The organism is Nocardioides sp. LHG3406-4 (assembly GCF_049897745.1).
In the GTDB taxonomy this organism is placed as follows: Bacteria; Actinomycetota; Actinomycetes; order Propionibacteriales; family Nocardioidaceae; genus Nocardioides.
In genome coordinates this window covers 610,788-835,470 of sequence record NZ_JAFCWV010000002.1, presented here as the reverse complement: position 1 = coordinate 835,470, position 224,683 = coordinate 610,788, and the positions used below count along the sequence as shown (strand labels likewise).

The 224,683-nt window shown below is 70.7% G+C and carries 221 protein-coding genes and 1 tRNA gene (2 of these 222 only partly in view); 65 read left to right on the top strand and 157 right to left on the bottom strand.

All coding sequences use genetic code 11. The features are described from left to right. Positions 1-578, bottom strand: the 5' portion of a protein-coding gene (locus tag ACP7BP_RS10100; RefSeq protein WP_426244466.1) for a maleylpyruvate isomerase N-terminal domain-containing protein. Its footprint begins 31 nt before the window's first position; 578 of the gene's 609 nt are visible here — the first part of the coding sequence; the start codon lies at positions 576-578; the stop codon falls past the left edge of the window. Positions 579-682: 104 nt separating this feature from the next. Between ACP7BP_RS10100 and ACP7BP_RS10095 the strand changes: the two genes are divergently transcribed. After that, positions 683-1,024: a hypothetical protein gene (locus tag ACP7BP_RS10095; protein ID WP_426244465.1), complete on the top strand. Its 342-nt coding sequence runs from the start codon at positions 683-685 to the stop codon at positions 1,022-1,024. A gap of 214 nt (positions 1,025-1,238) precedes the next feature. Here the strand turns inward: ACP7BP_RS10095 and ACP7BP_RS10090 are convergent, their stop codons facing one another. Both ACP7BP_RS10090 and ACP7BP_RS10085 read right to left on the bottom strand, forming a co-directional pair. Continuing rightward, positions 1,239-1,580: a DUF1801 domain-containing protein gene (locus ACP7BP_RS10090; RefSeq protein WP_426244464.1), complete on the bottom strand. Its 342-nt coding sequence runs from the start codon at positions 1,578-1,580 to the stop codon at positions 1,239-1,241. A 96-nt stretch (positions 1,581-1,676) separates the two neighbouring features. Beyond that, positions 1,677-2,471, bottom strand: a complete 795-nt coding sequence (locus ACP7BP_RS10085; RefSeq protein ID WP_426244463.1) for an alpha/beta fold hydrolase — start codon at positions 2,469-2,471, stop codon at positions 1,677-1,679. Positions 2,472-2,545: 74 nt separating this feature from the next. Here ACP7BP_RS10085 and ACP7BP_RS10080 point away from each other — a divergent pair, with 74 nt between their 5' ends. Continuing rightward, positions 2,546-3,088, top strand: coding sequence for a DUF2231 domain-containing protein (locus ACP7BP_RS10080; RefSeq protein ID WP_426244462.1), 543 nt, complete (start codon positions 2,546-2,548; stop codon positions 3,086-3,088). 46 nt (positions 3,089-3,134) lie between these two features. Here ACP7BP_RS10080 and ACP7BP_RS10075 read toward each other — a convergent pair whose 3' ends face one another. Next, positions 3,135-3,698, bottom strand: a complete 564-nt coding sequence (locus tag ACP7BP_RS10075) for a dihydrofolate reductase family protein (protein ID WP_426244461.1) — start codon at positions 3,696-3,698, stop codon at positions 3,135-3,137. A gap of 488 nt (positions 3,699-4,186) precedes the next feature. Here ACP7BP_RS10075 and ACP7BP_RS10070 point away from each other — a divergent pair, with 488 nt between their 5' ends. Then, positions 4,187-4,705, top strand: coding sequence for an AAA family ATPase (locus ACP7BP_RS10070; RefSeq protein WP_426244460.1), 519 nt, complete (start codon positions 4,187-4,189; stop codon positions 4,703-4,705). 45 nt (positions 4,706-4,750) lie between these two features. Here ACP7BP_RS10070 and ACP7BP_RS10065 read toward each other — a convergent pair whose 3' ends face one another. The 11 genes from ACP7BP_RS10065 to ACP7BP_RS10015 all read right to left on the bottom strand — a co-directional run bounded on the left by ACP7BP_RS10065 (position 4,751) and on the right by ACP7BP_RS10015 (position 15,993). Further along, positions 4,751-5,659, bottom strand: coding sequence for a dioxygenase (locus ACP7BP_RS10065; protein ID WP_426244459.1), 909 nt, complete (start codon positions 5,657-5,659; stop codon positions 4,751-4,753). Continuing rightward, complete coding sequence (locus ACP7BP_RS10060) at positions 5,656-6,714, bottom strand: maleylacetate reductase (RefSeq protein WP_426244458.1); 1,059 nt, start codon at positions 6,712-6,714, stop codon at positions 5,656-5,658. The genes ACP7BP_RS10065 and ACP7BP_RS10060 overlap by 4 nt, the downstream gene beginning before the upstream one ends. Beyond that, positions 6,714-8,516 (bottom strand): FAD-dependent oxidoreductase, encoded by a 1,803-nt coding sequence (locus ACP7BP_RS10055; RefSeq protein ID WP_426244457.1) that lies wholly within the window; start codon positions 8,514-8,516, stop codon positions 6,714-6,716. Before ACP7BP_RS10055 ends, ACP7BP_RS10060 begins: the two co-directional genes overlap by 1 nt. 158 nt (positions 8,517-8,674) lie before the next feature. After that, positions 8,675-9,649, bottom strand: coding sequence for a helix-turn-helix domain-containing protein (locus ACP7BP_RS10050; RefSeq protein WP_426244456.1), 975 nt, complete (start codon positions 9,647-9,649; stop codon positions 8,675-8,677). A 246-nt stretch (positions 9,650-9,895) separates the two neighbouring features. Next, positions 9,896-10,255 (bottom strand): YciI family protein, encoded by a 360-nt coding sequence (locus ACP7BP_RS10045; RefSeq protein WP_426244455.1) that lies wholly within the window; start codon positions 10,253-10,255, stop codon positions 9,896-9,898. A 141-nt stretch (positions 10,256-10,396) separates the two neighbouring features. Further along, positions 10,397-10,795, bottom strand: coding sequence for a VOC family protein (locus tag ACP7BP_RS10040; protein ID WP_426244454.1), 399 nt, complete (start codon positions 10,793-10,795; stop codon positions 10,397-10,399). Between the two features lie 146 nt (positions 10,796-10,941). Then, complete coding sequence (locus tag ACP7BP_RS10035; RefSeq protein ID WP_426244453.1) at positions 10,942-12,021, bottom strand: adenylate/guanylate cyclase domain-containing protein; 1,080 nt, start codon at positions 12,019-12,021, stop codon at positions 10,942-10,944. Between the two features lie 14 nt (positions 12,022-12,035). Beyond that, entirely contained in the window at positions 12,036-12,416 is a 381-nt protein-coding gene (locus ACP7BP_RS10030) for a response regulator (RefSeq protein WP_426244452.1), read from the bottom strand. Further along, complete coding sequence (locus tag ACP7BP_RS10025; RefSeq protein WP_426244451.1) at positions 12,416-14,653, bottom strand: GAF domain-containing protein; 2,238 nt, start codon at positions 14,651-14,653, stop codon at positions 12,416-12,418. The genes ACP7BP_RS10030 and ACP7BP_RS10025 overlap by 1 nt, the downstream gene beginning before the upstream one ends. Positions 14,654-14,669: 16 nt before the next feature. After that, positions 14,670-15,098: a Crp/Fnr family transcriptional regulator gene (locus ACP7BP_RS10020; protein ID WP_426244450.1), complete on the bottom strand. Its 429-nt coding sequence runs from the start codon at positions 15,096-15,098 to the stop codon at positions 14,670-14,672. Positions 15,099-15,327: 229 nt separating this feature from the next. Continuing rightward, positions 15,328-15,993, bottom strand: coding sequence for a Type 1 glutamine amidotransferase-like domain-containing protein (locus ACP7BP_RS10015; RefSeq protein ID WP_426244449.1), 666 nt, complete (start codon positions 15,991-15,993; stop codon positions 15,328-15,330). Positions 15,994-16,156: 163 nt separating this feature from the next. On the opposite strand from ACP7BP_RS10015, the gene ACP7BP_RS10010 reads away from it, so the two are divergent. After that, positions 16,157-16,855 (top strand): VOC family protein, encoded by a 699-nt coding sequence (locus ACP7BP_RS10010; RefSeq protein WP_426244448.1) that lies wholly within the window; start codon positions 16,157-16,159, stop codon positions 16,853-16,855. A 19-nt stretch (positions 16,856-16,874) separates the two neighbouring features. Here the strand turns inward: ACP7BP_RS10010 and ACP7BP_RS10005 are convergent, their stop codons facing one another. Next, a complete protein-coding gene (locus ACP7BP_RS10005) occupies positions 16,875-17,225 on the bottom strand; it encodes a YciI family protein (RefSeq protein WP_426244447.1) in 351 nt (116 codons plus the stop codon). Positions 17,226-17,309: 84 nt separating this feature from the next. Continuing rightward, a complete protein-coding gene (locus ACP7BP_RS10000; protein ID WP_426244446.1) occupies positions 17,310-18,551 on the bottom strand; it encodes an amidohydrolase in 1,242 nt (413 codons plus the stop codon). 203 nt (positions 18,552-18,754) lie between these two features. Between ACP7BP_RS10000 and ACP7BP_RS09995 the strand changes: the two genes are divergently transcribed. Then, a complete protein-coding gene (locus tag ACP7BP_RS09995; protein WP_426244445.1) occupies positions 18,755-20,467 on the top strand; it encodes an alpha/beta hydrolase in 1,713 nt (570 codons plus the stop codon). Between the two features lie 78 nt (positions 20,468-20,545). Here the strand turns inward: ACP7BP_RS09995 and ACP7BP_RS09990 are convergent, their stop codons facing one another. From ACP7BP_RS09990 to ACP7BP_RS09975, 4 genes are read right to left on the bottom strand one after another with little or no spacing between them, the layout of a single operon-like run. After that, entirely contained in the window at positions 20,546-21,313 is a 768-nt protein-coding gene (locus ACP7BP_RS09990) for a sulfite exporter TauE/SafE family protein (protein WP_426244444.1), read from the bottom strand. Further along, complete coding sequence (locus tag ACP7BP_RS09985) at positions 21,310-22,464, bottom strand: SPFH domain-containing protein (protein WP_426244443.1); 1,155 nt, start codon at positions 22,462-22,464, stop codon at positions 21,310-21,312. The genes ACP7BP_RS09990 and ACP7BP_RS09985 overlap by 4 nt, the downstream gene beginning before the upstream one ends. A gap of 30 nt (positions 22,465-22,494) precedes the next feature. Next, positions 22,495-22,956 carry an NfeD family protein gene (locus ACP7BP_RS09980; RefSeq protein ID WP_426244442.1) on the bottom strand — a complete coding sequence of 154 codons (462 nt, stop codon included), beginning with the start codon at positions 22,954-22,956 and terminating at the stop codon, positions 22,495-22,497. A 36-nt stretch (positions 22,957-22,992) separates the two neighbouring features. After that, on the bottom strand, positions 22,993-23,805 hold the full coding sequence (locus tag ACP7BP_RS09975; RefSeq protein WP_426244441.1) for an ABC transporter ATP-binding protein: 813 nt from the start codon (positions 23,803-23,805) through the stop codon (positions 22,993-22,995). A gap of 52 nt (positions 23,806-23,857) precedes the next feature. Between ACP7BP_RS09975 and ACP7BP_RS09970 the strand changes: the two genes are divergently transcribed. After that, a complete protein-coding gene (locus ACP7BP_RS09970; protein WP_426244440.1) occupies positions 23,858-24,589 on the top strand; it encodes a hypothetical protein in 732 nt (243 codons plus the stop codon). 8 nt (positions 24,590-24,597) lie between these two features. On the opposite strand, the gene ACP7BP_RS09965 is transcribed toward ACP7BP_RS09970, so the two are convergent. Continuing rightward, positions 24,598-24,951 (bottom strand): VOC family protein, encoded by a 354-nt coding sequence (locus ACP7BP_RS09965; RefSeq protein WP_426244439.1) that lies wholly within the window; start codon positions 24,949-24,951, stop codon positions 24,598-24,600. A gap of 64 nt (positions 24,952-25,015) precedes the next feature. Here ACP7BP_RS09965 and serB point away from each other — a divergent pair, with 64 nt between their 5' ends. Continuing rightward, complete coding sequence (gene serB, locus ACP7BP_RS09960) at positions 25,016-26,251, top strand: phosphoserine phosphatase SerB (RefSeq protein WP_426244438.1); 1,236 nt, start codon at positions 25,016-25,018, stop codon at positions 26,249-26,251. A gap of 4 nt (positions 26,252-26,255) precedes the next feature. Here the strand turns inward: serB and ACP7BP_RS09955 are convergent, their stop codons facing one another. Both ACP7BP_RS09955 and ACP7BP_RS09950 read right to left on the bottom strand, forming a co-directional pair. Further along, positions 26,256-27,032: a putative protein N(5)-glutamine methyltransferase gene (locus ACP7BP_RS09955; RefSeq protein WP_426244437.1), complete on the bottom strand. Its 777-nt coding sequence runs from the start codon at positions 27,030-27,032 to the stop codon at positions 26,256-26,258. Beyond that, complete coding sequence (locus tag ACP7BP_RS09950; protein WP_426244436.1) at positions 27,025-27,552, bottom strand: SixA phosphatase family protein; 528 nt, start codon at positions 27,550-27,552, stop codon at positions 27,025-27,027. Before ACP7BP_RS09950 ends, ACP7BP_RS09955 begins: the two co-directional genes overlap by 8 nt. A gap of 33 nt (positions 27,553-27,585) precedes the next feature. Here ACP7BP_RS09950 and ACP7BP_RS09945 point away from each other — a divergent pair, with 33 nt between their 5' ends. The 3 genes from ACP7BP_RS09945 to ACP7BP_RS09935 are packed head-to-tail and all read left to right on the top strand — an operon-like array spanning position 27,586 to position 32,424. Next, positions 27,586-28,581: a cyanophycinase gene (locus tag ACP7BP_RS09945; RefSeq protein ID WP_426244435.1), complete on the top strand. Its 996-nt coding sequence runs from the start codon at positions 27,586-27,588 to the stop codon at positions 28,579-28,581. Then, positions 28,578-31,352 carry a cyanophycin synthetase gene (gene cphA / locus ACP7BP_RS09940; protein WP_426244434.1) on the top strand — a complete coding sequence of 925 codons (2,775 nt, stop codon included), beginning with the start codon at positions 28,578-28,580 and terminating at the stop codon, positions 31,350-31,352. The genes ACP7BP_RS09945 and cphA overlap by 4 nt, the downstream gene beginning before the upstream one ends. Then, on the top strand, positions 31,345-32,424 hold the full coding sequence (locus ACP7BP_RS09935; protein ID WP_426244433.1) for a class I SAM-dependent methyltransferase: 1,080 nt from the start codon (positions 31,345-31,347) through the stop codon (positions 32,422-32,424). Before cphA ends, ACP7BP_RS09935 begins: the two co-directional genes overlap by 8 nt. A gap of 111 nt (positions 32,425-32,535) precedes the next feature. On the opposite strand, the gene ACP7BP_RS09930 is transcribed toward ACP7BP_RS09935, so the two are convergent. The 5 genes from ACP7BP_RS09930 to ACP7BP_RS09910 all read right to left on the bottom strand — a co-directional run bounded on the left by ACP7BP_RS09930 (position 32,536) and on the right by ACP7BP_RS09910 (position 37,539). Further along, complete coding sequence (locus ACP7BP_RS09930; RefSeq protein ID WP_426244432.1) at positions 32,536-34,230, bottom strand: Mur ligase family protein; 1,695 nt, start codon at positions 34,228-34,230, stop codon at positions 32,536-32,538. A 366-nt stretch (positions 34,231-34,596) separates the two neighbouring features. After that, a complete protein-coding gene (locus ACP7BP_RS09925) occupies positions 34,597-35,550 on the bottom strand; it encodes a hypothetical protein (RefSeq protein ID WP_426244431.1) in 954 nt (317 codons plus the stop codon). Between the two features lie 233 nt (positions 35,551-35,783). Then, positions 35,784-36,554: an enoyl-ACP reductase FabI gene (gene fabI, locus ACP7BP_RS09920; protein WP_426244430.1), complete on the bottom strand. Its 771-nt coding sequence runs from the start codon at positions 36,552-36,554 to the stop codon at positions 35,784-35,786. A 1-nt stretch (position 36,555) separates the two neighbouring features. Further along, positions 36,556-37,266 carry a beta-ketoacyl-ACP reductase gene (locus ACP7BP_RS09915; protein WP_426244429.1) on the bottom strand — a complete coding sequence of 237 codons (711 nt, stop codon included), beginning with the start codon at positions 37,264-37,266 and terminating at the stop codon, positions 36,556-36,558. Positions 37,267-37,326: 60 nt separating this feature from the next. Next, positions 37,327-37,539, bottom strand: a complete 213-nt coding sequence (locus tag ACP7BP_RS09910) for a dodecin (protein ID WP_426244428.1) — start codon at positions 37,537-37,539, stop codon at positions 37,327-37,329. Positions 37,540-37,595: 56 nt separating this feature from the next. Between ACP7BP_RS09910 and ACP7BP_RS09905 the strand changes: the two genes are divergently transcribed. Together ACP7BP_RS09905 and ACP7BP_RS09900 are read left to right on the top strand one after the other, a co-directional pair. Further along, positions 37,596-37,967 carry a DUF3099 domain-containing protein gene (locus ACP7BP_RS09905; protein ID WP_426244427.1) on the top strand — a complete coding sequence of 124 codons (372 nt, stop codon included), beginning with the start codon at positions 37,596-37,598 and terminating at the stop codon, positions 37,965-37,967. Positions 37,968-38,107: 140 nt separating this feature from the next. After that, positions 38,108-38,311, top strand: a complete 204-nt coding sequence (locus ACP7BP_RS09900; RefSeq protein ID WP_426244426.1) for an acetone carboxylase — start codon at positions 38,108-38,110, stop codon at positions 38,309-38,311. An 81-nt stretch (positions 38,312-38,392) separates the two neighbouring features. On the opposite strand, the gene moaA is transcribed toward ACP7BP_RS09900, so the two are convergent. Then, positions 38,393-39,385, bottom strand: a complete 993-nt coding sequence (gene moaA / locus ACP7BP_RS09895) for a GTP 3',8-cyclase MoaA (RefSeq protein ID WP_426244425.1) — start codon at positions 39,383-39,385, stop codon at positions 38,393-38,395. Between the two features lie 63 nt (positions 39,386-39,448). Here moaA and ACP7BP_RS09890 point away from each other — a divergent pair, with 63 nt between their 5' ends. Further along, positions 39,449-40,261 (top strand): SURF1 family protein, encoded by an 813-nt coding sequence (locus tag ACP7BP_RS09890; RefSeq protein WP_426244424.1) that lies wholly within the window; start codon positions 39,449-39,451, stop codon positions 40,259-40,261. 27 nt (positions 40,262-40,288) lie between these two features. Here ACP7BP_RS09890 and ACP7BP_RS09885 read toward each other — a convergent pair whose 3' ends face one another. After that, positions 40,289-40,864 (bottom strand): hypothetical protein, encoded by a 576-nt coding sequence (locus tag ACP7BP_RS09885; protein WP_426244423.1) that lies wholly within the window; start codon positions 40,862-40,864, stop codon positions 40,289-40,291. Positions 40,865-40,988: 124 nt separating this feature from the next. Beyond that, positions 40,989-41,642, bottom strand: coding sequence for a response regulator (locus ACP7BP_RS09880; RefSeq protein WP_426244422.1), 654 nt, complete (start codon positions 41,640-41,642; stop codon positions 40,989-40,991). 159 nt (positions 41,643-41,801) lie between these two features. Here ACP7BP_RS09880 and ACP7BP_RS09875 point away from each other — a divergent pair, with 159 nt between their 5' ends. Genes ACP7BP_RS09875 through ACP7BP_RS09865 form a run of 3 tightly spaced genes read left to right on the top strand, consistent with a single transcriptional unit; the run spans position 41,802 to position 45,546 of the window. Beyond that, positions 41,802-42,752 carry a universal stress protein gene (locus ACP7BP_RS09875; protein ID WP_426244421.1) on the top strand — a complete coding sequence of 317 codons (951 nt, stop codon included), beginning with the start codon at positions 41,802-41,804 and terminating at the stop codon, positions 42,750-42,752. Then, positions 42,749-43,759: a hypothetical protein gene (locus ACP7BP_RS09870; RefSeq protein WP_426244420.1), complete on the top strand. Its 1,011-nt coding sequence runs from the start codon at positions 42,749-42,751 to the stop codon at positions 43,757-43,759. Before ACP7BP_RS09875 ends, ACP7BP_RS09870 begins: the two co-directional genes overlap by 4 nt. 32 nt (positions 43,760-43,791) lie before the next feature. Then, entirely contained in the window at positions 43,792-45,546 is a 1,755-nt protein-coding gene (locus ACP7BP_RS09865) for a GAF domain-containing protein (RefSeq protein WP_426244419.1), read from the top strand. Here ACP7BP_RS09865 and ACP7BP_RS09860 read toward each other — a convergent pair. Beyond that, the gene (locus ACP7BP_RS09860) at positions 45,543-47,390 is read right to left on the bottom strand and encodes an ABC transporter ATP-binding protein (protein WP_426244418.1); all 1,848 of its coding nucleotides are present in this window, start codon (positions 47,388-47,390) and stop codon (positions 45,543-45,545) included. The two genes, ACP7BP_RS09865 and ACP7BP_RS09860, sit on opposite strands and share 4 nt — an antisense overlap. Before the next feature lie 94 nt (positions 47,391-47,484). Beyond that, positions 47,485-49,083: an ABC-F family ATP-binding cassette domain-containing protein gene (locus tag ACP7BP_RS09855; protein WP_426244417.1), complete on the bottom strand. Its 1,599-nt coding sequence runs from the start codon at positions 49,081-49,083 to the stop codon at positions 47,485-47,487. Positions 49,084-49,094: 11 nt separating this feature from the next. On the opposite strand from ACP7BP_RS09855, the gene ypfJ reads away from it, so the two are divergent. Continuing rightward, positions 49,095-50,096 carry a KPN_02809 family neutral zinc metallopeptidase gene (gene ypfJ, locus ACP7BP_RS09850; RefSeq protein WP_426244416.1) on the top strand — a complete coding sequence of 334 codons (1,002 nt, stop codon included), beginning with the start codon at positions 49,095-49,097 and terminating at the stop codon, positions 50,094-50,096. 28 nt (positions 50,097-50,124) lie between these two features. Here ypfJ and ACP7BP_RS09845 read toward each other — a convergent pair whose 3' ends face one another. The 3 genes from ACP7BP_RS09845 to ACP7BP_RS09835 are packed head-to-tail and all read right to left on the bottom strand — an operon-like array spanning position 50,125 to position 53,550. Continuing rightward, positions 50,125-51,027, bottom strand: a complete 903-nt coding sequence (locus ACP7BP_RS09845) for a phosphotransferase (RefSeq protein WP_426244415.1) — start codon at positions 51,025-51,027, stop codon at positions 50,125-50,127. Positions 51,028-51,037: 10 nt separating this feature from the next. Beyond that, a complete protein-coding gene (locus ACP7BP_RS09840) occupies positions 51,038-52,609 on the bottom strand; it encodes an ABC transporter permease (protein ID WP_426244414.1) in 1,572 nt (523 codons plus the stop codon). After that, positions 52,606-53,550: an ATP-binding cassette domain-containing protein gene (locus tag ACP7BP_RS09835; protein ID WP_426244413.1), complete on the bottom strand. Its 945-nt coding sequence runs from the start codon at positions 53,548-53,550 to the stop codon at positions 52,606-52,608. The genes ACP7BP_RS09840 and ACP7BP_RS09835 overlap by 4 nt, the downstream gene beginning before the upstream one ends. A 55-nt stretch (positions 53,551-53,605) precedes the next feature. Here ACP7BP_RS09835 and ACP7BP_RS09830 point away from each other — a divergent pair, with 55 nt between their 5' ends. Next, on the top strand, positions 53,606-54,088 hold the full coding sequence (locus ACP7BP_RS09830; protein ID WP_426244412.1) for a GbsR/MarR family transcriptional regulator: 483 nt from the start codon (positions 53,606-53,608) through the stop codon (positions 54,086-54,088). On the opposite strand, the gene ACP7BP_RS09825 is transcribed toward ACP7BP_RS09830, so the two are convergent. Further along, on the bottom strand, positions 54,075-54,680 hold the full coding sequence (locus ACP7BP_RS09825) for an acVLRF1 family peptidyl-tRNA hydrolase (RefSeq protein WP_426244411.1): 606 nt from the start codon (positions 54,678-54,680) through the stop codon (positions 54,075-54,077). The genes ACP7BP_RS09830 and ACP7BP_RS09825 overlap by 14 nt on opposite strands. 55 nt (positions 54,681-54,735) lie before the next feature. On the opposite strand from ACP7BP_RS09825, the gene ACP7BP_RS09820 reads away from it, so the two are divergent. After that, a complete protein-coding gene (locus ACP7BP_RS09820; RefSeq protein WP_426244410.1) occupies positions 54,736-55,668 on the top strand; it encodes a hypothetical protein in 933 nt (310 codons plus the stop codon). Positions 55,669-55,672: 4 nt separating this feature from the next. On the opposite strand, the gene ACP7BP_RS09815 is transcribed toward ACP7BP_RS09820, so the two are convergent. From ACP7BP_RS09815 to ACP7BP_RS09760, 12 genes are all read right to left on the bottom strand, one after another. After that, a complete protein-coding gene (locus ACP7BP_RS09815) occupies positions 55,673-56,788 on the bottom strand; it encodes a carboxylate-amine ligase (RefSeq protein ID WP_426244409.1) in 1,116 nt (371 codons plus the stop codon). A gap of 31 nt (positions 56,789-56,819) precedes the next feature. Beyond that, positions 56,820-57,308, bottom strand: coding sequence for an ASCH domain-containing protein (locus ACP7BP_RS09810; RefSeq protein WP_426244408.1), 489 nt, complete (start codon positions 57,306-57,308; stop codon positions 56,820-56,822). A gap of 26 nt (positions 57,309-57,334) precedes the next feature. Next, positions 57,335-57,709, bottom strand: coding sequence for a metal-sulfur cluster assembly factor (locus ACP7BP_RS09805; protein WP_426244407.1), 375 nt, complete (start codon positions 57,707-57,709; stop codon positions 57,335-57,337). Beyond that, complete coding sequence (gene sufU / locus ACP7BP_RS09800; protein WP_426244406.1) at positions 57,702-58,154, bottom strand: Fe-S cluster assembly sulfur transfer protein SufU; 453 nt, start codon at positions 58,152-58,154, stop codon at positions 57,702-57,704. Before sufU ends, ACP7BP_RS09805 begins: the two co-directional genes overlap by 8 nt. Next, complete coding sequence (locus ACP7BP_RS09795) at positions 58,154-59,422, bottom strand: cysteine desulfurase (protein ID WP_426244405.1); 1,269 nt, start codon at positions 59,420-59,422, stop codon at positions 58,154-58,156. Before ACP7BP_RS09795 ends, sufU begins: the two co-directional genes overlap by 1 nt. Before the next feature lie 112 nt (positions 59,423-59,534). Beyond that, positions 59,535-60,293, bottom strand: a complete 759-nt coding sequence (sufC, locus tag ACP7BP_RS09790) for a Fe-S cluster assembly ATPase SufC (RefSeq protein WP_426244404.1) — start codon at positions 60,291-60,293, stop codon at positions 59,535-59,537. Continuing rightward, positions 60,290-60,655, bottom strand: a complete 366-nt coding sequence (locus tag ACP7BP_RS09785; protein WP_426244403.1) for a non-heme iron oxygenase ferredoxin subunit — start codon at positions 60,653-60,655, stop codon at positions 60,290-60,292. Before ACP7BP_RS09785 ends, sufC begins: the two co-directional genes overlap by 4 nt. Continuing rightward, positions 60,655-61,851 (bottom strand): Fe-S cluster assembly protein SufD, encoded by a 1,197-nt coding sequence (gene sufD / locus ACP7BP_RS09780; RefSeq protein WP_426244402.1) that lies wholly within the window; start codon positions 61,849-61,851, stop codon positions 60,655-60,657. Before sufD ends, ACP7BP_RS09785 begins: the two co-directional genes overlap by 1 nt. Further along, positions 61,848-63,266, bottom strand: a complete 1,419-nt coding sequence (sufB, locus tag ACP7BP_RS09775) for a Fe-S cluster assembly protein SufB (RefSeq protein WP_426244401.1) — start codon at positions 63,264-63,266, stop codon at positions 61,848-61,850. The genes sufD and sufB overlap by 4 nt, the downstream gene beginning before the upstream one ends. Beyond that, a complete protein-coding gene (locus tag ACP7BP_RS09770; RefSeq protein WP_426244400.1) occupies positions 63,263-63,946 on the bottom strand; it encodes a helix-turn-helix transcriptional regulator in 684 nt (227 codons plus the stop codon). The genes sufB and ACP7BP_RS09770 overlap by 4 nt, the downstream gene beginning before the upstream one ends. Positions 63,947-64,002: 56 nt before the next feature. Next, positions 64,003-64,833, bottom strand: coding sequence for an ABC transporter permease (locus ACP7BP_RS09765; protein WP_426244399.1), 831 nt, complete (start codon positions 64,831-64,833; stop codon positions 64,003-64,005). Next, positions 64,830-65,804, bottom strand: coding sequence for an ATP-binding cassette domain-containing protein (locus ACP7BP_RS09760; protein ID WP_426244398.1), 975 nt, complete (start codon positions 65,802-65,804; stop codon positions 64,830-64,832). Before ACP7BP_RS09760 ends, ACP7BP_RS09765 begins: the two co-directional genes overlap by 4 nt. A 117-nt stretch (positions 65,805-65,921) precedes the next feature. Here ACP7BP_RS09760 and ACP7BP_RS09755 point away from each other — a divergent pair, with 117 nt between their 5' ends. Genes ACP7BP_RS09755 through ACP7BP_RS09745 form a run of 3 tightly spaced genes read left to right on the top strand, consistent with a single transcriptional unit; the run spans position 65,922 to position 68,541 of the window. Further along, positions 65,922-66,866, top strand: coding sequence for an ABC transporter ATP-binding protein (locus ACP7BP_RS09755; RefSeq protein WP_426244397.1), 945 nt, complete (start codon positions 65,922-65,924; stop codon positions 66,864-66,866). Further along, complete coding sequence (locus ACP7BP_RS09750; RefSeq protein ID WP_426244396.1) at positions 66,863-67,642, top strand: ABC transporter permease; 780 nt, start codon at positions 66,863-66,865, stop codon at positions 67,640-67,642. The genes ACP7BP_RS09755 and ACP7BP_RS09750 overlap by 4 nt, the downstream gene beginning before the upstream one ends. A gap of 2 nt (positions 67,643-67,644) precedes the next feature. After that, the gene (locus ACP7BP_RS09745) at positions 67,645-68,541 is read left to right on the top strand and encodes a COX15/CtaA family protein (protein WP_426244395.1); all 897 of its coding nucleotides are present in this window, start codon (positions 67,645-67,647) and stop codon (positions 68,539-68,541) included. On the opposite strand, the gene ACP7BP_RS09740 is transcribed toward ACP7BP_RS09745, so the two are convergent. The 3 genes from ACP7BP_RS09740 to ACP7BP_RS09730 form a co-directional block, all read right to left on the bottom strand. After that, a complete protein-coding gene (locus tag ACP7BP_RS09740) occupies positions 68,432-69,622 on the bottom strand; it encodes a hypothetical protein (RefSeq protein ID WP_426244394.1) in 1,191 nt (396 codons plus the stop codon). The two genes, ACP7BP_RS09745 and ACP7BP_RS09740, sit on opposite strands and share 110 nt — an antisense overlap. Before the next feature lie 148 nt (positions 69,623-69,770). Further along, positions 69,771-70,586 (bottom strand): glycosyltransferase family 2 protein, encoded by an 816-nt coding sequence (locus ACP7BP_RS09735; RefSeq protein ID WP_426244785.1) that lies wholly within the window; start codon positions 70,584-70,586, stop codon positions 69,771-69,773. Between the two features lie 298 nt (positions 70,587-70,884). Then, positions 70,885-71,862 carry a heme o synthase gene (locus ACP7BP_RS09730; RefSeq protein WP_426244393.1) on the bottom strand — a complete coding sequence of 326 codons (978 nt, stop codon included), beginning with the start codon at positions 71,860-71,862 and terminating at the stop codon, positions 70,885-70,887. A 183-nt stretch (positions 71,863-72,045) separates the two neighbouring features. Between ACP7BP_RS09730 and tkt the strand changes: the two genes are divergently transcribed. From tkt to pgl, 6 genes are read left to right on the top strand one after another with little or no spacing between them, the layout of a single operon-like run. Next, positions 72,046-74,073, top strand: a complete 2,028-nt coding sequence (gene tkt / locus ACP7BP_RS09725) for a transketolase (protein WP_426244784.1) — start codon at positions 72,046-72,048, stop codon at positions 74,071-74,073. Positions 74,074-74,125: 52 nt separating this feature from the next. Then, positions 74,126-75,232 (top strand): transaldolase, encoded by a 1,107-nt coding sequence (gene tal / locus ACP7BP_RS09720; RefSeq protein WP_426244392.1) that lies wholly within the window; start codon positions 74,126-74,128, stop codon positions 75,230-75,232. Next, positions 75,229-76,875, top strand: coding sequence for a glucose-6-phosphate isomerase (locus ACP7BP_RS09715; protein WP_426244391.1), 1,647 nt, complete (start codon positions 75,229-75,231; stop codon positions 76,873-76,875). Before tal ends, ACP7BP_RS09715 begins: the two co-directional genes overlap by 4 nt. Beyond that, positions 76,875-78,410 carry a glucose-6-phosphate dehydrogenase gene (gene zwf / locus ACP7BP_RS09710; RefSeq protein WP_426244390.1) on the top strand — a complete coding sequence of 512 codons (1,536 nt, stop codon included), beginning with the start codon at positions 76,875-76,877 and terminating at the stop codon, positions 78,408-78,410. The genes ACP7BP_RS09715 and zwf overlap by 1 nt, the downstream gene beginning before the upstream one ends. Next, positions 78,407-79,321, top strand: coding sequence for a glucose-6-phosphate dehydrogenase assembly protein OpcA (locus ACP7BP_RS09705; RefSeq protein ID WP_426244389.1), 915 nt, complete (start codon positions 78,407-78,409; stop codon positions 79,319-79,321). The genes zwf and ACP7BP_RS09705 overlap by 4 nt, the downstream gene beginning before the upstream one ends. After that, a complete protein-coding gene (pgl, locus tag ACP7BP_RS09700) occupies positions 79,318-80,043 on the top strand; it encodes a 6-phosphogluconolactonase (protein ID WP_426244388.1) in 726 nt (241 codons plus the stop codon). The genes ACP7BP_RS09705 and pgl overlap by 4 nt, the downstream gene beginning before the upstream one ends. A gap of 119 nt (positions 80,044-80,162) precedes the next feature. On the opposite strand, the gene ACP7BP_RS09695 is transcribed toward pgl, so the two are convergent. The 9 genes from ACP7BP_RS09695 to uvrC form a co-directional block, all read right to left on the bottom strand. Next, positions 80,163-80,522 carry an RNA polymerase-binding protein RbpA gene (locus ACP7BP_RS09695; RefSeq protein WP_426244387.1) on the bottom strand — a complete coding sequence of 120 codons (360 nt, stop codon included), beginning with the start codon at positions 80,520-80,522 and terminating at the stop codon, positions 80,163-80,165. A 27-nt stretch (positions 80,523-80,549) separates the two neighbouring features. Beyond that, a complete protein-coding gene (gene secG / locus ACP7BP_RS09690) occupies positions 80,550-80,786 on the bottom strand; it encodes a preprotein translocase subunit SecG (RefSeq protein WP_426244386.1) in 237 nt (78 codons plus the stop codon). 29 nt (positions 80,787-80,815) lie between these two features. Further along, positions 80,816-81,613, bottom strand: coding sequence for a triose-phosphate isomerase (gene tpiA / locus ACP7BP_RS09685; protein ID WP_426244385.1), 798 nt, complete (start codon positions 81,611-81,613; stop codon positions 80,816-80,818). Positions 81,614-81,628: 15 nt separating this feature from the next. After that, the gene (locus ACP7BP_RS09680; protein ID WP_426244384.1) at positions 81,629-82,870 is read right to left on the bottom strand and encodes a phosphoglycerate kinase; all 1,242 of its coding nucleotides are present in this window, start codon (positions 82,868-82,870) and stop codon (positions 81,629-81,631) included. Next, on the bottom strand, positions 82,870-83,877 hold the full coding sequence (gap, locus tag ACP7BP_RS09675) for a type I glyceraldehyde-3-phosphate dehydrogenase (protein ID WP_426244383.1): 1,008 nt from the start codon (positions 83,875-83,877) through the stop codon (positions 82,870-82,872). The genes ACP7BP_RS09680 and gap overlap by 1 nt, the downstream gene beginning before the upstream one ends. Before the next feature lie 129 nt (positions 83,878-84,006). Then, positions 84,007-84,993 (bottom strand): DNA-binding protein WhiA, encoded by a 987-nt coding sequence (gene whiA, locus ACP7BP_RS09670; protein ID WP_426244382.1) that lies wholly within the window; start codon positions 84,991-84,993, stop codon positions 84,007-84,009. A gap of 22 nt (positions 84,994-85,015) precedes the next feature. Further along, a complete protein-coding gene (locus tag ACP7BP_RS09665) occupies positions 85,016-85,972 on the bottom strand; it encodes a gluconeogenesis factor YvcK family protein (protein ID WP_426244381.1) in 957 nt (318 codons plus the stop codon). 1 nt (position 85,973) lies between these two features. Next, entirely contained in the window at positions 85,974-86,852 is an 879-nt protein-coding gene (gene rapZ / locus ACP7BP_RS09660; protein WP_426244380.1) for an RNase adapter RapZ, read from the bottom strand. Next, positions 86,852-88,846 carry an excinuclease ABC subunit UvrC gene (uvrC, locus tag ACP7BP_RS09655; RefSeq protein ID WP_426244379.1) on the bottom strand — a complete coding sequence of 665 codons (1,995 nt, stop codon included), beginning with the start codon at positions 88,844-88,846 and terminating at the stop codon, positions 86,852-86,854. Before uvrC ends, rapZ begins: the two co-directional genes overlap by 1 nt. A 56-nt stretch (positions 88,847-88,902) precedes the next feature. Here uvrC and ACP7BP_RS09650 point away from each other — a divergent pair, with 56 nt between their 5' ends. Next, on the top strand, positions 88,903-89,418 hold the full coding sequence (locus tag ACP7BP_RS09650) for a hypothetical protein (protein ID WP_426244378.1): 516 nt from the start codon (positions 88,903-88,905) through the stop codon (positions 89,416-89,418). A 17-nt stretch (positions 89,419-89,435) separates the two neighbouring features. On the opposite strand, the gene ACP7BP_RS09645 is transcribed toward ACP7BP_RS09650, so the two are convergent. The 6 genes from ACP7BP_RS09645 to ACP7BP_RS09620 form a co-directional block, all read right to left on the bottom strand. Then, on the bottom strand, positions 89,436-89,900 hold the full coding sequence (locus tag ACP7BP_RS09645; protein WP_426244377.1) for a Rieske (2Fe-2S) protein: 465 nt from the start codon (positions 89,898-89,900) through the stop codon (positions 89,436-89,438). Positions 89,901-90,006: 106 nt separating this feature from the next. Beyond that, entirely contained in the window at positions 90,007-93,066 is a 3,060-nt protein-coding gene (gene uvrA / locus ACP7BP_RS09640; RefSeq protein ID WP_426244376.1) for an excinuclease ABC subunit UvrA, read from the bottom strand. A 123-nt stretch (positions 93,067-93,189) separates the two neighbouring features. Further along, the gene (locus ACP7BP_RS09635; RefSeq protein ID WP_426244375.1) at positions 93,190-93,561 is read right to left on the bottom strand and encodes a hypothetical protein; all 372 of its coding nucleotides are present in this window, start codon (positions 93,559-93,561) and stop codon (positions 93,190-93,192) included. A 33-nt stretch (positions 93,562-93,594) separates the two neighbouring features. After that, positions 93,595-94,206 (bottom strand): GNAT family N-acetyltransferase, encoded by a 612-nt coding sequence (locus ACP7BP_RS09630; protein WP_426244374.1) that lies wholly within the window; start codon positions 94,204-94,206, stop codon positions 93,595-93,597. Further along, entirely contained in the window at positions 94,203-94,502 is a 300-nt protein-coding gene (locus ACP7BP_RS09625; RefSeq protein ID WP_426244373.1) for an MTH1187 family thiamine-binding protein, read from the bottom strand. The genes ACP7BP_RS09630 and ACP7BP_RS09625 overlap by 4 nt, the downstream gene beginning before the upstream one ends. A 90-nt stretch (positions 94,503-94,592) precedes the next feature. Continuing rightward, complete coding sequence (locus tag ACP7BP_RS09620; protein WP_426244372.1) at positions 94,593-95,327, bottom strand: TSUP family transporter; 735 nt, start codon at positions 95,325-95,327, stop codon at positions 94,593-94,595. A 139-nt stretch (positions 95,328-95,466) separates the two neighbouring features. On the opposite strand from ACP7BP_RS09620, the gene ACP7BP_RS09615 reads away from it, so the two are divergent. Both ACP7BP_RS09615 and ACP7BP_RS09610 read left to right on the top strand, forming a co-directional pair. After that, complete coding sequence (locus ACP7BP_RS09615) at positions 95,467-96,366, top strand: ABC transporter ATP-binding protein (RefSeq protein WP_426244371.1); 900 nt, start codon at positions 95,467-95,469, stop codon at positions 96,364-96,366. Beyond that, entirely contained in the window at positions 96,363-97,181 is an 819-nt protein-coding gene (locus ACP7BP_RS09610) for an ABC transporter permease (protein ID WP_426244370.1), read from the top strand. Before ACP7BP_RS09615 ends, ACP7BP_RS09610 begins: the two co-directional genes overlap by 4 nt. A 426-nt stretch (positions 97,182-97,607) precedes the next feature. On the opposite strand, the gene ACP7BP_RS09605 is transcribed toward ACP7BP_RS09610, so the two are convergent. Further along, positions 97,608-100,409 (bottom strand): aconitate hydratase, encoded by a 2,802-nt coding sequence (locus ACP7BP_RS09605; protein WP_426244369.1) that lies wholly within the window; start codon positions 100,407-100,409, stop codon positions 97,608-97,610. 253 nt (positions 100,410-100,662) lie between these two features. Here ACP7BP_RS09605 and ACP7BP_RS09600 point away from each other — a divergent pair, with 253 nt between their 5' ends. After that, entirely contained in the window at positions 100,663-101,226 is a 564-nt protein-coding gene (locus ACP7BP_RS09600; protein WP_426244368.1) for a dihydrofolate reductase family protein, read from the top strand. Between the two features lie 201 nt (positions 101,227-101,427). On the opposite strand, the gene ACP7BP_RS09595 is transcribed toward ACP7BP_RS09600, so the two are convergent. From ACP7BP_RS09595 to ACP7BP_RS09575, 5 genes are read right to left on the bottom strand one after another with little or no spacing between them, the layout of a single operon-like run. Continuing rightward, a complete protein-coding gene (locus ACP7BP_RS09595; RefSeq protein WP_426244367.1) occupies positions 101,428-103,770 on the bottom strand; it encodes a penicillin acylase family protein in 2,343 nt (780 codons plus the stop codon). Positions 103,771-103,813: 43 nt separating this feature from the next. Then, positions 103,814-104,827, bottom strand: coding sequence for an ABC transporter permease (locus tag ACP7BP_RS09590; RefSeq protein ID WP_426244366.1), 1,014 nt, complete (start codon positions 104,825-104,827; stop codon positions 103,814-103,816). After that, positions 104,817-106,322: a sugar ABC transporter ATP-binding protein gene (locus ACP7BP_RS09585; protein ID WP_426244365.1), complete on the bottom strand. Its 1,506-nt coding sequence runs from the start codon at positions 106,320-106,322 to the stop codon at positions 104,817-104,819. Before ACP7BP_RS09585 ends, ACP7BP_RS09590 begins: the two co-directional genes overlap by 11 nt. Before the next feature lie 29 nt (positions 106,323-106,351). Beyond that, a complete protein-coding gene (locus ACP7BP_RS09580; protein WP_426244364.1) occupies positions 106,352-107,404 on the bottom strand; it encodes a sugar ABC transporter substrate-binding protein in 1,053 nt (350 codons plus the stop codon). Positions 107,405-107,454: 50 nt separating this feature from the next. Next, positions 107,455-108,297: a polysaccharide deacetylase family protein gene (locus ACP7BP_RS09575; protein ID WP_426244363.1), complete on the bottom strand. Its 843-nt coding sequence runs from the start codon at positions 108,295-108,297 to the stop codon at positions 107,455-107,457. Between the two features lie 196 nt (positions 108,298-108,493). On the opposite strand from ACP7BP_RS09575, the gene ACP7BP_RS09570 reads away from it, so the two are divergent. Further along, a complete protein-coding gene (locus tag ACP7BP_RS09570; protein ID WP_426244362.1) occupies positions 108,494-110,248 on the top strand; it encodes an ABC transporter substrate-binding protein in 1,755 nt (584 codons plus the stop codon). A gap of 587 nt (positions 110,249-110,835) precedes the next feature. Here ACP7BP_RS09570 and ACP7BP_RS09565 read toward each other — a convergent pair. The 3 genes from ACP7BP_RS09565 to ACP7BP_RS09555 all read right to left on the bottom strand — a co-directional run bounded on the left by ACP7BP_RS09565 (position 110,836) and on the right by ACP7BP_RS09555 (position 115,405). Next, entirely contained in the window at positions 110,836-111,792 is a 957-nt protein-coding gene (locus tag ACP7BP_RS09565; RefSeq protein ID WP_426244361.1) for a DUF389 domain-containing protein, read from the bottom strand. 404 nt (positions 111,793-112,196) lie between these two features. Then, positions 112,197-113,357 carry a class I SAM-dependent RNA methyltransferase gene (locus ACP7BP_RS09560; protein ID WP_426244360.1) on the bottom strand — a complete coding sequence of 387 codons (1,161 nt, stop codon included), beginning with the start codon at positions 113,355-113,357 and terminating at the stop codon, positions 112,197-112,199. Continuing rightward, positions 113,354-115,405, bottom strand: a complete 2,052-nt coding sequence (locus ACP7BP_RS09555; RefSeq protein WP_426244359.1) for an APC family permease — start codon at positions 115,403-115,405, stop codon at positions 113,354-113,356. The genes ACP7BP_RS09560 and ACP7BP_RS09555 overlap by 4 nt, the downstream gene beginning before the upstream one ends. Positions 115,406-115,476: 71 nt before the next feature. Between ACP7BP_RS09555 and ACP7BP_RS09550 the strand changes: the two genes are divergently transcribed. Together ACP7BP_RS09550 and ACP7BP_RS09545 are read left to right on the top strand one after the other, a co-directional pair. Beyond that, positions 115,477-116,139, top strand: coding sequence for an NAD-binding protein (locus tag ACP7BP_RS09550; protein WP_426244358.1), 663 nt, complete (start codon positions 115,477-115,479; stop codon positions 116,137-116,139). Further along, on the top strand, positions 116,139-116,804 hold the full coding sequence (locus ACP7BP_RS09545; protein ID WP_426244357.1) for a potassium channel family protein: 666 nt from the start codon (positions 116,139-116,141) through the stop codon (positions 116,802-116,804). The genes ACP7BP_RS09550 and ACP7BP_RS09545 overlap by 1 nt, the downstream gene beginning before the upstream one ends. Before the next feature lie 95 nt (positions 116,805-116,899). Here ACP7BP_RS09545 and ACP7BP_RS09540 read toward each other — a convergent pair whose 3' ends face one another. Genes ACP7BP_RS09540 through dut form a run of 4 tightly spaced genes read right to left on the bottom strand, consistent with a single transcriptional unit; the run spans position 116,900 to position 119,113 of the window. Further along, entirely contained in the window at positions 116,900-117,643 is a 744-nt protein-coding gene (locus ACP7BP_RS09540) for a DUF3159 domain-containing protein (protein ID WP_426244356.1), read from the bottom strand. Beyond that, on the bottom strand, positions 117,640-118,002 hold the full coding sequence (locus ACP7BP_RS09535; protein WP_426244355.1) for an OB-fold nucleic acid binding domain-containing protein: 363 nt from the start codon (positions 118,000-118,002) through the stop codon (positions 117,640-117,642). The genes ACP7BP_RS09540 and ACP7BP_RS09535 overlap by 4 nt, the downstream gene beginning before the upstream one ends. Before the next feature lies 1 nt (position 118,003). Then, positions 118,004-118,627: a DUF3710 domain-containing protein gene (locus ACP7BP_RS09530; protein WP_426244354.1), complete on the bottom strand. Its 624-nt coding sequence runs from the start codon at positions 118,625-118,627 to the stop codon at positions 118,004-118,006. 33 nt (positions 118,628-118,660) lie between these two features. Next, positions 118,661-119,113, bottom strand: a complete 453-nt coding sequence (gene dut, locus ACP7BP_RS09525; protein ID WP_426244353.1) for a dUTP diphosphatase — start codon at positions 119,111-119,113, stop codon at positions 118,661-118,663. A gap of 23 nt (positions 119,114-119,136) precedes the next feature. On the opposite strand from dut, the gene ACP7BP_RS09520 reads away from it, so the two are divergent. Both ACP7BP_RS09520 and ACP7BP_RS09515 read left to right on the top strand, forming a co-directional pair. After that, on the top strand, positions 119,137-119,601 hold the full coding sequence (locus ACP7BP_RS09520; RefSeq protein WP_426244352.1) for a DUF3093 domain-containing protein: 465 nt from the start codon (positions 119,137-119,139) through the stop codon (positions 119,599-119,601). Between the two features lie 33 nt (positions 119,602-119,634). Beyond that, complete coding sequence (locus ACP7BP_RS09515) at positions 119,635-119,955, top strand: DUF4235 domain-containing protein (protein WP_426244351.1); 321 nt, start codon at positions 119,635-119,637, stop codon at positions 119,953-119,955. Positions 119,956-120,038: 83 nt separating this feature from the next. On the opposite strand, the gene ACP7BP_RS09510 is transcribed toward ACP7BP_RS09515, so the two are convergent. The 3 genes from ACP7BP_RS09510 to ACP7BP_RS09500 form a co-directional block, all read right to left on the bottom strand. Next, positions 120,039-120,329 carry a DUF4193 domain-containing protein gene (locus ACP7BP_RS09510; RefSeq protein ID WP_426244350.1) on the bottom strand — a complete coding sequence of 97 codons (291 nt, stop codon included), beginning with the start codon at positions 120,327-120,329 and terminating at the stop codon, positions 120,039-120,041. 138 nt (positions 120,330-120,467) lie between these two features. Beyond that, the gene (locus tag ACP7BP_RS09505; protein WP_426244349.1) at positions 120,468-121,310 is read right to left on the bottom strand and encodes an inositol monophosphatase family protein; all 843 of its coding nucleotides are present in this window, start codon (positions 121,308-121,310) and stop codon (positions 120,468-120,470) included. Continuing rightward, a complete protein-coding gene (locus ACP7BP_RS09500) occupies positions 121,307-122,395 on the bottom strand; it encodes a ferrochelatase (protein WP_426244348.1) in 1,089 nt (362 codons plus the stop codon). Before ACP7BP_RS09500 ends, ACP7BP_RS09505 begins: the two co-directional genes overlap by 4 nt. A gap of 66 nt (positions 122,396-122,461) precedes the next feature. Here ACP7BP_RS09500 and ACP7BP_RS09495 point away from each other — a divergent pair, with 66 nt between their 5' ends. Further along, positions 122,462-123,649, top strand: coding sequence for an MFS transporter (locus ACP7BP_RS09495; protein ID WP_426244347.1), 1,188 nt, complete (start codon positions 122,462-122,464; stop codon positions 123,647-123,649). Between the two features lie 21 nt (positions 123,650-123,670). On the opposite strand, the gene ACP7BP_RS09490 is transcribed toward ACP7BP_RS09495, so the two are convergent. Beyond that, positions 123,671-124,312, bottom strand: a complete 642-nt coding sequence (locus ACP7BP_RS09490) for a trimeric intracellular cation channel family protein (protein WP_426244346.1) — start codon at positions 124,310-124,312, stop codon at positions 123,671-123,673. 145 nt (positions 124,313-124,457) lie between these two features. Here ACP7BP_RS09490 and sepH point away from each other — a divergent pair, with 145 nt between their 5' ends. Continuing rightward, the gene (sepH, locus tag ACP7BP_RS09485) at positions 124,458-125,447 is read left to right on the top strand and encodes a septation protein SepH (RefSeq protein WP_426244345.1); all 990 of its coding nucleotides are present in this window, start codon (positions 124,458-124,460) and stop codon (positions 125,445-125,447) included. Here the strand turns inward: sepH and ACP7BP_RS09480 are convergent. Beyond that, a complete protein-coding gene (locus ACP7BP_RS09480) occupies positions 125,419-126,273 on the bottom strand; it encodes a DUF72 domain-containing protein (RefSeq protein WP_426244344.1) in 855 nt (284 codons plus the stop codon). The two genes, sepH and ACP7BP_RS09480, sit on opposite strands and share 29 nt — an antisense overlap. Positions 126,274-126,276: 3 nt before the next feature. After that, entirely contained in the window at positions 126,277-127,092 is an 816-nt protein-coding gene (locus ACP7BP_RS09475) for a sulfurtransferase (RefSeq protein ID WP_426244343.1), read from the bottom strand. A 43-nt stretch (positions 127,093-127,135) separates the two neighbouring features. Between ACP7BP_RS09475 and ACP7BP_RS09470 the strand changes: the two genes are divergently transcribed. Continuing rightward, positions 127,136-127,789: a thymidine kinase gene (locus tag ACP7BP_RS09470; protein WP_426244342.1), complete on the top strand. Its 654-nt coding sequence runs from the start codon at positions 127,136-127,138 to the stop codon at positions 127,787-127,789. A gap of 91 nt (positions 127,790-127,880) precedes the next feature. Here ACP7BP_RS09470 and ACP7BP_RS09465 read toward each other — a convergent pair whose 3' ends face one another. From ACP7BP_RS09465 to ACP7BP_RS09450, 4 genes are all read right to left on the bottom strand, one after another. After that, entirely contained in the window at positions 127,881-128,999 is a 1,119-nt protein-coding gene (locus ACP7BP_RS09465; protein WP_426244341.1) for an alkaline phosphatase family protein, read from the bottom strand. Beyond that, positions 128,996-129,595, bottom strand: a complete 600-nt coding sequence (locus tag ACP7BP_RS09460; protein ID WP_426244340.1) for a DUF5998 family protein — start codon at positions 129,593-129,595, stop codon at positions 128,996-128,998. The genes ACP7BP_RS09465 and ACP7BP_RS09460 overlap by 4 nt, the downstream gene beginning before the upstream one ends. Positions 129,596-129,693: 98 nt before the next feature. After that, complete coding sequence (locus ACP7BP_RS09455; RefSeq protein WP_426244339.1) at positions 129,694-130,317, bottom strand: sulfotransferase family 2 domain-containing protein; 624 nt, start codon at positions 130,315-130,317, stop codon at positions 129,694-129,696. Between the two features lie 27 nt (positions 130,318-130,344). After that, on the bottom strand, positions 130,345-133,035 hold the full coding sequence (locus ACP7BP_RS09450) for a GNAT family N-acetyltransferase (protein WP_426244338.1): 2,691 nt from the start codon (positions 133,033-133,035) through the stop codon (positions 130,345-130,347). A gap of 200 nt (positions 133,036-133,235) precedes the next feature. Here ACP7BP_RS09450 and ACP7BP_RS09445 point away from each other — a divergent pair, with 200 nt between their 5' ends. The 4 genes from ACP7BP_RS09445 to ACP7BP_RS09430 are packed head-to-tail and all read left to right on the top strand — an operon-like array spanning position 133,236 to position 138,740. Then, positions 133,236-135,713: a DNA gyrase/topoisomerase IV subunit A gene (locus ACP7BP_RS09445; RefSeq protein ID WP_426244337.1), complete on the top strand. Its 2,478-nt coding sequence runs from the start codon at positions 133,236-133,238 to the stop codon at positions 135,711-135,713. Positions 135,714-135,717: 4 nt separating this feature from the next. Beyond that, the gene (locus tag ACP7BP_RS09440) at positions 135,718-136,434 is read left to right on the top strand and encodes an LppX_LprAFG lipoprotein (protein WP_426244336.1); all 717 of its coding nucleotides are present in this window, start codon (positions 135,718-135,720) and stop codon (positions 136,432-136,434) included. Next, positions 136,431-138,224, top strand: coding sequence for an MFS transporter (locus tag ACP7BP_RS09435; protein WP_426244335.1), 1,794 nt, complete (start codon positions 136,431-136,433; stop codon positions 138,222-138,224). The genes ACP7BP_RS09440 and ACP7BP_RS09435 overlap by 4 nt, the downstream gene beginning before the upstream one ends. Before the next feature lie 21 nt (positions 138,225-138,245). Next, a complete protein-coding gene (locus ACP7BP_RS09430) occupies positions 138,246-138,740 on the top strand; it encodes a beta-class carbonic anhydrase (protein WP_426244334.1) in 495 nt (164 codons plus the stop codon). Positions 138,741-138,743: 3 nt separating this feature from the next. Here the strand turns inward: ACP7BP_RS09430 and ACP7BP_RS09425 are convergent, their stop codons facing one another. Next, positions 138,744-140,816 carry a DNA gyrase/topoisomerase IV subunit B gene (locus ACP7BP_RS09425; RefSeq protein WP_426244333.1) on the bottom strand — a complete coding sequence of 691 codons (2,073 nt, stop codon included), beginning with the start codon at positions 140,814-140,816 and terminating at the stop codon, positions 138,744-138,746. Positions 140,817-141,117: 301 nt separating this feature from the next. Here ACP7BP_RS09425 and ACP7BP_RS09420 point away from each other — a divergent pair, with 301 nt between their 5' ends. From ACP7BP_RS09420 to ACP7BP_RS09410, 3 genes are all read left to right on the top strand, one after another. Next, a complete protein-coding gene (locus tag ACP7BP_RS09420) occupies positions 141,118-141,372 on the top strand; it encodes a DUF7455 domain-containing protein (protein WP_426244332.1) in 255 nt (84 codons plus the stop codon). Between the two features lie 78 nt (positions 141,373-141,450). Next, entirely contained in the window at positions 141,451-141,933 is a 483-nt protein-coding gene (locus ACP7BP_RS09415) for a DUF456 domain-containing protein (RefSeq protein WP_426244331.1), read from the top strand. A 9-nt stretch (positions 141,934-141,942) separates the two neighbouring features. Next, complete coding sequence (locus tag ACP7BP_RS09410; RefSeq protein WP_426244330.1) at positions 141,943-142,770, top strand: EamA family transporter; 828 nt, start codon at positions 141,943-141,945, stop codon at positions 142,768-142,770. 10 nt (positions 142,771-142,780) lie between these two features. On the opposite strand, the gene ACP7BP_RS09405 is transcribed toward ACP7BP_RS09410, so the two are convergent. The 7 genes from ACP7BP_RS09405 to ACP7BP_RS09375 form a co-directional block, all read right to left on the bottom strand. Further along, on the bottom strand, positions 142,781-143,317 hold the full coding sequence (locus ACP7BP_RS09405) for a hypothetical protein (protein ID WP_426244329.1): 537 nt from the start codon (positions 143,315-143,317) through the stop codon (positions 142,781-142,783). Positions 143,318-143,440: 123 nt separating this feature from the next. Further along, complete coding sequence (locus ACP7BP_RS09400; protein ID WP_426244328.1) at positions 143,441-144,067, bottom strand: TetR/AcrR family transcriptional regulator; 627 nt, start codon at positions 144,065-144,067, stop codon at positions 143,441-143,443. Then, positions 144,064-145,149, bottom strand: coding sequence for a hypothetical protein (locus ACP7BP_RS09395; protein WP_426244327.1), 1,086 nt, complete (start codon positions 145,147-145,149; stop codon positions 144,064-144,066). The genes ACP7BP_RS09400 and ACP7BP_RS09395 overlap by 4 nt, the downstream gene beginning before the upstream one ends. After that, positions 145,146-145,310, bottom strand: coding sequence for a hypothetical protein (locus ACP7BP_RS09390; RefSeq protein ID WP_426244326.1), 165 nt, complete (start codon positions 145,308-145,310; stop codon positions 145,146-145,148). The genes ACP7BP_RS09395 and ACP7BP_RS09390 overlap by 4 nt, the downstream gene beginning before the upstream one ends. 115 nt (positions 145,311-145,425) lie before the next feature. Continuing rightward, positions 145,426-146,421 (bottom strand): M28 family metallopeptidase, encoded by a 996-nt coding sequence (locus ACP7BP_RS09385; protein WP_426244325.1) that lies wholly within the window; start codon positions 146,419-146,421, stop codon positions 145,426-145,428. Positions 146,422-146,434: 13 nt separating this feature from the next. Then, positions 146,435-147,928, bottom strand: coding sequence for an RNA polymerase sigma factor (locus ACP7BP_RS09380; RefSeq protein WP_426244324.1), 1,494 nt, complete (start codon positions 147,926-147,928; stop codon positions 146,435-146,437). Positions 147,929-148,037: 109 nt separating this feature from the next. After that, the gene (locus ACP7BP_RS09375) at positions 148,038-148,601 is read right to left on the bottom strand and encodes an HhH-GPD-type base excision DNA repair protein (RefSeq protein WP_426244783.1); all 564 of its coding nucleotides are present in this window, start codon (positions 148,599-148,601) and stop codon (positions 148,038-148,040) included. Between the two features lie 116 nt (positions 148,602-148,717). On the opposite strand from ACP7BP_RS09375, the gene ACP7BP_RS09370 reads away from it, so the two are divergent. Further along, positions 148,718-149,392 carry a phosphatase PAP2 family protein gene (locus ACP7BP_RS09370; protein ID WP_426244323.1) on the top strand — a complete coding sequence of 225 codons (675 nt, stop codon included), beginning with the start codon at positions 148,718-148,720 and terminating at the stop codon, positions 149,390-149,392. Positions 149,393-149,448: 56 nt separating this feature from the next. Here ACP7BP_RS09370 and ACP7BP_RS09365 read toward each other — a convergent pair whose 3' ends face one another. The 13 genes from ACP7BP_RS09365 to ACP7BP_RS09305 all read right to left on the bottom strand — a co-directional run bounded on the left by ACP7BP_RS09365 (position 149,449) and on the right by ACP7BP_RS09305 (position 157,331). Next, positions 149,449-150,273 carry a mechanosensitive ion channel family protein gene (locus tag ACP7BP_RS09365; RefSeq protein ID WP_426244322.1) on the bottom strand — a complete coding sequence of 275 codons (825 nt, stop codon included), beginning with the start codon at positions 150,271-150,273 and terminating at the stop codon, positions 149,449-149,451. 379 nt (positions 150,274-150,652) lie between these two features. After that, entirely contained in the window at positions 150,653-150,886 is a 234-nt protein-coding gene (locus tag ACP7BP_RS09360; RefSeq protein ID WP_426244321.1) for a hypothetical protein, read from the bottom strand. 43 nt (positions 150,887-150,929) lie between these two features. Next, positions 150,930-151,268: a hypothetical protein gene (locus ACP7BP_RS09355; RefSeq protein WP_426244319.1), complete on the bottom strand. Its 339-nt coding sequence runs from the start codon at positions 151,266-151,268 to the stop codon at positions 150,930-150,932. Between the two features lie 92 nt (positions 151,269-151,360). Continuing rightward, positions 151,361-151,654 carry a gas vesicle protein K gene (locus ACP7BP_RS09350; protein ID WP_426244317.1) on the bottom strand — a complete coding sequence of 98 codons (294 nt, stop codon included), beginning with the start codon at positions 151,652-151,654 and terminating at the stop codon, positions 151,361-151,363. After that, complete coding sequence (locus ACP7BP_RS09345) at positions 151,651-151,863, bottom strand: gas vesicle protein (RefSeq protein ID WP_426244316.1); 213 nt, start codon at positions 151,861-151,863, stop codon at positions 151,651-151,653. The genes ACP7BP_RS09350 and ACP7BP_RS09345 overlap by 4 nt, the downstream gene beginning before the upstream one ends. After that, a complete protein-coding gene (locus tag ACP7BP_RS09340; RefSeq protein ID WP_426244315.1) occupies positions 151,863-152,633 on the bottom strand; it encodes a GvpL/GvpF family gas vesicle protein in 771 nt (256 codons plus the stop codon). The genes ACP7BP_RS09345 and ACP7BP_RS09340 overlap by 1 nt, the downstream gene beginning before the upstream one ends. Further along, positions 152,626-153,021, bottom strand: coding sequence for a gas vesicle protein (locus ACP7BP_RS09335; protein ID WP_426244314.1), 396 nt, complete (start codon positions 153,019-153,021; stop codon positions 152,626-152,628). Before ACP7BP_RS09335 ends, ACP7BP_RS09340 begins: the two co-directional genes overlap by 8 nt. Before the next feature lie 2 nt (positions 153,022-153,023). Beyond that, entirely contained in the window at positions 153,024-153,455 is a 432-nt protein-coding gene (locus ACP7BP_RS09330) for a gas vesicle protein (protein WP_426244312.1), read from the bottom strand. A gap of 2 nt (positions 153,456-153,457) precedes the next feature. Next, positions 153,458-153,700, bottom strand: a complete 243-nt coding sequence (locus ACP7BP_RS09325) for a gas vesicle protein GvpG (RefSeq protein ID WP_426244311.1) — start codon at positions 153,698-153,700, stop codon at positions 153,458-153,460. Further along, complete coding sequence (locus ACP7BP_RS09320) at positions 153,700-154,455, bottom strand: GvpL/GvpF family gas vesicle protein (protein ID WP_426244309.1); 756 nt, start codon at positions 154,453-154,455, stop codon at positions 153,700-153,702. Before ACP7BP_RS09320 ends, ACP7BP_RS09325 begins: the two co-directional genes overlap by 1 nt. An 11-nt stretch (positions 154,456-154,466) precedes the next feature. After that, the gene (gene gvpJ, locus ACP7BP_RS09315; RefSeq protein WP_426244308.1) at positions 154,467-154,883 is read right to left on the bottom strand and encodes a gas vesicle protein GvpJ; all 417 of its coding nucleotides are present in this window, start codon (positions 154,881-154,883) and stop codon (positions 154,467-154,469) included. A gap of 60 nt (positions 154,884-154,943) precedes the next feature. Further along, positions 154,944-156,272: an SRPBCC family protein gene (locus ACP7BP_RS09310; RefSeq protein ID WP_426244307.1), complete on the bottom strand. Its 1,329-nt coding sequence runs from the start codon at positions 156,270-156,272 to the stop codon at positions 154,944-154,946. A gap of 30 nt (positions 156,273-156,302) precedes the next feature. Continuing rightward, complete coding sequence (locus ACP7BP_RS09305; protein ID WP_426244306.1) at positions 156,303-157,331, bottom strand: hypothetical protein; 1,029 nt, start codon at positions 157,329-157,331, stop codon at positions 156,303-156,305. 657 nt (positions 157,332-157,988) lie between these two features. On the opposite strand from ACP7BP_RS09305, the gene ACP7BP_RS09300 reads away from it, so the two are divergent. Continuing rightward, complete coding sequence (locus tag ACP7BP_RS09300) at positions 157,989-158,594, top strand: hypothetical protein (RefSeq protein WP_426244305.1); 606 nt, start codon at positions 157,989-157,991, stop codon at positions 158,592-158,594. A gap of 74 nt (positions 158,595-158,668) precedes the next feature. Here the strand turns inward: ACP7BP_RS09300 and ACP7BP_RS09295 are convergent, their stop codons facing one another. Both ACP7BP_RS09295 and ACP7BP_RS09290 read right to left on the bottom strand, forming a co-directional pair. Further along, the gene (locus ACP7BP_RS09295; protein WP_426244304.1) at positions 158,669-159,508 is read right to left on the bottom strand and encodes a VOC family protein; all 840 of its coding nucleotides are present in this window, start codon (positions 159,506-159,508) and stop codon (positions 158,669-158,671) included. Positions 159,509-159,524: 16 nt separating this feature from the next. Beyond that, the gene (locus ACP7BP_RS09290; RefSeq protein ID WP_426244303.1) at positions 159,525-159,926 is read right to left on the bottom strand and encodes a universal stress protein; all 402 of its coding nucleotides are present in this window, start codon (positions 159,924-159,926) and stop codon (positions 159,525-159,527) included. A 136-nt stretch (positions 159,927-160,062) separates the two neighbouring features. On the opposite strand from ACP7BP_RS09290, the gene ACP7BP_RS09285 reads away from it, so the two are divergent. Further along, a complete protein-coding gene (locus ACP7BP_RS09285; protein ID WP_426244302.1) occupies positions 160,063-160,485 on the top strand; it encodes a hypothetical protein in 423 nt (140 codons plus the stop codon). Between the two features lie 7 nt (positions 160,486-160,492). Here ACP7BP_RS09285 and ACP7BP_RS09280 read toward each other — a convergent pair whose 3' ends face one another. Then, positions 160,493-161,959 carry a glutamate--cysteine ligase gene (locus ACP7BP_RS09280; protein ID WP_426244301.1) on the bottom strand — a complete coding sequence of 489 codons (1,467 nt, stop codon included), beginning with the start codon at positions 161,957-161,959 and terminating at the stop codon, positions 160,493-160,495. Between the two features lie 39 nt (positions 161,960-161,998). After that, entirely contained in the window at positions 161,999-163,117 is a 1,119-nt protein-coding gene (locus tag ACP7BP_RS09275) for a DUF4192 domain-containing protein (protein WP_426244300.1), read from the bottom strand. 12 nt (positions 163,118-163,129) lie between these two features. Between ACP7BP_RS09275 and ACP7BP_RS09270 the strand changes: the two genes are divergently transcribed. Further along, positions 163,130-164,440 carry a DNA polymerase IV gene (locus ACP7BP_RS09270; RefSeq protein WP_426244299.1) on the top strand — a complete coding sequence of 437 codons (1,311 nt, stop codon included), beginning with the start codon at positions 163,130-163,132 and terminating at the stop codon, positions 164,438-164,440. Here the strand turns inward: ACP7BP_RS09270 and ACP7BP_RS09265 are convergent, their stop codons facing one another. The 10 genes from ACP7BP_RS09265 to ACP7BP_RS09220 form a co-directional block, all read right to left on the bottom strand. After that, complete coding sequence (locus tag ACP7BP_RS09265) at positions 164,441-165,286, bottom strand: biotin-dependent carboxyltransferase family protein (protein WP_426244298.1); 846 nt, start codon at positions 165,284-165,286, stop codon at positions 164,441-164,443. After that, the gene (locus tag ACP7BP_RS09260; RefSeq protein ID WP_426244297.1) at positions 165,283-165,894 is read right to left on the bottom strand and encodes a 5-oxoprolinase subunit B family protein; all 612 of its coding nucleotides are present in this window, start codon (positions 165,892-165,894) and stop codon (positions 165,283-165,285) included. The genes ACP7BP_RS09265 and ACP7BP_RS09260 overlap by 4 nt, the downstream gene beginning before the upstream one ends. Before the next feature lie 458 nt (positions 165,895-166,352). Further along, positions 166,353-167,036, bottom strand: a complete 684-nt coding sequence (locus ACP7BP_RS09255) for a 5-oxoprolinase subunit PxpA (RefSeq protein WP_426244296.1) — start codon at positions 167,034-167,036, stop codon at positions 166,353-166,355. 16 nt (positions 167,037-167,052) lie between these two features. Beyond that, complete coding sequence (locus tag ACP7BP_RS09250; protein ID WP_426244294.1) at positions 167,053-168,051, bottom strand: sugar phosphate isomerase/epimerase family protein; 999 nt, start codon at positions 168,049-168,051, stop codon at positions 167,053-167,055. Then, positions 168,048-169,187 (bottom strand): Gfo/Idh/MocA family protein, encoded by a 1,140-nt coding sequence (locus ACP7BP_RS09245; protein ID WP_426244292.1) that lies wholly within the window; start codon positions 169,185-169,187, stop codon positions 168,048-168,050. The genes ACP7BP_RS09250 and ACP7BP_RS09245 overlap by 4 nt, the downstream gene beginning before the upstream one ends. Next, positions 169,184-170,089, bottom strand: coding sequence for a sugar phosphate isomerase/epimerase family protein (locus ACP7BP_RS09240; protein ID WP_426244291.1), 906 nt, complete (start codon positions 170,087-170,089; stop codon positions 169,184-169,186). Before ACP7BP_RS09240 ends, ACP7BP_RS09245 begins: the two co-directional genes overlap by 4 nt. Before the next feature lie 33 nt (positions 170,090-170,122). Next, entirely contained in the window at positions 170,123-171,364 is a 1,242-nt protein-coding gene (locus ACP7BP_RS09235; RefSeq protein ID WP_426244290.1) for a substrate-binding domain-containing protein, read from the bottom strand. An 18-nt stretch (positions 171,365-171,382) separates the two neighbouring features. After that, positions 171,383-172,489 carry an ABC transporter permease gene (locus tag ACP7BP_RS09230; RefSeq protein WP_426244289.1) on the bottom strand — a complete coding sequence of 369 codons (1,107 nt, stop codon included), beginning with the start codon at positions 172,487-172,489 and terminating at the stop codon, positions 171,383-171,385. After that, positions 172,486-173,478 carry an ABC transporter permease gene (locus ACP7BP_RS09225; protein ID WP_426244287.1) on the bottom strand — a complete coding sequence of 331 codons (993 nt, stop codon included), beginning with the start codon at positions 173,476-173,478 and terminating at the stop codon, positions 172,486-172,488. The genes ACP7BP_RS09230 and ACP7BP_RS09225 overlap by 4 nt, the downstream gene beginning before the upstream one ends. A 77-nt stretch (positions 173,479-173,555) precedes the next feature. Continuing rightward, on the bottom strand, positions 173,556-175,046 hold the full coding sequence (locus ACP7BP_RS09220) for a sugar ABC transporter ATP-binding protein (protein WP_426244286.1): 1,491 nt from the start codon (positions 175,044-175,046) through the stop codon (positions 173,556-173,558). 138 nt (positions 175,047-175,184) lie between these two features. Here ACP7BP_RS09220 and ACP7BP_RS09215 point away from each other — a divergent pair, with 138 nt between their 5' ends. The 5 genes from ACP7BP_RS09215 (at position 175,185) to ACP7BP_RS09195 (ending at position 181,603) form a co-directional block, all read left to right on the top strand. Next, positions 175,185-176,351: an ROK family protein gene (locus ACP7BP_RS09215; protein ID WP_426244284.1), complete on the top strand. Its 1,167-nt coding sequence runs from the start codon at positions 175,185-175,187 to the stop codon at positions 176,349-176,351. A 10-nt stretch (positions 176,352-176,361) separates the two neighbouring features. Continuing rightward, positions 176,362-178,488 (top strand): S9 family peptidase, encoded by a 2,127-nt coding sequence (locus ACP7BP_RS09210; RefSeq protein ID WP_426244282.1) that lies wholly within the window; start codon positions 176,362-176,364, stop codon positions 178,486-178,488. Between the two features lie 264 nt (positions 178,489-178,752). After that, positions 178,753-179,709 carry a sigma-70 family RNA polymerase sigma factor gene (locus tag ACP7BP_RS09205; RefSeq protein WP_426244281.1) on the top strand — a complete coding sequence of 319 codons (957 nt, stop codon included), beginning with the start codon at positions 178,753-178,755 and terminating at the stop codon, positions 179,707-179,709. Positions 179,710-179,891: 182 nt separating this feature from the next. Then, complete coding sequence (locus ACP7BP_RS09200) at positions 179,892-180,311, top strand: YciI family protein (protein WP_426244279.1); 420 nt, start codon at positions 179,892-179,894, stop codon at positions 180,309-180,311. Beyond that, the gene (locus tag ACP7BP_RS09195) at positions 180,308-181,603 is read left to right on the top strand and encodes an RNA polymerase sigma factor (RefSeq protein ID WP_426244277.1); all 1,296 of its coding nucleotides are present in this window, start codon (positions 180,308-180,310) and stop codon (positions 181,601-181,603) included. Before ACP7BP_RS09200 ends, ACP7BP_RS09195 begins: the two co-directional genes overlap by 4 nt. A 20-nt stretch (positions 181,604-181,623) precedes the next feature. Here ACP7BP_RS09195 and ACP7BP_RS09190 read toward each other — a convergent pair whose 3' ends face one another. From ACP7BP_RS09190 to ACP7BP_RS09180, 3 genes are read right to left on the bottom strand one after another with little or no spacing between them, the layout of a single operon-like run. Further along, complete coding sequence (locus tag ACP7BP_RS09190; RefSeq protein ID WP_426244276.1) at positions 181,624-182,943, bottom strand: glycoside hydrolase family 3 N-terminal domain-containing protein; 1,320 nt, start codon at positions 182,941-182,943, stop codon at positions 181,624-181,626. After that, the gene (gene coaE, locus ACP7BP_RS09185; RefSeq protein WP_426244275.1) at positions 182,934-183,542 is read right to left on the bottom strand and encodes a dephospho-CoA kinase; all 609 of its coding nucleotides are present in this window, start codon (positions 183,540-183,542) and stop codon (positions 182,934-182,936) included. The genes ACP7BP_RS09190 and coaE overlap by 10 nt, the downstream gene beginning before the upstream one ends. After that, entirely contained in the window at positions 183,543-183,959 is a 417-nt protein-coding gene (locus tag ACP7BP_RS09180; protein ID WP_426244273.1) for a MarR family winged helix-turn-helix transcriptional regulator, read from the bottom strand. It abuts the gene before it with no gap. A gap of 84 nt (positions 183,960-184,043) precedes the next feature. Between ACP7BP_RS09180 and ACP7BP_RS09175 the strand changes: the two genes are divergently transcribed. Further along, a complete protein-coding gene (locus ACP7BP_RS09175; RefSeq protein WP_426244272.1) occupies positions 184,044-185,885 on the top strand; it encodes an ABC transporter ATP-binding protein in 1,842 nt (613 codons plus the stop codon). Here ACP7BP_RS09175 and ACP7BP_RS09170 read toward each other — a convergent pair. Next, positions 185,872-186,759: a sulfotransferase domain-containing protein gene (locus tag ACP7BP_RS09170; protein WP_426244271.1), complete on the bottom strand. Its 888-nt coding sequence runs from the start codon at positions 186,757-186,759 to the stop codon at positions 185,872-185,874. The two genes, ACP7BP_RS09175 and ACP7BP_RS09170, sit on opposite strands and share 14 nt — an antisense overlap. Positions 186,760-186,840: 81 nt before the next feature. Here ACP7BP_RS09170 and ACP7BP_RS09165 point away from each other — a divergent pair, with 81 nt between their 5' ends. Then, positions 186,841-187,947: a hypothetical protein gene (locus ACP7BP_RS09165; protein ID WP_426244270.1), complete on the top strand. Its 1,107-nt coding sequence runs from the start codon at positions 186,841-186,843 to the stop codon at positions 187,945-187,947. 58 nt (positions 187,948-188,005) lie between these two features. Here the strand turns inward: ACP7BP_RS09165 and rpsA are convergent, their stop codons facing one another. The 3 genes from rpsA to ACP7BP_RS09150 all read right to left on the bottom strand — a co-directional run bounded on the left by rpsA (position 188,006) and on the right by ACP7BP_RS09150 (position 191,427). Continuing rightward, positions 188,006-189,499 (bottom strand): 30S ribosomal protein S1, encoded by a 1,494-nt coding sequence (gene rpsA / locus ACP7BP_RS09160; protein WP_426244269.1) that lies wholly within the window; start codon positions 189,497-189,499, stop codon positions 188,006-188,008. A gap of 177 nt (positions 189,500-189,676) precedes the next feature. Continuing rightward, a complete protein-coding gene (locus ACP7BP_RS09155) occupies positions 189,677-190,522 on the bottom strand; it encodes an oxygenase MpaB family protein (protein ID WP_426244268.1) in 846 nt (281 codons plus the stop codon). Positions 190,523-190,539: 17 nt separating this feature from the next. After that, positions 190,540-191,427, bottom strand: a complete 888-nt coding sequence (locus tag ACP7BP_RS09150) for a phosphotransferase family protein (protein ID WP_426244266.1) — start codon at positions 191,425-191,427, stop codon at positions 190,540-190,542. A gap of 95 nt (positions 191,428-191,522) precedes the next feature. On the opposite strand from ACP7BP_RS09150, the gene ACP7BP_RS09145 reads away from it, so the two are divergent. Continuing rightward, a complete protein-coding gene (locus ACP7BP_RS09145) occupies positions 191,523-192,338 on the top strand; it encodes a class I SAM-dependent methyltransferase (RefSeq protein ID WP_426244265.1) in 816 nt (271 codons plus the stop codon). A 61-nt stretch (positions 192,339-192,399) separates the two neighbouring features. Here ACP7BP_RS09145 and ACP7BP_RS09140 read toward each other — a convergent pair whose 3' ends face one another. Next, entirely contained in the window at positions 192,400-194,742 is a 2,343-nt protein-coding gene (locus ACP7BP_RS09140; RefSeq protein ID WP_426244264.1) for a hypothetical protein, read from the bottom strand. Next, positions 194,739-195,308 carry a hypothetical protein gene (locus ACP7BP_RS09135; protein ID WP_426244263.1) on the bottom strand — a complete coding sequence of 190 codons (570 nt, stop codon included), beginning with the start codon at positions 195,306-195,308 and terminating at the stop codon, positions 194,739-194,741. The genes ACP7BP_RS09140 and ACP7BP_RS09135 overlap by 4 nt, the downstream gene beginning before the upstream one ends. 200 nt (positions 195,309-195,508) lie before the next feature. On the opposite strand from ACP7BP_RS09135, the gene ACP7BP_RS09130 reads away from it, so the two are divergent. Beyond that, positions 195,509-196,747: a lipopolysaccharide biosynthesis protein gene (locus ACP7BP_RS09130; RefSeq protein WP_426244262.1), complete on the top strand. Its 1,239-nt coding sequence runs from the start codon at positions 195,509-195,511 to the stop codon at positions 196,745-196,747. Here ACP7BP_RS09130 and polA read toward each other — a convergent pair whose 3' ends face one another. Beyond that, positions 196,748-199,456 (bottom strand): DNA polymerase I, encoded by a 2,709-nt coding sequence (gene polA, locus ACP7BP_RS09125; protein ID WP_426244261.1) that lies wholly within the window; start codon positions 199,454-199,456, stop codon positions 196,748-196,750. Between the two features lie 83 nt (positions 199,457-199,539). On the opposite strand from polA, the gene ACP7BP_RS09120 reads away from it, so the two are divergent. Beyond that, a complete protein-coding gene (locus tag ACP7BP_RS09120; RefSeq protein ID WP_426244260.1) occupies positions 199,540-199,998 on the top strand; it encodes a hotdog fold thioesterase in 459 nt (152 codons plus the stop codon). Between the two features lie 3 nt (positions 199,999-200,001). Here the strand turns inward: ACP7BP_RS09120 and ACP7BP_RS09115 are convergent, their stop codons facing one another. After that, complete coding sequence (locus ACP7BP_RS09115; protein ID WP_426244782.1) at positions 200,002-200,583, bottom strand: GNAT family N-acetyltransferase; 582 nt, start codon at positions 200,581-200,583, stop codon at positions 200,002-200,004. A 131-nt stretch (positions 200,584-200,714) separates the two neighbouring features. On the opposite strand from ACP7BP_RS09115, the gene ACP7BP_RS09110 reads away from it, so the two are divergent. Together ACP7BP_RS09110 and ACP7BP_RS09105 are read left to right on the top strand one after the other, a co-directional pair. After that, a complete protein-coding gene (locus ACP7BP_RS09110) occupies positions 200,715-201,461 on the top strand; it encodes a DUF554 domain-containing protein (RefSeq protein WP_426244259.1) in 747 nt (248 codons plus the stop codon). Further along, positions 201,458-201,904 (top strand): GNAT family N-acetyltransferase, encoded by a 447-nt coding sequence (locus ACP7BP_RS09105; protein ID WP_426244258.1) that lies wholly within the window; start codon positions 201,458-201,460, stop codon positions 201,902-201,904. The genes ACP7BP_RS09110 and ACP7BP_RS09105 overlap by 4 nt, the downstream gene beginning before the upstream one ends. A 15-nt stretch (positions 201,905-201,919) precedes the next feature. On the opposite strand, the gene ACP7BP_RS09100 is transcribed toward ACP7BP_RS09105, so the two are convergent. The 6 genes from ACP7BP_RS09100 to ACP7BP_RS09075 form a co-directional block, all read right to left on the bottom strand. Further along, on the bottom strand, positions 201,920-202,639 hold the full coding sequence (locus tag ACP7BP_RS09100; RefSeq protein WP_426244256.1) for an ABC transporter ATP-binding protein: 720 nt from the start codon (positions 202,637-202,639) through the stop codon (positions 201,920-201,922). Then, positions 202,629-203,426 (bottom strand): ABC transporter ATP-binding protein, encoded by a 798-nt coding sequence (locus tag ACP7BP_RS09095; protein WP_426244255.1) that lies wholly within the window; start codon positions 203,424-203,426, stop codon positions 202,629-202,631. The genes ACP7BP_RS09100 and ACP7BP_RS09095 overlap by 11 nt, the downstream gene beginning before the upstream one ends. Beyond that, entirely contained in the window at positions 203,419-204,579 is a 1,161-nt protein-coding gene (locus ACP7BP_RS09090) for a branched-chain amino acid ABC transporter permease (RefSeq protein ID WP_426244254.1), read from the bottom strand. The genes ACP7BP_RS09095 and ACP7BP_RS09090 overlap by 8 nt, the downstream gene beginning before the upstream one ends. After that, a complete protein-coding gene (locus ACP7BP_RS09085) occupies positions 204,576-205,571 on the bottom strand; it encodes a branched-chain amino acid ABC transporter permease (RefSeq protein WP_426244253.1) in 996 nt (331 codons plus the stop codon). Before ACP7BP_RS09085 ends, ACP7BP_RS09090 begins: the two co-directional genes overlap by 4 nt. A 91-nt stretch (positions 205,572-205,662) precedes the next feature. After that, a complete protein-coding gene (locus tag ACP7BP_RS09080; RefSeq protein ID WP_426244252.1) occupies positions 205,663-206,823 on the bottom strand; it encodes a branched-chain amino acid ABC transporter substrate-binding protein in 1,161 nt (386 codons plus the stop codon). Positions 206,824-206,994: 171 nt separating this feature from the next. Then, positions 206,995-207,558 carry an ANTAR domain-containing response regulator gene (locus ACP7BP_RS09075; RefSeq protein WP_426244251.1) on the bottom strand — a complete coding sequence of 188 codons (564 nt, stop codon included), beginning with the start codon at positions 207,556-207,558 and terminating at the stop codon, positions 206,995-206,997. Between the two features lie 120 nt (positions 207,559-207,678). On the opposite strand from ACP7BP_RS09075, the gene ACP7BP_RS09070 reads away from it, so the two are divergent. After that, positions 207,679-207,751, top strand: a tRNA-Leu gene (locus ACP7BP_RS09070). Between the two features lie 717 nt (positions 207,752-208,468). On the opposite strand, the gene pyk is transcribed toward ACP7BP_RS09070, so the two are convergent. From pyk to ACP7BP_RS09000, 14 genes are all read right to left on the bottom strand, one after another. Further along, complete coding sequence (gene pyk, locus ACP7BP_RS09065; RefSeq protein WP_426244250.1) at positions 208,469-209,914, bottom strand: pyruvate kinase; 1,446 nt, start codon at positions 209,912-209,914, stop codon at positions 208,469-208,471. A gap of 63 nt (positions 209,915-209,977) precedes the next feature. Next, positions 209,978-211,453 carry a glutamate synthase subunit beta gene (locus ACP7BP_RS09060; protein WP_426244249.1) on the bottom strand — a complete coding sequence of 492 codons (1,476 nt, stop codon included), beginning with the start codon at positions 211,451-211,453 and terminating at the stop codon, positions 209,978-209,980. Next, positions 211,446-216,032 carry a glutamate synthase large subunit gene (gene gltB, locus ACP7BP_RS09055; RefSeq protein WP_426244248.1) on the bottom strand — a complete coding sequence of 1,529 codons (4,587 nt, stop codon included), beginning with the start codon at positions 216,030-216,032 and terminating at the stop codon, positions 211,446-211,448. Before gltB ends, ACP7BP_RS09060 begins: the two co-directional genes overlap by 8 nt. Before the next feature lie 253 nt (positions 216,033-216,285). After that, complete coding sequence (gene lgt, locus ACP7BP_RS09050) at positions 216,286-217,299, bottom strand: prolipoprotein diacylglyceryl transferase (RefSeq protein WP_426244247.1); 1,014 nt, start codon at positions 217,297-217,299, stop codon at positions 216,286-216,288. A 2-nt stretch (positions 217,300-217,301) separates the two neighbouring features. Then, positions 217,302-217,919: an SCO family protein gene (locus ACP7BP_RS09045; protein ID WP_426244246.1), complete on the bottom strand. Its 618-nt coding sequence runs from the start codon at positions 217,917-217,919 to the stop codon at positions 217,302-217,304. Continuing rightward, on the bottom strand, positions 217,912-218,709 hold the full coding sequence (gene trpA / locus ACP7BP_RS09040; protein WP_426244245.1) for a tryptophan synthase subunit alpha: 798 nt from the start codon (positions 218,707-218,709) through the stop codon (positions 217,912-217,914). The genes ACP7BP_RS09045 and trpA overlap by 8 nt, the downstream gene beginning before the upstream one ends. Continuing rightward, positions 218,706-219,947: a tryptophan synthase subunit beta gene (gene trpB, locus ACP7BP_RS09035; RefSeq protein WP_426244244.1), complete on the bottom strand. Its 1,242-nt coding sequence runs from the start codon at positions 219,945-219,947 to the stop codon at positions 218,706-218,708. Before trpB ends, trpA begins: the two co-directional genes overlap by 4 nt. Next, positions 219,944-220,726 (bottom strand): indole-3-glycerol phosphate synthase TrpC, encoded by a 783-nt coding sequence (gene trpC / locus ACP7BP_RS09030; RefSeq protein WP_426244243.1) that lies wholly within the window; start codon positions 220,724-220,726, stop codon positions 219,944-219,946. The genes trpB and trpC overlap by 4 nt, the downstream gene beginning before the upstream one ends. A gap of 89 nt (positions 220,727-220,815) precedes the next feature. Next, on the bottom strand, positions 220,816-221,268 hold the full coding sequence (locus ACP7BP_RS09025; RefSeq protein WP_426244242.1) for a DUF2752 domain-containing protein: 453 nt from the start codon (positions 221,266-221,268) through the stop codon (positions 220,816-220,818). Beyond that, complete coding sequence (locus ACP7BP_RS09020; RefSeq protein ID WP_426244241.1) at positions 221,240-221,476, bottom strand: HGxxPAAW family protein; 237 nt, start codon at positions 221,474-221,476, stop codon at positions 221,240-221,242. Before ACP7BP_RS09020 ends, ACP7BP_RS09025 begins: the two co-directional genes overlap by 29 nt. 51 nt (positions 221,477-221,527) lie before the next feature. Beyond that, positions 221,528-222,115, bottom strand: a complete 588-nt coding sequence (locus ACP7BP_RS09015; RefSeq protein WP_426244240.1) for a Trp biosynthesis-associated membrane protein — start codon at positions 222,113-222,115, stop codon at positions 221,528-221,530. Next, positions 222,108-222,467, bottom strand: a complete 360-nt coding sequence (hisI, locus tag ACP7BP_RS09010) for a phosphoribosyl-AMP cyclohydrolase (protein ID WP_426244239.1) — start codon at positions 222,465-222,467, stop codon at positions 222,108-222,110. The genes ACP7BP_RS09015 and hisI overlap by 8 nt, the downstream gene beginning before the upstream one ends. A gap of 188 nt (positions 222,468-222,655) precedes the next feature. Continuing rightward, the gene (locus tag ACP7BP_RS09005; protein WP_426244238.1) at positions 222,656-223,381 is read right to left on the bottom strand and encodes a class F sortase; all 726 of its coding nucleotides are present in this window, start codon (positions 223,379-223,381) and stop codon (positions 222,656-222,658) included. Beyond that, positions 223,381-224,223 (bottom strand): DUF4397 domain-containing protein, encoded by an 843-nt coding sequence (locus ACP7BP_RS09000; RefSeq protein ID WP_426244237.1) that lies wholly within the window; start codon positions 224,221-224,223, stop codon positions 223,381-223,383. Before ACP7BP_RS09000 ends, ACP7BP_RS09005 begins: the two co-directional genes overlap by 1 nt. Positions 224,224-224,368: 145 nt before the next feature. On the opposite strand from ACP7BP_RS09000, the gene ACP7BP_RS08995 reads away from it, so the two are divergent. Then, on the top strand, positions 224,369-224,683 hold the beginning of the coding sequence (locus ACP7BP_RS08995) for a hypothetical protein (protein ID WP_426244236.1). The gene runs 411 nt beyond the window's last position; 315 of the gene's 726 nt are visible here — the first part of the coding sequence; it begins with the start codon at positions 224,369-224,371; the stop codon falls past the right edge of the window.

The window sequence follows — 224,683 nt, the reverse complement described above, 5'->3', positions numbered from 1 at the left end:
CGCCGCCCCGTCATCGCCAGGAGCAGGTCGGGTCCCAGACCGCGCTGCGCCGCGCTGAGCGCCGCGACCGCGGCGGACTCCTCGACGGGTGCTGAGGGCAGGTCGAGGCGGACTCCGGTGGCCGCCGCGATGTCGAGCCCGTGCACGCACAGCTCGAAGGTGCGGGTCGGCAGAAAGGCGGCGACCCGCATGCCGCCCGCGAGCGTGTGCACGACCAGGTCGGGGTCGGTCTCCTCGGCCACCCGCACCGCCTGGTCCACCAGGGCGTGGAACCGGGACGGGGGGTGGTCACCCAGGTCGCGCCCCGCCTGTCGGCCACGCTCGGTGACCGCGCCCGAGTCGAAGCTGCCGCCCGAGATGGCCGTGAAGTACGCCGCCGCCGAGGGGACGACCTCCTCGTCGACCGGACGGGCGAAGTAGTCGATGACGGTGATCAGCGAGCGACTGGTGTGACCGACGAGGTCGCGCACGGTCCACTCCCCCAGCCCCGGACCCTCCCAGGCGTCGTACGGGATCCGGGCGACGGTGTCGCGCACCGCGTGGGCGGCGGCCGCGAAGCTGGACACGATCATGCTCATGGGCGACAAGTGTCGCAGGTCTCCCGCACACTCGTCCGGACCGCGAGGCGGCACGCCCCGCGCCGGGCGTAGGCTCCCGGTGCCGAGGACGACAGGGGTGCGACATGACAGCGAGCCGATCCGCTCGTGAGAAGAAGGCCGCGTCAGAGGCCGGCCCCCTGGCGAGGGTGAAGATCGAGGTCGACGCGGACGAGCGGTTCGTCTACAAGATCAGCTGCTCCGAGTGTGTCTCCAGGGGCCGCCTGAGCTGGTCGGCCTATCGCCCCGGCGCCGACAACGGCTTCATGGCGGCGATGGACCGATGGGTCTTCCACCTGCACGAGAAGCACCCAGGCACCGACGCACCGTGCCTGGCCTTCCTCTCCGCCGCCCAGCAGCGCCTGCACGAGCGGCGCGAGACGCAGGACACCGACCCGACCGCCTCCGCGGCCGACGGTGGCGGCTGAAGCCCGCTCAGGATCGGGCAGGTTCCGCACGCGCCTCGTCCGGAAGCGGGGTTACCGTCCCGCCATGGGCATGCTGACGTATGCCCAGACCGCGGGGCCGGTTGAGTGGCGTCGGTGCTGGCTTTGATTTGCAGGGACCGTCTTCGAAAAGCACACGCGTTCGCTCACACGCCACGAACGTGGGAAGCGATGGCCGTGTGACAGCGACGCGATGTCATGCTCGGTTGAGCGCGACAGCCTCCCGGACCAGCTCAACGAAAGCGCCGCCGTCGAGCTCGCCGCCGGCGGAGATGTCGATGGCACGGCGGGTGCCTGCGTCGAGGCTCGCGTTGAACACCCCGTCAGGGTCAGCGAGCGACGCACCCTTGGCGAAGGTGACCTTCACCTTGTCCTTGTAGGTCTCGACCGTGCAGATCAGACCCTCGCAGGAGAAGGTCGGCACGCCGTTCGGATTCGACGGCTTGCGCCACTTGGCCTCTTCGACGACGTCGGGTTCGGCCTCGATGATCAGTGCTCGCAACCGTTCGACGGTGTCGGTTCGCCAGTCAGCCGCCATGGGGCGAACCCTACCCAGGAGGCACCTTCGACGTCGCAACACCCGGGAGGCGACGCAGGGTCAAGACGCGCTCGGCGCAACAGTTCCTACCCAGCCTCAACCCGGCGGGTGGCGACGACAGAATTTCCGCACGGCGTCGTTCACCCGCTCGGGACGCTCGAGACTGCTCATGTGACCCGCGCGCTCGATCACGACGAGCGTCGAGTCCGGGATCGCCTCATCGAACTGTCGCGCGACGACGAGCGGAGAGCGCGCATCGTCATGACCCCAGATCAGCAGAGTCGGTACGGCGATGCGAGGCAGCAGGTCGCTCAGATCGGTCTCGGCCATGATCGCCAGCTCCTGCGCGAGGGTGTCTGGGCGGACGTCGTCGGCGATGGCGGCAAGCAGAGAGACGACGTCGGCCGGCGGATCGTCGGCGAACAGTCCGGGCACTGTCGGGTCGAAGTCCTCATCGGGCGCGGCGAGCATCTCGCGTACGGTCGCAACCCGGGCTTCGACCTCGCCTGCGGGGAGCGATCCCTTCCAGCCGGCGTAGGTGTCGATCAGGATCAGAGTCGCGACAAGCTCGGGATGACGGCGGTAGAGCTCGAGCAGCACCGTGCCGCCCCAGGACAGGCCCGCGACGTGCGCGGGCCCGAGGTCGAGCGCTTCGAGCAGTGCCGCGAGCCCATCCGCGAAGTCCGCCAGGCCGAAACCCGCCGGGAGGTCGGAAGACCGGCCCGCCCCCGGCTCGTCCCAGGCGACGACAGTGAACTCGTCGGCCAGACCGGCAAGCTGCGGTTCCCAGATGCGGCTGTCCTCGGCCGCGCCATGGACGAAGACCACGAGGGGGCCGTCACCGACCCGCTCGTAGGCGATCTCGAGGTCGCCCAGCCCGACCAGCTCCACCCAGGCAACGTACTAGGTTCGCGCCCGTCTCACAGCAGACGACTCCCACGCGACGATCGGCGTATCGTGAGCGTGTGGCAGTGGTTTCCCTGGCCCAGCGCGTGGTCCGGGCTGTCGGCGAGAGCCCGGTCTCGGAGCGGGTGGCCGGTGCCCAGGAGCTGCTCTACGGCCCGGTGGTCGATTGGGCGAGGCGCAGCCCGCTCCACACCGACGTACTCGGCCACTCGGTGCATCCGATGCTCACCGACGTCACCCTGGGGTGCTGGCTCGGCGCGTCGGTCCTCGACCTGGTCGGCGGATCGGGGTCACGTCACAGCGCGGAGCTCCTGGTGGGGATCGGGCTGATCGCGTCCGGACCCACCGCCTTGGCGGGCACCGGCGACTGGGCAGGGTTGTCGGGAGCCGAACGTCGGATCGGGGCGATTCACGCGTTGGGCACCGACGTTGCCACCTTCCTCCTCCTCGGCTCCCTGGTCGCCCGGACGCGTGGCCAATACGCGACCGGCACGAAGCTGGCCCTCGCGGCGAACCTGGTCATGGCAGCTGCCGGCTTCCTCGGCGGACACCTGGCCCTCAACCGCGGGACTGCCCGCCGTACTCCTGCCGCCGAGGGCTAGGCCCCGCGGCCGATTGCCGGCACTGGCGCGCCAGGATGCGGAGTGGTCAGGCCGGTGGACCATCGAGCACCCGGGGCACGTACTCCATCATCTGGAGCCGGCCGTCGAACGTGCGGTGGTCGACGGTCTCGAGGGCGACGTCCGGCCACCCGGTGTAGAAGTGCTCGCGTCCGGTCGCCCCGTTGACGACCGGGAAGACGACCACGCGGAGCCGGTCCACCAGGCCGGCGGCCAGCAGTGACCGGCACAGGCTGAGGCTGCCGATGGTGCGCAGCGACGTGTCGCCGTCCTGCTTCATCGCGCGGACCACCTCTACCGCGTCACCGGAGACGCGCCGGGTGTTCGCCCAGGTGAGGGGCTCCTCCAAGGTGGAGGAGAACACGATCTTGTCCATGGCAGTGAGTCCGGACATCTCCTCCTCGCCGGAGTCCACGAACCCGCTGAAGAGTCGGTAGGTGGTGGCACCCATCAGCGAGGTGTAGGTGCCGGCGGCGTCCTGCTCCAGCCAGGCGAAGTACTCGGGACCACCCATCCCCCACAGGCCCGGCCAGCCCTCGGCCGAGCAGGACCCGTCCAGCGACGTGATGATGTCAACCATGAGCTCCGGCATGGTTCTCCTCCTCCGTAGTGGTCCTCCGACCCTGCTCCGGTAGGGGCGCCGGGCACAACCGCTACGCGAGGGATCTCCCCGCTCGTTCGTGCGGCTGAGAGGAGGGACGAGTCGCGGGTCGTCGGCAAAGGACCGACCCGCGTACGACCACTCTGGCTGGACTCCCGAACCCGAGGGTGCTGCCATCAGCGAGCGCATCACCGTGACGACCAGTCTGAGTGACTTTCTGCGAGGAGCTCTTCCACCGGATGCCGGGCCAGTACTGGGACGACCCGCTGCCGCGCGCTCGTGAGACGTCGCACGCGACGTACCGCCACGCCACTGAGCCATCCCCACAGCGGCATGACTACCAGGTGAGCCTTCGTGGTTGATCAACCGTTCGACCATGGAAGGTCTTGGTCGAACGCTTGATCAACCCGAGTGGATGAGGTCTGGCAAACGCAGCGCGCGCCATTGCCCCATCGGCGGATCGGACTGATACTGCGCCGGTGGGCGTGCGCAACTTCCTGGTTGAGGGCATCTCCGGCACGGGGAAGACCTCGGTGTGCCGAGAGCTGACCCGGCGTGGCCACCACGCTGTCAACGGTGACAGGGACCTCGCCTACCAGGGGGATCCGGAGACGGGCGAAGCGATCGACAGCGCCGTCCACGAGCACCACATCTGGGACGTGAGTCGAGTGCGGGCCCTCGTAGCCGACCAGCATGCACCCGCCACCTTCTTCTGCGGCGGCTCTCGGAACTTCTCCGCGTTCATCGACCTGTTCGACGAGGTCTTCGTCCTCGACGTCGACCTCGACACCTTGCACCGGCGGCTCGACCAGCGACCGCGAGACGAATGGGGCTCGAAGCCGTCCGAGCGCGACCTCATCGTCCGACTGCACCGAACCAAGGAGGACATCCCCAGGACCGGCGTCGTGATCGATGCGACGCGGCCGCTCGCAGAGGTCGTCGACGAGATCCTTCGCCGCACGGGGCTGATCGACGGCGCCAGCGACGGAGCCGTGTAGAACCCCCTCGTGCACGGTCACCCCGTGTCGCTGACCCAGGCGGGCTCAGACGTCTGCCGGTGCCAGCACGATGTCGAACCGCGTGCGCGACCACGTCCGGTCACCCAGGTCGCGACCGTCCGGCGTCGGCGTACCTGCCGGCTGCTCCTCGAAGTCCTTCACCAGGGACTCCTTCACCCCGAAGACGCTGTCGCTGTCGAGGAGCTCGTCGCCGCGCACGAAGATGTGCGTGACCAGCGTCCGGAAGCCGGGGGCCGAGACCATGAAGTGGACGTGCGCGGCGCGCAGGGGCGAGCGGCCGGTGGCCTCGAGCATCCGCCCCACCGGGCCGTCGTGCGGGATCGGGTACGGCACGGGGGTGCTGCCCCAGAAGCGGTAGCTGCCGTCGTCGGCGCTGAAGAGGTGCGCGCGGCCCGCGGTGCGGTCGTCGTCGTACTGGACGTCGTAGAACCCGTCCTCGTCGGCCTCCCACACCTCGATGCGCGCGCCGGGCACCGGGCGTCCCTCGGTGTCGCGAACGGTGCCCTCGATCCAGCACGGCTGCCCGCTGACATCGGCGGCGAGGTCGCCGCCCTGGCCGATCTCGGGCGAGTTGTCGACGAAGAAGGGGCCGAAGACCGTGGCCTCGGTCGCGTCGGCGTACGCCTCGTTGTTGATGGCGATGGTCTGCATCGACACGCCGAGCGTGTCGGAGAGCAGGATGAACTCCTGTCGCCGGTCGTCGGTGATGTGGCCGATCGCGGTGAGGAAGTCGATGCCCTGCTTCCACTCCTCCTCGGTGAGGCGCACCTCCCGCATGAAGGCGTGGAGGTGGCGCACCGCCGCGTGCATGATCTCCTTCAGCCGCCGGTTCGGGGTGCCGTCGAACGACGCGAGCACCCGCGCCACGAGCTCCTCCTCGCGGACGCGCTGCTCGGCTGACACCGGGGCCTGGGTGTTCTGCTCGACGGTCATCGCGGCGTTGCTCCTTCCCAGGCGCTGCGCAGCAGCTGCTGGAGGTTGTCGGGGGTGACGAGGGCGGGATTGCTCTCGGGTACGACGGGCAGCACGGCGACCACCGCGTCCGGGATCTGGTCCTCCCGGAAGCCGTAGTCGCGCAGCGCCCGGGGCGCGTCGAGGCGCGTCCTCAGCGCTTCCAGGCCCTCGAGGGCGGTGGTGGTGCCGAAGGCTTCGGCGATGCGACGCTCGGCCTCGGGGGCGGCCGGCCCGTTGAGCGCCAGCACGTGGGGCAGCACCACCGCGTGCGTCGGCGCGTGCGGCAGGTTGTACCGGCCGCCGAGCACGTGACAGATCTTGTGGTGGAGGCCGGACCCGGCCGAGGCGAACGCCACGGCGGCGAGGTAGGCGCCGTACAGCGCCTGCTCCCGGCCCGGCAGCCCGCCCGGGTCGTCGACCACGAGGGGCAGGCCGGCGGCGAGCGCCCGGATGCCCTCCGCCGCGAGTGCGGCGTCGATGGGGTCCGTGCGCGGCGCCCACATCGCGTCGACGCAGTGGGCCAGGGCGTTCAGCCCGGATGCCACGCTGAGGTCCACGGGCAGGGAGAGCATGAGCTCGGCGTCGTACACGACCGAGCGTGGCAGCACCCGCGGGTCGGTGCCGGTGGTCTTCACCTCCCCCTCCGTCAGGCCCCACACCGACGTCGCCTCGGAGCCGGCGTACGTCGTCGGGACGGCCACGACGGGGAGGCCGGTGGTCAGTGCGACCGCCTTGGCGAGGCCCGTCGTCGAGCCGCCGCCGACGCTCACCAGCGCGTCGACGTCGTGGGCGCGCGCGGCCTCCCGGGCACGCTCCGCGACGGCGACCGGGACGTGCATCACGACCTCGTCGTGCTTCAGCGCGACGGGCAGGTCGGCGGTCACGCGCGCGGCCACCGCAGCCTCGGACGGCCCCGCCAGCACCATCACGCGGGAGGCGCCGAGCAGGCCGATCTCCTCGGCGAGCTTCTCCCGCGCCGCGCCGGACGCGAAGACCACCCGCTGCGCGTGGGTCTCGTGGACGAAGCGCCGCATCAGGCCGGCTCGTCCCGGAAGAGGAGCGCAGCGAGGGCGTCCCGCAGCGCGGCGGCCGGGTCCTCGGGAAGCGTCATGGCTCGCCAGCCGATGTGCTTGTCGGGGCGCACCAGCAGGGCGCCGCTCTCCTCGACCTCGCGCATTTTCGCCCAGTCGAAGTAGAGGTCCGTCACCGGCCGGCCCGACCCGATCACCACCGTCTCGAGAGGTACGCCGAGCTCGTGAGCCACCTTGTCGGCAGCGTCAGCCCACGCCTCCCCCGCGATGCCGGTGATCAGCGTGAACCTGGTGTAGGGCGCGAGGTCCATCATCGCGAGCTTCGTCGAGTTGTCGCCTACCCACGCATGCGGGAGATGGGAGCCGGGCACGGTCGAGGCCTGGTAGTACAGCTCGGGGTCACGTGCAGGCGCGGGGCGGACCGAGCCGTCGGAGACGATGGCGGAGGACTCGTAGAACTGGCCGAGCTCGACCCCGTGGGCGTTGAACTCGTAGTGCTTCAGCTCCATCGCCTCGACCAGCGCGGCCCGCTTGGCGGCTCCGGCAGGCGTGTTCGCCTTGCGCTCCTCGATCTGCGCGACCATCTCCTCCTCGGTCTCGGCGTCGGTCAGGCCGAGGGCCACGAAGAGGTCGGCGAACTCCCGGCTGGACTTGTTGGCGCGCTTGACGATCTGCTCCGCGATCGGGGCGCGCTCCGCGGAGTAGGTCTCGAGGAGCGATGGTGCGGCCTGTCCGCGGAGGACGGCGGCCAGCTTCCACGCGAGGTTGTAGGCGTCCTGCACGGACGTGTTCGACCCGAGGCCGTTGCTCGGCGGGTGCCGGTGGATGGCGTCGCCCGCGCAGAACACTCGGCCGGACTGCAAGTGGGTCGCGTACATCTCGTTGTTGCCCCACAGCGAGGTGCCGGTGATCTCGACCTCCAGGTCCGGGAGGCCCAGCAGGTTCCGCACGATCCGCGTCGCCTCCGCCTCGTCGACGACCGGCGGATCCTCGTTGATGTCGTAGCCCCACACGACCAGCCACTCGTCCCAGGGCCGGATCATGCGCACCAGTCCGGCACCGATCCCGCCCACGTTGGAGCCGGGCTGGATCACCCAGTACAGGACCGAGGCCCGGTGCTCGCAGTACGCCCTGATGTCGGCCTTGAAGGTGATGTTCATCGACCCGGCGATGTCCATCTGCCCCTCGAACGGCAGTCCGATGTCGGCCGCCACCTTCGACCGGGCGCCGTCCGCGCCAACGACGTACTTCGCCCGGATCGTGTACTCCTGGCCGGTGAGCCGGTCGAGCACGCGTACATCGACACCATCGGCATCCTGCACGTGTGAGAGGTACTCCGTGGAGAAGCGTGCCTGGGTGCCGCGCATCGTCGCGTTGCGGACCAGGATCGGCTCGAGGTAGGTCTGCGGGATGTCGACGGTCAGGCAGGGCGAGGCGAGCTGGTAGTCGGCCTCCCGCGCCGGGCTGGTGCCCCAGGTGTGGATGCGACTGATCTCCTCCCCGGCGAGGGACGTGCAGAAGACGGTGTCGCCGACCAGGTCGTGCGGGGTGGCGTCGGCGAGCACCTGCGGCTCGATGTCCAGGTCGCGGAAGATCTCCATGGCCCGCTGGTTGGTGATGTGGGCGCGCGGGGTGTGCGCGGTCCAGCGGTACTTCGTGATCATGATGTTCGGTACGCCGAGGGTGGACAGCGCCAGTGCCGCCGCCGACCCGGCCGGGCCGGAGCCGACCACGAGGACGTCCGTCTCGACCACCGCCGTCGTGGGAAGCTCGGTCTCCTGCTGTCCATCGTCGAATGCGGGCATGGCTCGACCTCTCTCGACGCCGGTCGCACGCCGGCTGCTCAGAGATCCAGTGTCGACTCGGACCGGGCGCCCGTCGAGGTGTGAGCGCCATCTCGGCGAAGACTCGAAGCGATGGCGCATTCACGCAAGCGCGCGGCCGAGCCCCGCTCCGTTGCGGCTCAGGCCCGGGCCGCTCTCGCCGCGACAGCATCGCGGCGTACGTCGCTCGGCCGCTCGCCGAAGCGGGTGGTGAACGCGTTGGAGAAGTGGGCGGCGGAGGTGAAGCCGCACCGCCGTGCGACGTCGGCGACGGTCAGGGCCGCGGTCTCCGGCCGCTGCAGCAGGGCCCGGGCGGCATCGAGCCGGCGCCCGAGGACGTACCGCGGCACACTCGTGCCGTCGTCCGCGAAGACGCGGGACAGGTGGCGAGGGCTGATGCCGATCGCCGCCGCGATCCGGGTGGCCGAGAGGTCGGGCTCGTGGAGGTGGGCCTCGACGAAGACCCGGGCCGCCGCCCGGTGCGCCGCGGGGAGGTCGTCGCGGCGGCCGCCCAACGCGGCGCTCGCGACCGCGCCCACGAGCTGCAGGAGGGCGGGCTCGTTGGCGGTCCCCTTCACGTCCGTGCGGGTCGCGCGCCCGACGCTCCGGGCGAGGGCGTGGGCGTGGGCGCCGGTGCCCGTCGCGAAGTCCACCACGACCGGCTCCGGGATCTGCTCGATCCCGGTCACCTGGGCGAAGACGTCGCGCGGGATCCTCAGCACCAGCTCCTCGAGGCCGTGGGAGAACCCCCGCATGAACGGCCGGTCGGCGTCGCACAGGAGCAGCTGCCCCGGCTTGACGGTGCGGATGCCGTCGTCGTGGTAGAAGAACGCCTCGCCGGCGAGGCTGAAGTAGAGCGCGATCGCCTCGGCCGGCCGGCGCCGGATCAGCGCCCGGTCGCGTTCGACGACGTGCGAGGTGCCGCGCACCCGCGCCAGGTGCAGGTGCTCCAGCTGGAGGTTGATCTCCATGGCGTCGAGCGTGGTGCCGTCGAGCGTCTTGCAGCGCAGCCCGATCAGGGCCTCGGCGTTGTGGTTCTCCCAGAGGGCGACACGTTGCCCCTCGGGAACCTCGGCGATCGAGAACGCGACCGGCGGCGAGCCCGTGTGCGTCATGTCACGAGTCTAGGCGCCCGCCCCGCAGTTCAGGTGCCCGATGAGGGTGCGGTCCGGGCAGGTGTCGGGCGGAGTCCGTCGAGCACCACATCGAGAGGTGGCGCCCCGTCTCCGGGTCTGCCATCCCTCGGGCGCAGGTGCTGGGAGCACCCGCGCCGAGCGCGTGACCGATGTCGTCACGGTCCGGATGCGTCGACGCGGGTAGTCCCCTTCAACGGCGGGCTGGACCCACCGAGCCCGAAGGACTCACTCGGTCCGAGGCTGCGGCTTGAAGCGGCGTACCTCGTGGGGCCATCCGCAGGCCTCCGCGATCTTGCCGGCCCACATCTTGGCGGCCTCGTCGTCGGCCACAGACACCACGGCGAAGCCGCCCAGGAACTCCTTGGTCTCGACGTAGGGACCGTCAGTGATCAGCACGGTGCCGCTCGTGGGGTCGGCGCTGTAGACCGGGCCGTCCTCCTCCTCCAGTCCTCCGGAGAAGACGTAGACCCCGGCAGCCTTCATCTCGTTCACCACCGCCATGGCGAGCGGTCCGCGCGGGCGGAACCACTCCTCAGGGTGGTCGCCCACCCACTGCTGGTTGAAGTACAGGAGGTACTCGCTCATCACCGCTCCTTCTGCTCCGGCGGACCTGGTTGTCCGCTTCCACCCACCCCACGAACGGCGACAGGCGAATACGACACTTGTTGCCGGAGATGAAACCCGATCTGGCCGTGCGCCGACGGCCCGACCCGCGCGCGCTACCGGTCAGATGTCGGCTTCGAGGGCGAAGGTGTTCCCGTCCGGGTCCTGGAACCACGCGATCCGGCCGCCGCCGGCTCTGGCCGTGATGCCCTTGGTGTCGTGCTCGAACTCGTCGTAGCGGACGCGCTCGACGCCGGCGGCGGCGAGCTCGTCGACCACCTGATCGATGTCGTCGACGTACCAGGTGGCCAATGTCGCCGGGGACTTCCCAGCGGTGTGCGACTGGTACACGTTCAGCGCCGGGCCGCCGCCTGAGCCGTAGACGCGGCTGCCGTCGGGGATCGCGGCGCTGGGGCCGGAGTGCAGCGGCGGCAGCCCGAGCTTGCCTTCGTAGAAGTCGATCGCCCGCCCGATCTCGGAGACAGCGATCGAGGCTCTCAGGTGGAAGTCACTCAAAGGCACGATCCACCCTCCCGACCACGACGACGCCTCCGACGCTACCAAGCGAGTGACGACTGTGGGCAGGCGTACGACAGGACTCGTTGCGTGGCTGTCGCCGTGGCCGCGTCCTCCCAGCCGCCTGCGGAGCACTGGCCCTGGCTCTGCGCCTACCGGCGGATGCAGTGCACGTCGACCGGACGGCTGAACCCCTTGAGCTGTCGTCGACCCAATGGTTCGGTCACGAGGTCGCCACCGTGGGTGGTGCGCACTCTCTCCGTCAGCAGAACCTCCCAGGGTCGCGCCTCCGCGCACAGCCGGGCCGCTTGGTTGGTGACGCTGCCGATCGCCCCGTAGTCGTAGCGTCCCTCATAGCCGATGCGTCCCAGCGTCGCGTAGCCCTGCGCGATACCCGTGCCGAGCGCCAAGTCGAACCCGAGACGCCGCCAGCCCGCCGCCAGATCGTGCGTCCGGTCGTTCACCTCCAGCGCCATGCGCACGGCCCGCCCAGCCGGGTCCTCGCACGGGAACGGGTCGTTGAAGAACACCATGACGCCGTCGCCCGTGAAGCGCTCGAGGGTTCCCTCGTGCTCGTCGATGACGGTGCCGAGGAGTCGATGAAATTCGCCGAGCACCTGCATCACCTCTTCGGGCTCGCTCGTCTCCGCGAACGGCGTGAAGTTCCGCAGGTCGCAGAACACGACGACCACCTCCCGTCGGTGGCTGTCGAGCAAGCTCTCATCCCCGATCACGACCTGTGCGAGCTGGGGTGAGAGGAACCGGCGCAGCCTTCCGATGCGCTCGAGCTCGTCCACCTGATGGGCCACTCGGGCCTCCAGCTCGCGGTTCCACTCCTCCAGCTCGGCCGATTGAGCGGCGACGGTGTCCTGGTACCGCTTGATGCGAGCGAGTGACGACACCCGTGCCAGCAGCTCGCTGCGCTCGAGCGGCTTCCTGACGAAATCGTCCGCGCCCGACTCGAGCGCCTTCACGCGTTGCTGACCGTCCTGGGCGGTGATCATGACCACGGGGAGATATGCGGTGTGCGCGTCGGCTCGGATCCGACGACACACCTCATACCCGTCCAGGCCCGGCATGACGACGTCCAGCAGCACCAGGTCGACAGACTCCCGGTCGAGCAGATCCAGGCACTCCTGCCCCGATGAGGCACACAGAAGGTGGTATCCACGGGGGCCGAGCAGCGCCTCCAGAAGCTTGAGGTTGACCGGTTCATCGTCGACCAGCAGCACTGTGACCGGCTGGTTCACGACGCGCTCTTCTTCAAGTAGGACGAGACCTGCGCCGGTAGGGCACGCACGCTGACCGGCTTCTCGAGGAACCCGTCGAATCCGGCCGCGGATGCTGCGTCGCGGTCGGCCGGCATCGCCGATGCCGTCACCGCGACGATGGGGACGAGCTCGGTGGCACCGGCGGCTCGGATGCGCCGAAAGGCCTCGGTGCCGTCCATTCCCGGCAGCTGAAGATCCATGAGGACGAGGTCGGGAGCCACCTCACCGGCCAGCCTCACGCCCTCCTCCCCCGTCCCGGCCCCGACGACCTCGAAACCGGCATGCTCGAGCACGTCTCGCATCAGCTTCATGTTGAGGGCGTTGTCCTCCACGACCAGGATCTTGTGCGTGCCCATCAGTCCGGCACCGTCGGCTCAGAATCCGCCGTGGGAAGGGCACCGGCCGTACGGAGAGCGCTGATCAGGTCGCCTCGACTGACCGGCTTGACGATGTAGGCCACCGCGCCGAGCTCGGCCCCGCGGCGGCGGTCGTCGACCACGGAGGCCACGATCACAGGGATGTCCCTGGTGGCCGGGTCGGCCCCCAGCCGAGCCAGCACCTCCCAGCCGTCGAGCCCCGGAAGGCGGATGTCGAGCACGACGGCCGCGGGCAGGATCTGGTGCGCGAGATCAAGGGCGGCATGACCGTCGCCCGCCCGAACCAGGCGGGCCTGAGTGCCTGCGAGGTGAGCGGCCATCAGATCGAGAGACGCTCGGTCGTCGTCGACCAAGAGAATGGCGCCCGCCCGCACGACTCGCTGCTCGCTCGTGGTGGCAGGACGTAGAGGCGCCAGGGGGATGGCCAGCTCGAACGTGCTGCCGCGCCCCACTTCCGACTGAAGGGTGAGGCGACCACCGAACAGCTCCACGATGCGTCGGCACAAGGTCAACCCGAGGCCCGTGCCCTCCTCCTTCGGGGAGCCGCGGCGTCCCTGCTGGAAGGACTCGAAGATCCGCTCCCGGTCTTCGGGCGCGATGCCGATCCCGGTGTCGGACACGGTGACTCGCAGCTCGTCGCCCTGCATCCGGGCTTGCACCGTGACCGATCCCTCCGCGGGGGTGAACTTGACCGCGTTGCCGATCAGGTTGAGGACCACCTGCTTGAACCGCAGCTCGTCGGCCTCGATCAGTCCGACGTCGTCGGCGATGTCGAGCACCAGGGCGATCCGATGACGTGCGGCCCGTTCCTTCACGACCGACATGGCGTAGTCCAAGACGGTGGGCACAGAGACGACCGTCGGCTCCAACCGCATCTCGCCCGCCTCGATCTTGGACAGGTCGAGGATCTCGTTGAGGAGCTCGAGGAGGTGGCGGCCCGAGCTCAAGATGTCTCCGAGGTATTCCGACTGGCGCTCATTGAGATCGCCGAACATGCCGTCCAGAAGCACCTCCGAGAAGCCGATCACCGCGTTCAGCGGAGTCCGAAGCTCGTGGGACATGCTCGCCAGGAACTCGGACTTGTGATGACCTGCCACCTCCAGCTCACGCCGCTTCAGGTCCAGCTCGCGGAAGAGCCGGGCATTCACGATGGCCAGCGCCGATTGGGTGGCCAATGACTCGAGCAGCGCGCTGAGGCTCTCGTCGAACGTGCCTGCCCGCTTCCTCCGTACGACGAGCGCCCCGATCAACTGGTCCTGGCGCATCATCGGCACGGCGAGCACCGATCGCCAACCGTCCCTGAAGAGCACCTCGAGGTGGGCGTCGAGGGAGATCGCGTGGAGGTCCGGCACCGCCAGCGGGCGACGCTCCACAGCGGCACGGCCGACCATCGAGGAGTCACGGCGGATGGTGACCTCTCGCAGTCGCCGGACCAGGTCCGGGCTGCTGCCGTGGACCGCGCGCACGTAGAAGGCGTCCTGCGCCGCGTCGTACTCCATGATCGAGCCGCCGTCGGTGCCGGTCATGCGGACAGCGCTGCCCACGATGCGCTTCAGCACCTCGTCCAGGTCGAGGCTGGAGTTGACGGCGTCGTTGGTCTCGAGGAGTCCCTCGAGCTGATCGACCTTGGCGGCGAGCTCGCGGCCGCGCTGGTTGAGCGCGCGGGCGAGCTCCACCTGCCGGAGCACGATCGTGGCCTGTGTCGCGAACGCCTCCAGAAGCCCGATGGCGCGGTCGTCGAACGGGTCCACGTCGGTGCGCCACAACGAGAGCGCACCCGCCACATCCTGGTCGAAGAGGAGTGGGGCAGAGAGGAGGGTCCGGAACCCCGCGAGCCTCTGAAGATCCCTGCGGCCATAGTCCGGATCGTCCAGCACGTCGCTGATCTGCTGGGTACGGCGGTCGATCGCCACCCTGCCGAGCAATGACTCGCGGTCGATCGCGATGGGGTGGTCCCGGAGATATCGGTGGAAGTCCGGGGCGATGTCGCCCGCGCTTCGCGAGAGACGGAACTCGCCACCCTCGATGAGATACAGCTGAGCTGCCTGTGCCTCGCACAACCGGGCCGAACGCTCCACGATCACGTCCAAGACCTGGGCGGGGTTGTCACCGCTCCGCCCCAGAGCCACGAGGATCTCGTGGCTCGCGACCAACTGCTCGCGCGCGTCGCGCAGGTCGCGTCGATCTGCGCCGAGGCCGGGACCTGGCGGTGCCATCGCCACCTCCAGACGGTCAGTCCCCAGAGAGACTCGTCTCGCGCTCACGCAGCCGTGCGCAGAGCGAGCGGAGCAGGACGCGCGCGAAGCCGGGGTCCTCGTCGAGCAGCTCCTCGAACGAGGCGTGCGGGACCGCGAGGGCTGTCAGCGGTTCGTTGGTCGTCACCGTTGCGGACCGCGGTCGGCCGTCGATCATGCTGATCTCGCCGAAGTGGTCGCCCGGACCCAGGGTCCGGATCTCGTGACCCGCCTTCGAGACAGTGGCGGTGCCTTCCAGGATGAGGTGGAAGGCCAGCCCCCCAAGACCCTCCGCCGTGACCACCTTGCCTGCGGGGTGGTGCACCTCGCGCGACTTCTTGACCAGTGCTTTGAGCTGTCGCCCAGAGAGCCCCGCAAAGAGCTCCACGCCGGCGAGCCGCCCCTCATGTCCTCCCGCAGCCGCCATCGTTGCCTCCTTGTGCCTTCCGTCCACGGTAGGCCCTGCACACCGGCCGCGCACCCCTGGTGAGCCGGAATTTTCACTGCCCGTCGGGCCCGGCCCAGGGGACCGCCCGGCCCCCGGCCAGGCTCCGCTGCGGGTTCGGCGGCGCCTGGGGCAACCGGGGCGCGGTGAAGGACCTCACGGGGCCCCTTGGGCCCCTCGGCGTACAGGAGCGCCACGGCCAACCGACCGGCTAGGCGGAGAAGTGCCTCCACGTTCCCTCGGAGACGACGTCGACCGTGCCGTCGACCACCCTGATGGCGGTCTCGTCGTCCATGGCGTACGCCGGACCACCGAGGTCGGCCGCCCACCTCTCGGCCTCGTCCATGGTGTTCTCCGGCATGAGCTCATGATCCAGGTGCGGGAAGATCGAGAAGTCGACGACGCCGAGAGTGTCGTCGCCACCGGCCGGCGGCTGCCAGTGGACGAAGTCCTCCCCGATGCGCGGGGTCATCACCATGCTTCCGGCGCTCATGCCCACCCAGACCAGGTCGGACAGCGAGGGCAGCAGGTCCGCCAGGCCCGACTCCCGCATCCAGTGGCACAGGTAGAGGGTGTCGCCGCCGTCCACGAGCAGGACGTCGGTATCCCGCACCCAGGAGACCCACCGCTCCCGATCGATGCTGGGCAGCGCGGTGAGCTCCAGCACGCCCACCGACTTCCAGCCCAGGTCGCACATGGCCGACCTCTGGCCGGCGATGAACTGCCGGGCCGATGCCGGGGTGCACGCCGGGTGCCCGTACTGCGCCGTGGGAATGCAGAGGGCGTCGGAGTCGGCGATCGGCTTGCCGAGGAGGTCGACCAACGCCTCGTGGATGCTCGGGTTCAGGACACCCCCGGACGTCAGAAGTAGCTTCACGATCCCTCCCGGTTCGACTGCGATGGATGCCGTGGCGTACGCCGCCCCGCACATGCTGCTGGACGAGCAAACTACCTGCCACAGGCCGCACGGTCGCGGATCAGGAGCGCCGAACAGGGAAATTGCGGTGCCGCGACCACGAGACCGCGGCTAGCGTGCGGGGATGTCCTCAACCCTCGTGGCAGTGACCTTCGACGCCCACGACCCCGCGGGCCTGGCCTCGTTCTGGGGCAGCCTGTTGGACCGGCAGGTCGTCCACGAAGCCGGCGGTGCCCGCCTGCCCGCTGATGACACCCAGGTGGGACTCCGCTTCGTTGCCGCCTCCAGCGAGAGGTCCGGTCCCAATCGGCTGCACCTCCACCTGACCAGCACCAGCCTGGAGGACCAGGAGAAGACCGTCGCCATGGCTCTGAGCCTCGGTGGTCGACATCTCGATGTGGGTCAGCTTCCCGAGGAGGAGCACGTCGTCCTGGGCGACCCTGAGGGGAACGAGTTCTGCGTCATCGAGCCGGGCAACAACTTCCTCGCGGACTGCGGCCACCTCGGCGAGGTCACCTGCGAGGGCAGCCGGGAGGTCGGGTTGTTCTGGAGCGAGGCGCTCGGCTGGCCAGTGGTCTGGGACCGCGACGGGGAGACGGCGGTCCAGTCGCCCGTGGGAGGCACCAAGATCTCGTGGGGTGGCCCGCCCGTCGTGCCGAAGCAGACCAGGAACCGGCAGCGTTTCGACCTCGCAGCAGGCGACCCCGAAGGAGAGGTGGCGCGGCTGGTTGCGCTCGGGGCGACGCGACTCGGTGACCGTGGCGGCAGCGTCGAGCTCGCCGACCCTGACGGCAACGAGTTCTGCGTGGCACCACGCCGGTAGTCGGTCAGGTCGAGCTAATTCACTCGGCCAGGCGGCGGAGCTCGATGAGCTCGCCACGCGCGGCGAAGCGCTCGCACGCGGCACGGAGATCGGCCCCGTCGTGGCTCTCGATGAGGTAGACGCCCACGATCTGCTGGGCGGACTCGGTGAACGGGCCGTCGGTGACCAGCGCCCCGCCCTTCCCGTCCGGACGCATGGACGTCGCCTGTGCCGACGGTTCCAGCGGACTGACCACGATCACCGTGTGACCACGTGCTCCCAGATCCTCGTGAAACTGGATGCGCGAGCTCATGCCCTTCTCGTGCTCGGACTCGGGCAGCAGCGCCCACTCAGCCTCGGGTGCGGGCAGCAGCACAAGGTAACAACTCATGGTGAGGTTCCTCCTGGGTCTTCGTGTTGCCACGGGTGCGACTCCACCACGATGACGGACCGGCGGGCAGCATTCCGACAGGCGTCAGCTCTGGCCAAGCCACCTCCGGGCAGCGGCCACGAGGGCTGCGGTCCCCATGTCGAGAGTCGGCACGACCTGCGGGGCGTACATCGGGGAGTGGTTCGATGGCAGGTCGACCATCTTGGCTGCGATCTCCTCCACCGTGGTTGCTCCGCCGAAATCGGCTGGGTCGGCACCGCCCAGGATCCAGAAGACGCACGGTGCCCCCGCGGCCGTTGCGAGCACTCCGACGTCCTCGCTCCCAGTGACCAGGCCCGGATCCACGACCATCCGCGCAACCGACTCCAACGCAGGTTGGGTGAACCTGGCGGCGTCCGGGTCGTTCACGACCGCGGGAAACGAGGCCCCCATGGTGATCTCGGGGTCACGCGGCGCGCCGGCGGCTACGGCTTCGCCGCGCACGATGCGCTCGACTGCGGCAAGGACCCGGGTACGGACGTCCGCACCCGTGGTGCGAATGCTGAGCTGGAGCTCGGCCCGGTCCGGGATGATGTTCGCCGCGGTTCCCGCATGCAGGCTGCCGACAGTCACGACCGCCGTATCGCTGCCGGCGAGCTCACGCGACACGATGGTCTGGAGGCGCGTCACCGTTGCCGCTGCCATCACGACGGGGTCCACCGAGGCCTCCGGTCGTGATCCATGGCCGCCGCGGCCGTGCAGGACGATCGAGAGCGTGTCCGCAGCAGCGAAGGCGGCGCCGTGACGCAAGCCGATGATCCCTGCCGGGAGAGGCGCAACGTGCTGCCCGAGGACGACGGCTGGTCGGCCGAACCGCTCGACCAGGCCGTCGTCGACCATGGCCTGAGCTCCAGCGCCCAGCTCCTCTGCCGGCTGGAACACGGCGATGAGAGTCCCCGACCAGCTCGGCGAGTCTGCCGACAAGGCCGCACAAGCACCCAGCAGGCAGGTGACGTGCACGTCGTGTCCGCACGCATGCATAACGGGAACGTCCATGCCGCTGTCGGTGACCGCGCGAGCCACACTCGCGTACGCCAGGCCGGTCCTCTCCTCGACCGGCAGGGCATCCATGTCCGCCCGTAGCAGGACCAGCGGGCCATCCCCATTGCGAAGCAGGCCGACGACACCGGTCACCCCAACGCCCGTGGTCACCTCGAATCCTGAGGCAGAGAGCTGCGCGGCGACCAGTGCCGCAGTGCGGGTCTCGTGGAAGCCGAGCTCGGGGTTTGCATGCAGGTCCGTGTACACCGCGGCGAGATCGACAGCATGGTCCGTCAGGAGACCCATCCTCCGAGCCAACCTCGATCGCGCGTGATCAGTCAATGAGGGGTCACTGTTGACAGCGTGCCGGACCGGTTGCCACAGTCGCGCAATACCCTGCTGGACGACCACTCATGCCGGCTATGCCTCGGACCTGAGTCCAGGCTGAGCCACCGCGAGCGCCGCTGATCCAGCCTGACGTACCTGGCTGCGGGTTGAGGAGCTTCGCGATGGCCGAGCCGCTCACGACCGATCGCGGCACGCAGCCGCACGAGCCGGGCCGGGCACGCCGCATCGCTTCCCGGATCGGCGGGACGGCCCGAGGTTGCCTCGAGTGCTCGCTGCCTGGCGCGTGGGTCGCGCTAGTGCTCGTAGCCCTTTCTCTCACGCCGTCGTTGCTGCCGAGGCCTCCCACCTACCAGGGAGCGGTGAGTGGGCTCAGCGCGGTTGTCGGCTACGGGATCGGGGTCTTCGGCGCGTGGCTGTGGCGGGAGTTCGCCGACCGCGGTCCGCGGGCACCGTCGCGCCGTTCCTGGCGGATCTTCTGGGTGGCCGGCGGCCTGACGCTCGTCGTGGCCGCCGCGGTGAGCCTGCGCTGGCAGGGGCAGCTGCGAGACCTGGTCGATGTGGCTCCGCCCGGGGCTGCGAGCTATCTGCTGATCCCGGTCGTTGCCGGGCTGATCTTCGTGGCGGCCCTTGCCATCGGCAGGGTCATCCGCCGCACCTACCGCTGGCTCGGTGGCCAGTTGGAGCGCAGGGTCGGTGCCCGCGCCGCACGAGCCTCTGCATTCGTGCTGTTGACCTGTACCGCCGCACTGGTTCTCAGCGGACTGGTCCTGGACGGTCTGGTCTCGATGGCTGATCGGAGCTTCGCACTGCTCGACACCAAGACCACCGGCGGTGCGGTGCAACCGACGAGCACGCTGCGATCCGGTGGCCCCGGGTCGCTCGTGTCCTGGGAGTCCCTCGGCCGCCAGGGCCGCCGGTTCACGGGTACCGGCCCGACGGCGGACGACATCACGGGCTTCACCGGGACCCCTGCGAAGGAGCCCATCCGGGCGTACGCCGGCTACGCCTCAGCCGAGAACACCGAGGAGCGGGCGGCTCTCGCCGTCGACGAGCTCGAGAGAGCAGGCGGCTTCGACCGGTCCTACGTGTTGGTCGTGACCACCACCGGCACCGGAATCGTGGAGCCGAGCTCGGCCAGCTCCTTCGAGTACCTCACCGGGGGTGACTCGGCCATCGTTGCGACGCAGTACTCCCACCTGCCGTCGTGGCTGTCCTACCTGGTAGACCGAGAAGAGGCCCGCGAGGCGGGTCGGGACCTGTTCGACGAGGTCTACGGCAGATGGTCACAGCTGCCGGCGGACGACCGTCCGGAGCTGATGGTGTACGGGGAGAGCCTGGGATCGTTCGGTGGCGAGAACGCCTTCAGTGGCGAGCGCGATCTGGCGAACCGGACGAGCGGCGCCCTGTACGTGGGCCCGCCTAGCTTCAATCCGTTGTACGGCGACTTCGTCGAGGATCGCGACCCCGGCAGCCCGCAGGTGGAGCCGACGTACAACCAGGGCCGGACCATCAGGTTCAGCGGTCGCCCACGTGAGGGGATCCCACCGGAGGCGAGCCCTTGGACCGGGACACGCGTCCTATACATGCAGCACGCCTCCGACCCGATCACCTGGTGGAGCCCTTCCCTGGTCCTGCAGGAGCCCGACTGGCTCGAAGAGCCCCCCGGTCGCGACGTACTCGACGACATGACCTGGATTCCCTTCGTGACCTTCTGGCAGGTATCCGCCGATCTGGCGCTGTCATTCTCGACGCCGCCGGGCCATGGCCACGTCTACACCGGTGAACACGTGGACGGCTGGGCGGCCGTGCTCCAACCGGCGGACTGGTCGGATGAGAAGGCCACGCGACTGCGCCAGATCATCCTCGCCGAGTAGGAGGCTTGCGGGCTTCATCTTGGGGCTCGAGCCTGCGATTCCGGGTAGGCCGGGCTCACGCTCGCCGACCAGGTGCCCTCACGAGGACCTGAGGAACACCACCAGCGCCACGACGCCCACCACCACGATGATCGCGCGCAACCAGGCATCGGGCAGACGGCGGCCGACGGAGGCACCGATCTGGGCGCCGACGATGGACCCCACGGCGATGAGGAGCACCACGTGCCAGTCGACGTCGGCCACGATGGCGAAGAGCACTCCCGCGATCCCGTTGACGACGGCGGAGAGCACGATCTTGACGCCGTTCAGCCGCTGCAGGGTCTCGTTGATGCCGATGCCCATGATCGCCATCAGCAGGATGCCCTGGGCGGCGCCGAAGTAGCCGCCGTACACACCGGCGAGCAGGACAAGGGGCCACACCCACCAGGCGCCGTGCTCGGGCAGGCCGCCCGCGGACTCGTGCCGGCGCGCGACCCATCCGGAGAGCCGCGGTCCGAAGACGACCAGCACCAGGCCGAGCACGATCAGCACCGGCACGATCGTGGCGAAGGCACCCTCGGGGAGTGCCAGCAGGAGTACGGCGCCGATCAGGCCGCCGATCAGCGAGGCGCTGACCAGCCGCAGCGTGCGCGATCGCTGCCCGGACAGCTCGCGCCGATAGCCCACGGCACCGGAGATCGAACCCGGCACGAGGCCGATCGAGTTGGACACGTTGGCGGTCACCGGAGGCACGCCGAACGCCAGCAGGGCCGGGAACGTGATCAACGTTCCCGACCCCACCACAGTGTTGATGGTGCCGGCCCCGACGCCTGCGATCAGGATCACGACGGACTCGAGCGGACTCACTGAGCCGGCGGCACCTCACCCGGAGGTACGTCGCCCGGCGGCACCTCGCCGGGTACGACGGCGGGATCGATGTCGAGATCGGCAGCCGGTGCGGACCTGCCGGGGTTGGCGGCCCGCTCGGCCTCGGCGATGGCTGCCTCGACCGCGGCGTTCGTGCTGCTCAGCTCGCTGTCGGGCGAGCTCAGCTGCGGCTCCGCCGGGCCCATGTCGACACGCTTCAGCGGCCCGTCCACCTTGGCGGGGATGCCGGCGACCTCGTGGATCGACGAGCCCAGCCCCTCGAGCGCCTTGGTGATCTCGGACGGGATGACCCACACCTTGTTGGCGCTGCCCTCGGCGATCTTGGGCATCATCTGGAGGTACTGGTAGGCGAGCAGCGACTGGTCCGGCTGGCCGTCGTGGATCGCCTGGAAGACGGTCTGGATGGCCTGGCCCTCACCCTGCGCCCGCAGGATCTGCGCCTCACGGTCTGCCTGCGCGCGCAGGATCTGCGACTCGCGGTCACCCTCGGCGTTGAGGATCTGGGACTGCTTGGAGCCCTCGGCGGTCAGGATCGCGGCCTGCCGCTGCCCCTCGGCGGTCAGGATGACGGCGCGCTTCTCGCGGTCGGCGCGCATCTGCTTCTCCATCGAGTCCTTGATGGAGGGCGGCGGGTCGATGCCCTTGAGCTCGACACGGTTGACCCGGATGCCCCACTTGCCCGTGGCCTCGTCGAGCACCCCGCGCAGTCCGGAGTTGATGGAGTCGCGGCTGGTCAGCGTCTCCTCGAGGTCCATGCCACCGACGATGTTGCGCAGGGTGGTCATGGTGAGCTGCTCGATGGCCTGGATGTAGTTGGCGATCTCGTACGTCGCCGCCACCGGGTCGGTGACCTGGAAGTAGATGACCGTGTCGATCGAGACCACCAGGTTGTCCTCGGTGATCACCGGCTGCGGCGGGAACGACACGACCTGCTCGCGCAGGTCGATCAGGTAGCGGAGCCGGTCGATGAACGGCATCAGGATGTTGAGGCCGGCGGGCAGCGTGCCCTTGTACTTGCCGAACCGTTCGACGATGCCGGCGCGGGCCTGCGGGACGATCCGCACGGTCTTCGCGAGCACCACGATGACGAACAGCACCAGCAGCGCCAGCAAGATCAGGGCGATCTCCATGGAGGTCTCCTTCGTGGAGTGAGGGGTGGATCAGGACTCGAGCCGGGCGACGGGGTGCACGACGGCCGTGGCGCCGCGGATCTCCAGCACCTCGACGGTCTCCCCCGCCGGGATGCTGGTGGTGTCGTCGTACGGTTCGGCGGTCCAGAACTCCCCCGCAAGCTTGATCCGGCCGGCGGCGAGGCCCGAGATGTCCTCGGTGACGATGCCCTGCCTGCCGACCAGCTTGCCGTGTCCGAGCGACAGCTCGGGCCCCCCGTGAAGACGCTTGACCATCGTCGGCCGCACCAGCGCCAGCGCGGCCAGCGAAGCGGCAGCGGCGGCGAGGATCTGGACGGCGACGTGGAGATCGAGAACGGCCGCGACCATGCCCACGAGGGCACCGGTCGCGAGCATGATGAGGATCAGGTCGAGACTGAACATCTCGGCCACGCCCAGCAGGATCGCAAGACCGAGCCAGGTCTCCCAGGCGTGCTCGCGCAACCATTCCATGACCCGACCCTATCCCGTCGGCGGCTGCCCGGGGGCTCAGAAAGCCCGGCGGCCGTTGCGCCGTCGGGCGGCATAGCGACCGTCGGCCTCGGTCAGCACCAGTGGCATGCCGAAGGTCGCCGACAGCGCCTCCTCGGTGACCACCTCGGGCAGCGGCCCCTGCGCCACGACCCGCCCGCTGCGCATCAGCAGGGCGTGGGTGAAGCCGGGCGGGATCTCCTCGACGTGGTGCGAGACCAAGATGGTGGCCGGCGAGTCGGGGTCGAGCGCGAGCACCGACAGGGTGCTGACGAGGTCCTCGCGACCGCCGAGGTCGAGGCCGGCAGCCGGCTCGTCGAGCAGCAGCAGCTCGGGGTCGGTCATCAGTGCCCGGGCGATCTGCACCCGTTTGCGCTCGCCCTCGCTCAGCGTGCCGAACGTGCGCCCGGCCAGGTGCGCCACCCCCACCTCGACGAGCAGGTCGCGGGCCCGGTCGTGGTCGAGGTCGTCGTAGCGCTCCCGCCAGCGGCCCACCACGCCGTACGACGCGGAGACGACGACGTCGCGCACGAGCTCGCTGCGCGGCACCCGCTCGGCCAGGGCGGCGCTGGTCAGCCCGATGCGGGGACGCAGCTCGAACACGTCGACGGTGCCGAGCACCTCGCCGAGGATGCCGGCGACGCCGCTGGTCGGGTGGATCTGGGCTGCCGCGACCTGGAGGAGCGTGGTCTTGCCGGCGCCGTTGGGGCCGAGGATGACCCAGCGCTCGTCCTCCTCGACCGCCCAGTCGATGCCGTCGAGCAGGATCGCCGGCTGGTCGATCGGCCCCCGCCTGACGCTGACGTCGGCGAACTCGAGCACGGCTGACATGGCGCTCACCCTAGCGAGTCGCACCCACGGCCCGGGGGTAGCCTCGACCGCCGTGACGAGCCTCCCCGATGCCGCCCGCCTGGCCTGGTGGGGAACAGCCTGGCTGCGCGGCTACGTCGTCACCGACCTGCTCCTGGACGCGGTGACGGGCGCGGACGCCGTGCACGAGGTGCGCGGCGCCGAGGGCCACGAGGCGCCGATGACGCTCGTCGACGCCCTGCTCGACGTGCGCAACGGCGGCGGCGACTCACTCGGGCTGGCCCTCCCCATCGAGGGCGACCTGCTCGGCCTGGGCGGGCCGGCCGCGCTCAACCTCGATGCCGTCGAGGTAGGCGAGGCGGCCGTGTCGGGCGCGGCCGGCATCGCGCTCGTGCCTCGCCGAGTGGGCCGCGCGGTGCTCTGGCGGATGCATCCGGCCGCCCCGCGCCAGCTGCCCGACGTCGGCGAGGCCGACCGCGGGCTGCGCGCCGCGCTGCTCGAGAGCGCCAACGCCCTCGCCGCTCTCGAGGTCGCCCGGTGGCGACCAGAGGTCGCCGACGAGCTGATGGACCTGCGCCGCGTCACCGCGCTCGACGCACCGGACGGGACTCCCACCCGCTGCATCGATCTCGCCGGCCGAGGCCTCCGGTGCGAGGCCATCGTCGACCTCGCCCTCGCCGACGACGGCGGCGCGGTGACGACCGCGGAGATGACGGCGCGCCGTGACGCGCTGCGTCCCCTCGAGCGCGCCGCCCGCCGGGCCGTCGTGGCTGCCTGCTCCCCCGAGGGCTGGCCGGACGCGTGAGCGCTCGCTCAGTGCGCGTAGACGCCCAGCCCGTTGCCGTCGGGGTCGGTGAAGTGGAACCGTCGCCCTCCGGGGTAGTCGTACGGCCCCTCCGTGACCTGCCCCCCGGCCGCCTCCACGGCCGCGACCGAGGCGTCGAGGTCCTCGGAGAAGAGCAGGACGAGCGGCCCGCCGGGACTCGGCTCCCGCTCCGCGTTGAGGCCGCCCACCTCTCCCTCCCCCGATGGCGCGCGGATGCCTGCGTAGTCGGGGCCGTAGTCGTTGAAGGCCCATCCGAAGGCCTGCTCGTAGAACGCGCGCGCGGCCGCGAGATCGCGCACATTGAGCTCGACGTAGCTGATGGTGTGGTGTGTTTCTGTCATGTCGGTCCACGCTACGACCGACCACCGACATCCCCGGCTGCGTCACAGTAGCCTCGGACCAGCCATGGACGTCCTCCCCGAGCACCCCGACGACCCGCCGTCGACCCTCCTGATCACGCTGACCGGCAAGGACCGGCCCGGCGTGACCGCCGCCATCTTCACGAGGCTCGCCTCGGCCGGCGTCGAGGTGCTCGACATCGAGCAGATCGTGCTGCGCCGCCGCCTCGTGCTGGGCGTGCTGGTCACGGCACCGCGCGACTGGAAGAAGCTGCGCACGGTCGTCGAGGACGTCGCGGCCGGCCTGGGCATGAACGTCGACGTCGAGCGCGGCGTCGGTGACAACAAGCTCCGCCGCGACGGCCGTTCGCACGTCACCGTCATCGGCTCCCCGCTGAAGGCCTCGGCGATGTCGGCCATCGCCGGCCGGATCGCCGACTGCGGCGCGAACATCGACCGGATCGAACGGATGGCGCGCTACCCGGTGACCGCCATCGACCTGCACGTCTCGGGCACCGACCCCGAGAAGCTGCGCGCCCTGCTGACGATCGAGGCCGCCACGCAGGGCGTCGACATCGCCGTACAGCCCGCCAACCTGATGCGCCGGGGCATGCGGCTCATCGTGATGGACGTGGACTCCACGCTCGTCCAGGGCGAGGTGATCGAGATGCTGGCCGCCCACGCGGGCCACGAGGCCGAGGTCGCCCGGGTCACGGAGGCGGCGATGCGCGGCGAGCTCGACTTCGAGGCGTCGCTCCGCCAGCGGGTCGAGCTGCTCGCCGGCGTCGACGCGTCGGCCATCGACGAGGTGTACGACGCCATCGAGCTCGCCCCCGGAGCGCGGACCATGGTGCGCACCCTGCGGAGGCTGGGCTACCGCTTCGCGATCGTCTCCGGTGGCTTCAGCCAGATCACCGACCGGCTGGCGGCCGACCTCGGCATCCACTACTCCCGTGCCAACGAGCTCGAGATCGTCGACGGCAAGCTCACCGGCCGCATCCTCGGCGAGGTCGTCGACCGAGCCGGCAAGGCCGAGGCCCTGAGGGAGTTCGCCGCCAAGGTCGGCGTCCCAGAGGCCGCTGTGATCGCGATCGGCGACGGGGCCAACGACCTCGACATGCTCAGCGCCGCGGGGCTGGGCATCGCCTACAACGCCAAGCCGCTGGTGCGCGACGCCGCCGACACGTCGGTCAACGTGCCCTACCTCGACGCGATCGTCTACCTGCTCGGCATCTCCCGCGAGGAGATCGAGGCGGCCGACGCCGAGGCCGGCTTCACCACGCCGGCGCCGCCGGTCGGCTGAGCGGTCACTGGCGCCGGCCGACCACGCAGGTCCCGTCGACCTCGTCGTCCAGCACCACCTCCGGCACGAAACCGCGCCACAGCACCCGCGAGGCCGTGGTGTCGGCCTGACGCCGGCTCGTCTCGATGATCACGACGCCGGTCGGCGCCAGCAGCGGACGCGCAGCCGCGGCGACGCGATCCTGCAGGTTCGTGCCGTCAGGACCGCCGTCGAGCGCCGCGGTGGGCTCGTGAAGCCGGGCTTCCGAGGGCATCAGCGCGATCTCGTCGGTCGGCACGTACGGCGCGTTGGCGACGAGCACGTCGACGCGGCCGACGTACTCCTGCGGCACCGAGGCCGCCATGTCGCCCACCTCGGCCCGCCCGCCGAGCGGGTCCAGGTTGAGGCGGGCGTAGTCAACGGCCACCGGGTCGTAATCGCTGGCGAAGACGGTCGCGTCGGCGCGGGCCGTCGCCATCGCGGTCGCCACGGGCGCGGCACCGCAGCACAGCTCCACGAGCAGGCCGTGGCGCGGCAGGTGCTCGAGCGCCTGGTGGAGGAGGAGCTCGCTGCGCCGCCGAGGCACGAAGACCCCCGGGCCGACCTGGATGCGCACGCCCGCGAACTCCGCCCAGCCCAGGATGTGCTCCAGCGGCTCGCCGGCGACCCGGTCGAGCACCGCCGCGGCGAGGTCGGCACCGGCGAACTGCGCGAGCAGCAGCTCCGCCTCGTCCTCGGCGAACACCGAGCCCGACTCCCGCAGCCGCGCCGCGACCTCGACGACGCCGAGCCGGTCAGCCACGGCCCACGTGGAACGCGGCGACCCGGGCCGAGCCGTCGGCCAGGTCGGCCCATGCACCGTCGTACTCGAAGACAGTGAGTGCGCAGGTCGGGTATCCGCCGGTCATCTCGAGGATCGCCGACTCGTCACCCGAGCCGTCGGAGAGCAGCTGCGCGAGGACGCCGACGGTCGGGTTGTGGCCGATCACCAGCACCGACCGGGCCGAGGCGGGCACGAGGCGGAGCAGGTCGAGGGCGGCGTCCGGTCCGGCGGCGTACAGAGCGGTCTCGAAGTCGGGCTCCACCGACCAGTCAGCCGCCTCCGCGACGGCGTCCCAGGTCTGCCTGGTGCGCTCGGAGCTCGACACCAGGACGTGGTCGGGCACGAAGCCGCGCGCGGCCAGCCAGGCGCCCGCCTCGGTGGCGTCGGCGCGTCCGCGCTCGGTGAGCTCGCGCCCCTTGTCGGACGCGCCGACCTGCTCGGCCTTGGCATGACGCATGACGACCATGAGGCGCGAGGAGGGGGCGGAGTCCGTGTGCACCGGCCTAGTGTGACTGCCGATAACCTCCCTGTCATGCCTGCACACTCCCCTGGTCCGCTGCTGATCATCGGCGGCGCCGAGGACAAGCTCCACAAGCGCAGCATCCTGAAGGAGTTCGTGACCTCCAGCGGGGGCTCGGAGGCCCGGATCGCGGTGATCCCCACGGCGTCCTCGCTCGGTGACGAGGTCGTCGAGGTGTACGACGCCCTGTTCCGCAGGCTCGGCGCGGCCGACGTGGTGCCGGTGCGCCCCGAGAGCCGCGACGACGCCCACGACCCCGAGCTGCTGGCCCGACTGGCGTCGGCGACCGGCATCTTCATGACCGGCGGCAATCAGCTCAAGCTCTCCGCGATCGTCGCCGGCACGCCGCTGGCGGAGGCGATCGTCGACGCCCACGAGCGGGGCGTCGTGGTGGCGGGCACGTCGGCGGGGGCGAGCATCCAGTCGTCGCACATGGTCGCCTTCGGCGTGGGCGGGGCCACCCCCAAGCAGCGGATGACGCAGGTGGCCGCCGGCCTCGGGCTGGTCCGGTCGAGCGTGATCGACCAGCACTTCGACCAGCGCAACCGCTACGGTCGGCTGCTCATGATCGTGAGCCAGTCCCCGCAGCTCCTCGGCATCGGGGTCGACGAGGACACCGCCGCCGTCGTGACGCACGAGGACGGTCGCGAGGTGCTGCGGGTGGCCGGCCGCGGCGCCGTGACGATCTTCGACGGGACCCACATGGTGACCAACGCCTACGAGGCCAAGAGGTCGTCGCCGCTGCTGGCCAGCGGCGTCGTGCTCCACGTGCTGCCGACCGGGCAGAAGTTCGACCTGACCCACCGCCGACTCGTGCCCCGTGCGGCCGAGATCGCGCCCGAGGACGCCGCCGAGATCGCCGAGGCGCAGCAGGACATGCGCCAGCTCGCCCGAGACATCGCCGCCGCCGACCGGTCGCCCCAGGCGCTGCGCGCACGGATGGCCCGCAAGCGACCGGCGCGACCAGCCCGCGACTCCCCCACCTCCCCCGACGGAGACCACTCATGAGCGAGCGCCCCACCCCCGACCTGACGATCCTCGAGACCCGCGTCTACCGCGGCGCGAACATCTGGTCCTACGACAAGGCCATCCACCTGGTGGTCGACCTGGGCTCGCTCGAGCAGTTCCCCACCAACACCCTGCCGGGCTTCACCGACGAGCTCGTCGCGATGCTCCCCGGGCTGCGGGAGCACTCGTGCTCCCGGGGGCGGCGCGGCGGCTTCCTCGAGCGGCTCACCGAGGGCACCTGGCTGGGTCACGTCTCCGAGCACGTGGCGCTGGCGCTCCAGCAGGTGGTCGGCCACGACATCCGCCGCGGCAAGACCCGGCAGGTCAAGGGCAGGCCCGGTGTCTACAACGTCATCTACGGGTACGTCGACGAGCAGGTCGGCCTGCTGGCCGGCCGGCTCGCCGTACGCCTGGTCAACCACCTCGTGCAGGGCGACCCCGACCTGGACTGGGAGTCGGAGCTCGAGAGCTTCATCCTGCGCGCCGAGCGGGCGGCCTTCGGCCCGTCGACGCAGGCGATCCTGGACGAGGCGGTGTCGCGCGACATCCCGTGGCTCCGCCTCAACCAGCACTCGCTGGTGCAGCTCGGCCAGGGCGTCCACGCCAAGCGGATCCGCGCCACGATGACCTCCAACACCTCCTCGATCGCGGTGGACATCGCCTCCGACAAGGACCTGACGACCAAGCTGCTCGGCGCGGCCGGCCTGCCGGTGCCCAAGCAGGACTCCGTGCGTACGGCGGAGGACGCCGTCACGGTCGCCGACCGGATCGGCTACCCGGTCGTGGTCAAGCCGCTCGACGGCAACCACGGCCGCGGCGTGTGCCTGAACCTGCAGGGCGCCGACGAGGTGCGCGAGGCGTTCCCGATCGCCGCCGACCAGTCGCGGCGCGGCTGGGTGGTCGTGGAGTCGTTCGTGACGGGCAAGGACTACCGCTGCCTGATCATCAACGGCCGCATGGAGGCCATCGCCGAGCGGGTGCCGGCCCACGTCGTCGGTGACGGCACCTCCACCGTCGAGCAGCTGGTCGAGCTGACCAACGCCGACCCGCGACGCGGGGTCGGCCACGAGAAGGTGCTCACCCGGATCAAGGTCGACGACGCCGCCATCGAGGTGCTGGCCGGCCAGGGTCATCGGCTCGACTCCGTGCCCGACCGGGGCGAGATGGTCAAGCTCGCGCTGACCGGCAACATGTCGACCGGCGGCATCTCGATCGACCGCACCTTCGAGGCGCACCCCGAGAACGTCGAGATCGCGGAGGAGGCCGCGCGGATGATCGGCCTCGACATCGCCGGCATCGACTTCATCTGTCCCGACATCACCGAGCCGGTGCGCGAGACCGGCGGCGCGATCTGCGAGGTCAACGCGGCCCCGGGCTTCCGGATGCACACGCACCCCACCATCGGCGAGCCGCAGTTCATCTCCAAGCCGGTCGTCGACATGCTCTTCCCGCCCGGCACGCAGAGCCGGATCCCGATCGTCGCGGTCACCGGCACCAACGGCAAGACCACGACGAGCCGGATGATCAGCCACATCTTCAAGGGCATGGGCCGCAAGGTCGGGATGACCTCGACCGACGGGGTCGTCATCGACGAGCGTCTGATCATCAAGGCCGACGCGTCAGGCCCGCGCAGCGCGCGGATGGTGCTCCAGAACCCCCGCGTCGACTTCGCGGTCTTCGAGGTCGCCAGGGGCGGGATCCTGCGCGAGGGTCTCGGCTACGAGCGCAACGACGTGGCCGTCGTACTCAACGTGCAGCCCGACCACCTCGGCCTGCGCGGCATCGACACCGTCGAGCAGCTCGCCGACGTGAAGGCGGTGCTGGTCGAGGCCGTGCCGCGCGACGGGCACGCCGTACTCAACGCCGACGACCCGCTGGTGCGCGAGATGCGCCGGCGCTGCTCGGGGCAGGTGGTGTGGTTCTCGATGGAGGAGCCCGGGTCCGAGGTGCGCGAGATGATCGACGCGCACTGCCGCCGGGGCGGCAAGGCGCTGGTGCTCAACCCGTCCGACCGCGGCGAGATGATCGTGGTCAAGCACGGACGCCGCGAGATGCAGCTGGCGTGGACCCACCTGCTGCCCGCGACGTTCGGCGGTCGGGCCCGGATGAACGTCCAGAACGCGCTCGGAGCGGCCGCGGCGTCGTTCGCGGCCGGCGCGCCGCTCCACGACATCCGGCAGGGCCTGCGCACCTTCTCCACCAGCTACTACCTCTCCCCAGGCCGGCTCAACGAGGTCGAGGTCGACGGCGTCAACGTGATCGTCGACTACTGCCACAACGCCCCCGGCATGAAGATGCTCGGAGACTTCGTCGACCGGGTGGGCGAGTCGCTGGAGTCGTCGCACGACCTGGCCCGGCCCTCGCGCATCGGCATCATCGCCACCGCCGGCGACCGGCGCGACGAGGACATGCGCCAGCTCGGCCACATCGCCGCGCAACACTTCGACGTGGTCATCATCCGCGAGGACGAGGCCCTGCGCGGCCGCGAGCGCGGCGACATCGCCAGCCTGGTGACCGAGGGCGTCAAGGACGCGATGGCCGGCGGCGCGCGGTGCAAGCAGGTCGAGACGGTGCTCGAGGAGATCATGGCCGTACGCCGAGCGATGAGCCGCGCCAACAAGGGCGACCTCGTCGTGGTGTGCGTCGACAAGCACGGGGCGGTGATGGCGGAGCTGGAGAACTGGTCCAAGACCGCCCAGGCCGGCTCGGGAGCCTCCGAGGACACACCCACCGCCGACCCTGACTACGTGCCGGCGGCCACCGATGAGTGACGTCGTCGACGGGCACGGCGCCGCACACCGCCGACTGCGGGCCGAGGCCTGCTGGGAGCTGCACGACTTCTCCCAGGGCCGTGGCTTCGAGATCGGGCCGCTGGACTCACCGCTCGTCCGCCGCGACGAGGCCGACGTGCGCTACGTCGACGTCTACTCCACCTCCCACCTGAGGGAGCGCTACGCCGGCAACCCCGACGTCATCTTCGACGAGATCCAGGACGTCGACTTCTCCCTCATCGAGGACGACGGCACCGCCCACACGCTCGCCGAAGCACTCGCGCCTGGCGGACCCTACGACTGGGCGGTCGCCTCCCACGTGGTCGAGCACGTGCCCGACCTCGTCGGCTGGCTGGACCAGCTGGCGCGCGTCGTCGTCGACGGCGGCGCCCTGGTGCTCGCCGTACCCGACAAGCGCTACTGCTTCGACGTGCACCGCCCACTCACGACCGTCGGCCAGGTGCTCGCCGCGCACGAGTCCGGCCAGACGCGGCCCGACGTACGCGCCGTCTACGACTCCAACAGCGCCGCGGCCGACGTCGACACCGGCCGGCTGTGGGGCGGCGAGCGGCCGCCCGGCTACGCCGCCCGCAGCCACGACGCGGCGTACGTCGAGAGCATGCTCGAGATGACGCGGCGCGGCGACTACGTCGACAGCCACGTGTGGGTCTTCACCCCCGACTCCCTCGTCGAGCAGCTGCACGAGCTCCGCCTGCTCGGCCTCGTCGAGTGGTACGTCGACGAGCTGCAGCCCACGCCCCCCCAACGAGCTGGAGTTCAGGGCGCGCCTGCGTCGGATCGCGCGCGGCACCGACCCCCGGGCCGACCAGCCCGGCGAGGTGGCGCTGCCGCACGACCTACCCGGCTGGCTGCACGACGCGCACGCCGCCCGCGCTGCCCTGGCCGAGGCAGAGCGGGGGCGGGCGCGCGCGAGCGCCGGCTGTCGAAGGCGCGCGTCGAACTGCGGCGTACCCGTCGAGAGCTGAAGCGCCTGCGGGCCTCCCGCCAGTGGCGCCTCGGCGGCGTCGTGCTCCGGCCGGCGCGGGTGCTGGGGCGGCTCAGGGGGCGGTGAGGGGGGCCGCCTCTGGAGTCACCGGATATCCGGTGACTCCCGGGGTTCGTGGCCTTTGCGAAGCGCACAAACCCCACGACTCGCCCGCAAACCCCGAGTACGGCGCGCCGTTCACGCGGTCGCCAGCCTGACCTTCGCCGCCAGCGTCTCAGGGGTGTCGGCCGTGCCGCCGTGGGTGGCCAGCCAGTCGTAGCACTCCTGCCGCTCCGCGTGGCACATCAGGCCGACAACGTCTCCTGGCTCGGCCTGCGCGACCATCGCGGCGAGGCACTCGAGCTCGGTCGGATAGGACTCGATCTCCGTGACTCCGACCCGGGCGGCGCCGGCGCGGAGCAGGGCGTCGAGCTCGGCCACGCTGCGACCGCGGAGGTATTGCTGCTTGTGGCCGATGGCCACGACATCGCTGTCGCGCGCTCCGATCTCGCCCAGCATCTCGATCAGGTCGTCGGTACGGTCGCCGACCGCGCCCAGGCCGAGGACCAGGCGACGGCCGGGCGCGCGGACGCCGTTCATGATCTCGATCATCGCCTCCAGGCCGGCCTCGTTGTGCGCGAGGTCCATGACGACCGAGACGGCCCCGGACGGGACGGGCACCGTGAAGAAGTTCATCCGGCCCGGGTTGTGCTTGGGGTCGGGCCGGAACGTCCGCAGCCCCTCGATCACCACGTCGCGCGGGATGCCCATCGCAAGCGACGCCGACGCGGCGGCGAGGGAGTTCTCGACGTTGAAGCGCGATAGTCCGGCGAGCGTCATCGGCACGTCGACCAGCTGGATCAGGGGGTCGGGGTCCGCTCCGGGCTGCAGCACGCACAGCCAGCCGTCGATGACCGTCGTGGCACGCCCGCCCTCGCCGAGCACCTCGCGGAGGCCCGGTGAGTCGGGGTCGCGGGAGAACACCCACGGCCTGGCCACGATGACCGAGCGCATCGCGTAGACCCGCGGGTCGTCGGCGTTCAGCACGGCCCAACCCTGCCTGCGTGTGATCCGGGGCACGACCGCCTTCACCTCGGCGAGCTGGTCGAGGGTGTCGATGCCCTGCTGGCCCAAGTGGTCGGCGGTGACGTTGGTGACCACGGAGACGTCGTTGCGGGTCAGCCCGATGCCCTTGAGCAGGATGCCGCCGCGGGCGGTCTCGGTCACCGCCAGCTGCACGTTGTGCGCCAGCACGCGTCCCGCGCCGCTCGGGCCGGAGTAGTCACCGGCCTCGACCAGCTCGCCGTCGACGTAGATGCCGTCGGTACTGGACCAGCCCACGCGCAGGCCGTTGCCACGTGCGATGTGGGCGATCATCCGGCTCGTCGTCGTCTTGCCGTTGGTGCCGGTCACCGCGACCACGGGCACCTTCGGGGTGATCGTCTGCGGGACGGGACCCCGAGGCGACTCGGCGACCCGCGCCGCGGCCGCGCTGACCAGACCGTCGACGTCGGTGCTCGGCAGGTGGTCGATCACGTCGGCCACGGCCTTCCCCATCGCCTCGGCCCGCTCGCGGTTGCGCCACGGGAAGGCCACCACGACCTGGTTGGCGTCACTCGAGGACCGCACGCGTAGGGCGAGCCGCGCCGTACCCGACTCCGCGGCGACGGCCCGCACCAGCCTCTCCACGGCGCGCAGCGCGAACCGCTGCCGGAACCCGGTTCCGGGCTCGCCCGGCCGCGCGTTCCTCAGGCCGATCCGCCTGGCGAAGCGGACCGCCCGGTCCGTCGGGGCGGTGGCGATCGACCCGATGTCGAGCGTCAGCTTGATGGCGGCCCGGGGGAAGTAGAGGTTCGGACCCTCTAGCACACGCAGCTCGACGAGGGAGGTCACGACGGAACCGTACTTCGTCCACTCTCCCTCGCCCCAGCGGTGCCTCAGCCACATTCCATGGCCGGCCGAACGTGGGTGAGCCACCGCTCGGATCACCCGGCCCGGCGGGGCGGTGCGTCGGCCACATTCCACGGCCGGCCAAAGGTGGCTCAGCCACCGCTCGGACCACCCGGCCTGTCGGGGCGGTGCGTCAGCCACATTCCACGGCCGGCCAAAGGTGGCTCAGCCACCGCTCGGACCACCCGGCCTGTCGGGGCGGTGCGCCAGCCACATTCCACGGCCGGCCAAAGGTGGCTCAGCCACCGCTCAGATCACCGGCCCCGTGGGGCGGTGCCTCAGCCACAATCCGAAGACTGTCGAACGTGGCTAGCTCACCGATCGGAACCGGCGAGAGGAGACGGGCACCCGACCGAAAAGCGACCTCCAGCGCCGTCCCACCTCGGGTGGCGGCCCGTCGTACCCGCCGCTCAGCAGCTCGCGGTAGACCTCCGCGACCACCGTGCGGGGGCGACCCAGCTTCTCCCTGGTCACCTGGACGTAGCGGACCTGGTGCCGGCGCATCACGGCGTACCGGTCGATGTCGGAGGAGTACTGCGCCCGGTCCTCCTGATGGTGGCCGCCCTCGTACTCCACCGCGACGCCCCACCTCGCGAACCACAGGTCGGCGAGGATGGCCAGCTCCCCCGTCAGGTCGACGGGGACGTTGAGCTCGGGATCGGGCAGGTCGGCGAAGGTCAGGACCGCCCGGACCTCCGACTCCCTGAGCGACCGGGATCTGCCGTTGAGATGCGGCAGGATCCAGAGCGTCTCCATCGCTCCCCGGCGCCACAGCTGACCCGTCGCGAGGGCCGCGATCGAGTCGAGGGTCGTGTGCCCGTGGTGCAGCAGCCAGTCGCCCACCTTGATCGCATCGAGCACCCGAGCCTCGGCGCAGTAGGCGAGGTAGGCGGCCGCAGGGACCACTCCCACGTCGTCGGTGGGCGGCATCAGGACGGTGCGGTGCAGCATCACGCCCTCCATCGCCAGGTGCAGGTCCCCCGTCACGACGAACCGCACCGGGCTGTGCGGGCCGTAGTCGAGGCCCAGCTGCTGGAGCCGCGTGATGCCGGTGGTGCGAGCCTCCGTCGGCAGGGCCAGCGCGGCGGCGGTCACGTGCTCCTCGTCACTGAGCCGGTGGTCGCGATGCCGATAGACCCGCGGGTGCACCCGCACGAAGCGCGTGCCCTCGAGGACGCGCGCCGGGATGCCCGCGGCGAGTGCCGTCGTACGCGAGAAGGGTCCGTGGAGGAGCTCGTCGGGGATCCGGTGCACAACCGCCATGCCACCGCAGCGCCACGGCGCGCGCGAGCAGCCTCCGGAGCGACTGTGGAGTACGGCGCGTCGGGCGTCGCTGTGGACGGGATCCGGGCCGGATCCTGCCGGTCACCCAGCTGGGCGGTGCGTCAGCCACAGTCCGGAAGCTGCGGAATGTGGCTAGCTCACCGCTCCAGCGAGAGCGACGGGAAAGACCGGGAAAGAACCGGAAAGCCGGGAACAGACGGCGAGCGGGCCCCTCAGAGCCCCATCGCGTGGAAGCCACCGTCGACGTGCACGATCTCGCCGGTGGTCGCCGGGAAGAAGTCGGAGAGCAGAGCACACACAGCCTTGGCGGTGGGCGCGTGGTCGGCCTCGTCCCAGCCCAGGGGGGCGCGGTCCTTCCACGCCGACTCAAGGTCCTCGAAGCCCGGGATCGCCTTGGCGGCCAGCGTCTTGAGCGGGCCTGCGGACACCAGGTTGCAGCGGATGCCGTCGGGGCCCAGGTCACGGGCGAGGTAGCGGGAGGTCGACTCCAGCGCCGCCTTCGCCACCCCCATCCAGTCGTACGCCGGCCACGCGATGCTCCCGTCGAACGTCAGCCCGACGATCGAGCCGCCCTCGCCCATCAGCGGGCGGGCGGCCACGGCCAGCGACTTCAAGGAGTACGACGACACGTGCAGCGCCTGGGCGACGTCCTCCCAAGGCCCCTGCATGAACTTGCCCCCGAGCAGCGTCTCGGGGTTGCCGTACGCGATCGAGTGGACGACCCCGTCGAGCCCGTCGACGTGCTCGCGTACAGCGTCGGCCAGGCCCTCGAGGTGGGCCGGGTCGGTGACGTCGAGCTCGATCACCGGGGGCTCCGACGGGAGCCGCTTGGCGATCCGGCGGGTGATGCCGAGGGCCCGGCCGAAGTTGGAGATGAGCACGGTGGCGCCCTGCTCCTGGGCCACCTTGGCGGTGGCGAACCCGATGGAGGAGTCCATCGTCACGCCCGCCACCAGGATGCGCTTGCCGTCGAGGATCCCCATGTCAGTGCCCCATTCCGAGTCCACCGTCGACCGGGATGACTGCCCCGGTGACGTACGCCGCGCCGTCGGAGGCCAGCCACGCGACCGCGGACGCGACTTCGTCCGGGGTGGCGTAGCGCCCCAGCGGCACCTGGTCCTTGATCTTGCTCTTCTGGTCGTCGGTGAGCACCGCCGTCATGTCGGTCTCGACGAAGCCGGGGGCCACGACGTTCGCCGTGATCGAGCGACTGCCCAGCTCGCGTGCGAGCGAGCGGGCCATGCCGACGAGCCCGGACTTGGAGGCGGCGTAGTTGACCTGGCCGGCCGAGCCGAGCAGCCCGACCACCGACGAGATGAAGATGATGCGGCCGCGACGCAGCCGGAGCATGCCCTTGGCCGCTCGCTTGGCCAGCCTGAAGGAGCCGGTGAGGTTGGTGGCGATGACGCTGTCCCAGTCGTCGTCGGACATCCGCAGCACCAGCGTGTCGGCGGTGATGCCCGCGTTGGCGATCAGCACCTCGACCGGCCCATGTGCCTCCTCGATCTCCGCGAAAGCGGCATCTACGGCGCCCTGGTCGGTGATGTCGCACCGCACGTCGAGGGCGCCATCGGGCGCTCCCCCGCTGCGGGTCGTCACCGCGACCTTGTCGCCGTTGGCGATGAACGCCTCTGCGATGGCGCGACCGATGCCCCGGTTGCCACCGGTGACCAGGACCGAACGGGGTTCACTCACGGGCCACGACGCTAGCCATTACCGAGGGGTAGGCCCAAACGGTCAGTGGCAGGGAGCAGGTCACTCGTCCTCCAGCCTGAAGCCGACCTTCATGCCGACCTGGTAGTGCTCGACGGCGCCGTCCTTGGCCTGGCCACGGATCTGCGTGACCTCGAACCAGTCGATGTGGCGCAGCGTCTGCCCGGCGCGCGAGATGCCGTTCTCGATCGCCTCGTCGATGCCGTCGGGCGAGGTGCCGACGATCTCGGTGACGCGGTAGGTGCGGTTGGACATGGTCTCTCCTGATGGGTCTGGGGGGATCTGCATCGTAGCGACGTACAGTGGCAGGCATGGCTCGCCGGCACGCCCACGACGACGCGGCCGCGGTCAGGATCACGACAGCCGCCGCCAGTCGCGAGGCCGACATCTCCGCCCGGCAGCGCCGCTACGTCATCTCCATGACGATCCGCACCCTCTGCTTCGTCGGCGCGATCCTCGTCGGGCCGGGCTGGCTGCGCTGGGTGCTGGTGGCCGGAGCCTTGCTGCTGCCCTACGTCGCCGTCGTCATGGCGAACGTCGCCGAGCCCCGCTCCGACGGCTTCGAGCTGCGCCAGGACCTGTCCCGGAATGCGCTCCCAGCCGGCCCGGATGAGCCATTCAGGACACCTCCGTCCGATCCCCGTGCATACCCCGACCCGCCCGGCCGACAGGGCCCCCTGTGAGTTGGAATTCGGTCTCGTTCATGCAAGGATCGGCGCGATGAGTTCAGCATCCCCCGTCTGAATTCGTCGTGGTGCCGGACGGCTTCCCCCGTGGCTGTCCGGCACCTCTCATTTCGCCGCAGCCGCTCGCGCGAGGAGCCATGGACCAGCCCGACGAGGTCGACCTCTGCTCGGCCAAGGGCTGCACCGCCCCGGCTGTCTGGGCGCTCCAGTGGAACAACCCCCGCATCCACACGGCGGATCGCCGCAAGACGTGGCTGGCGTGCGACGAGCACCGGGAGAGCCTCTCGGCCTTCCTCTCCGCCCGCCAGTTCCTGCGTGACGTCGTGCCCCACTCCCACTGAGGAGTACGCCGGGCGCCCAGCCGCGGAGATCAGCCGCGGAGATCAGCCGCGGAGATCAGCCGCGGAGATCAGCCGCGGAGGTCAGCCGCCGATCGCCGACATCGGCCGCGTGGGCTGGAGGAAGCTCGGGTCGTCGATGCCGTGACCCGCGAGCTTTCCGCGCATCGCGATCACCCAGCGCTCCGCGATCTCCTCGTCGTCGGCGCCCGAGCGCAGCGCCGTACGCAGGTCGGACTCGCTGCGGGCGAACAGGCAGTTGCGCACCTGCCCGTCGGCCGTGAGGCGCACCCGGTCGCAGTCACCGCAGAACGGCCGGGTCACCGAGGCGATGATGCCGACCGTGGCCGGGCCGCCGTCGACGCTGAACAGCTCGGCCGGGGCGCTGCCGCGCGGCTCCACGGCGGGGCTCAGGTCGAACTCCGGCTCCAGCCGCGCGAGGATCTCCTCGGCGGTGACCATCTCCGTGCGTGACCAGTCGTGCTGGGCGTCGAGGGGCATCTGCTCGATGAAGCGGAGGTGGTATCCCTCCGCGATGCACCAGCGCAGCAGCTCGGCTGCCTGGTCGTCGTTGACGCCGCGCAGCAGCACCGCGTTGATCTTGACCGGGCCCAGGCCGGCGTCGCGCGCAGCGGCCAGGCCGGAGATGACGTCGTGCAGCCGGTCGCGCCGGGTGATCTGGGCGAAGGTCTCGGGGCGGATGGTGTCGAGGCTGACGTTGACGCGGTCGAGGCCGGCGTCGGCCAGCGTCCGGGCGGTGCGGGTCAGGCCCAGGGCGTTGGTGGTGAGCGAGGTCTCGACGCCGCCCAGCTCGTGAGTGCGCCGCACGATGTCGGGCAGGCCGCGGCGCAGCAGCGGCTCGCCACCGGTGAAGCGCACCTCGCGGACACCCAGCTGCCGGACGCCGATCGTGACCAGCCGCACCACCTCGTCGTCGGTGAGCGTCTGCTCGGTCGGCAGCCAGTCGAGTCCCTCGGCCGGCATGCAGTAGGAGCAGCGAAGGTTGCAGCGGTCGGTCAGGGACACGCGCAGGTCCGTGGCCACCCGGCCGAATCGGTCTTCCAGTGCGTGAGTCACCCACCCATCCTAGGCGCTGCGCCCAGCCTGGCCGTCGGGTGGACCACGGCGCAGATTAACCTCGTGCGAGTGCGACGCATCGGGTTCCTGCTCAGCCGTAGGTGGCTGGTGTTCCTCGTCGTCGTCATCGCGCTCGCCTGGCTGGCATGGCGCCTCGGTGAGTGGCAGTTCGACCGGCTGGCCGACCGCAAGGAGCGCAACGCCATCATCGAGCGCAACGAGGCCCTGCCACCGGCGCCCGTGACCGAGGTGCTCGCCGTGGGCGACGAGGTGGGCGCGGACGAGCAGTGGCGGGTCGTGGAGGCCACCGGCACGTACGACGTCGACGACACGGTCGTGGTGCGCTACCGCTCCCGCGACGGCGCGTCGGGCGTCGACCTGGTCGTCCCCCTCGTGCTCGACGACGGCACGTCGCTGCTCGTCGACCGCGGCTGGGTGGCCGCCGACGCCGACAGCACGCCCGACGAGCTGCCGCAGCCACCGGCCGGCGAGGTCACCATCACCGCGTGGGTCCGACAGGACGGAACGGGAGGCAGCACGACCGTCACCGACCACTCGACCCGGGCCATCTCCAGTGAGCGCATCGGCGAGGCCCTCGACCGGCCCGTGCTCGGCGGCTTCGCCGACCTCAGGTCCGAGTCACCGGAGCCCGAGACCCCCCTGCGGCAGGCGGAGCTGCCTGAGCTCGACAACGGACCGCACTTCTTCTACGGGCTGCAGTGGTGGTTCTTCGGCCTGCTCGCCGTGTTCGGCTTCTTCTACCTGGTGTACGACGAGTGGCGAGGCGTCCGGCGACCGTCCCGTCGACACGGGAGTCACGCGGACGACCCGCCTGAGCCCGCGGCCGACCTGGAGCACGACGCCCACCAGGGATGACGCTGCCGACACCCCGGCGGGAGACGGCTACGTCAGCCAGGCGTTGCGCTGCACCACGGGCAGTCGCTCCCAGGCCTGTCCGAGCCCCGCCGTACGACCGGCGCGCAGCGCGGCCAGCAGGACCAGGACGAGGGCGTAGACGAGGTGGTCGTCCATGAACGGGTTGTTGGCGGGCGGCAGCACGGCTGTCCACATCATGATGAGGAGGGCTGCCCCCGAGGCCGCGGCGACGCGCATGGCGATGCCGAGCATCAGGGCGGACCCGATGGCCAACAGGCTGGCCATGAAGAGCCAGTCGGCCCAGGCCGCGCCGGCGATGTCGTTGTAGATGCCCTTGAACGGTCCCGCCGCGGCGAAGGACAAGAAGCCCTCCGTGGGGCTGCCGCCGTTGAGCCACGAGTCGGCCCTGGCCGTCGCGTAGCCGAAGCCGAAGACCTTGTCGAGGAAGGCCCACAGGAACACCCAGCCGAGGCTCAGCCGGAGCGCGGCGGACGCGTAGCGCACCACCTGGGCGGCCTTCGTCTCGGTGGCGGGAGGCTCGACGGGGGCGAAGGTCGCGTTGGGGAGGCGGGCGTCCTGGTCGCGGGACTGGGTGGTGCGCATGGTGTCCTCCTGGACAGTCGGGCGCTGCTGACGAGCCCACGCTCCCGCGATGGCGGAGCTGCGGTCAGAGGAGGACGTCGGGCCTCTACGGGACCAAGGTCAGTGCGGCTCGGGAGCTGCCCGGTCAGGGCTGCGGGTGCTGCGCCGCGAAGACCGCGGCCTGCGTACGACGCTCGAGGCCGAGCTTGACGAACAGTGCCGACACGTAGTTCTTGACCGTCTTCTCCGCCAGGAACATCTCCTCGGCGATCTGCCGGTTGGTCAGGCCCTTGCCGATCAGGTCGAGGATGCGCTTCTCCTGGGTCGTGAGCGACGCCAGGGCGGCGTCCTCCTCCGGGCCCGACCGGAGCCGGTCCAGGACCTTCTCCGTCACGGCGGGGTCCAGCATCGACTGGCCGGCCGCGACCCGCCGCACCGTCTCGACGAGGTCGTTGCCGCGGATCTGCTTGAGCACGTAGCCGGCGGCACCGGCCATGATCGCCGCGAAGAGCGCGTCGTCGTCGTCGTACGACGTGAGGATCAGCGCGGCGATCGACGGATCCTGAGACCGGACCTCTCGGCACACGTCGACGCCGGAGCCGTCCGGCAGGCGCCCGTCGAGGACCGCGACGTCCGGCCGCAGCGCCGGGATGCGGCGTACGGCCTCCCGGGCCAGCCCGGACTCGCCCACGACCTCGATGTCACCCTGGCTCTCGAGGAGCTCGCGCAGACCACGCCGGACGATCTCGTGGTCGTCCAGGAGGAAGACCCGGATCTTGGGCGTGGGCTCGGCGGTCATGCACCCACGCTACGCGCCGTCCGGCCCGGCGCAGCCGATCGAGGAGCGCGGAGCCCGCGCCGACAGGACCAACGTCCCAAGCATCTCTGACGGAGTCCCCTGCCCCGAGGGGCGCCCGGCGACCAGCGTGGGGGCATCCGTTCCGAGGAGGACCGCCGCATGATCGACATCCAGAACCGTGGGCACCACGGCGCCGTGGCAGTCGCCCCGGTCAGCGGCTCGTCCCGGCGCCGCCCCCGCGGGGCCGTGGTGGTCGGCGTGGACGGCTCCGCACGCAACCGGGCCGCGGTCGCATGGGCGGTGCACGAGGCCGCGTCGACGGCCCGGTCGCTGACCTTGGTCTCCGTCCTGGGTGACTACGAGGTGCCGATCCCCCACCACTCCGTCGGCACCGACGAGGACCGGGACTGGAAGATGCTCCGCCGGCTGGCCTCGGACATCGCCCGGGACCGGCCGGAGCTGACGGTGTGCCACGAGATGGACGCCGACGGCACGGTCACGGCCCTCCTCGCCCGGTCGGTGGACCAGGGCCTGCTCGTCGTCGGCAAGCGCGGTCTCGGCACCTTCGCCCGCGCCCTGATCGGATCCACCTCGATCGCCGTCGCGGGCCGGTCCCGCGTGCCCGTGGTGGTCGTCCCCGACAGCTGGGCAGGGATCCGGCACGGGCACCAGCCGGTCGTGGTCGGCCTCGACCCCAACGACGAGCACTCGGAGGCTCTGGCCTACGCGTTCACCGCGGCCCGTCGCCGCGGTGTCACGCTGGTGGTCGCGCACGGCTGGGAGACCCAGCCGATGCTGGTCCGCAGCACCTCCGCCACCTGTGTCGATGCCGCGTACTGGAAGGAGCACGGCCTGCGTCGGGTCAGCGACGCCGTCGCCGCCCTGCGCGCGGAGTTCGACGACGTCCGTGTCGAGCTGGTCCACCGACGAGGGCATCCCGCGACGGTGCTCCTCGAGCTCGCCGAGGACGCCCAGCTCCTGGTCGTCGGCCGGCACGACGACGGCCGGCTGGGCGGGTTCGCGTTCGGGTCCGTCACGCGAAGCGTCCTGCACCACGCCGAGGTGCCGGTAGCCGTCGTACCCTCCGCGAGCCTCCGCCGACCTCGGTGAAGGACGCGGGCGACGTGGTGGGGCAGGGCGCCGGCGGCGTCCGGCCGCCCGGCACGGGCTCCCGGGCCGCGCGGGCGTACGACGCGAGCATGGGACTGCCCGTGCCCAGCGCGGCCGATTCAGGGGAGCTCCCGACAGAGGTTCGGGGACGGGACGCGCTGCGCACGGCGGCGGTGCGAGCCACGCTCGCACCCTCCGTCCTGCGCACGGAGCCGTGGCGCCTGGTGCTGACCGGCACGTCGCTGGAGGTGCGCGCCGACTGGCACCGCCGGCTGCGGGCCCTCGACCCGGCCGGCCGACAGCTCGTGATCAGCTGCGGACGGGCGGTCCTCAACGCCCGGGCCGCGCTGGCCGATGCCGACCGCGCGGTCCTGGTCGAACGCCCCCCGGCACCGGCGGACCCGAACCTCCTCGCGCTCCTCTCCCTGCTCGGCGAGGGTGGCGGGGATCCCTCGCTCGCCCGGCTGGCCGCCGCCATCACGGATGCCCGGACCTCGGCACCCCCGGTCGTGGCCGAGGAGGTGATGGTGCCTCCCTCGGTCGCCTTCCTGCGTGCTGCTGCCAGGACGCACGACGTCACCCTCGATGTGGTGTCCGAACCCGGGCAGCTTCTTCTGGCAGCGCGGCTCAGCCGCCTGGCCCTGTTGCAGCAGGAGTCGGATCCCGCGTGTCACGCCGAGCTGCGCGCCTGGAACAGCACACCGCTCGAGGACGGTGCGGATCCCGTCTACAGGCAGGTGATGGTCATCTTGGGGACGAGCCGGGACACCCGCGTGGACTGGCTGCGCACGGGCGAGGCCCTCCAGCAGCTCGCTCTCGAGGCGAGGGGCTCCTTCTCGGTCCACCTCCTTCCCCACCTGATCGAGAGCCCCCTGGCCCGGGAGGAGCTGCGCACCGGGATGGGGCTCGGCGTACACCCCCAGGTGGTCCTCCAGCTGGCACCTCCGGTGTCCGGGCCTGCGACGCGTCGCCGCCGGCTGGTGGACGTGCTCTCGGTCGAAGACTGATCACGGCCCGAAAACGGGTCTACCGTGCAGACATGCCCCCGGCGAGCCCCGAACGCGACGCGACCGTCGGGAGCGCGCCCTCCCCCGCCGGGGTCGAGGGCCCGCGCCTCGAGCTGGACGTCCTGCTCAGGCAGCTCGTCGACCGCGCCGAGGACGTCATCGCCACCCAGGGACGACTGAGGGGCCTGCTGCACGCCAACGAGCTCATCCTGGGCGACCTCGCGCTGCCCGTCGTCCTGCGCCGGATCGTCGAGGCGGCCGCAGAGCTGGTGCACGCCAGGTACGCCGCTCTGGGGGTCATCGGGCCCGACAAGGGCCTCGAGCAGTTCATCCAGGTCGGCGTCGACGAGGAGACCGCGGGCCGGATCGGCCACCTCCCCGAGGGCAAGGGCCTGCTGGGCGCTCTGGTCGACGACCCCCGCGCCATCCGGCTGCGGAACATGGCGGACGATCCCAGGTCGGTCGGCTTCCCCGAGCACCATCCGCCGATGGCCGGCTTCATCGGGGTCCCCATCCGCATCAGGGACGAGGTCTTCGGCAACCTGTACCTGTCCGAGCGCGAGGTCGGCGAGTTCACCGTCGAGGACGAGGAGCTGGTCTCGGCCCTGGCCGTGACCGCGGCGTCGGCCATCCAGAACGCCCGGCTGTACGCCGAGGCTCGTCGCCGCCAGGACTGGCTCCAGGCGGCCACCGAGGTCACCCGTCAGCTGCTCACCCTCGACGGGGCCGAGCCGCTGGGCCTGATCGCGCACCGGCTCACGGACCTGTCGGACGCCGACGTGGTCACCGTGGCCCTCCCCACGCACGACGGGACGCAGCTGATGATCGAGGTGGCCACCGGAGAGCATGCCGAGGAGCTGACCGCGATCACCTACGCGGCCGCCGGCACCATCTCGGGTCTCGCCATCGACAGCGGTGAGCCCATCCTCATCGGCGACGTGGCCGACGCGCCGGAGATCAGGGTCCACCTGTCCGACGTGGTGAGTGTCGGCCCGGTGATGGCCATCCCGCTGATCGGGTCCCGCGGCGTGCTGGGTGCGATCGTGATCGGTCGCCTCCAGGGTCGACGCCGCTTCAGCGAGGTCGAGCTGGACATGGCCCGCACGTTCGCCAACCACGCCACGATCGCGCTGGAGCTGGCCGACCTCAGGGTCGACCAGCAGCGCGTCGTGCTGCTGGAGGATCGCGACCGGATCGCCCGTGACATGCACGACCACGTGATCCAGCGACTGTTCGCCGCCGGCCTCACCATGCAGAGCGTGGCCTCGGAGCTCGGGGACACCGAGGGCGCGCGGCGCCTGACGGGAGCGATCGACGACGTCGACGACACGATCAGCCAGATCCGCACCACCATCTTCGCGCTGCGGGGCGCCAGGGAGCACCCGGTGTTCGGCACGGTGCGCCAGCGCCTGATGGAGGTCATCGTCGAGCACACCGCGGCGTTCGGCTTCACCCCGCACCTGAGGTTCGCCGGCCCGATCGACCAGGTCGTGCCCGAGGCGTTGGTGGACGACCTGAGCGCGGTGCTGCGGGAGTCGCTGACCAACATCACCCGGCACGCTCAGGCGACCCGGGTCGAGGTCGTGGTGTCTGCCACCGGCGACGAGGTGCAGGTCGACGTCATCGACGACGGCGTCGGGATCGGCTCATCCACGCGGCGCAGCGGCCTGACCAACCTCCGCAGCCGGGCCGAGAAGCACGGCGGGCGGCTCACCGCTCCCGAGCACGACGGGACGCACCTGCGCTGGGCGGTGCCGATCCCGGACGATGCCGGCCGCGCCGACTAGGGCGCGACCTCCTCGAGCCCGCTCCGCGAGAACTGCGTGCGGTACAGGTCGGCGTACAGCCCACCCGCCGCGAGCAGCTCGTCGTGCGTGCCGCGCTGCACGACGCGGCCGTCGTCGAGCACCAGGATCAGGTCCGCGTTGCGCACGGTCGAGAGCCGGTGCGCGATGACGAGCGACGTCCGGTGCTCGAGCGCCGCGTCCAGCGCGCGCTGCACGGCGGCCTCCGACTCGCTGTCGAGGTGTGCCGTCGCCTCGTCGAGTACGACGATCGCCGGTGCCTTGAGCAGCAGCCGGGCGATCGCGAGACGCTGGCGCTCCCCGCCGGAGAGCCGGTAGCCGCGGTCGCCGACCACGGTGTCGAGCCCGTCGGGCAGGGCCCGCACCAGCGCGGCGATCTGAGCCGCCTCGAGTGCCGCCCACACCTGCTGGTCGTCGGCCCCGGGCCGGGCGTAGAGGAGGTTGGTGCGGATGGTGTCGTGGAACATGTGGGCGTCCTGGGTCACGTAGCCCACCACGTCCTCGAGCGACTCCAAGGTGACGTCGCGGACGTCCTGGCCGCCCACCCGGACGGTGCCGGAGGTGGGGTCGTAGAGCCGGGCCACGAGATGGGTGACGGTCGTCTTGCCCGCACCCGAGGGCCCGACGAGAGCGACCATCTGGCCGGGCTCGGCGGTGAACGACACCCCGTGGAGCACCTCCCCCGAGTCCTTCGACGGCGTGCGCGCCACCGACTCGAGCGACGCGAGCGAGATGTCCTCCGCTCGCGGGTAGCCGAACGAGACCTCGTCGAACTCGAGACGAGACGCCCCGGCGGGGAGAGGGACCGCGTCCGGCCGTTCCTCGATGAGCGACGGCAGGTCGAGCACCTCGAACACCCGGTCGAAGCTCACCAGCGCGGTCAACACGTCGATGCGGACGTTGGAGAGGCTCTGCAGCGGACCGAGTAGCCGGAGGAGCAGCGTGCCCAGCGCCAGGATGGTGCCGATCGTCAGCGTCCCGTCGATGACGAGGTGCCCGCCGACGCCGTAGACCAGCGCCGTGGCCAGGGCCGGCACCAGGAGCATCGCGGCCACGAAGACCCGCGTGATCAGCGAGATGCGGATGCCGAGGTCACGCACGTTGGCGGCCTTGCCGGCGAAGAGCCGGTCCTCCACGTCGCGCCGGCCGAAGAGCTTGAGGAGCATCGCGCCGCCGACGTTGAACCGCTCGGTCATCGCGTTGCCCATGTCGGCGTTGCCGTCCATCTGCTCGCGGGTCAGGCCGGCCAGCCGGCCGCTCACCCATCGCGAGGTCAGCAGCAGGATGGGGAAGAGCAGCAGGCACAGGAGCGTGACCTGCCAGCTCAGCGCCAGCATCGCCACGCCCACGACCACCACGGAGATCAGGCTGGAGACGGTCGTGGAGAGCGTGGAGGTGAACGCGCGCTGGGCGCCGATCACGTCGTTGTTGAGGCGGGAGACGAGAGCGCCGGTCTGGGTGCGGGTGAAGAAGGCGAGCGACTGGCGCTGCACGTGACCGAAGACCTGGGTGCGAAGGTCGAAGATCAGGCCCTCGCCGATGCGCGACGAGAGCCAGCCCCCGACGACCGACAGCACGGCCCCGACCAGGGCGACCACGGCCATCCCGACCGCCAGCCAGGTGACCAGCGCGCCGTCCTTGCCGGCGATGCCGTCGTCCACGAGGCGTTGCACCAGCAGCGGCGTCACCACGACCAGGCACGCGTCGACCACGGTGATCGCCAGGAACCCGGTGATCAGGGCCCGGTGCGGGCGGGCGAACCCCAGCACGCGGCGTACGGTCTTCCGGTCGACACGCCCCTGGTCGACGTTGCGGTCCGTGCGCATGTGACGCCATGCGGGACCCATCCCCGAACTCAATGACATGTGTGTCGTCCTTCCACCCTTGGGGCGAACGCGGCGGGCGGGTGGGTTTGTTCCCTCAGGCCAGGCTCACCAGGTCGGCGTAGTCGTCGTTCCAGAGGTCCTCGTCGCCGTCGGGCAGCAGCAGCACCCGGTCCGGCTCGAGCGCGCGTACGGCGCCCTCGTCGTGGGTGACCAGGATGATCGCACCCTCGTAGGTGCGGATCGCGGCCAGCACCTCCTCGCGGGAGGCGGGGTCGAGGTTGTTGGTGGGCTCGTCGAGCAGCAGCACGTTGGCGCTGGAGACGACCAGGCTCGCCAGCGCGAGGCGCGTCTTCTCGCCGCCCGACAGCACCCCCGCGGACTTGTGGGCGTCGTCGCCGGAGAAGAGGAACGAGCCGAGCACGCTGCGCGTCTCGCTGTCGGTGAGCTGGGGCGCTGCGGTCTGCATGTTCTCGAGCACGGTGCGGTCGGTGTCGAGGGTCTCGTGCTCCTGGGCGTAGTAGCCGAGCTTGAGCCCGTGGCCGGCCACGACCCGGCCGGTGTCGGGCTTGTCGACGCCCGCGAGGATCCGCAGCATGGTGGTCTTGCCCGCGCCGTTGAGCCCGAGGATCACCACCCGGCTGCCCTTGTCGATGGCCAGGTCGACGTCGGTGAAGACCTCCAGCGAGCCGTAGGACTTCGACAGTTCCTCGGCGGTGAGCGGGGTCTTGCCGCACGGCGCAGGCGCGGGGAACTTGATCCGCGCCACCTTGTCGGCCGCCCGCTCGCCCTCGAGGCCGGCCATCATCTTCTCCGCGCGCTTGAGCATCGACTGCGCGGCGGTGGCCTTGCTGGCCTTGGCCCGCATCTTGTTGGCCTGGTCGGTCAGCGTCTTGGCCTTCGACTCGGCGTTGGCGCGCTCGCGCTTGCGGCGCCGCTCGTCGGTCTCGCGCTGGGTGAGGTAGGCCTTCCAGCCCATGTTGTAGACGTCGATGACGCCGCGGTTGGCGTCGAGGTGCAGCACCTTGTTGACGGTGGTCTCGAGCAGGTCGTTGTCGTGGCTGATCACGATCAGACCGCCGCGGTGGGCCCGGAGGAACTCGCGCAGCCAGACTATCGAGTCGGCGTCGAGGTGGTTGGTGGGCTCGTCGAGCAGCAGGGTCTCGGCGCCGGAGAACAGGATGCGGGCCAGCTCGACGCGACGCCGCTGGCCGCCCGACAGGGTCTTCAGGGGCTGCGCCAGCACCCGCTCCTCGATGCCCAGGCTCTGCGCGATCTGGGCGGCCTCGGACTCCGCGGCGTAGCCGCCACCCGCGTGCAGCTCGGAGTCGGCGCGGGAGTAGCGACGCATGGCCCGCTCGCTCACCGTGGGGTCGTCGCTGGCCATGTCGGCCTCGGCCTCACGCATCCGGCGTACGACGTCGTCCAGGCCGCGGGCCGACAGGATGCGGTCGCGGGCCAGCACCTCGGGGTCGCCGATGCGCGGGTCCTGGGGCAGGTAGCCGACCTCGCCGGTGGCGTGGACGGAGCCCGAGGCCGGCTGGGCCTCGCCGGCGAGGATCTTGGTGAGGGTCGTCTTGCCGGCTCCGTTGCGGCCTACCAGGCCGACCTTGTCTCCGGGAGCGACGCGGAAGCTCACGCCCTCCATCAGGAGACGTGCACCTGCGCGCACCTCGAGTTGTTGGGCGGTGATCATCAGGATGGTTAGTGTACGGAGCGGCAGCGGCCGACGACGACTCGGCGGCGGACATCAGGAAGGACGCACCCATGCGCTTCAACCCCAAGGCCCGCCTCGACACCAGCCGCGTCAGGGACAGCGGCCGTGGCGGCGGCCTGGGTGGTGGCTCGGCGGGCATCCCGATCCCGGGCGGCACGATGGCCGGTGGCGGCATCGGCACACTCATCGTGATCGTGCTGATCTTCGTGCTCAGCCAGTGCATGGGCGGGGGCGTGGGTCTTCCCACGGGCGGCGGCCAGGCGCAGGGCGGCACCGACACCAGCCGCATGGACGACTCGGAGCGCTACGCGAACTGCAAGACCGGCGCCGACGCCGAGGGCGACGTCGACTGCGCCCGCATCGGCGTGGAGAACTCGCTGTACTCCTACTGGAGCCAGGAGACGCCCGAGCTGGGCGCGGAGTTCACGCCGGCCCAGATGCGGACGTTCAGCGGGGCGGTCAGCACCGGGTGCGGCCAGGCGAGCAGCCAGGTCGGGCCGTTCTACTGCCCGGCCGACCAGACGATCTACCTCGACACCACGTTCTTCGACGACGTGCTGGAGAGCCAGCTCGGCGGACAGGGCGGGGAGTTCGTGGAGCCCTACGTCATCGGCCACGAGTACGGCCACCACATCCAGAACCTGCTCGGCATCATGGGGCAGGTCCGGACCCAGAAGGGCCCCGAGTCCGACGCCGTGCGCCTCGAGCTGCAGGCCGACTGCTTCGCCGGGGTCTGGACCCGGGCAGCGACCGGCACGGCCGACGAGAGCGGCGTGAAGATCTTCGCGGAGGTCAACGAGCAGGACATCACCGAGGCGCTTGACTCCGCGAAGGCCGTCGGCGACGACCGCATCCAACAGCGCTCCGGCGGCGGCGTGAACCCCGAGGGCTGGACCCACGGCTCGTCCGAGCAGCGGATGCGCTGGTTCAACGCCGGCTACGAGTCCGGCGACCCCAGCGCGTGCGACACCTTCAACGCGACTGAGCTGTGACGAAGGTCTGACCGACCTCTAACGGGCCTCAGCCCAGCAGCGCCTCGACGTGCGGGACGAGGCGCTGGAGCGACCGGAGGTACGGCGCCACGCTGGGGTGCCTGAGCTTGCCCGCCAGCGCGCCCTCACCGGGCGCCACGCGGGCCAGCGCCCACTCCGCGCGGGTCAGGGCGGTGTAGACGGCGGTGACGCGAGCGCCCAGCAGCACGTCCTCGGGGTCGGCGACCGACTCCGGCAGGCCGATGAGGTAGGCGTCCAGCAGCGGCTCGAGGTCCTCCCGGGCGGTCAGCGAGAGGTAGCCGAGGTCGCCGCCGACGTGCCCGAAGCCCAGGGTCGCCCAGTCGATGGCCACGACATGGTCGCCGTCGCGGCCGGGCAGGTTGTCGGAGGCGGGGTCGCCGTGCTGCGGCACCTGGGGCAGCGCGTCGACGCGCTGCAGGTGCGACTCGCGCTTGCGCCACAGGTGGTCGGCGGCATCGGCGACCGGGGTGCGCGCCAGGGTCGGCCACCCGCCACGTCGCTCGACCCGCAGCAGGCGGTGACGCAGCTGGTCCCTGCTCATGAAGCGGGTGCGTGGCACGTCGGAGCCCGCGAAGCGGCCCATCCCGATGGCCCGGAAGGGCCCGCTCGTCGCGGCGTCCTCCACCCACTCGCGGGTCAGGGTCACCCCGTGCTCGTCCTCCTCGACGGCCGCCACCGCGCAGCGCAGGCCGACGGTGTGCTGCACGATCCCGGTGTCGTGGACGTCGGCCTCCCGCCGCCAGTAGGCGAAGTGCGTCGGGTCCAGCATCTCGGCGGGATCGTGGGCGTCCGGCCGGCGCAGCCGCTTGATGACGACCGGCCGGTCCCCCAGCGCGGCACGCCACACACCCACCGTGGCCGCGCCCGTGCCCGGCGTCAGTGCCCGCCAGTCCGGCTGCGGCTCCCACATGACCGGGACGCTAGCGCAGGTCACGCCTCCGGAAGCCCCATTGACCTCCGAACGAGAGCAGCGTGGCGACCAACAGGAGCCCCAGGAGCGGCGTCCACCGGAAGTCCTCGACCGGCGTCAGCGCCAGGTGCTGGAACGGCGAGACGTCCTGCACCCACGTGGGCAGGTCGAGCAGCGGTCCGAAGAAGAGCACCGCCACGGCGAACCCGAGGGCCAGCCAGCCGAGCGTCGCGGCGCGCGGCAGCACGCCGTACAGGAGCCGGGTGAACGCCGCGAGCACCAGCACCGGCGCGACCATCGGCAGCGTCGCGAGCGTGAAGCGGCCCACGGCTCCGGCGTCGTCGGCGCTGAGGGCGTAGCCGGTGCCGAGGCCCAGCCCGGCCGCGAGCACGACCGCCACCGTGCCGAGCACGGTCATGGTGACGTGGGCTGCCAGCCAGGCGCGGCGGGTGAGCGCCGTGGCCAGGAGTCCCTCGACCCTCCCGTCGTCCTCCTCGGTGCGTGGCCGGAGCGCCGACGAGACGGCGAAGCCCGCACAGATGAGGCCGAGCATGACGATCGACGTGGCGTAGAAGCCGTCGACCAGGTCGCCTCCCCCGCGCACGAACACGTCGGTCGTGGCCCCGCTGTCACCCAGCATGTCGCCGACGTCGGTGCCGAGCGAGCCGTAGGCCAGGCCGGCGACCGCCATCCCGAGCGTCCAGCCGACGACCGAGCCGCGGTGCTGGTGCCAGGCCAGGCCGAGCGGGGTCGTGAGCGCGCCGGACCCACGGGCCGGACCAGGCCGCACGCCCAGCACGCCGGAGCCGTAGTCGCGCCGCGCGAAGACGGCGTACGACGCGGCACCGGTGAGCAGCGCCAGCGTCACGAGCAGCGCGATCGGCCACCAGCGCAGGCCAGAGAAGGCGTGCATGCCTTGGTACCACCCGATCGGCGAGATCCAGGTGAGCAGCGGGGAGCCGACGTCGCCGATGGCGCGCAGCAGGTAGGCCGCACCGACCACCGCACCGGTCAGGCCGTACATCGCGCGGACTCCCGAGGTCAGCTGGGCCGCCACCATCGCGATGCCGGTGAACGCCCAGCCGGTCGCCGTCAGTCCCAGGCCCAGCGCCCAGGAGTCGGCCCCGGCGAGCGGCACGGCGACGAGGCTGAGCGCGACGCAGGCGCCCACGAGCAGGCTGGCGAGTGCGCTGACCACCGCGGCGGCGGCCAGGGGCGCCGTACGCCCCACAGCGGCCGCGCGCAGCAGCTCGTCACGGCCGCTCTCCTCCTCGGCGCGGGTGTGCCGGCCGACGAGGAACATGCACATCAAGGCGATGCAGATGGCGCCGAACGCGCTGGCCTGCCAGGTGACCTGCCCGCCGACGGTGTTGAGGGCTCGGGCGGGGCCCGCCATCGCGACCAGCGCGGGGTTGTCGTCCATGCTCGCCGCGGCCCGGTCGAACTCGGCCTGCGTGGCGTAGAGGCCCTTCACGCTGGCGGCCTGCGAGTAGTAGAGCACCGTGATGCCGAGCGTCCACCACACCAGCAGCCAGCGGTCCCGCCGCAGGTAGGCGCGGACCAGCTGACCGAGCCCGGTCACGACGCCGCCCGCTCACCGTCGCTGTCGTCGCCCACGGCGGCGATGTCGTCGCCGTAGTGGCGCAGGAACAGCTCCTCGAGCGTCGGCGGTGACGCGGTGAGGCTGCGGATCCCGGCCTGCTGGAGCGCGTCGAGGGCCCCGTCGAGCGCTGCGGTGTCCACCTCGAACGACGCCCGCCGGCCCTCCACGACGACGTCATGAACCCCGGGCAGGCTCGCCAGCCCCTCCGGGGGCCGGGCCGTCTCGGCCATGATCGAGGTCCGGGTGAGGTGGCGCAGCTCGCCGAGCGTGCCTGTCTCGACGCAGCGGCCGGCGCGGATGATGCTCACCCGGTCGCAGAGGCGCTCGACCTCGGCCAGGATGTGGCTGGACAGCAGCACGGTGTGGCCGGCGTCGCGGAAGTCGTCGACGCACGACTGGAAGACCGACTCCATGATCGGGTCGAGGCCGCTCGTCGGCTCGTCGAGCACGAGCAGGTCGACGTCGCTGGCCAGCGCCGCGATCAGGGCCACCTTCTGCCGGTTGCCCTTGGAGTAGCTGCGCCCCTTCTTCGTAGGGTCGAGCTCGAAGCGCTCCACCAGGTCGGCCCGGCGGGCCTCGTCGAGGCCGCCGCGCAGCCTCCCGAGCAGGTCGATGACCTCGCCGCCGGTGAGGGTGGGCCACAGGTTGACGTCGCCGGGCACGTAGGCCAGCCGCCGGTGCAGCTCGGCGGCGTCGCGCCACGGGTCGCCGCCCAGGAGGCGTACGTCGCCGGCGTCCTTGCGCAGCAGGCCGAGCAGGACGCGGATGGTCGTGGACTTGCCCGCCCCGTTGGGGCCGAGGAAGCCGTGGACCTCGCCGGGCGCGACCGAGAGGACGAGGCCGTCGAGGGCGCGGAAGGATCCGTAGCTCTTGATCAGGCCCGTCACCTCGATGACGGGCTCGGTGTCATGGCTGCTCACGTCTACCACCATACACATCTTTCAGGATTTACTAAATCTTGTGTAGGGTGACCACATGCCACGAGATCCCGCGGAGCAGTTCATCGAGCGGATGGGGGGGGCCCTCACGAACGCCGGCCTCCCGCGCCTGCCCTCGCGCGTCTTCGCCGCGCTCTGCGTCGACGAGGACGGCCGGATGACCGCCGCGGAGCTCGGCGAGACGCTCGAGGTGAGCCCAGCAGCCGTCTCGGGCGCGGTGAAGTTCCTCGCGCAGATCCACTTCGTCCATCGCGAGCGCGAGCGGGGCTCGCGCCGTGACGTGTACGTCGTCGACGACGACGCCCTGCACAGCGCACTCCTGTCGAAGGACACGCTGTACGCCCCGATGTTCGTGGCGCTCGACGACGCCGTCGACGGCCTCGAAGCCGGCTCCGATGCGCGACACAGGCTGATGCTGATGCGCGAGTTCCTCGCCTTCGTCGACACCGAGATGACCTCGATGGCCACCCGCTGGGAGAAGCGCCGCGGGCAGATCGAGCGTGAGCTCAGGCGTTCGTGACCTCGAGGACGATCGAGGCGGCGTCGACGATCGCCTGGTCGAGCACGGCTCGCTTCGGGTCCGGGACGGGCAGCCACGGCCCCACGACGGCGAGCCGGCCCAGCCGGCGGTCGGAGAGCACCTCCTCGACCGCGGCATGGTCTCCCCCGGTGACCGCGAGCGGGACCCCGGTCAGGATGCTGGCGGCGTGCTCGGCGGCCGCCTCGTAGGCCTGACGAGCCTGGTTGTCGCGCCGCCGGGCGAACCGCTGCTGGCTCTGTCCACCGGCCTTGGTGCGCCCCTGCACGTGCCGCTGGCCGATCTTGTGCTCGACCATCGCGTCACCCGCCATCCGGGCCACGGCGAACCCTCCCTTGCGCACCAGCAGCACGCCCCACAGGGCCGGAGCCTCGGCCGCGGCCAGGAAGGCGGCAACCTCGGCCTCACCGTCGTACGCCGTGGCGAAGGGCAGGCGGGCGGTGAAGGTCGAGCCGTCGACCGCGACACCGGCCAGCCCGCCGTCCGCGACCGTGAGCGCGGTGTCGCCGTGGCGCGTCCCGAAGTTCTCGACCCAGCGCGCGAGCCGGGATGGAGCGAGCAGGAGGGTGGCCACGCAGCGAGGCTAGCGAGCCACGGAACCACCTCGGCCCGGCGCCCGTCGGAGCACCATGCGTCGTCTCCTGATCGTGCCCCTCCTTCTCGCGCTGGCCGGGTGCGGCACGGCTACCGTGGCCGGCCCGGGACCGGGTGACGACTCCTCAGCCGTGGCCTCCCCCGAGATGGGCGTGCGCCTCCCCCCGCTGCAGCGAGCGTCGTCGTACTCGATCGACGCGCCACCCGAGTTCCACGTGGTCACCGCCGGCGGCGAGCAGCTCGACCTGAAGCCGTGGACGGCGTGCGCCGGCACCGGCTGCTACGACGGTGCACCCGACGACGACGCCCTGCCCGACGTGGGCGGTGCGGCGGCCGTGACCTTCGGCTTCGACCTGCCTGGATGGGACTTCGAGAGCGTGACGTTCCGCGAGCTCGACGTCGCGTGTCCGCGCCGGATCACGGTGGCGGCCGAGAAGCTCGGTCCTCGCACGTTCCGGATCGACCCGGCGGGGCCGGCGGGGCTGTGGGCCGTGGACATCTTCGGCCGCGGCCGCGAGGGCGGCGACGCCGTCACGACGATCCAGTGGCGTACGCCGTCCGACGGTCGGCTCCCGGTACGTGCGCGGGGCAGCGCCGCGGTGCTCGCCGACCACGACGGTGAGCTCGACAGCTACGGCGTCGAGGTCTACCTGCGCGACCTGGACCGGGTCTACTCCCCCGCCTCCGTCGCCATCACGGTCACCGGCTCCACGGGTCGCTCGGTCGACCTGCAGGCCCGCCGCGGCAAGAGCTGTCTGAGCGCGGGCGACCTGATGTTCCGGGCCGGCGACGACGTCGGCCGAAGCGCGATCGACGTCGGCCCGGGTCCGTTCACGTACACGGTGCGCGTCGAGCTCGGCGCGACGACGTACGTCGGCACCGGGACCTGGCCGGACGGCGAGACCGGGGACATGGCGCCCCACGTGCCCCTCACCTGGGACCCGCCGCTACCGGTCTACGCGGGCTGAGACGTCAGCGGTGCGTGAGCTCGACCAGGTCACGCACCACGGCGGAGAGCTCGCCCGTCTCGGCCATCACCGCGCGCTGCCGGTCGGCCGCCGTACCGTCCCGGAGGAGCCTGGCCACCACACCCTCCACGCGCTCGGTGTCGCCCATCGCGTCGAGGGCCGGGCGCACGTGGCCGAGGAGCGCGCCCACCACCTCGGCTGCCGGGCGGGGCCTGCCCGTGAAGACGTCGACCAGGTCGCCGAGGAGGCCGGCGCGGCCGGCCCGCCAGGTGGCCAGACCGATCATCGTCGTCGAGACGGCCGGGGCCGGCGTGCCGGCACGCCAGTCGGCTGCGGCCGTGCTCACGAGACCTCTGACGAGCGCGGCGACCATCACGGTCACCTCACGGTCCGGGCAGACGTCGGCGACGCGCACCTCGACCGTGGGGTAGCTGCGGGAGAGCCGGGCGTCGAAGTAGACCATGCCCTCGTCGAGCACGGTGCCGGTCGCGACCATCGCGTGAACCGCGCCCCGGTAGGTCTCCGCGGACCCGAACACCTCGGTCGGGCCGGCCGACGGCCAGCGCCGCCACACCTGCGACCGGAAGCTGGCGTAGCCCGTGTCGAGCCCCTGCCAGTAGGGCGAGTTGGCCGACAGCGCGACGAGCACCGGGAGCCAGCCCCGGATCCGGTCCAGCACCGCCACGCCCTCCTCGTCGGACTCGACGGAGACGTGCACGTGGCAGCCGCAGACGAGCTGCTCCGCCTGGGTCAGCCCGAACTCCTCCGCCATCCGTCGATAGCGCGGCGACGACGTGGTCTCGGGTACGACGGGCACCGGCGAGGTCGCGAGCGCGACCGCCCGACAGCCGGCGACGCCTGCCGCCTCGTCGGCCCGCCGGCGCCACGTCGCCAGCTCGTCGGACAGCTCCGAGAGGGTGCGGCACGGCCGGGTGCCGGTCTCCAGCTGCTGGAGCATCAGCTCGCCCACGACGGCGCCGGTGACCTCGTCGTCGGTGTGGCCGTCCTGGGCGCCCTCGTCGGGCGTCTCGATGCCGCTCAGTGCCGCGACAGCGACGGCGCGCGGCTTCCCGCTCTCGTCGACGACCAGCAGCTCCTCTTCCACCCCGACCGTCCGCACCAGCACGTCCTCACCGGCTGCGGCGGCCGGGTCACCCGGCCTGATAGACGACCCTGAAGCGCTCGAGGACGACCGGCATGTCCGGACTGAAGCCCCGCTCGGGAGCGGCGACCTCGGTGAAGTAGCGCTCGTGGACGTCGCGCCACTGGGCCAGGGTGCGATCGCCCTCGCCCTCGAGGAACGCGTGCTCCTCGGTCACCTCGTCGAACGGCACCACCGAGACGTCGGTGGCCTCGACCAGGGCCCGGGGGTGGCCGGCCCCATCGAGCAGGATGCTGAGCGTGCCGCGCTCCGGCATCTGCTCGTCCTCGTCGAACTCCCACAGCGCACTCGCCGTCGCGGTCTTGGTGCCGTCCAGGACCAGCGCCAGCAGCTCGTCGGCGTGCTCCGGGGTGGCGCCGAAGGACCAGGCCGGGGGCGGCACGACCTCGAGGGTCGTCGGCCCGAAGTACGACGGCGCGCTGTTGAGCTTGGCGTGGAAACGGGCCAGCTCCCAGAACGCCTCGACGGGGGTCTTCACGGGCCCGAGCCTAGCCATCGATCGGCTCAGACGTTGAAGCCCAGGGCGCGCAGCTGCTCGCGACCGTCGGGCGTGATCTTGTCGGGACCCCACGGCGGCATCCAGACCCAGTTGATGGCCACGTCGTTGACGAGGCCCTCCAGGGCCTGGTTGGTCTGGTCCATGATCACGTCGGTCAGCGGACAGGCGGCCGAGGTCAGGGTCATGTCGAGGACCACGTTGCTGCCCTCGTCCAGGTGCACGTCGTAGACGAGGCCGAGGTCGACGACGTTGATGCCGAGCTCGGGGTCGACGACGTCCTTCATCGCCTCGGTCACGTCGTCGATCGAGACCGTCGAGACCGCTCCGCTCGCCTCCGGCACGTCGGGCAGGTCGCTGTGGTCGATGCTTGCTTCAGACATGTGAGTCCTCCTGGGCTTGGGCGGTGGCGTCTTTCCAGGCCATCCATGAGAGTAGGGCGCACTTCACGCGCGCCGGGAACTTCGCGACTCCGGCGAAGGCGATGCCGTCCTCGAGCACGTCCTCGTCGGGCTCCACCTGGCCCTTGCCCTGCATCAGGGTCAGGAAGCTCTGGTGGATCTCCATCGCCTCGTCCACCGGCTTGCCGATGACCAGGTCGGCCATCACCGAGGCCGACGCCTGGGAGATGGAGCAGCCGACCGCGTCGTACGACACGTCGGCGACGGTGCCGTCGGTGACGTGCACCCGCAGGGTCACCTCGTCACCGCAGGTCGGGTTGACGTGGTGCACCTCGGCCTCGAACGGGTCGCGCAGGCCCGCATGGTGCGGATGCTTGTAGTGGTCCAGGATGATCTCCTGGTAGAGCGAGTCGAGCTCGGCAGACATCAGCTCACCTTGAAGTAGTCGCGGGTGTAGTGCAGGCCCTCGACGAGCGCGTCGATCTCGGCGGGAGTCGTGTAGAGGTACGACGACATCCGCACCGAGCTCTGCACGCCGTAGCGGGCGTGGGCCGGCTTGGCACAGTGGTGACCGGCACGAACGGCGATGCCGCGGGTGTCGAGCACCGTCGCCACGTCGTGGGGATGCACGCCCTCGAGCTCGAACGCGATGGCGCCGCCACGCTGGGCGGGGTCGAGCGGACCGAGGACCGTCAGCCCCGGCACGGTGGCCAGACCGTCGAGGGCGTACCCGGTGACGGCCTGCTCGTGCCGGTGGATGGCCTCCATGCCGACGTGGTCGAGGTAGTCGACCGCCGCGCCCAGGCCCACCGCCTCGACGATGGGCGGCGTACCGGCCTCGAACTTGTGCGGAATCCCGGCGTACGTCGAGCCCGCCATCCGCACGGTCTCGATCATCTCGCCGCCACCCAGGAACGGCGGCAGCGCCTCGAGCGCCTCGCGCCGTCCCCACAGGACGCCGATGCCGGTCGGGCCGACCACCTTGTGGCCGGTGAAGGCCAGGAAGTCGGGGCGCGACTCGGCGTCGAACGACTGCAGGTCGACGGGCAGCTGCGGGGCCGCCTGCGACGCGTCGACCACGACCAGCGCGCCCACCTCGTGGGCCCGCCGGGTGATCTCGGCGACCGGGTTGATCGTGCCGAGCATGTTCGACACCCAGGTCAGGGAGACCACCTTGGTGCGCTCGGTGAGGAGGTCGTCGATGTTGGAGAGATCGAGGTGGCCGTCGTCGGTCAGCCCAAACCAGCGCAGCGTCGCGCCGGTGCGCTCGGTGACCAGCTGCCACGGCACGATGTTGGAGTGGTGCTCCATCTCGGTGATGACGACCTCGTCGCCCTCGCCGAGCTGGTACGGACCCTTCCAGGCCAGCGTGTTCGCCACCAGGTTGAGCGCCTCCGAGGCGTTCTTGGTGAAGATCACCTCGTCGCGCGACGGCGCCTTGATGAAGTCGGCGACCCGGTCGCGCGCCGACTCGAAGGCGGCGGTCGCCTCGGCACCCAGCACGTGCATCGCCCGCGCGATGTTGGCGTTGTGGTGCTCGAGGTGGTCGACCATGGTGTCGATCACGACCTGCGGCTTCTGGGAGGTGTTCGCGCTGTCCAGGTAGACCAGCGGAACCCCTCCGGGGAGGCTGCGATCGAGGATCGGGAAGTCCTTGCGGATCACGTCCAGCTCAGGGAGCAGTCCCTCGATCATCTTCCGATCCTTTCTCGGCGTTGTGAGAAGTGGTGCTGGGTAAGGCGGAGGAGCGAAGGCGGCCTTTGAGCGGAGCGGGCCGTCGAGTGACGACAACGCAGCCCAGTGCCGCTTATCGCAGCGCCGATGTGTACTTGTCGTAGCCCTCGGCCTCAAGCTGGTCGGCCAGCTCGGGGCCGCCCTGCTCGGCGATCTTGCCGTCGACGAAGACGTGCACGAAGTCGGGCTTGATGTAGCGCAGCACGCGTGTGTAGTGGGTGATCAGCAGGACACCCTTGTCGCCCTTGCCGGCGAAGCGGTTGACGCCCTCGGAGACCACCTTGAGCGCGTCAATGTCCAGGCCGGAGTCGGTCTCGTCGAGGACGGCGACCTTCGGGTCGAGCAGCTCGAGCTGGGCGATCTCGTGGCGCTTCTTCTCACCGCCGGAGAAGCCCTCGTTGACGGAGCGGGAGGCGAAGCTGGGGTCGAGGTCGAGCTTCTCGAGCGTGCCGTTCACGTCCTTGACCCAGGTCCGCAGCTTGGGAGCCTCGCCGTCGATGGCGGTCTTGGCGGTGCGCAGGAAGTTCGACACCGAGACGCCCGGGACCTCGACGGGGTACTGCATGGCGAGGAACAGGCCGGCGCGCGCCCGCTCGTCGACGGACATGCTCAGCACGTCCTCGCCGTCGAGGGTGACGGTGCCGCCGGTGACGGTGTACTTGGGGTGGCCGGCGATCGAGTAGGCCAGCGTGGACTTGCCCGAGCCGTTGGGGCCCATGATCGCGTGCGTCTCGCCGTCCTTGATGGTCAGCGTGACGCCCTTCAGGATCTCCTTGGGGCCGTCCTCGGTATCGACCGAGACGTGCAGGTCGGTGATCTCCAGGGTGCTCATGCGGGTGTCACTCCATTCAGGGTGGACTGGATGTCGACGAAGACGTCGCTGGTGCCGTCTGGATTGGCGCGCACGTCGACGGGGAAGGTGGCCACCGGCTCGGTGGCGGGCAGGCCGGTGGGCTTGCCGGTGCGGAGGTCGAAGCGCGAGCCGTGCAGCCAGCACTCGACGGTGCAGTCCCCGCCGATCTCCGAGGAGACCTCGCCCTCCGAGAGGGCGACTGCAGCATGGCTGCACATGTCCTCGATCGCGAAGACCTCCTCGCCGTGCCGGGCGACGGCGACGTCCTGACCGGCGACCGTCACGCCCAGGGCCTCGTCCTCGCGCAGGTCGGCGAGCGCGCAGGCTCGTTCGAAGGCCATCAGATGAGCGTCTTTCCGGTGACGTTCTTCGAGAGCTCGGCCTCGACGGTGGTCACCAGCCGCTCCTCGATCTCGGGCACGCCGATCTTGCGGATCAGGTCGTTGAAGAAGCCGTGCACGACGAGTCGGCGCGCCTCCTTCTCGTCGATGCCGCGAGAGCGCAGGTAGAACAGCTGGTTGTCGTCGAAGCGACCGGTCGCCGACGCGTGGCCGGCACCCTCGATCTCGCCCGTCTCGATCTCCAGGTTGGGCACCGAGTCGGCCTGGCAGCCGTCGGTGAGCACCAGGTTGCGGTTCTCCTCGAAGGTCTCGATCCCCTCGGCCACCTTGCGGATCAGCACGTTGCCGACCCACACCGTGTGCGCCTTCGCGCCCTGGAGCGCGCCCTTGTAGGACACGTTGCTCTTGGTGCGCGGCGCGTTGTGGTCGGCGAAGAGGCGGTGCTCGATGTGCTGCCCGGCGTCGGCGAAGTAGAGGCCGAGCAGCTCCGCGGAGCCGCCGGGGCCGCCGTACGTCACGTTGGCGTCCATGCGCACCACGTCGCCGCCGAAGGAGATCGCGGCGTGCTTGTAGGACGCGTCGCGACCCACGACCGCCTGCGTGTGGGTGAGGTGGACGGCGTCGTCGGCCCAGTCCTGGATCGACACGACGGTCACCTGCGCGCCGTCGCCGACCTGCACCTCCACGACCTGCGCCAGCGCGGCGCTGCCGGTGTGGTTGAGCACGACGGTGGCCCGCGAGTGCCGGCCGAAGCGCAGCGCGACGTGCCCGGCCTCGGTGTTGGTGGCGTCGCTGCCGACGAGCTGCACCACCACGGGCTCGGAGATGTCGGCCTCGGCGGGTACGTCGACCAGCAGCGTCGCCGGCACCTCGGCCAGCACCCGGGCGCTGAAGCGGCTGTTGGGCACGAGGCCGCTGATGCCGCGCAGGGCTCGCGCCTCGTCGCCGTCGACCGCCGCCACCCGGACGCCCGCGGGGGTGTTCCAGGTGCTCGCGACGGTGGTGGGGTTGAACGCGGCGTCGGCATGCAGGTCGTGCAGCCGCTTCAGCGGAGTGAAGCGCCAGATCTCCTCGCGTCCGTTCGGCACCTGGTGGTCGGAGACGTCGAAGGACCCCTCCGGGTGCAGGTGCGACTCCACGGCCGACGGCTGGGCCATCTCCAGGGAGTCGCGGACGCTCTCAACAGTGGCCGTCATCCGACAGCACCCTCCATCTGCAGTTCGATCAGTCGGTTGAGCTCCAGGGCGTACTCCATCGGCAGCTCCTTGGCGATCGGCTCGACGAAGCCGCGCACGATCATCGCCATCGCCTCGTCCTGCTCCATGCCCCGTGACATGAGGTAGAAGAGCTGGTCGTCGGAGACCTTCGAGACGCTCGCCTCGTGGCCCATGGACACGTCGTCCTCGCGGATGTCGACGTAGGGGTAGGTGTCGCTGCGGCTGATCTGGTCGACCAGCAGCGCGTCGCACAGCACGTTGGACTTCGAGCCGTGCGCGCCCTCGTTGATCTGGATCAGCCCGCGGTACGACGTCCGGCCACCGCCGCGCGCGACGGACTTGGACAGGATGGAGCTGGACGTGTTGGGCGCCGCGTGCACCATCTTGGCGCCGGCGTCCTGGTGCTGGCCCTCGCCCGCGAACGCGATCGAGAGCGTCTCGCCCTTGGCGTGCTCGCCCATCAGGTAGATGGCGGGGTACTTCATCGTCACCTTCGAGCCGATGTTGCCGTCGACCCACTCCATGGTGGCGCCGGCCTCACAGGTGGCCCGCTTGGTGACGAGGTTGTAGACGTTGTTCGACCAGTTCTGGATGGTCGTGTAGCGGCACCGGCCACCCTTCTTCACGATGATCTCCACGACCGCGGAGTGCAGCGAGTCGGAGGAGTAGATCGGGGCCGTGCAGCCCTCGACGTAGTGCACGTAGGCGTCCTCGTCGACGATGATCAGCGTCCGCTCGAACTGGCCCATGTTCTCGGTGTTGATACGGAAGTAGGCCTGCAGCGGGATGTCGACGTGCACGCCCTTCGGCACGTAGATGAACGAGCCACCCGACCATACCGAGGTGTTCAGCGCGGCGAACTTGTTGTCGCCGACCGGGATGACGGTGCCGAAGTACTCCTGGAAGAGCTCGGGCTGCTCACGCAGCGCGGTGTCGGTGTCGAGGAAGAGGACGCCCTGCTCCTCGAGGTCCTCACGGATCGAGTGGTAGACGACCTCGGACTCGTACTGGGCCGCGACGCCGGCGACGAGGCGCTGCTTCTCGGCCTCGGGGATGCCGAGCTTGTCGTAGGTGTTCTTGATGTCCTCGGGCAGGTCCTCCCACGAGGTGGCCTGCTTCTCGCTGGACCGGACGAAGTACTTGATGTTGTCGAAGTCGATCGTCGACAGGTCCGAGCCCCACGTCGGCATCGGCTTGCGGTGGAAGAGCTTGAGGCCCTTCAGGCGCAGGTCGAGCATCCACTGCGGCTCGTTCTTCTTGCTGGAGATGTCACGGACGACGTCCTCGTTGAGACCGCGCTTCGCCGTGGCGCCGGCGTCGTCGCTGTCGGCCCAGCCGAACTGGTAGCGGCCGATGCCCTTCAGTTCGGGGTTGAGCTCTTCGATGGAGGTCATCGCTTCTCCTTGTCGGTGGAAACACTCGGGATGCAGGTCGTGCACACGCCGTCGCCGTGGGCGATCGTGGCGAGCCGCTGCACGTGGGTGCCGAGCACGCGGCCGATGGCCTCGGTCTCGGCCTCGCACAGCTGGGGGAACTCGTGGGCGACGTGGGACACCGGGCAGTGCTGCTGGCACAGCTGCTCCCCCGCTGCCTGGCCCACGACGGGGAACTGACGGATGGTGGCGGCGTAGCCGCCGGTGGTGAGGACCTGCGCCAGCGCCTGGGCCGGCGACAGGTCGGGCTGCTCGGCGAGCAGCAGCTCGCAGTCGCGCTCGATGAAGGCCACCCGGCGACGGGCGAACTCCATCACGCCTTCGTCGCCCGAGGTCTCGGCGACGTAGCGCAGCGCCGCGACCGCCAGGTCGTCGTACTGCTGGTCGAACTCGTCGCGGCCCGCGTCGGTCAGGGCGAACACCTTGGCCGGACGGCCGCGGCCGCGGGCGCCGTAGACCCGCTGCTCGGCGGCGGTGACCGCGCCCTGCTCGACGAGGTGGTCGAGGTGGCGTCGAACGGCGGCCGGAGTCAGGTCCAGGCGCTCGGCGAGCGCCGCCGCCGTGGAGGGTCCGTTGTCCAGGATCGAGCGCGCGACGCGCTGGCGCGTCGGCTCGTCCTGGTGTCCCTCCACGAATTCCACAACATCAGTGTGCCGTTAATGATTCCGGTGGTTCAAGCAAGGTGACCCTTACTCGGTCAGGTCATGGTGCGGCGCTGGAAGGCGCGCAGGGCCAGCGGCGCCAGCACGGCGGTCAGCCCGATGGTCCAGATCAGGGTCGTCAGCACCGGGTGCTGCAGCGGCAGGGCCGCGCTGTCGGGAGCCGGACCGGTGTTCCCCCACAGCTCACGCACGGCCTGGACCAGGGAGGAGATGGGGTTCCACTCGGCGATCGTGCGCAGCACCGCGGGCATGTTCTCCGTGGGGGCGAACGTGTTGGCGAGGAACGTGATCGGGAACATGGTCGCGAACATCAGCCCGTTGACCGCCTCGACCGACCGCATCGCCGAGCCGACGAGGATGCCCAGCCAGATCATCGCGAAGCCCCACAGCAGCAGCAGGACGTAGGCGAGGACGGCGTCGAGGACGCTGCCGCGGATGCGCCAGCCGACGACCAGGCCCGTCAGCGACATGATCACGATGCCGATGCTGGAGTGCATAAGGCTCGAGATGCTGCGGCCGACCAGCACGGCGGCGGGGTTGATGGGCAGCGAGCGCATCCGGTCGACGATGCCCTTGTCGATGTCGGCGGTGAGCCCGACCGCCACGATGAACGACGCGAAGGCGATCGTCTGGCCCATGATCCCGCCCATCAGCCACTCCCGGTAGCCCTCGGGCGAGCCCTCGACGGCGATCGAGCCGCCGAAGACGAAGGCGAACAGGAGCACGAACATCACCGGCTGGATGGTGACGTCGAGCAGCATCTCGGGCATCCGCTTGATGTGGATGAGGTTGCGGCGCGTGATGGTCAGCGACTGCCTCAGGAGGCCGGTGTCGCGGATCTCGGGGCGCTCGATCTGGGCGGTCACGAGGCGACCTCCTCGGTCTGGTCGGTCGGCTCCTCGGCGCGGTGGCCGGTGAGGCGCAGGAAGACGTCGTCGAGACTCGGCCGCTTGAGACCGAGGTCGTCGAGGTCGATGTCGCTGTCGTCGAAGATGCCCGCGATGCGCGTCATCGCGCGCAGGCCGTCGGCCGGGGCGGTGAGCTGGCGGGCGCCCTGGTCGATGTGCACCTCGTCGACCACCTGACGCAGCAGCGCTTCCGCGCGGGGCAGGTCGGCTGCCTCCGAGACGGTCACCACCACGGCCGACTGGCCGGACCGGTTCTTCAGCTCGAACGCCGTGCCCTGCTCGATGACCTGGCCGCGGTCGATCACCACGATCTGGTCGGCGAGCTGGTCTGCCTCCTCGAGGTACTGCGTGGTGAGCAGCAAGGTGGTGCCCTCCCGCACCAGCCCGCGCAGGACGTCCCACAGCTCGACCCGGCTGCGGGGGTCGAGCCCCGTGGTCGGCTCGTCGAGGAACAGCACCGGCGGGATCGCCACCAGGCTCACCGCGAGGTCGAGCCGGCGCCGCATGCCGCCGGAGTACGTCTTCACGATCCGGTCGCCGGCATCGGCGAGCGAGAAGCGCTCGAGCAGGTCGTCGCTCGCCCGCTTGATGTAGGTCGGAGACAGGCCGTAGAGGCCGCCGATGAGGCGGATGTTCTCACGCCCGGTGAGCAGCTCGTCGACGGTCGCGGCCTGGCCCGTGAGACCCATGCTGCGGCGCACGGCGCGGGGATCCTCCAGGACGTCGTGACCGGCGACGCGGGCCGTGCCGCTGGTCGGGCGGGAGAGCGTGGTCATCATCCGGACGGTCGTCGTCTTGCCGGCGCCGTTGGGCCCCAGGAGGCCCAGCACGGTGCCTTCGGGCACGGAGAAGCTGACCCCGTCGACAGCCACCTTGTCGTCGAAGTGCTTCACGAGGTTGTCGGCCTCGATGGCCGGTGTGGACGTCATGCCCGGAGCGTAGGCGTGGCCACCGACATTCCGGAACGGCTATTCGCCGTCCATCCGCGCTGTCGCGGCGCTCGACCCGAGCGCGGTCGCGCGACGTCGCGACCCTAGACTCGACGCGTGCCCGGCCCCCCGTCCGACCTCGCCGTCAGTGTCGACGGACTGGTGATGCGGTACGCCGACAAGGTGGCCGTCGACGGCCTGAGCCTGGGCGTCGAGCGGGGCACCATCACGGCGGTGCTCGGCCCCAACGGGGCGGGCAAGACCACGACGCTGGAGACCTGCGAGGGCTACCGCACGCCGCAGCAGGGCAGCGTGCGGGTCCTCGGGCTGGACCCGCAGCGCGACCGCCGAGAGCTGCTTCCCCGACTCGGCGTGATGCTGCAGGGCGCCGGCGCCTGGTCGGGCGCCCGGGCGATGGAGATGCTCGAGCACATCGCCCGGCTGCACGCCCATCCGCTCGACGTCGACGTGCTGGCCGAGCGCCTCGGGCTCGGCGACTGCGGCCGGACGCCGTACCGGAGGCTCTCGGGCGGGCAGCAGCAGCGGCTCGGGCTGGCGATGGCGGTCGTGGGGCGACCCGAGCTCGTCTTCGTCGACGAACCGACCGCCGGCATGGACCCGCACGCGCGGCGCGCCACCTGGGAGCTGCTCACCGACCTCCGGGAGGCCGGGGCGACCGTGGTGCTGACCACCCACCTGATGGACGAGGCCGAGCGCCTCGCCGACCGGATCCACATCATCGACCACGGCCGGCTGCTCGTGTCGGGCACGCCGTTGGAGCTGACCCGGGGCGGCGGCAGCGCCACCATCAGACTGGTGGTGACCAGGCCCTTCCCAGAGGGTGCGCCCGAGTCGCTCGGCACCGCGCTCGGACCGCTCGCCGTCGTCACCCAGCTCGACGAGGTGAGCCTGGTGGTCACCGGGCCGGCCGACTCGACCACCCTCGGCATCGTGTCGCGCTGGTGCGAGGAGCACGACGTGCTGCCCGAGTCGCTGACGCTCGGCCAGCGCAACCTCGAGGACGTCTTCGTCGAGCTCACCGGGCGGGGGCTGCGCCCGTGAGTCTCGATCTCTCCCCCGCACCAGGCGCCGCCCCCCTGGGCCGGCAGGTGCTCTCGCAGGCCCGCATGGAGTCGCGGCTGATGCTGCGCAACGGCGAGCAGCTCCTGCTGGCCGTCGTCATCCCGCTCCTGGTGCTGGTGGGTGGGGTGCTGGCGGTCGACCGGGTGGGACTCGACCTCGACCAGCGGCCCATCGACGTGCTGACCCCGGGCGTGCTCGCGCTGGCGATCATGTCCACCGCGTTCACCTCGCTGGCGATCGCCACCGGCTTCGAGCGCAGGTACGGCGTCATCAAGCGCCTCGGCGCCTCCCCGCTCCCCCGGCACGGCCTGCTCCTGGGCAAGATCGCTGCCCTGCTGGTGGTCGAGGCGCTCCAGGTGGTGCTGATCGTGCTGGTCGCCTGGTTCCTCGGCTGGCAGCCCTCGTCGGCAGGCCTCGTCGAGGTCGTCGCACCCGCCGCGCTGGCGATGCTCCTCGGCACGGCCGCCTTCGCCTCCCTCGGGCTCTTCGTCGCCGGCGTGCTGCGGGCCGAGGCCACCCTGGCGGCCGCCAACCTCGTCTACCTGCTGCTGATGGCCGGCGGCGCGGTGGTCATCCCCGCGACGTCGTACGGCGCGTTCGGCGAGGTCGCCGAGTGGCTGCCCAGCGGCACCCTGGGCGAAGCCCTCCGCGGGGCGCTGATCGACGGCTCCTTCGACGGCCGGGCGATGATCGTGCTGCTCGCCTGGGCCGCCGTCGGGACCGTCCTGACCGCCACGACCTTCTCCTGGGAGTGAGAGTGTCCATCCTGACCACAGCCACGACCCGACGACTGACGGAGCCGCTGGGCAGGTTCCTGTGGCCGCTGGCCGTCACCAACCTGGTGGTCAACGTCGTCATCGTCATGACCGGCGGCGCGGTGCGGCTGACCGACTCCGGCCTCGGGTGCCCGACCTGGCCGCGGTGCACCGAGGAGTCCTACGTCGCGCACGGCGCGCTCGGCGTCCACGGGGCCATCGAGTTCGGCAACCGGATGCTGACCTGGGTGCTGGTCGCCGTGGCCGGCCTCTGCCTGCTGGCGGCGCTCGGCGCCGGCCATCGCCTGGCGGTGCGCTACTCGCTCGTGGTGGCGCTCGGCGTACCCGCCCAAGGGGTCATCGGCGGCATCACGGTGCTCACCGAGCTGAACCCGTGGGTCGTCTCGCTCCACCTGCTCGTGTCGATGGCGCTCATCGGCGTGTGCGTGGTGCTGGTCGACGCGCTACGCGGCCCCGCCCGCACCGCGGCCGCCGCGCGCACCACCCGGCTCGGCTGGCTCGTGTTCGGCGTGGCGTGGGTCGTGCTCTACCTCGGGACCGTAGTCACCGGCAGCGGTCCGCACAGCGGCGACGCGGACTCGCGGCGCACGGGCCTCGATCCGCAGGTGATGTCGCACGTGCACGCGGTCGCCGTCTACGTCCTGGTCGCCCTCACCGTCGGGCTGCTCGTCCTGGCCCGCCGCCTCGGCGACCACCGGGTGGCGCGCGCTGCGGGACTGCTGCTGGGGGTCGAGCTGGCCCAGGGAGTCGTCGGCTTCGTGCAGTACGTCAACGACCTGCCCGAGGCAGTCGTGGCGCTCCACATGCTCGGTGCCGCCGTTCTCTCTGCGAGCGTGACGTGGGTCGCTGCGGCCTGTCGGCCGCATCCCGGTCGCTGAAGAACGAGCCACCCTGCGACGTCGCCTCGACCGGGGCCGGCGGCGGACTCGACGACAGCGCGAACACGTACGGCGCACAGACGGACTCCCCCCAGGACCGGACCAGCCGGTGCGGCGGAGTGGCGCCGTCCGCGTCAGCGACGTCGCTGAGGTAGAGGTGCTTGTGGGCGTCCCCGTGCTCACCCAGGAGGGCATGGACGCGCCGCAGGTCGAGGACGTTGCTGCCGTCGATGCGGAAGGGCTGGCGGCCGTAGGGCCAGACGGGGGTGCCTGCCGGCGTCCGCGGCGTGGAGTCGAAGGTGTGCAGGCCCAGCATGTCGAAGGGCCGGCTCACCACGGACTCGTCGAACGCCTGGTAGAGCCCGCTCAGGAAGACCAGGTCGTTGCGGCGGAGGCTGCCTGAGATGACCACGACGTCCGGGTCGATGCGCTTCACCACGGGATAGGAGGCGTAGAGCAGGGCGGCGTACGCCCGTGGGTCGGGGCCGGTCGGCCACGAGGCCGGCGAGTTCGGCTCGTCCCAGATCTCGACGTAGTCGACCCGGCCGCGCACGTGGGTCATCAGGTCCGACACGAAGGCCGCCCAGGCAGCCAGCTCCGCATCGGTCACGGGGGGGCGGGACGAGCCGGGCGTCGCGCTGCCGTCCTGCTCCGCCCAGGCCGGCATGCCGAGCAGCCTCAGCCGCACCCGCTGTCCCGCGGCGCGGGCGAGCTCGATGGTGCGGTCGAGCGCGGTCCACTTGTACGGCCGGGAGGGCGTCGGTCGAAGGGCGGGCCACGAGGCGGTCGCTGACACGATCGAGGAACCGGCTCGCACCCCCGCGTCCAGCTGGCGCTGGACGTCGGTCCAGTCGCCGTCGACGCCCTGGTCGTACGCCGGCCCCGGGCGGGCGCCGGTCGGCACGCAGCCGCCGCGGTCGTTCGACGCGACCGTCCCCATCCGCTCGATCCGGTCGCTCGCCAGCACCGACGCGAGGGCGACCGCGAGCGTCCCCACCCCGGCCACGAGCAGCAGCCACGGACGACGAGCGCGCAGCGTCCCCCGCTGCTTGGATGAGTCGGCGCCCTGGCGGCTGGTCACCACGAGCCCCGGACGCCGTCGGTGACCGAGGCGGCGTTGCGGGTCCGGCGATGCGGCGCGACGGCGCACCGCGCGGCGCTCGCCGCCGTGCTACTGGACCTAGCGAGGGTGTCCGAGGCCGACCCGTGGAGCGGTCGACCCGGGGCGGTCACGAAGCGACCGTGCCCCGGGTCGCCTGCTCCGGCCGGGGTCGTGCGTCGTCGTGGCCGGACGGGTGCAGCACCAGGTGGTTCTCCGCGCGTACTCGTTGCCACTCGGTGACCAGCGTCCGGAGCACGCGCAGCCCGTCGGGGACGGCGTGGAGGTTGCTGAGCCCCCGGGGCAGGGGCCGCTCGACGCTCGGCACCTCCGCGATGGCGGCGCCGGCGACCGCGAAGCGGTAGTTGATGACGGTCTCGATCTCGAAGCCGTCGCTCCAGACCCTGGCGTCGTGGCGTGACGCCGGTCGGTTGCGGTCCGGCAGGCCCAGTACCGGCATCAGGTCGGCCCAGAACGCGCTGAAGCCGTAGCAGAGGTCGCTGAGCTCCTTGCCGTGCACGCGGTTGACGAGCCGGTTGAGGACGGCGTTGCCCAGTCGGCGGATGCGGGTGACGCCGTGGCTGCCACTCCCCGCGCGGAAGCGCGTGCCCTTGGCGAGGTCCGCTCCGTCGACCAGGGCGTGGACCAGGCGCGGGATCTCGTCGGGGTCGGCGCCACCGTCGGCGTCGAGGATCACCACGACGTCGCCCGTCACCTCGGCGAACCCGGCGGCCAGGGCGCCGCCCCGGCCCTCGCGCCCCTGCCTGATCACCCGGATGTCGGGCCTCAGGCGTCGTGCTGTGGACACGGTGGCGTCGACGGAGCCGCCGTCGACCAGGATCACTTCGTGCACTGCTGGCAAGGCCGGCAGCACCAGCTCTAGGTGGCGCGCCTCATTGAGCGCGGGCACCACGACGCTGACTCGCGGAACGGCTGGGCGCGCCACTGTGGCGACCCCCCCGGCCTCGATCCGCTCGCTCGTCACGGACATCTGAACCCCCCCGGATTCTTTTCGATCTTGTGAACTTGTGGTTCCTGCAGGTGTTGACCTTCTGGGTCGATCGCCTGTGTTGCTTGTGTTCGGTGTCGCGTCCGATCCCCGAGCGAGGAGCGCAACCACCCGTCAACGACGGCACACGTCCGGGGTTACGGCGGCAGCCCAAAAAGGTGTGCCCACACGTGTGCCCAGAAAATGTGTGCGCACACAAGTGTGCCGAGATGGTCGGCCGCCCGGCGACCCGGGGTCAGCGGGTGAGCAGCGGGTCGAGCGCGACGGCGACGAAGAGCAGCGACAGATAGAGGTTGGAGCTGTGGAACAGCCGCATCGGCGCGATCACCGACAGGCTCTCCGACGACTTGGCCCTCCCCCACATGCGGTGCGCCTCGACCAGGAACACGGCGCCGAGCACGGCCGCCGCGACGGGGTAGAACGGGCCGGTGCCGGCCACCGGCCACAGCACCAGCGAGGTCGCGACCATCACCCAGCTGTAGATCACGATCTGGCGCCCGACCTCACGGGCCGGTGCCACGACGGGGAGCATCGGGACCGACACGTTGGCGTAGTCCTCGCGGTAGCGCAGGGCGAGCGCCCACGTGTGCGGCGGGGTCCAGAAGAAGACCACCAGGAACAGCACGACGGGAGTCCAGGCCAGCTCGCCGGTGACGGCAGTCCAGCCGATCAGCGCCGGGAAGCAGCCCGCCAGCCCGCCCCAGACGATGTTCTGGGTGGTGCGCCGCTTGAGCAGCATCGTGTAGACGAGCACGTAGAAGGCGTTCGCCAGCACCGACAGGGTGGCCGAGAGCGGGTTGACCCACACCGCCAGGATCACCGTGCTCAGCACCCCCAGCGTCAGCGCGAAGACGAGCGCCGCCCGGGGCGAGACCACGTGCCGCGGCAGCGCCCTTCGTCGGGTGCGCCGCATCTGCTCGTCGATGTCTCGGTCGTAGACGCAGTTCAGGGCGGAGGCGGAGCCGGCACTCAGGGTGCCGCCGACGACGGTGGCCACGACCAGTCCGAGCGCAGGCACGCCGCGGGCCGCGAAGAACATCACCGGGACGGTCGTCAGCAGCAGCAGCTCGATGACCCGTGGCTTGGTGAGGCCGACGTACGCCGCGAGGACGTCCTTGAACGTGACCGAGGGGCCTCCGGAGCTGCCCTCGACCCCTCCACCCTCGTCGCCCGAGGGCGTGGCCGAGGAGGCCGACTGGCCGAGGTAGGTCACGTGGGTCCTCACAGACAACGGGGAGCGGTGGGCGCGAGTCGAGTCTAAACCCGGGCGTGAGTAGGCTCGTCCTCGACGTGCTTCCTCCCCCTCCGTGAAGGAATTCCCGTGACCCGCAACTCGTCACAGCTGGACTGGACAGAACTCGACCAGAAGGCCGTCGACACGGTCCGCGTGCTGGCGATGGACGCCGTTCAGAAGGTCGGAAACGGCCATCCCGGCACGGCCATGAGCCTGGCCCCGGTCGCCTACCTGCTGTTCCAGAAGGTGATGCGACACAACCCCGCCGACCCGCACTGGCCCGGTCGTGACCGGTTCGTGCTCTCGTGCGGCCACTCCTCGCTCACCCTCTACCTGCAGCTGTTCCTGGGCGGCTGGGGGCTCGAGCTCGACGACATCAAGGCGCTGCGCACCTGGGGCAGCAAGACGCCCGGCCACCCGGAGTACGGCCACACGGCCGGCGTCGAGACCACCACCGGCCCGCTCGGCCAGGGCATCGGCAACGCGGTCGGCATGGCGATGGCCGCCCGCCGCGAGCGCGGCATGCTCGACCCCAACGCGGCCGAGGGCACGTCGCCGTTCGACCACCACATCTACGCCCTGTGCAGCGACGGCGACATCGAGGAGGGCGTGAGCTCCGAGGCCTCCGCCCTCGCCGCCGTCCAGCGGCTCGGCAACCTGACCCTCATCTACGACGCCAACCGGATCTCGATCGAGGACAACACCGACATCGCGCTCGCCGAGGACGTTGCCGCGCGCTACGAGGCCTACGGCTGGCACGTGCAGACGGTCGACTGGACCAACGACGACACCCGCTACGCCGAGGACGTCCCGGCGCTGCACGACGCGATCCTCAAGGCCGAGGAGGTCACCGACCGGCCCAGCTTCATCGTGCTCCGCACGATCATCGCCTGGCCGGCCCCGAACGCGCAGAACACCGGCAAGTCCCACGGGTCCGCTCTCGGGGCCGACGAGGTCGCGGCGACCAAGAAGGTGCTCGGCTTCGACCCGGAGCAGACCTTCGAGGTGCCGGCGGGCGTGCTGGAGCACACCCGCGAGGCCGTCACCCGCGGCAAGGCGGCCCAGGCCGAGTGGGTGGAGTCCTACAAGCACTGGACCACCAAGCCCTCGGCCGACGTCGCCCTCTTCGACCGGATGCAGACCCGCACCCTGCCCGACGGCTGGGCCGACTCCCTGCCGGCCTTCGAGCCGGACGCGAAGGGCATCGCGACCCGGGTGGCGTCCGGCAAGACGATCAACGCGATCGCGCCCGCCGTGCCCGAGCTGTGGGGCGGCTCGGCCGACCTGGCCGGATCCAACAACACCACGATCGACAACGTGCCGTCGTTCATGCCCAAGGACCGCTCGACCAAGATGTTCCAGGGCGACCCCTACGCCGGGCGGGTGCTGCACTTCGGCATCCGCGAGCACGCCATGGGCGCGATCATGAACGGCATCGCGGCGCACGGCGGCACCCGCGTCTTCGGCGGCACCTTCCTCACCTTCTCCGACTACATGCGGCCCTCGGTGCGGCTGGCCGCGATCATGGGCCTGCCGGTCACCTACGTCTGGACCCACGACTCCATCGGGCTGGGTGAGGACGGCCCGACCCACCAGCCCATCGAGCACCTGGCCGCGCTGCGCGCGATCCCCGGCCTCGACGTCGTCCGTCCGGGAGACGCCAACGAGACGGCCGCCTGCTGGCAGGCGGTGCTCGAGCGCACCGACCGGCCGGCCGGACTGTGCCTGAGCCGGCAGAACATGCCGGTCTTCCCGCGCGGAGAGGACGGCTACTCCGACACGAGCAACGTGCACCGCGGTGCGTACGTGCTGCTCGACACCGACGGCGTACCCGACGTCGTACTCATCGGCACCGGCTCGGAGCTCCAGCTCGCCGTCGAGGCGCGGGAGCTGCTCGCGGCCGACGGGGTGCAGGCGCGGGTCGTGTCGATGCCGTGCCGCGAGTGGTACGACGACCAAGAGACGTCCTACCGCGAGACCGTCATCCCGCCCGGAGTGAAGGCCCGCGTCAGCGTGGAGGCCGGGATCGCGCAGGGCTGGCGCGAGGTCGTCGGCGACCACGGCCGGATCGTCTCGATCGAGCACTACGGAGCCTCGGCCGAGTACCAGCGCATCTACACGGAGTTCGGCGTCACGGCAGAGGCCGTCGCCAACGCCGCCCGCGACTCCATCTCGGCGGTGTCCGGCTGACCCAGCACCACCCGTCGCACCCATTGTTCGTCAACACGATCCGGGAGGATTCATGAGTGACAAGCTGAAGGCTCTGGCAGAGGCGGGTGTGTCGATCTGGCTCGACGACCTGTCGCGTGAGCGCGTCGAGACCGGCAACCTCGCCGAGCTCGTCAAGGACAAGTCGGTGGTCGGCGTGACCACCAACCCGACCATCTTCGCCGCGGCGATCTCCAACGGCGAGCGGTACGACGAGCAGGTCGCCAAGCTCGTCGCGGCCGGTGCGGCCGTGGACAAGGTGGCGTTCGAGCTGACCACCGAGGACGTCCGCAACGCCTGCGACATCTTCGCCCCGGTGGCGCAGAGCACGGCCCACGACGGCCGGGTCTCCATCGAGGTCGAGCCCGACCTGGCCAACGACACCGAGGCGACGATCGCCTCGGCGAAGGCGCTGTGGGCCGCGGTCGACCGCCCCAACGTGCTCATCAAGATCCCGGCCACCCTCGAGGGCCTCCCGGCGATCACCGCGGTGACCGCCGAGGGCATCAGCGTGAACGTCACCCTGATCTTCGGCGAGGAGCGCTATCGCGAGGTCATGGACGCCTACCTGACGGGTCTCGAGCAGGCGAAGGAGGCCGGTCGCGACCTCTCCGACATCCGCTCGGTCGCCTCGTTCTTCGTGTCGCGCGTCGACTCCGAGGTCGACAAGCGACTCGACGACATCGGCACCGACGTCGCGCTCGCGCTGAAGGGGAAGGCCGCGGTCGCCAACGCCCTCCTCGCGTACGGCGCCTACGAGGAGGTCATTGCCTCCGAGCGCTGGCGGGCCCTCGCTGACGCCGGCGCTCACCCGCAGCGACCGCTGTGGGCCTCGACGGGAGTCAAGAACCCCGACTACAAGGACACGATGTACGTCACGCAGCTCGTCGTCCCGGAGACGGTCAACACCATGCCGGAGAAGACGCTCGATGCGTTCGCCGACCACGGCGAGGTCTTGGGCGACCTCGTCACCGGCAAGGCGTCGGAGGGCCGGGCCGTCCTCGACCGCCTGGGCGAGGTGGGCATCGACTTCCTCGACGTGCTGCAGGTCCTCGAGCACGAGGGCGTCGACAAGTTCAAGAAGTCGTGGTTCGAGCTGGTCGAGACCGTGGAGGCGCAGATGGCGAAGTCCGCCCGGTGACCGCCTTCAACACCGTCGGCGAGGACGGCGTCTTCGAGCTGCGCTTCCGCTACCGCGACGAGCTGGCCTTCGTCGACACGGTCGCATCCCTCGTCGACGACAAGTTCGCCTCCCGGATGGCCGCGCGCGACGCGACTCTCTGGGGGGACGCGGCAGCCGACGAGGCGGGCAAGCGGCTCGCCTGGGTCGACCTGTACTCCACCTCGAGTCCGCTCGTCGGGGAGATCCTCGAGCTGCGCGCCAACCTGATCGGCCAGGGGCTGACCCGCGTCGTGCTGTGCGGCATGGGCGGGTCCTCACTGGCCCCCGAGGTGATCTGCGCGGCCGACGGCGTCGACCTCGTCGTGCTCGACTCCTCCGACCCCGACTTCGTGCGCACCGCGCTCGAGGACCACCTCGACCGGACGGTCGTGGTCGTCTCGTCCAAGTCCGGAGGCACGGTCGAGACCGACAGCCAGCGGCGGGCGTTCGAAAAGGCGTTCGCGGACGCCGGCCTCGACCCGGCGTCCCGCATCGTCGTGGTGACCGACCCCGGCTCACCGCTCGACGCGTCCGCCACCGAGGCGGGCTACCGCGTCTTCCGCGCCGACCCCGACGTGGGCGGCCGCTACTCCGCGCTCACGGCCTTCGGGCTGGTGCCCAGCGGGCTGGCCGGCGCCGACGTCGCACGCCTGCTCGACGAGGCCGCAGCCATCGCGCCCGCGCTGACCGCCGACTCCTCCGACAATCCCGGACTGCGCCTGGGCGCGCTCCTCGGTGCGGCCAACGCGGCAGGGGCCGACAAGCTCGTCCTGGCCGACGGCGGGTCTGCGTACGCCGGGTTGGGCGACTGGGCCGAGCAGCTGGTCGCCGAGTCCACGGGCAAGGACGGCAAGGGCATCCTGCCCGTGGTCGTCGAGTCCACGGAGGCCCCGAACTTCTCCCCCAGCACCGACGACGAGGTGCTGGTGACCTACGGCCCTGACGAGCCGTCGGTCGTGCCCACGTCGGGCTGGGGCGCCACCGTCGACGCCACCCTCGGCGGGCAGCTGCTCCTCTGGGAGGTGGCGACTGCGGTCGCCGGCCGGGTCATCGGCATCAACCCCTTCGACCAGCCCGACGTCGAGAGCGCGAAGGCAGCCGCCCGCGACATGCTCGACGGGGGTGGCGGTCAGCCGCGCCCGATGTTCGTGGACGGCTCCACGACCGTCTATGCCTCCGAGGACTGGCTGCCGGAGGGCACGGCCACGGTGGCCGACGCGGTGCGCGCCCTGCTCGACCGCCTCGACGGCGACCACGGCTACCTCGCCGTGCAGGCCTATCTCGACCGGCACCGCGACGCCCAGCTCGCTGAGGTGCGGCCCGCCCTCGCACGCCGTACGGGCCGACCGGTCACCTTCGGCTGGGGCCCGCGCTTCCTGCACTCGACCGGGCAGTACCACAAGGGCGGACCGGCCACGGGCGTCTACCTCCAGGTCACCGGTCAGCCCCAGGCCGACCTGGCCGTGCCCGACCGGCCGTTCACGTTCCACGAGTTCCTCACCGCCCAGGCGGTGGGCGACGGCCAGGTGCTGGCCGACAAGGGCCGACCGGTGCTTCGGCTGCACGTCGCCGACGCGGGCGACCTGGCCGCGCTCGCCGCGGTGCTCGGGCAGGGGGCCTGATGACGTCCACCACGCCGTACGAGAACCCGCTTCGCGACCCCGAGGACCGGCGGCTCCCGCACATCGCCGGCCCGTGCGGGCTGGTGCTCTTCGGGGTCACCGGCGACCTGTCGCGCAAGAAGGTCATGCCGGCGATCTACGACCTCGCCAACCGTGGGCTGCTGCCACCCGGCTTCAGCCTGATCGGCTATGCGCGGCGTGACTGGGCCGACCAGGACTTCGCCCAGATCGTGCACGACTCGGTGAAGCAGTACGCCCGCACCGAGTTCCGCGAGGAGGTCTGGAACCAGCTGGCCGAGGGACTGCGCTTCGTGCAGGGCGACTTCGACGACGACGTCGCCTTCGACGGCCTCCGCCGCACCATCGAGGAGCTCGACCAGGCGCGCGGCACCGGCGGCAACTACGCCTTCTACCTCGCCATCCCGCCGTCGTTCTTCGGTACCGTCGTCGGCCAGCTCCAGGAGCACGGACTGGCCCAGCCGCCCGACGGCTCGTGGCGGCGGGTGGTGGTCGAGAAGCCCTTCGGGCACGACCTCGAGTCGGCCCGTGAGCTCAACGACACCCTCGACGGGGTGTTCCCCTCCGGGTCGGTCTTCCGGATCGACCACTACCTCGGCAAGGAGACGGTCCAGAACATCCTGGCGATGCGCTTCGCCAACAACATGTTCGAGCCGATCTGGAACGCCAACTACGTCGACCACGTGCAGATCACCATGGCCGAGGACATCGGCATCGGTGGTCGGGCCGGCTACTACGACGGCATCGGCGCCGCCCGCGACGTCATCCAGAACCACCTGCTACAGCTGATGGCCCTGGTGGCGATGGAGGAGCCGACGTCGTTCGACGCTGAGAGCCTGCGCTTCGAGAAGCAGAAGGTGCTGGCGTCCGCGACCCTGCCTCGGCGGCTCGACCTGAGCACTGCCCGCGGGCAGTACCTGGACGGCTGGGCCGGCGGCGACAAGGTGCAGGGGTTCCTCGACGAGGAGGGCATCGCCAAGGACTCCACCACCGAGACGTTCGCCGCGATCACCGTCAACGTCGAGACCCGCCGCTGGGCCGGCGTCCCGTTCTACCTGCGCACCGGCAAGCGGCTCGGTCGCCGGGTGACCGAGGTGGCAGTCGTCTTCAAGCGGGCCCCGCACCTGCCCTTCACCGAGACGGCCACCGAGGAGCTGACGCAGAACGCGCTGGTGATCCGGGTCCAGCCCGACGAGGGCATGACCATGCGGTTCGGCTCGAAGGTGCCGGGCACGGCGATGGAGATCCGGGACGTCAACATGGACTTCGCCTACGGCGGGTCCTTCACCGAGGCCAGCCCGGAGGCCTACGAGCGCCTCATCCTCGACGTGCTCCTCGGTGACCCGCCCCTCTTCCCCCGTCACGAGGAGGTCGAGCTGTCGTGGAAGCTGCTCGACCCGGTCCTCGAGCACTGGGCGAAGAAGGGCAAGCCCGACACCTATGCGTCCGGGACGTGGGGTCCGCCCTCGGCCGACGAGATGCTGGCTCGCGAGGGCCGGACCTGGAGGAGACCGTGACCGCCGAGCTGATCGACACCAACGCCTCGAAGATCGCCGCGCAGTTCGTCAAGGCGCGACGCAAGGCCGGCAGCCCGGCGATGGGCATGGTGATGACCCTCATCATCGTGGTCCCCGAGGACGACGCCGAGGACGCCATGCAGGCCGCGCGCGCTGCGTCGCACGAGCACCCCGCCCGGGTGCTCGGCGTCATCCTGGGAGACGCGCGGGGCGCCGGTGTGATCAACGCCCAGGTCGGCATCGGCTCGGGCTGGACCGGCGAGACCGCGCTCATCCGGCTCAAGGGCGAGGTGGTCAAGCACGCCGAGTCGGTCGTGCTGCCGCTGCTCCTGCCCGACTCCCCCGTGGCGATCTGGTGGCCCACCGACGCCCCCGACGAGCCGGCCGAGGACCCGCTCGGTCGCCTGGCGTCGCGGCGCGTCACCGACGCGGCAGCCGTCACGCGCGGCAAGACCGCCGCCATGCACCGCCAGTGCGCGGCGTACGCCGCCGGCAACACCGACCTCGCCTGGACCCGCATCACTGCCTGGCGCGCGCTGCTGGCCGCCGCGCTCGACCAGCACCCGCTCAAGGTCACCAGCGCGTCGGTGTCCGCCGAGCGCATCTCTCCCAGCGCCGAGCTGCTCGTGGCCTGGCTCAGCGAGCGGCTCCGGGTGAAGGTCGAGCGCCGCAGCTCCGCAGGCCCCGGCATCACCGAGGTGGTCATGGAGACCAAGCAGGGCCCCATCCGGATCAGTCGCAGCGACGGCCGGCTGGCGACGTTCTCGTCCCCCGGTCAGCCCGACCGGCCGGTGGCGCTCAAGCGGCGCGAGCTGCCCGAGCTGCTGGCCGAGGAGCTGCGCCGTCTCGACGAGGACGACATCTACGCCGCCGCGGCCAAGCAGCTGGTCAAGCTCAGGGGTCGAGCGTGACCGAGCCCGAGGTGGTCGTGCACGACGACGCCGGCACCCTCGCCGGCGACGTCGCCAGCAGGCTGCTCGAGGTGCTGGAGCTCGCTCAGGCCGACGGTCGGGTGCCGCAGATCGGCCTCACCGGTGGCTCCATCGCCGACGCCGTGCACCGGGAGGTCGCCCGGCGTGCCGTCGACTCCTCGGTCGACTGGACGCGCGTGGTCCTCTGGTGGGGCGACGAGCGGTTCGTGCCGGCCGGCTCCTCCGAACGCAACGCCACCGGAGCCCGCCAGGCCCTGCTCGACGGGCTCCCCCTCGATCCCGCCCACGTCCACGAGATGCCGGCGGCCGACGGTGGCCTCGATCTCGACGGTGCTGCCGCGGCGTACGCCGACGACCTCCGCACGCACGGCAGCGGTGCGTTCGACGTGCTGATGCTGGGGGTGGGCCCCGACGGGCACTGCGCGTCGCTGTTCCCGGGCCACCCTGCGCTCGACGTCGACGACCAGGTCGCGGTGGGGGTGCGCGAGTCGCCGAAGCCGCCGCCGGAGCGGATCTCGCTGACCTTCGCCGCGCTGAACCGGTCGCGAGCCGTCTGGTTCGTGGTCAGCGGCGAGGAGAAGGCCGCGGCCGTGGCGTCGGCGCTGTCCGGTGCGGATGTGCACCAGACGCCCGCCGCCGGGGTCCAGGGTCAGGACGAGACGCTCTGGCTGCTGGACGCCGACGCCGCGTCGCAGCTCTGACTGCCCACAGCCTGGCCCGAGGTTTGTGCGCGAGTCTTGGGGTTTGTGGCCCTAGCGATGGCCACGAACCCCAGGAGTCACCGGATATCCGGTGACTCCCATCCACCCATCGGCAGACCTCAGAAGATGATCTCGCCGGCCTTGCGGCGGGAGCGGAGCAGCTGGATGGCCTCGTCGAGGATGTCGGCCGCCTCGGCGTCGGAGCGCCGCTCCTTCACATACGCCAGGTGGGTCTTGTAGGGCTCGATCTTGGGTGCGGGCGGGGGGTTCTCGGAGTCCCGGCTCGCCGGGAGGCCGCACTTCGGGCAGTCCCACGACTCGGGGGCAGCCGCCTCGATGGCGAAGGTCACCACCGAACGGTGCTCGTGGGAGCAGAAGTAGGTCACGGCCTGGCGGGGAGCGGACTCGCCACGCTCCGCCTCGCCCATCGGACCCGCGCCGACCCGACTCCCGCGGATCGCGTTTCCAGCACCAGCCACGTCAGTCCCTCTCTCTCACACGTTCGGTCATGTGCTGTAGGCCATGAGCAGGCCCAGCGCAACGATGCAGGAGAACCAGATCACCCCGACGCCGACTGTGAATCGGTCGAGGTTGCGCTCGGCGACCGACGAGCCGCCCAGCGTGGAGGACACGCCACCGCCGAACATGTCCGAGAGTCCACCGCCGCGGCCCTTGTGGAGCAGCACCAGCAGGATGAGTATCGCGCTCGTGATCACGAGCAGGACTTCGAAGACCAGAATCACGGTGCGAAGCCTACGTCACGCCGCCACGATCACAGGACCGGCATGTCGTAGAAGCGACAAACGCCACCGAACTCGTCGGCTTGCAGGCTCGCCCCGCCCACCAGGGCGCCGTCGACGTCGGGGTTCGCCATGATCCCCGCGATGTTCGAGGCCTTCACGGAGCCGCCGTAGAGGATGCGGCAGCCGTCGGCCGCGGCGTCGCCGTACACCTCGCGAAGCTGCCCGCGGATCGCCGCACAGACCTCCTGCGCGTCGTCGGGCGTGGCTACCTCACCGGTGCCGATGGCCCAGACGGGCTCGTAGGCGATGACCATGCCGGCGACCTGCTCGGCGGTGACGCCGGCCAGCGCTCCGTCGACCTGGGCGATGCAGTGGGGTACGTGTCCCCCGGCCTGACGGACCTCCAGCCCCTCGCCCACGCACACGATCGGGGTGATCCCCGCGGCCAGGGCCGTGAGCGCCTTGGCGCTGACGATCTCGTCGGTCTCCGCGTGGTGCTCACGGCGCTCGGAGTGGCCGACGACGACGTAGCTGCAGCCGAGCTTGGCCAGCATGGCCGCCGAGATCTCGCCGGTGTAGGCGCCGTTGTCGTGGGTCGAGACGTCCTGGGCGCCGTACCTGATCGACAGCCTGTCGCCGTCCACGAGCGTCTGCACCGACCGAAGGTCGGTGAACGGCGGGACCACCACGACCTCGACCTTGCCGTAGTCGTGACGCTTGTCGGAGAGCGTCCAGGCAAGCTTCTGGACGAGCACCACGGCTTCTTGGTGGTTGAGGTTCATCTTCCAGTTGCCCGCCATCAGGGGCGTGCGGGTGTTCTTGGCCATGCCAGCTCTTTCGGGTCAGGGACGTTCGAGGACGGAGATGCCGGGCAGCTCCTTGCCCTCGAGGTACTCCAGGCTGGCACCGCCGCCCGTGGAGATGTGCCCGAAGGCTGATTCGTCGAAGCCGAGGGTGCGTACGGCGGCAGCCGAGTCGCCTCCTCCGACGACCGAGAGTCCGTCGATCCGGGTCAGCGCCTCGGCGACGACTCGGGTGCCGTCGGCGAAGGCCCCGACCTCGAAGACGCCCATCGGGCCGTTCCAGAAGACGGTCCGCGCGTCGGACAGGGCGGCTGCGAACGCGTCGGCCGACGCGGGACCGATGTCGAGGCCGAGCGCGTCGGCCGGGATGGCATCGGCGGCAACGACCCGCGGCTCGGGCTCGCGGTCGTCGGACGGGAAGGCGGTGTCGACCACGATGTCGGTCGGCAGCACGATCTCAACCCCCTTCTCCGTGGCGCGCTCCAGGTAGCTGCGGCAGGTGTCGAGGTGGTCGTCCTCGAGCAGGCTCTGGCCCACCTCGTGGCCCTGCGCCTTCAAGAAGGTGAACACCATGCCGCCGCCGATGAGGAGCTTGTCGGCCTTGTCGAGGAGGTTGTCGATGACGCCCAGCTTGTCAGAGACCTTGGATCCGCCCAGCACCACGACGTAGGGGCGCTCCGGCTCCACGGTCAGCCGGCGCAGCACCTCGATCTCGGTCGCCACGAGGCCACCCATCGCGCTCGGTAGCCGCAGTGCGACGTCGTACACGGAGGCCTGCTTGCGGTGGACGGCCCCGAAGCCGTCGGAGACGAAGGCGTCGCCCAGCTGGGCGAGCTGGTCGGCGAACGAGCCCCGCACGGAGTCGTCCTTGCTGGTCTCACCGGAGTTGAACCGGACGTTCTCGAGCAACGCCACGCCGCCGTCTGCGAGTCCCGCCACCGTCGCGGTCGCGCTCTCCCCCACGGTGTCCGAGGCGAAGGCGACCGGACGACCCAGGACCTCGGCGAGGCGCTCGGCGACCGGGGCGAGGGAGTACGCCGGGTCGGGGGCCCCGTCGGGACGACCCAGGTGGGCCATCACCACGACCCGCGCGCCCGTCTTGGCCAGCTGGTCGATGGTGGGTGCGCTCGCCCGGATCCGGCCGTCGTCGGTGATCGCCCGGTCGTCGGCAGGGCCGTCGAGGGGGACGTTCAGGTCGGAGCGGACCAGCACCCGCTTGCCGGCCAGGTCTCCCAGGGAGTCGACTCCCAGCGACCCGGCGGTGTGGCCGGTGCCCGGCATCAGAGCGTGGAGCCCACGTGCGTGATCAGGTCAGCGAGACGGTTTGAGTAGCCCCACTCGTTGTCGTACCAGCCGACCACCTTGACCTGGTTGCCGATGACCTTGGTCAGCGGCGCGTCGAAGATGCAGGACGCCGGGTCGGTGACGATGTCGGAGGAGACGATGGCGTCGGTGGAGTACTTGAGGTATCGGCCGTCGGCGACCTTCTCGATGGCTGCGTTGACCTCTTCGACGCTGGTCTCGCGGCCCGCCTCGAACGTGAGGTCGGTGGCCGATCCGGTCGGCACGGGGACGCGCAGCGCGTAGCCGTCGAGCTTGCCCTTGAGCTCGGGCAGCACCAGGCCGATGGCCTTCGCCGCACCGGTCGAGGTGGGCACCACGTTGATCGCGGCGGCCCTGGCCCGGCGCAGGTCCTTGTGGATGTTGTCCTGGAGGTTCTGGTCGGCGGTGTAGGCGTGGATGGTGGTCATCATGCCCTTGACGATGCCGAACTCGTCGTTGAGGGCCTTGGCCATCGGCGCCAGGCAGTTGGTCGTGCACGACGCGTTGGAGATCACCGAGTGCTGCGCCGGGTCGTAGAGCTCGTGGTTGACACCCATGACCACGGTGATGTCCTCGTTGGAGGCGGGCGCGGAGATGATGACCTTCTTGGCGCCGCCGTCGATGTGGGCGCGCGCCTTGGTGGCATCGGTGAAGAACCCGGTGGACTCGACGACGACGTCGACGCCGAGGTCTCCCCACTTCAGGTTGGCGGGGTCGCGCTCGGCGAAGGCAGCGATCGCCTGGTCGCCGACCCGGATCGACGTGTCGTCGGAGGTGACGTCGGCGTCGAGACGACCGAGGATCGAGTCGAACTTGAGCAGGTGCGCAAGGACGGCGTTGTCGGTGAGGTCGTTGACCCCCACGATCTCGATGTCCGCACCGCCCTCGCGCTGCAGAACGCGGACGGCCCGGAAGAAGTTGCGGCCGATGCGGCCGAAGCCGTTGATTCCCACACGAACAGTCACGATGTCTCCTGGAAGCGTTGGTCGATCAGGCGGTTCGACCCTATCGCGAGGCAGGGAGCCGTCCGAAGGTCCCTTCCGGGCCACCGCCGGCACGCGGCCCCGAGATCACAGGTATGGCGCGACGGGCGCTCAGTCCTGCTCGGCCAGCATGTCGGGGGTCAGCGACGCCTCGGTGTCGGGGATCCCGAGCTCCTCGGCACGCTTGTCGGCCATCGCGAGCAGGCGGCGGATGCGACCGGCGATGGCGTCCTTCGTGAGCACGGGCTCGTGCAGCTGCCCCAGCTCCTCGAGCGAGGCCTGCTTGTGCTCCAGACGCAGGTGGCCGGCGAGCTTGAGGTGGTCGGGCACCTCGTCGGCGAGGATCTCCAGGGCCCGCTCGACGCGGGCGCCGGCCGCGACGGCGGCGCGGGCCGAGCGCCGCAGGTTGGCGTCGTCGAAGTTGGCCAGCCGGTTGGCCGTCGCGCGCACCTCGCGGCGCATCCGGCGCTCCTCCCAGGCCATCAGCGACTCGTGGGCGCCGAGTCTGGTGAGCAGTGCACCGATCGCGTCTCCGTCACGGATGACGACCCGGTCGACGCCGCGCACCTCGCGCGCCTTCGCCTGGATGCCCAGGCGACGGGCGACCCCGACGAGGGCCAGCGCGGCCTCCGGCCCCGGGCAGGTGATCTCGAGGGCTGACGAGCGACCCGGCTCGGTGAGCGAACCGTGAGCCAGGAAGGCACCTCGCCACGCGGCGACGGCGTCACAGCCACCGCCCGACACGACGGCCGGCGGCAGCCCTCGCACAGGCCGGCCACGAGGATCCAGCAGCCCGGTCTGCCGGGCCAGGGCCTCGCCGTCCTTGACGACACGGACGATGTAGCGGCTGCCCTTGCGGATGCCGTTGCCCTGCACCATCACCACGTCGGACTGGTGGCCGTAGACGTCGGAGATGTCCTTGCGCAGCCGACGCGCGGCCGCGCCGGTGTCGAGCTCGGCCTCCACCACGATCCGGCCGCTGACGATGTGCAGCCCTCCGGCGAAGCGCAGCATCGAGGCGACTTCGGCCTTGCGGCAGCAGGTCTTGGTGATCTGGGTGTTGGCCAGTTCAGCCTTCACCGGTGCGGTCATCGCCATGCGGCCGATCCTGCCATGCGCGTCAACGACCCTCGCCGCCGAGGACGCCGGCCAGCGCTTCGCCCAGCCGTGCCGGGTCGTGTGCAGCGGTGCCATCGCCGCGCGCGACGTCGGCCACGACGAGCCGGCCGCCCAGGTCGAGCACCGCCTTCTCCAGGGCCTCGGTGTCGGCGACGCTGCCGGCGTCGGCCAGCACGGTGTGGACGGTCAGGTCCGGTGCCAGGTCCCGGAGCACCGCGAGGTGGTCCTCGGGTGCGAAGCCGTGGGTCTCCCCCGGCTGCGCCTCCAGGTTGAGTACGACGACCAGCCGCGCGCCGCGGGCCACGACCGCGTCGCGCAGGTCGGGCACCAGCAGGTGCGGGATCACCGAGGTGTACCAGGACCCGGGTCCGAGGACCACCCAGTCGCAGTCGCGCACCGCGGTCACGGCCTCGGCGCAGGCGGGCACCGGCTCGGGATCGAGCGACACCCGCTCGATGTGCCCGTCGGTGGTGGCGATCTCGACCTGACCGTGCACCCGGGTGTGCGCGCCCGGGTCTCCGGCGACCAGGCCGGTGACGTCGGCGGTGATGTCGATCGACGTGGTCGACATCGGCAGCACCCGGCCCCGGGCGCCCAGCAGCCTGCCCACCAGGTCGAGGGCGGCCACCGGGTCGCCGAGCTGCTCCCAGAGGCCCACGATGAGCAGGTTGCCCACGACGTGTCCGCGCATCTCCCCGTCGCCGGCGAAACGGTGCTGCAGCACCTCGGCCCAGGTCTGGCCCCACTCGTCGTCTCCGCACAGCGCCGCGAGCGCCATCCGCAGGTCGCCCGGTGGCAGCACGTCGAACTGCTCGCGCAACCGGCCGGACGAGCCGCCGTTGTCGGCGACGGTCACGACGGCGGTGACGTCGCGGGCCACCCTGCGCAACGCCGAGAGCGACGCGAACAGGCCGTGACCGCCACCGAGGGCGACGACCGAGCAGTCGACCGCCGGCACGTCACTCCCGCCCGAGGTCGCGGTGCACGGCTCGGGTGTCGTAGCCGCGGTCGAGCAGCCGCTGCGCGATCTCCTCGGTCATCGCCACGCTGCGGTGCTTGCCGCCCGTGCACCCGATGGCGATGGTCATGAAGCGCTTGCCCTCGGCCAGGTAGCCGCGTGCGGCGATCTCCAGGACCGGCAGGTAGCCGTCGAGGAACTCCGCGGCCCCGGGCTGGCTCTTGACGTAGCTGGCGACCTCCGGGTCGCGGCCCGTGTGCGGCCGGAGCTCCGGGATCCAGTGCGGGTTGGGCAGGAACCGCATGTCGCCCACAAAGTCGGCGTCGACCGGGATGCCGTACTTGAAGCCGAAGCTGATCACGGTGACCTTGAGGCGGGTGGCCTGTGCCGACCCGAAGTGCTCGGCCACCCTCTTCGTCAGCTGGTGGACGTTCAGGTTGGTGGTGTCGATGACGAGGTCGGCGTCGCCCCGCACGCTCGCCATGGCCCGCCGCTCACGGGCGAGCCCGTCGACGAGCCGGCCGCCGCCCTGCAGGGGGTGCGGCCGCCGGGCCGCCTCCTGGCGGCGTACGAGCACGTCGTCGCCGGCCTCGAGGAACAGCAGCGTCGTGGGCCGGCCGGTCACGTGCTGCTGCCGGTTGGCGTGCAGGGCGTCGAAGAAGGAGCCGGAGCGGACGTCGACGACCACGGCGATCGGCTGGGTCACCCCGCGGCTGTCGTCCACGAGGCGCACGACGTCGCGCACCAGCGCGGGCGGCAGGTTGTCGACCACGTAGTAGCCGAGGTCCTCGAGCTCCTTAGCGGCCGTGCTGCGCCCGGCCCCGGTCATCCCGGTGACCACGACCAGCTCCCCCGGCTGCGGCGACGTGCTCTCCGACATCAGTCCTCCTCGATCTCACCGGTGGCGGTGTTGACGCGCATCGGTTGCTGAGTGGTCCCAGTCTTGCGCGTCGCGTCGGCCGCGGCGAGTGCGTCCTTGATGGCTCGGGAGGTCCCCGGGCCGATGCCGGGCACCATCGCGATCTCCTCGACGTCGGCGGCCCGGAGCTTCTTGAGGGAGCCGAAGTGCTTGAGCAGCGTCTTGCGGCGTACCTCCCCCAGCCCGGGCACGTCGTCGAGCAGGCTCTCGACCATCGACTTGGACCGCCGGTTGCGGTGGTGGGTGATGGCGAACCGGTGCGCCTCGTCGCGCACCCGCTGGAGGAGGTAGAGGCCCTCGCTGGTGCGGGCGAAGATCACCGGGTCCTCCTCGCCGGGCAGCCATACCTCCTCGAGCCGCTTGGCCAAGCCGCACACCGCGATGTCGTTGATGCCGAGCTCGGCCAGGGCCTCCTGTGCGGCCGCGACCTGGGGCGGGCCGCCGTCGACGACCACCAGCCCGGGCGCGTAGGCGAACTTGCGCGGGCGCCCGGTCTCGGGGTCGACGAGCATCGGCCCGCTGTCGGTCGCGACCTCCGTCGACCTCGCCTGCTCGTCGAGCAGGCGGCGGAACCGGCGGGTGATGACCTGCTTCATGTGGGCGACGTCGTTCTGGCCGACCTGTCCGTCGCCGGGGCCCTTGATCACGAAGCGGCGGTACTCGCTCTTGCGGGCCAGTCCGTCCTCGAACACCACCATCGACGCGACGACCTCCGTGCCCTGGAGGTTGGAGACGTCGTAGCACTCGATGCGCAGCGGCACCTCGTCGAGACCGAGCGCCTTCTGGATCTCCTCGAGCGCTCGGTTGCGGGTGGTCAGGTCGCTGGCCCGCCGGGTCTTGTGCAGCACCAGCGACTGGCCGGCGTTGCGGGCCACCGTCGCTTGGAGGGTCTTCTTGTCACCGCGCTGCGGCACCCGGATCGCGACCCTGCTCCCGCGCAGCTCGGTGAGCAGCTGCTCCATCGTGGCGTGGTCCGAGGGCAGCGCGGGCACGAGCACCTCACGCGGGATCGCCTCTGCCTCCCCGGCGTAGAGCTGGAGCAGGAAGTCCTCGACGAGCGCGGCGGTGTCGCCGTCGTCGGCCCGGTCGGCCACCCACCCCCGCTGGCCGCGGATGCGACCGCCTCGCACGTAGAAGATCTGCACCGCCACCTCGAGCGGGTCCTCGGCCAGGCCGATCACGTCGGCATCGGTGCCGTCGCCGAGGACGACCGCCTGCTTCTCGAGCGCGCGGTTGAGCGCGCCGAGGTCGTCACGCAGCCGAGCCGCCTTCTCGAAGTCGAGCGCCTCCGAGGCGGCGTACATCTCGCGCTCGACGCGCTTGACGAAGGCCGTGGTGTTGCCGGCCATGAAGTCGCAGAAGTCGTCGACGATCGCCCGGTGGTCCTCGGCGCTGATGTTGCCCACGCACGGGGCGGCGCACTTGTCGATGTAGCCCAGCAGGCAGGGGCGCCCGATCTGCGAGGAGCGCTTGAAGACGCCGTTGCTGCAGGACCGCATCGGGAACACCCGCAGCAGCAGGTCGACCGTCTCGCGGATCGCCCAGGCGTGGCCGTAGGGCCCGAAGTAGCGGGTGCCCTTGCGCTTGGCGCCCCGGCCGACCATCACCCGCGGGAACTCCTCGCCTACCGTCACCGCCAGCCAGGGGTAGGACTTGTCGTCGCGGTACTTGACGTTGAAGCGCGGGTCGAACTCCTTGATCCAGCTGTACTCCAGCTGCAGCGCCTCGACCTCGGTGTTGACGACCGTCCACTCGACGCTGGCACCGGTGGTGACCATGGACGCGGTGCGGGAGTGCAGGTTGGCGATGTCCTGGAAGTACGACGACAGCCGGGACCGCAGGTTCTTGGCCTTGCCGACGTAGATGACGCGTCCCTTGGCGTCCCGGAAGCGGTAGACACCCGGCTGTGTCGGGATCGACCCGGGGGCGGGGCGATAGGACGCGGGTGAAGCCATGCCTCAACCCTACGGGCCGGGGCCGACACGTTCCCGCGCGACTATCGTGACCGTCCATGAGCGTCCTGTTCCTGCACGGCGCCGGTGGCTACGACGACGACCAGACGATGGTCGCGGAGCTGCGCGAGCACCTCGACGGCCCCGTCCAGGCCCCCCGGCTGCCGGACGAGGACATGTCGTACGACGCATGGCGTCGGGTGGTCTCGGGCCACCTGCACGACCTCGGCCCCGACGTAGCGGTCGTGGCGCACTCCTTCGGCGCCTCGGTCGCCCTCAGGCACGCGGTGGACGAGCGTCCGCCTCTCGCGGCGCTGGTCCTGCTCGCGATGCCCTACTGGGGTCCGACGGGCTGGGGCGTCGCGGAGTACGCCCTACCCGCGTCGTTCGTGCCGCCGCCTCCGCAGCTGCGGGTCAGCCTCCACCACTGCCACGACGACCAGGAGGTCCCTTTCGAGCACCTGGCGCACCACGCCGCCGCCCTGCCGGATGCCGTCGTGCGAGCGCACCCCACGGGGGGCCACCAGCTCACGGACCGCATGGGCGCCGTGGCCCTCGACCTGGCGCCGGCCTGATCGACGGGCCAGAGCGGTCAGGCCAGGCTGATGCTGTCGCCGTCGACGACGATCTCGACGGCCTCGAGCGGCGTGGTCGCCGGGCCGGCCTGCGGGGAGCCGTCCTCGAGGGAGAACTGGCTGCCGTGGCAGCCGCAGGGGATGACTCCGTCGGACGCCGACGAGACGAGGCAGCCCTGGTGCGTGCAGACGGCCGTGAAGCACCGGAACTCGCCCTCCGTGGGTTGGGTCACGACGACCTTGGCGTCGGAGTAGACGGCGCATCCGCCCACCGGGACATCGGACGTCTTGGCGAGGACGTCTACCCCGGGACCCGCGCCGGAGGAGGACGGCGACCCGTCGGGTGTCGACGATGAGGATGCTCCCCGGGCGCCCTCGTCGACAGCCTGGGTGTCGGCGCCGCAGCTGGCTAGCAGCGGCACCCCGACTCCGGCGACGGCTGCTGCGGAGAGTGCGGTACGTCGGTTGAGTCCTGAGCCCATGGCCCTGATCGCTCCTGGGGTCGCCGGTCGGGATGGTTGAAGAGAACACTAGTCAGCCCGAAAAGGCCGGCCCGAGAACTCCCGCTGGTGTGGCGATGACCAGCAGCTACTTCTTCGCCGTCGCCCGCTTCGCCGTGGCCTTCCGCACGGTCGCGGGCTTGGCCGCCGCCGTCTTCTTGGCACCGACCCTCTTCTTGGGTGCCGCCTTCTTGGTCGCGGCCCGCTCGGCCGCGGCCTTCTTCGCCGCGGCCTTGATGCCCGCCTTGGTGGTGGGCGCCGGCGGGTCCGGGGCCCTCCTCGGCTTCCCCGGCTGGACGGCGTGCCGGCCATCCAGGAGCGGTTTCAGGAACGCACCGGTGTAGCTGTCGGGGTGCCCGGCGATCTCCTCAGGCGTGCCCTCGGCCACGACGTAGCCGCCCCGCGAGCCGCCCTCGGGACCCATGTCGATGAGCCAGTCGGCGGTCTTGATGACGTCGAGGTTGTGCTCGATGACCATCACGGAGTTGCCCTGGTCGACCAGCCGGCCCAGCACCAGCAGCAGCTTGCGGATGTCCTCGAAGTGCAGGCCCGTGGTGGGCTCGTCGAGGACGTAGACGGTGCGGCCGGTGGACCTCTTCTGCAGCTCGGTGGACAGCTTGACGCGCTGTGCCTCGCCGCCGGAGAGGGTCGTCGCGGGCTGCCCTAGCCGGACGTAGCCCAGACCGACCTCGCCCAGGGTCTTCATGTGCCGGGAGATCGCCGGGACGGCGGCGAAGAAGTCGGCCGCCTCCTCGATCGGCATGTCGAGGACCTCGGCGATGGTCTTGCCCTTGTAGTGCACCTCGAGGGTCTCGCGGTTGTAGCGGGCGCCGTGACAGACCTCGCACGGGACGTAGACGTCGGGCAGGAAGTTCATCTCGATCTTGATCGTGCCGTCACCCGAGCAGGCCTCGCAGCGGCCGCCCTTGACGTTGAACGAGAACCGGCCCTGGAGGTAGCCCCGCATCTTCGCCTCGGGGGTGGACGCGAAGAGCTTGCGGATGTGGTCGAAGACGCCGGTGTAGGTCGCCGGGTTTGAGCGCGGAGTGCGCCCGATCGGCGACTGGTCGACGTGGATCACCTTGTCGACGTGCTCGAGCCCGGAGATCTTCTGGTGCCGGCCCGGCACCGCCCGGGCGTTGTAGATCTGCTTGGCGAGCGAGGTGTAGAGGATGTCGTTGACCAGCGTGGACTTGCCGGAGCCGGAGACGCCGGTGACCGCGACGAACATGCCCAGCGGGAACGAGACGTCGACGTTCTGCAAGTTGTTCTCGTGGGCGCCGTGCACCCTCAGCTCCCGGCCCGCCGTGCGCGGCCGGCGGATCTCCGGGACCGGGATCTCGCGACGGCCGGAGAGATACTGCCCCGTCATCGAGTCGGGGTGGTCGAGCAGGCCCTGGACGGACCCGCTGTGGACCACCTGGCCGCCGTGCTCGCCGGCACCGGGACCGATGTCGACCACCCAGTCGGCGTGGCGGATGGTGTCCTCGTCGTGCTCGACCACGATCAGGGTGTTGCCGAGATCCTTGAGCCTGACCAGCGTCTCGATCAGCCGCTGGTTGTCGCGCTGGTGGAGACCGATCGAGGGCTCGTCGAGGACGTAGAGGACGCCGACCAGGCCGGCGCCGATCTGGGTGGCCAGCCTGATGCGCTGGGCCTCGCCACCGGACAGCGACCCCGACGGGCGGTCGAGGGAGAGGTAGTCGAGCCCGACGTCGAGCAGGAAGTTGAGCCGCTCGAGGATCTCCTTCAGCACCCGCTCGGCGATCTGCTTCTCCCGCGCGCTCAGCTCGAGGCCGCGCAGGAAGTCGGCGGTCTCGTTGATCGGCAGCCGGCAGACGGCCGCGATGGACTTGCCGCCGAGCGTGACGGCCATCGAGACCGGCTTGAGCCGGCTGCCCTCACAGGCGGGGCACGGCACCTCGCGCATGAAGCCCTCGAACCGGTCACGGCTCGTGTCGCTCTCGGCCTCCCGGTGCCGGCGCTCGATGTAGGTGCGGACGCCCTCGAACGCGGCGTAGTAGGCGCGCTGGCGGCCGTAGCGGTTGGTCGTGACCACGTGCACCTTGGTGGCGTGGCCGTTGAGCAGCGACTTCTGCGCGCGGGCGTCGAGCTTCTCCCACGGGGTGTTGAGGTCGAAGCCCAGCTCCTCGCCGAGGGCGTGCATCAGCCGGAGGAAGTAGTCGGCGACGTGCGCGCCGCTCCACGGCGCGATGGCGCCCTCGCCCAGGGTCGCCGTCGGGTCGGGCACGACGAGCTCGGGGTCCACCTCCATCCGGGTGCCGAGGCCGTGGCACACGGGGCAGGCGCCGAACGGCGAGTTGAACGAGAACGACCGCGGCTCGAGCTCGTCGGTGTCGATCGGGTGGTCGTTGGGGCAGGCCATCTTCTCGGAGAAGCGCAGCTCGCGGTCGGGGTCCTTGGCCGGGAGGTCGACGAAGTCGAAGATCACCAGGCCGCTCGCGAGGTTGAGCGCGGTCTCGACGGAGTCGGTGAGCCTGCGCTTGGAGGACTGCTTCACGGCCAGCCGGTCGACGACGACCTCGACGGTGTGCTTCTTCTGCTTGTCGAGCTTGGGGGTGTCGTCCAGGGCGTAGGTCTCGCCGTCGACGCGTGCCCTCGAGAAGCCCTGTGCCTGCAGCTCCTTGAAGAGCTCGACGTACTCGCCCTTGCGGCCCCGGATCACCGGGGCCAGCACCTGGAACCGGCGGCCCTCCTCGAGCGCCAGCACCCGGTCGACGATCTGCTGGGGGGTCTGTCGCTCGATCGGTGCGCCGCAGGTCGGGCAGTGCGGGCGGCCGGCGCGGGCGTAGAGGAGCCGGAGGTAGTCGTAGACCTCGGTGATGGTGCCGACGGTGGAGCGCGGGTTCTTGGACGTGGACTTCTGGTCGATGGACACCGCGGGCGAGAGACCCTCGATGAAGTCGACGTCGGGCTTGTCCATCTGGCCGAGGAACTGCCGCGCATAGGCCGACAGCGACTCGACGTAGCGGCGCTGCCCCTCGGCGAAGATCGTGTCGAAGGCGAGGCTGGACTTGCCGGAGCCGGAGAGGCCCGTGAAGACGATCAGCGAGTCACGCGGGAGTTCGAGGGAGACGTCCTTGAGGTTGTGCTCGCGGGCGCCGCGGATGATGAGCTGGTCGGCCACTGGTGTCCTACGGGTCGGCGTCGGTGTTCGAACAAGTGTTCGCTATTCTACCGGTCACGGCAAGCGCGCCCCGCCGGCCCGAACACACTCTCACGAGCCACCGACAGTCGGGAATGGAGCGTGTCACAGGCGCGCGACGAAGCGCCGGCCGCGCAGCGCCTCCTCGACCAGACCCACCCCGCGGCGGACGGCGAGCAGCCGGGCCTCCTCCGCCTGGAACGTGGTCACGGCCGCCTCGACGACGTCGAGGTCGGCCACGTCGCGCAGGTCGGCCCGGCACTCGCTGAGCCCACGGCGTACGGCGGCCTGCTGCGCCTCGATGTGCAGCACGGCGAAGCGGGCCAGCACCACGATGTGACGCCGGAGCGCGGCGTGCTGGCGGTAGTCGGGCGGGCAGATGTCGAAGAACCAGTTGACGGCGGTGCGCTCCCAGTCGGGCGCGTCAGGGGGCCGGACGGCCGGCGGCCAGCCGGGCGGGGCGACGAGGACTGCCATGCGGCCAGCGTACGCCACGTTCGAACAGGTGTTCTAGTCGAGGGGCGGGAAGTGCTCGTCAAAGAGACGCTCGAGACGGGCCAGGTCGGGGTCGCGCAGGCCGGCCGCCCCGCGCCGCCACCAGACGTCGGGATAGACGAAGCGACCGGTCATCCAGTCGGCGTAGCCGTCGAGCAGCACGACCTGCATCGCCTGCTCCGGAGTGCGCCGCGACGCCGCCTCGAGGCCGTGCAGCGCGGCCCGCTCGAAGCCGCGCGCGCCGTAGAAGAACGGGCTGCCTTCGAGGCACAGCATCGGCCGACCGGTGGTGCGAGCCGCCTCGATCGCGGCCGCGACGAGGGAGGTGCCGACGCCTTCACGTTGCCGGTCGGGCCGGGTGCTCAGCGGGCTGAGCATCGCGACGTCGACCAGCTCCCGACGGGCGTCGAGCCAGGCGTGGCTGACGCCCACATGCCCGACGACCTCGTCACTGACGGCGTCCACCGCCACCAGCTCGGCCAGCAGGTGACCCAGCTCGCGGACCTCCGCCCAGAGCGCCGAGACCTCAGGTCCCTCGTCGCCGAAGGCCGCCTCGATCACCGCCCCGACGGCGCCGTGGTCGCCCGCGTGGGCCGAGCGCAACGAGCACGTCGGGGTGGTGCTCACCTCAGGTGTTCCTCGACCCGCTCGACCTTGGCGGTCAGCTGGCCGGTGTCGTGACCGCGACGCAGGTCGGCCTTCAGCACCAGACCGACACGCGGCGAGGTCTCCGCGACCTTGAAGACCGCGTCCTTGACGACCGCCATGACCTCGTCCCACTCGCCCTCGATGTTGGTGAACATCGCGTTGGTCTCGCAGGGCAGGCCGGAGTCGCGGATGACCTGCACGGCCTCGGCCACGGAGGCGGAGACGCCACCGGTCTCGTCGGCGCCTGCAGGGCTGATGCTGATGGCAACGATCATGCGACCCACCTTAGGAGAGTCCTGTCGACCCGGACTTTCCGCACTCGTTCAATACAGTTACACGGGCCGGCGCCCTGAGCCTCGCCGTACTCACACCAGGGAGCGCGCGAGGAGGAAGAGCGCCGACGCGGTGCACACCACCAGCACCAGCCGTCGGAAGCCCTCCCGAGGGATCCGGCCGCGCACCTTCAGACCGACCAGGAAGCTCCCCACCAGGATCGGCATGAACCACAGGGTCAACCAGACGGACGCGGCCGGCATCTCGCCGGTGGCCGAGAAGAGCGCGACCGACATCGCCGTGCCCGCGAAGAAGAACATCGACAGCGTCGCCCGCGACTCCTGCGGCGACCTGTGGGCGAACAGGATGGCCATCGGCGGCCCTCCGATGGACGTCGCCGTGCCCGACGTACCGGCCGCGAAGCCCACCAGGAACAACCGTGCGGGAGTGAAGCGCACCTCCACGACCCGGTAGGCGAGCGCGACCGCCACGAGCACCATCACCGCAACGACGATCCCCAGGACCCGGTCGGTGAATACCGTCACCAGCCACACACCCAACACCGTGCCCGGGACCCGGGCCGGCAGCGCCCAGGCGGTGGCCCACCAGTTCACGTGGCGCCACTCGGCGACCAGCACGAACAGGGACATCGGCACCGCGAGCCACAGCAGCAGGGTCGGCATCAGCGAGGGCGCGAGCAGCGCCACCACGGGCGCGCCCAGCAGGCCCAGCCCCAGGCCGGCCACCGACTGCACGAAGGCGCCGAGGGCCACCACGACCGCCAGCGCGATCACCACTCCGAGGGACACACCGGCGATGTCGTTCATGGAATCCTGCTCTCGCGGGTCGACCTGTGCCCACATTCACTCATGCGGGTCGTCCCTGAGGTCCTCTCGGGGTCGGCTCGGGTAGCGCCGGGGTCGCACCCGATATCCCCGCGCGCGTCGGGCCGGAAGTCTTGGCGACATGATCCTCATCGACTCCCTCACCATGAAGTACGGCGGGTTCACCGCCCTCGACGACGTGTCGTTCGCTGCCGAGCCCGGCCGGGTCACCGGCTTCCTCGGCCCCAACGGCGCCGGCAAGTCCACCACCATGCGCATCATGGTCGGCCTCACCAAGCCGACCGCGGGCCACGCCACGATCGCCGGCCAGGAGTACGCCGACCTGCCCAACCCCGGCCGGGAGGTGGGCGTCCTGCTCGACGCCTCGGCGCAGCACGCGGGCCGCACCGGCCGCGAGATCCTCACGATCGCCGCCCAGACCATGGGCGTGCCGCGCAACCGGGTCGACGCGATGCTCGAGCTCGTCAGCCTCACCCCGACGGAGGCGGGCCGACGGGTGCGCAACTACTCGCTCGGCATGCGCCAGCGACTCGGCATCGCCACGGCGCTGATCGGCGACCCGCAGGTGCTCATCCTCGACGAGCCGGCCAACGGGCTCGACCCGGCCGGCATCCGGTGGATGCGCGACCTGCTCCGCGGGTACGCCGACCAGGGCGGCACCGTGCTGCTCAGCTCGCACCTGCTGCACGAGATCGAGGTCATCGCCGACGACCTCATCGTCATCGGCAACGGCCGCATCGTCGCCCAGGGCACCAAGGCCGAGCTGCTCGCGACCGCGGGCACGCTCGTCCGCACGCCCGAGACAGCGACCCTGGCGAAGGCGCTCGTGGTGGCCGGCCTCGTCGCCCACACGTCCGGCCCCGACACCCTGCGGGTCGAGTCCGACCCGGAGGTCGTCGGCCGGATCGCCCTGGAGACCGGCGTACCGCTGGTCGAGCTGCGCGCCGCCGAAGGCGCGGGGCTGGAAGAGATGTTCCTCGAGCTCACCGCCGACACCCAGCGAGAAGGAGTAGCAGCATGACCACCACGGCCATCACCCCGACGGGACGGGCGGTCTCGCGCGAGCCCGGGACCACGACGTACGCCCCAATCCCGTTCGCCCGCGTCGCCGGCGTGGAGCTGCGCAAGATGTTCGACACCCGCTCGGGCTTCTGGCTGCTCATGAGCATCGGCATCCTCGCGGCGCTCGCCAGCGCGGCCGTGGTGCTCTTCGCCCCCGACGACGAGATCGCCTATGGCAACTTCGCCGGGGCGATCGGCATCCCCATGTCGATCCTGCTGCCGGTCATCGCGATCCTGTCCGTCACCGGCGAGTGGAGCCAGCGCTCGGGCCTGACGACGTTCACGCTCGTGCCCAGCCGCGGTCGAGTGATCGCGGCCAAGGCCGTCGTCGCGGTGGCCGTGGGCCTGGTCGGGATGGGGGTCGCACTCGCCGTCGGTGCCCTCGGCAACGTCGTGGGCTCCCAGCTGGCCGGCGTGCCAACGACCTGGGACGTCTCGGTCAGCAGCGTCGCCTTCATCGTGCTGGCACTGGTCCTGGGCCAGCTGATGGGCTTCATGCTCGGCGTGCTGGTCCGCAACTCCCCGGGCGCGATCGTCGGCTACTTCGTCTACTCGTTCATAGTGCCGACCCTCTCCAGCCTGCTCGCCAGCACCCAGGAGTGGTACGACGACGTGTTCCGCTGGGTCGACTTCCAGTACAACCAGGTGAGCCTCTACGACGCCACCAGCCTCAGCGGCGAGGGGTGGGCGCACCTGGCCACCTCGGCCGGCATCTGGCTGATCGTGCCGATGGCCGTCGGTCTGTGGCTGGTCACCCGGTCCGAGGTCAAGTAGCTCACGGCGTACGACCGACGTTCCCCGCCCCCGGCCAGGTGACTGGTCGGGGGCGGGGTGCCGTGTCGGGTGTGTCGGCGCGACGTTTGGTCCCAAACCGCAGGCTTTAAGCCCCCAGACGTGCGGTCTCTGCCCAATCGAGGGGGCCGACCCACTTGGGGCTGTCCACCCGTCGGAGGCTGTCGTTTGGTCCCAAACCGCAGGTTTTCAGCCCCCAGACGTGCGGTTTCTGCCCAATCGAGGGGGCGCCTCGGGGCCTCCGGGCAGCCTGCACCTCCGCCCGACCCTGTCGTTTGGTCCCAAACCGCAGGTTTTCAGCCCCCAGACGTGCGGTTTCTGCCCAATCGACCCAGCACCACGGCGGCCCACACGACCAACGCGCCACCCGACAACAGTCGGGTGGCGCGTTCGAGGTGATGCTGAGGCTCAGGCCTTGCGCAGGTTGCGCAGCACGAACTGCATGATGCCGCCGTTGCGGTAGTAGCTCGCCTCGCCGGGGGTGTCGATGCGGACCACGGCGTCGAACGAGACGTCACCGGCGGTGACCTTCACGGTCTTCGGCGTGCGACCCTCGTTGAGCTCGGTGATGCCGGTGAACGCGAAGGTCTCCTCACCGGTGAGGCCCAGCGACTCGGCGGACTGGCCCTCGGGGTACTGCAGCGGCAGCACACCCATGCCGATCAGGTTCGAGCGGTGGATCCGCTCGTAGGACTCCGCGATGACGGCCTTGACACCCAGCAGCGCGGTGCCCTTGGCCGCCCAGTCGCGCGACGAGCCGGAGCCGTACTCCTTGCCCGCCAGCACGACGAGCGGCGTACCGGCCGCGAGGTAGTGCTCCGAGGCCTCGAAGACCGTCGTCACCTCGCCGTCGGCGGTGAAGTCGCGCGTGACACCGCCCTCGGTGCCGGCCGCCAGCTGGTTGCGCAGCCGGATGTTGGCGAAGGTGCCGCGGATCATCACCTCGTGGTTTCCGCGGCGCGAGCCGTAGGAGTTGAAGTCGCGCTGCTCCACGCCCCGCTCGGCCAGGTAGCGGCCCGCGGGCGAGTCCTTCTTGATCGCGCCGGCCGGGCTGATGTGGTCGGTGGTCACGGAGTCGCCGAGCTTGAGCAGCACCCGCGCACCCTCGATGTCGCTGACCGGCTCCGGCTCGTCGGGCATGCCGTCGAAGTACGGGGGCTTCCGGACGTACGTCGAGTCCTCGTCCCAGGCGAACGTCTTGCCCTCGGGCGTGGGGAGCGAGCGCCACTGCTCGTCACCGGCGAAGACGTCGGCGTAGCTGGAGTCGAACATGTCGGAGTTGATCGCCTGCGCGACCACCTCCTCGATCTCCTTGGCCGTCGGCCAGATGTCCCTCATGTAGACGTCGTTGCCGTCGGTGTCCTGGCCGAGCGGGTCGTTGAACAGGTCGACGTCCATCGAGCCGGCCAAGGCGTAGGCGACGACCAGCGGCGGCGACGCGAGGTAGTTCATCTTGATGTCCGGGTTGATCCGGCCCTCGAAGTTGCGGTTGCCGGACAGCACCGACACGACCGCCAGGTCGTTGTCGTTGACGGCCTGGCTGACCTCGGGGATCAGCGGGCCGGAGTTGCCGATGCAGGTGGTGCAGCCGTAGCCCACGAGGTTGAACCCCAGCTTGTCGAGGTACGGCGTCAGGCCGGACTTCTCGTAGTAGTCGGAGACCACCTTCGAGCCGGGGGCCAGGGTCGTCTTCACCCAGGGCTTGCGCTGCAGCCCCTTCTCCACCGCCTTCTTGGCCAGCAGGGCCGCACCGATCATCACCGACGGGTTGGACGTGTTGGTGCACGACGTGATCGCCGCGATCGTCACCGCACCGTGGTCGATCTCGAACGTGGTGCCGTCGGCCAGCGTGACCAGGGCTGCGTTGCTCGGGCGGCCACCGTCGGCGGGAGCCGCGGAGTCGTACTCCTTGGGAGGCGCCTCGCCGTGCCCGTTGGCCGGCGGGTCGGAGGCCGGGAAGGACTCGGCGACCGACTCGTCGTAGCCGTTCTCCTCACCGGACTCGTCGACGTAGTCGGTCAGCGCCGAGCGGAACGACTGCTTGGCGTCGGTCAGCGCCACCCGGTCCTGGGGCCGCTTCGGGCCGGCCAGCGACGGTACGACGGTCGCCAGGTCGAGCTCGAGCCGCTCGCTGTACCGCGGCTCCGCTGACGGGTCGTGCCACAGGCCCTGCTCCTTGGCATAGGTCTCCACGAGGGCGAGCTGCTCCTCGGGGCGACCGGTGAGGCGGAGGTAGTCGAGGGTCTGCTCGTCGATCGGGAACACCGCGATCGTCGAGCCGAACTCCGGGCTCATGTTGCCGATCGTGGCCCGGTTGGCCAGCGGCAGGACGGAGACACCGGGTCCGTAGAACTCGACGAACTTGCCGACCACGCCGTGCTTGCGCAGCATCTCGGTGATCGTCAGGACCAGGTCGGTGGCGGTGGCGCCCTCCGGCAGGTCGCCGTTGAGCTTGAAGCCGACGACGCGCGGGATCAGCATCGACACGGGCTGGCCGAGCATGGCCGCCTCGGCCTCGATGCCGCCGACGCCCCAGCCGACCACGCCGATGCCGTTGACCATCGTGGTGTGGGAGTCGGTGCCGACGCAGGTGTCGGGGTAGGCGGTGAGCTCACCGTCGATCTCCCGCGTGAAGACGGTGCGCGCGAGGTGCTCGATGTTGACCTGGTGCACGATGCCCGTGCCGGGCGGGACGACCTTGAAGTCGTCGAAGGCGCCCTGGCCCCACCGCAGGAACTGGTAGCGCTCGCGGTTGCGCTCGTACTCGATCTCGACGTTGCGCTCGAAGGCCCCGGGCGTGCCGAAGACGTCGGCGATCACGGAGTGGTCGATGACCAGCTCGGCGGGCGCGAGGGGGTTGATCTTGGTCGGGTCTCCGCCCAGCTCGGCCATCGCCTCTCGCATGGTGGCGAGGTCGACGACGCACGGCACCCCCGTGAAGTCCTGCATGATCACTCGCGCCGGCGTGAACTGGATCTCCTGGCTGGGGTCCGCGTCCGCGTCCCAGCTGGCGATCGCGAGGATGTCGTCGGCGGTGATGTTGGCGCCGTCCTCGGTCCGCAGCAGGTTCTCGAGGAGCACCTTCAGGCTGAACGGCAGGGTGGCCACGTCCACCCCGTCACCGGTGACCGCGTCGAGGCGGAAGACCTGATAGGCCGTGCCGTCCACGTCCAGGGTGCCCTTGGCACCGAAACTGTCCTGACTGGCCATCGTCGTCTCCTCGATCGCTCGGTTGTCGCGCGTGACCATCTTGCCGCCGTGAAGCAACGCTACGGAAGGAAGGCGAGCCTCAGTCGTCTGGCCGCGCATGTGTCTTGACGTCAAGATACATTACTGCGAGCGAGGACCACAGGACGGCCCGTCGTCAGGCCCCCAGAATGTTCCTCCGCGATCCTGTCGTATTCGGCCACCCCCGCTCGTAGACAGGGTGGAAGCACCCACCAGAAACATCTGAGGAGAAACCATGCGCACCTTGATCGTCACCTCGTTCATGTCCCTCGACGGCGTCGTCGAGGCCCCGGGCGGAGAGCCCGGCTACCGCAACTCCGGCTGGACCTTCAAGGACATCGAGTTCGATGCCGCCGCCTACGAGATCAAGGGCCGTGAGCAGCAGGAGACCACGGCCATGCTGCTGGGCCGGAAGAGCTACGAGGCGTTCGCGCCGGTCTGGCCCACCATGGAGGAGTTCGCCGACTACAACGCGATGCCGCGGTACGTCGTGTCGACCTCCCTTGCCGGCGACGACGAGCGGTGGCCCGCCACGGTGCTCCGCTCGCTCGACGAGGTCGCGGCCCTCAAGGAGACCGAGGGCGGCGCGATCGCGGTTCACGGCAGCGCGACCCTGGCCCGGAACCTCGCCGACGCCGGGCTGGTCGACCGCTACCACCTGCTGGTCTTCCCGGTGCTGCTCGGCGCGGGGAAGCGGCTGTTCAGCGACACCGACAAGGACAAGACCATGCTGCGGCTCACCGAGAGCGAGAGCTACGGCAACGGCATCCAGAAGCAGGTGTTCGAGGTCGTCCGCTGACCGGCGGGGCAGGCCCGTCGGGACCCCACCTGGAACGCCGATCCCCACGGGGCCCGGGCGGCGGCGCAACTGCATCCTCTGCGCCGACCGCGAGGATGCGGTCGCCGCGGATCGCTACGCGCGCCCGGATGGATTCGACGCTGCTGTCTGCGGCGCCGGTGAGAGACACGTGCGCCAAGGACTGCGTGTTCGGTCACGCGCTCACGCCTCCTGCACGGGTGGTCGGAGGGTGATGACCTCGCTCAGGTTCTCCTCGATCAGGTTGCGGGAGTACAGCAGCGGAAACGAGCCTCCCTCAGCCCAGACTCCGAAGAGGTCCCGGAAGTGTGGGCTGACGGGGTCCCCAGACTGGCCGGGTGAGTTCATGGCGACCGAGTTGTCCCACTCACCCACATCGACGACGATTCGAAAGCTCGCACCGACGGTCTGCACGAAGTCCGGCGAGTACGTCGTGCAGCCCACGGTGTCGCCGCTTCCGCCTCTAGCGACCGGGCCTACAGAGGTCCATTCCCTGTGGTTGTCGCCCAGAAGCGCAGCCTGAGGATGGCGGAGGAGCGCCTGGTGCAACGATCCCCACCGCCAGGCCTCGCGGTCAGTCCCCAGGAGTTCCTCCACGGCGGTGACGGCCCCGGCGAGGGAGTCGATCATGAGACGGTCGACCACCTTCGGCTCCAGCGCAGCGTCGTGGTCTCCAATGCCGAGCAATCGCAGGTCGATGCGGCAGTCAGCGGCAAGGTCATCCTTGGGGAGGATACGATCCAAGGCCGCCTGCCGACGCTCAGCCGGCACCAGGTTCGTGAGGGCCTGCTCCAGCAGTGCGGGGCGGAGATGCCGGCGATACCAGATCTCGAAGAGGGCTGCAGCAGCAGAGTCCACCTCCAGCCGATAATCCCACTCGGCCAGCAGCTCGACGGCCGCAGCCACATCAACCGGAACTTCGCTGACTGTGCCGAGCCTCTCCACGATGTAGCGCGCGGGGACACTGAGGTAGTCGTTCTGAAGCTGAACGCAGTCGCCGACCGTCCAGTCGTGGCGGGCTGACAACTCTTCGGCGATCCGCTCATAGCGAACTCCGGCGTACCAGTCGTGGGTGATGGTCCGGTCCTGCGGATAGTCCGCGGGCAGGTTCATCTGATTCGCCGTGGCGAACCAGTCGACGTCCGGCGCGTGGTCGGCGGGAAGTTGATCGCCGTCATAGAATCCGGCCCACTCGTATCGCCCGTCACCAGGAACCGGCATCGTCCCGTCCCAGTTGGGACGCACTGGCACCAGGCCCGCCGGCTTCCAACCGATGGTGCCATCAGGCGCCGCGTACACCTGGTTCTCACCTGGGGCACCCCACCGGTTCATCGCGCTGACGAAGGCCTGCGGAGTCGCGGCCCGCATGTAGTCCATGCTGCCCAGATAGGGAGCCATCCCTGGCTGCAGCCAGGCAGCGCGCACGGCGCATGCAGTGTGCCGATCAGGATCTTCGTGAATGACCGGCCCGTGGCGTGTGTAGTGCATCGAGGCTTCCACCGGGTCAGATCCAGCCACCTCGATGGTCTCCCGCACTTCGGTCATCGGGACCCAACGTTCCTCGTACCAGTACTCCCGCGGATTCTCCGGATTGGTCTTGTAGACGTACAGGTCCTCCTGGTCGATCGCAAAGATCGTCAGCCCGAAGGCCACGTGTCCGTTGTGTCCGATCGACACACCCGGCAGTGCTGGCTCGCCCGCACCTATGACGTCGAGGCCGGGAGCCTTCAAGTGGGCGATGTAGCGCAATCCCGGCAGCGAGACGACTCGGTGGGGATCGTCGGCAAGGAGCGGGCGTCCACTGTGGGTACGGGATGAGCCGATCACCCAGTTGTTGCTTCCCTCGGGTTCAGTCCGACGTCTCAGGGCAGCGCTGGGGTCAGACAGGTCCGGCGGCGTGGTCGCCAGTCGGTAGACATGCAACACGTCGTCAGGGATCAGATCGAGGTCCAGCCCCTCCGGCACCTTCAGTTCAACGTATGGCTCTCGCACTCGGCGAAGGTCCTCGACCTCCGGGCCGAAGTCGCGAATGGTGAACGCACGGGCGACCTCCTCCTCGAGGTTGTAGTAGAGGCCATGACTGCGAATGCGAGCGACGTCGCTCGGCTCCCAGAGCGAGGGGTCGTAACCCAACTCCTTGAACTCGACGGGCAGGAACGAGTCGTCCTCGCGTGCCAGCGTCACGAACGCGTTCACGCCCGCGACGAACGCCGATGCGACCTCCTTCGTGTCTGTTCCGTACGCGAGCCACTCCGCTCGCATGTCGCCGCGGTAGAGGAAGAGGCGCGCTGCCCGGTCTCGCTCGATGTGGGACTCGCCGAACACCTCTGAGAGGCGTCCTAGCCCTCTCCTCCTCCAGAGATCGATGTGAAACAGCCGATCTCGGGCGGCGTTGAACCCCTGCGCGAAGAAGGCATCGGTGTCATTGGCGGCGTAGATGTGAGGGACACCCCAGGTGTCGATGAGGATCTCAACCGGATCCGAGAGACCCGGGACGACAATGCTCTTGTTCGTCGGTTGCGACACCGACCTCACCTCTTTCCCTTGGTCGAGCAGCGCGCGCTAAAGCTCACTGGGTCTCGCGCCTACGCAAATAGGCGTCCAGCGCCACGGCGCCGACGATGATCGTGCCCTTCGCGATCAGCTGCCAGTTCTGGTCGACGTTGAGGCTGAAGAAGACATTGGTGAGCGTGGCCAATATCAAGAGCCCGACAACCGACCTCCAAATGGCGCCTTCGCCCCCCAGCAGCGAGGTGCCGCCGATGACAACGACCGCGATCACGTCAAGCGCGATCGTTGATCCCACGTCCGCCTGCCCGACGCCGAGCCTCGAGGCCGAGATCATTCCGGCGAGGCCAGCCAAGAGCCCAGTGATGACGTAGGTGCTCATGACGAGCCAGGCCACGGGCATACCCGAGAGTCTGGCCGCCTCGCGGTTGCCTCCCACAGCGAAGATGCTGCGGCCGTACGTCGTACGGTGCACGAGGAACCAACCCACGACGAACGTCACGACCAGGATCACGACCGGCAACGGAATACCCGCGACCCGCGCGATCCCGAGATTTCGAAATTCGGTCTCCTCGACGATGAATGGCGCGGAGTTCGAGTAGATGAAGGCAAGGCCTGAGATGGCAGACGAGCTGCCCAACGTTGCAACGAAGGGATTGACGTTCAGCAGTGCGACGAGCACGCCGTTGACGAGGCCTGCGGCGAGCCCGGCCCCAAGGCCGGCCAGCGTGCCCACCAGGACGCCCTGCGACAGGCTGACCCCGGCGAAGACCGTTCCGCTCAACGCGAAGGTAGCGCCGACCGATAGGTCGAAACCCCCCGTAAGAAGGATCAAGGTCATACCGACTGCGATGATCCCGACGGCGGAGTTCTGGTTCAGGAGGTCGCGTAGGTTCGCCGGAGCCAGGAATCCTGGGTACAGGATGACGGCAACGACGAGAAGAACGAGCAGGACACCCACCATCCCGTAGCGGAGGAGCAGAGCCTCTGCAAGTCCCATTCGTCCCTGGGCCACTGCCCCACCGTCATCGCTGGCTACGGCGCTGCTTGCAGCGGTATCTGTCTCACGCGACATCTGTCGACCCTGTCTCTCGAAAACCCAGACAAACGATCTGCTCCACCGAGAAGTTGGGATCCTCTCGGTCGATCTCGGCCACGACACGACCTAGAGCGAACACCAATATGCGGTGACTGACCGCCAGCACCTCTTCCAGCTCCGAGGACGTCATCACCACTCCGGCGCCGCCCCGGGCCAGGCGCTTCAACGACGTAAGCACCTCCGCCTTCGCTCCGACGTCGATGCCGCGCGTGGGCTCGTCGATGAGGAAGACCCTCGGTTCACGTCCTGCCCACTTGGCCAGCATCACCTTTTGCTGATTGCCACCGGAAAGGTTCCTGACGGGTGTGCTGGTGCGCTCAGGGTCGAAGCCGAAGAACCTGGCCTGGTTCTTGACCGGCCGTGACTCGCGTTCGCGGTTCAGCAAGAACCGTCCAAGCCCAGAGCTCCTTCGACCGATCCAGTAGTTGTCGACCGCGTCCATACCCAGAACGAGGCCCGACTTACGGTCCTCCGGCACCATGACGATGCCCACGTCGATGGCGTCTGCGGCACGCTTGGGCCAAGGAACCTCCCGACCTTCAAGCCAAAGAGAGCCTGAGGACGACGGTTCCAGACCAGCTACGGCGCGCATGAATGTGGTCCGCCCTGAGCCAACGAGGCCCCAGACGCCGACAATCTCGCCCTCCCGCAAATCCAGACTGACCTCGTGAACGTAGTCACCTACACCGGCATCCTCGACCCGGAGGAGTGACTGAGCGGTCACGTTGTGAAGTTCGTCGTTGACGATCAGGTCTCGACCGATCATGGCTCTGATCAGTTCCTGCTTCGTCCATTCGCCCGCAGCCGCCGTCGATACCAGGCTGCCGTCGCGCATGACGGAGATGGTGTCGCTCAACTCGAGCACCTCATCGAGGTTGTGACTGACGAAGACGACCGTGGTCCCTCCCGCTGCGATCTCCCGCAAGACACGGTGAAGCGTCTCGCGCTCGTGCTCCGCGAGAGCGGCGCTTGGCTCGTCAAGCAGGATCACGCGAGCGTCCGACTGGACGCCTCGCATGATCTCGAGCATCTGTTGGCTGGACACGGAGAGGTTCCGGACCTCAGTGTCAGCCGGGATGTCTACGTCGAACATCCGGCACAGCTCGTCGTATCTACGCCGCATCTCACCGGTCTTGACCACGCCGCGCGTCGACGGCAGTTGCCCGGCAAAGACGTTCTCCATCGCGCTGAGGCTGGGGTACATCGTGAGCTCTTGGTAGATCGTTGCGAGCCCCAAGTTCTTGAGGTCGCGTGGCCGCCCTCCCCTGAGGGGGTGGCCGAACAGCTCGACCACCCCTTCGTCCGGGAGGACACGGCCACTCACGATGCCCATCAGCGTCGACTTGCCGGCACCGTTCTCGCCGACAAGCGCATGGATGGATCCAGACCTGATCTCAAGCGAGGCACTCTTCACCGCGCGTGTGCCGCCGAATGTCTTGGACACGTCGACACATGCGACCGCCACAGTCATCAGTCAGTTCCTCGTCTCGACGCCGGGAATCAGTACTCGGGATCGAACTGGTCGAAGTTGTCCTTACTCACGAACGGCGTGCCGGGCAGCGTGTCCGACTCCGTGAGGTTGATGAACTTCTCGACCTCTTTCCCTGTGACGAAGTCACCGATCGCCTTGACACTGGTATAGCCCTCGAGCTCTGGAAGGAAGATGACCGACTGGGCAAGGTCACCGCGCTTGACCGCGTCGATCGCCCACTTGTCTCCGCCCATGTCGTAGACCCTGACGTCGTTGAGACGGTTGCCGGCCTTGACGGCCTCAACCACACCCTGTGTCATGCCTGAATAGTTGGAGATGATGATGTCCAGATTCTTGTTCGCTTGGAGAATCGTCTGTGCGGCGTCGAAACCCTGAGGGGTCGAGTAGTCCGTCTTCTGGTTGGCGACGATCTCGAACGAGGGATCCTCTTCCATGGTGCCGAGTGCCTCGTTCAAGTTGATGGTGTTAGCGCCGAGGTCTGGGCCGGAGATCACGGCCACCTGACCGCCGTCAGGGTTGTCAGACATGATGCTCTCAATCCACGCCTGGTAGACGTCGAGCGTCTGACCGCCGACGAACGTGACGGTCCCAGGCTCCCAGAGCTCGTCTCCTGCGTTCGTCGCTCGGCCGCAGATCGGCTGATTCATGGTCGACACGAGAACGCCCTGCTTGGGGGCGTCCTGCGTGAGAATGTCGCACAGGAGGTTGCCGTCGTTTGCCTCGACAACGAAGGCGTTGTACTTGCCGCTCGTCAATGCGCTCTGAATTTGGTCGAACTGGACTTGGGCATCGAACTTGCCGTCGAAGACATCCACAGACGCTCCGATTTCGTCCGCTGCCTGCTTAACACCGTCGATGCCAGCTTGAAGGTATGTGTTGTTCGTCGCCGAAGAGAAGAAGGCGATCTTGAGGTCACTCGGCTCGAGCTCGGCGGCAATCTCCTCTGCGCGCGATTGCGAGCCTTCGTCGTTTCCTGAGCGCACCTCCTCAGCAGTGCTGCAGGCTCCGAGGGCAAGCAAAGTCGCCAAGACCACCGCGGTGCTGATCCTATTCAGTTTCATCAAGCGCTTCCTTTTCGTTTGCAGGGGCAGTTTCGGCGACATGAGGACGGTTAGTCGTCTTGCCATGTGTCATAGATGTCGCTCAGAGGCGCGAACCACGTGCCCTCGTGACCAGCCATGTAGTCGATGAGCTTCTCGAACATGATCATGTGATGGGCCCGGCCGATCGTCTGCGGATGAACCGTGAGTGCAAGCACCCCACCGTTCACGTGCTCGTAGGCATAGTCGAAATGGTCCCTCCACCGTTGGAACATGACCTCGGTTGACCCCAGGCCCTCGTTCACGCCGGGGATGTACTCAGCGGCCGGGAAGTCATCGAGGTACCAGGAGACTGGGAACTCAAGAAGGGGGCTGGGATCGCCGAACGCACTGCCTTCCTCCCACCGAACCTCGACGGGCCGCGGGTGGTATGGCTCGAAGTCGCGGCCCATCAAGGAGGAGTCCCATTCGAATCCGAACTCCTCCAGGATTGCGAGGGTGTGCTCGGTGAAGTCCCAAGCCGGCGACCGGTAGCCCCGCGGTCGCTTACCCACGAGGGCTTCATGCTGCTCGAGCTGACGCTCCATGAGGCGTCGCTCCTCGTCGTGGTCAAGCTTCGGGACACCCTCGTGAAAGCACCCGTGAGCGGCGACTTCTTGACCAGCCTCCAGGATCTTGTTGAAGGCGTCCGGAAAAGTCTCCATGGAGTGGGTTGGAGTGCACCAGGTGCCGGTTACCCCATATCGGTCGAACAACGCGAGAAGCCGGGGTACGCCGACCTCTGCTCCGAACTCGCCTCGTGAGAGGTAGCTGGGGCTGGTGAGTCCGAAGGTCCCCATCCAGACCGAATGTGCGTCGAAGTCGGCGCCGATGTTGACTGCCAACTTCTTTCCCTCGGGCAGATGCAGGCTCATTACTTCCTCCCAGTGATGTGGCGCGGCGCGGGGGTCGCTGTCCGGGTCGCCGCTGTCGGGTCACGCTAGGGGCCCACCACCCCCGCTCGCGTCCGCACAATTGCGGACCCCGTGACGCGGCTCACGTAGACTGTGTGGACGGGGTGGGGCTGCTGTGCGCATCCGGCGACGGATCGGCAGAGAGGGATGGGACACCGTGTCGCTACGTGCGATTCCCGAGTCCTTCACGTTCTCCGTTGTCGTCGAGGAATCTGGAACGACGTCGATCCGTGGCGACGACCGACTTGACGGGGCGCTCGTCGACACCCCTGCTCTCCAAGCAGCAATCCGTTGGGCGCGCGGGACTGCCCGGCCCAATGTCAGCTTCTTGTGGCCCGGGCCCGGGCGGAGCGAGGCATACCGAGTCGACGTCCAGTTGGACTTCAAGGTGGGGTCCACAGCGCGCTTCACAGTGAGCCTGGAATCGTTGGACGCGCTTCCGTACGACATGACGCAGCGAGAGCTCGAGGTGCTCACTCTCCTGGTGGCGGGGCTCAAGAACACCGGCATCGCCGATCGCCTGACGATCGGCGTTCGGACAGTCGCCACTCACGTGGACCACATCCTGGTCAAGATGGCCGTCGCCAGTCGCACAGCCGCGGCCACGATCGCACTCGACGAGGGGCTCCTCATCGTCCCGCCGCCGGGCGGCCTGGACGGCTTCGAGCGACTCTCCCTGGGGCAGGCGCTCTCACCCGAATCTCGTCCCGGAGTCCCGAAGAAGCCGAACAGCCGCCGACGGCTTGTGCGACGGCCGCTACGCCTCGGCGCCGCACTGCCCCTACTGGGAGAGACGGCAGATGACGGTTTGGAGATGCTCCGCGGCGCCCAATTGGCGATCGATGAGATCAATGCGCGTGGTGGGGTCAACATGCGACCGATCGAACTGGTGGTGTCGAAGGTCGACCACCTAGATCCTGCCACCATTCGACCAGCGTTCGACGTGCTGGCTGAGGCAGAGGTTGAAGCGGTCACCTCGGGATACCTAGGTCATCAAGACCTCGCCCATGAATGGGCGGCCGAGTACGGCAGGCCCTACCTGAACGCCGCCACTCTTTCCGAGATGGTCAGAAGAGTGGCGGAGGAGCCGAGCTACCGGAGAATCTTCCAGGTATGCCCCGGTGACGTGCACTACGCACCCAGGTTCGTGAAGTACATGACCGAGTTGCGAGACACCGGGGCTGTCCAGTTTCCCTCGAACACGCTCCGCGTACTGACACCAACGTGGCCGCTGATCGATCTCGGGTTGGCGCAAGCGGCAGCGTCGGCAGATCGAGCCGGCTGGGACTTCGCAACCTCGCCCCTGGGGGACAACATCTCGGACTGGACGACAGCGGCCGAAAAGATGAGAACTGACCCTCCTTCAGCCGTCCTGATCGGCGACTACTTCGTCTCCGCGAGCTCGACCTTCGTGCTCCGTTTCCTCCAACCCGATCCGCCGCCGACCCTGCTGTACTCGCTGTACGCCCCCTCCGTGCCGGAGTTCCGCGCCCGGGTCGGGGATTCCGCGGAGGGACTGCTGTGGGCCACGGTCTCCGGCACTTACTCGGACACCCCAGCACAGCTCTTCGCCGAACGTTATAGAGCGGCGTTCGGAGTTGCCCCCGGCAGATCACACGCCGGGATCTCCTACGACCGCGTCAATATCCTTGCAGCCGCGTGGGCTCGCGCCCCGGATCCGCGCGACTTCGAAGCGGTCTCCGAGGAGATTCGTGCGGTCATGCACCGCGGGGTCAACGGGTCTTACTGGCTGGGCCAGCCTGGTCAAGCTGGTCTTTCCTATCCTGATTCGACGATGGATCCCTCCCTCGGCCAAGCGCACCTGATCTATCAGATCCAGCGAGGTCGTCACCGCATCGTCTCGCCGGCCCCCTACACCGAAGGCACCTTCGAGTTGCCAGGATGGATGTGAGGCGGCCAGCTGAGGGGAGTCGTTGACGTGATGCCATCGGGTGACCATGGCCCGAGTTGTCCTGATGCGCCCGACGGAGTGCGCCGTCCCGCCGGTCGCCCGGAGGCGGTCCGAGCTGTGGGATTGCTGGCGCCGCCATGCTGTGTTCCAACCGGTTGTCGCCTCTGAACGAGGTGGCAGCCGAACGCTGATTCGGCCCCATACGATCAGGTGTGGGCTTGCCTTGACGCTGGGAGTCTCTCGACACCCATCAGCTCGGCCGCACACCTCCACGTCGGTGACCGAGCGCCATCAAGCAAGCGCCGACCTGACGGAGGCTGGCTTCACCGTCCTGTGCCATCAGCACCACCGATGGCCCGACCCAACCGACGCTCAACCGTGCTGATGGCCGCGAACGGGGACGCCGCTCGCATCCAGAGCCGACTCCGATGGTGCGGCGAAGAACGTTGCCGAGGGTGGGTTCGAGATGCAGGAGTCGGTCCTCGACGGCGATGACAATAGGGCCACCGAGGAGGACCACGAGAAGGACAACAGCGCCTCCCGGCCGCGCCGGGCCCGCCCGTCGGTGTACTCGCCGTCATCCATGTTCATTCGTCGCCTCGGTTCAGGAGCCGTTGGCGGTCATGTGCTTTGCGGTTCCACACCAGGTGTTGGAGAGCAAGTGTGGCCCATCCGGCGAGGATCATCCCGGAGATATTGAGGGCCAGCTGGATGACGCTTCCCGTGACTTCGCCCCAGGCGGCGAAGGCGATGCCGAGGGCGACGTTGCCTGCGGCGGGGACAGTGGTGACGGAGATGAACACCCCGGACAGTCCGCCCACCTTCGCGCTGGTCAGGGACAGCACGCCGGCGGCCGCGGCGATGAGGGCGACGATGAAGGACCACTTGTCGGGTGAGTAGATGAAGTCGGTGCCGGGCCGCTGCCCAGTCACGTCCTCGGACACGACCCAGCCGAGTGCCCGGGCCGCGACCGCGGCGATGGTGGTGAAGGTGATCGCCACGCCGAACCCGACGAGAAGCGTGCGGCCTGCCAGGGCGAACAGGTGGCCGCGACGCCGAACCAGCGCCAGCCCCAGGGCCGCGATGGCCACGAACTCGGGTCCCAAGACCATGGCGCCGATGACCAGGACCTGAGAGTCCACGATGATGGCGATGCTGGCCAAGAGGGTGGCCAGCGTCATGAAGGACAGGTAGGTCCAGTTGAGCTCGGTCTCCTCGTAGGCGCGCTGGGTGACATCGGCCCACACCACCGCATCGGCGCTGGAGCCAGGGGTGTGCCGTTCGGCGTCGAACCCCGCACGCGACATCCAGGTGGTGACCGGTTCGATGTGGATGGTGCCCTGCTCGGGGATGCCGAGGGCAATGAGGCGGTCGACGTGCTCGTTGGTGGCCTCCCGTGCCACGTCGGCCAGGACGATGTCCCCTTCGGGCTCCAGCGAGGCACCGCGCAGAACCGCCAGATGACTCACGGCCGGGTCACCGCTGAACAGGGCGACTACCTCGTCGGTCAGGTGAGCAGGTGAGGCGATTCGCAGGTGCTGCATAGGAGAGTCAGCCTCTCACGTGGACGACGGGGCGTTGGGCAGGGTCGGGTTCGGCTCGGCGGAGGATCTCGTGGGTCAGCGGGGGGACGTCGCCCTCGCCGACGAACAGGAAGCGGAGCTCGTTCTCGCCCGGCCCCCTTTCCGACCATCCGAAGTAGATGTGGGAGGGCACGTGGTCCTGTTCGCTGACCGCGAGCAGGACAGCCGCCAACGCGTTGGGGACACTGGGGCCGGTGGCCCGGAGCACCCGGTGATGGCCGACCCGGGCGGCAATGACCTCGACGTGGGTGGAGAAGTCGCTCGCGTCGTTTGACCTCGACCTCCAAGAACACCGACGTCTCGCTCGCGACGCCTGGGCGCGGCTTCCCCAAGCCCAGAATCGGGTGGGATCGCGTCACCGCAGGTCAGGACCGCCGCAACAGCGCGACGCACTCCACGTGGTGAGTCATCGGGAACAGGTCGAAGGCCTGCAGCGCCTCGAGCCGGTAGCCGTGCTCGGCGAAGGTCGCGAGGTCGCGGGACAGCGCCGCCGGGTCGCACGCGACGTAGGACACCGCGCGGGGAGCCCGGTCGGCGATCTGCCTGACAACCTCGGCGCGGGCGCCCTCGCGAGGCGGGTCCAGCACCACCAGGTCGAAGGGCTCGTCGTACGACGTGGCAAGGACGCGGTCGACCGTGCCCGCCTGGGCCTTGGCCCGTTCGAAGCCGCCGAGGTTGAGCTGGGCGTGCCGGGTGGCCTCCGCATCGCCCTCGACCGCGACGATGCGCGCGTCCGTCCCGACCCGGTCGCCCAGGAACCTGGCGAAGAGGCCGACGCCGGAGTACAGGTCGAGCACCGACTCCCCCGGCTGCGGGTCGAGCTGCTCGACCACGGTCTCGACCAGGACCGTCGGGGCGCCCGGGTGGACCTGCCAGAAGCCGTCGTCGGCGAGGCTGAACTCGTGGGAGCGACCGGCGGCCGTGACCATCCGCGTCGTGGGGGTGGGCGTGTCCTCCAGCGTGATCAGGCAGTCCTCGACGGGCACCACGTCGTGGGAGCGGTGCTTGCGGAGCCCGCGTCGCCCGTCGGGGGTCGTGACGAACTGGGTGCGCGTGCGCCAGCGCAGGCCCTCGACGTCGCCCGGCACCTGCTCCACGACGAGCCCGGCCACCAGCGGGTGGTCGGGATCGAGGCGGGCCAGCCGCACGAGCTGCTCGCGTACGACCGCCGTCTTGAGCTCGCGCTGGGCAGGCAGCGCGACGTGCTGGAAGTCGCACCCGCCGCACAGTCCGGGCCCGGCCACCGGGCACGGCGCGATCACCCGGCCCGGTGCCGGCTGGAGCACCTCGACGGCGTCGCCGCGCCAGAAGCGGTCGCCGTCGGTGCCCTCGGTGATCTCGACGACCACGCGCTCACCCGGGATCGTGTGCCGGGTGAAGACCACCCGGGACTCCGGCTCGGGGAGGCGCACGATGCAGTGACCACCGTGCGCGACCGGCCCGACCTCGGCCTCGAAGCGCTGCCCGACACGGGACTCGCCACGCGGGGTACGACGGCGGGGGCGGCGCTGCTGTCCGCGACTCATCTCTGGATCTGTCCCTTCGACGACGACGATCGGGTGACGCGACCGCGACGCAGGTCGCCGGCCTTGACCCGCTCGTCGCCGCGCATCTCGCGCGCTCGAGCGATCTGCGACGAGCGCAGCTGGTAGGGCACGGAGATGACCATCACGCCCGGGGCGAAGAGCAGCCGGCCCTTGAGGCGCAGCGCCGTCTGGTTGTGCAGGAGCTGCTCCCACCAGCGGCCCACGACGTACTCCGGGATGTAGACGGCCACGACACCGCGCGGGCTGGCGCGCCTGATCTCCATGGCGTACTCCACGATCGGCCGCACCACCTCGCGATAGGGCGAGTGGAGGACCTTGAGGGGGACGTCGAGCCGACGCTCGTCCCACTCCTCGAGCAGGCGGTTGGTCGCGACGGAGTCGATGTCGACGTACACCGCCTCCAGCACGTTGGGGCGGGTCGCCTTCGCGAAGGCCAGGGCACGCAGCGTCGGCTTGTGCAGCTTCGAGGTGAGCACGATGGCGTGGACCCGGGTGGGCATCACCTTGTCCTGCTCGTCGGCAGCCAGCTCGAGCGCGACCCGGTCGTAGTGCGAGTGGATGCCCTTCATGATCATGAAGAAGATGATCATCGCCAAGATGGTGATCCAGGCGCCGTGCGTGAACTTGGTGATCAGGACGACGACCAGCACGACACCGGTGAACGAGAGCCCCACCGCGTTGATGAGTCGTGAGCGCTGCATCCGCCGGCGCGCGCCCGGGTCCTTGGTCGACCGCAGGTGCCGGGTCCAGTGCCGGATCATGCCGAGCTGACTGAGGTTGAACGACACGAAGACGCCGACGATGTAGAGCTGGATGAGCCGGGTCGTCTCGGCGTCGAACGCCACGATCAGCGCGATCGCCATCACGGCGAGGAAGACGATGCCGTTGCTGTAGGCCAGCCGGTCGCCGCGGGAGCTGAGCGAGCGCGGCGCGTAGCCGTCCTCGGCGAGGATGGAGCCGAGCACGGGGAAGCCGTTGAACGCCGTGTTGGCGGCGAGCACCAGGATGACGCCCGTCACCGTGACCACCAGGTAGAAGCCGGGCGAGAAGTCGTCGAAGACGCCACGGGCGATCTGGGCGATGACCGTGTGCTGGTCGTAGCCGGCCGGGAGCGGGCTGCCGTCGGCGTTCGTCAGCCGGTCCAGATCGTGCGGGTCGACGTACTTGAGGCCCATCTGCTTGGCCAGCACGATGACGCTCATCATCATCGAGATGGCGATCAGGCCGAGCAGGAACAGCGTCGTCGCGGCGTTCTTGCTCTTGGGCTTGCGGAACGCGGGCACCCCGTTGGAGATGGCCTCGACGCCGGTCAGCGCGGCACAGCCGGAGGAGAAGGCGCGCGCCAGGAGGAAGAGCAGCGCGAACGTGGTCAGCGGTCCCTCGAAGCCGGGCGCGGCGTCCATCCTGAGGTCTGCGCTCTCGACCTGCGGCAGCGACCCGGTCAGCAGCCGGAGCAGCCCGTAGCCGCACATGCCGAGGATCGCGACCATGAAGAGATAGGTCGGGACGGCGAAGAACGTGCCCGACTCCCGGATGCCACGCAGGTTCATCGCCATCAGGACCAGCACCATCAACGAGCCGAACGTGGCCTCGTGGCCCGAGAGGAACGGCAGGGCGGACGCGGCGTACTGCGCTCCCGATGAGATCGACACGGCCACCGTCAGCACGTAGTCGACGAGCAGCGCGCTGCCGACGGTGATGCCGGCGGTGGTGCCGAGGTTCTTCGTCGCCACCTCGTAGTCACCGCCGCCGCTCGGGTAGGCGTGCACGGTCTGCCGGTAGGAGGCGACCACCGCGAGCATGACGAGCGCCACGGCGATGCCGATCTTCCAGGAGAAGGCGTAGGCCGAGGCGCCCGCGATCGACAGCATGATGAAGATCTCGTCGGGTGCGTAGGCAACCGACGAGAGCGCATCGCTGGCAAACACTGGAAGCGCGATCCGCTTCGGCAGCAACGTCTCCCCCAGCTGGGAGCTGCGCAGCTTGCGGCCGAGCAGGATGCGCTTGGAAACGTCTCCGACACCCACGAGCGTGAAGGCTAGACCCTCACCGGCCTCACCACGGCAACCGCGTGCGCCAACTGGGATAGGTTTGCCGCGTGCATGTCGTGATCATGGGCTGCGGCCGGGTCGGTTCGACCCTCGCCCGCTCCCTCGAGGACCGGAACCACACTGTCTCCGTCATCGACAGCGATCCCGATGCCTTCCGGCGCCTCGGGCCCTGGTTCAACGGCGACAAGGTGACGGGCTACGGCTTCGACCAGGAGGTCCTGGAGAAGGCCGGCATCCGACGTGCCGACGCGTTCGCGGCCGTCTCGAGCGGAGACAACTCCAACATCATCGCCGCCCGGGTGGCGCGGGAGACCTTCGGCATCCAGCAGGTCGTCGCCCGGATCTACGACCCGGGCCGGGCCGAGGTCTACCAGCGCCTCGGCATCACGACGGTGGCCACGGTCAAGTGGACCGCCGACCAGGTGCTGCGCCGGATCCTCCCCGCCGGCGCCGAGCCCGACTTCCGCGACCCCTCGGGGACCATCCGGGTCGACCAGGTCCCGGTCTCGGAGGTGTGGGTCGGTCAGCGCACCGTCCACTTCCAGGAGCAGACCCGCTGCCGGATCGCGTGGATCGACCGGCTGGGCGAGGGCATGCTGCCGCAGCGTGAGACCGTCATCCAGGAGGGCGACCTGCTGCACCTCGTGATGCGCGAGGAGCACGCGGCGCACGCCTACTCCGTGTTCGAGTCCGGCCCCGAGGAGAACTGATGCGCGTCGCCATCGCCGGAGCGGGCGCCGTCGGGCGCTCCATCGCCCGGGAGCTCATCGACAACGGCCACGACGTCCTGCTGATCGACAAGAACCCCGCTGCGCTCAAGCCGGAGCGGGTGGCCAACGCCGAGTGGCTGCTGGCCGACTCGTGCGAGCTCTCGTCGCTCGAGGAGGCCCGTCTCGACCGGTGCGACGTCGTGATCGCCGCCACCGGCGACGACAAGGCCAACCTGGTCACCTCGCTGCTGGCCAAGACCGAGTTCGGCGTACCCCGCACGGTCGGCCGGGTCAACCACCCCAACAACGAGTGGCTCTTCACCGAGGCCTGGGGCGTCGACGTCAACGTGTCGACCCCGCGCATCATGTCGGCGCTCGTCGAGGAGGCGGTGACGGTCGGCGACCTGGTGCGGCTGTTCACGTTCCGCCGCGGCAACGCCAACCTGGTCGAGATGACGCTGCCCGAGGACTCGCCGTACGTCGGCAAGCCTGCGGGCCTGATCCCCTTCCCCGAGAACTGCTCGCTCGTCACGATCCTGCGCGACGGGCAGGTCTACACCCCCGACGCCGAGCAGCCCGTCGAGGCCGGTGACGAGCTGTTGTTCGTGGTCGCCGCCGACGTCGAGCAGGAGCTCGAGAGCATCCTGGCGCCGAGCCAGCACTGAGGCTGGCCGGCTGGTCGTGATCCCCGGATATCCGGGGATCACCACGGTTCGCCGGCGTTGCAACGCCGGCAGAGCGCGAGGAGAGCCGGCGAAGCTCAGGCCGGGTCCACCGGCGTGATCGGCGTGACGTCCTCGAGCGGCGTGTGGTTGCGCGCCAGCAGCCACACCATGCCGCCCAGGGTCGCGAGCTGCAGCGGCCAGCCCAGCCCGATCTTGAGCACGCCGAGCAGCGCGACGGCGGTGTCGGGGTCCAGCGACGCCGACTTGCCGGCCAGCCAGACCGGCGCCTGTACGGCGACCCGCAGCGCGCACGGCACGGCCAGCATCCAGGTCAGCGCGGTGCAGAGCCGCACCACCTGACGGTTGCGGTGCCAGGCCGTCGGGTCGCCGGCGACCGAGCCGACCATGAAGCCGACGAGCGGCCAGCCGACCAGGCAGGTGAGCGACAGGACGACGGCGTACGCCGAGTTGTAGATGATGCCGGGCAGGAAGTAGGCCAGCGCCTGGTCCTCGGCGCTGCCGCCGGACGCCGCGGATCGCTGCACGAAGAACCACCCGATGCCGATCCCGATCAGCGCGTTGACGCAGAACTGCACGGTCGAGCGCTGCACCAGCCGCACCACGAGCAGCGCTCCCGCGGCCGCGATGCTGACGTAGAGAGCCAGCCGCAGCTCCTTGGTCGTGAGCCACATCACCGTGAAGAGGATCGTCGGCACGGCGGCCTCGACCATGCCGCGCCGGCCGCCCAGGGCCCGCGACAGCTGACGGCGTACGACGGCCTCGACGGTGTCGACCGACGCGGTCCCGGTGGGAGGCGGAGGGGGGTGCTGGTCGGTCATGGCAGCAGCTCGTAGCGGGGGTTGTAGATCATCCGGCGACCGTCGTGGGCGCCGATGCGTCCCTCGACGCCGATCGAGCGGCCGGCCTCGATGCCGGCGATCCGGCGCCGGCCGAGCCAGACGACGGTGATCGTGCCTGACCCGTCGTCGAGGTCGGCCTCCAGGGCGGGTACGCCGCCGCGCGGGCGCAAGGTGACCGTGCGGAGCGTGCCGCGCAGCCGCACCCGCTCGCGGTCGGGGGCCTCGGCGATCGAGAGGTGACCCTCGTGCACGTGGGTCTCCCGCAGCTGCCGCAGCTCCTGGTCGGAGCTGTTGGCCCAACGGCTGATGGTTCTGCGCAGCCGGTTCCTCTCGGGCACGTCAGGGGACCTTGCGGGCGTTCTCGGGCAGGGTCACGGGCAACGGCTGGCCCACGGGCATGGCCTGCTGGCCACGGCGTACGGCGACCTGCGCGAGGGCGTCCTCCCACCCGCCTGCGGTGTCGGGCTCGACCGCCGGGCGGCCGAGGAACGAGGCCCGCAGCATCCAGCGGGAGCCGTTGAAGCCGACGATCCGCGACGGCTGGACGGCGGAGGTGCCGTCGGCGCGCTTGACGGGCAGCTGGCAGAGGAGCTCGGTGCCGAACCGGCCCTCGCGCTCGGCCACCTGGCCGCCGCGCTGGGTGATGTCGGCGGCGATCTGCGGGCGGACCTCGCTCCACAGGTCCCCGCCTCGCGGCGCGGAGAAGGCCTGGAGCTCCATGGCGCCGTCCTCGGAGGCCAGCAGGACCGCGGCCACCTTCCCGGTCGTCTCATCGACCTGGAGCCGCAGCTCGCGACCTTCCGAGGGTGCGATGAGCAGCGAGCCGAGATCGACCCGCTCGACGGAGTCGGCGAGCGCGTCCGCGTCGAACGGACCCGACTCCGCGGACGCGGACGGGTCGGCCACGTCGTCGGTCACCTCGGTGGTGGTGTCCTCGGGTGCGGCCTTGCGACGGAACTTCACTGCGAACTCCTGCTCTGCGTCTGTCCGGGGTGGTCAGGACCGACCGAATCCCCCTGTAGAACCGTAGCCCCCCGCGCCACGTGTGGACTCGGGCAGGGCGTCGACCTCGACGAACCGAGCCTGCTCGTACCGCTGGATGACCAGCTGCGCGATCCGGTCCCCGCGACTGAGCTCGACCGTGTCGAGCCGGTCGTGGTTGATCAGCATCACCTTGATCTCGCCGCGGTAGCCCGCGTCGACCGTGCCGGGGGCGTTGACGATCGAGATGCCGTGCCGCGCGGCCAGGCCCGACCGCGGGTGCACCAGCGCGACGTACCCCTCGGGCAGCGCTATGGAGACCCCGGTCGGCACCAGCGCACGCTCCCCCGGCCCGAGCGTCAGGTCGACTGTGGTGTGGAGGTCAGCGCCGGCGTCACCGGGATGGGCGTAGGACGGCAGGGGCAGTCCGGGGTCCAGCCGCAGCAGGGCCACCTCGAGTTCGGTCACTCGCCCAGCCTAGGCTGGGTCGTGTGGAGTACGCCGAACGCCTGCACGTCCCGCTGCGGTGGTGGGTGCAGGGCACGATGCTGGTGGCGAGCCTGTGGCTCGCGGTCATCGTCGCGCTCCCCGGCATCGTGGCGTGGGTGGTCACCGCCGTGGCCCTGCTCCTGCTCGCCTGGGGCTTCCTCGCGTACGGCGCGGCCCGGGTGGCCGTCGGCGGCGGCCAGTTCCGTGCCGGCCGGGCGCACATCGAGATCCGGCACCTCGGGCAGGTGACCGCCCTCGACGCCGACCGCACCCGCCGGCTCGCCGGCCCAGAGGCCGACGCCCGCGCCTACCTGCTGCTGCGGCCCTACCTCAAGCGTGGGGTGCGGGTCGAGATCACCGACCCGGCCGACCGCACGCCGTACTGGCTCGTGCACACCCGCCACCCGGATCGGCTGGCCGGCGCCCTCACCGGCGCCGCGAGCACCTCGCAGGAGCCCATCTCATAGGCTGGGCCGACATCCCGGCTGGAGGAGACGCACATGGCATCTGGTGGTTCGAAGTTCTGGACGGCGCTCTCGCTCGCCGCGGCCCTGGGTGCCGCGGCGGTGGCGAAGAAGACCCTCAACACGTCGTGGCGCGCCGCCACCGGGAAGAACCCGCCGGCCAACCCGGCCGACCCCGACGTCGGCCTGTGGGAGGCGGTGGCCTGGGCGGCCCTGAGCGGTACGGCGATCGGCATCGCCCGGATGCTGGCCACCCGCAAGGCGGCCGACTACTACGCCCGGTCGACCGGGCACCTGCCGCCCGACCTGCGCAAGGACGACCAGAACGCGGACGCGGCGCCGGCGACGCGGAGCTGAGCGCACCAGACGCACGAGGGCCGCAACCCATCGGGTTGCGGCCCTCGTCACGTACTCGGTGCCTGGTCACGCTGAGCACTGCGTCAGATGCAGTCCTTGCAGATCATCTTCTTCTCGTCCGCGAGCTGCGAACGGTGGTGCACCAGGAAACAGCTCATGCAGGTGAACTCGTCCTCCTGCTTGGGCTTGACCTCGACGGCCAGCTCCTCGTGCGACAAGTCGGCCCCGGGCAGCTCGAACGACTCAGCGGCCTCAGCCTCGTCCTCGTCGACCTTGCCGGAGTTCTTGTCGTGACGACGAGCCTTCAGCTCCTCGATGCTCTCTTCACTCTGGTCTTCCTCGTTCTTGCGTGGTGCGTCGTAGTCAGTCGCCATGTTTCCTCGTCCCACTCCCCAACGGCCGTGCAGCCGGTCGTCGTCCCATCTGGCCGTCGGCGCCAGATTGTGCACCATGGAAGTCCCCGGTGCACCACCGGCATCGATCGTGTCGCGTGAACACCCGGTGTGGGGACCCTATTCCCCTGTGCCTGAGGCGGTCCCGGCAAGGAACCCGGCCGCCTCCAGAGCGGTCACGAAGTCCGCCCACCCGTCGGCCGGCGCGGCTGTGACGAGGGTCATGGTCGGCCAGCCCGGCATCCGGGTGCCGAGGACTCCCGGCAGCACGTCGAAGCGGCCGCCTGCCTCGGTCACCACCAGGCTGCCGGCCGACCAGTCCCAGGGCCGCGGACCCTCCTCGACGTAGCCGTCGGCACTCCCCTCGGCCACGTGGCACAGGTCGAGGGCGCACGAGCCCATCCGGCGGATGTCGCGCACCCGGGGCAGCAGCCGCGCCACGCACGCCGCTTGGTGGGCGCGCACCTCGGCGACGTAGCCGAAGCCCGTCAGCACCAGCCGCTCGGCCACCGGCGGCACCGGCCGCACGCGCAGGGGTACGCCGTCACGCGTCGCCCCGGCGCCGCGGGCGGCGGCGTACTCGACGCCGGTGGCGGCGTTCAGCACCACCCCCGCGACGACCTCGCCCTGCCACTCGGCGGCGATCGAGACGGCGTACTCGGGGAGGCCGTAGAGGTAGTTGACGGTGCCGTCGATCGGGTCGACGACCCAGCGCACGCCGCTCGTGCCGGGCTGGTCGTCGCCCTCCTCCCCGAGGATCGCGTCGTCGGGACGAGCGTCCAGGAGGAGGCTGCGGATCAGCCGTTCACTGGCCCGGTCGGCCTCGGTGACGACGTCGACGGAGGACGACTTGGTGGCGGCCACGGCGACGCCGGCCTCCCGGCGCTCGGCGACCAGGGCAGCGGCCCGGCGCGCGACGTCGAGGGCGAGGTCGCGGAGCCCCGCGGGGTCGGGGGCGGTCATGCGTCCGACCCACAGAGAGCGGGCCGCGGACCCCGGGGGTTGGGGCAGCACCCCGGCGCGCAGACCTCGGGCCAGGCGCCCATCGATCCCACCGCCTGCCGGGTGGCGTCGTCGCCCCGCTCGACGGCGGCCCGCTCCACGACCAGGTCGCGGACCATCGCGACGAAGCGCGGGTCGATGCCCGGTGTGGCCGCCCGAGCGGCCGGCAGACCGAGTCGCTCGGCGGTCGCCATCGCCTCGGTGTCGAGGTCGTAGATCACCTCCATGTGGTCGGAGACGAACCCCACCGGCACGAGCACCACGGCCGGCACGTCCTGCTTGACCAGCGCCTCGAGGTGGTCGTTGACGTCCGGCTCCAGCCACGGCACGTGCGGGGGCCCCGAGCGCGAGCAGTAGACGAGGTCGGACGGGTGCCGGCGCCCGGTCTCCTGGCGCATCCGCTCGACGACCTCGGCGGCGACACTGCGGTGCTGGGCGACGTAGGCGTCTCCGGCCGGCCCGCTGGTCTCGGCCATCGTGAGCGGGATGGAGTGCGTGACGAACACCAGGCGGGCCTGCTCACGCACCGCGTCGGGGAGCTCGGCGAGCGCGGTCAGCGTCGCGTCGACGACGGGCTCGACGAAGCCGGGATGGTTGAAGTACTGCCGCAGCCGGTCGAGCCGGGGCGCCCCCGGCACCTCGGCCACGGCGTCGGCGAGGTTCTCGCGGTACTGCCGGCACGAGGAGTACGACGAGTACGCCGAGGTCGTCAGCACCGCGGCCCGCCGTACCCCGTCGTCGGTCATCCGGCGCAGCGTGTCGGCGAGGTACGGCGTCCAGTTGCGGTTGCCCCAGTAGACCGGCAGCTCGATCCCGGCGCCGGCGAGGTCCTCGCGGATCGCCGCGACCAGGGCCCGGTTCTGGTCGTTGATCGGCGAGCGTCCGCCGAGGAGGAAGTAGTGCTCGCCGACCTCCTCCAGGCGCTCCCGCGGGATGCCGCGGCCGCGGGTGACGGTCTCCAGGAACGGCAGGACGTCGTCCGGCTTCTCGGGTCCCCCGAACGACAGGAGCAGGAGTGCGTCGTACGGCATGACGTCCGGAGGCATGGCCACATCGTAGGGAGGGAGCCTGGATTGGTCGGTGACCGGCCGCTCGGCCTACGGTCCGCAGTGATGTTCGATTCCTACGGCCGGCTGCTGCAGGTGCCCGGCGCGTTCCGCTTCTCCTCCGCCGCCTTGCTCGGACGTCTGCAGATCTCCATGGTCGGCCTCGGCGTGGTGCTGCTCGTGACCGCCCGCACCGGCTCCTACGGTCTGGCCGGCCTGCTGTCGGCCACCTATGTCATCGCCGACGCCGCGCTGGCGATCGTGAAGGGCTCCCTGGTCGACCGGCTCGGACAGGGCCGGGTGCTCGCGGTGGGCATCTCGGTCTGGGGCGTGGCGCTCAGCGCGCTGGTGCTGGCTGTCGAGCTGGACTGGCCTGCCTGGTCCACCTACGTGTGCGCCGCCGTCGCCGGCGCGTTCGTGCCGCAGGTCGGCTCGTCGGTCCGCGCGCGCTGGTCGCACGTGCTGGCCGACCGCAGCCAGGTCGGGACGGCGTACGCCCTCGAGGCCGTGCTCGACGAGGTCGTGTTCGTCGTGGGGCCGATCGTCGTGACCCTGCTCGCCACCCTCTGGCACCCGGTGGCGGGGCTGCTCGTGGCGCTGGCGACCGGGCTCGCCGGGACGCTGGCCTACGCCGCGCAGACGGGCACGCAGCCTCCTCCCCACTCCCCCGACCCCGACAGCGGTCCGCGCCCGCGGATGCCCTGGCGTGCCCTCCTGCCGGTGGCGGTCGTGTGCCTGGCCCTGGGTGCGCTGTTCGGCGCCGCCGAGGTGACCACGGTGGCCTTCACGGAGGAGGAGGGCACGAAGGGGCTCGCGGGCGTGCTGCTGGCGGTGTGGAGCTTCGGCAGCCTGCTGGCCGGGCTCGTGACCGGCGCGCTGCGCTGGAGGTCGAGCCTCGAGACCCGGCTGCGCATCGGCACGATCGCGATGCTCGCGGCGATGGTGCCGTTGCCCTTCGTCGAGCAGGTCGCGCTGATGGCGCCCGTCCTGCTGCTCGGCGGCCTGGCGATCGCCCCGACGATGATCTCGACGATGATGCTGACCGAGCAGGTGGTGCCGTCGGCCCGGCTCACCGAGGGCATGGGCATCATGCACACCGCACTGGTCGCCGGCGTCGCACCAGGGGCCACGTTCGCCGGACTGGTGGTCGACGCCCGGGGCGCCGCCTGGGCGTACGCCGTGCCGGTCGCGGCCGGCCTGGTCGCCGTACTCGCCGCCCAGGCGACGCGCGGCGCCGACTACTCCTCGAGGTAGCGCGACGGCACGGTCAGCCGGTCAGACGCTGGCCGGGCCGGCCGGCATCGGGGCCTGCCAGTCACGCCACATCGCGAGCAGCCGCCAGACCAGGCAGGTGCCCGCGGCCAGCGGCACCACGACGTACGTCGGCTGGTCGTAGCGCTCCCCCAGCACCGCGATGAAGGCCCCCGCGAGCGCCGGCGTCGCGTAGAGCTCGCCGCGGAAGACGATCGGCACCCGGCCCGCGAGCACGTCGCGGGCCATGCCGCCCCCGATGCCCGTGACCATCCCCATCAGCGCCGCCGGCACCGGTCCCAGCCCGTACGCCATCGCCTTGAGCGCACCGGTCACGCAGAAGAGAGCCAGCCCGAACGCGTCGAAGACGTTGACCACGCGCTCGAGCCGACCGAGCGCGGGATGGAAGACGAAGGTCACCAGCCCCGCGGTCACCGGGACCATCAGGTACCGCCAGTCGGCCAACGCGGCCGGCGGCGTCGCGCCGATGAGCACGTCCCGCAGGAACCCGCCGCCCAGTCCGGTGGTGCCGGCCAGCACCAGCACGCCGAACAGGTCGAGCCCCTTGCGGACCGCCACCAGGGCCCCGGAGATCGCGAAGACGAAGATGCCCACCAGGTCCAGGACCACCAGGGTGGCCGACGGCTCCGGTACGGCGACAGCCATCGCGGTCACGGTAGGCAGCACAGCGGGAGGGTATCGCCCCAGATTGCTCGGGCGCGCCGTTCGGCGTGCCTCGGCGCACGGGGTGCGCTGGCGTAGGCTCTGCAGCCAACCGGAACACAGCACGACTGGGCAGGAGCAGACCCCCATGGTGCACCTGACGCTCGCAGGAGTGAGCGAGGATCGCGCCCGTCTGCTGCTGGTCGACGATGCCGGCGGCGAGTACACCCTCACCGTCGACGCCAAGCTCCGGGCCGCCCTGCGGGGGGAACACGCACGACTCGGCCAGTTGGAGATCCAGATGGACAGCGCAATCCGCCCACGAGACATCCAGGCCCGCATCCGTGCCGGCGAGTCGGCCGAGTCCGTGGCCCAGGCCGCCCAGACCACCGTCGAGAAGATCATGACCTTCGCGGGCCCGGTGCTCGACGAGCGCGCCCACGTGGCACAGCGCGCCCAGAAGTCGTCCGTACGCCGTCGCAGCGGCGAAGGCTCACTGGGTGGCGGTCGCACCCTCGACGACGCCGTCTCCGACCACCTGCGGGGCCTCAACGTCGACCCCGGCACGGTCGAGTGGGACGCCTACCGTCGCGAGGACGGTCGTTGGACGCTCACCGCCTGCTTCGCGGCCCGCTCACGCCAGGGTGAGGCGACCTTCTCCTTCGACATGCCCGGCAACTACGTGACGGTCGAGAACGACGACGCCCGCTGGCTGGTCGGCGAGGGCCCGGCGGCTGAGGCGAGGGCGCCCGCGGCCCGGTCCGAGGACGACGCGCCCGCCGCCCCGCGCAAGCGCCGGCTCTCCGCGGTGCCCGCCGAGGAGCTGCCGCTGGGCGAGGACGCCATCGAGATGGTCTCCGCCGATGAGGCTGCCGACGACGAGACCGTCGACCTCACCCAGGCGATGAGGGCTCAGGCGGAGTCCGAGGCAGACGACGACGACGCTCCGGTTACCCCGGCGACCGTGAGCGTGCCCGAGGAGACCGCTGAGCCGGCTGTGCCCTCCGGGACCGACGAGTCGGCGGACGACGACGACCGGCCCGAGGAGCCCCCGCGCCGGTCGGTCAAGAAGTCCCGCGGCCGCGCGTCGGTGCCCAGCTGGGACGAGATCATGTTCGGCGGCGGCCCGTCCGAGTGACCAGCCCGCCGAGCCGCTCGACCCGCTCGATCAGCGCCTCCGCGTCGTGGGGCGCGAAACCCTTGGCGTCGTTGTCGAAGTAGACGTGGACGTCCCTGGTCTCCGACCAGGCGTGCACGCGCTCGGCCCACTCGTCCAGGGCGCGGGAGGTGTAGCCGCTGGTGTAGAGCTCCTTGTCCCCGTGCAGCCGGACGTAGCGGAAGTCCGCGGTGTCCCGGTCGACCTTGGGCCACCGGCCCGCGGTGTCGGCCAGCACGCAAGCGATGTCGTGCTCGGCCAGCTGGGCCAGCGCCTCCTCGGAGGCGAAGGTGCGGCTCCGGAACTCCAGCGCGTGCCGGATCGGCCGGTCCGCGTCGGTCTCCGCGTGCACTCGGTCGCCCGAGAGCCGGTCGTCGTGCCGGCCGGCCAGCTCGGCCGCCGCCCGGGTCGTGCGCGGCAGCTTCCGGGCGAAGGCGTCCCACGTCTCGGCGTCGTACTGGAGGGTCTCGGGCAGCTGCCACAGCACCGGCCCGAGCTTGGGCCCGAGGGCCAAGACCCCTGAGGCGAAGAAGTTGGCGAGCGGCGCATCGGTCTCGCGCAGCCGCTTGAGGTGGGTGATGAACCGGCCACCCTTGACCGCGAAGACGAAGTCGTCGGGGGTCTCGTCGCGCCATCTCGCGTACGACGACGGGCGCTGCAGCGAGTAGAACGAGCCGTTGATCTCGATCGACGTCAGCCGGGACGACGCGTACTCCAGCTCGCGTCGCTGTACCAGGCCACGGGGGTAGAAGTCGCCCCGCCAGCCGGGGTAGGTCCACCCCGAGATGCCGATCCGGACCTCGCCCATGGCTCAGTCACCCGTGTCGACGGGTCGGGACCGGTCGGTGATCCAGCCGCTCCAGCTGCCCGGGTAGAGCCGAGCCCGGATGCCGGCGACCTCCATGGCGAGCACGTCGTGGATGGCGGTGACCCCGGAGCCGCAGTACGCCGCCACGTCCGCGCCCGGCACCGCGCCGACCCGCGCATACGTGGCCGCCAGCTCACCGGGGCTCAGGAAGCGGCCGTCGGCGGCGAGGTTGCTCGACGTGGGCACGTTGACGGCCCCGGGGATGTGGCCCGCCACCGGGTCGATGGGCTCGACCTCGCCGCGGAAGCGCTCGGCCGCCCGGGCATCCACGAGGACGTCCACGTCGAGCACACCGTCCGGCTCGACCAGCCCGACCAGTGAGGCCGCGGGCTCGAAGTCGCCCGGCTCGACCGCGGGGCTGCCCGTCTCGACATCTCCACCGATCGCGAGCCACGCCGGCCAGGCGCCGTCGAGGACACGCACGTCCGGGTGGCCGTGGTGGCGCAGCAGCCACCACGCCCGGCCGGCCGCCTGCGCCGACCAGTCGTCGTACACGACCACCGGACGGCGGCTCGAGACCCCGGCCCGGCGCATCGCGGCGACGAAGTCGGCGGGCTCCGGCAGCGGATGCCTGCCGCCGGCGCCGGGTGCGGCGGCGAGGTCGCGGTCCAGGTCGACGTACGCCGCCCCCGGGATGTGGCCCTCGGCGTACGCCTCCGGGCCGCCGGGGCCGCCCGTCCGGTAGCGCACGTCGAGGACGGTGACGTCGGCGAGCCTGGCGCGCAGCTCGTCGGCGGAGATGAGGGGTCCTGCGGTCATGCCGCCATCCTGCCCGAGCGCCCTTGTGGAAGGATCACCCCTCGTGGCCGAACTGCACTTCTTCACCGGCACCATGGACTCCGGCAAGAGCACGCTGGCGCTGCAGACCAACCACAACCACGCCGCGCGCGGCCGGGTCGGCCGGATCTTCACCACCCACGACCGTGCCGGCGAGGCGCGCGTCTCCAGCCGCCTCGGCCTCACCCACCAGGCGCTCGAGGTCGAGGCCGACTTCGACTTCTGGACCTACGTCGTCCAGTCGCTCACCGCCGGCGGCCGGATCGACTACCTGATCTGCGACGAGGCCCAGTTCTACTCCGTCGCCCAGATCGACCAGCTCGCCCGCATCGTCGACGAGCTCCAGATCGACGTCTTCGCGTTCGGCATCCTCACCGACTTCCGCACCCAGCTCTTTCCCGGCTCGGGCCGGCTCGTGGAGCTGGCCGACCGGATGAACGTGCTGCAGGTCGAGGCGCTGTGCTGGTGCGGCAAGCGGGCCACCCACAACGCCCGCACCGAGAACGGCGTGATGGTCATCGAGGGCGAGGTCATCGTCGTCGGGGACGTCGACGTGGTCGACGAGCCACCCGCCGACGTGGCCTACGAGGTGCTCTGCCGCCAGCACCACCGTCGCCGGCTGACTGCCGCCCGCGCGAAGGCCGTCAGCCTGGCGCCGGAGCCGCTGCCTTTCGGGTGAGGTCGGTCGGTTGTGATCCCCGGGTACCCGGGTATCGCGACGCTTCACGGGGGTTGCAACCCCCGAGAAGCGCAAGAACGCCCCGTGAGGCTCAGCTGACCAGGATCGGGATCAGCATCTCCGCCGGCGTGAGCGACCCGTGCAGCCCCACCAGCGTGTTCTCGTAGGCGAAGTCGACCGTGGACACCACCGCGGCGTCGCCGCGACACGCGACCAGCACGTCGCCGATCCGCGGGCGTACGGCGGGGCTCAGGGCCCCGAACCAGCCGCGGCGTACGGCCTCGTCACGGGTGAGTACGTCGGCCCGCTCGCCCATCACCCCGCGCCAGGTGGCCACCACGTCGTCGACGGCCCCCCGGGCGCAGTAGAGGTGCCGGAAGCGCGCCTCGCCGCCCAGAAGGGCCACCCCGTCGCGCAGCTCGAGCCGTTCGTCGACGTCCACGCGCGCCTCGGGCGGGCTGTCGACCATGCCGTGGTCCGCGACGACCAGCAGCCGGGTCGCCGGCGGGAGCGCCTCGCGCAGCTGCTCGGCCTCGGCGTCGACCATCGAGAGCTGCTGCAGCCACGGCGTCGAGGCGACTCCGAACCGGTGACCGGTCCAGTCGAGGTCGCTGTCGTAGACGTAGGTGAGCGACGGGCTGGCCGAGGCGGCGGCGAGCACTCCCGCGATCCGCTCGCCCACCCGGTCGGCACCGACGTAGTCGGCCCCCCGATGAGCGGCCAGGGTGAGCCCGCTGCCCCGGAAGTCGCGCTTGTTGACGACGGTGGTGGCCACCCCGTTGGCGACCAGGCGGGAGAAGGCGGTGGGGTGCGGCTGCCACTCGACCGGGTCGACGTCCTTGGCCCAGAAGAGCGCGTTGAGCAGCCGGTCGGTGCCCGGGATGCGAGAGGTGAACCCCACCACCCCGTGCGCGCCCGGGGTCAGGCCGGTGCCGAGCGAGGTCAGGCTGGTCGCGGTCGTCGACGGCACGCCGGCGGTGCCGTGCTGCTGCTCCTCGAGCAGTGCGGAGAGGAAGGGCGCGGAGTGGGAGTAGCGCCGCAGCTGCTCGGCCCCGAGCCCGTCGATGAGGAACAGCACGTACGACGGCGCGTCGGGCAGCGTGAGCCGGGTGGGTGGCTCGCCGAGCGGGTGTCCCAGAGCGGCCGCGATGGCCGGCACCACGTCACCGAGAGAGCGCTCCCCGTAGGCCGGCTCGACGAACTCCGTCATGCCCCGCGGGTGCGGGCGGACAGCGCCTCGGCGAAGCCGAGCAGGCCGGCCACGGCGTCGTTGCCGTCGGCGGCCGCGGAGACACGCAGCGAGAAGTCGTCGCCGGCGAGCACGCCGGTGTAGCCGTGGTCGGCATCGCAGTCCGGGTCGGCGCAGTCGGCCGGCTCCAGGTCGATGCGGCCCACGCCGCCCCAGCCGATGGTCAGCACGGCCTCCGCCGCCGGGGCCGGGCCGCTCGTGGGGTTGGCGACCATCCGGGTCACGACCACCGAGCGCACCGACGACAGGGCGATCGCCTCGGTCGAGGTCGACGTGTAGGGCTCGGGCAGCAGGTCGTCACCGGGGTGCTCGTCGGTGTGGGCCAGGACGAGGCGCGTCGGCGTCAGCACGACCACGGTGAGGTGGCGGCGTACCTCGTCGCGCTCGAACGTGGGCTCGTGGTGGACGTAGTAGGACGCGACATCCTCGCCCGCCACCGCCGCGAAGACCCCGTCGGCCACGACCTCGGGGTAGTAGCCGGTGCGGTCGATCGCACCCCGTAGCTCGCGGGCGTGGTCCTTGTCGTCCGGCGTGTGGTCGGCGGTCTTGCTGCGCATGCCACGCAGTCTGTCACGGTGCGCCGAGCAGGCCCTCACCCAGCGCGAGCCCACGGGTCCCGCGGGGCCCGCGCAGCACCCGGTACGGCGCCCGGCCGTCAGAACGAGTAGCCGAACGCCTCGACGTCGGCGGCGAAGACCTCGGCGACCCGGTCCCGCATATGGGGTGTGTAGGCGTCCCGGTGGTCGCGCGGGGCCGAGGCGTTGACTCGCGGCACCTGCGGCACCGGAGGGAGGCCCAGCCGGGCGACGATCGTGGCGACGTCGGCGTCGAAGGTCTCCTGGCGGCCGATGAAGTCCGCACGCCGCGCCTGCGTCGTGAGGTAGGCGACCTGAGGCGTCTGCAGGCGCGGCCGTTCGTGCGTGCCGCGCAGCACGAAGGACTCGAAGTCGGCGTACTCCCGGGCGACGACGGCCAGGAAGCCCTTGCCCGACAGGAAGGCCTGCGCCTTCGGCGCCCCCTGCTCCGCGAGGTCGCGGAAGCGCTCGACCATGCTCCACCACGACAGCAGCCTCGCCCACGGGTTCCTGACGACTCCGGCGATCCAGTAGTCGCCCAGTCCGGGCTCGGCGGTCAGGATCTGCTCCAGCCGGGCGTGGCGGGTCATCCCGTCGAGCGACCGGGCGTCGGGCAGCTGCGGCCGGAGCAGGCCGTCGATGGTGACGCCGCCGGTCTTCTGGACGTGCACGAAGAGGAAGCGGTGGGCGTCGGAGACCAGCACGGTCCGAGCCTAGTGCGAGGGCCTGCCTCAGTCGGGCAGCGTGTCGCCGGGCATCGTGCTCAGCCGGCGGACGAACCAGTCGGACCGCGGGTCGACCACCGGCTCGATGCGGATCGTGGCGCCGAGCACCGTCGCCCCACCCGCGCCGGCGAGGATCAGCGGCAGGTCGAGAGCACGGATCTGGGGCAGGTCGTGCTGCAGCTGGGCGACGCGCCGCACGATGCGCTCGATCTCGGCCACGTCGACGACCTCACTGCCGCGGTAGCCGAAGAGCAGCGGTGCGGCCTTGATCTCCCGCACCATGTCCCGGGCGTCGTGGTCGGCCAGGGGCGGGATCCGGAACGCGCGGTCGCCCAGCAGCTCGGTGAGCGGGCCGCCGATGCCGAACGAGATGACCGGCCCGAACAGCGGGTCCTCCATGCTGGCCAGGCTGACGGGGATGCCGGGGGCTGCGTTCTTCTGCACCACGAAGCCCGCGTTGGCCGGGTCGGTGATGACCTGGTTGAGGGTGCTCCACGCGTGGGCCATCTCGGTGCTGTCGTCGATGTTGCGCCACACGTGGGCCAGGTCCGGCCGGTGGCGCAGGTGGTCGGCGGTCGCCTTGAGCACGACGTCCCAGCCGAGCTGCTCCCCCGCGGCCTGCGCCTCCTCCTCGGTGGTGACCGTGAGGGTCTCCCAAAGGTCGACGTCGTAGGCGCCCAGCAGCGCTCGTGCCTCATCGTGACTCAGGTCGTGGCCCTCGCGGTGGCGGGCGAGCAGCTCGGCGACCAGCCGCTTGGCGCCCACCCGGTCCACCGGGTCCGCGTCGGCCGACTGCGTGTCGGAGGTGCCCCGCCACACGGCGTACTTCACGACCCTGGCGAGCGCTCGCACCGCCGCCTCGACCGCGGGGTACGACGGCACCGAGCCGCGGCCGGCCGTCGAACCGGCGACGTCGGGCACCCGCAGCAGCTCCGGGACGCCCTCGGCGCCCAGGAACGTGGTGACGAGCGGCTTGTCGGACTGCTCCCCCACGGCGGCCAGCACGTTGGCGACGTCCTCGCCCGAGACGTTGAGGGGCGGGATGTAGATCGCCACGACCGCGTCGACCTCGGGGTCGTCGATGGCGGCGTCCAGCGCATCCTCGAAGTCCTCGGCGTTGGCGTCGGCACCGAGCGGGACCTGCTTGTTGACGACGAGCCCGACGGCCGCGGCGGCGTCGGTGGCGAGCAGGCCGAGCGCGTCGGAGTTGCCGACCACCGCGACCCGCCGTCCGCGCGGGAGCGGCTGGTGGGCCAGCAGCTGGGCCACGTCGAACATCTCGTCGAGCGTGTCGACCTGGATCACGCCGGCCTGGCGGAACATGGCGTCGACCGCCTGCTGCGGCGCGGCGATCTTGCGTACGGCGTGCCCCATCGGCACGCCCTGGGTGGTGCGGCCCGACCGGACCGCGATCACCGGCTTGCGGCGCGAGACCCGACGCGCGATGCGGGAGAACTTGCGCGGGTTGCCGATCGACTCGAGGTAGAGCAGCACGACCTCGGTGGAGTCGTCCTTCTCCCAGTACTGCAGCAGGTCGTTGCCGGACACGTCGGCGCGGTTGCCGGCGCTGACGAACGTCGAGAGGCCCAGGCCGCGGTTGTTGACCTTCTCGAGGATCGCCGACCCCAGGGCACCCGACTGGCAGAAGAACCCCGCGCGACCGCGGGGCGGCATCACCGACGACAGCGACGCGTTGAGCGCGACCTCCGGGTCGGTGTTGATGACTCCGAGCGCGTTGGGGCCGATCAGCCGCAGTCCGTAGGAGCGGGAGAGGCCGACGAGCCGCCGCTGTCGCCGCCGACCCTCGTCGCCCGTCTCGGCGAATCCCGACGAGATGACGACCAGGCCGTGCACCCCCTTGGCCGCGCAGTCGAGCACGACGTCGTGCACCGCCTCCGCCGGCACCGCGACGATGGCCACGTCGACGTCGCCGGGGATCTCCGAGACGGTGGGGTACGTCGGCAGGCCGGACACCGCGTCGGCGCTGGGGTGCACGGCGTAGACGCGTCCGGTGAAGTCGCCCATCACCAGGTTGCGCACCAGAGCCCGGCCGATGGTGTCCTGGCGCCGGCTGGCGCCGATCACCGCGACGGAGCGGGGGTTGAAGAACTTCTCGATCGAGGCCGACTCGGCGCGGTGCTCGCGCTGCTCCATGACGCCGAGAGCGGTGTCGGTGGGGTCGATGTCGAAGACCAGGCCCATGACGCCGTCGTCGTACTCGCTGGCGATCTGGTAGCCGGCGTCGCGGAAGGTCCGGATCATCGCGTGGTTGTCGGGCAGGATGTCGGCCACGAACCGCTCCACCCCACGCTCGCGACCGGCCTGGGCCAGGTGCTCGAGCAGCAGCTGCCCGATGCCCCGGCCCTGGTGCCGGTCCTCGACGAGGAAGGCGACCTCCGCCACGCCCGGCTTCACGACGTCGTAGCGGCCCACCGCGATCATCTCGCCGCCGATGGTCAAGATGAACGCCACCCGGTCGGTGTAGTCGACCTGCGTGAAGCGCTTGACGTCCTTGGCGGAGAGCTCCGGCATCGGCGAGAAGAACCGGTAGTACTTCGACTCCGGTGACACCCGGGCGTAGAAGTCGACCAGCAGCTCCGCGTCGTCGGGCCGGATCGGCCGGATGTGGGCGGTGCGGCCGTCGCGCAGCAGCACGTCGGCCTCCCAGTGACGCGGAGCGGAGGTCTGGGTGGGCACGGATGAAATCTATCGGTCCGGGGGGCAGCCATGGGCCAGTGCTGAGACGAAGGAGGCCCCAACCGGCCCGGATGTGGTGTCTGCGAGGGTCATTTCCCGTCGGGATCCCCGGCTACCCGGGGTTCCCGACACCCAACGAGCCGGCAGGCGACGGCGAGCCCGCCACCGAAGCGTCGGCGCGACCGTGAAGAATGCGGACCATGGCGCGGCGTACGACGAAGCAACCCCTTCCCGACGACTTCGAGGAGCACATCCTCGACATCGACGTCGGCGACGAGATGCGCGCCTCCTTCCTCGAGTACGCCTACTCCGTCATCTACTCCCGGGCCCTGCCCGACGCCCGCGACGGTCTCAAGCCGGTGCAGCGTCGGATCCTCTACACGATGAACGACATGGGCCTGCGGCCCGACCGCGGCCACGTCAAGAGCGCCCGCGTCGTCGGCGAGGTCATGGGCCGGCTGCACCCGCACGGCGACGGCGCGATCTACGACGCGCTCGTGCGGATGGCGCAGCCGTGGTCGATGCGGCTGCCGATGATCGACGGGCACGGCAACTTCGGCGCACCCGACGACGTACCCGCCGCCATGCGCTACACCGAGTGCCGGATGGCTCCCGCGGCGGTCGCGATGACCGCCGGCATCGCCGAGGACACCGTCGACTTCAAGCCCAACTACGACAGCCGCGAGCTCGAGCCGTCGGTGCTGCCCGCGGCGATCCCCAACATGGTCGTCAACGGCGCCACCGGGATCGCCGTCGGCATGGCCACCAACATGGCGCCGCACAACCTGGTCGAGGTCGTGCAGGCGCTGCGCCACCTGATCACCCACCCCAAGGCCGGCGTCGACGACCTGATGCGGTTCATCCCCGGCCCCGACCTGCCCACCGGCGGCAAGATCGTCGGCCTCGACGGCATCCGCGACGCCTACGAGTCGGGTCGCGGCTCGTTCCGCATGCGGGCCACGGCGCGCATCGAGACCATCGGCCGGCGCAAGGCCATCGTCGTCACCGAGCTGCCGTACGGCGTCGGTCCCGAGCGCATCCAGGCCCGGGTCAAGGACCTCGTCCAGGCCAAGAAGATCCAGGGCATCAGCGACCTCCGCGACCTCACCGACCGCAACCACGGGCTCCGGCTGGTGATCGAGGTCAAGAACGGCTTCGTGCCCGAGGCCCTCCTCGAGCAGCTCTACCGGCAGACCCCGATGGAGGAGTCCTTCGGCATCAACGCCGTCGCCCTGGTCGACGGGCAGCCCCGCACCCTCGGCCTCAAGGAGATGCTCGAGGTCTTCCTCGGCCACCGCTTCGAGGTCGTACGCCGCCGCACGGTGTTCCGCCGGGGCAAGGCCGCCGACCGGCTGCACCTCGTCGCGGGCCTGCTCATCGCGATCCTCGACATCGACGAGGTCATCCAGGTGATCCGGTCGAGCGACAACTCCGCGGAGGCGAAGGCGCGTCTCATCTCCGTCTTCGAGCTCAGCGAGATCCAGGCCGACTACATCCTCGACATGCCGCTGCGCCGCCTCACCAGGTTCTCCAAGCTCGAGCTCGACAAGGAGAAGGACGAGCTGGACCGCGAGATCGAGCGGCTGGACGCGATCCTCGGCGACGACGGCCTGCTCAGGAAGGTCGTCTCCGACGAGCTGGCCGAGATCGCGAAGACCTTCGGCACTCCGCGCCGCACCGTCCTGCTCGCCTCCGCCGGCACGACGGTGACGGCGGCGGCGTCCAGCGCGCTCGAGGTCGCCGACGACCCGTGCTTCGCGTTCCTCTCCTCCACCGGCCTCCTGGCGAGGTCGTCGACCGCCGAGGCGCCGGGGACGGGCGGAGGCCGGGCCAACCACGACGTGGTGGTCTCGGTCGTGCGCACCACCGCCCGCGGCGACATCGGCGTGGTGACCTCCCGGGGCCGGGTGCTCCGGCTGGGCGTGCTCGACATGCCGGAGCTGCCCGCGTCGGCCAACGACCCCAACCTCCAGGGCGGCCTGCCCCTCACCGAGGTGCTCTCGCTCGACGTGGGCGAGCGTGCCCTCGCACTGACGTCGCTGCCCACCGACGGGCCCGGACTCGCCCTCGGCACCCGCGCCGGGGTGGTCAAGCGCGTCAACCCCGAGGTGCTCGGCAAGGACGAGTGGGACCTGATCGGGCTCAAGGACGACGACGAGGTCGTGGGGGCGGTCGAGCTGACGACCGGCGACGAGACCCTGTGCTTCATCACCAGCGACGCCCAGCTGCTGCACTTCGGCGCCGACGCCGTCCGCCCGCAGGGCCGGTCGGGTGGCGGCATCGCCGGGGTGCGCGTGACGTCCGGTGAGCGGGTCGTCTGGTTCGGTGCCCTCGACCCGGCCGACTCGGTCGTCGTCACGTCCTCGGGCTCGTCGACGGCCCTGCCGGGCACCGAGCCCGGCGCCGTCAAGGTGGCACCGTTCAGTGAGTATCCGCCCAAGGGGCGGGCCACCGGTGGCGTGCGCTGCCACCGGTTCCTCAAGGGCGAGGACACCCTCGTCTTCGCGTGGGCCGGGGCCGCTCCGGCGCGCGCGGCCGCGTCGAGCGGCACCCCCATCGAGCTGCCCGAGCCCACCGGCCGGCGCGACGGGTCCGGAGTGCCGGGCTCCCAGCCGATCGCAGCCTGTGCCGGGCCCGTGTCGACGCAGGTAGGGGTCACCGCTGGTGTGGAAGGCTAGTCGGATGAGGCATCCCCTGCGCCGTACCCTCGCGATCCTGCTCGCGGTCCTGGTGGCCCTGGTCGTGGCGGCGTGCACCGGCGACGACGGCGACAAGGCCGCGGCCGATGCGCCGACCCCCGCCGAGGTGCTGGACCAGGCGAAGGGCACCCTCGACGAGACCCCGGGCCTGCGGCTGAGCCTCACCACCGACGACCTTCCCGACGGCGTCACCGGCATCACCAGCGCGGTCGGGGTGGCGACCAAGGCGCCGGCCTTCGACGGGACGATCAAGGTGGTGCTGTCCGGCACCGAGTTCGAGGTGCCGGTCGTCGCCGTCGACGACAAGGTCTACGCCCAGATCCCGCTCACCCCGGGCTACTCCGACGTCGACCCGGCCGAGTACGGCGCACCCGACCCCGCCGGACTCATCACCTCCGACCACGGCTTCTCCTCCCTGCTGCCGGTCACGACGGCCATCGAGAAGGGCGAGAGCGTGCGCGGCGGCGCCGACAACAGCGAGGTGCTCACCAGCTACACCGGGGCCATCCCCGGCGACGCCATGAAGAAGGTCATCCCGAGCGCGTCGGGCGAGACCTTCGACGCGACGTACCTCATCACCGACGACGGCGAGCTGCGCGAGGCCGAGCTGACCGGCGTCTTCTACCCCGACTCGGACGAGATGACCTACACCGTCACCTTCGACGACTACGGCACCGAGCAGTCGATCACGGCGCCGTGACGTCAGCGGCCGGCCCGGCGGTGAGCAGGAGCTCGCGGCTGCTGCTCGGGCTGGCGGCGGTCGCTGTCGCCTTCGCGGCGGCCGACACCTACGTCGTGGTGCTCGCGCTCCCCGACATGATGGCGTCCGCCGGCATCCCGGTCGAGCAGCTCCAGCGGGCCGCCCCGATGATCTCGGGCTTCCTGCTCGGGTACGTCGCGATGCTGCCGCTCATCGGCCGCATCGCCGACCTGCGCGGCCGGCTGCCGGTGCTGGTGATGGCGCTGGTGGTGTTCGCGTTCGGGTCGCTGGTCACCGCGCTCGCCTACGACATGCCGAGCATGGTCACCGGTCGGTTCCTGCAGGGCGTCGGCGGAGGCGGGCTGGTGCCGGCCACCCTCGCGCTGGTCGCCGACCTCTACCCCGCCGACCGGCGCGGCGTCCCCCTGGGCGTCGTCTCGGCCGTCCAGGAGATCGGGTCGGTGCTCGGCCCGCTCTTCGGGGCACTGGTGCTCTCCGCCGCCGACTGGCGGGCGATCTTCCTGGTCAACCTGGCCGTCGGGCTGGTGCTGGCCGCGGCGCTGCGATCGATGCGGTCGGGCACCGGTCGAGCGACGATCGGGCCCGCGACCCCCGGAGTGCGACCAGCCGAGGGGCCTCCCGACATCGTGGGCGGTGCCCTGCTGGTCATCACGCTGGCCGCCGGCGCCGTCGTCTTCGTCCGTCCTCCCTCGCTGATGCGCGACCTCACCTGGGGTGAGATGTTCGTGCCGTTCACCGGCGACGGCCGGTGGCTGACCCCTGTCGGTGTGGTGGCGATGGCGGCGGCCGTGCTGTTCCTGGGCCGGTGCCTCACGGCGCGCCGACCTCTGGTCGACGTACGCGGGTGGGTCGGGGCGATGCGAGAGGCCGACCTCACCGGGTCACTGCTATTGGCGGCCGCGCTCAGTGGGGTGATCCTGGCCTTCGCCACGGCCGACCCCAAGGTGCAGGTCTTCGCCGACCACGGCCTGTGGTACCTCCTCGGCGCCCTGGTCGCCGGCGTGCTCCTCGGCTGGCACCTGCGTCGCGACGACGCCCCGCTCATCCCGCGCGGCGCGTTGCGTCGTACCCCTGCCTGGGGCGCCTTGCTGGTCAGCTTCTTCGTCGGGGCGGCGCTCATCGCCGCCCTGATCGACATCCCGCTCTTCGCGCGGACGACCACCTACGCCGACTCGCAGCTGATGGCCGCCCTGGTGCTCGTGAGGTTCCTCGTCGCGCTGCCCGTCGGCGCGGTGATCGGCGGCTACCTCTGCCGCACGCTCGGCGCCGGGCCGACCACCGCCCTGGGCATGGCTCTGGCTGCCGTGGGGTTCGTGCTGATGAGCCGCTGGGACCTCACCACGCTCGAGCACTGGGACGCCAACCTCGGCCTGGTGATCGGCGGTCTGGGCTTCGGGCTGGCGCTGGCACCGGTCAATGCGGCCGTGCTGGCACACACCGACGACGACGTGCACGGCCTGGCCAGCGCCCTGGTGGTGGTCTCCCGGATGGTCGGGATGCTCGTGGGCATCTCGGCACTCACCGTGATCGGGCTGCGCCGCTACTACTCCGAGCAGGCCGACTTCCCCTCGGTGCGCGACGTCTGCGACGGCGGCAGCCGGTGCCCGGAGTTCACCCTGCTGCTCAAGCAGGCAGGCATCGCCCAGGAGCAGACGGTGTTCCTGGGGGCTGCGGTGTGTGCGGCCATCGCCGGGGCGCTGGCCCTGGTGCTCTTCCGCCAGGCCCGCGTCGGCAGCATCAGCACCCGAGACGCCCTCTCTGGTCACTGAACCGTCGGATACGGTTCCTGTGTGGATGACTTCGAGGACCTGCTCACCGCCAACAAGGAGTTCGCGGCGCACTTCACGTTCGCCGGCTTCGACGGCCTCGCCCGTGCCGGCGTCGCGATCGTGACCTGCATGGACTCCCGGATCGACCCGCTCCAGATGTTCGGGCTCACCGCCGGCGACGCGAAGATCTTCCGCAATCCCGGCGGCCGGGTGACCCCCCAGGCGCTCGAGGCCCTGGTGCTGGGCGTCCACCTGCTCAACGTCGACCGGATCCTGGTGATGCCCCACACCAGGTGCGCCATGGCGAGCAACACCGAGGAGGAGATCCGCGAGCGCGTCGCCCGTTCAGCCGGGCAGGACATCTCCTGGCAGCGCTTCCACGTGGTCGCCGACCAGATGGCGGCCCTCCAGGACGACGTCCGGGCGGTGCGCACCCATCCGCTCATCCCCGAGAGCGTGCACGTGGGCGGCTTCATGTACGACGTCGACAACGGACGCGTCGACCGACGCGTCTGACTCTCAGGCGTCGAGCGTCTCCACGTCGACCTCGTAGGCGCCCTGCACGATGAACTCCTTGCGCGGCGCGACGTCCGATCCCATGAGCAGCTCGAACACGTCGGCGGCCACCGCGGCGTCGTCGACGGTGAGCCGGCGCAAGGTGCGATGGCGGGGCTCCATCGTGGTCTCGGCCAGCTGGTCGGCGTCCATCTCGCCCAGGCCCTTGTAGCGCTGGACGGGGTCCTTCCAGCTGACGTTCTTCTTCTTCAGCTCGGCCAGCCGGCGCTGCAGCTCGTCGTCGGAGTAGGTGTAGACGTACTTGTCCATCCCCTTCTTGGGGTTGGACAGCTCGATGCGGTGCAGCGGGGGCACGGCGGTGAAGACCCGGCCCGCGGTGATCAGCTCTGGCATGTACTTGAAGAACAGCGTCGCCAGCAGGCAGCGGATGTGCGCGCCGTCGGAGTCGGCGTCGGCCATGAAGATGATCCGGCCGTAGCGCGCGGAGTCGATGTCGAAGGTGCGGCCCGAGCCGGCGCCCACGACCTGGATGATCGAGGCGCACTCGGCGTTCTTGAGCATGTCGCCCACCGAGGCCTTCTGCACGTTGAGGATCTTGCCGCGGATCGGCAGCAGGGCCTGGTACTCGGAGTCGCGGGCGAGCTTGGCCGTGCCGAGCGCCGAGTCGCCCTCGACGATGAAGAGCTCGCTGCGCTCGGTGTCGTTGGAGCGGCAGTCGGCCAGCTTGGCGGGCAGCGCCGACGACTCCAGTGCGTTCTTGCGGCGCTGCGTCTCCTTGTGCTGGCGCGCGGCGATGCGGGTCTTGGAGGCGCCGACGACCTTCTCCATCACCAGCTTGGCCTGGGCCTTGTCGGTCCGCTTGGTGGAGGTCAGGAACCTCTTGAGCTCGCCACCGACCACCTTGCGTACGACGCTGCGCGCCGCCGGCGTGCCGAGGATCTCCTTCGTCTGGCCCTCGAACTGCGGCTCCGCGAGGCGCACCGTGACCACGGCGGTCATGCCCTCCAGGACGTCGTCCTTGATGACGTCGGCGTCTCCCACCTTGAGCGCCTTGGTGGAGCGCATCACCTCGTTGAACGTCTTGGTGACCGCCGCCTCGAAGCCGCTCACGTGGGTGCCGCCCTTGGGCGTGGCGATCACGTTGACGTAGGAGCGCAGCTCGGTGTCGTAGCCCGTGCCCCAGCGCAGGGCGACGTCGACCTGGAGCTCACGCTCGACCTCCTGCGGCGTCATGTGGCCACTTGCGTCGAGCAGCGGCACCGTCTCGGTGAAGGTGTCGGAGCCCTGCAGGCGCAGGACCTCCGTGACCGGGTCGTCGTGGGCGAGGTACTCGGCGAACTCCGCGATGCCGCCGTCGTGACGGAACTTCTCCTCCACGGGCTGGTTGCCGCGCAGGTCACGGATCACCAGCTCGAGGCCCGGCACGATGAACGACGTCTGCCGGGCGCGGCCGAGGAGCCCCTCGAACTCGAAGGTCGCGTCCTTGGTGAAGACCTGCCGGTCCGGCCAGAAGCGGATGCGGGTGCCGGACCTGCCCTTGGGGACCCGCTTGCCCTTGCGGGAGAGCCCCGACCTGGCCGTGAACGGTGCGTGTGGCCCGTCACCGTCGAAGACCCCGGGCACGCCCCGGTGGAAGCTCAGCCCCTGCTCCGAGGGGGTCCGCTCGACGTCGATGTCCATCCGCAACGAGAGTGCGTTGACCACGGAGAGCCCGACGCCGTGGAGGCCGCCGGTGGCGACGTAGGACCCGCCGCCGAACTTGCCGCCCGCGTGCAGCTTCGTCGCCACGACCTCGACCCCGGGCAGCCCCGTCCTGGGCTCCTTGTCGGTCGGGATGCCGCGCCCGTCGTCGTGCACCTCGACCGAGTCGTCGGGGTGCAGGGTGACCTCGACCCGGTGCGCAGCGCCGGCCAGGGCCTCGTCGACACCGTTGTCGATGATCTCCCAGAGGCAGTGCATCAGCCCGCGCGTGTCGGTGGACCCGATGTACATGCCCGGCCGCTTGCGCACCGCCTCGAGGCCCTCGAGCACCAGGAGGTGTGCCGCGTTGTAAGAAGTGTCGGTCGGTGCTGCCACGTACGTCCTGTCCCATCACGATTCGGTCACGGCCCGGGCACGGTCCGAGGCCCTTAGCCAGGGCTCAAACCTACCCGCGACACGCCCGCGAGCGCGGCAAGGCACGCCTGCCGTCCCCAGGCGGGCGCCGGGTCTACGGTGAGCGCCAGGAAAGCGCCAGCAGAGGGCGAGCCAGGAGATTCGGCGTCCCACGGTTGGGGATACCGGGTACCGGGTAGACGTCTCCGTGATTGGATTGTGGTGTCGGACTCAGCAGATGCCGGGAATCTTTGTCCCGGTGGCTACGTTGGGCCAGACAACGATGATGAGAAACGAGGCCGAAGTGACTACTGCCGTTGCCCCCAGTGCCCCCGCGCTCTCCGCGGCCGACCGCTGTGACCGCTGCGGAGCTCAGGCCTACCTCCGGGTCGAGCTCCAGAGTGGTGGCGAGCTGCTGTTCTGCGCGCACCACGCCCGCGAGCACGCCGATGCACTCCGCGAGGTCGCTGTGACCGTCGTGGACGAGACGCACAAGCTCTCCGACACGCCCGCCCCGGCACCCGAGGGCGAGCACTGACGTCCAGACCACCGACTTCCCGGACGGCCCCCGACCTCACGGTCAGGGGCCGTCCGGCGTCTGTGGCACCCTGACCCGGTGAACGACACCCTGCTGACCTCCGTCGTGGCACTGGCCATCGCGGTCGGCCTGGCCGGCATCGTCGTGCCCGTCCTGCCCGGCTCCGTGCTCGTGCTGGGCGCGATCCTGGTCTGGGCCGTCGCGGTCGGGACCACCTCCGCGTGGGCGGTGTTCAGTCTCGCCGCGGTCTTCCTCGTCGTCGGCACGGTCGTGAAGTACGCCGTCCCCGGGCGTCGCCTCAAGGCGGACGGAGTCCCGAACTCGACGTTGCTCCTCGGTGGGGTCGTCGGCATCGTGGGGTTCTTCGTGATCCCGGTCATCGGCCTCTTCGTCGGGTTCGTCCTCGGGATCTACGTCGCCGAGCGGGGCCGGGTCGGCGGCGCCAGGGCCTGGCCCTCCACCAAGCACGCGCTCAAGGCCGTCGGGCTCAGCATCCTGATCGAGCTGGTCGCCGGCATGCTCGCAGCACTCACCTGGGCCGTCGGCGCCTTCGTCGCCTAGGACGCGTCGATGGCCGTCCTGCTCGCCCTGGTCTCCGCGCTGTCCTACGGCGTCTCCGACTTCGTCGCGGGCCTCGCGTCCCGGCGTACGTCGGCCTGGCCGGTGGCGTTCACCGCCTGCGCCGGCGCCCTCCTCGGAGCGGTCGCGCTGGCCCTGGGCTTTCCCGGCGACCCGGCACCCGGCGACCTGGCGTGGGGCGCGCTGGCCGGTGTCGGCGGCGGCATGGGCTCCGCGTTCCTCTACCGGGGCCTGGCGCTGGGCCGGATGGGCGTCGTGGCCCCGATCTCGGCTGTCGGCTCCGCCGTGCTGCCGGTCATGGTGGGCGTGGCCAGCGGCGAGCGGCCGAGCCCGCTGGTCTGGGTCGGCATCATCGCCGCGGCGCCGGCGATCTGGCTGGTGTCACGGGAGCCGGCGGAGTCCACGGCGTCGAGCGTCGGCGTGCTCGACGGCGTGCTCGCCGGCATCGGCTTCGGCGTGCTCTTCTCGGCCACCGGGCAGGTCGGAGACCAGGCCGGCTACTGGCCGCTCGCGCTCACCCAGCTGGTCTCGATGGGGTTCATCGTGGCCTTGTCCACGGCGCTGCGGCAGGCCTGGGTGCCGTACGCCGCGAGTCAGTGGTGGGGCGCCGCGGCCGGCCTGCTCGCGAGCCTGGCCGTCGTGGCCTTCCTGCTCTCCTCGCACCGAGGTCTGCTCGCCGTCGCCGCGGTGCTCACGTCGCTCTACCCCGCCGCCACGGTGTTGCTGGCCGTGGTCGTGCTCCGCGAGCGCGTGCACCGCACCCAGGGACTCGGGCTGCTGCTGTGCGGGCTCGCCGTCGTGCTCGTGGCCGCGGGCTGAACCGGCCAGGTCAGCCTGCGGCGAGCCAGTCGGTGAAGCCGCGCCGGGTCGGCACCCAGTCGGTGACGACGTGCGAGCCGTCGTAGGCGTCCTTCACCTTGATGCCGACCCGCACCTGGTCCACCTCGTCGAAGCACGCGCGCTCGACCCAGTAGGTGGCGGTCTCGCGGTTGTAGTTGAGGTCGAGGTCGCTCGCGCAGGCGAGGATCTCCTCGTTGTCGCGCCAGCCGGTCATCGTGCCGATGTTGTAGTCGGTGCCGTCGAACAGTCCGGCACCCACCCGGAACTCCGGCCCGCGCAGGCTCTTGTCGGTGTCGATGAAGATCGACATGCCGGAGTTGCCCTGCGGGTTCAGGTCGGCGAACTTCACCCGCACGAACAGCCTGCTGCCGCCGTGGCGTACGACGACCTTGGACACGTCGTAGTTCGAGGCGGTCGCGTCGGCCGGATCCTGCACGCGAACTCCGTCGGCCGAGGCGGGCGCGGCCAGCAGACCGGCGGCCGCGGTCGCTCCGAGGACGGATGTGGCGAGTCGAATGATGTGCATCAGGGGCCTCCAGCGCGCTGGTCGGTTGGGGCCGAGTCGCCACAACCACCTGCCGAGGCTACTGCGGCCGCCGAGGGCTTGCCGCATGTCACACGGGCCAGTTTCCCCCTCGGCCCGGACGGATCAGGCCAGCTCCCCCACGCGCGCCGTGAGGTACGACGCGAGCATCCGCTTCAGCTCGGCGACGACTGCCTCCCGCTCCGCCGGCTCGACCGGAGCGCGGACGAGCGTGTGGCGCACCGTCTCGATGCACAGCTCGACCACGCGCCGCAGGTCGGCCTCCGGCTCGTCGACGCCCGAGGCGACCAGGGCGTCGACGAACAGGCCGATCAGCCGCTCGCGCACCTGGTGTGCGGGTGAGTCGTCGAGCTCGGGCGCCAGCTCCTCGGTGAGCCGGTAGTACCCGGGATGGTCCAGCCGGAGCGCAGCCGCCCGGTCGACGACCAGGTCGAGGGCTGCTCCGAGCTGCCCGCGGGAGGTCAGGCCCGAGATCGCCTCGACGTACGGCTGCGTGACGTCGTGGAGGTACTGGCGCGCCAGGGCGACGGCGATCGCGTCCTTGTCGTGGAAGAACCGGTAGAGCGCACCGACAGACAACCCCGCCCGGCGGGCGATCCTGGTCGTGCTGGCGGCCGCGAGCCCCACCTCGCCGATCTCCTGGTCGGCTGCTGTGAGGATGCGGTCCACCGTCTCGCGCGACCGGCCCTGCTGCGGCTCGCGGCGGCCCGCCGCGGGTGTCCGGGACGTCACGAGACCGTGATCTCCCCCGAGCCGGAGCGGATGCACGAGAACCGTCCACCGGGGCGCGTCCACGCCGCCGAGAGGCACTGTCCGAGGACGCGGTGCCCGGCCGCGCTGGGGTGCCACGACTCCTGGCAGGTCTGGTAGTAGCTCTTGCAGGTGTCGGTGACCCGCTTGATGTCCAGCTTGTCGAAGGGGCCGAAGCTCTCGACCTTGACCCCGCTCGGGCCGTCCATGACCCGCAGGGGCGTCGCCAGGGCGGTGCCGGGGCTCCCGGGTGCCTCGCACAGCCGCGCCCCGTTGAAGGCCCCCTGGACGTCGAGGTAGGCCAGGTCGGCGCCGGGCCGCTCGGCCTGGAGCGTGGCGGCCGCTCCCGCGACCATCGCGCCGAGGCTGCTGGAGAACCGCTGGGCCGGCGCCAGGGTCGCCACGTCGGCGGGGCAGCCCGCGGCGTACCGCTCGTCGACCAGCGCGCGGTACTTGTCGCGGGTGTCGCTGCGGCCGTCCTCGGTGAGGTACTGCTCGGCGAAGGCCGGCGGCAGCGGGTTGGTGTAGTCCTGGAGCACGACGCGGTGCTGCCCGTCGGCGTCGATCTCGTCGAGCACGTCGAGGACCTGGCGTACGGCGTCGGTCGTCTCCTGCTGTGCGGCCTGGAACTGCTGCGGGGTGGCCAGGTCGGCGTCGGTGCAGGGGCTCTCGTTGAGCTCCGCGCCGGTGATCCAGTTGACGAGGTGGATCCAGACCTCCCACCACCCGGTGTAGCCGTCACCGACGAAGCGCCCGGCACACTCGGCGGCGACGTTGCCGAAGGTGAACTGGCTGTTGTTCGAGCCGATGCCGAGCAGCACCAGGTCGACGTCGGCAGTGCGGGCCACCGAGCGCAGCTGATCGATCTGGGCGGCTACGGTGCGGCCCGCGGGGCGACTCCCCGACGGCGTGGCCAGGTCGGCGGGCTGCGCCCCGGAGCAGGCGATGTTGACCCGCTGCGCGATGCCCGGCAGGTCGGCGGTCGCGATGGACGCGTTGGCCGAGCGGTGGCAGAAGTACGGATTGGCGTTGCTGGCCGACCAGCCCGGGAAGCTCTGGCTCACTCCGTCCGCATCGGTAACCGGGACGTGTCGCCCGCGCCCTCGCCGCTGATGAAGCTGTCGCCCATCGCCACGGCGGTGGGTGGGAGTGGGTCGGCGCTCGCCGGTGGCGCGCCGGTCAGCAGGCCGGCCACCGCGACCGCGGTGACCGACGCGGCGGCCACGAGTCTGGTGAGCTAGGTGGGGCGACGGAACACAGTGGACCTCCCGAGTGGCCACGAAGACACGAATGCGAGTTCTCGTTCGCATCTTGCTCCCGCACCCGGGCCGGGTCAAGGGTCAGCGCGGTGAGTCAGGGGCGAGCCAGGCCAGCACGACCCGCCCGGCCCGCCGGAGCTGCCGGTCGTCCACGACCCCGGGCACGTCGGAGGCCGAGTGGTAGGCGGCGTACGACGTGCTGCCGAGCCGGACGCCGGGCATCCCCGACCGGACGAAGGACCAGTGGTCGCTGGACCGATTGGAATCACGCACGATCGGCACGCCCGCGCGCTGCGCCGCCTGCGCCACGACGTCGGCCGGCCGGTCCGGGCCCTCGACGGCGGAGCCGAGGGGCATGACCGCGCCGACCCCGACCCGGTCGAGCGAGACCATCCCGCGCACGGCCCGACGCTCCCGGCCGGTATGGGCGGCGACGTACGCCCGGGAGCCGTAGTGATGGTGCGCGTCGCCCGCACCGCGCGGCTCCTCGGCCCCGAACGCCACCAGGACCACCGGGAGCCGCGTCGGCCGCTCCCGGATCGCCTTCGCGACGCCCAGGAGCACGCCGATGCCCGAGGCGTTGTCCTCGGCACCGGGCGCCTGCGGGACTGTGTCGAGGTGCGCACCCACGACCAGGTGCGGGCGGTCGGGCGCGTAGTCGGGGCTGGAGGCGATCACGTTCGCCGAGGCGCCGGCGTCGACGGGCACGCCCCACGAGACGCCGCCCGGGGTCTCGACGCGCTGCTGGCGGACCCGCATCCCCAGGCCCTCGAACCGTCCGGTGACCCAGGCCGCTGCCTCGCGGAAGGCCGGACTGGTGGCGTGCCGTGGCCCGATCTCGCCGGCCAGGTGCTGGACCGTACGGCGGGCGACCCGCACGTCGAACGGTCGCGGGCGGTCGGGCACCGGCCGGGGATCCATGGACTCGCTGGCAGACGGCGGTGGAGTAGGTGTCGCGACCGCGGAGGACGATGCGGCGTCCGGGGTCGGTTCGCGCCGGGCGTCGGTCTCGCTGGAGCACCCCACAAGCAGGACCGCGCCCAGCCCCAGCAGGAGCGGGGTGGGCGCGGTTCTCACGTTCGGCGAACGCTCAGTCGAGGTAGTCGCGCAGGACCTGGGACCGGCTCGGGTGGCGGAGCTTGGACATCGTCTTCGACTCGATCTGGCGGATCCGCTCGCGCGTCACGCCGTAGACCTTGCCGATCTCGTCGAGCGTCTTGGGCTGCCCGTCGGTGAGGCCGAACCGCATGCTGACCACGCCCGCCTCGCGCTCCGACAGGGTGTCCAGGACGGCGTGCAGCTGCTCCTGCAGGAGCGTGAACGACACGGCGTCGGCGGGCACGATGGCCTCGGAGTCCTCGATCAGGTCACCGAACTCGGAGTCGCCGTCCTCGCCGAGCGGGGTGTGCAGCGAGATCGGCTCCCGGCCGTACTTCTGGACCTCGATGACCTTCTCGGGGGTCATGTCGAGCTCCTTGGCGAGCTCCTCCGGAGTCGGCTCGCGGCCCAGGTCCTGGAGCATCTGGCGCTGCACGCGCGCCAGCTTGTTGATGACCTCGACCATGTGCACCGGGATGCGGATCGTGCGCGCCTGGTCGGCCATGGCCCGGGTGATGGCCTGCCGGATCCACCAGGTGGCGTAGGTCGAGAACTTGTAGCCCTTGGTGTAGTCGAACTTCTCGACCGCACGGATCAGGCCGAGGTTCCCCTCCTGGATCAGGTCGAGGAAGAGCATGCCGCGACCGGTGTAGCGCTTGGCCAGGCTGACCACGAGCCGCAGGTTGGCCTCGAGGAGGTGGTTCTTGGCGCGGCGGCCGTCCTCCGCGATCCACTCGAGCTCCTCGTGGATCTTGGCGCTGACCTTGCCGCCCTTGGCGAGCTTCTCGTCGGAGAAGAGGCCCGCCTCGATGCGCTTGGCGAGCTCGACCTCCATCTCGGCGTTGAGGAGGGGCACCTTGCCGATCTGCTTGAGGTAGTCCTTGACCGGGTCCGCGGTGGCGCCGGCCACCATGACCTGCTGCTCCGGCTCGTCGGTCTCGTCGGCCGCCGAGACGACGAACGAGGCGGACTTCTCGTCCTCCTTGATCGTCGGGTCGGTCGCGACGTCCTTCTCGAACTGGTCGTCGGGGATGTCGGGGAGCAGCTTCTTGCCGTCGGGACCGACGGCGGCCGCCTCGGCGGCCGTGGGCTTCTTGGCCGCGGTCTTCTTCGCAGGTGCGGCCTTCTTCGCCGGTGCCTTGTCGGCAGCAGCCTTCTTGGCCTCAGCCGGCTCGGCAGCCTTCTTCTCGGCCGTCTTGGTGCCCGAGGCCTTGCTCGCCTTGGCGGTGGTGGTCTTGCGGGCGGTCGTGGCCGCCGCGACGCGACTGCTCGCCGCCGAGACGTCCACGGTGATCCCGAGGCCGCTCAGGTGAGTCAGCAACGCCTTGAGGTGACGCGGTTCGACCGCGGCATCGTCACTGGCGGCGCGCACCTCCTCAGGCGAGACCGTGCCCGAGGCGGATCCGCGCTCGACCAGCGTGGCGACGGCAGGGTGGGAAAGAACCTCGGCGGGGAGCAACTTGCGTGCGTTCGAAGACACGAACACCTCTCGTGAACGGCAAAGGGGCGCGGCAAGGCCCGGTTACGTCAAGAGCCGCGTTCGTCATTCTGCCATGACTGCCAAGGACTTCGCGCATGCCCCCGTCGCCGAGGTCTCAGGTGGCCCTCGCCTCGGCCTTCTTCTGCTTCTTGTAGTCCCGCACCTTCTGCAGCGACGCGGCGTCCACCACGTCGGCGACCGAGCGGTAGCCCGGCTCCGCGTAGCCGCCCACGACGGCCTCCCAGCCGGCGGGACGCACCCCGACCTGCTTCGCGAGCAGCGCCACGAAGATCTGTGCCTTCTGCTTCCCGAAGCCCGGGAGGGACACCATCCGCTTGAGGAGGTCCCGCGCATCGGCCGCCTCGGTCCAGATGCGCGAGGCGTCACCGTCGTACTCGTCCATGACGATGCGGGCGAGCTCCTGCAGCCTGACGGCCATCGATCCCGGGAACCGGTGGATCGCCGGCGTCACCGCGGCCATCGCCGCGAACTCCTCCGGGTCGGCGGCCGCGATCGCGGCCGGGTCGAAGCTGCCGAACCGGTCGACCACCTTCGCGGGCCCCCGGAACGCATGCTCCATGGGGTACTGCTGATCCAGCATCATCGCGGCCAGCAGCGCGAAGGGTGACTCGTCGAGGATCTGGTCGGCGGCAGGATCGCCGGTGATGTTGAAGCCCATGCCGCCCATCTTGCCCGACCGCTGCGTCACCGCGGCTCCTGCTCCATCGAACCGCCGTCACTCGGAGCACCCACGCCGCCCGGGCCGGGCCACCCCACGTGTGGAACTGTGATCGGGTGACGGACGCGGGAGCACGACGCCCGGCCGCGTGGACCCTGGCCGTCTGGTGGCTCGTCATCGTGGTCGCCGTGGTCGGTCTCGGCTGGCTGCTGACCCATCCCCTCGAGTCGACCGTCGATCCCTGGGACGACGACGTCTCCCGCTGGTTCGCCGCCCATCGTTCCGGCGACCTCGACGCCCTCGCCACCGCCGGCAGCACCCCGGGTGACACGTGGGTCGGCGTCGCGCTGGCGCTCCTCGTCGCCGCCGGAGGGTCGCAATGGCAGCGCTCCTGGCGCCCGGCCATCTTCGTCACCGTGCTGATGTCGGGCGTCTACGCGATCTACCTGGTCGCCACGCATCTCGTCCCCAGGGACCGTCCGCCGGTGAGGATCCTCGATCCTGGCCTCGTGCCTGACCACAGCTTCCCGTCGGGCCACGTCGCGACGGCGCTGGCGCTGTACGGCGGCACGGCACTGCTGCTCGCGTGGGCTGCCCCGCGCACTCGGCGATGGGCCCGGCTGCTGCTCCTGCTCCCCCTGTGCGTCGCCGTCGCCCGGCTCTACCAGGGCGCCCACCACCCGACCGACGTGCTCGCCAGCCTCCTGTTCACCACGGCCTGGCTGGGCGGCGTGGCCTGGGTGCTGCTCCCGGGTCGCTCGGGCTCGGGGAGGCCCTCCACCGCCGCATAGACGGACCGCGCAGGTGGGAAGGGGCGTCCCCCGACCTGCGCGGTCGACCACAGCACTCAGTACCTGCTGGTGGTGCCGCCCAACGGGTTGTCGTTGTCGGCGCTGGTCGCGGTGGCTCCGGCGGAGGGACTGACGGTCGTGGCGGCGGGGTCTGCCCGGTACTTCCCCTCTGATGACTGGCCGCGTCTGCCGGAGGCGCTGGCGGCCTCCGCCCTGATGCGCGGAGCCTCCAGCTCGGCCTTCGTGAGGTAGCCCTCCCACCGGTGCTGCATGGGCTTGACCAGGCCACCGCCCACACCGACCACGATCACGCCGGCGACAGTGGCCAGGATCGCGATGAGCACGGGAGTGGTCACGGTGGTAGCCACCCCGACCTGGTTGAGCGCGGCCACGATGCCGAGGAACAGGATGAAGACGGAAGCGGCAGCGGCCAGGGCCCTGCCGTAGGACAGCCCACCCAGCATCCCCTCGACCAGGCTCTTGACGCCCGCGGCGATGGCCGAGGCGACGACGAGGATGATGATGGCGACGATGAGGTTGGGCAGGAACGTGATCACCTGGGAGAGCAGGTCGCTGATCGGGTTGGATCCGAAGACGCCGAAGGCCAACTGCAGGACGAAGAGCATCAGCGTGTAGTACACGAGCTTGCCGACGATGTCGCTGGCATCCATCTTGGAGTTCTCCAGGGCCTTCTTCACCCCGCCGCGCTCGACCGCCCGGTCGAACCCGACCTTCTCGAGGAGAGCATTCACGGCCTTTCCGATCGCCTTGGCGATCAGTAGGCCGACAATCAAGATGATGAGGAACAGCACGAGCTTCGGCAGGAACTCGGCGATGGTGCTGATGCCGTCCCGCAGGCCGTCTTCCACTTGGTCTCTCATGGGTCCTCCGGTGTGCAGAGCCGACGACCTGGGCCTGCGTGCCGGTTCCCCGCGGTGGGCGCCCACGGGCCCGGTATGCACGCTCTGTGCCACCGACGTACGGGTGTCGTGCATGTTTTTATTACATAAACCAAAACACACAAGTGTCCCGATATCTAGTGCGTGAGAATGGGCCAAGTGGGTAGCACTTCACCGGTGCGCGCGGAGACGACCACCGAATGCATCGCGTGTCCGATATGGAGAAAAGATCACGTGGGGCCGTCCGCCGGTGTTCGCTTGCCCGCGAATCTCAAGGCCGAATTCTCTGCATGACGGCTCAGCCGATCTACCTCTTCGGTCCGGGCCTTCCACTAATGGCCGCCGCCGCGCCCGGAGCCGGTCAGATCAGCCCGTGCACCCTCTTCAAGAGGTCGAGGCTCGGATACTTGTCCTGGCGGATCTTCTGCATCAGGACCTCGGCGTAGTCGGCGACGTCATCAGGACCGATCGTCTCCTCGATGAGGTCGAGCATCGTGCTCGACGGATAGGCATCCTCGCCGACGCGCTCGAGGAGGTGCCCCACCAGCTGGTGCTGGACCTCGTGCCGGACCTGTTGCCACTCGCGCTGCTCCATGACTTCCTCCTTCGTCGTCGTTCTCTCGGCGTACCGCGTCGGTTCATGCCTCAGGGTCGGACGCGTCCTCGATCCGCTGCCGGACCTCGTCCTCGAGCTCGGTGACGGTGCCCCAGAACTCCTCGACGGTGAAGGGGAACCGCAGCGCCACGCCTCGGTCCCAGATCACCACCAGGACGTGCTCGGGAGTGGCTTCGAGGACGCAGGGGTCGAGCTCGAAGAACCCGCACATCATCACGTCCAGCTCGGCCACCGACTGACATCCCATGACCGTCAGCAGTGACGCGAGGTCCTGCACGCGATACCCGGCGTCGGCCGTGCCAGCGGCGCCGTCCACCTCGCGACCGGGGCGACCCGTCTCGGGGGGATCGGGCCACGGCACGGGATCGCCGCCTCAACCCTGCCACCGGGGCCACGGGGTGCTCAGGGGCTGCTCAGCCGGGAGAGCGGCGCGAGGCCGTGACTGATCGCGGCTCATGGCGCCAGCAGGCTTCCGAGTGGTCCGAGGTCGATGTTGAGGTCCTCGGCGGTGAGGTCGTACCGCGACTTCAGGTCCTCCATCGCCTGCTCGAGGTGCATCAAACCGGTGCCGAGGCCCTCGATCTGCTCCTCGGTCAGGTCGCCCTCGTCGACACGCCGCAGAGCCTGCTTCTCCATGAGCTGGCGGACCAGCTCGATGATCGTGAGCACGAGCTTGAAGAGGTCCCGTTCGACCGACTCAGGGCTGGACTCGAGGCGTTGTGGCAGCAGGCGGGGGGTCTCCATCATCGCGGCGTCACCATGTCCGCACGGATGGTCGTGATGAGAGCGTGAAGTCGCACCTGCACCAGGTCGACTCCGGACAGCGAGATCACGATGTCCCCGGCCAGCACGACGCCAGTTCCGAGCAGCCGGTCCAGCAGGTCCACCAAGGCGATCTGGCCCACTTGAGGCGACTCGACGGCGGGTGGCTGGGGTGGCCGCTCTTCCAGGCTCATCATCGCTGCTCCAACATCGCGAAGGAGTACGGCGGCCACGGCCCGGTGCAGCTGATCTCGATCGACGGATGCTGTTCGACCATCGCCTGCACCCGGGATGCGAACCGTGGGACCTCGTCCGCCTCGACCAGATAGGCACTGTTCAGCAGCATCGTCCCGGCGTGACCCGTGAGACGTGGATCCTGGGCCGGCAGCTGCCGACTGGCGACCGACTCCACGGCCAGGGCGGCGTGGACCTCGTGCGCGATGCGCGATGCCTCCTCCTCGACGACCTCCCGGGCCTGCGTCGCGGCCTTCTTCCGCCTGAGGTACTCGGCCCCGCCCAGCCCGGCCCCGGCACCGACGTCCGCACGCTCCGGCTCACGGTGGACCTGCGGCGTGAACAGCTTGACGCTCCACTCCTCGCGGCCCTCGACCCGGTCGAGCACCTGCTCCAGCGCGAAGTGCCACTCATCGAGCCGATGGCGGACGCCGTCGTCGTCGAGGCAGATGGTGGCCAGGCGCAACGGCGCCACCGGCCCGACGGCAGCCACCTCCCGGATCACCGCGTCGTGCGCCCGGGCAACCGTCTCCAGCCACTCCAGTCGCTCGAGGTTCTGCCGGAGCGCATCCTCGCCGTACTCGTCGAGGCTGACGTCGCTCACGACCGCCGCGAGGCCCCGGTGCGACACCATCTCGAGGCTGCCGCCGCCCAACCCGATGGCGCCGGCCAGGCGCGAGGGCTCGACGTTGCGCGTGATCGCGTAGAGGTAGCGCGCGAGCTCACTCACGACTGCCCCCCTGCCGGTCCCCCCGACCGGAGCCGGCCGCGTCGCCGGAGGCCTGCTCCAGGGCCTCGACCCGCTCGCGGAGCGCACGATTCTCCTCAGCCAGTGCGTTCTCGCTCGTGGACAGCATCGGGTCGTTGCGCCACCAGTCGATGCCCATCTCCTGTGCCTTGTCGACCGAGACGATGAGAAGCCGGATCTTGATGGTGAGCAGCTCGATGTCGAGCAGGTTCACCTTGATGTCACCGGCGATGATGATCCCCTTGTCGAGGACCCGCTCCAAGATGTCCGCCAGGTTCGCCGGCTGGGGGCGCGCGGATGCCTGACCCAGCGGCGCCACGAACGGACGGGACGCGGTGAGGTTCGCGTCATCGGTCGTCGTCTCGCTCACCGTCACTCACCTCCGGCTGTCCCACGGACGAAACGCCGGCTGCGTCGGTACCCCAACAGCTCACCGCGCTCGTCCACCTCGACCTCGTAGGTGGCCAGGACGTCGGTGGTGTTCGGCACCCGGGTCAGCTCGACGACATCCACCAGGACCGTCCAGCCGTCCTCGGTGCGCTCGAGCCCGGTGATCCCCTCCGACTCCTTCCCGATGAGGTCGAGCAGCTGTCGCGCGGCGAGGGCGGCCACGGCCCCGGCCGACACTCGTTTGGGTGCGTCTGCTCGGGGCGCGGAGGCGCGCTTGACGGGCCGCTTGCTCGCATCGGCCCGGTCGGTGGACGTCTCCTTGGAGGTCTTGCTGGCCTTGGCGGGCTGCGGCTTGGCCGAGCCGCGCTTCGCGCCTGCCGTTGCGCCTGAGGCGGTGTTCTTCTCCGTTGCCACGATCACTCCTCCGAGCGTCTGCGTCCGACCATGAGGCGGGCGATGAGTTCGTCCTCCCATTGCATGGCTTCCTCGTCACTCAACTCACCCGAGGCACGCCGGCGGTCCACGTCGTCCAGTGCGGCCCGGATGGCAGCCGGGTCGTAGAACTGCTCCTCCGCCTGCTTGCGGACCTGCTCCGCTGCCGCGATGGTGCCCCTCAACGGCGCCAGTGGAAGCCCGAGCAGGCCTGTCAGCAAGCCCATCACACACCTCCCACGAAGTCGTAGGGTGCCACCGGGCCCACCAGCCGAAGGCCGATGCGCTCGTGCACGGCTTCGGCGAGGTCCTCCAGGTGCTGCTCGAACCTCGCCCGGTTGCGGTCATCGACCAGGACGTTCAGGTCGAACACCACATCGAGCCCCGCGCCGACCTGCAGGTGGTGTGCCGCGACGAACGGCAGGACGGAGCCGACCAGCTCGTCGGTGTCGATCTCGCGCTTGGCGTCGATGTGCCGGGAGACGAGCTCCCCGAGCCGGACCCGGTCAGCATACGAGGCGTCCTCGGGCAGATCTCGCGTCCGCTGGCGGAGGTCAGCCACCACGGGGTCGGCGGCCACGATCTCCGCCAGAGCGGCACCCTCGCGGTAGGTGGCAGTCAGGTTGAACTGGGCCCTCCCCTCGAGCTGGTCGAGAAGCTCCGCGAAGTAGTCCTCGTTCGGTGCGAGGAAGTCCTCACGGACCGCCTCCTCATCGGGAAGCACGGAGCCGAACCGCACCGGCACCACCACTCCCCCGGCCAGCAGCTCATCGACCGCGCGGCTGTAGGCCAGCAGGTCCGCTCGCCGACCGGGCGGTCGCTCGATGTCGATGTCGTTGACCACGGCGGCCACCGAACCGTGAGCGACCAAGCGGAGCGGAGCCCCGTCCACGCCGGTGGCAGGCAGCGCGCGGCGCTCCTGCGCGCGCACCACGGCGTAGACGAAGCACCCCACGTCCTGGTTGACGTCCTGAACGGTCACTGCCCCGGTCGTCACGTGCTCTCGGCCCGACGGCGCGAAGACTTGCGCGCCGGCCGGCGGACGTCGTCGTCGTCGTCATCGTCGTCATCGCTCTTGCCAGGGGTCAGCGCCTTCTTGGCGCCGGACACCGCACCCTTCACCTTCCGGCCGGCGCCGCTCTCCTGCATGTCACCGATGAACTCGTCGAGCGGCTTCCCCCCGCCGTGCTCCATCAGGTCGAGCCGGTTCGTGGCCTCGGCGAATCGGAGATACGTGTCGACGCTGGCGATCACGATCCGGGCGTCGATGGTCAACAGCTCGATGCCCACGAGCGACACCCGGACGTAGGCATCGATGACGATGCCCTTGTCGAGGATGATCTCGATGACATCTGCAAGGCCGCTGGGGGCAGGCCGGTCAAGGTACCCGCCGCCGCTGCGGCGAGACATCGTTTGAACACTCATGAGGACGTTCCTCCTGGGTCGTTGGCTTCGAAAGGGTGCGGAGAGTCAGGCCGAGCGGCGCCGGCGGCGACGAGGCTTCTCCTCCGGTTCTTCGTCGACGTCCTCCTCTTCGGGCTCGCCCTCGTACTCGTCCTCGGGCTCCTCCTCGGGCTCCTCCTCGGGCTCCTCCTCCTGGGACTCCTCGTCTTCAGGCTCCTCGTACTCGTCCTCCGGCTCCTCCTCCTCGTCGGACTCGAGGTCGTCTTCCGGCTCCCCCTCCTCCTCGGACTCTGCGTCCTCGTCGGGCTCTTCGTACTCGTCGTCCGGTTCCCCCTCGCCGGACTCGTCGTCCTCCAGCTCGTCGTCGGACTCCTCGTCACCCAGCTCGTCGGACTCCTCGTCCTCCGGCTCGTCAGACTCCTCGTCCTCCACGTCGTCGTACTCGTCCTCGGGCTCGTCCTCCTCGGACTCGTCCGCGGGCTCGTCGTCCTCAGACTCCGCGTCCTCAGACTCCGCGTCCTCGTCGTACTCGTCCTCGGGCTCGTCGTCCTCGGAATCCCCTTCGTCGGACTCCTCGTCGTACCCGTCGTCCTCATCCTCGGCCTCGCGCTGCTCCTCCTCGACGACCTCCTCGTGGGACATGACCACCTCGCTGTCGTGGATCACACCGCGCCAGCCCTCGACCTCGTCCGGCTCGAGGATGGTCCGGGTCATCACGTGACGACGGAAGTGGCGCAGCTCGGCGCGGGCGCGACGCCCCTGCGCCTCCCAGATGTTCCCCGTCTTCTCGAACAGGCCCTGGGGGTAGTACTCGAGAACGACGAGTATGCGCGTGAGGTTCGGCCCGATCTCGTGGAACGTGACCGCTCCGTCCACGTGCCCCTTCTCGCCCTTGGACCGCCACACGATGCGTTCATCCGGCACCTGCTCGAGAATGGTGGCTTCCCACGTGCGGTGACTCAGGAAGATCTGCGCCTTGAACGTCACCTTGGTGTCGTCGGGAGTGTCGACACCCTCGACCTTCTTCATGAAGCTCGGGAAGCTGCCGAACTCGGTCCACTGGTTGTAGGCGACCGTGACGGGGACTCCGACATCGATGGACTCGATGATGTTCGTGGACTTCGTCGGCTTGCCTCCGCCGCCACTGCTGCCACCGCCACCGCCGGTGATCTTGTCCTTGATGCCCGATGCGGCACCCTTGAGAGCACCCATGACCGGGGAGTCGCCGGACGCGGCTGCCTCGGCGCCCCCGCCGGCCGCCTTGCCGATGAGACCGCCGTCGGCGATGCCCTCGAGCTTGTCGGTCAGACCGCCGACCCGGTCGGTGACCGTGCTGACGGCACGCTCTCCGAGCGCCTTCAAGAAGTCAGACGAGGCGTCCTTGAACTTGTCCATGGAATCGCCGTTCGAATTCGCCATGGCCGCTCACCCCTCCGAGCCGGAACGTCGCGAGCGCGAGGAGCTCGACTTCTTGGTGGCACGCGAGCTTGACGCAGCCTTCTTGGCCGGTGTCTTCTTGGCCGCGCTCTTGCTGGCCGGAGCCTTCTTCGCCGCGGTCTTGCTAGCAGCGGAGCTCGACTTCTTGGGAGAGGACGTCGACTTCTTGGCCGCGCTGCTCGACTTCTTCGCCGCGCTGCTCGACTTCTTTGCTGGGCTGCTCGTCTTCTTCGCCGCGCTCTTGCTGGCGGGGGCCTTCTTCGCTGGAGACTTGGCCCCGCTGGACGCCGACTTCCTCGCGGACGACGCCTGCCCAGCAGCACCGCTCGCGCTCGACTTCTTCGCCGGCGTCTTCTTGGCTGCGCCGGACGACTTGGACGTCCGACCTGACGGGGCCTTCGCGGTGGCCCGCCTACGCCGTCGGCGCGGGGGCTCGGGCTCGGCCTCAGGCTCCTCTGCCTCCTCGTCGGCCTCGTCGACGGGCTCGTCCGCATCGGCCTCGGCCTCGTCGCCTTCGTCGCCCGCCTCGTCGTCGGCCTCGTCCTCGGCCTCGTCGCCCGCTTCGTCGTCGGCCTCGTCCTCGGCCTCGTCGCCCGCTTCGTCGTCGACCTCGTCCTCGGCTTCGTCGCCTTCGTCTTCCGCCTCGTCGCCAGCCTCGTCCTCAGCCTCGTCCTCGGACTCGTCGTAGTCCTCGTCGTCGTACTCGGCCTCGTCCTCCTCGCCTCCGTCCTGGTTGCGCAAGGAGGAGCTCAGGAGCTCGAGGCGGGACGTCGCGGTCGTCATGGCGGCCGTCTTCGCTGCCTCGACCAACTTGCCGGTGATCATCTTCTGGAGGTTCTGCAACTCGGGATTGTTCTCAACCAGCTTCGAGCCCTGAGCCAGGAGGGCCTGCGGATTCGTCGCGATGCGCTGGCCGGCCAGCAGACTCCCGACGGTGAACGCGAGCTTGAGCTTCTTCGTCCTGCCGAGCAGGTAGCCGCTGGCTACGCCAACTGCGATCTTGGTCGTTGCAGACATGCTTCTCCCTCTGTCCTCAATCCTCGGCGGTCCGGGGCGGAGCACCGAGTACATCTCCCTGCCTTGGCCGGTACCCGGCATCCTCAAACCGAAACACGGCACGGCGTGTCTGGCCCGGCTCCGGTGCTCGGCTGGGTGGATGCGCGGGCTGACACGAAGGGTCCTAAGACGCCGTACACAGGTCGCGTCGCAGCATGACGTGGCAACGCCTGGGCACCGGACGGGATGAGCGGCAGGGCCAGCACGGCCGGCAGGCGCTTCGGTGCAACAGGTGTCATGGTGCTCCACCGCGCGAGCATGCTGCTGGCAACCGTGGCCCTGGGCATCGCTCTGGTGCGCGAGTCGTGGCTCGCCATCGTGATCGCCGCTGGGGTCCTGCTCTTCCTGACGGGTGCCCTCAGCCTGCTGGACGACAGACCGGCGGTCCGTGCCGCATCGGTGAGACCCAAACACGCTCTGCCGAAGGGAGGTCGCGGCCTCCGAGCAGGCAGCTCGGCCACGGTTCGCGGGCCGATCTCGCCCGGCGCCACATCACCTGTCCGGATGGACCCACCTCCGGAGCGACGGGCGTAGCGTTTTGGAGCTAGGGCAGCAACCGAGCCGCTCTGGATGCTTGGGAGGGCAATCATGTCCAGACTCACCGCTACAACCACTCGCGTGGGGCACACGACGATCGGACTCGTCGTCGCCCTCGTCATGGCCGTCGGCCTCGCCTCGATCGGCGCCGGAAGTGCCGCAGCGGCCACGGACGGCTCAACCGTCGCGAAGACGGCCGCCGGAAAGATGACGAGCAAGGTCATCGGCAGGACGTCGGACGGACGAGCCGTCACCGGCAGCTTCACTCCCACGAGGGTGGTGAAGAAAGCCGGAAAGATGTACGTCAAGGGCTTCCTCGAGGGCGCAGTGAAGAACCCCGACGGGTCGAAGACCACGTTCTCCGGCCTGAAGAAGATGACGGTCAAGAAGCTCAACGGCCAAGCCCTCGCGGCCGGCGCCCTCACCCCCGGATCGGTGAACAAGCTGGCAGCCTGCAACATCCTCAACCTGGTGCTCGGGCCGCTTGACCTCAACCTGCTCGGCCTGGAGATCCACCTGCAGCGCGTCGTCCTGGACATCATCGCGGTCCCGGGACCCGGCAACCTGCTGGGCAACCTGCTCTGTGCCATCGCCGGGCTCCTGGACGGCGGCCCCCTCGGAGGCCTGCTCGGGCAGCTGAGCGCCCTGCTGAACCGCATCCTCGGGCTCTTGAACCTCGGGGTCTGACAGCCCGACGAACCTGAGAGCGCCGTCCCCGTCGGCCGACCTGGCTCCGGGGGCGGCGCTACGGGCTCACTCGGTCAGCTCCACTCCTGCGGGGCGAACTGGCTGAGTGTCAGCTCGGCGCCCTGCGGGTCGCGCACCAGCGCCGCGCGGGTCCAGTCGTCCTCGCTCGTGGACACCACGGTCCCGCCGAGTCGTTCGGCGACGGCCGCGGATGCGTCGCGGTCGGCGACGGCGAAGGTGACGTGCCAGTGCGGTCGCTCGTCGTGCCGGAGTCCGGCGATGGCGCCGATGACGTCCTCGAAGCCCTCAGGTGCCGAGGCCTGGCGGGCGAGGATCCCGGCGTCGGTGGTCGACTCCAGGTGTGCTCCGTAGCCAGGCACCTGGATCGCCGTGCCCCAGCCCTGGTCGACCACTCGCCAGCCCAGGGTGCGGGCGTAGAACTCGCCGGCAGCTCCCGGATCCGTCGTGTGCAGATCGCTGAAGTTCCACGTGCCCGGTGCGTTGGTGAGCTGCGCGCCCAGTCGGCGGCGGGCCAGCCAGAGGCTGATCTGGGCGCCCTGGGGATCGGTCAGCGTGGCCGCTCGGCCGGCCTCACCCACATCCTCCGGCTCGGACACGACGCTCGCCCCGAGCTCGGCCATCGAGGCGACGGTGGAGTCCACGTCGTCGACAGCGACGTACGTCGACCAGGCCGCCACCCAGGATGCCGGACCTGACAGAGCTGCGACGTCGAGGCCGTCCAGGGTGGCTAGGACGTAGCGCCCAGGCGCATCGACGGGCAGCACGTCCTCGAACTGCCAGCCGAACAGGCCGCCGTAGAACCCCTCGGCCGCCGCGGGGTCCGGCTGCTCGCACTCCACCCAGCAGGTGACACCGGCGGGGTAGGTGCGCGCGATCGGCTCGAGGTCGCCCACGGCTCGCGCCCTCTCGTCAGCCCGCCTTGACCGCAAGCACGGGGCACGGCGCGTCGAGCAGGATGCGCTGCGCGTTGCTGCCCAAGATGAGCTTGCCCACGGGCGAGCGGCGCCGCAGCCCGATGACGATCAGCTCGGCGGAGCTGGTCTCGGCGATGCTGATGAGGTCCTCGGCCGGCTCGAAGCCGCGCACCATCTGGCGCAGGTCGTACGTCACTCCCGCGTCGTCGAGACGACTGCGGACGCTGTCCATCTCCGACTCCGCCTTGCGGGCAGCGGGTCCGTCGAAGTCCGCGCCGCCCCGGTGGGAGTTGACCACGACGAGCTTGGAGTCACGCAGCTTCGCCTCCGCGATCGCCGTGTCGAGCGCTGCCTCTCCCTCGGGCTTCGGAACGTAGCCCACCACGACAGTCCCCATCTGACGGCCTCCTCGCTGCCTTGCGGCGATGCGTCGACGGCATCGCTCCGTTGGCACCGTACCCAATCCGACCCGTCAGCGGGAGCCTGTGGAAGCGCGCCACCCGGGCGGCTCCTCCTCGGGCAGAGTGGAGGCGATGACCCGTGCCGACGACCTCTCCCCCGCCGAACGGCGAGGTTTGCGGGTCGCAGTGCTCGAGCTGAAGGCACGCTCACCACGCGGCCGGTTCGCGATCCGCGTGGGCGCTGGTGTGCCCGGCGGACCGGCGCACTGGTTCGAGATCGCCGGCGACGACGCTCTCGACCACGCGCTGCGCGTCGAGGTCGCCGGGGCGCTGGTGCACCGGATCCGGCCCCGCGCACCGTCGCCATGGCTGTGGATCACGCGACCGGGTCCGCTGTGGGTGGTCGACGCCGACCTGGCCTGGTCGGCCGCCGCGCGCACAGCCCTGGCTGAGGCCGACCTGACGTCGAGATTCGTCGTGGTCACCCGGCACGGCTGGCACGAGCCCACGACCGGTCACGGCCAGGCGTGGCACCGACTGCGCCAGCGCACCTGAGGTCGGCTCACTCCCAGGTGTGCACGGGCTCGTTGGTGTGCATGCGCTCGCGGTACTCCAACAGGGTCGCGCGCAGCGCGTCGTAGCGTTCCTCGGAGGCCCGGTCACGCATGCGCCGGACGAACCACTCGGAGCCGTTGACACCGGTCAGGCAGCGCTGCTCGATGATCCCGAGCAGCCGGTCCCGGTCGGCCGCGGGCACGCCCCACGCATCGAGTCCCTGGTGGGCCAGGGGCAGCAGCCGGCGCAGCACGAGCTCGGTGGCCCGCACCGCCCCACCGATGCCCGGCCAGTAGATCTGGGCGTCGATGCCCTGCTGAGCGGCCACGTGGAAGTTCTCCTCGGCGGCGCTGAACGACATCTGCGACCACAGGGGCCGCTCGCTCTCGGCGAGGGCCCGCACCAGCCCGAAGTAGAACGCCGCGTTCGCGATCGTGTCGGCCACTGTCGGGCCGGCCGCGAGGAGGCGGTTCTCCACGCGCAGGTGAGGCGTGCCGTCAGCGATGTCGTAGATCGGCCGGTTCCACCGGTAGATCGTGCCGTTGTGCAGGCGCAGCTCGGGCAGCTTCGGGGTGTCTCCCCGCTCGAGCACCTCGAGGGGGTCCTCCTCGTCGGTGATCGGCAACAGCGCCGGGAAGTAGCGGACGTTCTCCTCGAACAGGTCGAACACCGAGGTGATCCAGCGCTCTCCGAACCAGACCCGCGGCCGGACGCCCTGCGCCTTCAGCTCCTCGCTGCGCGTGTCCGTCGCCTGCTCGAACAGCGGGATCCGGGTCTCGCGCCACAGTTGCTTGCCGAGGAGGTACGGCGAGTTGGCTCCCACCGCGAGCTGCACGCCCGCGATCGCCTGGGAGGCGTTCCAGTAGTCGCCGAAGTCGTCGGGAGAGGTCTGGACGTGGAACTGCGTGCTGGTGCACGCCGCCTCCGGCACGATGGAGTCGGCCGTGGTGTCGAGCCGCTCCGCCCCGGCGATCGAGATTGAGATGTCCTCGCCGCGGGCGTCGAGGATCTGCTCGCTGAGCAGCCGGTAGCGAGGGTTGGCGCTCAGCGCGCCCATGCTCATGTGGCCCTCGGCGAGAGTCGGCAGGATGCCGATCATCACCATGTGCGCACCGACCTGCGCCGACTTGCTCTCCGCGTCGTTGAGGCTGCGGCGGAGGTTGTCCTCGAACTGGGCCAAACCGCCGTCGTGCAGCGTCGAGGGCGGCACGTTGATCTCGATGTTGAACTGGCCGAGCTCGGTCTGGAAGTCGGGGTTGGCGATGGCCTCCAGAGCCTCGGCGTTCTTCAGTGCGGGGTCGCCGGCCTCGTCGACGAGGTTGAACTCCACCTCCAGCCCCGTCATCGGGTCGTCGGTGTCGAAGCGCGCCTCGCGCAGCATCCGGGCGAACACGTCGAGACAACGGCGCACCTTCTCCCGGTGCCGCGTGCGGTCGGCGCGTGAGAACTCCTGTGCCTCGACCTCTTCGCCCATGTGGGCACGATAGGCCAACCGCGCCCACGGGAGCAGAGGTCATGCGGCCCCTCCCGAGGCGTGGGCCTCGTCGTGCTCGGGAGGCGGCCAGCCCGGTGACTGCCACTGGGCCGGCGAGACCGCCGCCGCCAGCAGGCCGGCGACGGTCTCCGCCAGGCCGCAACCGGGATCCGCGTCGAGCGCCCGGTCGACGGCGCACCAAGCGAGCGCGCCGTGTCCGCTCAGCCACGCGGCGAACGCGAGGACTGCTGCGGGACCCGAGACGAGGTCGTCGGGTGCCGCACGCAGCACGGCCGTCCAGAGCGCGACGTGGCCGCGCGAGTCGCCACGCCCGATCGGGCACCAGGCAGCCTCGCGGACCACCGGATCGCAGACGGACACCAGCAGCCTGGCCAGTTCGGGAGCACCGGGCACGGTCCCGTCGCGTGTGTGCCGGCGGGTCAGCGCGCGGACCCATGCTGCGGGTGCCGGCTCCGCCGCGTCGACGACGGAGGCCACGGCCGCCACCGCTGCGGGGTCCGGCGCCAGCGTTGCGGCCAGGTCGTCACGCGAGGCGTGGGTCACCAGTCCGGCGACCACGGCCTCGGCCGCGAACGGATGCGCAGTCACGTCGTAGGGCACGCCGACGAGCTGGCCGAGTGACTGGCCGGGTGGCTGGCCGGGCAGCATAGGGAACCACCGACTGCCGTCGGCGCACATCATCTCGAGGACGACGATGCCCTCGCGCACGAAGCCCGCCGCCAGCGCGTCGGCCAGCTCGCGGACCGCGGCCGGTCCGTCGGCGTAGAGGACGATGACGACGCGATCGACGTCGTGGCGCACGCACGGGTCGACCAGCGCCTCGGTCACGAGCTCGATCTCGCCCGGGCCGCTCGGCAGGTCGACGCGCGCATGGAAGGCGGGACCCGGGCCGAACGTCAGCAGGGCGACCGACTGCTGCGGGACGAACCCGAGCGCGACAGGCACGAAGGCCAGCAGGTCCTCAGGGCAGCGCGCCGTCAGCTGGCAGACGGGGCGGGAGGGACGGGGTGGGGGCGGCGGTGTCTGGTCATGCCTGCACGCTTCCCGCGAGCACCGACGCGCCTGCCGGGCGCGACGTGCCCCTGTGAGCAACGCCCGAAATGGCTGGCCTGTGGACGATTTGCGGGCCGTGTCCACCACAATCAGCGGGTGCGCGCGAATGCTTCGGTCCTCCACCTGGACCTCGACGCGTTCTTCGCCTCCGTCGAGCAGCGCGACAAGCCCTCGCTGCGAGGCAAGCCAGTCGTGGTCGGCGGCGTCGGCGGCCGGGGCGTCGTCGCGACGGCGTCGTACGAGGCACGCGCCTGCGGCGTGCACTCGGCCATGTCGACCCGCGAGGCGCGCTCCCGGTGCCCGCACGCCGCCTTCCTGACCGGCCGGTTCCAGGCCTACCGCGAGACCAGCGAGCAGGTGATGGCTCTGCTGCGCGCCACCTCACCGCTCGTGGAGCCGTTGTCACTCGACGAGGCCTTCGTCGACCTGCTCGCGGCCGACCTGCCCGACCTCGAGGTCGACACCGTCACCGCGTGCGCGGAGCGGCTGCGCGCCGCCGTCGCCGAGGTCACCGGCGGCCTGACCGCGTCGGTGGGGGTGGGGTCGTCGAAGTTCATCGCCAAGATCGCCAGTGAGATCGACAAGCCGGACGGTCTCACGGTCGTGCTCCCCGGCACCGAGCGCGACCTGCTGCGGCCGATGAGCGCGACCGTCATCCCCGGGGTCGGGCCCGCCACCGCCGAGCGGCTGCGACGCGCGGGCATCACCACGGTCGCCGACCTCGAGTCGATCAGCGAGGACGAGATGGTCCGACTGCTCGGGAACGCGCACGGCCACGGCCTCTACCGGCTGGCGCGCGCTGACGACGACCGGCCGGTGGTCGCCGAGCGGGAGACGAAGTCGGTCAGCGTCGAGGGCACCTACGACACCGACCTCACCGACCGGAAGCTGATGGAGGGGCTGCTCACCCGCCAGGCAGCCCAAGTCGCCGAGCGGCTGCGCAAGAGCGGCCTGTCGGGCCGCACCGTGTCGATCAAGGTGCGCCTGCACGACTTCACGACACTGAGCCGGTCCTCGACGCTGCCCGCGCCCACCGACCGCGCGTCCACCGTCGGACGGCTGGCTCGGGCGCTGCTCACCGACCTGGACACGTCCGGAGGCGTGCGCCTGCTGGGCGTGGGCGTCTCGGGCCTGGCGGACTGGATCCAGGACGACCTCTTCGGGGAGACCGAGGCGCCCGAGGAGGAGCCCGGCCCGTTGCCGGCAGCCGTGGAGTCGCGGCGCACGACCTGGGCGCCGGGCATGGACGTCGTGCACGACGAGCACGGCCCGGGATGGGTGTGGGGCTCGGGTCGCGGCGTGGTGACCGTCCGCTTCGAGACCCGCGACACCCCGCCTGGTCCCGTGCGGTCCTTCGCGGCCGACGACCCGCTCCTGGCGCCCGCTACGCGTCCCGTGCAGCCGTGATCAGGCCGGCCTCAGGGTGAGCACGTCGCCCGGGCGGGCCTGCGCGCACACCGGCAGGTCGTCCTCGTGCAGCACGGCCACGACCGGGTAGCCGCCGGTCGCCGGGTGGTCGTTGAGGAAGACCACGGGCTGGCCGCTCGGGGGCACCTGGACCGCACCGAGCACCATCCCCTCGCTGAGCAGCTCCCCCGAGCGCGTCCGGTGGATCGGCCGGCCCGAGAGCCGCAGCCCGACGCGGTTCGACTCCGACGCCACCTCGTACGACGCCCCGTCGAGGCGGGCCAGCACGTCGGCCGCGAACCAGTCGGCGTGCGGGCCCGGGTGCAGCCGCAGCACCGACGGCGGGCGGCGCCGGGGATCGACGTCGACGCCGACGAGGTCACCGTTCGTGGGCCCGACGGGCAGCACGTCGCCGGCTCGCAAGACGGGCGGACCGACCCAGGCCAGGGTGTCGGTCGAGCGGGAGCCGAGCACCGGGTCCACGTCGATGCCGCCCGCCACCGCGACGTAGCTGCGCATGCCGTCGATGGCCGGCCCGACCTCGACCAGAGCCCCGGCCGGCACGGAGACGGGCTCGGCGAACGCCACCCACCGGCCGGCCACGCGGACGGCGCACCGAGCGCCGGTGACGGCGAGTAGGTGGGCACGGCCGGTGTCGAAGGAGACGCCCGCCGCGGTCGTCTCGAGCAGTGCCGCGCCGGAGGCGTTGCCGACCAGGCGGTTCGCCAGGTCGGCGGCCGGGGCGTCCAGGGCACCGGCCCGGGGCACGCCCAGGTGCGCGAGCCCGAAGCGGCCGCGGTCCTGGATGGTCGTCAGGGCCCCGGCATCGACGATCCGCAGGCTCATCGCGCGACGAACCTGACGCGGGTGCCCGGGGGCAGTAGGGCGGGTGCGTCGCGGCCGGCATCCCACAGCCGCGCGTCGGTGCGGCCGATCAGCTGCCAGCCGCCCGGCGAGTCCGTCGGGTAGATCCCGCACCACCCATCGGCCAGCGCCACGGCCCCCGGTCCGCAGTGCGTTCGGGGCGTCGTACGGCGGGGCACGGCGAGGTCGCGCGGCAGCCCGGCCAGGTAGGAGAAGCCGGGTGAGAACCCGCAGAACGCCGCCACGAACTCCGTCTCCCCGTGCCGCGCGACGGCCTCGTCGACCGACATCGACCAGCGCGCGGCGACCTCCGCCAGGTCGGGGCCGTCGTAGACGGTGGGGATCTCGACCAGGTCGCCCTCGGCTTGCGGCGTCACCTCGCCTCCCGCCCAGCCCGCCAGCAGGTCGCGCAGCGCCTCCACGTCGCTGACGCCGTCGAACAGGACGGTCGTGGCGGCCGGCACGATCTCGACCGCCGGCACCCGCGCGTGGCGCGCCCAGGCCGCCAGCGCCAGCGCGTCCCGGGTGCCGGCGACCTCGGCACGCACGGCGCGCGGACCCACGGGTCGCAGGTCGAGGGGGGCCGCCATGGGCTCATCATCCCCCGGGCCCCGTGGTCACCCGACCTTCACCGGCCGTTCGTTGCCCCGAGCGCCGACGCGGGCGAGAATCGACCTGTCTCGTCACGCACGGGAAATAGGTGAGGGGCTCTTGATGGTATGAGCATCAGGAGCCCCTCGGTGTGACCGGCTGGGTGACATCCGATCGACCGGTCAGGCCTTCTGGTCCCGCCACCCCCGTCACCGGGGTCGCGCGGCGACCGAAGTCACCGTCTGGACCTTCTCTCCTGTCCGATCCCCAACTCCGCGAACGGAGTTGGTATGGAGAGTTCTATGTCTCAGAACCCCCATCGCACAAGGGGTTTCGCGACTTTTCCACGAACTTTCTCGCGCTTCGGCGTGTCCTCCACAGGTCGTCCACAGTGCGGCCCGGTTCCTCCACAGATCGGGCTGCGTCGTCCACAGATCCGGGTGCCCCCTGTGGAGGATCAGAGACCGGTGAGCCGGTGTCCGGCAGCCTCTAGCGCACGTCGTACGGCGCGGGCTCGAGCCACCGCCCCGGCGTGGTCGCCGTGCACGCAGAGTGAGTCGACCCGGCCCGCCAGCGCCAGGGCGGCGGCCACCACCGCTCCCTCCTCCTGGAGTACGGCGCCGGGCTGGTCGCGCGGCAGCAGCCGCCCGTCGTCGGTGTAGCCGCGGTCGGGGAAGCCCTCGTGCCACACCCGTCGGCCCGCGTCGGTGGCGAGTCGCAGGATGAGCGCGCCCGGCAGGCCCAGCACGGGCAGGTCGCCCGAGCCGGCGAGCACGGCGGCCGCCTGGGCCTCGTCGTCACCCACCCGGTGGTAGAGCGCACCGTGCGGCTTGAGGTAGCGCACGCTCGTGCCCTCGGCCTCGGCGATCGCCCCCAGGGTGCGGACCTGGTCGGCCACCTGGTCACGCAGCACGTCGGCGGGGACGTCCCGGGCGACCCGGCCGAAGTGCTCGCGGTCGTCATAGGAGACCTGCGCCCCCACCGACACCCCGAGCCGAGCGGCCTCGGCGCATACCTCACGCATGATCGCCACCGAGCCGGCGTGGTAGCCGCACGCGACGTTGGCGCTCGTCACCACGGCCAGCAGGCCGGCGTCGTCGGTGATCTCCTCGCCGAGGTCGGCGTTCAGGTCCAGGGGCACGGGCCCAGTCTGACGCCTACTGCGAGAACGCCGCGTCGAAGGACGCCGTGGGCGGCGGGTAGTCGAAGCGTCGCAGGAACTCCAGCGCCTCCGGTGCACCGTGCAGGCGGTCCATGCTGGCGTCCTCCCACTCGACCGAGATCGGCCCCTGGTAGCCGATGGCAGACAGGGCACGGAAGCAGTCCTCCCAGGGCACGTCGCCTCGTCCTGCGGAGACGAAGTCCCAGCCTCGGCGCGGGTCGCCCCAGGGCAGGTGCGAGGAGAGCACGCCGTTGCGGCCGCCACCCAGTCGCATCCGGGTGTCCTTGCAGTCGACGTGGTAGATCCGGCCGGCGAAGTCGGTGATGAAGGCGACCGGGTCGAGGTCCTGCCACATCATGTGGCTGGGGTCCCAGTTGAGCCCGAACGCCGGCCGGTTGCCGACCGCTTCGAGCGCGAGCTTGGTCGACCAGTAGTCGTAGGCGATCTCGGAGGGGTGCACCTCGTGCGCGAAGCGCACGCCGCACTCGTCGAAGACGTCGAGGATCGGGTTCCACCGGTCGGCGAAGTCCTGGTAGCCGGCGTCGATCGTGGCCGCGGGCACGGGCGGGAACATCGCGACGTACTGCCAGATCGAGGAGCCGGTGAAGCCGACGACGGTCCGGACTCCGAGCTTCTGCGCGAGCCGGGCGGTCAGCCTCATCTCCTCGGCGGCGCGCTGCCGCACGCCCTCCGGGTCGCCGTCGCCCCACACCCTCTCGCGCACGATGGCGCGGTGCCGGTCGTCGATCGGCTGGTCGCAGACGGCCTGCCCGGTGAGGTGGTTGGAGATCGCCCACAGCTTCAGGCCGTGCCGCTCGAGCAGGTCGAGCCGCTCCTCGACGTAGCCGTCCTCGTCGACCCGCCAGGCGTCGAGGTGCTCGCCGGACACGGCGATCTCGAGGCCGTCGTACCCCCAGCCGGCGGCCAGCTTGGCCACCTCGTCGAGGGGGAGGTCGGCCCACTGGCCGGTGAACAGGGTGTAGGGCCGGGTCATGAGGCAGCTCCTAGGGGGTGGTCGAGGTGGAGGCGCCGCGAGGAGTCGTGAGCGCTCGCCTCGATCGCCGCCAGGGTCCGCTGCACCGACAGTCCGTCGGCGAACGAGGGTCTGACGTTCTCGCCGGCCGCGATGGCGCACAGGAACTCGCGGGCCTGGTGGGTGAAGGTGTGGTCCCAGCCGAGAGTGTGCCCCGGCGGCCACCACGCGCCGACGTACGGGTGCGTCGGCTCGGTGACCAGCACCCGCTCGAACCCGCCCTCGCGGCCGATGACGTTCAGCTCGTTGAGGCGCTCGAGGTCGAAGGTCAGCGCGCCGTCACTGCCGTAGATCTCGAGGTGGAGGCCGTTCTTGCGTCCCGTCGCCACCCGACTCACCTCGACGCTCGCGCGGGCTCCCGACGCCATGCCCAGCCAGGCCCACGCGGCGTCGTCGACGGTCACCTGCTCGACGCCGTCGGGGCCGTCGCGCTCGGTGGTGAAGGTGTGCAGGTCCCCGGAGACGGTCGCCACCTCGTCGTCGAGCAGGAACCGCACCAGGTCGACGACGTGCGACCCGAGGTCGCCCAGGGCTCCCGAGCCGGCGGTGTCCTGGCGCAGCCGCCAGGTCATCGGCGCCCCCGCGTCGGCGAGCCAGTCCTGGAGGTACGCCGCGCGCACCTCCCGCACCTCGCCCAGGCGCCCCTCGGCGACGAACCGGCTGGCCAGCGCGAGCGCCGGCACCCGGCGGTAGTTGAAGCCCACCATCGACACGACGCCGCGTCCGAGCGCGGCGGCCGCGGCGGCGGCCAGGGTCTCGGCGTCGGCGACGGTGTTGGCCAGCGGCTTCTCGACCAGGACGTGCTTGCCCGCCGCCAGCGCTGCCAGGGCGATCTCGGCGTGCAGGTGGCCCGGCACGCAGATGTCGACGATGTCGACGTCGTCGCGCTCGATCACGGTCGACCAGTCGGTCGCCGACTCCGCCCAGCCGTAGTCGCGGGCCGCAGTCTTCACCTGTCCGGGATCGCGGCCGACCAGCACCTGCTGACGGATGCGGGGCGCCTCGGGGAAGAACGCCCCCACGTTGCGCCAGGCATGGGAGTGCGCCTTGCCCATGAAGGCATAGCCGATCACGGCCACACCGAGACTGCCGGTCATGCGAAGTCCTTCCCGCCGGTCGCCGCGGCGACCGTCAACGGGGCCGCGTCGGCGGCCGTCAGCGAACGCAGGAACGCCAGTCCGTCACGGGCGAGGTCGTCCTGGCTGGCGGCCAGCGGCCGCCAGATGGACGCCGCCGTGGCGATGGAGGCGTTCTCCGAGGTGAAGCTCTCGATGTTCAGCGGCCCGGCGTAGCCGACCTCGTCGAGGGCGGACATCAGCGCGGGCCAGTCGGTCTGGTCGCCACCGGGCGCGCCCCGGTCGCTGCCGCAGACCTGCAGGTGGGCGAGATGGCTGCCGGCGCGGCGTACGGCGTCGGCGGTGGAGCGTTCCTCGATGTTGAGGTGGTAGGTGTCGAGGGCCAGGCCGAGCGACTCCCCCAGCAGGCCGTCGAGGGCCTCGAGGGCCTGGTCGACGGTGTTGACGAGCGAGGTCTCGTAGCGGTTGAGCGGCTCGATGCCGATCGTGACGCCACGCTCACCCGCCAGGTCGACGAGCGGGGCGAGACCCTCGCGCAGCTCGGCGTACGCCGCCGTGCGCTGCCCGGCGCCCATCCGCCACACGCGTCCGGTGGCCGCGTAGAACGGCCCGCACACCGACCTGGCGCCGATGGCGGCCGCCAGGTCGATGCATGCCGCGAGGTAGTCGCGGGTGCGGGCCACCGAGGCGGGATCGGTCGAGACCAGATCCCGCCCCGGGGCCATCGCACCCACGACGTACGGCGTCAGGCCGGTGTCGGCGAGGGCGGCACCCACCGTCTCGGCACTGAGGTCACCGACGTTCTCCAGTGGGATCTCCACCGCGTCGAACCCCAGGTCCGCGACCGTGCGCAGCAGGGTGGCCACGTTGTCGTCGGTGAGGGGGGAGACCCACACCCACGTGTTCACTCCCACGGCTCTCATGGGTATCGCCTTCCGATCGAACGAGGTGTCGGGTCAGGGGATCTGGCGCTCCTGCCAGACCTCCGGGTAGCCCGGGAGATCCTCGCCGCCGAACTTGGCGTAGTGACCGTCGGGCATGCCGTCGTTCTCCTCGATGTAGGTGTCGCGCTCCTCCTCGGTGATCGGCGTCTGCGGCAGCACCCACTCCTTCGGGACCTCCTCGCCCTTGAAGATCTTCTCCAGCGCCAGGAGCGGGGTGCGCCACTGGAAGTTGGAGTAGACGGGGGCCAGGCCGGTCAGCTCGGTCTCCTGCCACTTGCGCAGGAAGCTCATCTCGTCCTCGCCGGTCATGACGGGGTAGTCCTTGCCGGCGTCCTCGAAGGCCTCGATGGCCGCCACGGCACCGTCACCGGCGTCCATCCAGACGCCCTGGACGTCGCCCTGGGCGAGCTCGTCGGAGATGATCGCCTTGATCTTGGTCGGGTCGGCGTCGGTGAAGTAGTCGACCGCGTCGATGCCGTTCTCCTTGAAGATCTTGTCGGCCGCGGCCCAGCGGGTCTCGAGCACGTCGACACCGGGCAGGATGCGCAGCGCGACGACCTTGTCGCCCTCCTCGAGGTTGTCGACGAGGAACTCGGCGGTGTCGATGCCCCAGCCGTAGCCACCGATGGGGTGGATGAACGTGGTCGCGCAGTCGGTCTCGACGCCACGGTCGAACACGACGACCGGCTTGCCCGTCTCACAGGCCCGCTCGACGGCCGGCGTCATCGCGGCCGTGGAGTTGGGCGAGATGATGAAGGCGTCGCAGTCGCCCTCCTTGATCAGGTAGTCGATGTCGGCGATCTGGGTGTCGTCGTTGTCGCCGGCGTCGCGGGTCTCCATCTCGCTGATGACCCCGGAGTCCTGCAGCGCCTTGAGCTGCTGGTTCATGGTGATCCAGCCGGTCTGCCGCCACGGGTTGCTGATCGAGGCGTTCGCGAAGCAGGCCTTCTTGGCACCCGGCGACTTGTACTCCGAGGTGTCGGTCATCTCGCCGTCGATGTACTGGAGGTACGGCTTCGACTCATCCCCCTCGAACGTCGCGCTGCGCTGCTGGTCCTGGGTGTCGTAGTCGGCCTGGACGAACCACTCGGCAGAGTCGGTGTCGGCCTCCTCGACACCGCCGCCTTCCTCGCTCGTCTCTGCCGCTGGGTCGTTGCCGGACTCGGGTTCGTCGGTGGAGGTGCTACAGGCCGAGAGGGCCAAGGCCAGAACGGCCCCCGCTGCCAGCGGCGCCCATCGTGTGGTGATGCGCATCGACTTCTACTCCTGTGTTCAGTGCCCGGAGGCAGGGTGGGTTGGTGCGTTCGACTCGGTTGCTGTGGGTGGTGCGGGTGTCGCCCGGCTCGGCCGGCGGCCCATCCGCCAGGCCCGGGACGCCAGGGCCACGGCGAGGATGATGATCAGGCCCTGCACGGTGTCGCGCCAGGTCGATTCGACACCCATGAAGTTGAGGAGCGTGAACAACAGCTCCAGGGCGAAGGCGCCGGCGGCGGCCGAGAGCACCCAGCCGCGTCCGCCACCGAGTACGACGCCGCCCAGCACCACAGCGGTGATGGCGGTGAACTCGTAGCCCTTGCCGACCGAGGGGTGCACGCCGGCGTAGCCGACCAGGATGATCCCGGCGACCGTGGCGGCCAGCGAGGAGAGCACGAAGGCGCGGACCTTGACCCACCACACGTGCGATCCGGCGAGCTCGGCGGCATCGGGGTTGTCACCCACCGCGATGAGGGTGCGGCCGAACGGACGCCGCATCAAGATCGTGGCCCCGACCGCGAGCACGGCCAAGATGATGACCGGGTACGGGATGACGTCCAGGACCGGGACGTCCTGGATGCCGCCCCGGCCGACCTGGCGGAACGAGTCGACCGGGTTGCCGCTCGCGGCGCCGCCGGTGAGGTAGAAGACGAGCCCGCTCAGGGCGAGCATCATGCCGAGGGTGACGATGAAGCTGGGCACCTTGAGGATCGTCGTGCCGAGCCCGTTGAGGACTCCGACGAGCACGCCGACCACGAGCATCAGCGCGGTGACCGGGAGGATCCTGCCCTCGTCCTGCCCGATGAGGTTGCCCGCCATCACCACCTGTGTGGTGACCAGGGCACCCATCGAGAGGTCGAACTCGCCGGCGACGATCACGAAGTACTGCCCCATCGCGGCGATGGCGATGGGCGCCGTGCGCCCGATGAACCGGATCAGCGACTCGGGCTCGCCGAACGACGGGTTCTGCCAGATGATCGCGCCGAGCAGCACCGCCACCAGAACGAACACCCCGCCGCCGGGCGTGGCCGCCCCGCGCAGGACGCGTCTGCCGGCGCTGGCCTCGTGGGCGGGGATCGCGCGGCGCTGCGGGCCCTTCGAGACCCCGGGGATCACGGTGCTCACGGTGCCTCCTTCAGGACGGCCTTGACTCCCGTGGGCCGGTCGAAGCGAGCGGGCCTGCGGGCCATGCTCCGACGGGCGTAGACGGCGACGGCGAGCACGATGACCAGGCCGCGGATGACGTCCTTGAGGAACGCGTTGACCGACATCACGCCCATGATGGAGTCGAGGACCGCGAAGATCGCGACGCCGCCGAGGGTGCCGACGATCGTGCCCTTGCCACCGGCCAGCAGGCTGCCGCCGAGCACCACGGCCGCGATCGAGAGCAGGTCGTAGCGACCCTGGCTGCCGATCGTCGGACTGCCCACGCTGAGGCGGGCCAGCAGCAGCAGGCCCGCCATGCCTGCCAGCGTGGAGCACAGGACGTGCGCGGTGATGACCGGCAGGGCCGTGCGGATGCCGGACATGCGGGCGACCTCGCGGTTGCCGCCGACGGCGTACAGGTGATGCCCGAGGCGGGTACGCCGCAGCAGCAGGATGACGAGCCCCGCCACCACGAGCATGATCATCGTGGAGATCGGCATGATGCCGACGCGGGTGATCCCGATCAGCTGGAAGTCACGCGGCGCGGAGCCGCTGCTGCCCTGGTAGTTGACCGCCAGGTAGCCGCTGACCACGAGGCCCATGCCGAGCGTGGCGACGAAGCCGTGGACGTCCAGCATCGTCACCAGCAGCCCGGTGACGAGGCCGATGGCCGCCGAGACGAGCAGGGCGGCGAGCACGCCCTGGACGACGTTCTCGGACCGGCCCGCCATCACACCGCCGCCGACGAGGCTGGAGAGGCTGACGACGTAGGGCACCGACAGGTCGAGGCTGCCGGCGAGGATGACCAGGGTCTGGCCGACGGCGATGAACCCGAGCACGCTGGTCGCGGTCAGGATCGCCGAGATGTTGTCGACGTCGAACATGTTGCGACCCTGGGTCGCCGTCAGCACACCGCCGACGACCACCACGATGGCCAGCACGACGTAGATGATCCCGGTGGCGGTCATGGGGGCGCGGCTGCGCGGCGGGCGCAGGCCGGCCGTGAGACCGGCGGGGGAAGCGACCCTCCCCTTCGTGGGGGCTCTCATGCCACGCCCTCCGTGAAGTCCGCGCCGGTCGCGAGCCCGAGCACCTGCTCCTCCGTGGAGCCCGCGGGCAGCTCACCGGCGAGGCGGCCGTCGCGCATCACGAGGATGCGGTCGGACATGCCGATCACCTCCGGCAGCTCGCTCGACACCATCAGGATCGCCACGCCGTCCGCCACGAGTCGGCGCATCAGCTCGTAGACCGCGTGCTTGGCGCCGACGTCGATGCCGCGGGTGGGCTCGTCCATCAGCACGACGCGCGGGGCGATCGACAGCCAGCGGGTCAGCACGACCTTCTGCTGGTTGCCGCCGGAGAGGAACTGCACCTCCTGGTCGAGGCCGCGCGCGGAGACCTCGAGCGAGGACAGCACGCCGGGCACCTCCTTGCGCGAGCGCTCGGTGGTGCCGGGGAAGACCGCGCGTACGACGCCGAGCGCGTTGTCGAGGATCGACTGGTTGAGGGCGAGCCCCTTGGCCTTGCGGTCCTCGGTGATCAGCGCAAGGCGCTGGCGGACGGCCGCGCGCGCCGACCGCACGTGGGTCTCGCGGCCGTCGAGCTCCATCCGGCCGCGGGTGAACGGCTGGACCCCGAACACGCCCTCGAGCAGCTCGGTGCGGCCGGAGCCCTGAAGGCCGGCCAGGCCGACGATCTCGCCGGCCCGCAACGTCAGGCTCACGTCGTCGACGTACCCGTTGCCGACGGAGTCGAGGACCAGCCGGGTCTCGCCGGGCTCGGTGCCCGGCAGCGGGTCGGGGAAGAACGACTCGATCGAGCGGCCCACCATGTGCCGCACCAGTGTGCCCTCGTCGAGCTCGGTCGCGGGCTGGTGGGTGACCAGGCGGCCGTCCTTGAGGACGGTGATCTCGTCGCAGAGGTCGAAGATCTCCTTGAGCCGGTGGGAGACGTAGAGGATCGCGACCCCGCGGCCGGTGAGGCGCTCGATGATGGAGTAGAGCAGCTCGACCTCGTGGTCGGCCAGCGCGGCGGTCGGCTCGTCCATGGAGATGATCCGCGCCTCGTGGCTGACCGCCTTGGCGATCTCGACGACCTGCTGCTCGGCGACCGAGAGGCTGCGCACGGGGGTCGCGGGATCCAGGCCCTCGACCCCGAGCCCCTCGAGGAGATCCGTGGTGTCGCGGCGCATCCGGCCGGTGTCGACCAGGCCGAGCCGGCGCGGCTCCCGGCCGATCCAGATGTTCTCTGCGATGGTCCGCTCGGGGAGCAGGTTGAACTCCTGGAAGACCGTGGAGACCCCCGCGTTCTGCGCCTGCACGGGGTGGCTGAAGGTGCGCTCCTCCCCGTCGATGACGAGGGTGCCGGCGTCGGGCTGGTAGACGCCGGCGAGCAGCTTCATGAGGGTCGACTTCCCGGCGCCGTTCTCGCCGACCAGGCCGTGCACGCGCCCGGGGACCATCTCGAGCGAGACGTCCTCGAGCACGGTGTGGCCCAGGAAGCTCTTGGTCATCCCGCGGGCGCTGAGCACAGGCATGCCAGGGGTCCGGGAAGCCCGGGGAGCACTGTCCGTGACGGTCACGAGTGCACTGTGGCATGCGTTACACACTTTTGTCGAGAGGCGCGCAAAAGTTGCGTACTAGACGTGGAAAGCCCGTTCTGCTTCACTTCCGATGTGCGAACCAGCGACGTCTTCGACCTCCTCCGAGACGGCAAGCCCTGGACCCGCGCCCAGCTCGCCCAGGCCACCGGGCTGGCCCGCTCGACCGTCGCGGTCCGCGTCGACACCCTGATGCGGCTTGGCCTGGTGGCCCCCTACGGCGACGGCACGTCGACCGGTGGCCGGCCGCCCTCACTCTTCGCGCTCAACCCGGCCGCCCGCGTGGTCGTCGGGGTCGACGTCGGCGCCAGCCACGTGCGAGCGGTGCTGGCCGACCTGTCGGGCGACCTCCTCGGCGAGGTCGAGGTCCGGCTGTCGGTCGACAAGGGGCCCGACGAGGTCCTCGGCTGGGTCGTCGACGCCGTGCGCACCCTGCTGCGCAGCGGCCGGCGCAAGGCCGGCGAGCTGGCCGCCATCGGCGTCGGCCTGCCCGGCCCCGTGGAGCACTCGACCGGCCGGCCGATCAGCCCGCCGATCATGCCCGGCTGGGACCGCTACGACGTGCCCGGCCACCTCCAGCGCCACTACGCGGTGCCGGTCCTGATCGACAACGACGTGAACATCATGGCGCTCGGCGAGCGCCGCGCCCACCTGCCCGAGGTCGACGACCTGGTGCTGATCAAGGTCGCCACCGGCATCGGCGCCGGCATCGTCTCCGGCGGCCGGCTGCAGCGCGGCGCCCAGGGCACCGCCGGCGACCTCGGCCACATCCGCGTGCCGCGTGCCGACGGCATCGCGTGCCGCTGCGGCAACGACGGGTGCCTGGAGGCGGTCGCGGCCGGGCCGGCCCTGGCCGCCGCGCTGCGCGCGCAGGGGGTGCCGGCCGAGACGGGCCAGGACGTCGTCGACCTGGTGCGCCAGGGCGACCCCGTCGCGCTCCAGGTGGTGCGTCAGGCCGGCCGCGACGTGGGTGACGTCGTCGCGACGATGGTCAACCTCGTCAACCCCTCGGTCGTGGTCATCGGCGGCCAGCTCGCCCTGGCCGGCGAGCACCTCCTGGCCGGGATCCGCGAGGTGGTCTACACCCGCTCACTGCCGCTGGCCACCGAGCACCTGCGCATCATCCCGTCCCGGGCCGGCACCGAGGCCGGCGTGCTGGGCGCGGTCGCGATGGCCGTCGAGCACACCCTCTCCCCCGCGTCCATCGAGGCGGCGTCCGAGACCCTCGCGGCGTCCGGATAACGTTCCGGGCATGCAGCCCCCGATCGCACCGCGTCGCCCCGTCACCTCCGAGCTCCACGGGCGCACCCGGGTCGACGAGTACGACTGGCTGCGCGCCAAGGACGACCCCGACGTGACGTCGTACCTCGAGGCCGAGAACGCCTACACCACCGATCGCACCGCCCACCTGGCCGAGCTGCGCCAGTCGATCTTCGACGAGATCAAGGCCCGCACCCTCGAGACCGACCTGTCGGTGCCGAGCCGCAACCGGGGCTGGTGGATCTACTCCCGGTCGTTCGAGGGCAAGGAGTACGGCGCCAGCTGCCGGGTCGCGGTCGTCGACGAGAGCGACTGGACTCCCCCGCGCCCGGCCCAGGACGCGTCCCCCGACGAGCCCGCCCTGCCCGGCGAGGAGGTGCTGCTCGACCTGAACGAGCTGGCGGAGGGCCACGACTTCTTCTCCCTGGGCGGCTCGTCGCTGAGCCTCGACGACGCGATGCTGGCGTGGTCGACCGACACCACCGGGGACGAGCGCTACACCGTGCGCTTCAAGGTGCTCGCGACCGGCGAGCTGCTCGACGACGAGATCACCGGTGTGCTCGGCGGCGTCACCTGGTCCCCCGACAACCGCAGCGTCTACTACTCCACGGTCGACGAGTCGTGGCGTGCCGACAAGATCTGGCGGCACCGCCTCGGCACCCCGCAGGCCGACGACGAGCTGGTCTTCCACGAGCCCGACGGCCGTTTCTCGGTCGGCGTGGGCCGCACCCGCAACGACCGCTTCATGATGCTGGCCACCAGCTCCAAGACCACCTCCGAGTGGCATGTCCTCGACCTCGCCGACCCTGAGGGAGAGTTCCGGCTGTTCGCAGCCCGGCGCGACGGCGTGGAGTACGGCCTCGAGGCTGCCGTCATCGGCGGGCAGGACCGGTTCCTGGTGCTCCACAACGCCAGCGGTCCCGACTTCGAGCTGGCGGTCACGCCGGCCGAGCCGACCGAGGCCGACGGGTGGGTCCCCCTCATCGCGCACGACCCCGCCGTCCGGCTCGAGGACGTCGACGCCTTCGCGACCCACCTGGTGGTCCACCAGCGCAGCGACGGGCTGACGCAGCTGCGCATCCTGCCGCTGGGCGACGACGGGGTGGCCGACGACTACCTGGTCGAGTTCGACGACGAGGTCTTCACCGTCGGCTCCGGCAGCAACCCGTCGTTCGACCAGCCCACCGTGCGGCTCGGCTACACGACGATGGCCACCCCCTCGTCGGTCCACGACTACGACATCCGCACGCGTGAGCTCACGTTGCTGCGTCGTACTCCCGTGCTCGGCGGCTACGACCCGGCCGACTACGAGGAGCACCGGCTCTGGGCCACCGCCGACGACGGCGAGCGCGTGCCGGTCTCGCTGGTGTGCCGCCGGGACGCTCGCGCGGCGGGCGAGCCCCTTCCCCTCCTGCTCTACGGGTACGGCGCCTACGAGATGTCGATCGACCCCTACTTCTCGATCGCCCGGCTGTCCCTGCTCGACCGTGGCGGGGCGTTCGCGATCGCGCACGTGCGCGGCGGCGGCGAGCTCGGCCGGAGGTGGTACGACGACGGCAAGCTCCTGCACAAGCAGAACACGTTCTCCGACTTCGTCGCGTGCGCCCGGCACCTCGTCGACGCCGGCTGGACCACCGGTGACCGGCTGATCGCCGAGGGCGGCAGCGCCGGCGGGCTGCTCATGGGTGCGGTGGCCAACCAGGCGCCCGAGATGTTCGGTGGCATCCTCACCCAGGTCCCGTTCGTGGACGCACTGACCAGCATGCTGGACGCCACCTTGCCGCTGACCGTCCCGGAGTACGACGAGTGGGGCAACCCCGAGGGCGACGCCGAGGTCTACGACTACATGGCGTCCTACTCGCCGTACGACAACGTGGCGGCCCTCGACTACCCGCCGATCCTCGCCGAGACGTCGCTCCACGACACCCGGGTCCTCTACGTCGAGCCGGCCAAGTGGATCGCCCGGCTCCGGGCCACCGCGACGGGCCGACGCGACTTCCTGCTCAAGACCGAGATGAGCGCCGGGCACGGCGGTGTCTCCGGGCGCTACAAGTCGTGGCACGACCGGGCCTTCTCGCTCGCCTGGGTCCTGGACCGGATGGGTCTCGCCGACCGCTAGCCCCCCTGCCTGGGGCCGGCGCAGCCTTCCTCGCGGCCCCGGGTTCCTGTGAAACGGCTGTGGCCGGGCGCCGACCCCTGAGAAGTCCCTGAGAGTTGCGTCCGTCGGCAACTACCGCGGTCCGCCACGCGTCTGTTGAGGTGAAAGGCGCGCTTTCCATCGCCGTCCCGATCACTGCTGATCGGGAATCGGATGGGGTACCGGGCCGTTGTAGAGGATGTGAGACACCGCGGTCAGGTGTCCACTGTCACGAGGAGGCGCCACATGGCTACACGCACCGCAACGAAGGTCGTTCGCGAGATCGAAGGCCGCGACAGCGTCGGCCTCTACCTCGACGAGATCGCCCGTACCCCCCTCCTCGACGCTGCGACCGAGGTCGAGCTCTCGAAGACCATCGAGGCCGGCCTGCTCGCCGAGAAGCTCCTCGAGCAGGGCCGGGTGGGCCGCCGCAGGGGCGGCGCCCCGATGACAGCCACCGAGGCGGAGCTGGAGTGGCTGGCCGAGGAAGGACGCAAGGCCGTCGACACGTTCATCAGCGCGAACCTGCGGCTGGTCGTCTCGATCGCCCGGAAGTACGGACGCGCGCAGATGCCGATGCTCGACCTGATCCAGGAGGGCAACACCGGCCTCATCCGCGCGGTCGAGAAGTTCGACTACACCAAGGGCTACAAGTTCTCGACGTACGCCACCTGGTGGGTGCGCCAGGCCATCACCCGCGGCATCGCCCAGCAGGCGCGCGTCGTGCGGCTGCCGGTGCACGTCGTCGAGGAGCTCAACCAGGTCGGCGGCGCCCGGCGGACCCTCGAGCGCCAGCTGGGCCGGGACCCCGACCCGAGCGAGATCGCCGCCGAGCTCGACATGGACGTCGAGCGGGTTCTCGACCTGATGGCGTGGGGCCGCGAGCACGTGTCGCTGGACTCGCCCATCGACGAGGACGGCGACACCTCACTCGGTGACCTGATGGCCCAGGAGACCTCGCCCGGACCCGACCACACCGTCCTCGACGTCGAGGCTCGAGAGCGGCTCAACCGGCTGGTCTCGCAGCTCGACGAGCGCGCGGCCGAGATCATCCGGGCCCGATACGGCCTGGTCGACGGACGCCAGCACAAGCTGGCCGACATCGGCGCCCAGCACGGCATCTCGGCCGAGCGGGTGCGTCAGCTCGAGCGGGAGGCGCTGCAGAAGCTCCGCCGCCTGGGTGACCCCGACCTGGCCGCCTGACGCGGCAGGATCCACACGATCGGCAGGGACCCTCCGGGTTCCTGCCGATCGTCATGTCCAGGGATGCTCGTCGTGGACCTCGGGCCCGAGAATCTCCGGTCCCGTGTCGATCCGGCGGTTCCGCCGTTCGACCCATGGGTGAAAGGGTCCGAGATGGGATCCGTAGCATTCAGGAGACGACCATGAAGTACATGCTGATCATGCGGGCGAACGACGAGGCCATGGCCTCCTTCGAGAACGTCGACTTCGACGAGGCCCTCACCGTCATGGGCAAGTTCAACGACGAGCTGGTCTCAGCGGGTGTGCTGGTCGCGGCCGAGGGCCTCGACGACGCGGCGCAGGGGGTGGTCGTCGACTACTCCTCCCAGCCGCCTGTCGTCACCGACGGCCCGTACGGGGAGACCAAGGAGCTGTTCGGCGGCTTCTGGATCCTCGACGTCGCGTCCAAGGAGGAGGCGGTCGAGTGGGCCAAGCGGGCGCCCATGTCCGGGCCCGGCATGAAGGCCGAGATCCGCCGGGTCGCCAGCATCGACGAGTTCCCCCAGGACAACGAGTGGGTCCAGAAGGAGCGGGCCTGGCGAGAGGCGACCGGCCAGCTGTGAGTCCCTCCGGGAGCGGCCGGCAGGCTGTCGAGGCGGCGTGGCGGATCGAGTCGGCGCGCATCGTGGGCGCGCTGACGCGCTACACCGGCGACTTCGCCCTGGCCGAGGACCTCGCCCAGGAGGCGCTCGCCGAGGCACTGGTCGCCTGGCCCCGGGACGGCGTACCCCGCAGTCCCGCGGGCTGGCTCCTCACCGTGGGTCGGCGCCGCGCCGTCGACGCGTATCGCCGGCGTGCGGCACTCGACGTGAGGTACGCCGCCCTCGCCCGGGACCTGGACGAGGGCGGCGCCTCCAGTGGGGGCGCCGACCCGCGCCAGACGGGCCCGGCGCCCGACGCAGACCTCCTGTGGGACCCCGACCGGATCGACGACGACGTGCTGTCGCTGATGTTCATCTCGTGCCATCCGATCCTGTCGCGCGAGGCCCAGGTCGCCCTGACCCTGCGCGTGCTGGGCGGCCTCACCAGCGACGAGATCGGGCGCGGGTGCCTGGTGCCGACGGCCACGGTGCAGGCCAGGATCACGCGGGCCAAGAAGACCCTGGCCGCCGGTCGGGTGCCCTTCACGCTGCCACCCCCCGCCGAGCGGCGCGAGCGCCTGGGCTCCGTGCTCAGCGTGCTCTACCTCGTCTTCACCGAGGGCTCGTCCGCGACCTCCGGTCCGGAGTGGATGCGCCCCGACCTGGCCCGGGAGGCGGTCCGCCTCGCTCGGATCGTGGCGCGACTGATGCCGGACGAACCCGAGGCACACGGCCTGCTCGCGCTCCTCGAGCTCACTGCCGCCCGGTTCCCGGCGCGAGTGGGTCACGACGGCGAACCCGTGCTGCTCGAGCAGCAGGACCGTCGGCGGTGGGACCGGGCCGCCATCCGGCGCGGGCGGGCGGCGCTGGCGCAGGCAGGGCGCGTGGGCCGCGGGCTCGGTGCCTACGGCCTCCAGGCCGCCATCGCCGAGTGCCACGCGGTCGCCTCGTCCGTCGACGAGACCGACTGGGACCGGATCGTGCTCCTCTACGAGGCGCTCGGCCGGCTCGCCCCCTCGCCGGTCGTCGAGCTCAACCGTGCGGTGGCCGTCTCGATGGCGCAGGGACCCGCCGCTGCTCTGCCCCTCGTGGACGACCTCGTGGCAGCAGGCAGCCTCGCTGGCTCGCACCTGCTGCCGAGCGTCCGTGGCGAGCTGCTGGCCCGCCTCGGCCGCAGCGCCGAGGCCCGCGACGAGCTCGACCTGGCGGCTCGACTCTGCGGCAACGAGCGGGAGCGCGACCTGCTCCGGGGCAAGGTCGCCGCGCTGGGCTGAGCGCGATCCCCGATTCTGGGTCAGTAGGCGGCGGCGCTCAGCGCCGCCGACGCCCGCTCGGCCCGCGATGTCGCGTCCGCGGGCACGGGCACCTCGTCGGCCGTCCGCTGCTGCCACAGCTGTACGGCGACCACGGTCGCTGCGGCGTCCTCGATGCGCTCACGAGGGATGGTGCCGTCGGCGATCGCCCGGGTGACCGTGGCGTGCGTGCCCCGGGTGTCGGCGGGCATCAGCAGCAGGTCGGCGCCCGCCTGCAGCGCGGCGACGCCGGGCAGCCGCCTGGTCGCGACGGCGCCCATGCCCATCGAGTCGGTGATCGCGAGGCCGTCGAAGCCCATGTCCTCGCGCAGGAAGTCGTAGACCTCGGGCGCCATGCTGGCCGGCACCCCCGGCGCCAGCGCCTCTACGTCGAGGTGGCTGAGCATGATCGAGGGAGCGCCGGCCCGGATCGCCGTCTTGAACGGCAGCAGGTCATGGGCCCGCAGCTCGGCCAGCGACTTGGTGAGGCGCGGCATCACCAGGTGGCTGTCGGCGGTGGCCGAGCCGTGGCCGGGGAAGTGCTTGGCGGTCGAGACGATCCCGGCGTCGTCGTACCCCCTCACCGCCGCGGCCGTCGCGGTCGCCGCGGTGCGGGGATCCATCCCGGCCGAGCGGGTGCCGATGGTGGGGTCGGCGGCGCCTATGGTGACGTCGGCGACGGGCGCGAAGACCCAGGTGAAGCCGAGATCGCGCAGCTCGAGGCCGGAGGCCCGGGCGGCGCCCAGCACCGCCTTGCGGCCCGCGCGGCCACCGTCGGCGCGGTCGCGCTCGACGGCCATGCCCGCCACCTGGAAGGCCGGGAACGTGGTGGCGATGCCCCGCAGGTGCGCTACCGACCCGCCTTCCTCGTCCACCCCCACGACGGCCGGGAAGTCGCGGCCGTCGGCGGCGGCCGCGTCGCTGATCGCCTGTGTGGTCGCCCTCACCTGCGCCTCGTCGGTGACGTTGGCCGACGTCACGCACATGCCGGCGAGGTGCAGGTCCTTCACCAGGGACGCCGCCTCCGCCGGGTCGGTGCTGAAGTAGCGGCCCACGATCACCTGGCCGGCCAGCTGCTCGGGCGTCCAGTCGGCCACGAGCTCGCGAGCATCGGCGATCTCGGCCTCGGTCGGACCCCACGACGTGGGCTCGTCGAGGTCGGGCGCCGGCGCCTCGGACGTGCCCGAGGGCGCCACAGAGGCGGAGTCGCCGCGGGGGCTCGACGGGGTCGGCTCGTGCGACGGCGTCGAGCAGGCGGCGAGGGCCGCGGCCACGACCAGGCAGGAGGCCGCGAGGCGGGGCCGTCGGACTGTCAGTCGCACGCCGGGACGGTACCTCGCAGGGCCTCGAAGACCTCAATCACCTGGGACCGCAGGGCCTCGACCGAGCCGGTGTTCTCCACGACGTGCGTCGCGGCCGCGAGCCGCTCCTCTCGGGAGGCCTGGGCCGACATGCGGGCACGCGCGTCCGACTCGGGCATGCCCCGCAGCCGCACCATCCGGTCGACCTGCACCGCGGTGGGCACGTCGACCACGATCACCGCGTCGAACGCACCGGCCTGCCCGGTCTCGACCAGCAGCGGGATGTCGTGCACGACGATGGAGTCGGGGCCCGCCGCTGCCTCCAGCTCGGCGGCACGGGCGCGCACCCGCGGATGGATGATGCGCTCCAGCGTGCGCCTCTTCGCCTCGTCCGCGAAGACCAGCGCACCCAGGCTGGGCCGGTCGAGCGACCCGTCGTCGCCGACGACGCCGGGGCCGAACGCCTCGACGATCTCGGCGAGACCGTCGGTGCCGGGCGCGACCACCTCGCGTGCCAGCACGTCAGCGTCGATCACGAGCGCCCCCAGGCCGGCCAGGATCGCCGACACCGTGCTCTTGCCGGAGGCGACGCCGCCGGTCAGCCCCACACGCACAGCCATTCAGCACTCCTTGTCGACGAGGGTGAGCAGGATCCGGTCGAGGGTACGACGGTCGCGCTCCGACAGCCCCGAGAGGAACTCGGCCGCGGCGTTGCCGCGCACCCGGTCGATCTTCTCGCGCAGCTGGCGCCCGGCCTCGGTGGGCCGCACGATCGTGGCTCGCCGGTCCGCGGGGTCGGGCGCACGGTCGACCAGCCCGTAGCCCTCCAGTCCGTCGATCACCTCGGTCGCCGAGCGCGGCGCGATCTTCAGCTCCGCCGCGAGTCCGGACGGCCGCATCTGCTCGGCGGCGCAGACGGCCCGCAGCGCCCGTGCCTGGCTCGGGGTGATGTCCCAGTCGGCCAGCGCCGCACTGAAGGCTCGGCGCAGGCTGCGCGCCGTACTCATCAGGAGCTCGCCGGTGTTGTCGGTGGTCATGCGCCGGAGCCTAGCCGATTTGGAGTCGAACCTCATTGTGAGGTAACCTCACCATATGGCCTGAGAGAAAGCAGAGGATCCCACATGGACGACCTCACCCCGACCCCCCGCGAGGGCCGCCGCCGTTCGGGCAGCCGCCCCGACCCCGCAGACCGCCGCCAGCTCGCCGAGTCCCCTGTCTCCCTGGGGCGCATCGCGCGGCTCTTCACCCCCTTCCGCGCCCGCCTGCTGGTGATCATGGGCCTGATCACGACCAGCTCGTTGATCGGCCTCGCGCAGCCCTTCCTGGTCCGCCACGTGATCGACGAGGCACTCCCCCGCCAGGACGTCCGGCTGCTGGTGCTCCTCGTCCTCGGCATGGTGGGCGTAGCCGCCGCCGCCGCCCTCATCGGCATCGTGCAGACCTGGATGTCCACAGCCGTCGGGCAGCAGGTCATGCATCGGCTCCGCAGCGACCTCTTCACCCACCTGCAACGCCAGTCGATCGGCTTCTTCACCCGCACCCGCGGCGGTGAGGTGCAGTCGCGGCTGACCAACGACATCGGCGCCATGCAGTCGGTGGTCACCACGACGGCGACGTCGATCGCGGCCAACGTCACGGTGGTCGTCGGTACGGCGATCGCCATGGCCGCGCTGAGCTGGCGCCTGGCGCTGCTCAGCCTCGTCGTGCTGCCGCCGGCGCTGCTCCTGACCAGGCAGGTCGCCCGGATGCGCCACCAGGTCACCGCCGAGCGGCAGCGCCGCCTGGCCGACCTGCACGTCCAGGTCGAGGAGAGCCTCTCGGTGAGCGGTGCCCTGCTGACCCGCACCCTGGGTGCCGCGCCCGCGATGGCGGCCCGCTTCGAGGAGGCCTCGGCCGACCTGGTCGGGCTCGAGATCCGCTCCAGGCTCGCGGGCCGCTGGCGGATGGCCACGATGAACATCGTCTTCGCGGTGATCCCCGCCGCCATCTACCTCGCCGCCGGCCTGCCCGGCACCCGCGGCGGCATGACCATCGGCACGCTCGTCGCGTTCACGGCCCTGCAGGGCACCCTGTTCCGCCCACTCATGGGACTGCTCAACGTCGGCGTCGACATCACCGCCTCGCTGGCGCTCTTCAGCCGGATCTTCGAGTACCTCGACCTGCCCGTCGAGATCGACGACCCGGTCGCGCCGGTGGCTCTCGACCGCACCGGCGTCCGCGGCGAGGTGCGCTTCGAGGGCGTCGGCTTCGAGTACGACGCCGGCCAGCCGGTGCTGTCCGACATCGACCTGGTCGTGCCGGCCGGCGGCTCGCTCGCCCTGGTGGGCGAGACCGGCAGCGGCAAGAGCACCCTGGCCTCCCTGGTGGCCCGGCTGCACGACCCCACCACCGGCCGGATCACCATCGACGGCGTCGACCTGCGCGACCACACCCTGGCGGACCTCGCCTCGATGGTCGGCATGGTCACCCAGGAGACCTACCTGCTCCACGCCAGCGTGCGCGACAACCTCCTGCACGCCCGTCCCGGCGCCACCGACCAGGAGATCGAGGAGGCCTGCCGCGCGGCGCGGATCCACGACCTCATCGCGTCGCTGCCGGCCGGCTACGACACCGTCGTGGGCGCCCGCGGGCACCGGTTCTCGGGCGGCGAGAAGCAGCGGCTGGCGATCGCCCGCACGCTGCTGCGCGACCCCCGCATCCTGGTCCTCGACGAGGCCACCAGCGCCCTCGACAACGAGACCGAGCGGCTCATCCAGGCCGCGCTCGACGAGGTGAGTCGTGGCCGGACCACCATCACCATCGCCCACCGGCTCTCGACCGTGCGCGACGCCGACCAGATCGCCGTGCTCGACCACGGCCGCGTGCGCGAGCTCGGCACGCACGAGGAGCTGCTGATCGCGGGCGGGACCTATGCGCAGCTCGTCCGCGGCGGGCTGGTCGGAGGGCTCGTCACCGCGGCGTGAGGCCGGCCTTCGCGGCGTACCTGCCCGCCTGCTCGTCCGGATCCAGGGTCCCCGCCAGCAGGCGGGTCGTCGTCCAGTGGGCGACGTCGAGGCCGGAGAGGCGGGCGAACTCCTCGACCTCGCCGCGCAGCGACGACGCGAGCGAGATCAGGTCCTCCCCGGTCGGGGCCGTGCCCGTCACCGGCCCGGCTGCGGCCATCAGGTGCTTGAGGGGCGGGTGCTCCGCGAAGCGGCGGACGCCGATGTGGTCGGTCGCGAGGTCGAGGTGCCGCTCGTGGTCGGCCAGGAACGACACGAAGTCCATCAACAGCCACTGCTCGCGGTCGAAGACCTCGAACCCCCGGCGCAGCTGGCTGCCGTAGTAGCCGCGCACCACTCCATTGGCCCGGCGGAAGCGGCCGCGTGCCTCCGGGCCGCCCAGCTCGTGGGGGATCTCGCTCGGGAGCCCGGCCGGCCGCCAGGCGATGAACTCCGGCCAGTCCGGCCCGGCCTCCCCCTCGCGGGTGCGCGTCATCACCCAGTGCGAGAAGACCCGGTCGATGGGGTCGCGGAAGAGCGCGATGAGTCGCATGGCGGGGTTGTAGGCATGCATCCGCTCCAGGGCGTGCGGCCACACCAGGTAGCGCGGGCTGGCGTCCCCCATCTGCTGGTGGGCCCGCCGGCGCCGGGCCACGGCGTACGCCGCGTGGTCGGTGTGCTCCCAGTCGACCGAGTCGTCGTCGAAGTAGCGCAGCTCCTTGCGCGGCGCCCGGGCGATGTTCACGTGGGTGTCCAGCAGGGACGACAGCGTGGACGTGCCGGCCTTCTGCACACCGACGATGGAGAACGTGTAACGCTGCCAGCCCAGCGGCGGTTCGTCGGTCTCGGCGGGCATGCGGCCGGACGCTAGCACGCAGCTCCCCGGCCGCCTCCACCCGAATTGTTTGCCGGGCGGCACACCGGGCACGCTCCGCCCATGCGATCCGCACGCACGACGCCGCCCGCGCTGCTGCCAGTCACCCCGCTGCTCCTCCTGGCGCTCGTGCTGTCGGGCTGCTCCGGGTCCGCGGACCCCGACTCCCCCTCGCCCGAGACGTCCGCGGCCACCCCGGCGCCGTCCGCGACGCCCTCGCTCTCGGCCGAGCCCGAGGCCGCGCCGGTGCTCGACCCCTGCGACATGGTGCCGGAGGCGACCTGGCAGCGGTTCGTGCCGCAGCGGCTGCGCTCACGCGTCGTCCTCACGGCGCGCTTCATGCGCCACGACGGGATCCTGATCGACAACGACCGCACCCGCTACGCGTGCCAGCTGACCATCGGCGGCGAGGACGAGGACGCCAGCATCTCGTGGGGCTACTTCCCGGGGATCTTCGAGACCGAGGACCTGGAGGCCATGGTGCAGGACGCCGGGGGCACGGTGATCGACACCCTGGGATTCCCCGCTCTCACCACCAGTGACTTCACCTCGAGCGACGCTTACGCGGTCGACGGCACGACCGGCCTGTTCGTCACTGCGTACGAAGCCTTCGACTCGATCATCTCCGGCGAGGGCCGGGCGTCACGCACGAAGGACAAGGACCTCCTCGCAGTCATCACGGCGCTCGGCGCCAGTCTCGACGCCACCGTCGAGCAGCCGAAGGTGGCCCTGCCGGAGTCCTGCCCGGCCGCCGACTCGCCCGAGATCGCCGCCGCCTACGGACCCGTGACCTTTGCCCGCGGTGGCGAGCGGGACGGCCACGAGTGGTGCCTCTACCGCACCCCGAAGCAGGAGTCCGACCTCACCCTGGACGCGCGCCACTACACCGAGGACGACTTCGAGCAGGTCTACGCCGCCAACAAGTTCAATCCCCACGGTGTCGAGCTCCTGGACGGGCCACCCGGCCTCATCCGGATGGTGTCCATCGGCCAGGACGGCTCGGGCAACGCCGCGGTCCTCGACCCCGAGGCACACCTCACCGTGAGTGCGGACATCTCGAACTGGCCGGGCGGGTCCCGTCGGATGAAGCGGGGCACCTTCATCGCGCTCGCCACGTCGTACGCCGAGGGCCGGGCCGCCGCCCACGCGGACGACCAGTCGCAGCCCTGAAATGGCGAACGGCCCACCAGCGAGGCTGGTGGGCCGTTCGTCGTCGTGGACTACCGGGTCAGCTCGCGCCGCCGGTCAGCTTCTCGCGGAGCGCCTGCAGCGCCTCGTCGGAGGCCAGCGAACCGCTGGTCTCGGCCGGGGCGTCGCCGCCGTCGGCGGAGGTGGTGTCGCCACCGGAGCTGTAGGACGTCGCCTCGCTGGCCTCGACCTCGGCCTGCTTGGCCTCGGCCTGCTGCTTGACGTGCGCCTCCCAGCGGGTGTGCGCCTTGGCGTACTGCTCCTCCCAGATGGCGCGCTGCTCGTCGTAGCCCTCGAGCCACTCGCCGGTCTCGGGGTCGAAGCCCTCCGGGTAGATGTAGTTGCCCTGGTCGTCGTAGGTCGCCGCCATGCCGTAGAGCGTGGGGTCGAACTCCTCGACCTCGGTCGCGGCAGCCGTCTCGTTGGCCTGCTTCAGCGACAGCGAGATCCGGCGACGCTCGAGGTCGATGTCGATGATCTTGACCATGACGTCGTCGTTGACCTGGACGACCTGCTCGGGGATCTCGACGTGACGCTCGGCGAGCTCGGAGATGTGCACCAGGCCCTCGATGCCCTCCTCGACGCGGACGAACGAGCCGAACGGCACCAGCTTGGTGACCTTGCCCGGGACGATCTGACCGATCTGGTGGGTCCGGGCGAAGTGCTGCCACGGGTCTTCCTGGGTCGCCTTGAGCGACAGGGAGACGCGCTCGCGGTCCATGTCGACGTCGAGGACCTCGACCGTGACCTCGTCACCGACGGTGACGACCTCGGACGGGTGGTCGATGTGCTTCCAGGACAGCTCGGAGACGTGCACCAGGCCGTCGACGCCACCGAGGTCCACGAAGGCACCGAAGTTGACGATCGAGGAGACGACACCCTTGCGGATCTGGCCCTTCTGGAGCTGGGTCAGGAAGCCGTGGCGAACCTCGGACTGGGTCTGCTCGAGCCAGGCGCGACGCGACAGGACCACGTTGTTGCGGTTCTTGTCGAGCTCGATGATCTTCGCCTCGAGGACCTGGCCGACGTACGGCTGCAGGTCGCGGACGCGACGCATCTCCACCAGCGAGGCGGGCAGGAAGCCGCGCAGGCCGATGTCGAGGATGAGGCCGCCCTTGACGACCTCGATGACCGTGCCCTCGACGACGCCGTCCTCTTCCTTGACCTGCTCGATCGTGCCCCAGGCGCGCTCGTACTGGGCGCGCTTCTTGGAGAGGATCAGCCGGCCTTCCTTGTCCTCCTTCTGGAGAACGAGGGCCTCGACCTTGTCGCCCACGGAAACGACCTCGGAGGGGTCGACGTCGTGCTTGATGGACAGCTCGCGCGAGGGGATGACGCCCTCGGTCTTGTAGCCGATGTCGAGGAGCACCTCGTCACGGTCGACCTTGACGATCGTGCCCTCGACGATGTCGCCGTCGTTGAAGTACTTGATGGTCGCGTCAATCGCGGCGAGGAAGTCCTCTTCGGAACCGATGTCGTTGATCGCGATCTGAGGCGCGTCGTAATCGGGAAGAATCGAGATGGTGCTCGTCATAAGGGAAGTGATTCCTTGGGTGGTCAGAAAGTCGTCTGGGCACGCGAGAAGCCCCGTTTCACTACCGTGGAGTTGAGATAGCGAGCGAGTGTCCACTCCTGTGGGACCCAGGCGGACTTCAAGCGCGTTGTGAGTCTACGCGTGGGCCCGCTGGTGAGTCCAACCGAGGACGCACGCTCAGAACAGCGCCCATCGGATCGCCTGGGTCGAGACGGTGCCGAGGGCCCGGGTGACCAACCGATCGGCGACCGGGACCGCGGGCGGCAGGCCCAGCGGGCGGCGCGACCAGGCGGGCAGCAGGCCGACCGCCGCAGTGCCGAGGGCGGCGTACGGCGCCCGGGCCGCCAGCGGCAGCGGCGGCCTCCACAGGACGTGGCCGACCGCCTCGCGGGCGGCGGGGGTGGCCCTCAGCTCGGGCCGGAACGACCGCATCACCGCAGCCAGCCCGGCCTCGGTGGCCGGCGGGTCGGGCACGCCCAGCCGGTGGGCGACAGTGCCCTGCTGGGCGACGTACTCGTCGCGCCCGGCCTGGTCCAGGGGCTCGCTCCCGTAGGTCGAGTGGGCGAGCAGGAAGCTCTCCACCTCCGCCACATGCACCCAGAGCAGGAGGTGCGGGTCGGAGGCGGCGTACGGCGTCCCGTCGGGCAGGTGCCCGGTGACCCGGCGGTGGATGGCGGACACGATGTCCACGGCCCGTTGGGCGTCCTCGGCCGTGCCGAAGGTCGTGGTCGCGAGGAAGGTGCTGGTCCGGGCCAGCCGGCCCCACATGTCCCCGCGATAGCCGGAGTGGTCGGAGACCGCCTGCATGGCGGCCGGGTGCAGGGTCTGCAGCAGCACCGCCCGCAGCCCGCCGACGAACATCGACGCGTCGGCGTGCACCCGGGTGATCGGGCTCTCGGGCTCGAACCACCGAGGCCCGGGCGTGCCGTGGATCCGCTCGCGGTGCCGTGGCCCGTCCGGCCCGGCCACGCGCAGGAAGAGCGCGTTGCCCATCCGTCCGCGTAGGTCGTCGACGTAGCTCATGGGAGCCATCGTGCCCGTCAGGTGGTGACGTGCACGTTCCTCCTGGCGGCGACGACCCTCAGCAGGTCGTGGGCGCGGTCGGCCACCGAATTGGCGCCTCGTCGGGCGGCGAGCTCCACCAGGGCCCACACATCGGCCGCGTGCGCAAGCTCGACGGTCCCGGCCGGATCGCCGCCGTGCCGCTCGACGTAGGCAGTGACCACCGCCTCGACCCAGGCGGGGTGCCGGTCGAAGCGCAGCACGTTGCCGAGGTCGGTGTAGGGGTGCCCGCTGTGTGCGAACTCCCAGTCGAGGAGCGCGGTGACCCTCAGGGTCTGCGGGTCGACGAGGAGGTTCTTCGGGTTGAGGTCGCTGTGCACCAGGCAGGTGCGCCCGACGGTGTCGAGGAGGTCCTGGGCGGTGTCGGCCACCTCGGCCAGCCCGGCCCGCTCGTCGGCTGTCCAGTGAGCGAAGGCCACGGCGTGCCGGTCGACCCACTCGGCGAGATCGAGGTCGAAGGGGTTGACGGCCAGGGTGCCGTCGCGGAACGTGCCCGCCTCCAGGGTCGGCATCCCGGCCAGGGCCGCCACCAGCCTGCCGACCTCGCGGCCGAGCGTGCTCAGCCCTGCATGGTCCAGGCTCAGGAGAAGCAGGTCGCCGCGCTCGCCCTCGACGAACGCCGTCACCAGCATGGCCGGCACGTCGGCGCCCGGCACGGCGCGGCGTACCTCCAGGACGTCGGCGACCGGGACCAGGCCGCGCACCAGTCGGAGCAGCGCGGCGTCGATCTCGGCCGCGTGCTCCCCGCGGGCACCGGGCCGGGCGTAGATGCGCACCACCGAGCGCTCCCCCGCCGCCTCGGCGAGGAAGGTCTCCCCCGACCAGCCCCCGGCGAGCGGAGTCAGCTGCGACAGGTCCTCGTTCACCCAGGTGATGCTGCCACGACCGACCCGTGCGTCACGGTTCCTTGGTTTCGAGGCTCGAAACCAAGGCGACGACTCACAGCGACTAGCCTCGACCCGTGCACGACCACCTCCCACAGTCCGTGCGCGTCGAACGCCGCCCCGTCACCGAGACGGAGTCGCGTCGCGCCAACGGCCCCGACTGGGACCGCTACGCCGACGAGTACCAGGCCACCCACGGCGGCTTCCTCGGCGACGTCGGCTTCGTGTGGGGTCCCGAGGGGTTCACCGAGGCCGAGGCGGGCGCTCTGGGCGAGGTGCGTGGCTGCGACGTCCTGGAGGTCGGGAGCGGCGCCGGCCAGTGCTCGCGCTGGGTGCGCAGCCAGGGTGGCCGGGCGATCGGCCTCGACCTGTCGCACCGGCAGCTCCAGCACAGCAAGCGGCTCGACGAGGAGACCGGCATCGCGGTGCCATCCGTGCGCGGCACGGCCACCGCCCTCCCCTTCGCCGACGACTCGTTCGACGTGGTGTTCTGCTCGTTCGGCGCCCTGCAGTTCGTCAGCGAGATCGGGATCGCGCTCGACGAGACCGTGCGGGTGCTGCGCCGGGGCGGCCGCTACGCGTTCTCGATCACCCACCCGACGCGCTGGATGTTCCCCGACGACCCGGGCCGGCCGGGCCTCACCGCGACCCAGTCCTACTGGGACCGGACGCCGTACGTCGAGGTCGACGACGAGTCCGGCCTCGTGTCCTACGTCGAGCACCACCGCACGCTGGGCGACTGGGTCGCGCTGCTCGCCGACCGCGGCCTCGTGCTGCGGCGCCTCCTCGAGCCCGAGTGGCCCGCCGAGCACGACCGGGTGTGGGGTGGCTGGTCCCGGATGCGGGGTGTGCTCACTCCCGGCACCGCGATCTTCGTGGCCGACCTGCCCTGAGACGCACCGAGGGCCGCCCCTCGCCTGACGGCGGGGAGCGACCCTCGGTGGTGCTGTTCGGTCAGCCCATGCGGCGACGCAGGGCGAAGGCGCCGAGGCCGAGCCCGACGACCACGAGAGCACCCAGGGCGCGCAGGGTGTTGCGGCCGCCCTCGCCGTCCTCGCCGGTGATCTCGAACGAGTACGCCGTCAGCCCGCGGGCCTGCTCCGGCGCGCCGTAGGCCATGCTCTCGGCCTCCGCACGCTTCGAGCCCGCCTGCACGGTGGCGTAGAGCTGGCCGTACTCCTTGGCGGTGTCCTCGCCGGCGGTGATCAGCTGGGACATGCCCTCCTTGGAGAGCCGGGCGGCCCCGTCGGGGATCGCCGGGGCGGCGGAGGCCGCTTGGCGCAGGCCGTCGCTGAGAAGCCCCGAGCCGTCAGCGGCGTCGTCGAGCCCGGTGGAGAGCTCCTCGGCGCCGTCGGCGATCTGGCCGGAGCCGTCGACCGCGCTGCCGGTGCCGGTGGAGAGCTCTCCGGCGCCGTCGGCGAGCTGACCGGCGCCGGTGTCGAGCTGGGACAGTCCGTCGGTCAGGTCGCCGGAGCCCGCCTCGGCGTCGTTGGCACCGTTGGCGAGCTTCAGCACGCCGGCCACCGCGGTGGTCAGGCCCTGCTCGAGCTGGTCGAGGCCGCCGCCGACGGAGGCCACGCCGGCCTTGAGCTTGATCGCGCCGTTCTTGGCGTCGGTGAGGCCGGTGTTGAGCTGGCCGACACCCGGGATGAGCTGGTTGTCGAGCCCGGCGATCGCGGTGCCGAGGCCGCCCGACACGTCAATGAGGTATCCGTTTGCATCCGTCAACTGCGCCTTGCTGTCTAGGACTCCCGCTCTCATCCCCTCATGCGCGTCCACACACTGCTGCTGCGCAGCCGGATTGCAATACACCTGAACATCCCGCAATCCCTGCGCGAGATCGTCGAGTGAACCGTTCTCAGCAACAGCAGGCGCAAGACCCTGCTGCACCCCGTCAACAGCGAACTTCGCCAAGCCGAGGCCGGACGAGGCACCGTCCCCACGCAGCTGGCGCAGGCCGCCGCCGAGGATGGCCGCGCCGTTCTCCAGCTGCGAGAGGCCGTTGATCAGGCCCTGGTCGGTCGGCCCGCCGCCGAAGCCGGCCAGGATCTGGCCGACCCCGTCCTGCAGCAGGGTGATGCCGGCCTGCGCCTTCGGGAGTCCGGTGGTGGTGGCGGCCAGCTGGTCGAGGCCGCCGCTGATCTTCTTGAGACCGGCGTTCAGCTTCTGGCTGCCGGTCTTGGCCTCGCCGGTGCCGTCGGCGAGCTTGCGAGCGCCGTCGGCGAGCTGGCCCGCGCCGTCGTCGATCTTCCCCAGGCCCGTTCGCAGCTCGCCGGCACCGGCCGAGAGCTGGCGGGCGCCCGGGGCGGCCCGGCCGGCGAGACCGGTCTCGAGCTCGCCCGCACCGTCTCGCAGCTGGACCAGACCCGAGATCAGGTCGCCCGCGCCGTCACGCAGCTTCAGCAGGTTGGTGTCGATCTCGGTGGCGCCGGCCGCCAGGGCCTCGCCGGTCTGCGCGCCGCCCTGGTAGCTGGTCGCCGCGGTCTTGAACGTGGGGCTCTCGAGCGGGTTGACCGGCAGCGCCGAGATCGACGCCCGCGGCACCAGGCCGTCCTCGATGTCGGCGGTGTAGCCGAACGTCGCGGTGTCGGAGCCGATCGGCGGGACCAGCGTCATCGTGAACGACATCTTGGTGCCGCCCTTGCCGTCACCGGCCATGTTGGCCTGGCCGGACTGGACCTCGGAGAAGTTGGGCGGCAGCACCGTCGTCAGCGAGCCCACCATCGGGACCGGGACGTCGACCGTCTCGGTGACCATGCTGCCCGTGCCGTCGGCGTAGGAGATCTCCTGCGGCTTCGCCGTGACGTTCTTGACCGTGTAGGTCACCTCGAGGTGCCCGCTCTCCCCCACGATGTCGGAGGCGTCGACGCTCTTGCCGTCGAGCTCGTAGGCGATGTCGACGTCGAGGGGCAGGTCGCCGGTGTAGGTGCTCACGGTCCGGAGACGCTCGACGCCGTCGACGGACATGTCGACCTGCTGCTCACCGTCCTCGACGGAGAACCCGCTGAAGCCGTCGAGGTTGCGCAGGCCGCTCTCCTCGATGGGGTTGGCGAGCTCCACGTCGCCGTCGCCGGTCAGGGTGAGCTGCTCGTAGACGCGCTTGGTGTCGATGCCGCCGTCGGCATCCATGTAGACCTGCACGGTCTCGGTGTTCACGACGTCGACGCCGTCGCCGGCGCCCTCCGCGGCGTGGGACACGGCTGCCTGGGAGCTGGTCGGCAGCAGGACTCCGGTCACCGCGAGGGCGGCCAGCCCCGCGCCGATACGTCGTACGGGACGGGGGGTGTGGCGCGTCATCGGCTGGTCTCCATCAAGGCGTCGAGCTTGGTGTCGTCGTCGTCGTGCGTGCGGGGGGTCGGGCCGCTCTTCACCGGCGCCGCGGGCTGCGGGCCCGCCAGGGCGCCGACCAGGAAGCCGACGCCGACGGTGAAGAGGATGGTGGTGACGGCGGTCATCGAGGTGTCGACGACCTCCGAGGGAGCCACCGCGAAGCTCGTCTCGTAGCCGCCCGCCATCGCGGCGGCGCCGAGCAGCGGGGCCCACAGGGGCACCCGGCCGAAGCTCAGCGCGGCGATCGCGACGCACAGGGCCACCACGAGGACCAGCGCGAAGGCGCGGCCGGTCGTCGTGTCGGGCAGCACCGCGGCGCGCACGAGGTAGCCGATCCAGGCGGCGACGAAGCCGCCCAGGAAGCCACCCAGGCGGGTCAGCGGGGAACGGTCGGGGACGAGCGCCAGCACGGCTCCGATCGCCGCACCCATCAGCGCCGTGCCCTCGAGCTCGAGGTCGAGGCCCGAGCTCAGGAAGACGACGATCAGGCCGCCCAGGGCCAGGGCGAGACCCGTCAGTAGTGTTGTGCGCATCGCGCCCGCTCCTCCCAAAGCAGTGGGGCGTGCCTGCGTACGTCGTCAAGCACCCCGACAGGCTCCGTGGGAGCCCAAGAAAAACCGGTCCTCCAGGATCGGCGAACCGAAGAGTAACTTACCTCACACTCGCTCGTGAACCCGTGAATTGCGGCTCGTCGGTTCGTGGGCCCCCGAGGCGAGGTCCTAGGCTCGGTCGGGTGACCCAGTCCTCCCAGCGCACCCGCCAGGTCCTGGGTGGAGGCAGCAGCATCGCGGTGGCGATGGGCGTCATGAACGTGGCCACCTACGGCTACACGATGATCGCGGCCAACGTGCTCGGGCCTCAGCAGTACGGCGCCTTCGCCGCCCTGATGAACGTGCTGCTGGTGATCAGCGTCGTCTCGCTCGGCCTGCAGGCGACTGCCGCGCGCCGCATCTCGGCCGATCCCGACCACGTCGGGCAGATCGAGGCGGCGATCATGCGGGTCACCTACCGCGCGTCGCTGGGCCTCGGCGTACTCCTCCTGTTGCTGGCGCCCGTCGTCAACCACGTCCTGCGGCTCGACAGCCTCACCACCGCCGTGGTGCTGGCCTTCGCCGCGGTGCCCGTGACCGTGATGGGCGGCCAGGCGGGCACGCTCCAGGGCGAGCGGCGGTGGGCGGCCCTCGCGGCGCTCTACCTCGCCGCCGGTGTGCCCCGGCTCGTGCTCGGCACGGCGCTCATCCTGTGGCAGCCGACCGAGGCCTGGGCGCTCGTCGGGGTCGCGGTCGGCGGATGCGCGCCGGTGCTCGTCGGCTGGTGGGCGCTGCGCCACCAGCGCGCGCCCGGTCTCGTCAGCGAGCACCACGCCGGCCGTCAGATCCTGCGCGAGAGCCTCCACAACTCCCAGGCGCTGCTGGCGTTCTTCGCCCTCTCCAACGTCGACATCATCGTGGCTCGCAACGTCCTCGACGAGCACGCCGCCGGTCTCTACGCCGGTGGGCTCATCCTCGCCAAGGCCATGCTGTTCCTCCCCCAGTTCGTCGTCGTGGTCGCGTTCCCGTCGATGGCCACGGCCGGCCAGGCACGCCGTGCCCTGACGCGCAGCCTGGGTGTCGTCGCGGCCCTGGGCGTGGTCGGCACCCTCGCCGCCTGGGCGCTGGCCGACGTGGCCATCGTCTTCGTCGGCGGGGCGGACTACGCGGAGATCAAGTCCCAGCTCTGGGTCTTCGCCGTCCTCGGGACGCTGCTCTCCATGCTGCAGCTGCTCGTCTACTCCGTGCTGGCCCGCCAGGGGCAGCGGTCGGTCTACCTCGTGTGGGCCGCGCTGGCCGTCCTCATCGGAGTCGGCGTGACTGCCGACGACCTGAGCTCGCTCGTGGCCATCGTGGTGGCCGTCGACGCCGCCCTGCTCCTGGTGCTGCTGGGCATCAACGTCTACCTCATGCGCGACGAGCGAGCGGAGCAGGTCGCCTGATCAGTGGGCGGCCTCGTGCCAGCTGTGGCCGGTCCCGACGGAGACGCTGAGGGGAACGGCGAGGTCGGCGGCGCTGCCCATCTGCTCGCGCACCAGCGCGTCCAGGGCCTCCCGCTCCCCCTGGGCCACCTCGAAGACGAGCTCGTCGTGCACCTGCAGGAGCATCCGGGAGGCCATCCCCTGCTCGGTGATGGCACGCTCGACGTTGAGCATCGCGACCTTGATGAGGTCGGCAGCCGACCCCTGGATCGGGGCGTTGAGGGCCATCCGCTCGGCCATCTCCCGCCGCTGCCGGTTGTCGCTGGTGAGATCGGGCAGGTAGCGGCGCCGGCCCCAGATGGTCTCGGTGAAGCCGGACCTGCGGGCCTCCTCGACGATGCCGCCGAGGTAGTCGCGCACCCCGCCGAACGTCTCGAAGTAGTCGTCCATCAGCAGCCGGGCCTCGGCCGGCTCGATGCGCAGCTGCTGGGAGAGGCCGTAGGCGGACAAGCCGTAGGCCAGGCCGTAGTTCATCGCCTTGATCTTGGCGCGCATCTCGATGGTGACCGACTCCGGGGCCACCTCGAAGACCTTCGCGGCGGTGATGGAGTGGAAGTCCTTGGCCGACCGGAACGCCTCGATGAGCTCGGCGTCCTCGGACAGGTGAGCCATGATCCGCATCTCGATCTGGCTGTAGTCGGCGGTCATCAGGCACTCGAAGCCCCCGCCCACCACGAAGCCCTCACGGATGCGCCGGCCCTCCTCGGTGCGGACCGGGATGTTCTGCAGGTTGGGGTCGGTGCTGGAGAGGCGGCCGGTGGCCGCGATGAGCTGGTTGAACGTCGTGTGGATGCGGCCGTCGGACGCGACGGTCTTGAGCAGCCCCTCGACCGTCTGGCGCAGCCGGATGACGTCGCGGTGCCGCAGCAGGTGCAGCAGGAACGGGTGCTCGGTCTTCTCGAAGAGACCCTGCAGCGCGTCGGCGTCGGTGGTGTAGCCGGTCTTGGTGCGCTTGGTCTTGGGCATCGCCAACTCGTCGAAGAGCACCACCTGCAGCTGCTTGGGCGAGCCGAGGTTGATCTCCTTCCCGATCACGGCGTAGGCGTCGGCGGCGGCCTTGTTGACCTCCACCCCGAACTCCGACTCGAGCGACTCGAGGTGGTCGAGGTCGACGGCGATGCCCACCTGCTCCATCCGCGACAGCGTGTCGACGAGAGGCAGCTCGACGTCGGCGAGCAGGCCGGTGCCGCCGTGCTCCTCGACCGCGGCGTCGAGCGCCTCGGCCAGGTCGAGCACCGCCCGGGCGTTGAGCATGGCGGTGTCGCTCGCGCCGTGGTCGCCCATCGACTCGCCCAGGGTGTCGAAGCTGAGCTGCTCGGCGTCGGCGGACTCCTGCTTCAGCTCCCGCTTGAGGTAGCGCAGGGTGAGGTCGGCCAGGTCGTAGGAGCGCTGGTCGGGACGGACGAGGTAGGCCGCGAGCGCGGTGTCGACGACCAGGCCGGCGAGGTGCCAGCCGCGCGCGGCCAGGGCCAGCATCGGGCCCTTGGCGTCGTGCATGACCTTGGGCCGCGTCGGGTCGCCGAGCCACGACACCATCGCGGCGTCGTCGTCGGGGGTGACCTCGGTGGCGTCGAGCCAGGCGGCGGTGCCGTCACCGGCCGCGAGTGCCACGGAGTAGACCTCCCCGGTGCCGGCCCGCCAGCTGCCCTGCACGGCCAGCCCGACCCGCTCGGCGCCGGCCGCGTGCTCCGCCAGCCAGGCAGCGAGCGCCCCCGGCTCGAGCCGCTCGGCCCGGAGGTCGAAGCCCGAGTCGTCGATGACCTCCTCCGACTCCAGGGTCTCGAAGAGCCGGTCGCGCAGCACCCGGAACTCCAGGCCGTCGAAGAGGGTGTGCACCTCGTGGCGGTCCCACGGCTGGCGGCCCAGGTCGCCCGGGCCGATGGGCAGCGGCAGGTCGCACACCAGCGCGTTGAGCTTGCGGTTGCGCATCACGTCGGCGAGGTGGGCGCGCAGGTTGTCGCCCGCCTTGCCCTTGATCTTGTCGGCGTGGGTGATGACGCCCTCGAGGCCGTCGTACTCGTTGATCCACTTCGCGGCGGTCTTGGGCCCCACGCCGGGAACGCCCGGGAGGTTGTCGGAGTCCTCGCCGACGAGGGCGGCCAGCTCGGGATAGCGGTGCGGCGGGACGCCGTACTTGCCCTCCACGGCGTCGGGGGTCATCCGGGCCAGCTCGCTGACGCCGCGCATGGGGTAGAGCACGGTCGAGTCGGTGCCGACGAGCTGGAGCGAGTCTCGGTCGCCGGTGAGGATCAGCACCTCGTGGCCCTGCGCCACGGACTGCGTGGTCAGCGTGGCGATGATGTCGTCGGCCTCGAAGCCGTCGAGCTCGACGTGCTTGATGTGGAGGGCGTCGAGCACCTCCTTGATCAGCGGCAGCTGGCTCTTGAACTCGTCGGGCGTCTTGTTGCGCTTCGCCTTGTACTCGGGGTACTCCTCCAGCCGGAAGGTCTGGCGCGACTTGTCGAACGCCACCGCGATGTGCGTCGGCACCTCGTCGCGCATCACGTTGATGAGCATCGAGGTGAAGCCGTAGACGGCGTTGGTGGGCTGACCGGTGGTGGTGGAGAAGTTCTCCACCGGCAGCGCGAAGAACGCGCGGTAGGCCAGCGAGTGACCGTCGAGCAGGAGCAGGCGCGGTCGGATCTCGGGGTCGAGCTCAGCGTCGGGCACGACGCGACTCTATCGAGGGTCACCGACAGTGCGACGCCCCTCCACCCAGCGCCGCCCACACCATGGCCAGCACAATGGAGCCCATGACCGGACACCCCGACCCGCCCGCCTCCCTCGCCGACCTGTCGATCCCCGAGTTCCTGGCCCTGCTGCCCGAGGGCATGGGCAGGCTCAACGAGAAGATGGGCATCGAGATCACCGAGCTCGGCCCAGAACGCGTCGTCGCGACCATGCCCGTCCTGGGCAACACCCAGCCGTACGGCCTGCTGCACGGCGGTGCGTCGGTCGTGCTGGCCGAGACGCTGGGCTCGATCGGGTCGGCGATCCACGCCTACCCCGATCGCCGCTCCGTCGGGGTCGACATCAACGCGACCCACCACCGGACGGCCACCGAGGGCACCGTCACCGGGGTCGCCACGGCCGTGCACCTGGGCCGCACCATGGCGTCGTACGAGATCGTCATCACCGACGAGCGCGGCAAGCGGGTGTGCACCTCGCGCATCACCTGCGCGCTGATCCCGGCCGCTCGCGTCGGAGGGTGAGGCTCAGGTAGCCGAAGCCCGCTCGCGGCGCCGGCCGCGGCGCGCGGCGAGCACGCGCTCGATGTGCCTGGTCCCGCCCTTCGTGCCGGCCAGGGCGGCGAACGGCGGGTGGCTGAGCGACGAGCGCTGGGCATTGAGCTTGAGGCGTACGGCGTGGGTCGTGGCGACCCGGAGCACCGCCTGCGGGCCCATCGAGAGCCGGGCGAAGAAGCGGTTGGAGTCGCGGGAGGACGACGTGGCCGCCGCGCCGACGTGGCCGATGCCGCGCTCCTCGGCGAACACGACGGCCGCCTCCATCAGCGCGGAGCCGATGCCGTGGCGGCGGAACTGCGGGAGCACGTGCGGCGACACCGCCTGCACGAGTCGCTCGAGGTTGATCGGTGTCACCGTGGTGGCCCGGAGGTAGACCGCGCCGGCCCGCTCGCCGTCGTACTCCGCGACGATCAGACGGTCGTCGTCGGTGATCCCGGCGGCACCGATGACGGTGTGCAGGTCCTCGTCCTGGTCGGCCGGATCGGCGCGGCGTACGACGTCGGCCCACAGCTCACGCAGGAACGCCACATCGTCAGGGACAGCGTCGCGCATGGTCACGCGTGCATGTGTGGGGTGCCGACTCATACTCACCTCCGGATCGCAGACAGGGTGGATGCCTCTCACCCCCGTGAGCACCGACGCCCGAGACTACGCTCTTGCTTCCCGCTACGCATAGGAGTCCCTTGATCACCGGAATCGGCACCCTCACGAACGTCGCGACCGTGCTGCTCGGCGCCGGCCTCGGCGTACTGCTGGGACACCGGTTGCCCGAGCGCACCCGCGACGTCGTCACCGACGCACTGGGCCTGGTCACCCTGCTCATCGCGGGGACGTCGGCGTGGTCCGTCCTGGACCCCGTGCTCGCCGACGCCGTCGGCTCCAGCGCGCCGATGCTCATCGTGCTGGGCTCGCTGCTGATCGGCGGGATCGCCGGATCCCTGCTGCGGCTCGAGACGCGGGTGGAGTCGCTCGGCGGCTGGCTTCAGCGCCGGCTGGCCAGTGGGGCGAGCTCGGCCGAGCGGCACCGGTTCGTGGAGGGCTTTGTGGCCTCCTCGCTGCTCTTCTGCACCGGTCCGCTGACGATCCTGGGCTCGCTCAGCGACGGCCTGGGCAACGGTGCCGACCAGCTGTTCCTCAAGGCCACGCTCGACGGGTTCGCCGCGATCGCCTTCGCCGCGTCGTTCGGCTGGGGGGTGGCCGCCAGTGCGCTCACCGTGCTGGTGATCCAGGGCGGGCTCACCATCGTCGGCGTGGTGCTGGGCGACGTGCTGCCGGACGCTCACCTCGCCGCGCTCACCGCCACCGGCGGGCTGCTTCTGGTGGGCGTGGCGCTGCGACTGCTGCGGATCAGGGAGATCCCGGTCGCCGACCTGCTCCCGGCCCTGCTCGTCGCCCCGCTGCTGGTGGCCCTCGTCGGGGCGCTGCAGTGACGCAGGTGCGGCGGGCCGAGGCCGGTGACCTGCCGGCCATCGTCGCCCTGCTGGCCGACGACCCGCTGGGCAGTGGCCGGGAGCAGCTCGACGACCTGACGCCCTACCGCGCGGCGTACGACGCCATCGCGGCCGACCCGGGGCAGCTGCTCCTCGTCGCGGTCGGTGGGGACCGAGTCGTCGGCACCATGCAGCTGTCGTTCATCCCCGGCCTGTCCCGGCGCGGCGCCCTGCGTGCGCAGCTGGAGGGGGTGCGGGTGCACCACGACCACCGCAGCCGGGGCCTCGGCGCGGACCTGGTCGCGTGGGCGGTCGACGAGGCGAGGCGCCGCGGCTGCGCGCTGGTGCAGCTGACGACCGACAAGTCGCGACCGGACGCCCACCGCTTCTACGAGCGGCTGGGCTTCCGGGCGTCCCACGAGGGCTTCAAGCTGCAGCTCTGAGGCGTTGCCGCAGGTCTAGACGTCTCCGCCCAGGTAGGCGGCCTTGACCGCGTCGTCGCCGGCGAGCTCCGCGCCGGTGCCTGAGCGGACGATCTCCCCCGTCTCGAGGATGTGCGCGGTGTCGGCGCGCTTGAGCGCCTGGGCGGCGTTCTGCTCGACCAGCAGCACCGTGGTGCCCTGCTGGTTGATCTCCGTGACGATCGAGAAGATCTGCTGGATCAGCTTGGGCGCCAGGCCCATCGACGGCTCGTCGAGCAGGATCAGCCTCGGCTTGGCCATCAGCGCCCGGCCGATGGCCAGCATCTGCTGCTCACCGCCCGACATGGTGCCGGCGACCTGCCCGATCCGCTCGTGGAGCCGCGGGAAGAGCGTCATCACCCGTTCGAAGTCGGCCTTGTGAGCGGCCGAGCCACGGTCCTTGCGGACGTAGGCGCCCATCTCGAGGTTGTCGCGCACTGTCATGCCCACGAAGATGCCCCGGCCCTCAGGCGACTGGCTGATGCCGAGGCTGACGCGCTCGTGCGGCGGCAGGGACGTGATGTCCTTGCCGTCGAACCGCACCGTGCCCTCGCGCACCTTGCGCAGACCCGAGAGGGTCTTGAGCGTGGTGGTCTTGCCGGCACCGTTGGCGCCGATCAGCGTGGTGATGCTGCCTTCCTCGACGTCGAAGGTGATGTCGCGAATGGCCTCGATGTGTCCGTAGTTGACGCACAGACCTTCTACCTCAAGAAGCATCTTCTTCATCCACTCCCAGGTAGGCGGCGATCACGGCGGGGTTGTCACGGATCTCGTCGGGCTTGCCCTCCGCGATCTTTCGTCCGAACTCCAAGACGACGATCCGGTCCGTCACCCCCATCACGAGCTTCATGTCGTGCTCGATGAGGAGCACGGTGTAGCCCTGGTCGCGCACCCGCTTGATCAGCTCCATGAGCTTGACCTTCTCTGCGGGGTTGAAGCCGGCGGCCGGCTCGTCGAGGCAGATCAGCTTGGGCTCGGTCGCCATCGCCCGTGCGATCTCCAGGCGCCGCTGGTCGCCGTAGGACAGGTTGGCGGCGAGCTCGTCGGCGTGCCGCTCGATCCCCATGAACCGCAGCAGCTCCATGCCGCGGGTGTGGCCGTGCTCCTCCTCGCGACGGTGACGCGGCAGGCGGAACAGGGCACTCGCCATGCCGGTGGAGTGCTGGGCGTCGGCGCCGACCATGACGTTCTCGAGCGCGGTCATCGCCTTGAAGAGCCGGATGTTCTGGAACGTCCGGGCGATGCCGAGCTTGGTGATCTGGAACCGCTTGCGGCCCTTCAGCGACGTGCCTTGGAAGCGGATGTCTCCGCTCGTGGGCGAGTAGACACCCGTGATCGCGTTGAAGCAGGTCGTCTTGCCGGCGCCGTTGGGCCCGATGAGGCCGAGGATCTCGCCCTCGCGGATCTCGAAGGACACGTCGTCGAGGGCCGTGAGGCCACCGAACTGCAGTGTGAGGTTCGAGACGTCGAGGACCGTGGCCCTCGTGTCGGTCTGCTCAGACACGGGACCCCTCCTCGTCGTCGGTGCCCACTTCGAGGGCTTCGATCTCCTGCTGCATCTGTTTGGCTCTCACCGTACGGCGCGGCGGCAGCAGGCCCTCCGGCCGGAGGATGGCGAGGAGCATCAGCGCCAGGCCGAAGACCAGCACGCGGAAGTCGGCGAAGTCACGGAACCTCTCGGGGAGGTAGGCCACCAGGATCGCGCCCACCACGACGCCCCACCGGTTGCCCTGTCCGCCGACCACGACGGCCGCCAGGAACAGGATCGAGAAGAGCAGCGGGAACGACAAGGGGTTGATGAAGCTCTGCCGGCTGGCGTACAGGGCGCCGGCCAGGCCGCCGATGAAGGCGCCGGAGGCGAAGGCGAGGAGCTTGAACTTGAACGTCGGCACGCCCATCAGCTCGGCGGCGTCCTCGTCCTCGCGGGTCGCCTCCCACGCGCGCCCGACGCGGCTGTCCTTGACCAGGCGGTCGGCGAACAGCACGATGATGACGACCGTCAGGCCGAGCCAGTAGTAGGGGATCTGGTCGAGCACGCCGAACTCGACGAACTTGGTCGTGTCGTTGAAGTCCAGCAGCGGGACGCCGGTGTCCCAGTTGAGGTGCGGGATCTCGAAGAGGTTCAGGCTCGGCGGGCGGGCGATGTTGGAGATGCCCCGGGAGTCGCCCAGCCACCCGGAGTTGACCGCGACGAGCCGGATGATCTCGCCGAAGCCGAGCGTCACGATCGCGAGGTAGTCGCCGCGCACGCGCAGCGTCGGCGCCCCGAGCAGGATGCCGGAGATCGTCGTCGTCACCATCGCGACGGGGATGGCCAGCAGCAGCGGCCAGTTGGCGTGGAACGAGGTCAAGATGGCGGCGGTGTAGGCGCCGACCGCGTAGAAGCCGATGTAGCCGAGGTCGAGCAGACCGGCGTAGCCGACGACGATGTTCAGGCCGAGCGCCACGATGCAGTAGATGGTCACGGTGAACAGCACGCCGCCGAAGTCGGTGCCGGGCGGGGAGATGAAGGGCGGCTCGAGCAGGGGAAGCGCGTACGCCAGCAACGCGGCCAGGATGAGCAGCGCGACCTTGACCGGCTTGGGCAGCCCGGCCATCCGCTCCCGCAGTCCCAGGGACTTGATCTTGGTGCCCCGTGGGGCGGTCGACGTGCTCACGTGCGTGCCTTTCCGAGGGACTCGCCCAAGATGCCGGTGGGGCGGAAGAGCAGGATGACGACGAGCAGCACGAACGCGACGACGTCGCGCCACTCCGAGCCGAAGAGCGCCGATCCCCAGTTCTCCACGACACCGAGGACCAGGCCACCCAGCAGCGCACCCCGCAGGTTGCCGATGCCACCGAGCACGGCGGCGGTGAACGCCTTGACCCCGAGCAGGAAGCCCGCGTCGTACCGGGTGGAGCCGATCTTCAGCATGTAGAGGAAGGCTGCGGCGCCGGCCATGATGCCGCCGAGCAGGAAGGTCACCTGCACGGCACGCGTCGCGTTGACGCCCATGAGGGCTGCCGTCTCCGGGTCCTGGGCGGTCGCCCGGATGCCCCGGCCGAGCCGGGATCGCCGGACGAACTGGTCGAGGGCGACCATCATCAAGATCGCCGAGCCGATGACCAGCAGGTCGAGGGTGGTGACCCGGTAGTTGCCGATGGAGAACAGGTCCTGCCGCTGCAGGATCGACGGCATGCTGCGGTTGATCCGCGCGCCGCTGACGTACTCGCTCAGGTTGTCCTCGAGGCCGAACCAACCGGCCACCCGGTCGCGCAGGCCCATCAGCTCGGCCAGCACGAACGAGGCGCCGATCGCGGAGATCAGGGCGATCAGCCGGGGCGCGTTGCGCTTGAGGAGCGGCCGGTAGGCGAACTTCTCGAGGATCAGTGCGATCGCGGCGGACATCGCCATCGCCGCGAACAACGCCGCCACCAAGATCACGATGGTCCGGCCGGTGCCCACGTCGCCGTCACCGCCGAGCGCCATCACGGTCCACAGTGCGGCGAAGGTGCCGTACATGAACACTTCGGAGTGAGCGAAGTTGATGAGCTGCAGGACGCCGTACACCATGGTGTAGCCGAGGGCGATGAGGGCATAGATCGCGCCGAACGCCAGACCAGTGACGGTCAGTTCGGGCAAGTTGCTGAACAGGAAGTCGAAGTTCACCAAGCCTCCAGGGCCTTGAGTGTTGCATGGTTGAGGCCGGGGGGCATGCCCCCCGGCCGCAACGATTGATGCTTGTTCTTCAGCTAACCCGTCAGCTGATCTCCTGGTCGGAGACGATCTCGCCGCCCTCGACCTTGTAGGCGTAGACGTGGACGTCGGCCGGCTCGCCGGTCTCGTCGAACTTCAGCTGCTTGGTGACGCCGGCCTCGTCGTAGTTGTTGACGAACTCCAGCATGTCCTCGCGGGTGCTGATGCCCTCCTCGATGCCGTCGAGGAAGATGTTCGCCGAGTCGTACGCCTCAGCGGCGTAGGTGCCGGGGGGGCCACCGAACTCGGCCTCGTAGGCGTCGGCGAACTCGGTCACGGCCGGGTCCTCGGCGGGGATGCACGGGCAGGTGACGATGGTGCCCTCGGCGGCGTCGCGCGCTGCCTCGATGTAACCGGGGTCCTTCACGCCGTCGGCCACCACGAAGGTGCCCTTGAAGCCGGCCTCGCGCAGCTGCCGGACGAGCAGTCCCGCCTCGGCGTAGTAGCCGCCGAAGAACACCGTGTCGGCCTTGGAGGAGTTCGCCTTGGTCACGGTGGCGGAGAAGTCGGTCTGCCCGACCTGGATCGTGTCGGAGTCGACGACCATGTCGCCCAGCTCGTCCTGGACGATGCCGGCGAGGCCGGCGCCGTATTCGGACGCGTCGTCGATCACGAAGATCGCCTTGGCCTTGATGGTGTCGCGGATGTACTTCGCGGCAGCCGGGCCCTGGGTGGCGTCGTTGCCGAGCGCACGGTGGAAGGTGTCCCAGCCGTTCTCGGCGAGCGTCGGGTTGGTCGCGGACGGGGAGATCGTCGGGAGGCCGCCCTCGGCGAAGATGGGTCCGGCCGCTGCCGACTCACCGGAGAAGGCGGGTCCGACGACGCCGATGATGGCGTCGTTGCCCACGGCCTCGGTGGCCAGCGAGGGGGCCTGGTCGGGGCTGCCCTGCGAGTCGATCTTGTCGAAGCCGACCTCGCAGTCGGCGTCCTCGTTGTACTGGTCGATGGCCAGCTGCGCGCCGTTGATGATCGGCTCACCGAGGCCGGCGGCCGGGCCGGTCTGCGGGCCGAAGAAAGCCAGCGTCACGTCGCAGGCGGCGCTGTCGCTGCCGCCGCCACCGCCGCCGTCGCCACCGTCGTCGGTCGTACCACAGGCGCTCAGGGTGAGCCCTGCAGTGGCAATCAGTGCGGCGAGTGCGCGCACGTGCTTCTTGGAACGGGTCATGAATCCTCCGCAGAGCTGGGCCGCAGGCGTGAATCACACCACGGTCGTTGGTGGACCGAAACCTAGCACCAAGAACGCGGCGTGGGCATGACTCAGCAGAGGGGTATTTCGTTCGTTGCCGATTCGTGACGTACGGCGTAACGAACGCCTGCCCCCCGGGTTACGCCGCCGTCACCTGCTGGGCACCCCGTGCTCGACCACTCCCTCGGCCACCTGGCGCATCGAGAGCCGCAGATCCATGGCCGTGCGCTGGATCCAGCGGAAGGCCTCGGGCTCGCTCAGGCCCAGCTCTGCCTGCAGCATGCCCTTGGCCCGATCCATGGCCTTGCGGGTCTCCAGGCGCTCCGTGAGGTCGGCCACCTCGGCCTCCAGCGACTGCGTCTCAGCGAAGCGGCTGACCGCCATCGCGATGGCCGGCACGAGGTCCTGCTTGGTGAACGGCTTGACCAGGTAGGCCATGGCGCCGGCGTCGCGGGCCCGCTCGACCAGCTCGCGCTGGGAGAAGGCCGTCAGGATGACGACCGGCGCGATCCGCTCCTCCGCGATCCGCTCGGCTGCGGCGATGCCGTCGAGCACCGGCATCTTCACGTCCAGGATCACCAGGTCGGGGCGGAGCTCCAGCGCCAGCTCGATCGCCCGGGCGCCGTCGCCGGCCTGGCCGACGACGTCGTATCCCTCCTCGGCCAGCATCTCCGCGAGGTCCATCCGGATGAGGGCCTCGTCCTCGGCGATCACGACACGGGGCGAAGCGGGGGTCTCCGACGGAAGTGGGCACACACCCGCAGGCTATCGCCGCGCCGGGCCACTCCCCAGTCGAGGGTGCCTGCCGGGTCGGGTAGCGTTTGCGGTCGCCGAGCCCCGGTAGTCCAACGGCAGAGACAATGGTCTCAAACACCATCCAGTGTGAGTTCGAATCTCACCCGGGGCACCCGTGCTGGGTCGCTCGTCCGGCTGCCCGGGTGCTCGGGGGCCGTCGGTTGGGCAGAAACCGCACGTCCGGGGCCTAAAAACCTGCGGTTTGGGACCAAACGACAACCCCCACGCCGCACATCGGCAGCTCCTCCGCCGCACGGAGCCGCCGCAGCACACCGCGCTTCCACACCCACGATTGGGCAGAAACCGCACGTCCGGGGCCCGAAAACCTGCGGTTTGGGACCAAACGACAACCCCCACGCCGCACATCGGCAGCTCCCCCGCCGCACGGAGCCGCCGCAGCACACCGCGCTTCCACACCCACGATTGGGCAGAAACCGCACGCCCGGGGCCCGAAAACCTGCGGTTTGGGACCAAACGACCACCCCCACGCCGCACATCGCCCGCTCCCCCGCCCCACGGAGCCGCCGCAGCACACCGCGCTTCCACACCCTCGATTGGGCAGAAACCGCACGCCAGGGGCCCGAAAACCTGCGGTTTGGGACCAAACGACAGCCCCACGAGCCGACTGCCCGGCACCACGACGGCCCCGCCCGGGGAACCCCATGTGCCTCGGGCGGGACCGACTGCGCTCACACGGAGAGCCGGGGCGACGTACGGGGTGGTGGCGACGCCCACGACGCGCCCACGCCAGGTCAGTGGCGTCGGGTCACGCGTGGACCATCGACCAGGACCGGCAGGACATGAGGACTTTGCGGACCGTCCGGTCAGGTCAGCGGCGTCGGTAGGCCGGGGCGACCTCGTTGATCGCGTCGCCCATCCGGTGGATGCGCAGCGCGTTGGTCGACCCGGGGATGCCGGGCGGGCTGCCCGCGATGATGACGACCCGGTCGCCCTCCTTGACGCGGCCGATCTGCAGCAGCGCCTCGTCGACCTGGCGCACCATCTCGTCAGTGTGCTCGACCGTCTGGGTCAGGAACGTCTCGACGCCCCAGGTGAGCGACAGCTGCGAGCGGACCACGGGCTCCGGGGTGAAGGCCAGCACCGGGATCGAGCCGCGGTAGCGAGCCAGCCGGCGGGCGGAGTCGCCGCTCTGGGTGAAGGCGACGAGGTACGACGCGTCGGTGCGCTCCGCGACCTCGGCGGCAGCCTTCGCGATAACGCCTCCGGGGGTGCGCGGCTGCCAGTCGATGGCGGCCATGCTCGGCAGGGCGTGGTCCTCGGTCGAGCTGATGATGCGGGCCATGGTGCGCACCGCCTCGAACGGGTAGGCACCCACGCTCGTCTCCCCCGAGAGCATCACCGCATCGGCACCGTCGAGCACGGCGTTCGCCACGTCACTGGCCTCCGCGCGCGTCGGGGCGGGGTTGCTGATCATCGACTCGAGCATCTGGGTCGCCACGATCACCGGCTTGGCGTTGCGGCGGGCCTTCTCGACGACGAGCTTCTGGAGGAACGGCACGTCCTCGAGGGGACACTCGACGCCGAGGTCGCCGCGGGCGACCATGAACCCGTCGAACGCGTTGACGATCTCGTCGATGTTGTTGATCGCCTGCGGCTTCTCGATCTTGGCGATCAGCGGGACCATCACCCCCTCCTCGCGCATCACGCGCCGGACGTCGTCGGCGTCGGCGGCCGACCGCACGAACGACAGGGCCACGAAGTCGACGCTCAGGCGCAGGGCGAACCGGAGGTCGTCGATGTCCTTCGCCGACACCGCCGGCACGGAGACCGCCACCCCGGGCAGGTTGATGCCCTTGTTGTTGCTGACCGGTCCGCCGACCATCACCTCGGTCGTGACGTCGGTGTCGCTGACCTCGATGACCTTCAGCCGGACCCGGCCGTCGTCGATGAGGATCGGGTCGCCGGGGGCGACGTCGCCGGGCAGCCCCTTGTACGTCGTCCCGCAGATGACTCCGTCACCCATCACGTCGCGGGTGGTGATGGTCCAGGTCTGGCCGACCTCGAGCTCGACCGGGCCGTCGGCGAACCTCTCGAGGCGGATCTTCGGCCCCTGCAGGTCGGCGAAGATGCCCACGCCGTGACCGGTCGCGTCGCTCGCCTCGCGCACGAGGCGGTAGCTGCGGGCATGGTCATCGTGGGAGCCGTGGCTCATGTTGAGCCGGGCGACATCCATGCCGGCGTCGACGAGGGTCCGGATCTGCTCGGGCGACGAGGTCGCCGGACCGAGGGTGCAGACGATCTTTGCTCTACGCACGCCGCGACCCTACTACTTGAACGATCCAATCCGAGTGGCTGCCGAGCCAGCCGGTCGAACGAGTCAGACGGTCAGCGGCCGAGCGGTCGGCGGGATCGGGACGGGCAGCGTCGTCGAGCCGGTGAGGTAGGTGTCGACGGCGGCCGCTGCGGCACGTCCTTCGGCGATGGCCCACACGATCAGCGACTGCCCACGACCGGCGTCGCCGGCCACGAAGACACCCGGCACGGACGCGGCGTACTGGCCGTCCCGCGCGACGTTGCCGCGCTCGTCCAGGTCGACCCCGAGCTGCTCGACCAGGCCCTCCCTCTCGGGACCAGTGAAGCCCATCGCGAACAGCACCAGCTCGGCCGGGATCTCCCGGTCGGTGCCCGGCACCGGCTGGAACCTCTCGTCGACGTCGACCACGCGCAGGGCGCGCACCCGGCCCTGCTCGTCGCCGAGGAACTCGGTGGTCGAGGTGGCGTAGACGCGACTCTGCACACCCAGTGAGGCGCCCTCCTCGTGGGCCGAGGACACCCGGAAGGTCATCGGGTACGACGGCCACGGCTGGCCCTCGGGCCGCTGCTCGGGGGGCCGGGCCATGATCTCGAGCTGGGTGATGGACGCGGCACCCTGACGGATCGAGGTGCCGAGGCAGTCGGCTCCCGTGTCGCCTCCGCCGATGATGACGACGTTGCGTCCCTCGGCGGTGATCTGGCCCTCGACCTCCTCGCCGAGCGAGACGCGGTTGGACTGCGGGAGGAACTCCATCGCCTGGTGGATGCCGTCGAGCTCGCGGCCGGGCACGTCGAGGTCGCGGCCCACGGTCGAGCCGGTGGCCAGCACCACGGCGTCGTACCGCTCGCGCAGCCGGGTGCCGGTCAGCTCGCCGGTGCCCACGCTCACGCCGGCGCGGAAGACGGTGCCCTCGCGGCGCATCTGCTCGAGCCGGCGGTCGAGGTGCTTCTTCTCCATCTTGAACTCGGGGATGCCGTAGCGGAGCAGGCCCCCGATCTTGTCGGCCCGCTCGTAGACCGCGACGGTGTGGCCCGCGCGGGTGAGCTGCTGGGCGGCGGCCAGGCCGGCCGGACCGGACCCGACGACGGCCACCGTCTTGCCGGAGAGCCACTCGGGCGGCTGGGGCCGGACGTAGCCGGACTCCCAGGCGCGGTCGATGATGGAGACCTCGACGTTCTTGATCGTGACGGGGTCCTGGTTGATGCCCAGCACGCAGGCGGTCTCGCACGGCGCCGGGCACAGCCGCCCGGTGAACTCCGGGAAGTTGTTGGTGGCGTGCAGCCGCTCGATGGCACCCTCCCAGTCGTCACGCCAGACCAGGTCGTTCCACTCCGGGATGATGTTGCCCAGCGGGCAGCCCTGGTGGCAGAACGGGATGCCGCAGTCCATGCAGCGACCCGCCTGGGTGCTGATGATCGGCAGCAGCGCACGGCCGATGCCGTCGGGGTAGACCTCGTTCCAGTCCTGGGTGCGCTCGGCGACGGCGCGACGCGAAGGCACCTCGCGGCCGTGCTTGAGGAATCCCTTGGGGTCAGCCATGAAGCACCTCCATGATCCGGGCCGCGGCCTCGTCCTCGGTCAGGCCCTCGGCGAGAGCCTCGGCGCGGGCCTCCAGGACCCTCTTGTAGTCGCTCGGCATCACCAGCGAGAACCGGGTGCGGGCAGCCGTCCAGTCGGCGAGCAGCCCGGCCGCGACGGTCGAGCCGGTCTCGTCGCGGTGGCGCTCGACGAGCTCGCGCAGCTCCTCCGCGCGCTCGTCGTCGAGCGGGGCCAGCCCGACGAGCTCGTGGTTGACCCGCTGCGGGTCGAGATCGAGCACGAAGGCGTAGCCGCCGGACATGCCTGCCGCGAAGTTGCGCCCCGTCGGTCCGAGTACGACGACGCGGCCACCGGTCATGTACTCGCACCCGTGGTCGCCGACGCTCTCGACCACGGCCGTGGCGCCGGAGTTGCGCACGCAGAACCGCTCGCCCACCCCGCCACGCAGGAAGATCTCCCCCGACGTGGCGCCGTACCCGATGGTGTTGCCGGCGATGACCTGCTCGTGCGCCTCGAAGGTGGCGCTGTCGTGCGGACGCACGACGATGAGGCCGCCGGAGAGTCCCTTGCCGACGTAGTCGTTGGCGTCGCCCACGAGTCGCAGGGTCACCCCGCGCGGCACGAACGCACCGAACGACTGGCCGGCCGAGCCGGTGAGGGTGAGGTCGATGGTCCCGTCGGGCAGGCCCGCACCCCGGTAGCGCTTGGTCACCTCGTGACCGAGCATCGTGCCGACGGTGCGGTTGACGTTGCGGACGGTCAGCTCGGCACGGACCTGCTCGCCGCGCTCGAGGGCGGGCGCCGCGAGCTCGATCAGGCGGTTGTCGAGCGCCTTGTCGAGCCCGTGGTCCTGGGACTTGGTCCGGTGCAGGTCCTGGTCGGCGAACTGGCCGCCGAACTCCTCGTTGAGGTTGACCTGGTGGAGGATCGGCGTCAGGTCGAGCCCGGTCGCCTTCCAGTGGTCGACGGCCCGGGTGACGTCGAGGACGCCCACCTGGCCGATCGCCTCGTCCAGGGTGCGGAACCCCAGCTCGGCGAGGATCTCGCGAACCTCCTCGGCGACGTACTCGAAGAAGTTCACGACGAACTCCGGCTTGCCGGTGAAGCGCTCGCGCAGAACGGGGTTCTGGGTGGCGACGCCGACCGGGCAGGTGTCGAGGTGGCAGACGCGCATCATGATGCAGCCGCTGACCACCAGTGGCGCGGTGGCGAAGCCGTACTCCTCAGCGCCGAGCAGGGCGGCGATCACCACGTCGCGTCCGGTCTTCAGCTGGCCGTCGGCCTGCACCACGATCCGGTCGCGCAGGCCGTTGAGCAGCAGCGTCTGCTGGGTCTCGGCCAGGCCGAGCTCCCAGGGACCGCCGGCGTGCTTGAGCGACGTCAGCGGGGAGGCGCCGGTGCCGCCGTCGTGGCCGGAGATGAGCACGACGTCGGCGTGCGCCTTGGAGACGCCCGCCGCGACCGTGCCGACCCCCACCTCGGCGACCAGCTTGACGTGCACCCGCGCCGCGGGGTTGGCGTTCTTGAGGTCGTGGATCAGCTGGGCGAGGTCCTCGATGGAGTAGATGTCGTGGTGCGGCGGCGGGCTGATCAGGCCCACGCCGGGCGTCGAGTGCCGGGTCTTGGCCACCCACGGGTAGACCTTGTGACCGGGCAGCTGGCCGCCCTCGCCCGGCTTCGCGCCCTGCGCCATCTTGATCTGGATGTCGTCGGCGTTGGTGAGGTACTCGCTGGTCACGCCGAACCGGCCCGACGCCACCTGCTTGATCGACGAGCGACGCTCGGGGTCGTGGAGGCGATCGGCGTCCTCGCCGCCCTCACCGGTGTTGGACTTGCCGCCCAGCCGGTTCATGGCGATCGCCAGGGTCTCGTGCGCCTCCTGGCTGATCGACCCGTAGGACATCGCGCCGGTCGAGAAGCGCTTGACGATCTCGGAGACCGGCTCGACCTCGTCGATGCTGATCGGCGTCCGCTCGCCCTCTTTGAACCGGAAGAGCCCACGCAGCGTCATCAGCCGCTCCGACTGCGCGTCGACCGTGGCGGTGTACTGCTTGAAGACGTCGTAGCGGCCGGAGCGGGTGGCGTGCTGGAGCCGGAAGACGGTCTCGGGGTCGAACAGGTGCGGCTCGCCCTCGCGGCGCCACTGGTACTCGCCGCCGATCGCCAGCTCGCGGTGCGCGGGGGCGATGCCACCGCGCGGGTACGCCGTGGCGTGCCGGCGGGCGACCTCCTCGGCGATCGTGTCGAGCTCGATGCCGCCGAGCTTGGACGTGGTGCCGGTGAAGTACTTGTCGACCACGCTCTGGGAGAGGCCGACGGCCTCGAAGATCTGCGCGCCGGTGTAGGACGCGACCGTGGAGACGCCCATCTTGGACATCACCTTCAAGACGCCCTTGCCGAGGCCCTTGACGAGGTTCCTGACCGCCACCTCGGGCTCGGCCTTGACGTAGTAGCCCTCCCGGGCGAGGTCTTCGACGGACTCCATGGCGAGGTAGGCGTTGACCGCGGCCGCGCCGTACCCGATCAGCAGGGCGACGTGGTGCACCTCGCGCACGTCACCGGCCTCGACGAGAAGGCCGACCTGGGTGCGGGTCTTCTCGCGGACCAGGTGGTGGTGCACGGCACCGGTGAGGAGCAGCGACGGGATCGGCGCCAGCTCTGCGGTGCAGTGCCGGTCGGAGAGCACGATGATGCGCGCTCCCCCGGCGATCGCCTCGGACACCTCGGCGCAGATCTCGTCGAGGCGCGAGGCCATCGCGGCGCCGCCGCCCTCGACCTCGTAGAGGCCGCGGGAGACGTGGGTGATGAAGCCGGGCATGTCGCCGTCGCGGTTGATGTGCCGGATCTTGGCGAGGTCGTCGTTGGAGATCACCGGGAACGGCAGCACGACCTGGCGGCACGACGCGGGCGTCGGGTCCAGCAGGTTGGCCTCCGGGCCGATGGTGCCCGAGAGCGAGGTCACGAGCTCCTCGCGGATGGCGTCGAGCGGCGGGTTCGTGACCTGCGCGAACAGCTGCGCGAAGTAGTCGAAGAGCAGTCGCGGCTTCTCCGACAACGCGGCGATCGGGGTGTCGGTGCCCATCGATCCCAGCGGCTCCGCGCCGGTGTTGGCCATCGGCGTGAGCAGGACGCGCAGCTCCTCCTCGGTGTAGCCGAAGACCTGCTGCCTGCGGGTGACCGAGGCGTGGGTGTGCACGATGTGCTCACGCTCGGGGATGTCGTCGAGATGGATCTGACCAGCGTGGAGCCACTCGTCGTAGGGGTTCTCGGCGGCGAGCTCGGCCTTGACCTCCTCGTCCTCGATGATCCGGTGCTCGTCGGTGTCGACGAGGAACATCCGGCCCGGCTGCAGCCGGCCCTTGCGCACGATGGTGGCCGGGTCGAGGTCGAGCACGCCGACCTCGGACGCCAGCACGACGAGGCCGTCGTCGGTCACCCAGTAGCGGGAGGGGCGGAGGCCGTTGCGGTCGAGCACCGCGCCGATCTGCGAGCCGTCGGTGAACACCACGCACGCGGGGCCGTCCCACGGCTCCATCAGGGCCGAGTGGAACTCGTAGAACGCCTTGCGGGCGGCGTCCATCTCGGTGTGGTTCTCCCAGGCCTCGGGGATCATCATCAGCACCGAGTGGGGCAGCGACCGGCCGCCCATGTGGAGCAGTTCGAGCACCTCGTCGAAGGACGCGGAGTCGGAGTGGCCGGGGGTGCAGATGGGGTAGAGCCGGTCGAGGTCGCCCGGGATCAGGTCGGAGTCGAGGAGCGCCTCACGGGCACGCATCCAGTTGCGGTTGCCCATGACGGTGTTGATCTCGCCGTTGTGGGCGATGAACCGGAACGGGTGGGCCAGCGGCCAGCTCGGGAACGTGTTGGTGGAGAAGCGGGAGTGCACCACGGCCAGGGCCGAGGCGATGCGCTCGTCGAGCAGGTCGGGGAAGAAGTTGTCGAGCTGATCGGTGGTGAGCATGCCCTTGTAGGCGAGCGTGCGCGACGACAGCGATGGGAAGTAGACGTCGGTCTCGTGCTCCGCGCGCTTGCGCAGGCAGAAGGCGAGGCGCTCGAGGGCCATGCCGGAGACCCGCTTGCCGTCACCCGCGACGAACAGCTGGATGAAGGCCGGCATCACTCCGCGCGCGGTGGCCCCCAGGATGCCGGGTTCGACCGGGACGTCGCGCCAACCGAGGACGGCGAGGCCCTCCTCGGCCGCGATCTCCTCGATGCGCTGGCGGGTCTTGGCCACCTGCTCGGCGTCGCCGGGGACGAACGCCGTACCGACGGCGTAGGAGTGCTGGGGCGGCAGCTCGAAGTCGACCACGCCGCGCAGGAACGCGTCGGGCACCTGCAGCAGGATGCCCGCGCCGTCGCCGGAGTTCACCTCGGCGCCCGCGGCACCACGGTGGTCGAGGTTGCGCAGGGCGGTCAGCGCCTTCGCCACGATGTCGTGGCTGGCCACACCCGTGAGCGTGGCGACGAAGGCCACACCACACGCGTCGTGCTCGTGGCGGGGGTCGTAGAGCCCCTGGGCTTGCGGGGTTGCCCAAGGTCCGGGTCGTGCCCCGGCTGCGGGCGGCGGGAACGCGTGCATGTGCATTCTCCCGTCGTCGTCTGCGCCCACGAGGTGGGCGAACTGGCTGGCCCGTGCCGGAGCAGGTTCCGGGCACGGGGTTCGGTGCAGGTCTGGCGGTGCTGCGCGGGACGACGTTGGCCCAAGCTGTTGCGCGGAAAGGCTAACACCCGGCAACGACCGGTGGGATCGCCGTTTCAGGCCTTGGAACGTTCGTGCCGCGCTCCTGAGACGGCGGTCCGGGGCCTATCAGCCCCGCTCGGCCGAACCCGTCTCACCGCTCCTCGGGCCGGGCCTCCGGCGTCGGTGAGGGTGCGTCCCCGCCTGCTCGTGGACCCGGCTCCGGCTCCACGCTGGTGAGGTCGGACCGGTCGGCGGCGACGTCGCCGCCAGCCTCAGCCGGCTCGTCGGCCTGCTCGGCACGCTCGGACCCCGCGACCGGGCGGCCGTCGGTGTAGACGACCTCCTCGCGGCCCGGACGGTTGCGCGTGGCCCACACGAAGTAGGCCAGGGCCAGCACGAACAGCACGATCGAGGTCCAGACGTTGAGCCGCAGGCCGAACACGTCGTTCATCTGGACGGTGTCGATGCGGAGGTACTCGATCCAGCCCCGGCCCGCTGTGTAGGCCATCACGTAGAGCGCGACGACCCGGCCGTGCCCGAGGCGGAACCTCCGGTCGGCCCAGACCACCACCGCGAACGCAGCGAGGTTCCAGATGAACTCGTAGAGGAACGTGGGGTGGAAGGTGGCGAAGTCGAGGTAGCCGGGCGGCCGGTGGGCCGCGTCGATCTCGAGGGCCCACGGCGCGTCCGTCGGGCGGCCGAAGAGCTCCTGGTTGAACCAGTTGCCCCACCTGCCCAGCGCCTGGCCGATGAGTACGGCGGGCGCGAGCGTGTCGAGCATCGGCAGCAGCTTGATGTGCTTGCGCCTGGCGCCGATCGCCGCGCCCAGCGCACCGAGCGCCACCGCGCCCCAGATGCCGAGGCCGCCGCGCCAGACGTAGAGCGCCGTGACCGGGTTGCGGTCCTCACCGAAGTAGAGGTGGTAGTCGGTGATCACGTGGTAGAGCCGGCCGCCGACCAGGCCGAACGGCACCATCCAGATGGCGAGGTCCTGCACGTCGCCGAAGGTGCCGCCGCGGGCCACCCAGCGACGCTCGGCGACCCAGATCGACAAGATGATCCCGACGATGATGCTGAGCGCGTAGCCGCGCAGCGGCACCGGGCCGAGGTTCCAGACGCCGTCGGACGGGCTGGGGATGAACGCGGCGTAGAGGTCGAGGGGCACGGTCAGGCTCCTTCGTCGAGCAAGGTCTTGATGTCGTCGGCGAACTCGGCAGCCGAGGTCTCCTCGGTCCACACAACGTGGGCCCGGTCGTCGGCGGTGATGCCGACGACCTGGGTGCCGTGCGCCACCTCGTAGCCGCCCGAGGGCAGCTTCTCACCCTTCTCGACGGCGATGGCGAGAGAGTCGGCGTTGGCGATGATCGTATCGAGGTCGCCGGTGAGCCCGACGAAGTCCGGGTCGAACCGGTCGACGAACCTGCGCACCTTCTCGCGGTCGTCGACCGCCGGATCGGTCGTGACGAAGACCACGTCGACCTCTGCACGCTGGGCGTCGTCGAGGCGAGTGACCGCGGAGGCGAGCGAGCTCATCACGATGCTGCAGATGTCGGGGCAGCTGGTGTAGCCGAAGAACACCAGCGTCAGCGGCTTGTCGGTGCTGTCGGCCAGGGAGTACGGCGACCCGTCGGTCGCGGTCAACGGCGCGGTGGGCACGGTGTAGGGCTGGTCGAGGCGCGCTCCGTGGAGGCCGTCCTCGTCGGGCGGCAGGACGACCTGGCCCGCTGCGCCGCACCCGCTCACCAGCAGGGCGGCGACGAGCAGGCCGAGCAGCGACCTAGGCACGGCGTACTCCCTCGGCCAGGTCGGTGGTGAGGTCCCTCAGGGCCTTCAGGGCGGCCTTCCGGTCGCCGGCGTGGTCGAGGACGGCGCGGACGAACGCGGAGCCGACGATCACGCCGTCGGCGTACGACGCGACCTCGGCTGCCTGGCGGCCGTTGGAGACGCCCAGACCCACGCACACCGGCAGCTCGGTCGTCGCGCGGGTGCGGGCCACCAGCGGACCGGCGAGATCGCTCGTGCTCGTGCGGGCGCCGGTGACCCCCATCACCGCGGTGGCGTAGACGAAGCCACGGCAGGCGGCGGTGGTCATCTTGATGCGCTCGTCTGTGGAGGACGGCGCTACCAGGAAGATCTTGTCGAGGTCGTGGACGTCGGCGGCGGCGATCCAGCCCTCGGCGCTGTCGGGGGTCAGGTCGGGAGTGATCAGCCCCGCTCCCCCGGCGTCGGCGAGGTCGGCGGCGAAGCGGTCGACGCCGTAGCGCTCGACGGGGTTCCAGTAGGTCATCACGACGGTGGGCACGCCCGTCGCGGCGACCGCCTCGACAGTGCGGAGCACGTCGGTGGTCCGGACGCCGCGGTCGAGCGCCTGCTGCGCCGCTGCCTGGATGGTCGGGCCGTCCATCACCGGGTCGCTGTAGGGCAGTCCGACCTCGATCACGTCACAGCCGGCGTCGACCATGCAGCGCATCGCCTCGATGGAGCCGTCGACGTCGGGGAAGCCGGCCGGCAGGTAGCCGACCAGCGCCGAGCGCCCCTCGGCCCGGGCGGCCTCGAAGGCACGCGAGACGCTCATACCGGCTCCTCCTCGGGCTCGCCGAGCCCGAAGTGCTCGATGGCGGTCCCCATGTCCTTGTCACCGCGACCGGACAGGTTGATCAGCACGGTCGCGTCGGGCCCCTTCTCGGCCGCCAGGCGCTCGGCCACCCGGAGCCCTCCGGCGATGGCGTGCGCGCTCTCGATCGCTGGGATGATGCCCTCGGTGCGGCTGAGCAGGGCCATCGCCTCCATCGCCTCGGCGTCGGTGACGGGCGTGTACGTCGCCCGGCCGATCGCCGCGAGGTGGGCGTGCTGGGGTCCGACGCCCGGGTAGTCGAGACCGGCTGAGATCGAGTGCGACTCCACGGTCTGGCCGTCGTCGTCCTGGAGCACGAAGGTGCGGGCCCCGTGGAGCACCCCACTGGCGCCGGCGTGGATGGTCGCCGCGTGCCGGCCGGTGTCGACTCCCTCGCCGCCGGGCTCGAAGCCGTGGATGGCGACGCCGTCGTCGTCGAGGAACGCGGTGAAGAGCCCGATGGCGTTGGAGCCGCCGCCCACGCACGCCGCGATCGCGTCCGGCAGCACGCCGTACTGCTCGAGGCACTGGGCGCGGGCCTCGTCGCCGATGCCGCGGCAGAAGTCGCGGACCATGCTCGGGAAGGGGTGCGGCCCGGCCGCGGTCCCGAAGAGGTAGGCGGTGTGGTCGACGGAGGCGACCCAGTCGCGCAGGGCCTCGTTGATGGCGTCCTTGAGGGTCGCGCTGCCGGAGTCGACCGGCACGACCTTCGCGCCGAGCAGCTGCATGCGGGCGACGTTGAGCGCCTGGCGCCGGGTGTCGACCGAGCCCATGTAGACGGTGCAGTCCATCCCGAAGTACGCCGCGGCGGTGGCGCTGGCGACGCCGTGCTGCCCGGCGCCGGTCTCGGCGATGACCCGGGTCTTGCCCATGCGGCGCGTCAGCAGGGCCTGCCCGAGCACGTTGCGGATCTTGTGGGCCCCGGTGTGGTTGAGGTCCTCGCGCTTGAGCAGGATGCGGGCGCCGACCAGCTTGCTGAGCCGCTCCGCGTAGTAGAGCCGGCTCGGCGTGCCGGCGTAGTCGGTGAGGATCGCGTCGAACTCCGCCACGAACTCCGGGTCGGCCATGGCGTCCTGCCACGCGGCCGTCAGCTCGTCGAGTGCGGCGACGAGGGCCTCCGGCATGAAGCGTCCGCCCCAGCGCACGCCGCCGGGCGCGCCGAAGTAGCCGAGCTCGTCGGCGTCGTAGGTGTGGGTCATGCCTGCACTCCTGTCATCTGCCGCACGGCCCGCTCGGGGTCGCCGTCGCGGACCAGGGCCTCGCCGACGAGAACGACGCGAGCCCCCTCGCCGACGAATCGCCGCACGTCGTCGGGGCCGCCGATGCCGGACTCGGCCACGAGGACGCGGTCGTCGGGGATCAGGGGGGCCAGCCGGCCGAACGCGTCCGCGTCGACGGCGAGGGTCTTGAGGTTGCGGGCGTTGACGCCGATCAGCTCGGCTCCCAGGTCGACCGCCCGCTCCGTCTCGGCCTCGTCGTGGACCTCGACCAGCACGGTCAGCCCGAGCTCGACCGCCTCGTCGTGGAGGCGGCGCAGGTCGTCGTGGCCGAGCGCGGCCACGATCAGCAGGGCCAGGTCGGCACCGGCGGCGCGGGCCTCGACGAGCTGGTAGCTCTCGACGATGAAGTCCTTGCGCAGCAGCGGCACGTCGACGGCGGCGCGGACCGCGCGCAGGTCGTCGAGGCTGCCGCCGAAGCGGCGCTTCTCGGTCAGCACGCTGATCGCCGCGGCGCCGCCGCGGGCATAGGCACCCGCGAGCGCGGCCGGGTCGGCGATGTCGGCAAGGTCCCCCTTGCTCGGACTCTTGCGCTTGACCTCGGCGATGACGCTGGACCCGGCGGCGCGGAACGCGGGCATCGGGTCACGGGGCGGTACGACGTCGGCGAGCGCGGCGCGCAGCTCGGTCACCGGGACCGAGGCACGGCGCTGCTCGAGGTCGTCGCGCACGCCGGCCACGATCTCGTCGAGCACGGACACGACTTGCCTCCAGACGGGCGGATGGGTGTGGGTCCAGCCTCTCACCCCGGCGGTCGGCGCCGACGCCGGGCTCACGGGCCGGAAGGCTGCTAGGACGCGAGCCAGCTGCCAGCAGGCAGGTTGCGCACGAGCATGAAGACGCCCGCCACAGCCGCGAGCGTCCACCACACCCACACCGGCGGGACGAGCGGTGCCATGGCGTCTCCCCCGTGCCAGCACGCGACCACGCGTCGCAACCACAGCAGGAGGATCGCCGGGAGGGCGACCATCAGCAGCAGGTTGCTGGAGAGCGCCGCCCCGACGTCGAGGTGCGTCAGGTCGTTGACCGCTCGCAGGCTGCCGCACATGGGGCAGTCGAAGCCGAGGAGCGCCGTCGGGCACCGGCCCCACGAGCCGCCGGCGTGCGGGTCGCGGACGTAGAGGGCTGCGGTCGCCAGCATCGCCAGACCGGCGGCGCCGAGGGGCGAGGCAAGCCGCCGGGCGCGGGACCGCTCGGTGTCGCGGCCCGCCAGGTCAGCGGGTGGGCTCGGTGGTGAGCTCATCTTTGTGGTCGGTCGCGTCGCCGTGCAGCCCCAGCTTGGCCATCACGAGGAACACCGGCAGTGCGACGGCGCCCAGGGCGAGACCGATCCAGAAGAGCGTCAGGTTGACCGGGCTGAGCATCAGCGCGATGCCACCCACGAGGAACCCGAGCATGGCCACGCCGACGGCCGTCCATGCCGCGGGGGTGTTGCCGTGGTTGTCAGCCATGAGGTGCTCCTGTGTTCCGGTCGGGTGCTGTGCTCGAGTCTAGGAGATCGGTCAGCCGGTGGGGTCGCGCCCCTCGTCGATGGCCTTCCACAGCTCCTGGCTCTCATCGCTCGCCGGGTCGGGCCGCTTCGGCTCACGGGATGCGGGGGCGTCGTACTTGCTGCCCATCTCGGGCCACGACCGCACGAACCGCACGGCGGCCACGGCCGCGGCGAGCGACAGCAGCGCCCCGACGACGGCCGCCCAGAACCACGCCGTCCAGGAGAACTCGGGCTCGGTGCCGACGAAGTCGCGAAGCGCCGTACGGAACTGGTCGTCGAGGGTGAACCAGCCCGCCACCACGGTCGCGGCCAGGCCGAGGGCCGTGAGCAGCGCCAGCCAGGTCACCACCCGGCGTACGCGGCCGCGGGTGACGAGTACGACGCCCCAGCAGGCGAGCAGAACCAGGGCCAGCGCGCCCGCCAGCGGCATCTGCCCGACGCCCGACTCGGCCATCAGCACCGAGGCGTAGGCAGAGCCCGGCTCGACGTCATCCGCCCCCGCGTGCAGCCACGCCTTCGTGCCCGCGACCGCGCTGAGCCCGGCACCGGCCAGGCCGAGCAGCACCACCGGTCCGAAGGTACGCCGGCGCTCAGCCACCCGCTGCTCCGTCGTCGAGCAGCACGTCGGCGTCGAAGCAGGTGCGGTCGCCGGTGTGGCAGGCGACCCCCACCTGGTCGACGGTGACGAGCAGGGTGTCCCCGTCGCAGTCGAGGCGCACCCCTCGCACGTGCTGGTGGTGGCCGGACGTGTCCCCCTTCACCCAGTACTCCTGGCGGCTGCGGCTCCAGTACGTCGCCCGGCCGGTCGTGAGGGTGCGCGCCAGCGCCTCGGCGTCCATCCAGCCGAGCATCAGCACCTCGCCGGTGCCCTGCTGCTGGACAACCGCCGGCACGAGCCCGTCGGGGTTGAACACCACGCGGGCGGCGATCGCTGGATCGAGTTCGGTCACGGGTCCAGTATCCCGCCGTGCCGGGAGCACCCGGGTACCGCCGTCTCAGCCCAGCTCGCCGAGCATCGCCTGGAGGCCCGTCGGGTAGAGCGGGATGTCGGCCGAGCAGCCTGGGTGCCAGCAACCGGGCGACTAGATGTGGGCGTTTTCGAGGCGGTGATCAGGGACCCGGTCCGTCATCCCAGCAGTCAACCAGCGCGGACGGGGTGCTTGGGTCGCGGAGGCTGCGTGGGGCGGGCGAGGACCACCATGTTGTCGGAGTAGGCGCCGGCCGCCGAGTCGTAGCTGCCGCCGCAGGTGATGAGCACCAGCAGCGGTCGGCCGCGGTCGGAGAACAACGATGCCAGCGCCGCCACACTGGTGCGGGGCTGGAGGAAGCGGTCGGTGACGACGTAGCCGAGTGCCTGGTCGTCGTCGGACAGCTCGACCTCGTCCCCGACGTCGAGCTCGGCCATCAGCGCGGAGAACCCCACGCCGAACCGCGCCGAGTCGAGGTGCCCGGCCAGCACCACGTTCCCGTACGGCGCCCCGGCCTGGGAGCCTCCGGTCCACCAGCCCATCCGGGCGGGGTCGGGCGGCAGGTCGAGGGTCTCGTCGACGCTCGTGCCCACCGGGTCGACGGGCGCGGTCTCGGGGTCGTGGGCATCGATGAACGTGACGGTCGTGGGTGAGAAGGGCCTGCGACCGGGATGCGCCGGTCGTGCGCGTCGCGCCGTCGGCGCCGACCGATGTCCGGGCTCGGGCTGCTCGGAGGAAGGAGGTGCGACCGGGGGGCTCGCCGGCAGCGGCAGCGCCGGACCGTCGGCTGCGACGGCCCGCGTCGATGCCGGATCCGGGTGGCTCGCCCCGAGCGACCAGACGCCGGCGCAGGCCATCACGACGCCACCCACCAGCAGGGCGAGCGTGCGGCCCATCAGTGGCGGCGCAGCCTTCGCATCCCCAGGGCCACCAGCGCGGCACCGCCGAGCAGGAGCCAGACGCCGGGCCGCGTCACGATCGGCGAGGTGGCGTCAGCGGCTGCAGCCATGCTGCCGTCGCCGGCGGGCACCGACGTTGGCACCGTCGCGTCCGTGCTCTGCACCGGAAGCACCTGCACGATCGCATCCATCGTCTGGTCGGCCGCTACCCCGACCGCGAAGACGCGAGTGAGGGCGCTGCCGGCGACCTCGAGGTCCACCGGGCCCAGCACCACCGGCCCGTCCGTCGCGGCCGGCACGATGTCGACGGGGTACACCCCGGTGGGGACCACGGCCGTGATCTCCTCCGCACTGGCCACGTCAGCCAGCAGCACCTCGCCGTTGACCCGGATGTCGGCAGGTGGCGCCGACGCCGTGTGCGCGACCGTGACGCGACCGCTGCCTGCCTTGACCGGCGCCAGGTCGTTCTCGAACGTGGTGAAGAGCGGCCGCCCGGTCGGGTCGACCGGGCGGTGGAGCACGACGTCGAGGCTCTCGCCCGACTCGACCTCCACCGTGGCGGTGACCTCGGCGCCGCCGGGGTCGGTGGCGGTGACGGTGTGGCTGCCGGCCGCCAGCTTGACGGGCCCGAGGATGTCCTTGGGACCGGCGGCGGCACTGAGCTCTTCGTCGTCGAGCGTGATCGACCACGTCGATCCGGTGACGCCCTGGATGACGAAGACGGAGGCTGCCGGCGGCGCCGAGCCCCCGGCCGCCGACGGAGCCGCTGACACAGGCGCAGACACGGTGGTCGCGACGACGGCGACGGCCAGCGCGGTGAGGATTCGGCGAACCTTCATGGAGCCCCCCTCATTGATGAGGGCTGGAGGCTACGTCAGCGCACCGGGGATACCATCCCCCATTTTGTCGACGTCGGGGGCGGGTCTCCGCGCGTACCTTGATGTTGTCCGCACTCGTCGCCGACCGGGTCACCGGAGGGATGCCATGGCATCAGAGGAGGTCGAGACCGAGGAGGCCGGCGACCTCGGCTGGCGCGGGCTGGTGGTCGTGGCTGCCACGCTGCTGACGGTGGCTGCCATGGCGCTCGCGATCCGGGCCTCCTTCTCCCGCGACGAGCCCGACCCGACGGGGCTGCCGGACATCGTCCCGATCGCCTCCCAAGCAGCCGTGGTCAAAGCGGCACCACGACTCGAGGTCGAGGTCGTGCCGCTGGCGTCAGGGGATGTCAACGTGACCGAGGTGCTCCGCACCAGCAAGCCCCTGCTGGCCCTGGAGCTGCGCCTGCCACCGTCGACCTCG

Coding starts and splice junctions, on each gene's coding strand:
- ACP7BP_RS09760 (WP_426244398.1), bottom strand. CDS start 65,804: ATGACGTCCACACCGGCCATCGAGGCCGACAACCTCGTGAAGCACTTC.
- sufU (WP_426244406.1), bottom strand. CDS start 58,154: ATGTCTGCCGAGCTCGACTCGCTCTACCAGGAGATCATCCTGGACCAC.
- ACP7BP_RS10005 (WP_426244447.1), bottom strand. CDS start 17,225: ATGAGTTGTTACCTTGTGCTGCTGCCCGCACCCGAGGCTGAGTGGGCG.
- ACP7BP_RS09280 (WP_426244301.1), bottom strand. CDS start 161,959: ATGGGCGAAGAGGTCGAGGCACAGGAGTTCTCACGCGCCGACCGCACG.
- sufC (WP_426244404.1), bottom strand. CDS start 60,293: ATGAGCACCCTGGAGATCACCGACCTGCACGTCTCGGTCGATACCGAG.
- ACP7BP_RS09405 (WP_426244329.1), bottom strand. CDS start 143,317: ATGCACATCATTCGACTCGCCACATCCGTCCTCGGAGCGACCGCGGCC.
- ACP7BP_RS09905 (WP_426244427.1), top strand. CDS start 37,596: ATGGCTCGCCGGCACGCCCACGACGACGCGGCCGCGGTCAGGATCACG.
- ACP7BP_RS09805 (WP_426244407.1), bottom strand. CDS start 57,709: ATGTCTGAAGCAAGCATCGACCACAGCGACCTGCCCGACGTGCCGGAG.
- ACP7BP_RS09025 (WP_426244242.1), bottom strand. CDS start 221,268: ATGAGCTCACCACCGAGCCCACCCGCTGACCTGGCGGGCCGCGACACC.
- ACP7BP_RS09505 (WP_426244349.1), bottom strand. CDS start 121,310: ATGACCGCCCCCGACCCCGCGGGGCTCCGCGACCTCGCCCTCGACGTC.
- ACP7BP_RS09005 (WP_426244238.1), bottom strand. CDS start 223,381: ATGGGCCGCACGCTCGCCCTGCTGGTGGGTGGCGTCGTGATGGCCTGC.
- ACP7BP_RS09290 (WP_426244303.1), bottom strand. CDS start 159,926: ATGGGGACTGTCGTGGTGGGCTACGTTCCGAAGCCCGAGGGAGAGGCA.
- ACP7BP_RS09830 (WP_426244412.1), top strand. CDS start 53,606: ATGCCACGAGATCCCGCGGAGCAGTTCATCGAGCGGATGGGGGGGGCC.
- uvrC (WP_426244379.1), bottom strand. CDS start 88,846: ATGGCTTCACCCGCGTCCTATCGCCCCGCCCCCGGGTCGATCCCGACA.
- ACP7BP_RS09305 (WP_426244306.1), bottom strand. CDS start 157,331: ATGTCTGCAACGACCAAGATCGCAGTTGGCGTAGCCAGCGGCTACCTG.
- ACP7BP_RS09495 (WP_426244347.1), top strand. CDS start 122,462: ATGTTCGATTCCTACGGCCGGCTGCTGCAGGTGCCCGGCGCGTTCCGC.
- ACP7BP_RS09180 (WP_426244273.1), bottom strand. CDS start 183,959: ATGACCACCGACAACACCGGCGAGCTCCTGATGAGTACGGCGCGCAGC.
- ACP7BP_RS09795 (WP_426244405.1), bottom strand. CDS start 59,422: ATGATCGAGGGACTGCTCCCTGAGCTGGACGTGATCCGCAAGGACTTC.
- sufB (WP_426244401.1), bottom strand. CDS start 63,266: ATGACCTCCATCGAAGAGCTCAACCCCGAACTGAAGGGCATCGGCCGC.
- ACP7BP_RS09285 (WP_426244302.1), top strand. CDS start 160,063: ATGACCCGTGCCGACGACCTCTCCCCCGCCGAACGGCGAGGTTTGCGG.
- ACP7BP_RS09925 (WP_426244431.1), bottom strand. CDS start 35,550: ATGGCGGTTGTGCACCGGATCCCCGACGAGCTCCTCCACGGACCCTTC.
- ACP7BP_RS09310 (WP_426244307.1), bottom strand. CDS start 156,272: ATGGACAAGTTCAAGGACGCCTCGTCTGACTTCTTGAAGGCGCTCGGA.
- ACP7BP_RS09615 (WP_426244371.1), top strand. CDS start 95,467: ATGATCCTCATCGACTCCCTCACCATGAAGTACGGCGGGTTCACCGCC.
- ACP7BP_RS09945 (WP_426244435.1), top strand. CDS start 27,586: ATGCCTGCACACTCCCCTGGTCCGCTGCTGATCATCGGCGGCGCCGAG.
- ACP7BP_RS09965 (WP_426244439.1), bottom strand. CDS start 24,951: ATGACAGAAACACACCACACCATCAGCTACGTCGAGCTCAATGTGCGC.
- ACP7BP_RS09975 (WP_426244441.1), bottom strand. CDS start 23,805: ATGTCAGCCGTGCTCGAGTTCGCCGACGTCAGCGTCAGGCGGGGGCCG.
- ACP7BP_RS10030 (WP_426244452.1), bottom strand. CDS start 12,416: ATGGGCACGCACAAGATCCTGGTCGTGGAGGACAACGCCCTCAACATG.
- whiA (WP_426244382.1), bottom strand. CDS start 84,993: ATGGCGATGACCGCACCGGTGAAGGCTGAACTGGCCAACACCCAGATC.
- trpB (WP_426244244.1), bottom strand. CDS start 219,947: ATGACCCACACCTACGACGCCGACGAGCTCGGCTACTTCGGCGCGCCC.
- ACP7BP_RS09235 (WP_426244290.1), bottom strand. CDS start 171,364: ATGCGCATCACCACACGATGGGCGCCGCTGGCAGCGGGGGCCGTTCTG.
- tpiA (WP_426244385.1), bottom strand. CDS start 81,613: ATGGCCAAGAACACCCGCACGCCCCTGATGGCGGGCAACTGGAAGATG.
- ACP7BP_RS09100 (WP_426244256.1), bottom strand. CDS start 202,639: ATGCTTCTTGAGGTAGAAGGTCTGTGCGTCAACTACGGACACATCGAG.
- coaE (WP_426244275.1), bottom strand. CDS start 183,542: ATGGCTGTGCGTGTGGGGCTGACCGGCGGCGTCGCCTCCGGCAAGAGC.
- gltB (WP_426244248.1), bottom strand. CDS start 216,032: ATGCACGCGTTCCCGCCGCCCGCAGCCGGGGCACGACCCGGACCTTGG.
- ACP7BP_RS09115 (WP_426244782.1), bottom strand. CDS start 200,583: ATGCGCGACGCTGTCCCTGACGATGTGGCGTTCCTGCGTGAGCTGTGG.
- sufD (WP_426244402.1), bottom strand. CDS start 61,851: ATGACGGCCACTGTTGAGAGCGTCCGCGACTCCCTGGAGATGGCCCAG.
- rapZ (WP_426244380.1), bottom strand. CDS start 86,852: ATGTCGGAGAGCACGTCGCCGCAGCCGGGGGAGCTGGTCGTGGTCACC.
- ACP7BP_RS10045 (WP_426244455.1), bottom strand. CDS start 10,255: ATGAGCGAGTACCTCCTGTACTTCAACCAGCAGTGGGTGGGCGACCAC.
- ACP7BP_RS09980 (WP_426244442.1), bottom strand. CDS start 22,956: ATGGAATGGTTGCGCGAGCACGCCTGGGAGACCTGGCTCGGTCTTGCG.
- ACP7BP_RS10075 (WP_426244461.1), bottom strand. CDS start 3,698: ATGCCGGAGCTCATGGTTGACATCATCACGTCGCTGGACGGGTCCTGC.
- ACP7BP_RS09080 (WP_426244252.1), bottom strand. CDS start 206,823: ATGACCCGTTCCAAGAAGCACGTGCGCGCACTCGCCGCACTGATTGCC.
- ACP7BP_RS09580 (WP_426244364.1), bottom strand. CDS start 107,404: ATGAAACTGAATAGGATCAGCACCGCGGTGGTCTTGGCGACTTTGCTT.
- ACP7BP_RS09480 (WP_426244344.1), bottom strand. CDS start 126,273: ATGGGCGAGGTCCGGATCGGCATCTCGGGGTGGACCTACCCCGGCTGG.
- ACP7BP_RS09140 (WP_426244264.1), bottom strand. CDS start 194,742: ATGACGCGCCACACCCCCCGTCCCGTACGACGTATCGGCGCGGGGCTG.
- ACP7BP_RS09420 (WP_426244332.1), top strand. CDS start 141,118: ATGATGAGAAACGAGGCCGAAGTGACTACTGCCGTTGCCCCCAGTGCC.
- ACP7BP_RS09610 (WP_426244370.1), top strand. CDS start 96,363: ATGACCACCACGGCCATCACCCCGACGGGACGGGCGGTCTCGCGCGAG.
- ACP7BP_RS10010 (WP_426244448.1), top strand. CDS start 16,157: ATGTCCTCAACCCTCGTGGCAGTGACCTTCGACGCCCACGACCCCGCG.
- ACP7BP_RS09475 (WP_426244343.1), bottom strand. CDS start 127,092: ATGACCGCAGGACCCCTCATCTCCGCCGACGAGCTGCGCGCCAGGCTC.
- zwf (WP_426244390.1), top strand. CDS start 76,875: ATGACGTCCACCACGCCGTACGAGAACCCGCTTCGCGACCCCGAGGAC.
- ACP7BP_RS09510 (WP_426244350.1), bottom strand. CDS start 120,329: ATGGCGACTGACTACGACGCACCACGCAAGAACGAGGAAGACCAGAGT.
- ACP7BP_RS09325 (WP_426244311.1), bottom strand. CDS start 153,700: ATGGGCTTGCTGACAGGCCTGCTCGGGCTTCCACTGGCGCCGTTGAGG.
- ACP7BP_RS10000 (WP_426244446.1), bottom strand. CDS start 18,551: ATGGGTCTCCTGACGGACCATGCTGTCGATCTCGCCGCGGTGTACACG.
- ACP7BP_RS09865 (WP_426244419.1), top strand. CDS start 43,792: ATGCCCCCGGCGAGCCCCGAACGCGACGCGACCGTCGGGAGCGCGCCC.
- ACP7BP_RS09785 (WP_426244403.1), bottom strand. CDS start 60,655: ATGGCCTTCGAACGAGCCTGCGCGCTCGCCGACCTGCGCGAGGACGAG.
- ACP7BP_RS09200 (WP_426244279.1), top strand. CDS start 179,892: ATGAAGTACATGCTGATCATGCGGGCGAACGACGAGGCCATGGCCTCC.
- ACP7BP_RS09820 (WP_426244410.1), top strand. CDS start 54,736: ATGCGTCGTCTCCTGATCGTGCCCCTCCTTCTCGCGCTGGCCGGGTGC.
- ACP7BP_RS10060 (WP_426244458.1), bottom strand. CDS start 6,714: ATGCGGCGCTTCGTCCACGAGACCCACGCGCAGCGGGTGGTCTTCGCG.
- ACP7BP_RS09445 (WP_426244337.1), top strand. CDS start 133,236: ATGGCGCGGCGTACGACGAAGCAACCCCTTCCCGACGACTTCGAGGAG.
- ACP7BP_RS09635 (WP_426244375.1), bottom strand. CDS start 93,561: ATGGCAGTCCTCGTCGCCCCGCCCGGCTGGCCGCCGGCCGTCCGGCCC.
- ACP7BP_RS09000 (WP_426244237.1), bottom strand. CDS start 224,223: ATGAAGGTTCGCCGAATCCTCACCGCGCTGGCCGTCGCCGTCGTCGCG.
- ACP7BP_RS09515 (WP_426244351.1), top strand. CDS start 119,635: ATGGCATCTGGTGGTTCGAAGTTCTGGACGGCGCTCTCGCTCGCCGCG.
- ACP7BP_RS09845 (WP_426244415.1), bottom strand. CDS start 51,027: ATGTGGGAGCCGCAGCCGGACTGGCGGGCACTGACGCCGGGCACGGGC.
- ACP7BP_RS09220 (WP_426244286.1), bottom strand. CDS start 175,046: ATGCCTGTGCTCAGCGCCCGCGGGATGACCAAGAGCTTCCTGGGCCAC.
- tal (WP_426244392.1), top strand. CDS start 74,126: ATGAGTGACAAGCTGAAGGCTCTGGCAGAGGCGGGTGTGTCGATCTGG.
- tkt (WP_426244784.1), top strand. CDS start 72,046: ATGGACGCCGTTCAGAAGGTCGGAAACGGCCATCCCGGCACGGCCATG.
- ACP7BP_RS09885 (WP_426244423.1), bottom strand. CDS start 40,864: ATGCGCACCACCCAGTCCCGCGACCAGGACGCCCGCCTCCCCAACGCG.
- ACP7BP_RS10025 (WP_426244451.1), bottom strand. CDS start 14,653: ATGGCACCGCCAGGTCCCGGCCTCGGCGCAGATCGACGCGACCTGCGC.
- ACP7BP_RS09545 (WP_426244357.1), top strand. CDS start 116,139: ATGCGCGTCGCCATCGCCGGAGCGGGCGCCGTCGGGCGCTCCATCGCC.
- ACP7BP_RS09500 (WP_426244348.1), bottom strand. CDS start 122,395: ATGCCTCCGGACGTCATGCCGTACGACGCACTCCTGCTCCTGTCGTTC.
- ACP7BP_RS09120 (WP_426244260.1), top strand. CDS start 199,540: ATGACCGGACACCCCGACCCGCCCGCCTCCCTCGCCGACCTGTCGATC.
- ACP7BP_RS09250 (WP_426244294.1), bottom strand. CDS start 168,051: ATGACCCGGCCCTACACCCTGTTCACCGGCCAGTGGGCCGACCTCCCC.
- ACP7BP_RS09410 (WP_426244330.1), top strand. CDS start 141,943: ATGGCCGTCCTGCTCGCCCTGGTCTCCGCGCTGTCCTACGGCGTCTCC.
- ACP7BP_RS09365 (WP_426244322.1), bottom strand. CDS start 150,273: ATGAGAGACCAAGTGGAAGACGGCCTGCGGGACGGCATCAGCACCATC.
- ACP7BP_RS09995 (WP_426244445.1), top strand. CDS start 18,755: ATGGCCGAGCCGCTCACGACCGATCGCGGCACGCAGCCGCACGAGCCG.
- ACP7BP_RS09170 (WP_426244271.1), bottom strand. CDS start 186,759: ATGCCCGCCGAGACCGACGAACCGCCGCTGGGCTGGCAGCGTTACACG.
- ACP7BP_RS09465 (WP_426244341.1), bottom strand. CDS start 128,999: ATGACGGAGTTCGTCGAGCCGGCCTACGGGGAGCGCTCTCTCGGTGAC.
- ACP7BP_RS09625 (WP_426244373.1), bottom strand. CDS start 94,502: ATGATCGTTGCCATCAGCATCAGCCCTGCAGGCGCCGACGAGACCGGT.
- ACP7BP_RS09240 (WP_426244291.1), bottom strand. CDS start 170,089: ATGAGAGCCGTGGGAGTGAACACGTGGGTGTGGGTCTCCCCCCTCACC.
- ACP7BP_RS09540 (WP_426244356.1), bottom strand. CDS start 117,643: ATGACCGACCAGCACCCCCCTCCGCCTCCCACCGGGACCGCGTCGGTC.
- serB (WP_426244438.1), top strand. CDS start 25,016: ATGGACGTCCTCCCCGAGCACCCCGACGACCCGCCGTCGACCCTCCTG.
- ACP7BP_RS09880 (WP_426244422.1), bottom strand. CDS start 41,642: ATGACCGCCGAGCCCACGCCCAAGATCCGGGTCTTCCTCCTGGACGAC.
- ACP7BP_RS09440 (WP_426244336.1), top strand. CDS start 135,718: ATGAGGCATCCCCTGCGCCGTACCCTCGCGATCCTGCTCGCGGTCCTG.
- ACP7BP_RS09620 (WP_426244372.1), bottom strand. CDS start 95,327: ATGAACGACATCGCCGGTGTGTCCCTCGGAGTGGTGATCGCGCTGGCG.
- ACP7BP_RS09605 (WP_426244369.1), bottom strand. CDS start 100,409: ATGGCCAGTCAGGACAGTTTCGGTGCCAAGGGCACCCTGGACGTGGAC.
- ACP7BP_RS09680 (WP_426244384.1), bottom strand. CDS start 82,870: ATGCCGGGCACCGGCCACACCGCCGGGTCGCTGGGAGTCGACTCCCTG.
- ACP7BP_RS09225 (WP_426244287.1), bottom strand. CDS start 173,478: ATGACCGCCACCGGGATCATCTACGTCGTGCTGGCCATCGTGGTGGTC.
- ACP7BP_RS10055 (WP_426244457.1), bottom strand. CDS start 8,516: ATGCCCGCATTCGACGATGGACAGCAGGAGACCGAGCTTCCCACGACG.
- ACP7BP_RS09245 (WP_426244292.1), bottom strand. CDS start 169,187: ATGACCGGCAGTCTCGGTGTGGCCGTGATCGGCTATGCCTTCATGGGC.
- ACP7BP_RS09575 (WP_426244363.1), bottom strand. CDS start 108,297: ATGAGCCTGCATCTGCCCGAGGGAAAGAAGTTGGCAGTCAACATCGGC.
- ACP7BP_RS10095 (WP_426244465.1), top strand. CDS start 683: ATGACAGCGAGCCGATCCGCTCGTGAGAAGAAGGCCGCGTCAGAGGCC.
- ACP7BP_RS09260 (WP_426244297.1), bottom strand. CDS start 165,894: ATGGCGGCCCCCCTCGACCTGCGACCCGTGGGTCCGCGCGCCGTGCGT.
- ACP7BP_RS09155 (WP_426244268.1), bottom strand. CDS start 190,522: ATGAGCTACGTCGACGACCTACGCGGACGGATGGGCAACGCGCTCTTC.
- ACP7BP_RS09350 (WP_426244317.1), bottom strand. CDS start 151,654: ATGATGGAGACCCCCCGCCTGCTGCCACAACGCCTCGAGTCCAGCCCT.
- ACP7BP_RS09935 (WP_426244433.1), top strand. CDS start 31,345: ATGAGTGACGTCGTCGACGGGCACGGCGCCGCACACCGCCGACTGCGG.
- ACP7BP_RS09855 (WP_426244417.1), bottom strand. CDS start 49,083: ATGATCACCGCCCAACAACTCGAGGTGCGCGCAGGTGCACGTCTCCTG.
- ACP7BP_RS09985 (WP_426244443.1), bottom strand. CDS start 22,464: ATGGAGATCGCCCTGATCTTGCTGGCGCTGCTGGTGCTGTTCGTCATC.
- ACP7BP_RS09020 (WP_426244241.1), bottom strand. CDS start 221,476: ATGGCTGACAACCACGGCAACACCCCCGCGGCATGGACGGCCGTCGGC.
- trpA (WP_426244245.1), bottom strand. CDS start 218,709: ATGAGCGTCTCGCGTGCCTTCGAGGCCGCCCGGGCCGAGGGGCGCTCG.
- ACP7BP_RS09565 (WP_426244361.1), bottom strand. CDS start 111,792: ATGCAGCACCTGCGAATCGCCTCACCTGCTCACCTGACCGACGAGGTA.
- ACP7BP_RS10050 (WP_426244456.1), bottom strand. CDS start 9,649: ATGACGCACACGGGCTCGCCGCCGGTCGCGTTCTCGATCGCCGAGGTT.
- ACP7BP_RS09060 (WP_426244249.1), bottom strand. CDS start 211,453: ATGGCTGACCCCAAGGGATTCCTCAAGCACGGCCGCGAGGTGCCTTCG.
- ACP7BP_RS09490 (WP_426244346.1), bottom strand. CDS start 124,312: ATGGCTGTCGCCGTACCGGAGCCGTCGGCCACCCTGGTGGTCCTGGAC.
- ACP7BP_RS09360 (WP_426244321.1), bottom strand. CDS start 150,886: ATGGAGCAGCGCGAGTGGCAACAGGTCCGGCACGAGGTCCAGCACCAG.
- sepH (WP_426244345.1), top strand. CDS start 124,458: ATGGTGCACCTGACGCTCGCAGGAGTGAGCGAGGATCGCGCCCGTCTG.
- rpsA (WP_426244269.1), bottom strand. CDS start 189,499: ATGACGAGCACCATCTCGATTCTTCCCGATTACGACGCGCCTCAGATC.
- ACP7BP_RS10065 (WP_426244459.1), bottom strand. CDS start 5,659: ATGACCGTCGAGCAGAACACCCAGGCCCCGGTGTCAGCCGAGCAGCGC.
- ACP7BP_RS09265 (WP_426244298.1), bottom strand. CDS start 165,286: ATGAGCCTGCGGATCGTCGATGCCGGGGCCCTGACGACCATCCAGGAC.
- ACP7BP_RS09210 (WP_426244282.1), top strand. CDS start 176,362: ATGCAGCCCCCGATCGCACCGCGTCGCCCCGTCACCTCCGAGCTCCAC.
- ACP7BP_RS09900 (WP_426244426.1), top strand. CDS start 38,108: ATGGACCAGCCCGACGAGGTCGACCTCTGCTCGGCCAAGGGCTGCACC.
- ACP7BP_RS09875 (WP_426244421.1), top strand. CDS start 41,802: ATGATCGACATCCAGAACCGTGGGCACCACGGCGCCGTGGCAGTCGCC.
- fabI (WP_426244430.1), bottom strand. CDS start 36,554: ATGGGGATCCTCGACGGCAAGCGCATCCTGGTGGCGGGCGTGACGATG.
- ACP7BP_RS09135 (WP_426244263.1), bottom strand. CDS start 195,308: ATGCGCACAACACTACTGACGGGTCTCGCCCTGGCCCTGGGCGGCCTG.
- ACP7BP_RS09205 (WP_426244281.1), top strand. CDS start 178,753: ATGGCTACACGCACCGCAACGAAGGTCGTTCGCGAGATCGAAGGCCGC.
- ACP7BP_RS09165 (WP_426244270.1), top strand. CDS start 186,841: ATGCGATCCGCACGCACGACGCCGCCCGCGCTGCTGCCAGTCACCCCG.
- ACP7BP_RS09650 (WP_426244378.1), top strand. CDS start 88,903: ATGAGCGTCCTGTTCCTGCACGGCGCCGGTGGCTACGACGACGACCAG.
- gvpJ (WP_426244308.1), bottom strand. CDS start 154,883: ATGTCTCGCCGCAGCGGCGGCGGGTACCTTGACCGGCCTGCCCCCAGC.
- ACP7BP_RS09590 (WP_426244366.1), bottom strand. CDS start 104,827: ATGTCGCGTGAGACAGATACCGCTGCAAGCAGCGCCGTAGCCAGCGAT.
- ACP7BP_RS09600 (WP_426244368.1), top strand. CDS start 100,663: ATGCGCACCTTGATCGTCACCTCGTTCATGTCCCTCGACGGCGTCGTC.
- cphA (WP_426244434.1), top strand. CDS start 28,578: ATGAGCGAGCGCCCCACCCCCGACCTGACGATCCTCGAGACCCGCGTC.
- ACP7BP_RS09585 (WP_426244365.1), bottom strand. CDS start 106,322: ATGACTGTGGCGGTCGCATGTGTCGACGTGTCCAAGACATTCGGCGGC.
- ACP7BP_RS09375 (WP_426244783.1), bottom strand. CDS start 148,601: ATGGGCTTCAACATCACCGGCGATCCTGCCGCCGACCAGATCCTCGAC.
- ACP7BP_RS09560 (WP_426244360.1), bottom strand. CDS start 113,357: ATGAGTCGCGGACAGCAGCGCCGCCCCCGCCGTCGTACCCCGCGTGGC.
- ACP7BP_RS10090 (WP_426244464.1), bottom strand. CDS start 1,580: ATGGCGGCTGACTGGCGAACCGACACCGTCGAACGGTTGCGAGCACTG.
- ACP7BP_RS09460 (WP_426244340.1), bottom strand. CDS start 129,595: ATGCGCAGCAAGACCGCCGACCACACGCCGGACGACAAGGACCACGCC.
- ACP7BP_RS09645 (WP_426244377.1), bottom strand. CDS start 89,900: ATGGGCTCAGGACTCAACCGACGTACCGCACTCTCCGCAGCAGCCGTC.
- ACP7BP_RS09175 (WP_426244272.1), top strand. CDS start 184,044: ATGGACGACCTCACCCCGACCCCCCGCGAGGGCCGCCGCCGTTCGGGC.
- ACP7BP_RS09345 (WP_426244316.1), bottom strand. CDS start 151,863: ATGAGCCTGGAAGAGCGGCCACCCCAGCCACCCGCCGTCGAGTCGCCT.
- ACP7BP_RS10020 (WP_426244450.1), bottom strand. CDS start 15,098: ATGGCGGCTGCGGGAGGACATGAGGGGCGGCTCGCCGGCGTGGAGCTC.
- ACP7BP_RS09860 (WP_426244418.1), bottom strand. CDS start 47,390: ATGCGCACGGACCGCAACGTCGACCAGGGGCGTGTCGACCGGAAGACC.
- ACP7BP_RS09910 (WP_426244428.1), bottom strand. CDS start 37,539: ATGTCCAACCGCACCTACCGCGTCACCGAGATCGTCGGCACCTCGCCC.